183 protein-coding genes, 3 pseudogenes and 2 riboswitches (2 of these 188 only partly in view) are annotated in these 230,686 nt (G+C 68.3%); of the genes and pseudogenes, 72 read left to right on the top strand and 114 right to left on the bottom strand.

What is annotated here, in order from left to right; genetic code table 11:
• The 9 genes from ACN8HC_RS06005 to ACN8HC_RS05965 form a co-directional block, all read right to left on the bottom strand.
• A protein-coding gene (locus ACN8HC_RS06005) for an acetyl-CoA carboxylase biotin carboxylase subunit (protein WP_490073969.1) crosses the window boundary here: on the bottom strand, positions 1-518 show its 5' portion. Its footprint begins 832 nt before the window's first position; only the first 518 of its 1,350 coding nucleotides appear in the window; its start codon is at positions 516-518; its stop codon lies off the left edge, out of view.
• 14 nt (positions 519-532) lie between these two features.
• Positions 533-2,062 carry an acyl-CoA carboxylase subunit beta gene (locus ACN8HC_RS06000; RefSeq protein ID WP_490073968.1) on the bottom strand — a complete coding sequence of 510 codons (1,530 nt, stop codon included), beginning with the start codon at positions 2,060-2,062 and terminating at the stop codon, positions 533-535.
• Positions 2,062-4,263, bottom strand: a complete 2,202-nt coding sequence (locus ACN8HC_RS05995) for an acetate--CoA ligase family protein (RefSeq protein WP_490073967.1) — start codon at positions 4,261-4,263, stop codon at positions 2,062-2,064. The genes ACN8HC_RS06000 and ACN8HC_RS05995 overlap by 1 nt, the downstream gene beginning before the upstream one ends.
• A 147-nt stretch (positions 4,264-4,410) precedes the next feature.
• The gene (locus ACN8HC_RS05990; RefSeq protein WP_490073966.1) at positions 4,411-5,307 is read right to left on the bottom strand and encodes a LysR family transcriptional regulator; all 897 of its coding nucleotides are present in this window, start codon (positions 5,305-5,307) and stop codon (positions 4,411-4,413) included.
• A 38-nt stretch (positions 5,308-5,345) separates the two neighbouring features.
• Complete coding sequence (locus tag ACN8HC_RS05985) at positions 5,346-6,164, bottom strand: SDR family NAD(P)-dependent oxidoreductase (RefSeq protein ID WP_490073965.1); 819 nt, start codon at positions 6,162-6,164, stop codon at positions 5,346-5,348.
• Complete coding sequence (locus ACN8HC_RS05980; RefSeq protein WP_490073964.1) at positions 6,151-6,990, bottom strand: alpha/beta fold hydrolase; 840 nt, start codon at positions 6,988-6,990, stop codon at positions 6,151-6,153. The genes ACN8HC_RS05985 and ACN8HC_RS05980 overlap by 14 nt, the downstream gene beginning before the upstream one ends.
• 56 nt (positions 6,991-7,046) lie before the next feature.
• Positions 7,047-8,954, bottom strand: coding sequence for a flavin-containing monooxygenase (locus tag ACN8HC_RS05975; RefSeq protein WP_490073963.1), 1,908 nt, complete (start codon positions 8,952-8,954; stop codon positions 7,047-7,049).
• Positions 8,955-8,984: 30 nt separating this feature from the next.
• Positions 8,985-9,818, bottom strand: coding sequence for an alpha/beta fold hydrolase (locus ACN8HC_RS05970; RefSeq protein WP_490073962.1), 834 nt, complete (start codon positions 9,816-9,818; stop codon positions 8,985-8,987).
• Complete coding sequence (locus ACN8HC_RS05965) at positions 9,811-10,923, bottom strand: ABC transporter ATP-binding protein (protein ID WP_490073961.1); 1,113 nt, start codon at positions 10,921-10,923, stop codon at positions 9,811-9,813. The genes ACN8HC_RS05970 and ACN8HC_RS05965 overlap by 8 nt, the downstream gene beginning before the upstream one ends.
• Before the next feature lie 27 nt (positions 10,924-10,950).
• Between ACN8HC_RS05965 and ACN8HC_RS05960 the strand changes: the two genes are divergently transcribed.
• The 5 genes from ACN8HC_RS05960 to ACN8HC_RS05940 all read left to right on the top strand — a co-directional run bounded on the left by ACN8HC_RS05960 (position 10,951) and on the right by ACN8HC_RS05940 (position 15,832).
• A complete protein-coding gene (locus ACN8HC_RS05960) occupies positions 10,951-11,802 on the top strand; it encodes an SDR family NAD(P)-dependent oxidoreductase (protein ID WP_490073960.1) in 852 nt (283 codons plus the stop codon).
• A gap of 79 nt (positions 11,803-11,881) precedes the next feature.
• The gene (locus ACN8HC_RS05955) at positions 11,882-12,742 is read left to right on the top strand and encodes an ABC transporter permease (RefSeq protein WP_490073959.1); all 861 of its coding nucleotides are present in this window, start codon (positions 11,882-11,884) and stop codon (positions 12,740-12,742) included.
• Between the two features lie 9 nt (positions 12,743-12,751).
• On the top strand, positions 12,752-13,768 hold the full coding sequence (locus tag ACN8HC_RS05950) for a PDR/VanB family oxidoreductase (protein ID WP_490073958.1): 1,017 nt from the start codon (positions 12,752-12,754) through the stop codon (positions 13,766-13,768).
• A 48-nt stretch (positions 13,769-13,816) separates the two neighbouring features.
• A complete protein-coding gene (locus tag ACN8HC_RS05945; RefSeq protein WP_490073957.1) occupies positions 13,817-15,034 on the top strand; it encodes a cytochrome P450 in 1,218 nt (405 codons plus the stop codon).
• A 78-nt stretch (positions 15,035-15,112) separates the two neighbouring features.
• A complete protein-coding gene (locus tag ACN8HC_RS05940) occupies positions 15,113-15,832 on the top strand; it encodes an SDR family NAD(P)-dependent oxidoreductase (RefSeq protein WP_490073956.1) in 720 nt (239 codons plus the stop codon).
• Positions 15,833-15,924: 92 nt separating this feature from the next.
• Here ACN8HC_RS05940 and ACN8HC_RS05935 read toward each other — a convergent pair whose 3' ends face one another.
• From ACN8HC_RS05935 to ACN8HC_RS05925, 3 genes are all read right to left on the bottom strand, one after another.
• On the bottom strand, positions 15,925-17,043 hold the full coding sequence (locus tag ACN8HC_RS05935) for an ABC transporter substrate-binding protein (protein ID WP_490073955.1): 1,119 nt from the start codon (positions 17,041-17,043) through the stop codon (positions 15,925-15,927).
• Between the two features lie 207 nt (positions 17,044-17,250).
• Positions 17,251-17,910 (bottom strand): histidine phosphatase family protein, encoded by a 660-nt coding sequence (locus ACN8HC_RS05930; RefSeq protein ID WP_490073954.1) that lies wholly within the window; start codon positions 17,908-17,910, stop codon positions 17,251-17,253.
• The gene (locus ACN8HC_RS05925; protein ID WP_490073953.1) at positions 17,907-18,320 is read right to left on the bottom strand and encodes a VOC family protein; all 414 of its coding nucleotides are present in this window, start codon (positions 18,318-18,320) and stop codon (positions 17,907-17,909) included. The genes ACN8HC_RS05930 and ACN8HC_RS05925 overlap by 4 nt, the downstream gene beginning before the upstream one ends.
• Before the next feature lie 165 nt (positions 18,321-18,485).
• Between ACN8HC_RS05925 and ACN8HC_RS05920 the strand changes: the two genes are divergently transcribed.
• The 4 genes from ACN8HC_RS05920 to ACN8HC_RS05905 are packed head-to-tail and all read left to right on the top strand — an operon-like array spanning position 18,486 to position 21,521.
• Positions 18,486-19,073, top strand: coding sequence for a biotin transporter BioY (locus ACN8HC_RS05920; protein ID WP_490073952.1), 588 nt, complete (start codon positions 18,486-18,488; stop codon positions 19,071-19,073).
• Positions 19,074-19,112: 39 nt separating this feature from the next.
• Positions 19,113-20,261 (top strand): acyl-CoA dehydrogenase family protein, encoded by a 1,149-nt coding sequence (locus ACN8HC_RS05915; protein WP_490073951.1) that lies wholly within the window; start codon positions 19,113-19,115, stop codon positions 20,259-20,261.
• A 14-nt stretch (positions 20,262-20,275) separates the two neighbouring features.
• Positions 20,276-21,013 carry a 3-oxoacyl-ACP reductase FabG gene (gene fabG, locus ACN8HC_RS05910; protein ID WP_490073950.1) on the top strand — a complete coding sequence of 246 codons (738 nt, stop codon included), beginning with the start codon at positions 20,276-20,278 and terminating at the stop codon, positions 21,011-21,013.
• A gap of 52 nt (positions 21,014-21,065) precedes the next feature.
• Positions 21,066-21,521 (top strand): MaoC family dehydratase, encoded by a 456-nt coding sequence (locus ACN8HC_RS05905; RefSeq protein WP_490073949.1) that lies wholly within the window; start codon positions 21,066-21,068, stop codon positions 21,519-21,521.
• Positions 21,522-21,567: 46 nt separating this feature from the next.
• Here ACN8HC_RS05905 and ACN8HC_RS05900 read toward each other — a convergent pair whose 3' ends face one another.
• The 3 genes from ACN8HC_RS05900 to ACN8HC_RS05890 are packed head-to-tail and all read right to left on the bottom strand — an operon-like array spanning position 21,568 to position 25,360.
• Positions 21,568-22,269, bottom strand: coding sequence for a dienelactone hydrolase family protein (locus ACN8HC_RS05900; RefSeq protein ID WP_490073948.1), 702 nt, complete (start codon positions 22,267-22,269; stop codon positions 21,568-21,570).
• Positions 22,270-22,274: 5 nt separating this feature from the next.
• Positions 22,275-24,638, bottom strand: a complete 2,364-nt coding sequence (locus tag ACN8HC_RS05895) for a xanthine dehydrogenase family protein molybdopterin-binding subunit (protein ID WP_490073947.1) — start codon at positions 24,636-24,638, stop codon at positions 22,275-22,277.
• 20 nt (positions 24,639-24,658) lie between these two features.
• The gene (locus tag ACN8HC_RS05890) at positions 24,659-25,360 is read right to left on the bottom strand and encodes an HNH endonuclease family protein (protein ID WP_490073946.1); all 702 of its coding nucleotides are present in this window, start codon (positions 25,358-25,360) and stop codon (positions 24,659-24,661) included.
• A gap of 120 nt (positions 25,361-25,480) precedes the next feature.
• On the opposite strand from ACN8HC_RS05890, the gene ACN8HC_RS05885 reads away from it, so the two are divergent.
• From ACN8HC_RS05885 to ACN8HC_RS05840, 10 genes are all read left to right on the top strand, one after another.
• Positions 25,481-25,942: a DUF6328 family protein gene (locus ACN8HC_RS05885; protein ID WP_490073945.1), complete on the top strand. Its 462-nt coding sequence runs from the start codon at positions 25,481-25,483 to the stop codon at positions 25,940-25,942.
• 410 nt (positions 25,943-26,352) lie between these two features.
• On the top strand, positions 26,353-27,684 hold the full coding sequence (locus ACN8HC_RS05880) for a purine-cytosine permease family protein (protein WP_490073944.1): 1,332 nt from the start codon (positions 26,353-26,355) through the stop codon (positions 27,682-27,684).
• A 48-nt stretch (positions 27,685-27,732) separates the two neighbouring features.
• The gene (locus ACN8HC_RS05875; protein WP_490073943.1) at positions 27,733-29,280 is read left to right on the top strand and encodes a hydantoinase/oxoprolinase N-terminal domain-containing protein; all 1,548 of its coding nucleotides are present in this window, start codon (positions 27,733-27,735) and stop codon (positions 29,278-29,280) included.
• 3 nt (positions 29,281-29,283) lie between these two features.
• A complete protein-coding gene (locus tag ACN8HC_RS05870) occupies positions 29,284-30,363 on the top strand; it encodes an S-methyl thiohydantoin desulfurase family protein (RefSeq protein ID WP_490073942.1) in 1,080 nt (359 codons plus the stop codon).
• Positions 30,360-31,487 (top strand): S-methyl thiohydantoin desulfurase family protein, encoded by a 1,128-nt coding sequence (locus ACN8HC_RS05865; protein ID WP_490073941.1) that lies wholly within the window; start codon positions 30,360-30,362, stop codon positions 31,485-31,487. The genes ACN8HC_RS05870 and ACN8HC_RS05865 overlap by 4 nt, the downstream gene beginning before the upstream one ends.
• Positions 31,488-31,580: 93 nt before the next feature.
• Positions 31,581-32,618, top strand: a complete 1,038-nt coding sequence (locus ACN8HC_RS05860; protein WP_490073940.1) for a DUF917 domain-containing protein — start codon at positions 31,581-31,583, stop codon at positions 32,616-32,618.
• On the top strand, positions 32,615-34,114 hold the full coding sequence (locus tag ACN8HC_RS05855) for a helix-turn-helix domain-containing protein (RefSeq protein ID WP_490073939.1): 1,500 nt from the start codon (positions 32,615-32,617) through the stop codon (positions 34,112-34,114). The genes ACN8HC_RS05860 and ACN8HC_RS05855 overlap by 4 nt, the downstream gene beginning before the upstream one ends.
• Before the next feature lie 403 nt (positions 34,115-34,517).
• On the top strand, positions 34,518-35,333 hold the full coding sequence (locus ACN8HC_RS05850; protein ID WP_490073938.1) for a hypothetical protein: 816 nt from the start codon (positions 34,518-34,520) through the stop codon (positions 35,331-35,333).
• Between the two features lie 103 nt (positions 35,334-35,436).
• Positions 35,437-35,670: a YlcI/YnfO family protein gene (locus tag ACN8HC_RS05845; protein ID WP_490073937.1), complete on the top strand. Its 234-nt coding sequence runs from the start codon at positions 35,437-35,439 to the stop codon at positions 35,668-35,670.
• 342 nt (positions 35,671-36,012) lie between these two features.
• Positions 36,013-37,665, top strand: a complete 1,653-nt coding sequence (locus ACN8HC_RS05840) for a carboxylesterase/lipase family protein (RefSeq protein WP_490073936.1) — start codon at positions 36,013-36,015, stop codon at positions 37,663-37,665.
• Between the two features lie 68 nt (positions 37,666-37,733).
• On the opposite strand, the gene ACN8HC_RS05835 is transcribed toward ACN8HC_RS05840, so the two are convergent.
• Both ACN8HC_RS05835 and ACN8HC_RS05830 read right to left on the bottom strand, forming a co-directional pair.
• A complete protein-coding gene (locus tag ACN8HC_RS05835) occupies positions 37,734-38,996 on the bottom strand; it encodes an amidohydrolase (protein ID WP_490073935.1) in 1,263 nt (420 codons plus the stop codon).
• Between the two features lie 57 nt (positions 38,997-39,053).
• On the bottom strand, positions 39,054-40,586 hold the full coding sequence (locus ACN8HC_RS05830; protein ID WP_490073934.1) for an AbgT family transporter: 1,533 nt from the start codon (positions 40,584-40,586) through the stop codon (positions 39,054-39,056).
• A 239-nt stretch (positions 40,587-40,825) separates the two neighbouring features.
• Between ACN8HC_RS05830 and cuyA the strand changes: the two genes are divergently transcribed.
• Together cuyA and cuyB are read left to right on the top strand one after the other, a co-directional pair.
• Positions 40,826-41,812, top strand: a complete 987-nt coding sequence (gene cuyA / locus ACN8HC_RS05825) for a D-cysteate sulfo-lyase (protein ID WP_490073933.1) — start codon at positions 40,826-40,828, stop codon at positions 41,810-41,812.
• The gene (gene cuyB, locus ACN8HC_RS05820) at positions 41,809-42,474 is read left to right on the top strand and encodes a cysteate racemase (RefSeq protein WP_490073932.1); all 666 of its coding nucleotides are present in this window, start codon (positions 41,809-41,811) and stop codon (positions 42,472-42,474) included. Before cuyA ends, cuyB begins: the two co-directional genes overlap by 4 nt.
• On the opposite strand, the gene ACN8HC_RS05815 is transcribed toward cuyB, so the two are convergent.
• Positions 42,458-43,327, bottom strand: coding sequence for a LysR family transcriptional regulator (locus ACN8HC_RS05815; protein WP_490073931.1), 870 nt, complete (start codon positions 43,325-43,327; stop codon positions 42,458-42,460). The two genes, cuyB and ACN8HC_RS05815, sit on opposite strands and share 17 nt — an antisense overlap.
• A gap of 282 nt (positions 43,328-43,609) precedes the next feature.
• On the opposite strand from ACN8HC_RS05815, the gene ACN8HC_RS05810 reads away from it, so the two are divergent.
• The 4 genes from ACN8HC_RS05810 (at position 43,610) to ACN8HC_RS05795 (ending at position 46,246) form a co-directional block, all read left to right on the top strand.
• Positions 43,610-44,518: an HNH endonuclease gene (locus ACN8HC_RS05810; protein WP_490073930.1), complete on the top strand. Its 909-nt coding sequence runs from the start codon at positions 43,610-43,612 to the stop codon at positions 44,516-44,518.
• A 63-nt stretch (positions 44,519-44,581) separates the two neighbouring features.
• On the top strand, positions 44,582-44,869 hold the full coding sequence (locus ACN8HC_RS05805) for a type II toxin-antitoxin system Phd/YefM family antitoxin (RefSeq protein ID WP_490073929.1): 288 nt from the start codon (positions 44,582-44,584) through the stop codon (positions 44,867-44,869).
• A complete protein-coding gene (locus tag ACN8HC_RS05800) occupies positions 44,866-45,276 on the top strand; it encodes a type II toxin-antitoxin system VapC family toxin (protein ID WP_490073928.1) in 411 nt (136 codons plus the stop codon). Before ACN8HC_RS05805 ends, ACN8HC_RS05800 begins: the two co-directional genes overlap by 4 nt.
• A gap of 229 nt (positions 45,277-45,505) precedes the next feature.
• On the top strand, positions 45,506-46,246 hold the full coding sequence (locus tag ACN8HC_RS05795) for a DUF6308 family protein (RefSeq protein WP_490073927.1): 741 nt from the start codon (positions 45,506-45,508) through the stop codon (positions 46,244-46,246).
• Between the two features lie 61 nt (positions 46,247-46,307).
• On the opposite strand, the gene ACN8HC_RS05790 is transcribed toward ACN8HC_RS05795, so the two are convergent.
• Complete coding sequence (locus tag ACN8HC_RS05790) at positions 46,308-47,588, bottom strand: hypothetical protein (protein ID WP_490073926.1); 1,281 nt, start codon at positions 47,586-47,588, stop codon at positions 46,308-46,310.
• Positions 47,589-47,638: 50 nt separating this feature from the next.
• Here ACN8HC_RS05790 and ACN8HC_RS05785 point away from each other — a divergent pair, with 50 nt between their 5' ends.
• Positions 47,639-47,878: a hypothetical protein gene (locus ACN8HC_RS05785; RefSeq protein ID WP_490073925.1), complete on the top strand. Its 240-nt coding sequence runs from the start codon at positions 47,639-47,641 to the stop codon at positions 47,876-47,878.
• Between the two features lie 369 nt (positions 47,879-48,247).
• On the opposite strand, the pseudogene ACN8HC_RS05780 reads toward ACN8HC_RS05785, so the two are convergent.
• From ACN8HC_RS05780 to ACN8HC_RS05740, 9 genes and pseudogenes are all read right to left on the bottom strand, one after another.
• Positions 48,248-48,685: pseudogene (locus ACN8HC_RS05780) on the bottom strand (helix-turn-helix domain-containing protein); the annotation flags it as partial.
• A gap of 181 nt (positions 48,686-48,866) precedes the next feature.
• The gene (locus tag ACN8HC_RS05775) at positions 48,867-50,171 is read right to left on the bottom strand and encodes an McrC family protein (protein ID WP_490073924.1); all 1,305 of its coding nucleotides are present in this window, start codon (positions 50,169-50,171) and stop codon (positions 48,867-48,869) included.
• Positions 50,149-52,539: an AAA family ATPase gene (locus tag ACN8HC_RS05770; protein ID WP_490073923.1), complete on the bottom strand. Its 2,391-nt coding sequence runs from the start codon at positions 52,537-52,539 to the stop codon at positions 50,149-50,151. Before ACN8HC_RS05770 ends, ACN8HC_RS05775 begins: the two co-directional genes overlap by 23 nt.
• A gap of 43 nt (positions 52,540-52,582) precedes the next feature.
• The gene (locus ACN8HC_RS05765) at positions 52,583-53,080 is read right to left on the bottom strand and encodes a hypothetical protein (RefSeq protein ID WP_490073922.1); all 498 of its coding nucleotides are present in this window, start codon (positions 53,078-53,080) and stop codon (positions 52,583-52,585) included.
• Positions 53,081-53,171: 91 nt separating this feature from the next.
• The gene (locus tag ACN8HC_RS05760) at positions 53,172-53,432 is read right to left on the bottom strand and encodes a hypothetical protein (RefSeq protein ID WP_490073921.1); all 261 of its coding nucleotides are present in this window, start codon (positions 53,430-53,432) and stop codon (positions 53,172-53,174) included.
• Positions 53,429-54,184: a hypothetical protein gene (locus ACN8HC_RS05755; protein ID WP_490073920.1), complete on the bottom strand. Its 756-nt coding sequence runs from the start codon at positions 54,182-54,184 to the stop codon at positions 53,429-53,431. The genes ACN8HC_RS05760 and ACN8HC_RS05755 overlap by 4 nt, the downstream gene beginning before the upstream one ends.
• Entirely contained in the window at positions 54,184-57,330 is a 3,147-nt protein-coding gene (locus tag ACN8HC_RS05750; protein WP_490073919.1) for an Eco57I restriction-modification methylase domain-containing protein, read from the bottom strand. The genes ACN8HC_RS05755 and ACN8HC_RS05750 overlap by 1 nt, the downstream gene beginning before the upstream one ends.
• 1 nt (position 57,331) lies before the next feature.
• A complete protein-coding gene (locus ACN8HC_RS05745) occupies positions 57,332-60,142 on the bottom strand; it encodes a DUF8741 domain-containing protein (RefSeq protein ID WP_490073918.1) in 2,811 nt (936 codons plus the stop codon).
• A complete protein-coding gene (locus tag ACN8HC_RS05740; RefSeq protein ID WP_490073917.1) occupies positions 60,139-65,322 on the bottom strand; it encodes a DEAD/DEAH box helicase in 5,184 nt (1,727 codons plus the stop codon). The genes ACN8HC_RS05745 and ACN8HC_RS05740 overlap by 4 nt, the downstream gene beginning before the upstream one ends.
• Before the next feature lie 373 nt (positions 65,323-65,695).
• On the opposite strand from ACN8HC_RS05740, the gene ACN8HC_RS05735 reads away from it, so the two are divergent.
• On the top strand, positions 65,696-66,232 hold the full coding sequence (locus ACN8HC_RS05735; RefSeq protein WP_490073916.1) for a nuclease-related domain-containing protein: 537 nt from the start codon (positions 65,696-65,698) through the stop codon (positions 66,230-66,232).
• Here the strand turns inward: ACN8HC_RS05735 and ACN8HC_RS05730 are convergent.
• On the bottom strand, positions 66,229-66,915 hold the full coding sequence (locus ACN8HC_RS05730; protein WP_490073915.1) for an NUDIX hydrolase: 687 nt from the start codon (positions 66,913-66,915) through the stop codon (positions 66,229-66,231). The genes ACN8HC_RS05735 and ACN8HC_RS05730 overlap by 4 nt on opposite strands.
• 38 nt (positions 66,916-66,953) lie before the next feature.
• Here ACN8HC_RS05730 and ACN8HC_RS05725 point away from each other — a divergent pair.
• The 8 genes and pseudogenes from ACN8HC_RS05725 (at position 66,954) to ACN8HC_RS05690 (ending at position 73,178) form a co-directional block, all read left to right on the top strand.
• Positions 66,954-67,366, top strand: a pseudogene (locus ACN8HC_RS05725) (ADP-ribosylglycohydrolase family protein).
• Positions 67,333-68,070 (top strand): ADP-ribosylglycohydrolase family protein, encoded by a 738-nt coding sequence (locus tag ACN8HC_RS05720; protein ID WP_490073914.1) that lies wholly within the window; start codon positions 67,333-67,335, stop codon positions 68,068-68,070. The pseudogene ACN8HC_RS05725 and the gene ACN8HC_RS05720 overlap by 34 nt, the downstream one beginning before the upstream one ends.
• Positions 68,071-68,175: 105 nt before the next feature.
• Positions 68,176-68,436 (top strand): protein-tyrosine phosphatase family protein, encoded by a 261-nt coding sequence (locus ACN8HC_RS05715; protein WP_490073913.1) that lies wholly within the window; start codon positions 68,176-68,178, stop codon positions 68,434-68,436.
• Between the two features lie 71 nt (positions 68,437-68,507).
• The gene (locus ACN8HC_RS05710; RefSeq protein ID WP_490073912.1) at positions 68,508-69,335 is read left to right on the top strand and encodes a T3SS (YopN, CesT) and YbjN peptide-binding chaperone 1; all 828 of its coding nucleotides are present in this window, start codon (positions 68,508-68,510) and stop codon (positions 69,333-69,335) included.
• 254 nt (positions 69,336-69,589) lie between these two features.
• Entirely contained in the window at positions 69,590-70,312 is a 723-nt protein-coding gene (locus ACN8HC_RS05705) for a DUF433 domain-containing protein (RefSeq protein ID WP_490073911.1), read from the top strand.
• Between the two features lie 10 nt (positions 70,313-70,322).
• Positions 70,323-70,730: a PIN-like domain-containing protein gene (locus ACN8HC_RS05700; RefSeq protein ID WP_490073910.1), complete on the top strand. Its 408-nt coding sequence runs from the start codon at positions 70,323-70,325 to the stop codon at positions 70,728-70,730.
• 209 nt (positions 70,731-70,939) lie between these two features.
• Positions 70,940-71,770 (top strand): T3SS (YopN, CesT) and YbjN peptide-binding chaperone 1, encoded by an 831-nt coding sequence (locus ACN8HC_RS05695; RefSeq protein ID WP_490073909.1) that lies wholly within the window; start codon positions 70,940-70,942, stop codon positions 71,768-71,770.
• Between the two features lie 178 nt (positions 71,771-71,948).
• The gene (locus tag ACN8HC_RS05690; RefSeq protein WP_490073908.1) at positions 71,949-73,178 is read left to right on the top strand and encodes a DUF6880 family protein; all 1,230 of its coding nucleotides are present in this window, start codon (positions 71,949-71,951) and stop codon (positions 73,176-73,178) included.
• A 20-nt stretch (positions 73,179-73,198) separates the two neighbouring features.
• On the opposite strand, the gene ACN8HC_RS05685 is transcribed toward ACN8HC_RS05690, so the two are convergent.
• From ACN8HC_RS05685 to ACN8HC_RS05660, 6 genes are all read right to left on the bottom strand, one after another.
• Positions 73,199-73,645: a VOC family protein gene (locus ACN8HC_RS05685; protein ID WP_490073907.1), complete on the bottom strand. Its 447-nt coding sequence runs from the start codon at positions 73,643-73,645 to the stop codon at positions 73,199-73,201.
• Positions 73,646-73,755: 110 nt separating this feature from the next.
• Positions 73,756-75,009, bottom strand: coding sequence for a hypothetical protein (locus ACN8HC_RS05680; protein WP_490073906.1), 1,254 nt, complete (start codon positions 75,007-75,009; stop codon positions 73,756-73,758).
• 455 nt (positions 75,010-75,464) lie between these two features.
• Entirely contained in the window at positions 75,465-76,412 is a 948-nt protein-coding gene (locus tag ACN8HC_RS05675; RefSeq protein WP_490073905.1) for an ornithine cyclodeaminase family protein, read from the bottom strand.
• A gap of 79 nt (positions 76,413-76,491) precedes the next feature.
• Positions 76,492-77,685 (bottom strand): metal-dependent hydrolase family protein, encoded by a 1,194-nt coding sequence (locus tag ACN8HC_RS05670; protein ID WP_490073904.1) that lies wholly within the window; start codon positions 77,683-77,685, stop codon positions 76,492-76,494.
• On the bottom strand, positions 77,682-79,397 hold the full coding sequence (locus tag ACN8HC_RS05665; RefSeq protein ID WP_490073903.1) for a hydantoinase B/oxoprolinase family protein: 1,716 nt from the start codon (positions 79,395-79,397) through the stop codon (positions 77,682-77,684). The genes ACN8HC_RS05670 and ACN8HC_RS05665 overlap by 4 nt, the downstream gene beginning before the upstream one ends.
• 18 nt (positions 79,398-79,415) lie before the next feature.
• Positions 79,416-81,452 carry a hydantoinase/oxoprolinase family protein gene (locus tag ACN8HC_RS05660; protein ID WP_490073902.1) on the bottom strand — a complete coding sequence of 679 codons (2,037 nt, stop codon included), beginning with the start codon at positions 81,450-81,452 and terminating at the stop codon, positions 79,416-79,418.
• A gap of 281 nt (positions 81,453-81,733) precedes the next feature.
• Between ACN8HC_RS05660 and ACN8HC_RS05655 the strand changes: the two genes are divergently transcribed.
• The 7 genes from ACN8HC_RS05655 to ACN8HC_RS05625 are packed head-to-tail and all read left to right on the top strand — an operon-like array spanning position 81,734 to position 89,719.
• Positions 81,734-82,048, top strand: coding sequence for a putative quinol monooxygenase (locus ACN8HC_RS05655; protein ID WP_490073901.1), 315 nt, complete (start codon positions 81,734-81,736; stop codon positions 82,046-82,048).
• A gap of 50 nt (positions 82,049-82,098) precedes the next feature.
• Entirely contained in the window at positions 82,099-83,157 is a 1,059-nt protein-coding gene (locus ACN8HC_RS05650) for a sugar ABC transporter substrate-binding protein (RefSeq protein WP_490073900.1), read from the top strand.
• 37 nt (positions 83,158-83,194) lie between these two features.
• Positions 83,195-84,712, top strand: a complete 1,518-nt coding sequence (locus tag ACN8HC_RS05645) for a sugar ABC transporter ATP-binding protein (RefSeq protein ID WP_490073899.1) — start codon at positions 83,195-83,197, stop codon at positions 84,710-84,712.
• Positions 84,709-85,695: an ABC transporter permease gene (locus ACN8HC_RS05640; protein WP_490073898.1), complete on the top strand. Its 987-nt coding sequence runs from the start codon at positions 84,709-84,711 to the stop codon at positions 85,693-85,695. Before ACN8HC_RS05645 ends, ACN8HC_RS05640 begins: the two co-directional genes overlap by 4 nt.
• A 44-nt stretch (positions 85,696-85,739) precedes the next feature.
• The gene (locus ACN8HC_RS05635) at positions 85,740-87,026 is read left to right on the top strand and encodes a hydantoinase/oxoprolinase N-terminal domain-containing protein (protein ID WP_490073897.1); all 1,287 of its coding nucleotides are present in this window, start codon (positions 85,740-85,742) and stop codon (positions 87,024-87,026) included.
• A complete protein-coding gene (locus tag ACN8HC_RS05630; RefSeq protein WP_490073896.1) occupies positions 87,023-88,135 on the top strand; it encodes an S-methyl thiohydantoin desulfurase domain-containing protein in 1,113 nt (370 codons plus the stop codon). The genes ACN8HC_RS05635 and ACN8HC_RS05630 overlap by 4 nt, the downstream gene beginning before the upstream one ends.
• A gap of 15 nt (positions 88,136-88,150) precedes the next feature.
• Positions 88,151-89,719: a PucR family transcriptional regulator gene (locus ACN8HC_RS05625; protein WP_490073895.1), complete on the top strand. Its 1,569-nt coding sequence runs from the start codon at positions 88,151-88,153 to the stop codon at positions 89,717-89,719.
• Between the two features lie 40 nt (positions 89,720-89,759).
• Here ACN8HC_RS05625 and ACN8HC_RS05620 read toward each other — a convergent pair whose 3' ends face one another.
• Together ACN8HC_RS05620 and ACN8HC_RS05615 are read right to left on the bottom strand one after the other, a co-directional pair.
• Positions 89,760-91,445, bottom strand: coding sequence for a hydantoinase B/oxoprolinase family protein (locus tag ACN8HC_RS05620; protein ID WP_490073894.1), 1,686 nt, complete (start codon positions 91,443-91,445; stop codon positions 89,760-89,762).
• On the bottom strand, positions 91,442-93,487 hold the full coding sequence (locus tag ACN8HC_RS05615; RefSeq protein WP_490073893.1) for a hydantoinase/oxoprolinase family protein: 2,046 nt from the start codon (positions 93,485-93,487) through the stop codon (positions 91,442-91,444). Before ACN8HC_RS05615 ends, ACN8HC_RS05620 begins: the two co-directional genes overlap by 4 nt.
• Positions 93,488-93,667: 180 nt before the next feature.
• On the opposite strand from ACN8HC_RS05615, the gene ACN8HC_RS05610 reads away from it, so the two are divergent.
• Genes ACN8HC_RS05610 through ACN8HC_RS05600 form a run of 3 tightly spaced genes read left to right on the top strand, consistent with a single transcriptional unit; the run spans position 93,668 to position 97,220 of the window.
• Positions 93,668-95,098, top strand: coding sequence for a M17 family metallopeptidase (locus ACN8HC_RS05610; protein WP_490073892.1), 1,431 nt, complete (start codon positions 93,668-93,670; stop codon positions 95,096-95,098).
• The gene (locus ACN8HC_RS05605) at positions 95,095-96,816 is read left to right on the top strand and encodes a hydantoinase B/oxoprolinase family protein (RefSeq protein WP_490073891.1); all 1,722 of its coding nucleotides are present in this window, start codon (positions 95,095-95,097) and stop codon (positions 96,814-96,816) included. Before ACN8HC_RS05610 ends, ACN8HC_RS05605 begins: the two co-directional genes overlap by 4 nt.
• Positions 96,813-97,220 carry a nuclear transport factor 2 family protein gene (locus tag ACN8HC_RS05600; protein WP_490073890.1) on the top strand — a complete coding sequence of 136 codons (408 nt, stop codon included), beginning with the start codon at positions 96,813-96,815 and terminating at the stop codon, positions 97,218-97,220. The genes ACN8HC_RS05605 and ACN8HC_RS05600 overlap by 4 nt, the downstream gene beginning before the upstream one ends.
• A gap of 26 nt (positions 97,221-97,246) precedes the next feature.
• Here ACN8HC_RS05600 and ppc read toward each other — a convergent pair whose 3' ends face one another.
• Positions 97,247-100,030 carry a phosphoenolpyruvate carboxylase gene (gene ppc, locus ACN8HC_RS05595; RefSeq protein WP_490073889.1) on the bottom strand — a complete coding sequence of 928 codons (2,784 nt, stop codon included), beginning with the start codon at positions 100,028-100,030 and terminating at the stop codon, positions 97,247-97,249.
• Positions 100,031-100,172: 142 nt separating this feature from the next.
• On the opposite strand from ppc, the gene ACN8HC_RS05590 reads away from it, so the two are divergent.
• The 3 genes from ACN8HC_RS05590 to ACN8HC_RS05580 all read left to right on the top strand — a co-directional run bounded on the left by ACN8HC_RS05590 (position 100,173) and on the right by ACN8HC_RS05580 (position 101,910).
• Positions 100,173-100,439, top strand: a complete 267-nt coding sequence (locus ACN8HC_RS05590; protein ID WP_490073888.1) for a DUF4031 domain-containing protein — start codon at positions 100,173-100,175, stop codon at positions 100,437-100,439.
• Between the two features lie 30 nt (positions 100,440-100,469).
• The gene (locus ACN8HC_RS05585; RefSeq protein ID WP_490073887.1) at positions 100,470-100,886 is read left to right on the top strand and encodes an HIT family protein; all 417 of its coding nucleotides are present in this window, start codon (positions 100,470-100,472) and stop codon (positions 100,884-100,886) included.
• Between the two features lie 163 nt (positions 100,887-101,049).
• Positions 101,050-101,910, top strand: coding sequence for a universal stress protein (locus tag ACN8HC_RS05580; protein ID WP_490073886.1), 861 nt, complete (start codon positions 101,050-101,052; stop codon positions 101,908-101,910).
• Here ACN8HC_RS05580 and ACN8HC_RS05575 read toward each other — a convergent pair.
• From ACN8HC_RS05575 to mraZ, 24 genes are all read right to left on the bottom strand, one after another.
• On the bottom strand, positions 101,900-104,011 hold the full coding sequence (locus ACN8HC_RS05575; RefSeq protein ID WP_490073885.1) for a S9 family peptidase: 2,112 nt from the start codon (positions 104,009-104,011) through the stop codon (positions 101,900-101,902). The two genes, ACN8HC_RS05580 and ACN8HC_RS05575, sit on opposite strands and share 11 nt — an antisense overlap.
• Before the next feature lie 173 nt (positions 104,012-104,184).
• Positions 104,185-105,006, bottom strand: a complete 822-nt coding sequence (locus ACN8HC_RS05570) for a carbohydrate ABC transporter permease (protein ID WP_490073884.1) — start codon at positions 105,004-105,006, stop codon at positions 104,185-104,187.
• Entirely contained in the window at positions 105,003-105,962 is a 960-nt protein-coding gene (locus tag ACN8HC_RS05565) for a carbohydrate ABC transporter permease (protein ID WP_490073883.1), read from the bottom strand. Before ACN8HC_RS05565 ends, ACN8HC_RS05570 begins: the two co-directional genes overlap by 4 nt.
• The gene (locus tag ACN8HC_RS05560; RefSeq protein WP_490073882.1) at positions 105,955-107,253 is read right to left on the bottom strand and encodes an ABC transporter substrate-binding protein; all 1,299 of its coding nucleotides are present in this window, start codon (positions 107,251-107,253) and stop codon (positions 105,955-105,957) included. The genes ACN8HC_RS05565 and ACN8HC_RS05560 overlap by 8 nt, the downstream gene beginning before the upstream one ends.
• A gap of 85 nt (positions 107,254-107,338) precedes the next feature.
• Positions 107,339-110,905, bottom strand: coding sequence for a DNA polymerase III subunit alpha (dnaE, locus tag ACN8HC_RS05555; RefSeq protein ID WP_490073881.1), 3,567 nt, complete (start codon positions 110,903-110,905; stop codon positions 107,339-107,341).
• An 84-nt stretch (positions 110,906-110,989) separates the two neighbouring features.
• Positions 110,990-111,922, bottom strand: coding sequence for an RluA family pseudouridine synthase (locus ACN8HC_RS05550; protein ID WP_490073880.1), 933 nt, complete (start codon positions 111,920-111,922; stop codon positions 110,990-110,992).
• Positions 111,919-112,533, bottom strand: a complete 615-nt coding sequence (lspA, locus tag ACN8HC_RS05545) for a signal peptidase II (protein ID WP_490073879.1) — start codon at positions 112,531-112,533, stop codon at positions 111,919-111,921. The genes ACN8HC_RS05550 and lspA overlap by 4 nt, the downstream gene beginning before the upstream one ends.
• Complete coding sequence (locus ACN8HC_RS05540; protein WP_490073878.1) at positions 112,497-113,570, bottom strand: TraR/DksA family transcriptional regulator; 1,074 nt, start codon at positions 113,568-113,570, stop codon at positions 112,497-112,499. Before ACN8HC_RS05540 ends, lspA begins: the two co-directional genes overlap by 37 nt.
• 131 nt (positions 113,571-113,701) lie before the next feature.
• Positions 113,702-114,796 carry a DivIVA domain-containing protein gene (locus tag ACN8HC_RS05535; protein WP_490073877.1) on the bottom strand — a complete coding sequence of 365 codons (1,095 nt, stop codon included), beginning with the start codon at positions 114,794-114,796 and terminating at the stop codon, positions 113,702-113,704.
• An 88-nt stretch (positions 114,797-114,884) separates the two neighbouring features.
• Positions 114,885-115,163 carry a YggT family protein gene (locus ACN8HC_RS05530; protein WP_490073876.1) on the bottom strand — a complete coding sequence of 93 codons (279 nt, stop codon included), beginning with the start codon at positions 115,161-115,163 and terminating at the stop codon, positions 114,885-114,887.
• Between the two features lie 79 nt (positions 115,164-115,242).
• Positions 115,243-115,749, bottom strand: coding sequence for a cell division protein SepF (locus ACN8HC_RS05525; protein ID WP_490073875.1), 507 nt, complete (start codon positions 115,747-115,749; stop codon positions 115,243-115,245).
• A 66-nt stretch (positions 115,750-115,815) separates the two neighbouring features.
• Positions 115,816-116,526 carry a YggS family pyridoxal phosphate-dependent enzyme gene (locus ACN8HC_RS05520; protein ID WP_490073874.1) on the bottom strand — a complete coding sequence of 237 codons (711 nt, stop codon included), beginning with the start codon at positions 116,524-116,526 and terminating at the stop codon, positions 115,816-115,818.
• Entirely contained in the window at positions 116,519-117,259 is a 741-nt protein-coding gene (gene pgeF / locus ACN8HC_RS05515; RefSeq protein ID WP_490073873.1) for a peptidoglycan editing factor PgeF, read from the bottom strand. Before pgeF ends, ACN8HC_RS05520 begins: the two co-directional genes overlap by 8 nt.
• 111 nt (positions 117,260-117,370) lie before the next feature.
• Positions 117,371-118,618, bottom strand: a complete 1,248-nt coding sequence (gene ftsZ / locus ACN8HC_RS05510; protein ID WP_490073872.1) for a cell division protein FtsZ — start codon at positions 118,616-118,618, stop codon at positions 117,371-117,373.
• Between the two features lie 285 nt (positions 118,619-118,903).
• A complete protein-coding gene (gene murC, locus ACN8HC_RS05505; RefSeq protein ID WP_490073871.1) occupies positions 118,904-120,349 on the bottom strand; it encodes a UDP-N-acetylmuramate--L-alanine ligase in 1,446 nt (481 codons plus the stop codon).
• Positions 120,346-121,491 (bottom strand): undecaprenyldiphospho-muramoylpentapeptide beta-N-acetylglucosaminyltransferase, encoded by a 1,146-nt coding sequence (murG, locus tag ACN8HC_RS05500; RefSeq protein WP_490073870.1) that lies wholly within the window; start codon positions 121,489-121,491, stop codon positions 120,346-120,348. The genes murC and murG overlap by 4 nt, the downstream gene beginning before the upstream one ends.
• Positions 121,492-121,513: 22 nt before the next feature.
• Entirely contained in the window at positions 121,514-122,755 is a 1,242-nt protein-coding gene (gene ftsW / locus ACN8HC_RS05495) for a putative lipid II flippase FtsW (protein WP_490073869.1), read from the bottom strand.
• Positions 122,752-124,164, bottom strand: coding sequence for a UDP-N-acetylmuramoyl-L-alanine--D-glutamate ligase (murD, locus tag ACN8HC_RS05490; RefSeq protein WP_490073868.1), 1,413 nt, complete (start codon positions 124,162-124,164; stop codon positions 122,752-122,754). The genes ftsW and murD overlap by 4 nt, the downstream gene beginning before the upstream one ends.
• Before the next feature lie 115 nt (positions 124,165-124,279).
• Positions 124,280-125,383 (bottom strand): phospho-N-acetylmuramoyl-pentapeptide-transferase, encoded by a 1,104-nt coding sequence (gene mraY, locus ACN8HC_RS05485; RefSeq protein ID WP_490073867.1) that lies wholly within the window; start codon positions 125,381-125,383, stop codon positions 124,280-124,282.
• A gap of 63 nt (positions 125,384-125,446) precedes the next feature.
• Complete coding sequence (locus ACN8HC_RS05480) at positions 125,447-126,856, bottom strand: UDP-N-acetylmuramoyl-tripeptide--D-alanyl-D-alanine ligase (RefSeq protein WP_490073866.1); 1,410 nt, start codon at positions 126,854-126,856, stop codon at positions 125,447-125,449.
• Between the two features lie 7 nt (positions 126,857-126,863).
• Positions 126,864-128,840 (bottom strand): peptidoglycan D,D-transpeptidase FtsI family protein, encoded by a 1,977-nt coding sequence (locus ACN8HC_RS05475; RefSeq protein ID WP_490073865.1) that lies wholly within the window; start codon positions 128,838-128,840, stop codon positions 126,864-126,866.
• Between the two features lie 21 nt (positions 128,841-128,861).
• Positions 128,862-129,554 (bottom strand): cell division protein FtsL, encoded by a 693-nt coding sequence (gene ftsL, locus ACN8HC_RS05470; protein WP_490073864.1) that lies wholly within the window; start codon positions 129,552-129,554, stop codon positions 128,862-128,864.
• Positions 129,551-130,561 carry a 16S rRNA (cytosine(1402)-N(4))-methyltransferase RsmH gene (gene rsmH, locus ACN8HC_RS05465; protein WP_490073863.1) on the bottom strand — a complete coding sequence of 337 codons (1,011 nt, stop codon included), beginning with the start codon at positions 130,559-130,561 and terminating at the stop codon, positions 129,551-129,553. The genes ftsL and rsmH overlap by 4 nt, the downstream gene beginning before the upstream one ends.
• Positions 130,562-130,695: 134 nt before the next feature.
• Positions 130,696-131,130 carry a division/cell wall cluster transcriptional repressor MraZ gene (gene mraZ, locus ACN8HC_RS05460; RefSeq protein WP_490073862.1) on the bottom strand — a complete coding sequence of 145 codons (435 nt, stop codon included), beginning with the start codon at positions 131,128-131,130 and terminating at the stop codon, positions 130,696-130,698.
• 422 nt (positions 131,131-131,552) lie between these two features.
• On the opposite strand from mraZ, the gene ACN8HC_RS05455 reads away from it, so the two are divergent.
• From ACN8HC_RS05455 to ACN8HC_RS05445, 3 genes are read left to right on the top strand one after another with little or no spacing between them, the layout of a single operon-like run.
• Positions 131,553-132,563: an AAA family ATPase gene (locus ACN8HC_RS05455; protein ID WP_490073861.1), complete on the top strand. Its 1,011-nt coding sequence runs from the start codon at positions 131,553-131,555 to the stop codon at positions 132,561-132,563.
• The gene (locus tag ACN8HC_RS05450) at positions 132,563-133,843 is read left to right on the top strand and encodes a DUF58 domain-containing protein (RefSeq protein ID WP_490073860.1); all 1,281 of its coding nucleotides are present in this window, start codon (positions 132,563-132,565) and stop codon (positions 133,841-133,843) included. The genes ACN8HC_RS05455 and ACN8HC_RS05450 overlap by 1 nt, the downstream gene beginning before the upstream one ends.
• Positions 133,840-136,149, top strand: a complete 2,310-nt coding sequence (locus tag ACN8HC_RS05445; RefSeq protein ID WP_490073859.1) for a transglutaminase TgpA family protein — start codon at positions 133,840-133,842, stop codon at positions 136,147-136,149. Before ACN8HC_RS05450 ends, ACN8HC_RS05445 begins: the two co-directional genes overlap by 4 nt.
• Before the next feature lie 487 nt (positions 136,150-136,636).
• Here ACN8HC_RS05445 and ACN8HC_RS05440 read toward each other — a convergent pair whose 3' ends face one another.
• The 6 genes from ACN8HC_RS05440 to ACN8HC_RS05415 form a co-directional block, all read right to left on the bottom strand.
• The gene (locus ACN8HC_RS05440) at positions 136,637-138,082 is read right to left on the bottom strand and encodes an RNA polymerase sigma factor (RefSeq protein WP_490073994.1); all 1,446 of its coding nucleotides are present in this window, start codon (positions 138,080-138,082) and stop codon (positions 136,637-136,639) included.
• A 331-nt stretch (positions 138,083-138,413) separates the two neighbouring features.
• Positions 138,414-138,794, bottom strand: a complete 381-nt coding sequence (locus tag ACN8HC_RS05435) for a universal stress protein (protein WP_490073858.1) — start codon at positions 138,792-138,794, stop codon at positions 138,414-138,416.
• Between the two features lie 103 nt (positions 138,795-138,897).
• The gene (metX, locus tag ACN8HC_RS05430; protein WP_490073857.1) at positions 138,898-140,055 is read right to left on the bottom strand and encodes a homoserine O-acetyltransferase MetX; all 1,158 of its coding nucleotides are present in this window, start codon (positions 140,053-140,055) and stop codon (positions 138,898-138,900) included.
• Between the two features lie 32 nt (positions 140,056-140,087).
• Positions 140,088-140,205, bottom strand: a riboswitch (SAM riboswitch).
• Positions 140,206-140,341: 136 nt separating this feature from the next.
• Positions 140,342-141,367, bottom strand: coding sequence for a DUF4192 domain-containing protein (locus ACN8HC_RS05425; RefSeq protein ID WP_490073856.1), 1,026 nt, complete (start codon positions 141,365-141,367; stop codon positions 140,342-140,344).
• A gap of 99 nt (positions 141,368-141,466) precedes the next feature.
• Complete coding sequence (locus ACN8HC_RS05420) at positions 141,467-141,835, bottom strand: YkvA family protein (protein WP_490073855.1); 369 nt, start codon at positions 141,833-141,835, stop codon at positions 141,467-141,469.
• A gap of 2 nt (positions 141,836-141,837) precedes the next feature.
• Positions 141,838-142,599, bottom strand: coding sequence for an EcsC family protein (locus ACN8HC_RS05415; protein WP_490073854.1), 762 nt, complete (start codon positions 142,597-142,599; stop codon positions 141,838-141,840).
• A 44-nt stretch (positions 142,600-142,643) separates the two neighbouring features.
• On the opposite strand from ACN8HC_RS05415, the gene ACN8HC_RS05410 reads away from it, so the two are divergent.
• From ACN8HC_RS05410 to ACN8HC_RS05390, 5 genes are all read left to right on the top strand, one after another.
• The gene (locus tag ACN8HC_RS05410; RefSeq protein WP_490073853.1) at positions 142,644-143,552 is read left to right on the top strand and encodes a sulfurtransferase; all 909 of its coding nucleotides are present in this window, start codon (positions 142,644-142,646) and stop codon (positions 143,550-143,552) included.
• A 50-nt stretch (positions 143,553-143,602) separates the two neighbouring features.
• Positions 143,603-144,043: a SufE family protein gene (locus ACN8HC_RS05405; RefSeq protein ID WP_490073852.1), complete on the top strand. Its 441-nt coding sequence runs from the start codon at positions 143,603-143,605 to the stop codon at positions 144,041-144,043.
• A gap of 53 nt (positions 144,044-144,096) precedes the next feature.
• Positions 144,097-145,542: a hypothetical protein gene (locus ACN8HC_RS05400; RefSeq protein ID WP_490073851.1), complete on the top strand. Its 1,446-nt coding sequence runs from the start codon at positions 144,097-144,099 to the stop codon at positions 145,540-145,542.
• Positions 145,543-145,896: 354 nt separating this feature from the next.
• Positions 145,897-149,286: a TIM-barrel domain-containing protein gene (locus tag ACN8HC_RS05395; RefSeq protein WP_490073850.1), complete on the top strand. Its 3,390-nt coding sequence runs from the start codon at positions 145,897-145,899 to the stop codon at positions 149,284-149,286.
• A 91-nt stretch (positions 149,287-149,377) separates the two neighbouring features.
• A complete protein-coding gene (locus tag ACN8HC_RS05390; RefSeq protein WP_490073849.1) occupies positions 149,378-151,030 on the top strand; it encodes a DNA polymerase in 1,653 nt (550 codons plus the stop codon).
• On the opposite strand, the gene ACN8HC_RS05385 is transcribed toward ACN8HC_RS05390, so the two are convergent.
• The 4 genes from ACN8HC_RS05385 to ACN8HC_RS05370 form a co-directional block, all read right to left on the bottom strand.
• Positions 151,027-151,974, bottom strand: coding sequence for a PAC2 family protein (locus ACN8HC_RS05385; RefSeq protein ID WP_490073848.1), 948 nt, complete (start codon positions 151,972-151,974; stop codon positions 151,027-151,029). The genes ACN8HC_RS05390 and ACN8HC_RS05385 overlap by 4 nt on opposite strands.
• Before the next feature lie 63 nt (positions 151,975-152,037).
• Positions 152,038-156,042 (bottom strand): ATP-dependent RNA helicase HrpA, encoded by a 4,005-nt coding sequence (gene hrpA, locus ACN8HC_RS05380; RefSeq protein ID WP_490073847.1) that lies wholly within the window; start codon positions 156,040-156,042, stop codon positions 152,038-152,040.
• A gap of 44 nt (positions 156,043-156,086) precedes the next feature.
• Positions 156,087-156,959 carry a serine protein kinase RIO gene (locus ACN8HC_RS05375; RefSeq protein ID WP_490073846.1) on the bottom strand — a complete coding sequence of 291 codons (873 nt, stop codon included), beginning with the start codon at positions 156,957-156,959 and terminating at the stop codon, positions 156,087-156,089.
• 261 nt (positions 156,960-157,220) lie between these two features.
• Positions 157,221-158,543, bottom strand: coding sequence for a bifunctional o-acetylhomoserine/o-acetylserine sulfhydrylase (locus tag ACN8HC_RS05370; RefSeq protein WP_490073845.1), 1,323 nt, complete (start codon positions 158,541-158,543; stop codon positions 157,221-157,223).
• Positions 158,544-158,617: 74 nt separating this feature from the next.
• A riboswitch (SAM riboswitch) is annotated at positions 158,618-158,734 on the bottom strand.
• Positions 158,735-158,881: 147 nt separating this feature from the next.
• Here ACN8HC_RS05370 and ACN8HC_RS05365 point away from each other — a divergent pair.
• Complete coding sequence (locus ACN8HC_RS05365) at positions 158,882-159,046, top strand: ribbon-helix-helix domain-containing protein (protein ID WP_490073844.1); 165 nt, start codon at positions 158,882-158,884, stop codon at positions 159,044-159,046.
• Positions 159,043-159,807, top strand: coding sequence for a hypothetical protein (locus ACN8HC_RS05360; RefSeq protein ID WP_490073843.1), 765 nt, complete (start codon positions 159,043-159,045; stop codon positions 159,805-159,807). Before ACN8HC_RS05365 ends, ACN8HC_RS05360 begins: the two co-directional genes overlap by 4 nt.
• Before the next feature lie 34 nt (positions 159,808-159,841).
• On the opposite strand, the gene ACN8HC_RS05355 is transcribed toward ACN8HC_RS05360, so the two are convergent.
• From ACN8HC_RS05355 to ACN8HC_RS05325, 7 genes are all read right to left on the bottom strand, one after another.
• The gene (locus ACN8HC_RS05355) at positions 159,842-161,674 is read right to left on the bottom strand and encodes a class I SAM-dependent methyltransferase (protein WP_490073842.1); all 1,833 of its coding nucleotides are present in this window, start codon (positions 161,672-161,674) and stop codon (positions 159,842-159,844) included.
• A 202-nt stretch (positions 161,675-161,876) separates the two neighbouring features.
• Positions 161,877-163,142, bottom strand: a complete 1,266-nt coding sequence (locus ACN8HC_RS05350; protein WP_490073841.1) for a DUF445 domain-containing protein — start codon at positions 163,140-163,142, stop codon at positions 161,877-161,879.
• Positions 163,130-163,876 (bottom strand): DUF4352 domain-containing protein, encoded by a 747-nt coding sequence (locus tag ACN8HC_RS05345; protein ID WP_490073840.1) that lies wholly within the window; start codon positions 163,874-163,876, stop codon positions 163,130-163,132. The genes ACN8HC_RS05350 and ACN8HC_RS05345 overlap by 13 nt, the downstream gene beginning before the upstream one ends.
• Positions 163,877-163,939: 63 nt before the next feature.
• On the bottom strand, positions 163,940-164,476 hold the full coding sequence (locus ACN8HC_RS05340) for a hypothetical protein (RefSeq protein ID WP_490073839.1): 537 nt from the start codon (positions 164,474-164,476) through the stop codon (positions 163,940-163,942).
• Between the two features lie 36 nt (positions 164,477-164,512).
• The gene (locus ACN8HC_RS05335) at positions 164,513-165,742 is read right to left on the bottom strand and encodes an McrC family protein (protein WP_490073838.1); all 1,230 of its coding nucleotides are present in this window, start codon (positions 165,740-165,742) and stop codon (positions 164,513-164,515) included.
• A gap of 13 nt (positions 165,743-165,755) precedes the next feature.
• Positions 165,756-166,502: an McrB family protein gene (locus ACN8HC_RS05330; RefSeq protein ID WP_490073993.1), complete on the bottom strand. Its 747-nt coding sequence runs from the start codon at positions 166,500-166,502 to the stop codon at positions 165,756-165,758.
• A 25-nt stretch (positions 166,503-166,527) separates the two neighbouring features.
• Complete coding sequence (locus tag ACN8HC_RS05325; protein WP_490073837.1) at positions 166,528-168,846, bottom strand: ScoMcrA-related endonuclease; 2,319 nt, start codon at positions 168,844-168,846, stop codon at positions 166,528-166,530.
• 185 nt (positions 168,847-169,031) lie between these two features.
• Between ACN8HC_RS05325 and ACN8HC_RS05320 the strand changes: the two genes are divergently transcribed.
• A complete protein-coding gene (locus ACN8HC_RS05320; RefSeq protein ID WP_490073836.1) occupies positions 169,032-170,177 on the top strand; it encodes a MalY/PatB family protein in 1,146 nt (381 codons plus the stop codon).
• Between the two features lie 8 nt (positions 170,178-170,185).
• Here ACN8HC_RS05320 and serA read toward each other — a convergent pair whose 3' ends face one another.
• The 5 genes from serA to ACN8HC_RS05295 form a co-directional block, all read right to left on the bottom strand.
• Entirely contained in the window at positions 170,186-171,376 is a 1,191-nt protein-coding gene (gene serA / locus ACN8HC_RS05315; RefSeq protein ID WP_490073835.1) for a phosphoglycerate dehydrogenase, read from the bottom strand.
• 82 nt (positions 171,377-171,458) lie between these two features.
• Complete coding sequence (locus ACN8HC_RS05310) at positions 171,459-172,937, bottom strand: FGGY-family carbohydrate kinase (RefSeq protein ID WP_490073834.1); 1,479 nt, start codon at positions 172,935-172,937, stop codon at positions 171,459-171,461.
• A gap of 444 nt (positions 172,938-173,381) precedes the next feature.
• Entirely contained in the window at positions 173,382-176,291 is a 2,910-nt protein-coding gene (locus ACN8HC_RS05305; RefSeq protein ID WP_490073833.1) for a vitamin B12-dependent ribonucleotide reductase, read from the bottom strand.
• A 96-nt stretch (positions 176,292-176,387) separates the two neighbouring features.
• The gene (nrdR, locus tag ACN8HC_RS05300) at positions 176,388-176,876 is read right to left on the bottom strand and encodes a transcriptional regulator NrdR (RefSeq protein WP_490073832.1); all 489 of its coding nucleotides are present in this window, start codon (positions 176,874-176,876) and stop codon (positions 176,388-176,390) included.
• A 257-nt stretch (positions 176,877-177,133) separates the two neighbouring features.
• Positions 177,134-177,547, bottom strand: coding sequence for a LysM peptidoglycan-binding domain-containing protein (locus ACN8HC_RS05295; RefSeq protein ID WP_490073831.1), 414 nt, complete (start codon positions 177,545-177,547; stop codon positions 177,134-177,136).
• Between the two features lie 282 nt (positions 177,548-177,829).
• On the opposite strand from ACN8HC_RS05295, the gene lexA reads away from it, so the two are divergent.
• A complete protein-coding gene (lexA, locus tag ACN8HC_RS05290) occupies positions 177,830-178,546 on the top strand; it encodes a transcriptional repressor LexA (RefSeq protein WP_490073830.1) in 717 nt (238 codons plus the stop codon).
• 6 nt (positions 178,547-178,552) lie between these two features.
• Here lexA and ACN8HC_RS05285 read toward each other — a convergent pair whose 3' ends face one another.
• Positions 178,553-179,383, bottom strand: a complete 831-nt coding sequence (locus ACN8HC_RS05285; RefSeq protein ID WP_490073829.1) for a Sir2 family NAD-dependent protein deacetylase — start codon at positions 179,381-179,383, stop codon at positions 178,553-178,555.
• A 182-nt stretch (positions 179,384-179,565) separates the two neighbouring features.
• On the opposite strand from ACN8HC_RS05285, the gene ACN8HC_RS05280 reads away from it, so the two are divergent.
• Positions 179,566-180,489 (top strand): LysR family transcriptional regulator, encoded by a 924-nt coding sequence (locus ACN8HC_RS05280; protein ID WP_490073828.1) that lies wholly within the window; start codon positions 179,566-179,568, stop codon positions 180,487-180,489.
• 18 nt (positions 180,490-180,507) lie between these two features.
• On the opposite strand, the gene ACN8HC_RS05275 is transcribed toward ACN8HC_RS05280, so the two are convergent.
• The 6 genes from ACN8HC_RS05275 to holA all read right to left on the bottom strand — a co-directional run bounded on the left by ACN8HC_RS05275 (position 180,508) and on the right by holA (position 189,499).
• Complete coding sequence (locus ACN8HC_RS05275) at positions 180,508-182,880, bottom strand: ComEC/Rec2 family competence protein (RefSeq protein ID WP_490073827.1); 2,373 nt, start codon at positions 182,878-182,880, stop codon at positions 180,508-180,510.
• Between the two features lie 6 nt (positions 182,881-182,886).
• A complete protein-coding gene (locus ACN8HC_RS05270) occupies positions 182,887-183,846 on the bottom strand; it encodes a ComEA family DNA-binding protein (protein ID WP_490073826.1) in 960 nt (319 codons plus the stop codon).
• A 94-nt stretch (positions 183,847-183,940) separates the two neighbouring features.
• Positions 183,941-184,837 carry a DegV family protein gene (locus ACN8HC_RS05265; protein ID WP_490073825.1) on the bottom strand — a complete coding sequence of 299 codons (897 nt, stop codon included), beginning with the start codon at positions 184,835-184,837 and terminating at the stop codon, positions 183,941-183,943.
• Between the two features lie 69 nt (positions 184,838-184,906).
• Complete coding sequence (gene leuS, locus ACN8HC_RS05260) at positions 184,907-187,765, bottom strand: leucine--tRNA ligase (RefSeq protein WP_490073824.1); 2,859 nt, start codon at positions 187,763-187,765, stop codon at positions 184,907-184,909.
• Positions 187,766-188,013: 248 nt separating this feature from the next.
• Positions 188,014-188,280, bottom strand: coding sequence for a 30S ribosomal protein S20 (gene rpsT, locus ACN8HC_RS05255; protein ID WP_490073823.1), 267 nt, complete (start codon positions 188,278-188,280; stop codon positions 188,014-188,016).
• Between the two features lie 262 nt (positions 188,281-188,542).
• Entirely contained in the window at positions 188,543-189,499 is a 957-nt protein-coding gene (gene holA / locus ACN8HC_RS05250) for a DNA polymerase III subunit delta (RefSeq protein WP_490073822.1), read from the bottom strand.
• Between the two features lie 23 nt (positions 189,500-189,522).
• On the opposite strand from holA, the gene purU reads away from it, so the two are divergent.
• Positions 189,523-190,377, top strand: coding sequence for a formyltetrahydrofolate deformylase (gene purU / locus ACN8HC_RS05245; RefSeq protein WP_490073821.1), 855 nt, complete (start codon positions 189,523-189,525; stop codon positions 190,375-190,377).
• Positions 190,378-190,415: 38 nt separating this feature from the next.
• Here purU and ACN8HC_RS05240 read toward each other — a convergent pair whose 3' ends face one another.
• The 3 genes from ACN8HC_RS05240 to hflX all read right to left on the bottom strand — a co-directional run bounded on the left by ACN8HC_RS05240 (position 190,416) and on the right by hflX (position 196,940).
• Positions 190,416-192,659: an ATP-dependent DNA helicase gene (locus ACN8HC_RS05240; RefSeq protein ID WP_490073820.1), complete on the bottom strand. Its 2,244-nt coding sequence runs from the start codon at positions 192,657-192,659 to the stop codon at positions 190,416-190,418.
• Between the two features lie 125 nt (positions 192,660-192,784).
• Positions 192,785-195,442 (bottom strand): MGH1-like glycoside hydrolase domain-containing protein, encoded by a 2,658-nt coding sequence (locus tag ACN8HC_RS05235; RefSeq protein WP_490073819.1) that lies wholly within the window; start codon positions 195,440-195,442, stop codon positions 192,785-192,787.
• A gap of 28 nt (positions 195,443-195,470) precedes the next feature.
• Positions 195,471-196,940: a GTPase HflX gene (hflX, locus tag ACN8HC_RS05230; RefSeq protein ID WP_490073818.1), complete on the bottom strand. Its 1,470-nt coding sequence runs from the start codon at positions 196,938-196,940 to the stop codon at positions 195,471-195,473.
• A gap of 121 nt (positions 196,941-197,061) precedes the next feature.
• Between hflX and ACN8HC_RS05225 the strand changes: the two genes are divergently transcribed.
• Complete coding sequence (locus ACN8HC_RS05225) at positions 197,062-197,670, top strand: class I SAM-dependent methyltransferase (protein WP_490073817.1); 609 nt, start codon at positions 197,062-197,064, stop codon at positions 197,668-197,670.
• Positions 197,671-197,682: 12 nt separating this feature from the next.
• On the opposite strand, the gene dapF is transcribed toward ACN8HC_RS05225, so the two are convergent.
• Together dapF and miaA are read right to left on the bottom strand one after the other, a co-directional pair.
• Complete coding sequence (dapF, locus tag ACN8HC_RS05220; RefSeq protein WP_490073816.1) at positions 197,683-198,570, bottom strand: diaminopimelate epimerase; 888 nt, start codon at positions 198,568-198,570, stop codon at positions 197,683-197,685.
• A 25-nt stretch (positions 198,571-198,595) separates the two neighbouring features.
• Positions 198,596-199,525 (bottom strand): tRNA (adenosine(37)-N6)-dimethylallyltransferase MiaA, encoded by a 930-nt coding sequence (miaA, locus tag ACN8HC_RS05215; RefSeq protein ID WP_490073815.1) that lies wholly within the window; start codon positions 199,523-199,525, stop codon positions 198,596-198,598.
• Positions 199,526-199,591: 66 nt separating this feature from the next.
• On the opposite strand from miaA, the gene ACN8HC_RS05210 reads away from it, so the two are divergent.
• From ACN8HC_RS05210 to ACN8HC_RS05200, 3 genes and pseudogenes are all read left to right on the top strand, one after another.
• Positions 199,592-200,554 (top strand): acyltransferase domain-containing protein, encoded by a 963-nt coding sequence (locus ACN8HC_RS05210; RefSeq protein WP_490073814.1) that lies wholly within the window; start codon positions 199,592-199,594, stop codon positions 200,552-200,554.
• A 450-nt stretch (positions 200,555-201,004) separates the two neighbouring features.
• Positions 201,005-201,814, top strand: a complete 810-nt coding sequence (locus ACN8HC_RS05205; protein WP_490073813.1) for a class I SAM-dependent methyltransferase — start codon at positions 201,005-201,007, stop codon at positions 201,812-201,814.
• A gap of 141 nt (positions 201,815-201,955) precedes the next feature.
• Positions 201,956-202,587: pseudogene (locus ACN8HC_RS05200) on the top strand (RtcB family protein).
• A 47-nt stretch (positions 202,588-202,634) separates the two neighbouring features.
• Here ACN8HC_RS05200 and trpS read toward each other — a convergent pair.
• On the bottom strand, positions 202,635-203,732 hold the full coding sequence (gene trpS, locus ACN8HC_RS05195) for a tryptophan--tRNA ligase (RefSeq protein WP_490073812.1): 1,098 nt from the start codon (positions 203,730-203,732) through the stop codon (positions 202,635-202,637).
• A gap of 150 nt (positions 203,733-203,882) precedes the next feature.
• Positions 203,883-205,103, bottom strand: a complete 1,221-nt coding sequence (locus tag ACN8HC_RS05190; RefSeq protein ID WP_490073992.1) for an MFS transporter — start codon at positions 205,101-205,103, stop codon at positions 203,883-203,885.
• A gap of 87 nt (positions 205,104-205,190) precedes the next feature.
• Between ACN8HC_RS05190 and ACN8HC_RS05185 the strand changes: the two genes are divergently transcribed.
• On the top strand, positions 205,191-206,060 hold the full coding sequence (locus tag ACN8HC_RS05185; RefSeq protein ID WP_490073811.1) for a LysR family transcriptional regulator: 870 nt from the start codon (positions 205,191-205,193) through the stop codon (positions 206,058-206,060).
• A 3-nt stretch (positions 206,061-206,063) separates the two neighbouring features.
• On the opposite strand, the gene miaB is transcribed toward ACN8HC_RS05185, so the two are convergent.
• The 7 genes from miaB to ACN8HC_RS05150 all read right to left on the bottom strand — a co-directional run bounded on the left by miaB (position 206,064) and on the right by ACN8HC_RS05150 (position 214,326).
• Positions 206,064-207,593 (bottom strand): tRNA (N6-isopentenyl adenosine(37)-C2)-methylthiotransferase MiaB, encoded by a 1,530-nt coding sequence (gene miaB, locus ACN8HC_RS05180; RefSeq protein ID WP_490073810.1) that lies wholly within the window; start codon positions 207,591-207,593, stop codon positions 206,064-206,066.
• Between the two features lie 33 nt (positions 207,594-207,626).
• Positions 207,627-208,187 carry a hypothetical protein gene (locus tag ACN8HC_RS05175; protein ID WP_490073809.1) on the bottom strand — a complete coding sequence of 187 codons (561 nt, stop codon included), beginning with the start codon at positions 208,185-208,187 and terminating at the stop codon, positions 207,627-207,629.
• Between the two features lie 55 nt (positions 208,188-208,242).
• On the bottom strand, positions 208,243-209,610 hold the full coding sequence (locus ACN8HC_RS05170; RefSeq protein WP_490073808.1) for an FAD-binding oxidoreductase: 1,368 nt from the start codon (positions 209,608-209,610) through the stop codon (positions 208,243-208,245).
• Positions 209,611-209,800: 190 nt separating this feature from the next.
• Entirely contained in the window at positions 209,801-210,478 is a 678-nt protein-coding gene (locus tag ACN8HC_RS05165; protein WP_490073807.1) for a regulatory protein RecX, read from the bottom strand.
• A 159-nt stretch (positions 210,479-210,637) separates the two neighbouring features.
• Positions 210,638-211,708 (bottom strand): recombinase RecA, encoded by a 1,071-nt coding sequence (recA, locus tag ACN8HC_RS05160; RefSeq protein WP_490073806.1) that lies wholly within the window; start codon positions 211,706-211,708, stop codon positions 210,638-210,640.
• Between the two features lie 272 nt (positions 211,709-211,980).
• On the bottom strand, positions 211,981-213,318 hold the full coding sequence (locus tag ACN8HC_RS05155) for an HNH endonuclease (RefSeq protein WP_490073805.1): 1,338 nt from the start codon (positions 213,316-213,318) through the stop codon (positions 211,981-211,983).
• A 774-nt stretch (positions 213,319-214,092) separates the two neighbouring features.
• Positions 214,093-214,326: a DUF3046 domain-containing protein gene (locus ACN8HC_RS05150; RefSeq protein ID WP_490073804.1), complete on the bottom strand. Its 234-nt coding sequence runs from the start codon at positions 214,324-214,326 to the stop codon at positions 214,093-214,095.
• A 75-nt stretch (positions 214,327-214,401) separates the two neighbouring features.
• Between ACN8HC_RS05150 and ACN8HC_RS05145 the strand changes: the two genes are divergently transcribed.
• Complete coding sequence (locus ACN8HC_RS05145) at positions 214,402-219,084, top strand: ATP-dependent helicase (protein ID WP_490073803.1); 4,683 nt, start codon at positions 214,402-214,404, stop codon at positions 219,082-219,084.
• 466 nt (positions 219,085-219,550) lie between these two features.
• Positions 219,551-219,844, top strand: a complete 294-nt coding sequence (locus ACN8HC_RS05140; protein ID WP_490073802.1) for a hypothetical protein — start codon at positions 219,551-219,553, stop codon at positions 219,842-219,844.
• Positions 219,845-220,040: 196 nt separating this feature from the next.
• On the opposite strand, the gene ACN8HC_RS05135 is transcribed toward ACN8HC_RS05140, so the two are convergent.
• The 3 genes from ACN8HC_RS05135 to ACN8HC_RS05125 all read right to left on the bottom strand — a co-directional run bounded on the left by ACN8HC_RS05135 (position 220,041) and on the right by ACN8HC_RS05125 (position 223,024).
• Positions 220,041-220,979, bottom strand: coding sequence for an ABC transporter ATP-binding protein (locus tag ACN8HC_RS05135; protein ID WP_490073801.1), 939 nt, complete (start codon positions 220,977-220,979; stop codon positions 220,041-220,043).
• Between the two features lie 228 nt (positions 220,980-221,207).
• On the bottom strand, positions 221,208-221,891 hold the full coding sequence (locus ACN8HC_RS05130; protein ID WP_490073800.1) for a response regulator: 684 nt from the start codon (positions 221,889-221,891) through the stop codon (positions 221,208-221,210).
• On the bottom strand, positions 221,888-223,024 hold the full coding sequence (locus tag ACN8HC_RS05125; protein ID WP_490073799.1) for a sensor histidine kinase: 1,137 nt from the start codon (positions 223,022-223,024) through the stop codon (positions 221,888-221,890). Before ACN8HC_RS05125 ends, ACN8HC_RS05130 begins: the two co-directional genes overlap by 4 nt.
• A 78-nt stretch (positions 223,025-223,102) precedes the next feature.
• Between ACN8HC_RS05125 and ACN8HC_RS05120 the strand changes: the two genes are divergently transcribed.
• A complete protein-coding gene (locus ACN8HC_RS05120) occupies positions 223,103-223,876 on the top strand; it encodes a DNA-formamidopyrimidine glycosylase family protein (RefSeq protein ID WP_490073798.1) in 774 nt (257 codons plus the stop codon).
• Position 223,877: 1 nt separating this feature from the next.
• Here the strand turns inward: ACN8HC_RS05120 and ACN8HC_RS05115 are convergent, their stop codons facing one another.
• The 4 genes from ACN8HC_RS05115 to rimO all read right to left on the bottom strand — a co-directional run bounded on the left by ACN8HC_RS05115 (position 223,878) and on the right by rimO (position 227,054).
• Positions 223,878-224,177 carry a helix-turn-helix domain-containing protein gene (locus ACN8HC_RS05115; RefSeq protein WP_490073797.1) on the bottom strand — a complete coding sequence of 100 codons (300 nt, stop codon included), beginning with the start codon at positions 224,175-224,177 and terminating at the stop codon, positions 223,878-223,880.
• Between the two features lie 101 nt (positions 224,178-224,278).
• Complete coding sequence (locus ACN8HC_RS05110; protein ID WP_490073796.1) at positions 224,279-224,782, bottom strand: CinA family protein; 504 nt, start codon at positions 224,780-224,782, stop codon at positions 224,279-224,281.
• Between the two features lie 11 nt (positions 224,783-224,793).
• Positions 224,794-225,606, bottom strand: a complete 813-nt coding sequence (pgsA, locus tag ACN8HC_RS05105) for a CDP-diacylglycerol--glycerol-3-phosphate 3-phosphatidyltransferase (RefSeq protein ID WP_490073795.1) — start codon at positions 225,604-225,606, stop codon at positions 224,794-224,796.
• On the bottom strand, positions 225,603-227,054 hold the full coding sequence (rimO, locus tag ACN8HC_RS05100) for a 30S ribosomal protein S12 methylthiotransferase RimO (protein WP_490073794.1): 1,452 nt from the start codon (positions 227,052-227,054) through the stop codon (positions 225,603-225,605). The genes pgsA and rimO overlap by 4 nt, the downstream gene beginning before the upstream one ends.
• 58 nt (positions 227,055-227,112) lie before the next feature.
• On the opposite strand from rimO, the gene ACN8HC_RS05095 reads away from it, so the two are divergent.
• Together ACN8HC_RS05095 and ACN8HC_RS05090 are read left to right on the top strand one after the other, a co-directional pair.
• Positions 227,113-228,312: a dipeptidase gene (locus ACN8HC_RS05095; protein ID WP_490073991.1), complete on the top strand. Its 1,200-nt coding sequence runs from the start codon at positions 227,113-227,115 to the stop codon at positions 228,310-228,312.
• Positions 228,313-228,453: 141 nt separating this feature from the next.
• On the top strand, positions 228,454-229,407 hold the full coding sequence (locus tag ACN8HC_RS05090) for a PDDEXK family nuclease (protein WP_490073793.1): 954 nt from the start codon (positions 228,454-228,456) through the stop codon (positions 229,405-229,407).
• A gap of 78 nt (positions 229,408-229,485) precedes the next feature.
• Here the strand turns inward: ACN8HC_RS05090 and ACN8HC_RS05085 are convergent, their stop codons facing one another.
• Positions 229,486-230,232: a hypothetical protein gene (locus ACN8HC_RS05085; protein ID WP_490073792.1), complete on the bottom strand. Its 747-nt coding sequence runs from the start codon at positions 230,230-230,232 to the stop codon at positions 229,486-229,488.
• A gap of 19 nt (positions 230,233-230,251) precedes the next feature.
• Positions 230,252-230,686: the 3' portion of an FtsK/SpoIIIE family DNA translocase gene (locus ACN8HC_RS05080; protein WP_490073791.1), read on the bottom strand. 2,124 nt of this gene lie beyond the right edge of the window; 435 of the gene's 2,559 nt are visible here — the last part of the coding sequence; its start codon lies beyond the right edge, outside the window; its stop codon occupies positions 230,252-230,254.

Here is a 230,686-nt window from a genome sequence, read left to right as displayed (position 1 = left end):
ACCGCCATACCGATGCCGCCACCGCCGCCGGATGCCTTGACCATCACCGGGAAGCCGATCCGCTCCGCCTCACGGACCGCCTCGTCGGCGCTTGCCAGTGCCTCGCCGGCGCCACCACTGACCGGCACCCCCGCGGCGGCGACGACCGCGCGGGAGGTCACCTTGTCGCCCATCTGCTCGATCGCTGTCGGCGACGGCCCGACCCACAGCAGTCCGGCATCGGTCACCGCCTTGGCGAATTCGCTGTTCTCCGAGAGGAACCCGTAGCCGGGGTGGATGGCGCGCGCACCTGTCGACAACGCGGCAGCAATGATCTGGTCGGCGTCCAGGTAGGCCTTCACGGGGACGTCGCCGGTGAGCTCCACCGCTCGGTCGGCCTCGGCAACGAACGGCAGGGCGCCGTCGATGGCATGGTGGACGGCGATGGTCTCCACACCGAGCCGCCGGGCCGTCCGGATCACGCGTCGCGCGATCTCGCCGCGGTTGGCGACCAGAACGCTTGCCGGAAACTGCTCCATGCTGTTCTCCGCTCTCAGAAGCTTGTCGGCCAGTTGCTGAGCAGGTGCTCGCCGACCCCGTGCGTGCGGGTCAGCGCGTTGTCGCGCAGCGCCGTGATGATGAACTGCCGGCTGTCGGCCGGGTCGATGACGTCCTGCACGCCGTACACCCGGGCGACGTCGTATGCCGTGGACTCCTTCGACATCTCCGCGAGGCGTCGTTCGTACTCCTCGGGGTCGGAGTCCGGCTCGATCCCGTGCACGACACTGACCGCGGACCGCGGGTCCATGAAGCTGACCTCGGCGGACCACCAGGCGGCCGTCGCGTCGGCGGTGAACGCCCCGCCCATGTTGACGTAGGCCTGGCCGTAGTTCTTACGCATCATCAAGGTGACCTTGGGGACCGTCGCGAGGGACAGCGCGTTCATCCAGTTGATGACCTTGCCGACGATCTTGTTGCGTTCCGCTTCCAGCCCGATGAGGAAGCCGGGCTGATCCACGAGGAAGACGATCGGAATGTTGTAGGAATCGCACAGCACGATGAAGCTGGTCGCCTTCTCGGTCGCCGCGACGTCCAGCGCGCCACCCTTGAACATCGGGTTGTTGGCGATGAAACCGACGCTCTGCCCGTTGATTCGCGCCAGCGAAGTCACCAGCGACTTACCGAACCGGGCCTTGATCGGGAAGACGGAGCCGGTGTCGGCGATGATCTCGATGACCTTGCGTGCGTCATACACCTGCGTCCGCGAGGCAGGCACGATGGTGTGCAGTTCCGCCGCGCGCTCCCCCGAGCCCGGGGGGACGGCCGCCACGGGCGGCGCCTCACCGTTGTGCGAAGGCAGATAACTCAGGAACTGCCGGACGAGGCCGATGGCCTCCTCGTCCGAGCTCGCCACGGCGTCGGCGAATCCGGTGACCTCGGAGTGCAGCTTCCAGCCGCCGAGTTCCTCCCGGTCGACGCTCTGTCCGGTGGCCCGGGCGACCAGGCCCGGGCTGGAGACCGCCATCATCGCGCCCTTGCGGAAGACCGCGAAGTCCGAGCTGACCGTGTGCCAGGCGGCGGAGCCGAATGAGTAACCGAAAACCGCTGAGGCCCAAGGGCTTTCGCGACGTCGAAGGAATCGCGCCTTGTCGTTGGCCGAGCCGAGCCCGGTGCCGCCCATGACATCGGGCATGCGGACTCCGGTGGACTCCGCGAGGTAGACCAGCGGCATACCCCGGGCCGCCAGGTCCTTCATGTGACTCATCTTCTTGTTGCTCGTGGCGCTGCTCGAGGCGCCCTTCACGGTGAAGTCATAGGCGATCACGGCAGCGCGCCGCGAGTCGATGTCGCCGGTCCCGGTCACCTTGCCGTCTGCGGGTGTCGTGTCCTTGTCGGCGTCGCGGGCGGACGTGGCGAAGAGGCCGGCCTCGGTGAAGGTTCCCGCGTCGAAGAGCAGGTCGACCCGCTCGCGCGCGTTCAGCTCACCGCGAGCTGCGCGTTCCTTCAGCTTGCGTTCGCCGCCCATCGCAAGGGCGGCGTCGCGGCGCTCCTCGTGGATCTCGGCGTAGCTGGCATCGGACATCAGTGATCCGCCTTTCGTGCGACTCGCTCGTGGGACTGCAGGACCGCCCACGCGGCCACCGCCGCGTCCTCGAAGTCGAGGAAGGCGGGAATGCCTCCCTCGTTCGCGCGGCGGGTGTAGGCGCGGATCTGCTCGTCGATGTCCGGCTTGCCATCGCCCTTGAGGACCAGCAGATGCCGGCTGCCCCCGTCGGACTTGTCCCTCGCCCTGGCGATGCTGTCGATGATGGTGCCGGTGACGTCGCCGTAGATATGGGCGAGGTTGCGCTGGATGATGCCCACGTTGAGGTGGGTGATGACGAATGCCGGGTCGGACGAGGCCAGCACGGCGGACAGGATGTCCTCGGTCACCGCACCGCCGCGGACCGCGAGGGTGCCTGCCGGGGTGTCGATCGGGTTGAGCAGACCGCATCCGGGCGGCAGCCCGAGCGCGTCCAGCGCCGTCACCGTTTCGTCCGGCAGCCGCGGAGTGGCCAAGCCGTGTCGGGCGAGTGCGTCGGCCGCCAGAACGCTTGCCCCGCCGCCGTTGCCGAACAGGACGACGTCGTGGTTCCAGGGGCCGTGGTCGAGTGGGAACGTCTCGATGGCCAGCAGCATGTTGAGGAAGTCCTCGATTGAATCGGCCAGCAGCATCCCCGCCTGCCGCGCGATCGCCGGCCACAGTCGATGGTTGCCGGACAGTGCCCCGGTGTGCGTCGTGGCGGCACGAGAGCCGTCCTGGGTGCGGCCGCCGGCCAGCAGCACGACCGGCTTCGGCTGCGGCCCGGCCTGGAGTTGGTCCAGTACCGCCCGTGCGTTGGCCAGCGACTCGAGGTAGAGGCCGATGACCTGCACCTGCGGGTCCTCCAGAAAGCTCCGGGTCAGCTCGGCCGCCGTGACGTCGGCGCCGTTGCCGATCGACGTCACACTGTGGAACGCGACTCCGCGTGCGGAGCCGAGCCGCAGGATGTCCACGGACAGCCCGCCGCTCTGCGAGATCACCGCGACACCGCCCGGCTGGAACGGCGCGTCGGGGATGAAACCGAGCCGCGCGCGGGAGGAATGGGTGCCCAGACAGTTGGGCCCGAGCAGTCGCGTGCCCTGCGCCCGCATCGTGGTCACCAGGTCCGCCTCCAGCTGCACACCGTCCTCGGTCTCGGCGAATCCGCTGGCGATGACCTGCGCGAAACGCACCCTCGCGCCCTCCGTCGAGAGTGCCGGCGTGACTCGTGCGGCGGGGAGGGCGACATACGCGTAGTCGACGACCTCGTCGACCGCGGCCAGCGACGCGACCGCCGGGATGCCCTCGATCGACTCGGCGGTCGGATGGATCGGCACGATCCGGCCGCCATAACCGCCTTCGACCAGGTTCTTGACGAAGAGATTGGCGACGTTGGGCTTCTTGGTGCTGGCGCCGAGGACCGCAATCGTGCGGGGTGCGAAGAGCGGAGCGAAGTCGGTGCCCGCAACGGGTGCCGGACGGTGGACCTGCGCCGCCTCGTCCGCCCGGCCCACGACGAAGCGTGCGTCGACCGCCACCGCACCGGTGCCCGACACGATCACCGGATTGAGGTCGATCTCCCGCACCTCGGCAGGCAGGGCCGCCAGCAGTCCGTCCTGACCCGCCAGGCGCACCACGAGATCGACCAGGGCGGTGACGTCGCGAGGTTCGGTGCCACGCGCTCCGTGCAGCAGCGGCAGTCCCCGCAGTTCGTCGAGCATTGCGCGAACCTGCTGGGCGTTCACCGGAGCGACTCCGAAGGCCACGTCGGCCAGCACTTCGATGAAGATGCCGCCGAGCCCGAGCATGATTGTCCAGCCGACGCCGTCGGCGCGGACGGCGCCCAAGGCGACTTCCTGGCCCGCTGGTGCCATCTCCTCGACCAGAAAACCCTCGACCTGGTGGCCGTGCTCGGTCAACTGACTCGTCATCTGCGCGGCAGCCAACGGCAGTTCGCCCGCGGACAGCCCGACCCGGACGCCACCAGCGTCGGACTTGTGGACGAGCGTCGGGGATATCGCCTTCAGGACCAGCGGCTCGCTGAGGCCGGCGGCCGACGCCACCACGTCTTTGCCGGAGTGGCCGACCGGCACGGCAATGCCGGCGCTCGCAAGGACCGCCTTGGCAACCGGCTCGGGCAGGACCTGGTTCCGAGAGGCGAGACAGTCCCGGACGGCTGCCGCGAGGATCGAGGCAGTGCGAGATGCAGCATCGTGGGACAAGAGCGGACCTCAATCTGATGACGGCCGGGTTCGCCATACGGCGAACTGAACTGCTCCGAGCCTGCCTGGGTCACACCGCCATCGGAAAGGGCAAAAGGGGTGGCGCCCCGATTCGAATCCGCTATCGGAGCGCCTCGCGCGTATCGGTCAGCGACCGGGGTTCTCGCGGATGAGGCGCAGCAGCGTCTGGACCACGACACTGCGCGCTTCGCCGCGGCGTACGGCGACCGACAGCGTCGCGCGTGCCCAGGGTTCGTTGAGCGGGATCAGGACGACGCCGTTGCCGCTGACGGTCGACGGCGCCAGTGAGTTTGCGATCGAGATGCCGACACCGGCCTGCACCATTCGCTGCGCGGTTTCGGCGCCGTCCGCCTCGAAGACGACATTTGCCTCGATGCCGGCGATCAGCTTCTCGAACGCGGTCCGCAGGATGCTGCCCTTGGTGAAGAAGATCAGCGGCTCACCGCTCAGCTCGGCGACGTCCAGGGTCTCGACCTGCGCCAGCCGGTGGCCCTCGGGCACGCACAGCACCAGTCGGCCGCTCATCAGGTCGGAGTAGGTGAGCCGCTCGTCGTCCTCCTCGCTCTCCACCAGGCCGAGTCGGATCAGCAGGCCGAGGTCGAAGTTGCCCCCGACAACGCCGCGACGCACCATCGTCGAACCACCTGCCGCGACCTCGAACCGGATGTTCGGGTGCTCGTCGCGCAGCCGCTTGACGACGCCGGGCAGGATCAGCATGTTGCCGGTGGCGACCGTGCCGATGCGGACACTGCCCACCTTCAGCCCCTCGATCGCGCTGGCCTCCTGCCGTAGCAGGTCCTCGGCGCGGATGGCTGCCTTGGCATGGGGCAGGATCTGGGCAGCGGCATCCGTAGGCAGCACACCCTGTGCGCCACGCACCACGAGGACGACGCCGAGGTCCTCCTCGAGCCGCTGCACCTGCGTCGTGATCGTCGGCTGGGACACTCCGAGTTCCTTGGCTGCCTGCCGGAACGACCCGGTGCGCAACGCTGCCTCGAGATACCGGAGCTGCTCGAACCTCACCGTTTCCTCTCAACGCCCTCGTCGATGCGAAGGCGCGCTCAGGTCAGCTGGTCCAGCCCGGTCGAATCGGCACTGGTCGCGCCGCCTTCCACCGGAATCGTAGCGCCGGTGATGTAGCCGGCCGCCGGGGTGAGCAGGAACACCACGGCCGCGGCGATCTCGTAGGGCTGACCGAGCCGGCCGAGCATGGCACGGCGGCCGAGCTCGGCTGCTGCCATCGGGCCATTTTCCGCGACCCGCGGCGACAGGAACAGGCCCGGTGCAACGGCATTGACCCGAACGCCGCGGGGACCGTGCTGGGCGGCCAGCTGTTTGGTCCAGACGTTCAGAGCGGCCTTGGCCGGCCCATAACCGGCAGCGGTCCGCCCCGAGTGCAGCGCCATGACGCTCGACACGTGCACGATGGACCCGCCGTCACGGACCAGCGGAGCAAGCCGCTGGCCGGCGAGGAAGGCATGGGTCAGGTTGACGTCGAAGTCGCGCAGCCAATCCTGAAGCCTGAAGGCAGGCAACGGTTTTCGCTGCATCTGCCCGATGACGTCAACGTATCCGCTCAGCTGCTCACCGTGCGCGCACCATTGCCCGATCTGGGCGACGGTCTGCTCGAAGCCGGCTTCGGTGGTGGCGTCGGCGACGACATACGGGCAGCCCAACTCGTCGGCCAGGTCGCGCACCGCGTCCTCGGCGACGTCGACGCACAGGACGTCCGCGCCGAGCGAGCGGATTCCCCGGGCGACGTGTTCGCCGATGCCCGCACCGCCGCCGAGCACGACGTACCGCTCGCCGGTCAGACCGAACAGGGCCGGGAAGTCGACATCGTGCGGGGACTCCGGACGGTGCGGATCAGCCGGCTGCATCGGTGCTCTGCAAGAACTCCGCGATGATCTCCCACGTCTGCGCCGGGTGGGTGATGTTCGGCGCATGCCGGTATGGAACGGTGACCACCGTTGCGTTCTGGAGGACGTCCTGCAGATGTTTGGTCCAGCCGGCCTCGACCAACGGGTCACCCGTGCATTCGAAGAGCAGCACCGGGGTCTGTGTCGTCGCCAGGTTGGCCGGATAGGGGTCGGCGGGACGTTCGATGCGCAACGGCTCCGGCACCGCAGCGTGCGGCGCGACGGTCGCCGCATAGGTGCCCGGCATACCGGCCCAGCGGTGTCGAGCGGTGACCTGATCGGCCAGCCCCGGGTAGGGGTCGCACAGCAGTTCCACGATGCGGCGCAGATCGCCCTCGGTCCCGTCGAAGGAGCCCAGCTGGGCACTTGCGGCGGAGCGCCAGGGACCTCCGGTTCCGCTGATCGTGGTGACCGATGCGATGCGGTCCTGCACGGCCGGGTCGGTCAACGCGCGCAGGGCGATCGACCCGCCGAACGAGTTGCCCACCAGGTGCACGGGGCGCTCGATGCCCAGGTGGTCCAGCAGCGCGAACACGTGCGTGGTGCGGAAGGCGAACGGCGACCGATCGAGCCGGATCGCCTTCGCCGAACCACCGAAGCCGAGCAGGTCGGGCGCGATGACGCGATGGTCCCGAGCGGCGAGCGCGGCCACCTCCCCCCAGGTGACGTCACTGCTCGCGCCCCATGCCCCGTCGTGCAGGAAGACCACCACCGGCGCGTCGTCCGGGCCTCCGGACAGGAAGCGGGTCTCGAGGTCGTTGATGACCACGGTGTTCTCTTCGATCATGCGAATTCCCTTCGGGAGTATGCGATGTCGCGTGGCAGCTCGCGCCTGCCGGCCGGTCAGCCGAAGTCGTAGTGGTTCGGGTCGACAGTCTGCGTGCCCTCCAGGTAACGCTGCGCGGACAGCGGCCACATGATGGTCGAGCGTCCCTCGGCGTTCTGATACCAGCTGTGCGTCTTGGACCACCCCCAGGCACGCAGCGCGCTGGCCTCGGTGACCTCGTCGCGATATTCGGCGAACACCTCCCGCCGCAGCGACATGGACCGGTGCTGACCCTCCAGCAGGGTCCTGATCGCGCTCAGCAGGTAGACCGACTGGCACTCCATGAAGAACACCAGGTTGCCGTGCACCACCAGGTTGGTGTTCGGTCCGTAGAGGCAGAACAGGTTCGGGAAGTGCGGCAGCGTCATACCCATGTAGGCGCAGGCGTCGATGCCCCAGGTCTCGTGCAGGTCCACTCCCCCGGCACCGGTCACCTTCATCGGCGTGAGGAAGTCGGACGCTTTGAAACCGGTGCCGAAACAGATCACGTCGGCGTCGATGTGTTCGCCGCCGCGGGTGATCACCCCGGTTTCATCGACCGCCGCGACCGCGTCGCTGACGAGTCGCACGTTGTCGCGCTTCAGCGTGGCGATCCACGTGCCGTCGTCGCGGATGATCCGCTTCGCGCCCGGTGGGTAGTCGGGAATCACCTGTTCGGCCAGGTCCGGCCGATCGGTGACCTGGTCCTCCAGGTATGCAGTGAGCAGCTGGCGCAACTGCTCGTTCGCCGCGGAGACGGCGCGCTCGGTCGGCGGATACGACGGGTCCACCGTGACCGCGTCGAGTTGGCCGATCGCGCGCGGCAGGAAGATCGAGAAGCGGTAGTAGGCGTGGTATGCCGGGACGTTGGCGAAGAGCCACCGCTCGTCCGCCGGGATGTCCCGCCGCAGCTCGGGGGTCGGCTTCAGCCACGGGGCGCTGCGCTGGAAGATGGTGACCTGTTCTGCGTCGCGGGCGACCGCCGGTCCGAACTGCAGGGCACTCGCACCGGTGCCGATCACCGCGACCCGCTTGCCGGCGAAATCGACCGAGTGGTCCCAGCGCGCGGAGTGGAAGGCCGGGCCGCGGAAGCGGTCGAGACCCTCGATGTTCGGTATGGCGGGGCGGTTGAGCTGCCCGACCGCCGACACCAGCACGTTGTAGTCGCGTGCCTGCTCCGACCCGTCCCGTGCGACCGTGCTGACGGTCCAGGTCGCCCGATCGTCGTTCCAGGCAGCACCGGTCACCTCGGTGCCGAACCGGATGTGCTCGAGCAATCCGTTGTCGGCGGCGAACCGCTGCAAGGAATCGAGGATCGCCTCCTGCCGGCTGAAATACGACGGCCACTCGTAGTCCAGGAACGAGTAGGAGTAGACGTGGCTGTGCACATCGGTGCGGCAGTCCGGGTAGGTGTTCTCGGTCCAGGTCCCGCCGACGCCGTCGTCCTTCTCGAGAATGACGAAGTCCAGTCCGGCCTGCTTCATCCGCAGACCGGCCAGCAGGCCGGAGATGCCGGCCCCGACGATGGCGACCCTGAACTCACGCCCGGGAGCGATCTCGTCGGCCGACCACGTGGGTGCGCGCGGGTCGGTGCCAGCGGGCACGAACGCCTCGTGGAGTAGCTCACGAACCTCGCCGGCGCCGTCGCCGAGCACCCAGCGTCCGATGGCCGACATGACGGGTTCGCTCGCACGCTCCGGCCATTCGTGGATCCGGGGCAGGAACGGCTCGAGCCGGTCGAGACAGAACTCGCGGATGGCGGCGGCCTGCTCGGCGTCACCGGTGCCTTCGGGCAAGAGCGCCGGGTCCGGTCGCCATTCGTCGCGCAGCACACTCGCGTCGTCCGTCACATGAGCGGTGAGCATGAGCAGCGCGGGGGTCTCCGCCGCGCCGATGCGGCGGCGCAACTCCTCGATGGTCGGCGGATCGGCCTGGTGCGATGTCATCGTCTTACTCTCTTCGCTGCAGAGGTGTGGTCAGCCGGACGCCTGCGCAACGCGGGCCAGGAAGGCTCGGAGCTGGTGGGCGACCGGATCGGGGTCGGTGAACGCCATCAGGTGGCCACCGGGCAGGAATTCGAGGCCGACCCCGGGGATGGCCGCCGCCAAGCGTTCGATGACCGCCCGGCCGGTGGACAGGTCGTCCTGGCCGCCGAGCACCAGCGTCGGCATCCCGTCCGGGACCGCGAAGTCACCGACGGCGGTCATCGCCTCGAGGTAGTCGGCGTGCACCTCGGCACTCCCGGATCGCAGCTGCGCTGCAGCTCTCCGGGCCATCGGCGCCAACCGCTCGGGTACGTCCTCTGCCGGGCCGAACCATCGCGCGACCGTGGGCACGATCAGCTCCTGGTAGCCACTGCGTGCCTGCGCTGCGCGAGCCCGGGTGCCGGCGATCGCGGCGTCGTCATACGAGTAGGTCGTGGCCGCAAGGCAGAGCGCCTCGACGCGCTCCGGGTGTATGGCGGCAACTGCCTGCGCCACCATGCCACCCAGTGAGATGCCGAAGGCGGCGGTGGTGGCGATGCCGCACGCGTCCAACACGGCGGTGACATCGGTTGCGTTGCGCCGCAAGGAAACTGGCCCGACGCCACTGCGGCCGTGACCACGCAGGTCCGGCACGATGAAACGATAACCGGGGCCCATGGCGGCGACGAGCGGCTCGAACCACGAGCCGTCCAGCCCCAGGGAGTGCAGCAACGTCACGTCGCGCGGCCCGTCGCCGTAGACGCTGTAGGCCAGCTCCACGTCATCATCACTGGTCACGGTGGCCGAGCGGACGGACAGGTCGGCCCCGACGCTCACGTCACTCATCGTCGGACGGCCGGCGACGCTGATCGGCCAGGTCCACTTCGTGCCGCAGCCGGGCGGACAAGTCTTCCAGGTGAGCAGCGAACACGGGGTCGGTGCGCATCTCCTGGGTCCGCGGGCGCGGCAGCTTCACGGTGATGTCGGCGACGATCCGCCCCGGACGGCTGGCCATCAGAATGACCCGGTCGCTGAGCAGAATGGCTTCTTCCAGATCGTGGGTGACGAAGATGACGGTCGGTCGCTCTTCCTCCCACAGCCAGATGAACTCCTCCTGCTGCTGCGCACGGGTCTGGGCGTCCAAGGCAGCGAAGGGCTCGTCCATGAGGATGAGGCGCGGGTTCTGCACCAGCGTCCGGGCGATCGCAACCCGCTGCCGCATGCCCTGGGACAGGCGCAGAATGTCCGAGTTGACGAATTCCTCCAGGCGGACCCGGCGCAGCCAGTCCTCGGCGCGGCGGTGGCGTTCCTCGCGGGGCACGCCACGAACCTCCAGGCCGATCTCGACATTGCGCCGAGCGCTACGCCAGGGCAGCAGAGCGTCACGCGCGAAGAGGAAGGCCGTGTCCTTGCTCGTTCCCCTGACCTCTTCGCCGTCCAGCCGGACCGAACCGCTGCGCGGCGCCAACAAGCCGCCGGCCATCGACAAAGCGGTGGTCTTACCGCACCCGGAGGGTCCGACAATGCTGACGAACTCCGACGCGCCGATGCTCAGGTTGAAGTCATCGAGCACGCGCACCGGTTTGCCGGCGTGTATGAAGCTCTGATTGACAGCGGTGAATTCGATGGATTTGCCACGATCGCCACCGGGGCGAGGGTCATCGGCCGATGGAACGTCGGTAGAAGTTTCTGTCGACTTCATCTTCAGACTCGTCCTCATAGTGCCTGCCCACTCTTCCCGGATAGAGCAATGGTTCGCAGCGGAATTGTTGCCGGAATGCCGAGGACCCGAATCCGAGATCACCACCGTGAAATCGCCGGTCCACCGACCCGCATCGAACGTAGGGCGGCTCAGGCACCGCGTCAACGGAATCCGGCGCCTGCCGCACCTATCGCCCTGATAGGTGCGGCCCGGTTGCCCGGGCGGCTCGCGCAAGGTGATTCTGATCACTCCGCAGCATTTGGCGAGAGGAACGTCATGCCTACCGAACTGGACCGCTCACTACGGCCCGATCAGGTAACGGAGCCGTCCGGCGACGGCTCGCTCACCTTCGACTTCACCGACCGCGTCGTGATCGTCACCGGCGCGACGGGGGGCATCGGGTCCGCGGTGGCGGACCTCTTCGCCGCGTCCGGAGCGAAGCTCGTGCTGCACGGCCGCAAGACCGAAGTGCTGGCCGAGCGGGTCGAGTCCGTGATCGCCGGTGGGCATGAGGCGGTCGGGGTGACCGGCAACATCAAACTGCCCGAGACAGCCGAGCAGATCGTCGGCACCGCGCTGGACCAGTTCGGCCGGATCGACATCCTGATCAACAACGCGGGCGGCAACTTCGGTGCGCGGCTGGAGGACCTGTCGGTCAATGCGTGGAACGCCACCATCGGATCCAACCTGTCCGGGCCCTTCCACCTGGCGACTGCTTGCCTGCCTGCTCTTCGGGCTGCCGGTGGCGGCGCCATCGTCAACGTCGGTTCGTCATCGGCGGGCTATGCACACCCGCTGCGCGGTGCTTATGCGGCAGCCAAGGCGGGTCTCGCCTCGCTCACGCGCACCATGGCCTGGGAATGGGCTGCCGACAACATCCGAGTCAATTGCGTCGAACCCGGTGCCACTCTGACGCCGGCGTCACGCTTCGCCCTCCAGGAGGAGACCGCGACCTCGGTGTCCCGGTTCATCGCCATGGGGCGCATCGGACGGCCCGAGGACATCGCCCGCGTGTGTGTCTTCTTGTGCTCGGCCGGCGCCGGCTATCTCACCGGCGAGACGATCCGGGTCGCGGGTGGTCCACACACTTCGACCCCTGCCGACGTGGACCTGATCCGCGGCCACTGAATTCGGCGCCGGGCGTGACGCACGCACCCTCCGCCGGCGGTTCCGTCATCTATCCGGGAAGCAACAGACAATGGACACCATGACACCGAACGCACCAGGTCCCGACGCCGTCGCGGCCCCGGACAGCGACGCCATCGGGCGGCGCATGGGCGAGGAGATCCTGGCCGAGCGCCAGGCCGAGCGACGCCGCAACACCCTGCTCGTCTGGCTGATGCGTCTCGTCGTCGCAATCGTGGTGATCGGCGCCTGGTGGCTCGCCTCGAGCAAGGGCTGGGTGTCCTCGCTCATGGTGTCGGGCCCGGGCGAGGTCGCGAAGGCGTTCGTCAAACAGCTCGGAGAAGGGTCGTTCTGGACCGACGCCGAGTCGACCTTCGGCGGAGCGATCACCGGCCTCATCGCCGGAGCCGTGCTCGGCATTCTGACCGGTGTGGCCTTCTCCCGTTCCGCCCTGCTGGAACGCGCCATGGCCCCGTTCCTGACCTTCGCCAACAGTCTGCCCCGGCCGGCACTGGCACCGATCTTCATCCTCTGGTTCGGTCTGGGCTTCGCCCCGAAGGCGATGGTCGCGGCCAGCGTGGTCTACTTCGTGCTGCTGACCTCGACACTGTCGGGACTACGTGGCATCGACCACGATGTCGAGCTGCTCGCCCAGTCCCTGACCATGTCGGCGCGTCAGCGGTTCCTGAAGATCGAGTTGCCCAGTGCCCTTCCGAGCGTGGTGGGTGGCCTCCGGCTGGGCGTCGTCTATTCGATCCTCGGCGCCGTATTGTCGGAGATGGTCGGTGCCTACTCCGGCCTCGGCCAGCGGTTGACCGCGATGACCGCCAACTTCGACGTGGCGGGCTCGTTCGCTGTGCTGTTCGCGATGGGTCTGATGACCATGATCCTGGACTTCGCGGTCTCCGGCATCGACAAGTTCGTTCAGAAGCGCTCGCGGTGAGGTCCGGGTATGACGACCAGCTCGGCACATCACTCCACCGTGACCGCACCGACTCGTGAACCGACCGCAGGAGTCTCGGGCAACCATTCGGTTCGCGTGACCCGCAAGGACATCGTCGCCGACGGTGTGGTCCGTCTCCGCCTGGAAGAGCCGTCGGGCGGCCGCCTGCCCTTCTGGACCCCGGGTGCGCACATCGACCTGGTCCTGCCCGACACCGGCTCGGGACCGGTCACTCGCCAATACTCGATGTGCGGCGACCGGTGGGACCCCAGTGCCTACGAGGTCGCGATCCTACGGGAGCCGCAGTCTCGAGGCGGCTCGAAGTATGTGCATGACGAGCTGGCCGTCGGCGACCAGCTCAGCGTCGGGACACCGCGCAACAACTTCCACCTCTGGCCTGCGCGCCGTTACGAGTTCATCGCCGGAGGCATCGGGATCACCCCCATCCTGGCAATGATCGTCAGCGCCGAGCGTCTCGGCATCGATTGGCATCTGTTGTATGGCGGACGGTCTCGCCGTTCGATGGCGTTTCTCGACGAACTCGAGCGCTATGGCGATCGCGTGACGGTCTGCCCTCAGGACGAGTCGGGTTTGCTCGACCTCTCCTATCTGCGCGAAGCACGGGAGGGGGTCAAGGTCTACACCTGCGGCCCGGAGCCGTTGCTCGCCGCTGTAGAAGCTGCGACGGCGAGCTGGCCGAAGGGCGCCGTCCGGTTCGAACGTTTCGTCGCAGCGGTCCAGCCGCCGCCGGTCCGATCGGAGCCTTTCGAGGTCGAGTTGGCGCGTTCACATCTTTCGGTGACGGTGCACCCGCACGAGACCGTTCTCGAAGCCCTCGAGAAGGTGGGCAAGCCGGTGCTGTCCTCGTGCCGGGAAGGCTTGTGCGGGACCTGTGAAGTAGGCGTGCTGTGTGGCACTCCGGATCACCGCGACTCACTGTTGACCGACGACGAGCGAGCACGCAACGATCGCATGTTCGTCTGTGTGTCCCGGTCCGCGACGGAGCAGATCGTCCTCGATCTATGACCTTTCTCAAAAGCACCAGGCCGCTGACCCGCACAGAAGGAATCGTCGATGTCGACCAATGACACGATCTCGAGAACCGGATCGACTGCACCCATCCTGGATGAGGACCCATTCGCATCGGAGACCCTGGAAAATCCGTTCCCGTTCCACACCCGGCTGCGTGAAATAGGGCCGATCGCTTTTCTGCCGAAATACGGCGTGCATGCAGTGGGAAGATACGAAGAGGTCCGCCAGGTTCTCGCCAATTGGCAGGAGTTGATTTCGGGTGCGGGTGTCGGCATCCGGGAGCCGTGGCGTGCCAGGGGGTTGCTGCAGACGGATCCGCCCGAGCACGACGCGCCGCGTGAGGTGCTGGCCGAAATCCTGTCCGCCCGTGTGCTGCGGGCGATGAAGGACGAGTGCAGCCGGCAGGCGGAGGCGCTGATCTCCTCGTTGCTCGAGGGCAGCAGTCGTGGCGACGTGGTGGAGCTGGACGCACACGAGAAGATCGCGGCGGAGTTCCCGGTGAACTTCTTTCCCAACGCCTCGGGGATCAGCGACGAGGGCCGCGACAAGATGCTGCCCTACGCCGACCACATCTTCAATCACGTCGGCCCGCGGAACGAGTTGCTCATCCAGGGTGAGAGCCGCACGGAGGAGTTCACCGAGTGGGTGACCGCGCGCTGTCAGCGGGACTCGCTGAAGCCACACGGTTTCGGCGCCGACATCTGGGCGGCGGTCGATCGTGGGGACCTCTTGCCGGAGCAAGCACCGATCCTGGTCCAGTCCTTGCTCAACGCCGGAGTCGACACGACGGTCTACGGCATCGCAGCGCTGCTTTACGCTTTCGCCACCCATCCGGACCAGTGGGCGGCGTTGCGCGACAACCCCGACCTGGCGCGCGCCGCATTCGACGAGGCGTTGCGTTGGGAGTCACCGGTGCAGATGCTCTTCCGCAAGAGCGTCACCGACGTCACGATCTCGGGGACCACTGTTCCGGAGGGCACCCGTGTACTCATCTGTTACGGAGCCGCAAACCGCGACCCGCGCCGATGGACCGATCCGGACCGATTCGATCTCACCCGTGATCCGTCGGGGCATCTCGCCTTCGGCATGGGAATCCATCAGTGCGTGGGGCAGCACGCTGCCCGATTGCAGTCCGAGTGTCTGCTGCGGGTGCTCGTGGAGCGGGTGCAGAGCATCGAGGCAGCGGCGCCCGTGACCCGTCACCACAACAATGCGCTACGCGGCTGGGGAGCCATGCCGCTGCGTCTGAAAGTCGCCTGACACCAACCATTTATGTCCTCGGCCCCGCCGACGCGAGTCGGCGGGGCTGCGGCCAACTCTCCTCGGAGGCACCAACTGATGCCAGCAACACGCTCGTCCGCCACACGCACCCTCGTCGTCACCGGCGGATCGTCCGGCATCGGCGCCGAGCTGGTCCGCGCGCTCGCGGGCGAGTGGAATGTCATCTCCGTCGACCTGGCGCCCCCGAGTCAGCCGGCAGCGGGCGTCACCTACGTGAGCGGGGACATCACGACCGCGGACGCCACGGACCGGCTGGCCGGCGTTCTCGACACCGGTCCCGACCAGCGGGTCGACGCTGTCGTCCACTGTGCCGGCATCGGCGCGTTCGGACCCTTCCTGGCAATGCCCCGATCGGAGTGGGAGCGCCTGCTCACGGTCAACCTGCACGGCACCCTGAATTTCGTTCAGGGCGTTGCCGACCGGGTGGCCGACGGGGGACGCATCGTCCTGTTCTCGTCCGGCACCGTCTTCAAGGCGCCGGCCGGCGCAGCGGCATACGCAGCCTCCAAGGCCGGCATCATCGGCTTCGCCCGCAGTCTGGCCGCTGAACTCGGTGCGCGCGACATCACCGTCAACGTCATCGCGCCCGGCCTGGTCCTGACCCCGCTGTCCGAGTCGATCGCGGCGGGCGAAGAGGCGAACATCAACAGCCGTGCGATCAAAAGAGCAGCCACCACAGCGGATTTCGTCGAGCCGGTCCGATTCTTCCTCTCTCCCGGCGCGTCGTTCGTCACGGGCCAGACCCTCGTGGTGGACGGCGGCTCCATTCGCCGCTGAAGCGACTCACCGACCTCACCAGAAGGACCCCGCAGCTCCGGGAGGGCTGCGGGGTCCTTGTCCTGTGCGCCGCCGTCAGCGGCTTCGTCGGCTCAGGCGCGGGCGTATGCCGGCACGATCTGTTCAAACGTGACCTGGCCCGACTTGATCAGGCCCATCTGCTGAGCAACGTTGATCATCAGCTCCACGTCCGCCTTCGCGATTTTCCATTCGGGATGCAGCTTGGGCACCAGATCGTTGTTGAAGTGCGCGATGTAGCCCTTCGCGATGTCCGGGAACTTCCCGCCGAGGCACGTCTTGTTGAGCAACGCGGCGGCCTTGTCCGGGTTGGCGCCCATCCACTCCTTGCCGGCGGTCTGTGCAGCGAGCCAGGCCTTGACGACGTCCTCGTGGTTCTTCGCGAAATCCTCACGCACGATGCTGACGTCCACCCGCTGCTTGCTCAGCAGGGCGGGCACGGTCGGGTCCGAGAACTCGACGAGGATGTGGCCGCCGGTCTCGGCGGCGAGCACCCTGCTCGTGGCCCAGGTGATCCCGACATACGCATGGATGTGGCCCGCCTTCAGCTGAGCGGCGCCACCGGCAGCCACCTGCCCGACGGACAGGGCGGTGATGTCACTGCGGCTCATCCCGGCCTGCTTCAGCGCAAGCGTCAGCTGTTGGTCGGCGCCGGCGCCGATCGCCGTGACTCCGATCGTCTTTCCCTTCAGGGCATGCATCTTCTCGGCGAAGGATGCCTTCGCGTCCGGCCAGGTGCCTTTCCCGACGACGATCGAGTAGGTCGTCTCCGGCACCCGCAAGCCCACGAAGACCGGGCGCTTGCCAGGGTCCGAGTGTGCGTAGGTCGCCAGTGTCAGCAGCACGTCTTGCACCTGGCCGTCGATGCTGCCGGCGCTCATCAGCTGCTCGCCCTGCACACCGCTCTTGGGCAGGATGAACTTCGGGACGTTCAGGTTGTATTTCGCGTAGTCCTTCTGGTCCTGGTTGACCCAGTCCAGGAAGTAGTTGTCGATCGGGGCCGAGGCGACGTGGAAGGTTGTCGGCTTCGTCAACGCGCCTGCCGCCTTCTTCACGTTGCCGGTGGACCCGGAGCCGCCACCGCACGCAGTCAATGCGCTGCCGAGGCCTGCGGTGACGAGTCCCGTTCCTGCCCAACGCAAGACGTCGCGACGCGTTGCCCGAGGGCTGGTCAACTTTCCGAGATCCGACATGAGCTACTCCTTGGCGATGGGCGAATTTCACACCGGAACGTCGCGACCGACGGAGTCCGGGACGATGGTCGCCGCACCGGTGAAAAAGGGATCGTTGGCGTCCATCGAGTGGTTCTCGCAAACCCTTCCGCAGCATGGAGCGGGCGGTCAATAGACAATGCCGCCCGGACGCCTATCGCCCCGATAGGCCCTGCGAACAAAGGGCGTTCAGCGATAGGTGATCGCATCACCGGTCAGGTGGCAGTGGTCGTTGAACCCGACGAGCGACATCCCCGAACGACCCCGCACGACCTTGGTGACTCCGGTGTTGACAGCGACCCGATTGAGCGCGAGCCACTGCGGAAAGCCGCCGTCGATCAGCCGGGCCGCCACCCATGCGATCGCACCGGCACTGGAGAAGACGAAGATGGTTGCACCGGATTCCACGCCGTCGAGGGCGCGTCCGAGTGCGGCGTCGATCCTGTGAGTGAAACCGGCGAAGGTCTCGAGGTAGTCGCCATCGTGCTCACTCGATGCCCAGCGAGCCGATGCACGTTCGAGGTGCTTTTGGAACGTGCGTGGATCCGGTCCGGCATCGGAGACCGGGAGTCGCTGCGGATCGGCCCGCATCAGGTTTTCCGCGTCGAATTCGTCCCACCCAGGGTCAGCGACGACGGCGGTGTCCCAGCCCGCTGCGGCGATCGCCTCCCGCGCGGTGTCCCGCTGACGCGTCAGTGTCCCGGTGATGATCCGCTCGGGTTTCAGCCCGCTCCGGCTCAGCGTCGCACCCAGCACCCGGCTCTGTGCCCTACCACGCTCCGACAGTCGGTCATAGTCATGGGTGCCGAAGGATGCTTGGCCGTGTCGCACCAGGAAGACAACGCTCATCGGCCGGAGGGTAGCCGGTCTGCTCGAGTGAGACAGAACGCATGTGTGGTGAGGCAGAACGGGTGGCCGGCCGGATCGCTGAGCACCCGCCATACCTCTGGCTCCGGTTGTGTCCGTGCGAGTTCGGCGCCGAGTGCGAGTGCCGCGTCCACCGCACGATCGAGGTCGGGGACCCAGACGTCGAGATGAATCTGCTGCCGCTGGGGGCCATCCGGCCACCGCGGCGGCGAATGGTCGGCGACTTGGATCAGCGTCAGTGCCAGCGAGCCGTCGGCCAGCACGATGAGCGAACGGTCCGTCCGCGCAGCCGCCTCCGGCAGACCGAGCAGCGCGGCGTAGAAGGCGGCGAGCGTTTCGGCGTCCGAGCAGTCGAGGGACACCGAGGCGAGCCGGCCGACGGGTGCTTCCATGACGGCGATCATGTGCTTCCTCAAGGACATTGGCAAACCTGGCCGACTATCGGCGCGATAGCCCGACATCCGCTGCGTCGCTATTTCGTTGCTGCTGTAATGAACGGGCGCTGTCCGATGGCCGGCGCGCAACGGTCCATGGCCCGAAATCCCCGGAGGTGCCACATGTCTCACAGCTCGGTGCTCAGCTCACGACCCCCGCTCGTGCTCGCGGACCTGATAGCCGGCACCCGGGTACGCAATGCGCTGCTCATCATCGGCGGCGCCGCACTGACCGGTGTCGCCGCGCAGCTTGCGTTCCCCGTCCCGGGCTCGCCGGTGCCGGTCACCGGACAGACCTTCGCGGCCCTGGTCGTCGGCGCCGGGCTCGGCATGCGGCGCGGCATCGCCTCCATGCTGCTCTACCTGATCGCCGGCATGATCGGCATGCCGTGGTTCGCCGAGGGGTCGTCCGGGTTCTCCATGCCGACGCTGGGCTACGTCATCGGGTTCGTGGCCGCCGCCGCGCTGGTGGGACACCTCGCGAGCCGCGGCGCCGACCGGTCACCCCTGAAGACGGCGGGCGCCATGCTGCTGGGCAACCTGGTCATCTACGCGATCGCGCTCCCCTACCTCGCACACTCGCTGCATGTCGGCCTGCCGACAGCGTTCGACCTCGGCATGCGCAACTATGTCCTCGGTGACCTGGTGAAGATCGCCCTCGCCTCCGCCTGCCTGCCTGCGGTATGGCGCCTGGTGCAGCGCAAGCACTGATCGAACAGCGCGTATCACCAACCCGATTGGAGACGTCCGATGGATCTGGGATTGACCCAGGAGCAAGTGGAATTCCGCAAGCTGGCACGCGAATTCCTCGATGCCGAGGTCGTCCCGCACCGGCAGGCATGGGACCGCGCCGAGTCGATCGACCCGGACATCCTCCCGAAGATCGGCGAGATCGGCTTCCTCGGGCTCACCATCCCCGAGGAGTACGGCGGTCTCGGCGGCGACTACATCACCTACTGCATCGGGATGGAGGAACTCGGCCGGGCCGACTCCTCGGTGCGTGGTGTGGTCTCGGTGTCCGCGGGCCTGGTCGGTAAGACGATCCTCGCGTTCGGCAGTGAACAGCAGAAGCAGCAATGGCTGCCCGCGATCGCAGCCGGCACGGCCATCGGCTGCTTCGGCCTGACCGAGCCCGACAACGGCTCCGACCCGGCCCACCTCCGGACCCGTGCCAGGCGCGACCGCGACGACTGGGTGATCAACGGATCGAAGATCTTCATCACCAACGCCACCATCGCCGACGTCGCCCTCGTCTTCGCGCGAACCGGTGAGGACGGTGCCCGCGGCATCTCGGCCTTCCTGGTGCCGACCGACACCACCGGATTCGAGCGCACGCTCATTCACGGCAAGCTGGGGCTGCGCGGGCAGGCCACCGCTGAACTCTCCTTCGACAACGTCCGGATCCCGGCGGAGGCGCTGCTCGGCGAGGAGGGCAAGGGATTCAAATACGCCATGGCCGCGCTCGACAAGGGCCGGATCTCGATCGCTGCAGCGTGTGTCGGCATCATCCAGGCCTCGTTGGAAGCATCGGTCGAATACGCCCGGGCGCGCAGGCAGTTCGGCAAACCGATCGCGGCATACCAATTGGTGCAGGAGATGATCGCCGAGATGTCGGTGCAGGCGGACGCGGCCAGGTTGCTCACCTGGCGGGCCGCCGATCTGGTCCAGCGCGGCGAACCCTTCGCGGTTGCCGCGTCCAAGGCGAAGCTCTTCGCCTCCGAGGCAGCCGTGGAAGCGTCGAATCTGGCGATCCAGGTGCACGGCGGATACGGCTTCATCGACGAGTATCCGGTGCAGAAATTCATGCGGGACGCCCGCGTGATGACGCTCTACGAAGGCACCAGCCAGATCCAGAAACTGATCATCGGCCGCAGCGAAACCGGCATCTCTGCCTTCTGAAAGCGAGCACAGTCATGAACGGACTTCTGGAGGGCAAGGTCGCCGTCGTCACCGGCGGCGCACAGGGCATCGGACTGGCGATCGCGAAACTGTTCAGCGAGCACGGAGCCACCGTCGTCATCGCCGACCTGCACCTCGACGCAGCCGAGAAGGCGGCCGCGAGCCTGCCGGGGCCGGGAACCGGGGTCAGTTGCGATGTGGCCCAACTGGACCAGGTCGAGGCGACCTTGTCAGCTGTGCAGGCAGAGCACGGCGCTCTCGACGTCCTGGTGAACAACGCCGGACTGACGCGCGACGCGACGATGCGGAAGATGACGGCTGAGGATTTCGACCTGGTCCTGCAGGTCAACCTCCGCGGCACGTGGAACGGTGTGCGCACTGCCGCCGCCATCATGCGCGAGCAAGGTCACGGCACGATCGTGAACCTGTCCTCGATCTCCGGCAAGGTCGGCTTCGTGGGCCAGACCAACTACTCCGCGGCCAAGGCCGGGATCGTCGGGCTGACCAAGGCAGCGGCCAAGGAGATCGCATTCAAGAACGTCCGGGTGAACGCCGTGCAACCAGGTCTGATCCGGACGGCAATGACCGAGGCGATGCCGCAACGGATCTGGGACGACAAGCTGGCGGACATCCCGATGGGACGCGCCGGCGAGCCCTCCGAGGTGGCGTCCGCGGTGCTCTTCCTGGCCAGCGACCTGTCGTCATACCTGACCGGCACCGTCCTGGAGGTCACCGGTGGGAGGCACATCTGATGGGCCGCGTCGAAATCGGCTGGCTCAGCCGGACTCTGCCGAGGAGCGCTCCGTGAGGGTCTTCGCCACGATGACCGAACTGGAGGACGCGGTGGGCAGCCACCTCGGTCACTCGGACTGGCATCCAGTGACTCAGCAAATGATCGACGGCTTCGCCGACATCACCGGGGACCATCAATGGATCCACGTCGACGTGGAGCGCGCCGCGAACGGCCCGTTCAGGACGCCCATCGCGCACGGCTACCTGACCCTCTCGCTCACCTCGATGCTGGCGGCGGAGATCTATCGCCTCGACGGGATGCAGATGGTCGTGAACTACGGCGCCGACCGCGTGCGCTTTCCGGCGCCGGTGCCCGTGAACTCCGCACTGCGCGCCGGTGTCGAACTGCGGTCTGTCCGGCCGACAGCCGGCGGGCATCTGGTCGACACTCGCGTCACAGTCGAACTCAAGGGCACCGACCGGCCGGCATGTGTCATTGACCGGCTCACGCTGGTCGTTTCTGCGTAGCCGATGACCGGCGGACGGACGTCGCCGGAGAGGACCCGGCCGGACGTCATACCTCGGGCGTCGGCAAGGCGCTCTCGAGGAACTCGACCGTGGTGCGCCACGCCGCAGCCGAAGCGGCCGGGTGATGGAACATCGGGTCCGGGTTGTCGAAGGCGTGCCCGGCGCCGTCGTACGTCTCGAAGCGGACGCCGTCCCGTGTGACGGCCGCTCGGATCCGGTGCACCACGTCGAGCGGGATGTAGTCATCGGCCGTCCCGAAGTGGTGCAGGCTCGGCGCGGTCACCCTCGGCGCCAGGTGGAGCAGGTCAGGCAGTGCCGAGCCGTAGTAGCTCACCACGACGTCGACGTCGGTCGACGCCGCCACGTTGAAGGCGAGACCGCCGCCGAAGCAGAAGCCGAAGACGCCCACTCCCCCGTCGACGTGTTCGTCGGCGCGCGCCGCGGCGACCGCGGCGACACCATCGCCAACCGCCGTCTCCCAGTCGAGCCGCCCCACCAATCCCATGGCCTGCTGCAGCACGTCGGCGCGCTCATAGTCGATCTCGGAATCGTCGAGACGCCAATAGATCTCGGGCACGACCACGACATATCCGAGCGCGGCGAGGTCCGCGGCCCGGGCCTTGATGTAGTCGGTGACGCCGAAGATCTCCTGGAAGAGCACGATGCCCGGTCCCGACCCGGACTCCGGCAGGAAACGGAACGCCGGCATGGCGCCATCGTCGGTCTGTATGTCGATGCGCTCGCTCATCCGGCTCACACCCCTGCCGCGTTGTCCACGCCACCGCTGACCGGCAGGTCTGCGAAGACGTCCGGTGGGTCTTGCCACAAGTCCGGCAGCGTGCCGGCGCGCGCGTCCTGGATCGCCCGCCATACTCGCTGCGGGGTGCACGGCAACTGGATGTGCCGCACCCCGAGGTGACTGACGGCGTCGACCACGGCGTTCTGCACGGCCGGTGTCGAACCGATCGTCGCCGACTCACCGATTCCCTTCGCCCCCAAGGCATTCAACGGTGTGGGAGTCTCGGTCGACTCCGTCTCGAAGTCGACCAGATCCATCGCGCTCGGCATGGCGTAGTCCGCCAGCGTGCCGGTCAACGGCTGGCCGTCGGCGTCGAAGACCACTTGTTCGTAGAGCGCCTGGGCGATGCCCTGGGCGAGGCCGCCGTGCTGCTGTCCTTCCACGAGCAGCGGGTTGAGCACCCGGCCGCAGTCGTCGACCGCGACGTGTCGCAGCGGCCGGACGTGACCGGTCTCGGTGTCGACCTCGACCACCGACACGTGCGCGCCGAAGGGGAAGGTGGAGCCGGACTGGTTGACGTCCAGCCCGGCCGACAGCTGCTCTCCGGCGTCATGGGCTGCGGCTGCGATCTCGGTCCAGGTCACGGTGGCACCGCCGGGCACCCCGGTGACGCCGAAGGTGCCGTCCTCGGTGAGCACGATGTCGTCGACGGCGGCTTCGAGCAGCGTCGCCGCGTGCCGACGGGCCTGGTCGCGGACCGTCTCCGCCGCGGACACCACCGCGCTGCCGCCCAGCTGCAGGGACCGGGAGCCGCCGGTGCCGCCGCCGCGCGGTACGGCAGCCGTGTCGGACTGCACGTAGCTGATCTTGTCCATCGGGATGCCGAGTGCGTCGGACACCAGCATGGAGAACGCCGTTGCGTGCCCCTGGCCATGAGCCGAGGTGCCGGAGGACACCGTCGCGGTGCCGTCGTCGTGCACGGTCACTGAGCCGTATTCCGAGCCGCCACCGGGTGCGGTCACCTCGACGTAGACGCTGACGCCGATGCCCAACTGGATCGGGTCGCCGCTCTCCCGGCGGCGTGCCTGCTCCTCGCGCAGCTTCTGGTAGTCGGCGATCCGCAACGCCTCGCGCAACGGCAGGTCGTAGTCACCGGAGTCGTAGGTGGCGCCGACCTGTGTCGTGACCGGAAAAGCGCTCGGATCGATGAAGTTTCGCCGGCGCAGCTCGACGGGGTCGATGTCGAGCTGGTCGGCGGCGATGTCCATCAGGCGCTCGATGTGCGCGGCAGCCTCGGGTCGTCCGGCACCGCGGAACGCGCCCATCGGCGCGGTGTTGGTGACCACGGAGGCGGCGTCATACGCGACGACGGGGACGTCATACACGCCCGGCACCATGAGCGCGGTCATGTGGATCGGCAGTGCTCCACCGAAGCCGGCCCAGGCACCGGCGTCGCCGATCACCCGCGCGCGCAGACCGGTGATCGTGCCGTCGCGGGTGAGGCCGAGCTCGTAGTAGCCGACCTGCCCGCGGCCGTGCATGCCCTGCAGGTTCTCCGCCCGGGTCTCCACCCAGACGATTGGGCGGCCAAGCTGCCGCGCGGCGCCGATCACGGCGGTGTGCTCCGCGATCAGGCCGGCCTTGCCGCCGAAGCCGCCACCGACGTGCGGGGCGATGACGCGGACCTGTTCCTTGGGTAGGTCGAACTCCTCGCACACCATCTCGTGGAACCCGTGCGGCATCTGCGTCGAGACATGTATGACGAGATCGTGCTGGCCGTCGCCCGTGGGATCGGCGGCGATGGCGTTGCCCTCCATCGGCACGACCGCGACCCGCTGATTGACCATCCGGGCTCGCACCACCACGTCGGCGCCGTCGAGCGGATCGCCTTGCACCGCAGAGCGATTGCCGATCACCAGGTTGGTGCCGAGCTCGGGGAACTGCAGTTCGGCGTCCGGCGCGAGCGCCTCCTCCAGGTCCGTCACGGCGGGCAGCGGGTCGTAGTCGACGTCGACCAACTCGACCGCGTCGGCGGCCAGCGCGGGCGACTCCGCCACCACGAGCGCCACCGGCTCCCCGACGAACCGCACCCGGTCGACCGCGAGCGGCGGCCGGGGCACCTTGGGGTTGACCACCATCAACCCGAAGTGCGGCCGCAACGGCAGATCGGCGGCGGTGAAGACGGCCACCACACCCGGTGCGGCAGCCGCTTCGGTCGTGTCGATCTGACCGATCTGCCCGTGCGCCACCGGAGATCGGACGAAAGCGGCATAGAGCAGACCGTCCAGCTGGACGTTGCCCACGAAGGATGAGTCACCGGTCACCAGTGCGGCGTCCTCGACTCGACGGACTCTGGTCCCGAGAATTGAACCTGGCATGCAGCCGACGCTACGCCACGTCACGCGCATTTCGAGAGCACTCTGGCGATGGCTTCCTTCTCCGCCTTGGTGACCCACAGGTGATAGGCGGTCTTCACCGTGACCTGGGTGGCGACATAGGTGCACCGGTACGCCGTGTTCTTCGGCAGCCAGGTCGCCGCGTCACCGTCCCGCTTCGCGGCGTTGGCGCTGCCACTGACCGCGAGCAGGTTGCGCGGGTCGTTGGCGAAGTCCTGCCGTTGCTCGGCAGTCAGCTGTTGGGCGCCTTTCTGCCAGGCGTCCGAGAGTGCGACGACATGATCGATCTGGACGGCGTTGCTCGTTCCGCTCCCCCGGTGGAAGCTGATCCGCTTCCCGGTGTACGGATCGACGAGCACGCCTGTCAGCACGACGCATTCGTGCGTGCGTGGTTTGAGCGTGACGTCCGTCAGGTCACGTCGCAGGATGTCGTTGCGGGTGTCGCAGCCGTTGTGGCCCAGCTGCACCGTCACGTCGTCGCTCCACCGCGCGCCGAATTCGCTGCGCTCGTATCCGGTTTTCGGCGCCCGCCCCTTCACCGGCAGCGCGTTCAGTTGGGCAAGCGTGAGCGCGACAGCCGTCTTCCTCGGGTATGCCGGGCCGCTGCTCGGAGGGGACGTCAGCGTGCCGGGTGCCGAGGTGGCGGGTGCCGGCATACATCCGGCCAGCGCCATACCGAGCAGGACCACGCTTGCTGCCCCCACTGCTCCCCCGCGCCTACCCACCGGACAGTCCTACCGCAGCCCGCCGCCGACACCAGTCCCGGGTCACGCCTCGGCCGCCGACGTGCGCCGCAATCTGCCCGCTGGGCGATACCGTGACGCATGCGCACCTCTGACCGCGACGAGACTCCGGCCGAACGCGCCGACCGCAACTGGAGCGAGCTCCTCCAGGAGTTGCGTGTCACTCAGACCGGCATCCAGGTCCTTGCCGGTTTCCTGCTCACTTTGCCCTTCCAGCAACGCTTCTCGCGGCTGAGCTCCTGGCAAGTCGGCCAATATCTCACCACGGTCTCCTGTGCGGTGACCGCCGTCATCCTGCTCGTCGCGCCCGTGAGCGCCCACCGTTGGCTGTTCCGCAAGCACGAGAAGGACGTGGTGGTGACCTTCGGTGATCGCCTCGCGAAGGCCGGGCTCGCGATGCTGGCGGTGACCATCGTGCTCACCATCAGCTTCGTTTTCGGTGTCGTTGCGGGGCAGGCCGCGGGGATCACCGTCGCGGCGGTCACCGCTGCCGCCTTCATCGCCCTGTGGGTGCTGCTGCCCTGCCGGCAAGTGCGGGAGTGAAGAACCGACCGTTCGCTACCCAGTACCTTGAGGCGGCTCTACTCCGTGGCCAGCACCAGGGCGCGCTGCTCCGTCACCCGCATCCGCTGCAGCTTGCGCCGCACGGCCGGCCAGAAGACGACCAGCAACCAGACTCGTCCACACCTGGGTCCGTCCCGTCGAGGTCATGAGCGAGGCGAACATCCGGGACGCCGAGTAGAGACCGGAGTTGAGCCGAGAAGCACCGACGTCGGTCGAGTAGCGGATGGAGGAGCGAAGCGGGGGAATCCGCGTATCGAGACCAGCGCCGCGCCGCCCGCATGTGCGGTCTGCACACGAGGAGGTGCAAACAGTGCAAAGCGCCCATGGCGCGGGGCTCGGCCTGCTCGTAGTTTTTCGACCGGCAGAACCATTTCACGGAAGGACCAGTCATGGCACACGGCGACGACAGCGCACTGTCCCGCGTCACGATGGACGACCGCAGGCACTGGTTCGGCATCGCCGTCCAGCGCTTCGGCCAGGTCAGTGCCTTGTCGCAATTCCTGCTCGGCGCGACCCTCGGTTATGGCATGACCTTCGGACATGCCGTGCTGGCATTCCTTTTCGGTTCGGTGATTCTCGAGGTGCTGATGTGCATCGTCGGCGTCATCGGCCAGCGCGAGGGACTCAACACGGCCCTGCTCGCGCGGTGGACCGGCTTCGGAGAGGTCGGCGCTTCCCTGGTCGGGCTGGCGATCGGCATCAGCCTGATCGGCTGGTTCGGCATTCAGTCACAAATCTCCGCCGAATCGCTCAAGGCCCTGCTCGGCGGCGGCATGCCGACCTGGGGCTGGTCGCTCATCTGCGGCGTGGTCGTGACCGCCATCGTCGCCGTCGGCTTCGGCGGCATGCAGTGGCTTGCCAACATCACCGTGCCGCTCTTCCTGGTGCTGGTCGGCTGGTCGGTGATCTCCGAGCTCACCAAGCACTCGTTCCACTCACTGCTCACCTCACCCGCCCCGGGACCGCACATGACCGTCGCGACCGGAACCGGCATCGTCGCCGGCGGGCTCATCGTCGGCGCGATCATCACCGCGGACATGACCCGCTACAACCGATCGACGCTCGACGTCGTGAAGCAGACGGTCGTCGGAGTCACCTTGGGCGAGTTCGGGATCGGGCTGGCCGGCGTGCTGCTGGCCCACGCCGCCGGCAGCGGCAACATCGTTGCCATCATTACGTCTTCCGTCGGTGTCGTGGGCCTGATCATCGTGCTCACTGGGACGCTGAAGATCAACGACTGGAACCTCTACTCCTCGACCCTCGGCCTGGTGAACTTCGTCTCGACGACGTTCCGCACCAACTTGCCCCGTGCCGCGACGACGGTCGTCGTCGGCATCATCGGCACCGTGCTCGCGGCCGCCGGCATACTCGGCCACTTCACCGAGTTCCTCATCACCCTGGGCGTCGTCTTCCCGCCGATCGCGGGGATCATGATCGCCGAGTACTTCGTCGTCAAGGTATGGCGCGGTGACCTCGACGCGAGCCGCGCCAAGGCCGCCCTGCCGGCGACCGCGCCGCGGGTGGTCCCCGCGACGATCGTGATCTGGGCGGTCGCCTCGCTGATCGGCAAATACGTGACCTGGGGCATCCCGAGCATCACCTCTCTCGTGGTGGCGGTCGTCTTGTATGTCGTCGCCGGCCAGGCCGGGCTGATCAAGGGCGTCGGCTTGTCCCGGACACCGGTGGCGGCGGACGTACCGGTGCCCGAACGCGTCGCCTGATCCGAATCCGCACCACCACCAACGAACTTTCAATCGTCAAGGAGAACCATGCACATCGGGATCGATGTCGGCGGGACCAACACCGACGCCGTGTTGATGGAGGGGACGAAGGTCCTGGCCGGCGTCAAGAACTCCACCACGGACGACGTCACTACCGGCATCGTGCAGGCCGTCGACCAGTTGCAGGCCGAGCACGCCTTCGACGCCGGGGCAGTGCAGGCCGTGATGATCGGCACCACCCACTTCATCAATGGCCTGGTGGAGGCCAAGCGGCTCGCACCGACCGCGGCCCTGCGGCTGGGCCTGCCCGCCACCCAGGCGCTGCCGCCGCTGGTCGACTGGCCCGAGCGGCTGAAGAACGCGATCGGCGGCCGCGCCTACCTCGCACACGGCGGTTACGAATTCGACGGCCGGCCGATCTCGCCCATCGACCACGACGAGCTCAAGCGGCATGCCGCGGACATGGCGGCCAACGGCGTTCGCTCCGTGGCGATCTCGTCGGTCTTCTCCCCGGTCAACCACGATCTGGAGGTCGAGGCGGCCGAGGTGCTGACCGGTGTGCTCGGCCCGGACGTGGCGATCTCGCTGTCGCACGAGATCGGCCGGATCGGCCTGCTCGAGCGCGAGAACGCCACGATCATCAATGCCGCGCTCCGCGAGATGGCCGTCTCCATCGTCGACGGCCTGACCGCCGCCGTCCGCAAGCACGGCATCCAGGCGCCGATCTTCCTGAGCCAGAACGACGGCACCCTGATGGATGAGGACTACGTCCGACGCTACCCGGTCGCCACATTCGCCTCCGGGCCGACCAACTCGATGCGCGGCGCGGCCGCGACCAGCGGGCTCGCGACGTGTGCGGTGGTCGACATCGGCGGCACCACCTCCGACGTCGGGCTGCTGATCAACGGCTTCCCACGGGAGACCACCACCGAGGTGAAGGTCGCCGGCATTCGCACCAACTTCCGGATGCCCGACGTCCTGTCGATCGGCATCGGGGGCGGGAGTCACGTCGATCCGCAGACGGCGTATGTCGGGCCGGAGTCCGTCGGTTACCAGCTCACCACCGAAGCGCTGGTCTTCGGCGGAAGCACTCTGACCGCAACAGATCTGGCGGTTGCCGCCGGACGCGCGGACATCGGCGACAAGAGCCGAATCGCGCATCTGGATGCCGCGTTCGTCCGGGCGGCTCTGGACGGCATCGCCGACCGGATCGCCGAGACGGTGGATCGGATGCGCACCTCGCCGGAGCCGGTCCCGGTCGTGGCCGTGGGTGGTGGCTCGGTGCTGCTGGACGAGGAACTGCCCATTTTCGGCGCCATACACCGTCCGGAGAACTACGCGGTCGCCAACGCGATCGGCGCCTCGATCGCCCAGGTGGGCGGCGAGATCGACAAGGTCTTCACCGTCGAGCCGGGCCGGCGGGATGCCGTCCTGGACGAGGTGCGCCAGGAAGCGGTCGACAAGGCCATCGCCGCCGGCGCTCGTCCGTCGACGGTCTCGATCGTGGACTTCGACGAGGTGCCCATCCCGTACCTGCCGGGCAACGCGACCCGGATCCGGGCGAAGGCCGTCGGCGACCTCGACATGGAGGCGTGAGCTGTGAGCTGGAAGCTGGACCTCAACCAGATCGACGAATTGGCGCGCGGCGCAGCGGTTCTCGGCACCGGCGGAGGTGGTGACCCCTACATCGGCGCGCTGCTGGCCAAGCAGGCGCTGCGCGAGCGCGGCCCGGTCACCGTCTTGACCGTCGACGAGGTGCCTGCCGACGCGCAGGTCGCGATGGTCGCGATGATGGGTGCCCCGACGGTGATGGTGGAGAAAGTGCCCAGTCTCGCCGAGGTCATCGCGCCCCTCCGGGCGATGGAGGAGGTGCTCGGCCGGCCGGTCACCCACGTGGTGTGCGCCGAAGCGGGCGGGGTGAACTCGACGATCCCGGTCGCGGCCGCGGCCGCGCTGGACCTGCCGCTCGTCGACGCCGACGGGATGGGGCGCGCGTTCCCGGAGCTGCAAATGGTGCTGCCGACCTTGTCCGGGGTCGGGGCGACGCCGCTGGCGATCGGCGACGACAAGGGCAACACGGCCGTCCTGTCCACGGTCACGAACAGCTGGGCCGAGCGCATCGCGCGCACAGCGTGCATCGAGATGGGCTGCTCGGTGATGATCTCGCTCTTCCCGATGAAGGGTGACCAGGTCCCTGCCTGCATGGTCCCGAACACGCTCGCGCTCTGTCTGCGGATCGGTGCCGCGATCGCGAACGCCCGTGCGTGCAATACCGATCCGGTGACCGCAGCGGTAGACGTGCTCGGCGGCCGGGAAATCTTCGCCGGCAAGGTGACCGACGTCGAACGCAAGACCTCGACGGGATTCGCCCGCGGGCGCGCGCAGGTCACCGCTGACGGCGATGAACTGGAGCTGAACTTCCAGAACGAGCACCTCATCGCCCGCCGCAACGGCGAGGTGCTGGTCACCACGCCCGATCTGATCCTGCTGCTGGAGCACGACTCGGGTGAGCCGATCACGACCGAGGGACTGCGCTATGGCCAGCGGGTGCGGGTGGTCGCGGCACCGAGTGACCCGCGCTGGCATGCTCCAGAGGCGCTGGCGATGGTCGGTCCGCGGTACTTCGGGTATGACGTCGACGCCACCCGTTTCGACGGCTCCGTCGAGGGTCCGCGATGAGTTGGCAACTGACCGCCGCGGATCTGCCGGACCTGGCGCGCGGTGCGACGTTGCTCGGCACCGGCGGTGGCGGCGACCCCTACGTCGGGCAACTCATGGTGGCGAACGCCCTCGGCAGCCGGTCGATCACGGTGCTCGACCCGGACGATCTGGCGGACGACCTGGTCGTCATACCGACCGCCCAGATGGGCGCGCCGACCGTCGTCGTCGAGAAGATGCCGGCCGGCACAGAGCCGAGCCTGGCGCTGCAGACCCTGGAGCAGCACCTCGGCATCAAGGCCGACGCGACGATGCCGATCGAGTGCGGCGGCATCAACTCGATGATTCCACTGCTCGTCGCCGCCGAGCGCGGCTTGCCCGTGGTCGACGCCGACGGGATGGGCCGGGCGTTCCCCGAACTGTCGATGGAGACGTTCGCGGTGTATGGCGTGCACGGCTCGCCGCTCGCCCTCGCCGGCGAGCGCGGCGAGCGGGTGGTTATCGACACCGGCGACGACGACCGGCAGATGGAATGGCTGGCACGTGGGGTGACGATCCGGCTCGGCGGCGTTGCACACATCGCCGAATACGTCATGAGTGGCGCCGAGGTGCGACGCACCGCGGTCCCTCGCACCCTGTCGATGGCGCTTTCGCTCGGCCGGTCGATCCGGCTGGCCCGAGAAGAGAAACGCTCGCCGTTCAAGGCGATCGAATCTGCCCTGGCAGCAACGCTTTACAACAAGGTGGTGACGCTCTTCGAGGGCAAGGTCACCGACGTGGAGCGCCGCACGACCGAAGGCTTTGCCCGCGGTGTCGCCAAGATCACGGCGGACGACGCGTCCGGCGGTGAGCTGGAGATCCGCTTCCAGAACGAGAACCTGGTCGCCCTGCGGGACGGTGCCCTGGTCGCGATCGTGCCGGACCTGATCTGCGTGGTGGAACGCGACTCGGCAGAGCCGATCACCACCGAGGGCCTGCGCTACGGCCAACGGGTCCGGGTTCTGGGCATCTCGACGCCGGAGATGATGCGGACCGCGGAGGCGATCGCGGCGTTCGGGCCCGGGGCGTTCGGTCTGAGCGAGGAGTTCGAACCGGTGGAGACGCTGGCACGCATACCGGTCGAGTGCACTACATCGGCCGAGTAGGGCGAGGCGCTGGCCGAGCCCCCTCCGCCGGTCGAGTAGGGCGAGGCGCTAGCCGAGCCCGTATCGAGACCAACTGTCCGTAACCTTGGCGGTGTGCCGCTCTCCCTGGACCGCGCGGACGTCGACGCGCTGAGCCGTGGCTACGCGCTGCTCGGTTCGGGTGGCGCCGGGGAACCGACGATCACCGCGCTGATCGCGCAGCACACCGCGGACTGGCCGGTGACCGTGCACGGCGTCGACGAGGTCGACCCCGACACGGCCTGCATCGCACTGGCGATCATGGGCTCCACGATCATGGTCGCCGAGAAACTGCCCGCGCTGCGGCAATACACCGGGGTGATCACCGCGATCGAGCGTTGGCTCGGCACGCCGACGAAGGCGGTGTGCAACGCGGAAGGCGCTGGCATCAATGGCTTCTCCGCGTTGTTGCCGGCCGACGGACGGATCGTGGTCGATGCGGACCTGGTGGGTCGCGCGTTCCCGGACCTCGACCAGTTGACCCTCATGGTGGACCGGCTCCCCGGTGTGGTCGTCGCGTGCGGCACCGGACCGGCGGGTGTCACGTTGATCGCCGACGCGCGTCCGCTCGACGTCGAGCGGGTGCTCCGGACGGCGACGACCTGTAGCGGCGGCTGGTCGACGTTCGCGGTGGGTGGCTTCACCGTCGGTGACCTACGCACGCACGCCGTGACCGGCGGCACGGCGCGGGCTTTGCGCCTCGGTCGCGCCCACCTGGAGTGCGCGCAGACCTCCGACGCGCAGCTGATCGCCGATCAGCTCCGCGCCCGGCTGCTCGGCTTCGGGCGGGTCGTCGACATTCGTCAGGAGGCCGGCCCACGTGACCTGACGACCTTCCAGCTGGCCGGCGCGGACGGTGCGGTGCTGCGACTGGTGGCCGGGTCGGAGTTCCTGGCCGTGCTCCGGGACGGCGAGTTGCTTGCGTCATCGCCGGTGATCATCGCGGTGCTGGATCGGGTGAGTCACCGAATCCTGCAGGTGCCCGACGTCACGCACGCGATGGACCTGACCCTGCTCGCCATACCCGCACCGTCGTGGTGGACGGCAGAGCCGCACCGACTGCGCGAATCGCTGCCCTCACGTTGGGGATTCGAAGGGTTGGACACACCGTGACCGTCGAGCTCAGCCTCCGCTCGCTGCTCGCGCACCCGGACAACGGCGACGTGACCGTGCTCAGCAATGTCGATGCCGTCTGGGAGCAGGTGGTGATCGAGGTGCACGAGGGCGACCTGCCCGACCACGTCGAGCGGGCGTTGGCGATCCTCATCTCCCCCGCGCCGCGCGAGTCATGGCGACTCGACCCGTTGTTGCGACGGGTGCGCGACCGTGGTTTCACCGGGGTCGCTCTGACGGGCGATGGAGTCGACGACCGCGTGGCGGTGCTCGGGCAGCGCATCGGCCTATGTGTGCTCCGTAGTAACCATCCGACCCAATTAGCCACTGCTTGTTGGCAGTTGATCGAGGCAAGGGATGCCCTGACGCTGTGGGCGGTGCAGCGCGTGGTCCGCTCGATCGAATACCGGGCGGCCGATCTGGGTGACCTGCTGCGACATGTCAGCGGCAGCCTGGGGCAGGCGGTCGCAGTGATTGGTCCCGAAGGCGTGCTGCAGAGTGCCGGTCAGCCGCCCTCGCCGGTGGTGCTCGCAGCGGTGTCGCGCGAGGCTCGCTGGCTCGACGTCGTGCGGGTCGGTGACGAGTTCGGCGTTTCGGTGCCGGTGGCCAGCCCGAACCGGCGCGGCCTGCGGGTGTTGCTGCACGGGCGGGACATCAGCGGCGCGCAGGAGCGGGCGTTCGGCACTGCGGTCGAGATGCTGATGCCGATGGTGGCCGCCCGGCTGCTGATCGACCACGTCGACGAGGTGGCGGACACCTCCCGCTCCGCGGGCTTGCTGGCCGACTTCCTGGAGTCGAAAGGTGCTGACCCGGCACTGGATCGGCGGCTGCGAGCGCGCAGCTGGACGACCAGCGGCTACCACCTGGGCTTCCAGACGATCGGGCGCGGCCGGCTCGACCAGCTGGAGTTGTTGCGCCTCGTCAGCGGTGAGCTCGCGAAGCTCGACCTGGACACCCACGCGAGCGCCCGCGGCGCCGGCGTCAGTGGCTGGCTGACGTTCACCGATGCGCCCGACCATGCAACGGTCACCCGGCAGATCCGGGTGTTGCACGATCTGCACCGGCGCGTCTCACGCGACTTCGACATCGCGACCGGCGTCGGCGCACTCGGTGTCGGGCCGCAGGGTTTGCGAGACACACTGACGCAAGCCGCTGACGCGGCGCGGCTCGCCGCCGACCGCGAGCGGGCCGGCTGGTTCCTGCCGGTCGACAGTCTCGGCCTGGAGCAGCTGATGCTCGCCTGGACCGTCGGCGACAGCTTCACCCAGGCGGCCGCGTCGCTGCTCGAACCGCTCGGCACCGCGGACCGCGAGCTGCTCGAGGCATACCTCGACCAGGAGTCGTCGGTGACCCGCACGGCGGAGTCCCTTGGGCTGCATCGCAATACGGTCACCGGTCGGATCCAGCGCATCGAGCAGCAGCTCGGCGCGGACCTGGGCAACCCCGAGACCCGGCTGGCCCTCCAACTCGCCTGCCGCACCGCGGTGTCCGAGTAGCTTCGCGCGTTGGCCGAGCAGCGGGTGGAGGAGCGAGTCGAGCGAATCGGCCTATCGAGGTCCCGCGCTGCGCCGCGGTGGTGAGTGCCGAACTTGCCGGTGAAGGGAATGCTGCTGCGACCGGATGACGCCGAACGCGCTCTGGCTGTCCACGCCGATCTAGTAGTCACAGGCGAGCAGCGGATGGGGGAACGAGTCGGGAACTTCGTGGGTGCCGAGCGGGGAAATCCGCGTATCGAGACCACGCCTCGAGCCGCCGCAAACGGGCTTCCGCCATACTCCCGACTTTGGCAATTTGACACCGCGCAATATATCGAAGTTCGCCAGCTAGCCGCTCCTGGACAGGTGTATACCGGATCGGTCGGCCACAACCCCCTGACCGACCTGAGAAAGGAAACCACCCATGAGAACAAGCACGCGGCTGGGGACAATGGTGTCTTTGGCCGCCGCGGGGACGTTACTGTTCCCTGTTGGTATGGCCTCCGCCGCCCCGTCATCCGGATCGGCCCTTACCTGCACCGGTGGCCAGATCGCCTCGGGCACTTACTCATCCGTCACTGTTGCCGGTGAGTGCACCGTGCCTGCGGGCGCGACCGTCACGATCACCGGAAACCTGAATGTGTTGAGCGGTGCCATGCTCGACGCGGACAGCGCACCCTCGACCATCACCGTCGGCCACAACGTGGTCGGCTATCCCGGCTCGTCGACCGGCCTCGGCTGCACGTCCGCGCACGGCGGCTGCACCGGCGGAGGCCCGGACGGCAACGGCCCGTATGCCGGGCAACAATCCAACATCCTCATCAAGGGAAATGTCTCGTTCGACCACGTCTTCAACGCCGCCCTCGACGGGATCACCGTCAACGGCAACGTCTCGTCGGTCGGCGGTGGCGCGGGCACCGACTTCCCCGGGTTCATTCCGTTCTCGGTGAAGGACGACACCATCGGCGGCAACCTGACTGTGAGCGGGTTGTCGACGACGTGGTTCGGCGTCATCCGCACGTCGGTCGGCGGCAATGTGGCGCTGTCCGACATCACCCTTGGCGATCCGGACGGCAACGAGATCGTGCACGACATGATCGGCAAGAATCTCATCTGCACCAACATGTCTCCGGCGCCGCAGATCGGCGACGCGGACGAAGGCATACCGGACCCGAGCTACCCCTACAGCACTGTCGGCCACCGAGTGATCGGTCAGTGCGGCTTCGTCCTCGGTCCCTGACCCAGCACCAGCACGCCACCCGGCCCTGGTCGCGCACCGCGCGCCCAGGGCCGAGCCGTCCGCGTGCATCCCATTTCGGCATGCATCGGGCGAGAATCAATCCATGAGCAGGCAAATTGCCGTCCGCCTCCCCGACGAGGTCGTGGCGTTCCTCGACCGCAGCGTCGCATCCGGGCACTCACCCAGTCGTGCCGCACTGGTCACCGAGGCTCTTGAGCGCGAGATGCGGCGTCGGGCGGCACTGACGGATATCGACATCCTGACGCGGCGAGGCGCCGACGACGACCTGGATGACTTGGTGACCTGGTCCACCGGCAACCCGCACATCGAGGACTGAGCAGTGCGGGAAATCTGCCTAACTCGACACATCGATCAGTTCCGGAAGACCGCGTCGAAGGTGGCAACGAAGTGCAAGTTCGACGCACTTGCACGGCCGCACGCGACGACCTCCGACAAAATTCCAGATTCAGGAGCCTCTACCACCCGGTAGCCAGCCGCGTAGGTGTTCTATGGAAGAACACCCCGGGCCGGCGACGCAGTCAGCGTTCACTGACCCATCTGAACAACCCATGCGCGGGTCTGCGACGGGCGGCCGAATCGACTGCTGCCGCAGTTGGATTCGCGACCGGTGAGTGATCGATCGCGCCTGCCGCGGGCCCCCGCGGAATGTGAGAGTTCGATGCACTCTGGATCTTCCTTCACCCTCCGGCCGACGACCGCCACCGTGGCCGCCGGCAGTCTGGCACTGGCACTGACCCTGGCGGGCAGTGCGTATGCCGCAACGTCATACGACGATGCCGCTCCACCAGCGTGTACCGCCGGCACGACCGTCATGACCACCAAGGGCAAGGTGTGCGGCCTGACGGCGGACGGCGTCACAACCTACGGCAGCATCCCGTATGCCGCGCCGCCGGTCGGCAACCTCCGCTGGAAGTCGCCACGGCCGGCGAAAGCATGGCAGGGCACACTGCAGGCGACCACCGAACCGGTGGAGTGCAGCAACGTGTTCACGACAACGAACACCAGCGAGGACTGCCTGAACGTCAAGGTGCAGATGCCGGCCGACGCCAAGCCCGGCGAGAAGCTGCCGGTGATGTTCGAGTTCCACGGTGGCGGCTTCCTCGGCGAGGCGCGCACGGACAACGGCTCCAACCTGGTGCGCACCGGCCGGGTCGTCTACGTCTATGTAAATTACCGGTTGGGCGTCCTCGGCTTCCTGGCCGACAAGTCGCTCGGCGCGCACTCCGGTGACTACGGGCTGCAGGACCAGCAGGCCGGGCTGCGGTGGGTGCAGCACAACATCGCCCGCTTCGGCGGAGATCCCAGGAACGTCACCGTGTTTGGCGAGTCCGCGGGTGGCGCAAGCACCTGTGCCCAGGTGGCGTCGCCGACGGCGAAGGGCCTCTTCAAGAACGCCATCAGCGTCAGCGGCTTCTACAACTACCAGAACAACATCGTGTGGTCGAACGCCGACTGCAAGTCGACCTACTTCACCGAGCAGCAGGCGCAGCAGGCGGGTGCGGCGTTCGCCAAGAAGGTCGGCTGCGGCGCCGTCGCCGACGTCGCGGCCTGCCTGCGGCAGATCCCGGCGGCGACGCTGATCAAGGAGGAAGGCCAGGTCGGCGACCCGACCGGCGGCGGCACCATCGGCCCGATCGTCAACGGCACCACGCTGACGATGTCACCGGTCACCGCGCTCACGACCGGCCACGCCAACAAGGTCAACCTGATCACCGACGTCGGCCGCGACGAGTTCAACGGCGGCGTCTACAACAACAACTTCACCAAGGACATCGTCGTCGCCGAGACGCCGGCGCAGTACCGCATGCTGGTGAAGGAACAGTTCGGGACACTCGCGTCGACCGTCGAAAGGCTTTATCCGCTCAGCCGATTCGCCTCGCCCTACACGGCCTACCGGACGATCATGGCGGACTCGGCGTCGGTCTGCCCGATGCTGCAGCTGGACAAGAAGGCGTCGAAGTACATGCCGGTGTATGCCGACCTGAACGCCGACGCGGACAACCCCGCAGGCGAAGACACCACCGACGTCCTCGGTGCCCAGCACAGCGGCTCCAACACCCTGGAGCACTTCGACACTTCGAAGCTAGACGCAAACCAGGCGGCCCTGCAAAAGCAGATCCTGCTGGAGTGGACCCACCTCGCCCGCACCGGCAACCCGGTCGCCCCGCACACGCCCACCTGGCCGCGCTACACGGCCCGTCGGCACCCGGTGATGTTCCTGCAGCCCGGTGACACCAGCATGACCTCGCCCAGCAATTTCGTTGCTTCACAACACAACTGCTCATTCTGGAACAAGGTGACGACGTACTGAGTCGACGTCGCTGAGGATACGGGCGCCCTTTCGGTTGTTGCCGAAAGGGCGGCCGGCCGGCGAACCTGCTACATCTCGTCGGGCGACTGACGCAGGAGCGTTTCGAGCAATGTCACGCCGAAGTCGAGCGAGCTCTCCTCGATGTCGAACCGTGGGCTGTGGTGTGGGTGCCGGTTGCCAGCGCCGATCTGGATGTAATCTGCGACGCCCCCGCGCTCGGTGACCCGCCTCATGAAGAGGCTCGCGTCATCCGTGCCGGACATCTTTCCGAGCACATCAGTCGTTGCCCCGAGCGACGCGGCAACCTCCGAAACTCGCTGGGCGAGAGCCAGGTCAGATGACATCGTCGGGCAACCGCCGGTTTCGATAACATCTGCACCGCAGTCGAATGCTGCGGCGGAGTTCTCGATGGAGCGAACGATGCGCTGGCAAAGGTCCTCCATGACCGCGTCGTCGACGGCCCTACCCTCCGCGGTCAGCTCCGCCCATGACGGAATGATGTTGACACTCTCGCCACCGTGCAACGTCCCGACATTCACGCGAGTGTCGGCGGTCGAGAAGCGTGGCTGAGCCAATACGGCGAGGGTGGCGGCCGCGGCCGCCGCCAGCGCATTGCGACCTTCTTGCGGCGAGGCCGCTGCATGTGCCGCAGCGCCCGCAAACCGGGCACGCAGTTTGGTGGTGGCGAATGAGCCCGATGACCCTCCGACGACGTGACCGGCGGGCAGATCCAGCCCGAGATGTATGGCGAGCATCCGGTCGATGTCATCCACCACGCCCGTGCCGACCATGCTTCGCGCTCCTCGCCCGCCCTCCTCCGCCGGCTGGAAGATGATGCGCAAGCTCCCCGGAAACGATGCATCTTGCACCAGGCGCTCCGCCAATTTGAGTCCAATTGCGGCGTGCCCGTCATGCCCACAGGCGTGCATCACGTCACTGACGGCCGACACGAACCCGTGCCCTGCCGGGAAATGGTCCGGTGCGGTCGACTCCTGGATCGGCAGAGCATCGATGTCCACCCGCAGGCCCCACCGCGGCCCTGGCCGGTTTCCGGCCACATCAGCGATCACCGCAGTACCCGCTTGCCGTACACGGGCCGCCCACTCGCCATCCGCTCCGGTCTGCACAGCGAACTCGGCCGCCGCGTCGAGAACGCGCTCGCTCGGGTAGTCGATGACACGCGATGTGTCGATGACCGACTCCCCGACCTGCGGCTCGATTCCGATTGCCTCGAGAGTTTGCGCGATGCGCGACGCGGTGCGGATCTCACAGAACGCCGGCTCAGGGTGCTGGTGAAATTCCCGACGGAGCGCAACGGTGTCCACATTCATGGTGTGCGTTTCTTCCTCTTCCTCAGTGATCGATCCATTGAATTCTTTCATGCCGTGCTATCCGCCCAGGAAGATGGAAGTACCGGGGCCCGTCGGTATCCGTGCGAAATAGAATACCGCGAGAGTCGCCGTCCAAATGACCGCCACCGGGAGTACGAAGAGCATCATCCGACTGAATATCATGCCCAACGTGAACCGCGGATCCCATCGTTTTGCCTGCTCATGCAACACGTAGACATATGGGTTTACCGGAGAGATTCCGTGACTGAGACAGTCCCCGACGCGATAGGTGGCTTGCGCGACCGCCGGTTCGAGACCGAGCCCGGTATATATCGGCACCAAGATCGGTGACAGCACCGCCCACAGCGATGCGCCCGAGGTTATCAACAGCGCCAATAGGGCGCAGAAGACGATGGTGATGATGATGACGCCGAAACCACCGATGTGCATCGACTTCAGTGAGTTGACCGCGTGGAGTGAGACCCAGGTGCCCACATTGCTCCACCCGAACATCGCGAGGAACTGTCCGGCCGCTACAGCAATGAGGATGTATGTCGCCATACTCCGCAGCGCGTCGGCCATCATTGTCAGGAGGTCCTCAGCGCGCGTCACCGTCCCGACGACGATGCCGTAGACGGCCCCGACCGCGAAGAATGCCAGTGCGAGGATCGGAACGATGCCCTTGAAGAACGGTGAGACGATCAGGTTTCCGTTCTTGCCCTGCAACGGGCCGCCCGGTATCAGCCATGCCGCAAAGATCACCGCAAGCACGGCTGCGAGCGCGACCAGTGCCGCAGTGAGCGCCTTCCGCTCACGCCGCGAAAGTCCGGCCGACAATTCCGCGGAGTCCCCCGCGGCCTCCGGATCGAACTTCGGCAGGCTGGGCTCAAGCCACCGAACCAGGACGAAGGTGGTGGCGAGCGGTATGACAAGACCCGACGCGGCTTGGAACCAGTAGTTCATCAGCACGGACGTATTGGCATGAACGCCATGCGGTACGGCGCTGGCGGTCAACGTGGACAGGTTGGCGTCCAGCGCTCCGATCAACACGCCGGACGCATATCCGGTCATTGTGCCGCCGAAACTGCCGAGCAGACCGGCGAGCGGATGCCGACCCGCGGCGCGGAACACGAGTGCGGCCAGCGGCGGGAGCACGATGACCGACGCATCTCCCATGACATGGCCTTGCCCCGCAACGAACATGACCGCGAAGGGCACCAGTTTCGCCGGCACGTGCGCGAGAAACGCGACGACCGCGGCCTTCAGAAAGCCGGTGCGTTCGGCGACGCCCACGCCGAGCAGCACGGTGAGCACCACCCCGAGAGGCGGAAAGCCGATGAAGTTCGCAACGAAAGTGCTCAGCAGATGTTGCAAGCCCCCGACAGAAAGAATGTTGTTGATGGCGACGGTTTTGTTGGTCCCCGGTGTGGCGACCGTGGTATGCGTGGCCGCAAGGATCGCGCTCACGATGCCCGTTGCAATCAGGAGGTAGCAGAACAGCCAAAACGCACTGGGCACCCTGTTGCCAACGCGTTCCACTGCCCGGAACGCTCGCCCGGTCTCAGCGGTGGGCGTTTCTGTGGTAGTCACTGATTTTCTCCACTCTAAATCGCATGCATGTCACCAGGGAAAATGGTGGAAAGGGAAAGCGAGGTGGGGCAGTCTTCTGCCCCGAGCTATTCGACCCGTCGAACTCTAAGATGACAAAAATCCGGCCGTCAACCGTTTCCTGATGGACAATCGCCGATATGCGCGACACGCATGAGCGGTGCTCAGGACGCATTGGACAGCAGGTATACCCGTCGACTATTGATAGCTTCGTGGTACAGATGACGCGATTCGCTCGCACCCAACTCGGACATTTCCCTACTCCGTTGGAGCCGCTGCCGCGGTTGACCAGCTTCCTGCGCGAGAAGCACGCTCAGGTTCCTGACCTCTGGATCAAGCGCGACGACTGCACAGGTCTGGCGACCGGTGGCAACAAGACCCGCAAACTGGAGTTCCTGGTCGGCGACGCCTTGGAACAGGGCGCCGATACGTTGATCACCCAGGGTGCGACGCAGTCGAACCATGCGCGGCAGACCGCGGCCGCGGCCGCAGCCGCCGGCCTGGGCTGCAAGATCCTGCTGGAGCAACGACAGGTCCGTGACGAGGAGTACGAGCACTCCGGCAACGTGCTGTTGGACGAGTTGCTGGGCGCCGAGATTGTGCACCGGCTACCGGCCGGCACCGACATGCAGGCTGCGATGGAGGAGCTGGCCGAGAAGCTTCGCGCCGACGGCAAGCACCCCTACGTCATACCGGGTGGCGGCTCGAACCCGATCGGCGCACTTGGCTATGTGGACTGCGCGCTCGAGCTGGACGCGGCGCCGGTCGCCGTCGACTGGGTCGTGCACGGCACCGGCAGCGCCGGCACGCAGGCGGGCCTCGTCGCCGGTCTGGCGACCGTGCGCAGCAGGGCGCGGGTCCTCGGTGTCAGTGTCCGGCAGCCGGAGCAGAAGCAGGCGGACGCGGTGTTCGGCCTGGCCGAACGCACCGCGGAGCTGGTCGGCGGCATCGTGCGCCGGGACGATGTGCTGGTGGACGATCGCTGGGTCGGCGGGGGGTATGGCGTGCCGACCGACGAGATGGTCTCCGCCATACGGCTCCTGGCGTCGACGGAGGGGATCCTGCTGGACCCGGTCTACTCCGGAAAGGGTTTCGCCGGACTGCTCGGCAACATCGCCGACGGCAAATTCGCGGCCACCGACACCGTCGTCTTCCTGCACACCGGCGGCAGTGCAGGGCTGTTCGGCTACCGGTCGACCTTCCAGTGACCGAGCCACTCGTCGGGATCCTCGGCGGCATGGGTCCGGCGGCCACCGCGGCGTTCTACGCCAAGCTGGTTGCCCGGACGCCGGCAACTCGCGACCAGGAGCACCTGCGGGTGGCGATCTGGGCGGACCCGACGGTGCCCGATCGGGTGGCCGCGCTGCTCGACGGCAGCACCGATCCCTATCCGTTGATGCTCGCCGGAGCGCGCCGGCTGCAGTCGCTGGGGGTGACGATCGCGGGGATGCCGTGCCACACGGCGCATGCATTCCTGCCTCGGTTGATCGCCGACACGGGCCTGCCGTTCGTCGACATGGTCGCGGAGACGGCTCATGCGCTGCGGCAGCGCGACGCACGCCGGGTGGCGTTGCTCGGGACCCGCGGCACCTTGGCGAGCGGGATCTATCAGGAGCGGGTGCAGGAGTTCGACATCGTGATCCCCGACGAGCAGGCGCAGCAATCGGTCGATCAGGCCATTGCGGCCGTGAAGCGCGGCGCGCCGCTGGCGGCCGCGCAGCACCTGTCCGCGGCGCTTCCGGATGTGCCGCTGACCGTGCTGGCGTGCACGGAGCTGCCGCTCGCGGCCGAACAGCTGACCGGGTCTCCGGGCGAACTGCTGGATCCGACCGACCTGCTGGCAGACGCGCTGATCAGGGGTTGCCGCTGAGTTCGCCCGCGGTCCGCCATACGGCATCGACCGCGGGCGATGCGCCGCCTCGCAACCGGTAGAGCCGGATCTCCAACTCTGCTGTGAGCGACGCATCGCCGATCTGCGAAACACCTTCTAGCGCCAGCGATTCCGGCAACCAACCGACACCCATCCCGGCGGTCACCATGGCCGCTAGGGTGGCGGTCATGTCGCTCTGCATGACAGGTTGGAGATGCAGCGAGGGCGCAGCCACCACGATGCGCTCGGTGACTCGGCCGAGGAACGAGCCGACGCCGTGCGTGACGGTGGGCACCGGTGCGGCGGCGGTCCCGGGTAGCTCGAACGCCGCATCAATCGCCCGGTATGGCGCCAGCTGGTCGCGACCGACCACGAGCCACTCGATGTCCGGACCGAGCATGCTGACCGGTGTGCCCCGGTCGGCGTAGGCCAGCAACAGGTCACATCCGCCGTGCAGCAGCGCGTCGTAGCCGTTCAAGGTGTTCGTCGGCAGCAGCACCACCGGTCCCCCACCGCACTGCAACCACCACGGCGCGAAGAAGGTCGTCGCCAAGGTGTGCGTGGCGACCATACGCACGGCGTTGCGCGGCGACCGTTGACGTCCCCGCAACTCCTCCCGCAGGGCGCTCAGCTCGCTCACCGTTTTCATCGCGCTGGTCCGCACCGACACACCCGCCGGCGTCAACGCCACCGGGAACGTCGACCGATCGACAAGCTCCTCGCCGAACCACAGCTCGAGAGCGCGGATCCTCCGGCTAAACGCCGGCTGACTGATGTGCTGCGCGTCCGCCGCCCGGGTGAAGCTCTGGTGTTCCACCAGCGCCAGGAAGGTCTCGAGCCAGGCAACATCCACAACCGGAAGTCTAGAAGCGGATCTCCCGCAATGGCCGAGTAATTCGTGAGAATGCGACGTCTCAGATCGCGCGCTCGCTGGACGGTGCGCGCTCGTTGGTCGGAGCACGCTCGTTGGTCGGCGCACGCTCGCTGGTCGGCGCACGCTCGTTGGTCGAGTAGCTCGTGAGGAACGAGCGAGCATATCGAGACCAGAGTCCCGTCGGCGGCTGGCGCTCGACCAACGTCACAGTCGCACATAGGGATCCCATTTCCCTCGGCATCGCCATCGCAAGCTTCACCCATGTTGTCCCGCGCTGACGATCTCGCGCTGCGCACGGCGGCCCTCGATTGGCTGCGGGTGCGCACGAACGACGGTCTTGATGCGCTGACGTCGGACGAGATCGGTCAGTTCTCGTTCCGGGGTGAACGGTTCAGGCTCATGGACGCCCAGCGGGGCATTCGCAAGCCGGCAGTGATGTCCTCGGCGTTATCGATCCGGACCACCTACCGGCCGGAGGGCGTTGAGCGCCCGTACGCCGATGACCTCGGACCCGATGGTCTCGTCCGCTACAAGTGGCGTGGCTCCGATCCGGAGCATCCTGAGAACAGAGCGCTGCGCGAAGCGATGCGGCAAGGCGTGCCGCTGATCTGGTTCTGGGGCGTCGGGACCGCGCTCTACAAGCCGATCTTCCCGATCTACCTGATCAATGAAGAGCCCGGGCTGCACCAGTTCGTCGTGGCTACCGACGGACTGCAGCACCTGGAGACCACTGGCTCACAGGTAGAGGAGGTCCTCCGCCGCTACCTGCGCGCCGAGACAACCCGCCGGCTGCACCAGCCCGTTTTCCGCAGCATGATCATGCGGGCGTACAACACCCGGTGCGCGGTCTGCGAGCTCAAGCACAGCGTGCTGCTCGACGCCGCTCATATCGTGGAAGACAAACATGACCTCGGCATCGCCGCCGTCCGGAATGGCTTGGCACTCTGCAAGATCCACCACGCTGCGTATGACGCAGGGATCCTAGGCGTTTCGCCTCGCCTGCTGGTCGAGATCCGCGACGACATACTGCACGAAGTCGACGGGCCGCTTCTCGAGCACGGGCTCAAGGGCTTGCACGGCCAGCCGCTTCGGGTCGTACCGTCACGGCGTTCAGAGCAGCCGGATCCCGATTTGCTCGAGATTCACTACAAAAGATTCAGGGCTTCATAAGGACCGCGGGACGTGACCAGCCACTCGATTGTGCGGTTACGTACAGGATCGTACAATTCGATCATGGCAACAGTGAGCGCAAGCGTCGCGCGCCAGACCCTCCCGGCGCAGCTGGACAAGGTCGAAGCGGGCGAGGAAGTCTCGATAACTCGGCATGGTCGGGTTGTGGCCGTGCTCGTGCACCCCGACTCCCTCAGCCGCCGGCGCGCTTCGGATGCGTGGGCGGAGGCTGACCGCATCGGCACTTTGCTCGAGCGGGCGCGGTCCGAGCCACTCCGTCCCCCGGCAATCAGTGCCAAGCGCGCGCAGGAACTGGTTGAGTCGGTGCGTCGCGGCCGCGCGGCGCGATGACGATCGCATTTGACGCAGACGTCCTGATCTACGCAGCGCAAAAGGGCCACTCACTGGGTAAGCCCGTCACTGCGCTCTTCACGGCTGAACCCGAGTCCCGCATTGTCGGCACTGGTTCCGTCCTTCTGCTCACCGAAGTCCTCGCAAAGCCCATGCGAGACGACCCGGAGTCCGCCGAAACGCTCGCGTTGGCAAGCCTGCTGAGCCGCCTTGAGCTGTGGCCGCTCGATGAGCCGACTGCGCGTTTGGCATTGACGCTCGCCGTTGAGTACGGGTTGCGGGCGGCCGACGCCACGCACCTCGCAACTGCAGTCGCCGCAGGGGCGGACCGATTCCTCACGAACAACCGCAAGGACTTCCCCAAGACGATCACCGAGATCGACGTGATCTACCCGGACGACCTCTAGCTACCGTTCGCTTGAGTTGCAGTCCGCGAAGCGATCCGACGACTGACATGCGCTGCCCGTCGCCGATCCGCGGAAGCTCCGCGAGGGTGACGTTCTCCCCACGCCCGGACAGTGGCGGGTGGACCGACACTGCAACGCAGCGGAACGCGCGCCTTCTTTGCCGAACTCGTGCCACGGGGCGGAGGCGCCTGTCATAGTGTGCCGACGACATCATCAGGAGGAGATTCGTATGTCGACAGGGTGGCTGGAATATGAGCAAATCTGGCTATGTCCGAGTTTGCAGAAGGGCGGCACCGAGCGTGCAGTCGCGGCCCTCAAGCACTACTTCGAGAAGACGGAGGCGGGCAAGCACCGCTTCACCGGAGGAGCATGGGACTCGTTCGATCCGAGCGGAACGCGTGCTGCCAGTGCCAACGTCTTCACCGCGGACGACGTCCTGTCTTGCACGCTGTTGTCGACGCCCATCGGTGCGGCCGCCACCGTGCAGCTGCTCGATCCGATTGCGTCCCGAGACTTTGCAGACCTCCTCAAAGCGGTGCCCACCGACATCGATTTCGTCGACAATACGTGGCCGGACAGCGACGGCTTCCATGCGGCAGATGAGCTGTTCGAGAAGCTGAAGACCCTTCCTGGAGTCGGCCTGACACGCACAACCAAGTTGTTCGCACGCAAGCGTCCACGGCTCGTACCCATCGTCGATTCGGTAATCCGCCGATGGGTCTTTCACGATGGACAGCAACACTGGGCGCCATTGCGCGCCGCGTTGCTGCGCAACGAGAGCGAGCTCTGGAATCGCCTGGCTCACCTCCATCAGGCGGCGACGCTCCCGCACGACGTCTCAACGCTCCGTGTCTTCGACGTGCTCTCCTGGATGGACGGCGCGGGCTACACAGATAAGTTGCTGGCAGGCGAGCAGCTGCCAGCACCCGACGACGGCACCGAGGACGATCCAGACGCCACCGGCCTATAGCCGCGTGGTCAACCTCGAGACGACGTCGACTAGATGCGCCACCCAGCGGTCAGGTCGACTCTTACTCGCACCGAGCCTCGAGCTCGGCCAGCACCCTTCGTTCAGCCGAGTTGGTCTTTCCGTCGACTTCGGCAGCTGCGACACCGAGACGATGGATACTCTGACGGTCGCCCTCGACCTCGCCGACGAGTGACCAGACGAAGTCATGGTCAACGTTTACAACTTCGCGCAATTCGGTGTCGACGATGTTGTGCGTTGTTTCCATGAGCGAGAGCAGGTGCCGCATCAGCGTCGTCTCGGTTTCGTTGATCTTGTCGTCGGCAGTCATCACGAGCCACGCGACCCATAACACCGCGCGATGCGCTGGGGCATCCCTTACGAGCCGAGTGGCTTGCTCACGAATCGCGGCCTCGGAGCGGTAGGTGCTCCGCGCATATTTGCCAGCGACCTTGGTGCTCCAGTAGTTCATCGAGGTGGCCAACGGGATGCCGATCGCCGGAAGCGCGAACTTGATGACATTGCGTTGCAGCAGATACCTGCCGATCACTGGCAGCGACTTCCCGGCGCCCAGGGTCGCGCCGGAATAGATCTTCTTGACCAGCGGTCGAACAACCATGGGCACGCCCTTCGTCGCTGCACCCGCCGCGTCTCCGGCACCCTTGACCGCGAACGCGACGCGAATGAAACGCCAGAGATCCTCGGCGTCATTGAAGTCGATGGGGATGCGGTAGAGGACAGCGATGTCGTAGGCCAGTCGCAACTGGATCGTCGTGGTTGAAAAGAGATCCGCGGAGAACGACATCAGTGCCGCCGAGCCGGTGATTGGTGAGGCGCCACCGGCCGTGCCGATCGTCGCGGCGACCGCGCCGGTGTATGCCGATGCACTCAAGCCACCTTCGAGAGCGGCATAACGAGCCGCCATCTTGATGCGCGCGTTGACGATGCCGTCGCGCGGCATACCCGGGTATTTCTGCTCGAAGTACTCCCAGTCGACCTTCTCCCGGTACTGCTTCAGAGCGTGGGAAAGGAGCTTGGCGAACCAGGAACCACTCTTGAGGTCGTCGATGGTCAGGTCGGCGGCGAGATTCTTCATCTCCTCGTAATGCCGACGGATCGGGCCATCTTCGTCGGACACCGCTTCCAGCTCTACTCCCGCAGACTCCGCTGGTGTCGCGCCATCCGCCTGATCAGGAACCGACTCATCGTCGACGTGCTCGGTCTCATTGGGCAAAGTGGTCCCCTGGTTCGTCATTGCAGTCCCTTCCGTTGAACTGCCAGCATTGAAGCACGCGTTGCAGGTTCTGTATGGGGCCTTTGTCCGTCCTGGGGTCGGCACGTGCACCAATCGAGCCCGAGCCATCCAAGTCCGCGTCCGTGGTGCACACTCCCGTCATGAATAACGCCGCCGGCACTCCCGCCAGCCGAACCGAGGAGATCGCTTTCCAGGTGCTTGAACGGGTTCTCGACGTGACAATCGAGATCAACGACGCCGGCGCAGGTGATGGCGCCGCGGACGGACGGTGGTCTGATGGAGAGACGATTGGAGTCGTGGAAGTCACGGCGCCACCGGCGACCGAAGTGATGCGTGATCTCGCCCAAGCGATCAGGAACGGCGAAACCCATCACGAGTAAGGCATCCAACCGTCGTACGTTGGGCACCTTGAGGACTACGTCAACCACCTCCTTTCAGTCGATCTGGCCGCCGATGTGCGAAAGCTCCTCCGCGCGGACGCGGACGAACGGCACCTCTATCTCGACGGCCACGCTGTCGAGCAGGGAGAACTCTTCGCGCGGCTCTCCGACAGATCAGCTGACGGCGCGCGGGAACACGTTGGCGCCGTAGCATTGCCCGACGGAATCAGCGATATTTGGCTCGCCGGGAGAGCTGCTGACCGCGGCGATGGCAACCCTCCCGACTTCACGCTCCACGTCGCTCGGTTCACCCGATACACAGGGTGGACCCGGCACGAGGTACGGATCATCGAGCAATCTCTACCTGGAGACGTGGATCAAGTCGCCGGGTGCGTCGCGTTCATACCGGCGAATCTGTCGCCTGCGTGCGCGCACTGGTGCCCCGGTGGCCGGATCGGTCCACGACAACCGAACACACCTGTATCTGTTCAGTATGCGTTGCACCGTGGAGACATTCATCCAAGGTGATACGCGATCCTGGCCGGCCCCCAACGTCGCGACACGCGTAATCCGACCACCCGGTGTTCCCGGCGACGGCTGGTGCGGTGCGGACACCGGCACGGGCGGCTGGACCGATCCTCCATCACGTCCGGCCCCAGCTGGCGGTACCGGTCGGCCCATCGTTTGGCCGTGGTCACTGAGACCGCGAACCGGTCCCCCGCGTCGTAGCGGCCGACCATCATCGACGACGCACCGTGCCAGACGCAGCCGACCAAGCGGGGGCAGTGGTGAATTACGGTGGGACACGAAGACCTCCGGGTTGAGGAGCGGTTCGTAGACAGCTCCACACCTCACTCGGAGGTCTTCCTCATGTCACGCCGGCACGCCGTACCTAACGTCCCGGGTCAGTACAACTACATCAACCACCGCCGCTTATACGATACTGCGGCGACGTCCCACCTGCAGAGCTCGAAGCCGCGCACTACGCTCAATGCACAGCCCCACAACCAGTGGAGCTGACCGTATGAGACACACTCCGGAGGGATTCAGTTGAGCTGACGCGGCCGGGCGGGTCTGAGGTTGGAATCATCCGGTTGGCTGCGACGACGGCCGTTATCGTCTGCGCGATTCGCTCAATTCCGGTGATCACCGCTTCTGACGGCACACTCAGGTCCAGCGTGTGGCAGTGGATGGTGACCGGAGACCCGAGGACGCGATGCGTCGTCTGCGCCACCTCGCCCTTCGCATAGACGAGATGGCCTTCGCGAAGCCCGAGGACCGTGCAATATGCCAGCATTTGGTAGAGGTCCGCTTGCGGGAATCCCGACTTCAGGTCCGACTTGGTGACTTTCTCAGCCTTGTACTTCGCGTCCACCACGACGAGGGGGACGTCACGGTCCACCCAGACGAAATCGGGACGCATGTCGACTCGCTCGTCGTCGTCCAGCGTCGTCTTGTACTGCAGGCGCGCTCGTCCTGGCTCGGCTGCGAGCGCTTCTCGCAGCGCAACGCAGACGAAGTCTTCGAAGACTCGCCACATGCTCAGCACGAATCCGCGCACGGTCACTCCACCGAACTTCTGCTCGAACGAGTTGCCGTCGAGGATGAGCTCGGCGAGGTAGAGCGCCGGCTGATAGCGAGCATTGAGGCGGTTCGGTGTCCACGTCGGTCGGCGCGCGCCCCGCACGAGCGGTGTCACGTCGGTGAGTTGAAGCCGTTGGCGGAGCAGCCCGGCGCGGGTCTTGCGCGCCAACCCGGGCACCCGAAGCACGACCTCGGTGGCTGCGAGCAAGAGCTGATTTTCCGCGACGTCCACCGTGAAGTCATCGAACCGGACCTCCAAAGGGAGGGTACGCCCGAAGTGCCGCTTGAGTTGATCGGCATAGCGGATACGACCGCGCAACACCGTGGACGCCTCGTCGGTGGTGACGTAACCCTTCAGCGGCCCTTGATCAAGTGCTCGTTTGGATAGCCGGAGAAACAGGCCGGCGAGAGCGTCGGCCAGCCTCTCCGCAGGGTCGAGGTCTACGGGATCGTCCCGCCAGAACGACGGCCTGCGTGCGTAACCCATGAGAAACAGCAGTCGCTGGATGGGAATCTTCGGTTCGATGATGACTTGGAGGTCGCCGACCCGCACCACACCGACTTTGGTGCTCGCAGATATCAACCATCGGCCAGCTGCAGACGTCGGTGAGACGTTCGCGATCTTGCTGGCCGCCAGCGCGCCGGCAATCGGGTCGGGGAGTTGAACCTCGCGAGGTGGCGCGCCCTCAGTCAGGATCAGCGGCGTCATCACCAGTCTCTGTTGGTTCGCTCGCGGGCGGCTGCTCCGTCGCGATGGGCGGACTGAGCCGGGCCTCCAATGCTGCCAGCCCATAACGCTTTTCGACGTCGGCGCGGTCGAGGTCACCATAATGGTGCTCTTCCAGGAGCGGAAGGATCGCGGTGCGCCACGCCCGGTCAAACCCGCCGGCCTCATGAACGGCATCCCGCATGAGATAGGACGGACCGATCTTGAAGTCGGGGTCGTCGATCCGTTCGTTCAATGCCTCAAGCAACTCCGCAGCACGGACGTCATGCTTCTTCGCTGCCAGCCACTTCCGAAGGATTCCGTTGGTCGGTGTCTCGGAGGGATGCAGTGGCAGGAAGGCGAAGCGGCGCCGCATCGCTGCGTCGACCAGTGCGATCGACCGGTCAGCGGTGTTCATGGTACCGATGACGAACACGTTCTTCGGCAGGGTGAACCCCACGTCGTCGTCACTGGCGTAGAGCAGGTCGACCTGCTTGTCGCGGTACTCGAGCAGGAAGTACAACTCGCCGAATACCTTCGCGAGGTTGCCGCGGTTGATCTCGTCGATGATCAGGAAGTATGGCGAAGATGGATTCTCCTTCGCCTGGTCCACGATCTTGCGCATCGGCCCGGGACGCAGGCTGAACCCACCGCTCGCATCAGGCCGGTAGCCCTCGAAGAAATCCTCGTACGAGTACGCCGGGTGAAACTGCACGAGCCGGACGTTGTCTCCGGCAAGGAACCCGGCGATCTCTTGTGCCAGATAGGTCTTGCCGGTGCCAGGTGGGCCATAGAAGATCAGTTGCGGCCGGTCGCGGAGCAGGTCGATGCACTCCTGGAGCCAGACCTGGTCGACGAGGAGACGATCAGCGAGTTCCGGTGTCGCATCGTGTAGCACGACCTTGCCGACGGTTCCGGTCTCTGCCTCGACGGACTGCGTGCCGACCAGCGCATCGAGAAGACCTAGCTGGCGGGTCAGTTCCACGACGTCGTATTGCACTTGTAGCCGTGACGCGACCTCTGCTGGCAGATCGCCGTAATCGATGCCCCGCATGTCCAACCACTCGACATCGCGTCGCAGGTTCGACCGGCCGTCGCTGGAGTGGACGAAGGTCGCCGGCCCGGTGATGCGTCCGACGAACAGCCGACCCTGGCTGGCGGTGGCGACCAAGTCGCCTTCGTTCATCCGGCTCAGGAAGGCGTGGAACTCATCGACTTTGGCACCCTTCGCAGCGTAGGACGCCTGGGAGTAGCCCTGGTCCACCAAGGATTTCAGTTCGTCCCGTCCGACGCCGGGCTCGGTGCGAGCAAGCTTGGTCGCCGCTAGCGAAACGCTGCCCAATTCAAGCCATTTTGGGACCAGGTCGCGTCCGTTCACTGAGGAGCCTCGCACGAGCCAACCACGCCGCGGCAGCCGATCTAGCACGCCGCTCTCTTCGAGCACGGCGGCCAGATCGCCCGCGCGCACGTGTGCTTTCTCATCGGCCACTCCGTGCGCATCGAAGGTCAATCCCTCAGCTTGCAGCACCTCTCGTTGACTCTCCCGCCGAGGCGTAGCCCAGCGGAAGTCTTCCCCAGGTCGACCATCGACGAGCAGCGTGCGATGTCCGCCTTCGATCGGCACCTGGTTGATGAACTTGCCGATCGCCGACGTCTGTAGGCCGCTGACCTCGGCAAGGTCCGTGTATGTCGTCCACTCCCCTGGTTCAAGCGTGCTCAGGGCAGCTTCCACAATCCGGTGGGCCGGCGTTGCGTACTTCGCGGTCGTCTTTCGCGCAGTTGTCCATTCGCGGTAGATCCGGTTCAGCTCCTCGCTGAACGAGTCGGGGTCGGCAAAGTCATTCAATGCTTCCCGCCCGGTCGCGGTGAGCGCCCAGCCGGCGGGAGTCTTCTCGAGCCAGCCGGCGGCCACCATCTCGGAGCTGCCCCATCCGACCGCCTGCGTCCATCGCGGATGTTGATTCCGCCCGCCTGTCTGACGCTCGTAGTCCGTAGGCTGCACCTCTGCCTCGACGGCCGCGAGTACATTGGCCTTGCTCATTGGGGAAGAGTCCCGCAGCAGGTCCGCGGTTGCCCAAACGTAGAGAGGCTTGCGGACGACCTGCGGTGCGAGCGCGTCAAGTGAAAAGTCCTCCGACCGCGTAAACGTCACGGATTCGCCGGACAGATCAACGGTGTGTACTCGCCAGCCAGCCCGCATCCAGGCGGCTGCCTGCCCGTTGGCGTCGACCACGTTGCCCCACCAGGTGCGGTGTTCGCGTGCCGACGCTGGGAGTCCGCCGACGAGTTCGTCGATCTCGGAAAACGTCATCGTCTTGCTGGGACCGTCCTCCCGATCCATCACCTCTGACAACTGGTCGTACTTCGCCACCCCACTACTCCTTCGCCGTCATCGTGCGCTCAGCTTCGCAATCTCAACTGGCATCGGAGGCCGCGCCGTCGAACTCCGACTCGTATGGCGCTCCGCCGGCCATCGCCTCGGCCATCCGGTCATAGATGTCGAGGATCATTAGCTTCGTGCGGTACTCGCCGTGTGCCGCAATGTCCTTGCGCTTAACAATCGGGAACGTCTCCATGATGTAGTCCACGTCATCACGCTCGATGCCGTACAGGTGGAAGAATGCTGCATCCAGCTCCGCCCGCTCGCGCTTCCGTGATGCGGCGTCCCACAACACTGGCACGGGCCGCTGCCCGAGATCCTCTGCCATCTGCCTCAACGAGAAACTCGTGTATGAGAGATCCGTGACCCTCACCACGACCCAAGCAGCTAAGGCCTGTTCCGCCTTCCAAGGCGTCGCGGCCAGGAAGCGCGCCGGCTCAAGCAACGGAATCTGCCGAAGGTACGTGTACGTCAGGTGTAGGCCGGCCACCTTTTGTCGTGCGAGAAAGTCCACAACGAATGAATTGAACATCGCGAGGACGAGTTCCCTCTGATCGCCAAACCAGAGTGGGTATGTGTGGCCGACCCCGCCTCGTGGGAACGCTGCCGCACGGATCGTGCGTTCATTCGTCGGGCTTGTGACATCCGAGAACCCCCGTGAGCCATAGCGGAATGTCAGTCCCTACGAGTTCCTCTCGAATCCAGTGATAGGGAATGGCTTCGCGATAAGGGTCACGATGCTCTGCCTCTGTTAGGTACCTCGGCTGGTTCTGTCGCTTCTCTGCCGTCGCGCTCTTCACGACATCTGCATCGCGATGGTCGTAGGCATCCAGCATCTTTGCCTCATACAGCGGAAGCATTCGTTCAACTGCCTGATCCGTCATGCCCGAACCTCCTCGTCGAACGGTGACCGGTATGTCGTTCCAGTGCCGATTGCTTCGGCCATGGCGTCGTAGGCGGCGAGGATCAGCCGCTTGGTGCGGTAATCACCGTAGGCCGCAATGTCTTTGCGTTTCACGATGGAGAATGTCTCCATGATGTAGTCCGTATCGTCGCGGTCGATTCCATAGAGGTGGAACATGTACGCGTCCAGCTCTGCCCGCACCGCCGCACGCTCTGCGTCGTCCGCAATGTATCTGTTCAATCGGTCCACACGCAGCCCGAGCCACGAGTCGACCGGTCGACCCAGAGCCAGACCAGAAACTACAGAATCAGAGCGCGGCATCGGCAGTTGCGCAACCGTGAAGTAGGCCATTGAGGTTCCCCCGATCTTCTGACGGCTGACAAAGTCGAACACAAATGACGATTCGCAGGCCTGCAACAACGAGCGATTTCCCGCCTTCTGGGGCAGAGCCAAGAGAATCTTGTGACCCACTGCCACCCGAGGAAGCGCCGACCAGATGAAGGTTCGCTCGTCGGTGGCGCGGCAGATGTCGCGCCAGCCAAGGAACCAAGACTTGTCCCAACGGCCCTCCAGCTTCGCGTCGACATCTGATTCGGCGACCCAATAGCGCGGCATTGGTGCCAGGTGGGCTGCCTTCTCGGCAGCCGTCATGAGGCGGGTGGACCCGTCGGTCTCGTACGTCGCCCACCGCGTGTCGTAGTGGTGGATCATCTTGGCCTCATAGAGCGGCATCATTGACTCCCCCCCCCCCCGTCGATTTCGCGCTCGAAGACGTTGCCGTTCAGGACCCAGCCGTCAGCTTCCAGCTCCTCACGCGTGTGGAACAGGTGCGAGTCGCTGGTCATGTTGAAGAGACCCTGCATGAACTTGATGCCCCAGGGATTGCCATTCTCCGGGTCCTTCTCGTCGATCAGCACGGGTACCCGGCGGTAGATGCCGAGAGTGATCTCCGCATCGCGACGCGATCGGAACACCGGACAGGTTCCAGTGTTCGGATTCAGCAGCGTAATTTCCTCCGGTGTCAGCTCGAACCGCACTCCGTCGTTCGCCAGGTCCGCCGGATCGTGCAGAAAAAACGCAAACTTGGCCTGCTTCTCTGTCACCGCGGTACCGCCGAGCGTCAGAAGACAGAATTTAAAGCTACGGTGGACACCGATAAATAGCGGCCGGGCGTTCTCGAAGTCGTACAGACTTGCTAGCGACCTCGACTGGACGAGCTCCTTGAAGAAGAACTGGGTCGTTGCGTCCGTAGCGATGCCGGTGGGAAGAATCATTCCGATCCGGCCGGTCGCGCTGACTAGTGTTCGAGCGCATTCTGCGAAAACGGGATCGGTCTTAATACGCCCCCGACCGCACAATGGATAGCGTCCCGAAGTTGCCACGAAGTGGCGCGTGCCGTCGAGTTTCCGCTTTGCAGCATTATAGTCGGCGGCGAGGCGCGGGTTGACGTCGGACAGTGCAGCAATCAGCTTCTTACGTTTCGCTCCTGCCGCGCCCGCAATCTCAGGAGCGATTGCAGCAAAGTACTCCTGCTCCTTGAGTTCGACGTGCTCCCATGGCGGATTAGCGAGGATGACATCAAAGCCGCCGGACCAACCGGTTGACTCGTTCACGTCTCCGCCCGTTGGGAAGACATGCGGGAACTCCAGATGCCAGTGGAAGAAGCGGTATTCGGCTGCGAGCCGGTCGATCTCGTCCCTGGCCGGCATACCGATCAGCTCGCCGCGATCGAGCCGACGCAGCACATCCTCGGTGATCGCCTCTGGAGCATCGGCACGCTTCGGCCACACGAAGGCTGCACACCAGGCGTCCGCAATCAGCCGCTGATGCTGCAACTCGTCGGACTGTTCCAGGGCACGTAGCCGCTTGCGTTGCACGTCGACATCCGCCAGCGACATCGCCGGACCCGCGACAAGCTCCTTTGCTTGCGAGCCCAGTTGGACATTGGATGAGGCGAATTCGTCGTCACCAAATAGGCTCGACTGGCCTGCGTGCTCCTTCTTATTGTGCTTCGCGAGCATCGAGGTGAACTTCTTGTCGTCACCCTGGATCGGCTTGAACGCCTCATCCGGCACACCCTCGGCAAGTAGTGCGGGAGTGGCGCCGATCAGGGCGTTGCCAACCTTGATCTGAGCGTCGAGGAATGCGAGTGGACGCCCCGGATCGAGGGTCTCCAGCCAGAGCGAGATTTTCGCCAGCTCGGCCGAGAGGGGGTTGACGTCGACTCCGTAGATGCAGCGGGCGACGACGTCCGAGAGCGCATCGCGCACCTGGTCCGGTGGTGGCTCCGGATCACCGCTGCGCACTGACGCCACCCGTTTGGCGATGCGGCGAGCCGCAGCCACCAAGAAGTGCCCGGACCCACACGCTGGGTCGCACACTGTCAACGCCAGATACGCCCCTTCCGGGTCTTCGGCTTTGGCTGCACGATCGAGCACCGGCTCCAGCGCTGTGTCGAGCAGGCAGTCGATCAGCGACGTCGGGGTGTAGTAAGTGCCGGTGGTCTTGCGGGCGTTGCCACTCGCAGTGCCCAGCGCGTACGTCTTCGCGGCAGGGTCCCACGAGGGCACGAACTCGAGCAGCGACTCATAGATCGAGCCCAGCTCTTCAGCGTCGAGGTTGCGGTAGTCGACAATGCGGGTGAAGCCAGTCTTCGGCTCCTGGACCGTGCTTATTGCCCGAATCGCACTGAGTAGAGCGGCATTCGTCAGCTCACACTCGTTCAGCAGTCTGTCGAGCGACCCGGGCTCAAAGAGCCCACCGATGCCCTGAATGCCGATCTCCGGGCGACCTTGCGCCGCGCCCAGACCCTGCCAGACGAGCACGAGACTGCGCCATTTGTCGGTGTGCCGGGTGCCGTGACGACGCCGCGCGGTGCGGCGTAGCCGGTCGGTGGAGAAGAAGTCGTCATACCGCCGCCGAGCAGTGGAGTCAGCGGTCGGGCTCAGGAGCGCGCCCCGATCCTCGGCAACGAAGGTGAACAGCATGCGGTAGACCACGCGCAGCAGTGCGTGGTTGTAGTCGGCGAGCGACAGCGCCCCGGTGTTCACGTCGTCACGCAGGCGCGCGTTGGCCGGGTGCGCGAGGAATCCGGTGCCCAAGGTCTGCAGGGCCTCGACCACGCCGTCCCGCAGCAAGTTCAGTGCGCGTGATCCCTGCTCCAGTGAGGTGTCGCGCCACTGCTCCATCCAGCAGGAGGCTGGTCCCTTCTGCTCGTCGCGCACCTCGAAGCGAGACTGCTGGCACAGGGTGTAGAGCAGCAGGAACTCCGAGAACAGATCGCCATCGAAGATCGCTTCCAGGTCAAACTCCACGTAGGCGGAGCCAACGAGGGAGGTGGAATCCCGCAGAACCCGGAGCAGCCGGCCATTGGAAAGCAGAGCCCAAAGGTGCGGTTCGGAACGATTGAGCAGCTCTTGGACCATCGACTGCGGCGATGCCGTGGCTGCACCGGCGACACCCTTTGTCCGGTGGTCCAGATCGATGCGGCTGCCGAGCAAGTGAATTGGGACCGTGCCCCACAGATGGGAGACCGGGAACGCCTTGCCATCCGCCTCGATCCCGCCCGCACCGGTCTGTGGCACCCGGCCATAACCGAGCTGGTCGAGCAGCACCAACACCCAGCGCTCTCGGGTCAAGCTCGTGCCCGTGTCGCCCTCCCGTAGGTCATCTGAGGCGGCGCGGTAGGAGGACCAGACCCCGGTCAGGTAGGACCACACTCGGTTGGCGGCCTCGCGCACGGACTCGCCCGCGGCCAGGTGGTAGTCCTTCGAGTCGAGGCCCGGCAGACCGTTGCCTCCGGTCGCGAGCCGCGATATGAGTTCGCCGGGTAGCAGGCCGCCTTCAATACGCACGGCTGCGAATGTCGCGCCCGCCATCTCACGCACCAACCTTAGGGACGAAGACGTACAGGCCGAGAAGGTCGCCTGGATGCTCGACTCGCACCTGCAGACCGCGGCGGATCTCGCCTGCGGCCTCCCGCACCCGGCGATGGGACTGGGTCAGCCTGTCTTTCAAGGCATCTCCCTGCTCGTCGAGGTGCGCGGCGATGTCCGGCAAACCGTCGATGGCTCGCTGTAGGAACATCGCAGCCTGCTCCGGTGGCACGTTGCCGGCGGCGCGCGATTCCAGCAACCGATCGACTGATTCCGGGTCCAGCCAGACGGCTTTGGATGCGGCTCCGGCATACGCCAAGGTCGCGAGCTCCTCCGCGATGAGACGCCGCTCCCCCAATCGGGAGGGCAGTGTGAGGTGGAATCGGTATCGAACCAGCAGCAAGGTGGTGCGCTGCTGGACCGTATCGGTGCGCACGACGGCGCAGCGCCGCGCAGGTCGTTCGTCCGCCGGCACGGCCGGGTCGAGAGCCGACTCCAGCACATAGGTGGCGACTGCTTCTACGGACTTGTCTGTGCGGTGCAGCACGGCGTCCCCGCGCTCCACTGGGAAGTCCGGCACGAAGGTCAACGGATCATTTCGACCGGGTGGAAGCGCGTCCTTCAGGCCGAGTGGGAGCGGAGGCAGAGTTGCGGTAAACCCACGCTCGGACGGGTTCACGACGCTCCGAAGGTCCATCAGACTCTCGCGAACGAATTCGCGCACCTGAGCATGGGTTCCGAGGCTGGCCCGCACCTCATCGAGCTCTTGCTGTACTTCCTGCGGGTGGATGCCAAGCTGGGCGTACTTGGTGACGGCGGCTCGTTCGGCTGCAGCGGCACTCTCCCATTCCTGATCGAGTCGCTGGCGCTTCTGCGCGAAGTCGAGATCGAGCATCTCCTGCACGTGGTCGACGCCGCGTAGCAGCAGGCCTTCCATCAGGGCCTCCACGACTGCCTCGCTGTTGTCGGGCACCGGCACGGAGACGCCGGTCGCCTTCCGGATGGCCTCATGCTTGCGCAGCAGCACCTCCAGCACGATCCCGTCGATCTTGTTGTCCTGACCGTAAATGGTGACCGCCCGGACAACATCTCGGGTCTGACCGAACCTGTCAACGCGGCCCTCGCGCTGCTCGTGCCGTGTCGGGTTCCAGGCAAGGTCGTAGTGAATGACAGCCTGGAACTGGTCCTGCAGGTTGACGCCCTCGGAGAGGCAGTCGGTGGCGACCAGCACCTTCGGGCCGTGTTGCAACGCCATACGATCGACACGTTCGGCCCGCTCCGTCGGCGGGAGGGTGCCGGTGACACAACCGACCGCGGTGTTCTTCAGGGCCGCTTCAAGGTGCTCGGCGATGTACTCGGCAGTGTCAATGAACCGGCAGAACACGATGGGTTGATAACCGTCGGCAAGCATCTGCTTGACCACGGTCGTCAGCTGGATCAGCTTGTTATCCGGCTTGCCTTCCAGTGCGATTGCTGCTTTGCGGAAGTTGTCGAGCCTGCGCCGGTGAGCGGCGTCCTCGGCTGAGCCAGCGTCCGCGCCGGGTGTGGCGTCTGCGGCTTCCAATGCTTCGTCGTCGGCCTTGTCCAGCACGATTGCCTCGCCCACGGCGTTCGCCTCTTCCACCGTCTGCACACCTGCGGTGGCACTGCGGGTCGCTAGCGTCCGCGCTGCTGCGCGCGGTGAAGAGGCGAGCGCCCGCAGCAGCGCCAGAGCGGACCACCAGTTGACCCTCTCCGCCAGAGTGCCGTCGTCGCGGCGAACCATCTCCCGCGCATACTCCAAGATCTTGGCAAACAGCTCGGCATAGTCGCGACTCAGTGTGTAAGCGACTTCCTTGGTCTCCCGGTCACGTGGGAACGGGGTGTTCTCGTCCAGGTAGTCGCGGATGTCCCGGCGGCGGCGCTGCACGAAGTACTGCGCGAGGAGTGTGCGGTCGGAGAGGTTATCCAGGTCCAGGTCGTGCAGGCGGGGATGCAACAAGCCAATGAGGTTGCGGAAGGTCTCGTCGTCTCCACTGTGCGGAGTCGCCGTGGCCAGAATCAGATGTCGTTCTTGATCCTCGGCGAGTGCCTTCACAAGGTCGTAACGCTGGGTGCGCGCAGCGCCGCTCAGTCCGCCACCGGTGACGCAGGTGTGGGCCTCGTCCACGATGACCAGATCTGGACACGTTCGCAGGAATTCGTACCTGCGTCGGGCGCTCTTGATGAAGTCGGTGGAGACGACGGTCACTGGAAAGTGCTCGAAGATCGACTCATTGCCGATCAGCTCACGCTCCAGCCGGCGGGTCGTTGCGGCGAGGACCAGCTCGGCCTCCAGACCGAACTTCTCCCGCAACTCACGCTGCCACTGCTCGGCCAAAGCTGGGCTGCAGAGCACTGTCAAGCCGCGCGCCTCCCCGAGGGCGAGCAGTTCGCTCGCCACTAGCCCGGCCTCGACGGTCTTGCCGATGCCGACATCGTCGGCAATCAAGACGCGCACGACCTGCTGCCGCATCGCCATGAGCAACGGCACGAGTTGGTAGGCGCGAGGCTCGACCGCGATGGATGCGAGGGAGCGGAACGGCCCTCCGCTGTCACGGAAACCGATCTGCAGGGCGCTGCGCAACATGCGAGCGCTGACTTCGTCGCCAAGATCCTGCGTGGTCGGTGGCGAGAAAGAAGCCGGGCGCACCTCCTCGACCAGTGGCAGAACGCCTGCGACGTCATCGTCCGTGCCGCCCAGCGGCCGCAGGACCAGGAAGTCGTCAGTGCTGTTCGGCAGAACCACCCATTCACGGCCACGTGCCGCGACGAGGGATCCGGCGGCGTAGGTCATGCGCGTCCTTTCCCGAAGACAGAAGTATTTTCACGGATCCGTGCCAGCCAGTCGTCGAATGTCCCGAAACGAATGACAGTCCAGCCGGCGTCGAATAAGCGATCCTCGACCTCGGTGTCACGTTCCTTGACATCGGCGCGGTCGTGAACGGACCCGTCAATGAAGACGGCTGCGGAGCAGTCCCGACTGCGATAGACGAAGTCCGGCTGACACGAAGCCTCCGAGACACTCGTTTGCGCAGCGTCTGGGAGCATGAAGTCGTGCTCGGCGAGTAGCCGAAGGAACTGCCGTTCGGTCTCTGTGTCGCACTGGGACATCAAGCGATCGAGTTGGGTCTGGCGACTCTCGCCACCGGAGCCGGCGACTGTCCGTGACCGCGCGAAATCGAGTAGCAAATCACGGATCTCGTGCCGGTCGATCAGTTCGTGGTCGCTCTGGTTCATGTATGAGAGGAGGCAGTCGTAGCACGCACGCTCGCAACGCTCGCCATGGGCGTCGGTCGTCGCCAAGTCATCGCCAGTGTCAGGATCGAAGTGCGCGATCTCGAGGGCGTGACGCGCAGCGATCGCTAGCGCATCAGGCTCGGCCTGCAGACGACGTAGCACTCCAGCTCCGCCTTCCCCGGACTCGGTGAACAGAGTGCGCCCTTGCTGTTGGTCGTCAGGAAGTGACTCGCTGGCCAGCTCCGAATCCTCCAGTTGGAATGCGGCCTCGATGCCTCGCTCCAACGCGTATTGCAGCGTGATTGCCTGAATCTCGCTGAGTTGCCTGGCCATTCGCAGGATCAGGATGTTGCGAGAGTCTTCGACATACGGGATTACACGCTGCCTTGTCCGCACATCCTTTGCGGGCTCGAGGTCGCTGTCAGCAGAGATGGCGTCCTTGGCCTCACGGTTGCTGAGCCACTTGCCCGTGACGATATCCAGTTCGTAGCCGACAACCTCCTTGTCCTGCCGCCGCCGACGGCCCTTGTTGGTCACGCGCACCATGGCTGTGTCGCCATACGAGGTCGTGGCAAGCGGTGCGTCCCCGACAAGAACCTCGGCGGTCAGCCGACCCGACCGCGAGCCGTGCTGGCTGAACCGGTAGGACGTCTCCAACTCAAATCCAGCGCGACGGCGTTCTTCTTCATCGCTGGAAATGCGCTCTCGACGCCTGGTGAAGACGGTTTGCAATCGCATCAACCCGTAGGTCGACGGTGGCAGCGTCTCACCACACTCTTCGCACACATCCAGCCCGGGCTGCCGGTCGTGGTGATATCCGCAGGACGCACACCGGCGGGCCTCGCTGGTGTCGATACTGCCGACGCCATCCGCCGCCATCGGCACCTGCACGCGAGTGACCTGATAGCGAGCTCCCTCGTGATAGATCAGCGCACCCGGTCCGAATTCGCTGATCGCGAGGAACCGTGGCCGCTGGATGTAGTCGCCGCTGTTTCGCCGGCCGGATCCACGCTCGCCCGGGATATAGGCGGCAAGCGGCAACCGCGGGAAGCTATAACCCGGCAGAAAACCTTCAGAGGCGAAGTACCGGTAGGTGTAGAAGTCGGAGTAGCCCTGCTCGGTGTCTTCGTTACGCAACAGACGCAACTGGTTCTCAGCGTCCAGCCTGCGCGCTTGAGCGTCGCGGCGGCGCTTTGCATGCTGCGTGGCGGCTAACACGATCTTGTTCTGCTCGGCCTGGTCGGCCAGCGCGGCTTTGTAGAGCAGGCGCCAACGGTCACACGCCGTGTCGAACTGCTCAGGTGCCCGACGGATCGTGTCCGCGACCCACTCGTCGTGCCACCATGCCGTGGCACGCAACTCAGGGAGCATCGGCTGCACAACTTCCTCGGCTTTACGGATGGCCCGGCGGATTGCATCCGGATCGCCGAGGGCACGCTCCTTGTCGGTCCGTAGACGAAGGCTCGGTTCTTCACCCTCTGCGTCGAGCAGCTGGGTCATCCGGGTATCCAGACTCTCGCCGGTTTCTGCCAACCACACCGAATGCATGTGGCTGGCCAGCAGCGCTTCATTCGTCAGGTCGAGCCTCGGAGCCGCAACCGAGCCGGCGACCATCTGTTGCGAACGGGCGAAGTAGTACTGGTCGTGAGCGTTTCCAGTCGCACAGTAGGTGGTCACGATGGCTGGTTGGCCGGATCGGCCCGCGCGGCCGCTTCGTTGCGCATAGTTTGCCGGCGTCGGCGGCACGTTTCGCAGCCCGACGGCATTCAGGCTGGCGATGTCAACGCCGAGTTCCATGGTGGGAGAGCAGAACAGCAATGGAAGCCGTCCCTCGCGGAACTCGCGCTCACGCTCTTGACGTTCGTAGGCGGGAACTTGAGCAGTGTGTTCCTTAGCACGTAGTCCACGCAGGTCAGGCGCAACGTCGCGGTACAGGTCCCGGAAGAACGGGTTGACGTGCCCGCCCTGGTCAGCCTTGACGGTCTTACGCAGCGGATCTGCCGTGGGGGTGGCGCCATCTCCGACACGCCACAGCAGGCTGGATGCCTTCAATCGATAGCCAGGTCCGCCTTTGTCGGCGGGAACTGATTCCGTGAGCACTCCGGCGAAACATAGGATCCGGAGGATGTCGCTGACCACGCGCTGCGAGTCATCTGTGGTGAGAGTGCCCGCGTAGAACGGAAACTGACCGCTTCTTCGCAGGTACCGACCGAGTGAGGATCGACCGGACAAGTGCAGGTCTCCACGTGACGCTCCCGCGCGACCTGGCCGTGCGAACGCCGTGCCGACAACCGCCGGAGGCTCGTTCCGGCCCACCGCCCACAGTCCGGTGATTTCCTGGAGCGAGGTTCGACGTATGCGGTCAAACCCGTCTTCAGTCAAGCACTCGACGTCAATCGCCAGCACCCTGCGCAGCTCGTCCAGCACGATGTGACACAGCTCGGCGCGATGGTCACCGGAGGTGTCTCGCAATGGTTCGAGCGACGACTCCCATAGCCCCGGGTCCGCAGCTATCTCGGCCAACGAGTCGTACTCGAGGCGCAAGAGGCCAGTCTGCTCGAGGTTCGGCATGGTGATCCGCCAGCCGCGCTGAAGGTCGCTGTACACCCGGTACTCGACGATGTCGCGCAAGCCGCGCTCGGCTTTTTTGCGGGCGCCATACACCGCACCCGGGTTCGCTGCGTAGAGCTCGAATGGCAGACCGAGCGAGGCGACGACCTGCTCTGCGATCTGCTCGTGGGAGAGTCCCTGCGGGCTGCGAGACACGGCACGGAACACGGCCCCTCGCAGTTGACTGACCTGGACGAAATCGTTGAAATGCCCCGCCTGCAGGCTGGCATCTTGCCGGTTATCGACGAAGGTCAGCAGTTTGTGTGCGTCTTTCGCCAGCGGGTCGTCGGAGTCCTTGTTCAGCGCTCGCACAATGCTGGCGCTGATGACGGACACGGCCGAGCTCCGGCCTTCCGAGTCGAGGGTTGCGAGCTTCGAGAAGTCGCGCCCGCGGGTCTGCTCGTAGGAAACAAGGCAGTTGAGGCAAAACGGGAATGGTGACGGGACGAAAGCCGCGACCAATCCACCGAGTCCGTCATCCAAGACACGCCCCGCAGGACCGACCACGTAGCGCTGCGGCAGGTACTTTCGCTTCGCTGCGATCACGTCATCGTCGACAACCCAAGCGTCCGGCAGGCGACCCTCGGTTATCGGGTCGACCGGCCAGGTGGACTCCGTCGACACATACAGATAGCCGTCATCCTGGTCGCCCCCGCTAGCGTCCCGGTCACGCCGTGCGGCGAATTCGTACACTCCGTCGCGCCGCTGGCGTCGGGACACCACGAGATACTCCTGGCCGCATTCCCGGCAGAACGCCAGTGGGTAAAGAAGGTGATCGGCCCTTCCCGGCACCGACAACTGGTACTTGGAGGTGACATACCGCCGATCTTCATCCTCGAGCGAGACATAGACGGTGTCGCCCTTGCTCAGGAACTGGTGCAGTCTGAAGGCGAATAGCGTCCGGTCAGTCCGAGGATGCCTCACCCTAGAGCCGGCGAGAAGTGCATCCTGGATCGCGCTCTCGCATTGCTCGCTCGTGCAGCCTGTCAACTCGGCAAGAGCGGGCGCAGCGTGCTCCCAAAGTCTTCGCGGCTGCTGCCGGATGAGCCGGTCGGTGCCGGCCTCGACGGCGAGGCCGAATGTCGTTTCGATCCACGATGCCAGGGGCGACGCGGCCAACGCGTCATAGTCGAGTGGCAGGTCACTCGCGGTAATCATCCGTGCCAGCGTCGGTATGTCGCTCGCAGCATCCGCCGGAGTCGCCCGCGTCAGCGTCTCTCCGATGACTCGCTGCGCGGACACCGTGGTGCCGAACAGCCGACTTGCCACCTCTGCAACCTTGGCTCTCTGGTCCTCCGTGCTGCCATCGCTGGCCATCGTGGCTGAGGTCCCGACGCATTGCAGGTTCGGTGCCTGACAGGCCTGCCGAACCCGCCGCACGAGCATCGCAACGTCCGCGCCCTGCCGGCCGCGGTAAGTGTGCAACTCGTCCAGCACCAGAAACTGCAGACCTTTAGCGGCGCTCACGAGTTTGCGGCGTTCCTCGGGTCGAGTCAGGACGAGTTCGAGCATCACGTAGTTGGTGAGCAGGATGTCTGGAGGATCCCGGAGGATTTCCTCGCGCTCGTCCGGACTCTCCTGGCCGGTGTACCGAGCAAACGTGACCGGCTCGTTGCCCTCGCCATACCCATAACGGAGGAACTTCTCCAACTCGCCAAGCTGGCTGTTTGCAAGGGCGTTCATCGGGTACACCACGATGGCCTTGACCCCACGAGCACGGGCTTGTCGCAGCACCCGATCGACGATCGGGATGATGTAGCCAAGGGACTTGCCAGATCCGGTGCCAGTTGTCAGGACATAGCTCTCACCGGAGGCCGCCGCCTCGATCGCGTCCCGCTGATGCTGATGCAGGGTCAGCGGTGCCCCGCCAGCGTCGCTCACATCTCGCTTGTCGCGAAAGATTCGCGAGCACTCGGCATGGAGAAGTCCGGCGTCGACGAGCTCATCGACGCGACCACCGCTTGCGAACGAGGGGTTCAACGAGATCCACGGCTCGGGCCACTGCTTGCCCTTGGCCAGTTCATCGTCTACGTGCTGCCGGATCCGCGGGTCCTTAAGCTCCACGAAGGCCGTCGTGAACTCCTTGTAGTCATCAATCAGCGAGTCACGAAGATCGAATACGTCCACGGCGTCCTCCCAGCCGACACATGCGTCATTCCAGCACCATACTTATCGACAATGGCCGTCGAGCGACGACGCACGAAATCCGCCGGTAGGTCGTCCCCAGTTGAGTCGATAGCTGCAGCACCGTCAGTACGTCAGCACAGGGCAATGGCCGTTGCGTCCATCGCGACGATTGAGTCGCCATGACTGCAGCGACCACATCCAGAAGTAACGCTGCACGGGGAGACTGGCGGCACAGTAGCGTCTCGTCATGCAGCATCGGGACCCTTCAGACAACGTCGACGCCGACATTGCTGGGCAATCTGCGCGTCGAGAGTTCGAGCGACGTCGACAGGCACGGCGCGAGCGGTTTGCGGCCCGTGGCCGGGTCGCTCGGGTGGCAGCTGCACTCACACCCGAACCGCAGAGCACGAAAGCGTGGGACCACGGCGCGAAGGGCGAGGAGCTGGTCGGCGCGCGACTCGACCGGCTCCGTGAGAAGGGTGTCGGCATCCTGCATGATCGCCGGATGCCGAGACGCGGCAACATCGATCACCTGGCGGTGACCTCCGCCGGGGTATGGGTCATCGACACGAAGCGCTACGCCGGACGGCCGCAGCTGGAGGTCGAAGGCGGCCTGTTCCGGCCTCGACACGAACGCCTGCTCGTCGGCGGAAGGAATCGAGACAAGCTGATTCTCGGCGTCCAGTCGCAGGTGACACAGGTGGGAGCGGTGCTCGGCGATGTCCCAATCACAGGTGCACTCTGCTTCGTCAACGCCAACTGGCCGCTCATCGGTGGACCATTCGTCACGCGTGGCATCCATGTGCTGCCGCCCCGTGCATTGGTCAAGATGCTCGCCCGGACGTCGGCCGGTCCGGTGGACGTCGCGGAGACGGTGCGCGTGCTCGATCACCACTTCCGGCCTGCCTAACGCGTGATCGGGGGGTTGAGCGTCGTGGCAGTGCCCGCTCGAAAAAGCGCGGCCGGGCGACCACGGCCGCGGCGCGTGTCTCCGGTCTGCTCCACGAAAGCCTCTGTCCCGGTCACCTTGCGGTGGAAGTTGGCGGGGTCCAACCTGGTCCCCCACACCGCTTCGTAAACGGCCCGCAGTTCGCTCATCGTGAAATCCTCGTCGAGGAAGCTCGTTGCGACCGTGGAGTATTCGAGCTTGGCTCTGGCACGCTCGAGACCATCACTGAGGATCTGCGCGTGGTCGAACGCGAGGCGCCGACGTAACGCCTGCTCCACCGGCACCCACGATGCGTCGTCGGCATCGGTGCCGGAGATGGGTTCCGGGAGGTTCGCCGCCAACGCGAGGTGTGCCACCGAGATCACGCGCTTGGTGTGCTCGGTGTCGCGGGCCGGAGCGCTATACGTGCCCAATTGCTCGAGCCGCACCGCGCCCCCGAACAGCCCCACCTCTTCGGCGAGCTCTCGATAGGCGGCCTGCTCCGCGGACTCGTCCTGTAGCAGAAAGCCGCCGGGCAGCGCCCAGGATCCGCGCGCTGCCTTCGCCTTGCGTCTCACCAGCGCCACCTTGAGCACGCCGTCTCGCAAGGTCAGCGCCACCACGTCGGCGGCGACCCAGGCGAGCAGTCGATCGGAGTTCGTCATACCTGCAGTTTAAGTCATGTTGACAAATATCGTCACGAATGATATATTTGTCACATAGACAAATATCGCGGAGGCCGACGATGAACCTTTCTCCCGTCCAGAGGGACCGCGCCGCCGGAGTGCTGCTCGGACAAGCCGTCGGCGACGCACTCGGCGTGCCGTACGAGTTCAAACCCCCGATCAAGAGGGGCGACGCCTACATGGCGGGCGGCGGCTCGGCCCTTACGAGCCTGGCGAGTGGTCGGACGATACCCAGATGGCGATCTGTATTGCACAGGTGGCCGCCCACGGGGTCGATCTGCGGAGCTATCAAGGCCTGAACCCGATTACGAGCTCGATGACTGGTCCCCCGCTTTGGAGCGGGCCGCGACCGAGTACGCCGCGAAGCACCCGAAGTCGGCCGGCAACGGCGCGCTCATGCGCAACGGCGTCCTCGGACTCACCAGGCTGAGCGATCGGGAGGCGACGGCTGCCGGGGCGCGCGCCGTCGCCGCGCTGACCCACGCCGACCCTCTCGTCGCGGCATCGTGTGTCCTCCATGCTGAGGCGGTTCGAGTCGCCGTGGTCGAGGGGCGGCTCGACATACGAGCGGGGTTGGATCTGCTGGCCGAGGACGAACGCGATCAGTGGTCCCGCTTGATCGACGAAGCTGAGCGCGAAGACCCGAAGTCGTTCAGCAGCAACGGTTTCACCGTCACGGCGCTCCAGGCGGCCTGGTCGGCGATCGTCCACACGATGCCTGACCGGCCGACACCCGACCACGTGAACGACGCTCTTCAGCTCGCCATCTCGATCGGACACGACACCGATACGGTCGCCGCCATCGCCGGCGCGCTGCTCGGCGCGCGGTATGGCGTCAGCGGACTCCGTCACGACTGGCGGCAGCGGGTCCACGGGTGGCCCGGAATGGGTGGGCGTGACCTCGTGCAACTCGCGCTGATGACAGCCGCCGCCGGTGTCGGCCAGCCCATCCGGGGCGATCAGTGGCCGCTCGCAGCGACGACGAGACGGGAGACGAAGACGCTCGGCGTGCCGCTTCCGGCGGATCCGGGCGTCATCCTGGGCACCGAAGCGGACCTGCCCCGGGCAGCTGAGTTGGGCTGCGGTGCGGTGGTGTCCCTCGCCCGCGTTGGTCGCGGGGACCGTCACCCGTAGGGTGTTGCGACGCACCTGGAGCAGTGGCTGATCGACAGCGAACGCCCGGACGCCAACGGGCACGTCGCATGGGCGCTGCACGACGCTGCTGACGCGGTGAACGCGATGCGGGACCACTACATGTTCAGCGGCGACCAGCACAAGGTGCTGTTGCACTGCGCGCGTGCTGAGCACCGTACGCCCGCGGTGGCGTTGCTCTACGCCGTCAAACACCGCCACAAGTCCGTGGAGGATGCCGCGAGCGGCATACGAAAAGCGCTCGGCCACAACGCTATCGACGGCGTCCTCTGGCGAATCGCCATGGCCGAAGCGCGGGCCATCATGGAGCAGCCCGGGCACTGGACCGTCGAGGACGAGCAGGGCTGAACATCGCTGCACAATGACCGCAGGATGTCAGTGGTCGCTGCCAGACTGCAGACGAACGAAAGGGGTGGCAGATGAGACGACACGTGAAGGAGCCGACCGGCACGCCGTCGGTCATGGGGCCGTGGGAGTTGTTCGAGCGACGCTTGGCGGCATACGTGTCCACGATGTTCGACCCCGCCGACCGCCTGCAGATCTACATACCGCTGTCGCGCGACGCCGACCCGTGGGTGATCGATATCCAGACGGTGCCCGAGCGCGACGTGATCCAGATCGACTACAAGTGGGACGAGGTCTATCTCCGAGCGGAGGACCCGGCCGACGCTCTTCACCAGATGCGCACGGTCGTCGAGGGCGGACGGTTCCGCATCCCCCACCCCCAGCTGCTCACCGTCTCAGCCGACGGCCCTGCATCGGCCGGTGTCGGCATCCTCGGTCTCGGAATTCGCGACGCGGTGCGCGACGTCGACGGCGCGGCTCGCTCCGCGCTGTTCACGAGCACGAGAGAGCAGGCGCTCGGCGCCCTGCTGGCGCATGTCCGTGCCGAATATGACGACGACGCCGAGCTCGACGAGGATGACGACCTCCCGATGATGATCAATGGAGTGCGCCTCTGGGCCGGCGTCACGAACGAGAAGCCGGCGATCATGCTCTTCACGCGCGTCGTCGACGACGTGTCCTCCCGACGGCAGACCTGCGTCGACGTGAACGGGCTCAACCGCAGCAACGTGTGGTCGCGATGGGTGTGCCGGGATCACGCCGTGTGGCAACACCTCACCATCCCTTCGACGATCTTCCAGCCGGAGTTGTTCGACGAGATGCTGCGGCTTTTCGTCGCGGATTACCGTGCCAATCGGCTCGACCTGGCGGACCGGCTGGGTGGGCAGCCGGCATCTGGATAGCGGCCTGCTGAGCGATAGTTGCAGCGCGATACCAGTGGAGCGATGCCACGCTCCTGAACCGCAATTGACTCACCCGCTGTTGGTCTTCGCCGGATCTGCCGCGCGATCGGTCACATCGCGGCTGGATGCGAAAGCGTGACAGACCTTGGTGGCGAATTCGCCCTGTAGGTGTGAGACGCGATCCTGCGTGGTTCACCTGTCGCTGCCTTCCGCCATGATTGCATTGAAAGCACAACAACGAGAAGGGGCCTGTGATGACTGGTGTGCATACCGCGTCGACCGCGGTCGACAAGTTCACCGCGCCGCTCTACACCCAGTCGGAAGCGGCCCGATTCCTAGACCTCTCGACGTCCACTTTCCGCAACTGGGCGCGTGGCCATCACGCTGGTTCGAACGGCGCACGGTCGGGTGGGGCTCCAATCCTCACGACTGTCAGCAAGGCCTCACGTCGCGCTCCCAACATTCCGTTCATCGGGCTCGCCGAGGGCTATGCCTTGTCGGCGATCCGTCGCACGGGTGTGCCGTTGCAACGTATCCGGCCAGCACTCGAGCGGCTCGGCGAGGAGATGGACCTTCAGCATGCTCTCGCGTCCAAGCAACTCTTTACGGACGGCGCCGAAGTGCTGTTCGATCGCGCGGAGCACGCAGATGAGGAAGAGGCAGACGCGGTCCGTGAGCTTGTTGTCGTCCGTGACGGCCAACGAGTCTTCACCGAGGTGGTGCGGGACTATCTGACACAGATCACGTTCGGTCAGGACGGCTACGCCACTGCTATCCCGCTTCCTGGATTCCGGAAGGCCGAGCTGGTTGCCGACGTCGGCCGCTCGTTCGGGCAACCGATCTTCCGGCACGGAGGGGTCAGACTCGAAGACGCTATCTCCCTCTTCAGAGCCGAGCGTGACATCGATGTCGTGTCCGAGGAGTACGGCATTCCGCGGGCCGAACTCGAGGATGTCCTCGCGGTCCTCGTGAGCTGACGAATTTCAGATGCCCGAGCCCGAGCTGCGATTCTTCCTCGATCGCAGTTTGGGACGCCGCCAGGTATCAAACGCGCTCCGCGCTGACGGCTGGGACGTCATCACCTTGGCAGAGCACTACGGCATGCCAACGGACGAAACGGTGGAGGACGTCGAGTGGCTCGAGCTGGCAGGCACAGAGGGCTGGCCGGTTCTGATGAAGGATGAGAAGATCCGCTACCGGCCAGCGGAGCGAGCCGCGGTGATCGCACACGGCGTCAGCGCCTTCTACCTCACCTCGGGCAATCTCTCCGGTGCTCAGATGAGCCAGCTCTATATCGCACACCGAGCCGCCATCTGGCGTTTGGCTGCGATGACCGGACCATCTCTCTTCGCGGTCTCCCACACCGGAGTCCGCCGCATCGACCTGAATGATTAGCTTGGTTCGGGTTCACCACCGAGCTTGCCGGCTGGCTGCTGCGTGATCTGACGACTGCCGTCGACACACTCGGGCAGGAGGCCGCAACCCAGCGCATTGCGTCGGGCGAGACGGCGCTCCATCACGACTGACGGGCGACCGTCCCCGGGGATGGGCTACCGGCCGCTCGACACGAGATGATTGATGGCCCGACAGGCGAGGAGGCACACATGAGTGCAGAATCCACCGGACCGGTGCAGATCGACGGCACGACCCTGCGACCGTGGGACGTCTTCGAGCGGCACGTCGCGGCATACCTCTCGACGATGTTCGCGCCGGAGGAGTCGGACAGCCTGACGCTCCACGGGCCGGACGTGGCCGGCGGTGAGCCGTGGGTGATCCGGATCCGCACCGTCGACGCAGGACAGGGCATTCGCGTCTCGTACCCGTGGGACGACACCGGAGGTCACGTCGACGGCTCACAGGATCTCGCCTGGCGGCTGCGGATGACGCTCGAGGATCGCCTCAGTGTGGCCCATCCGCAGCTGATCACCGTCGAGGCAGCCGGGCCGGCCAGCCGCGGCGTCGGCATGCTCGGGCTGCCGCTGCACGGCGAGGACCCGGCCGACGTCGTGGCACCGGAGGAGAAGGACAAGAGCCGGCACGAACACCTACTGGACGCACTGGTGCGCCACGCGCAGACCACCCTGGATCCGGAGACTGAACTGGACGAGGACGGCGACATACCGCTGCTCGTCGACGGGGTCCGGTTGTGGGTGAAGGTGCACGAAGGAGAGCCGGCCACCGAGCTCTTTGCCCCGGTCGTCGACGAGGTGTCGTCGCCGAAGCGGGCTGCACTGGAGCTCGCAGTCGTGAACCGGCGCTATGCGTGGTCGCGCTGGACGTACTCGCGAGGGACGGTCTGGCAGCGGCTGTTCATCTCGCCGACGTCGTTGTCGTTGGCGTTGTTCGACGAGATGCTCGAAGCGTTCGTGTTGAACCACCATGACGTCACCGATGATCTGGTGGACCGGCTTGAAGGGACGGCGGCGCTGTCCTAGTGGCAGCTCGTGCCCGGAACTCGCGAGATTGGCACGAGGTCCGCGCTGAGCTCAGCGGGCAACCGATCGAGCGACTCACCGGAGACTTCTGGGCACCCGCACTGCCCCGGGTGCGGACAATGGACCCACTGTGCCTGCGCCCGATCGCTGGCCGTGCGCCACACGAAGAGGTGACGAAATGAGCGAACTGGCCGACGCCGTACTCCCCCTCATCCGCAGCCGAGCCGACCTGCACAGCTACCACGCGTCCAATGACCACGGAGCGCAAATGCACGAGGGCGTCGACATCCTCGAGTCGGCAATCCCGGCAACCGATCCCAAGACGGCGTACGACGTGACCAACCGCGCGCTGGCCAGTGCGCTCAAGGTGATCATGCGATGCGACGACTCCGCCGGGATCATCGGTGACGCCTGCCGGCGGTTGGTCGCGCTGCACCCCAAGGTCGCCGCGAAAGCACAGGTGCCGCCGAAGAAGCTGGTGAACTGGATGATGAAGTTCCAGTTCGACCAGGAGTGCGACTTCTTCACGCTCGACGTCGTCGCCTACGCCCCGGCCCTCGGCGACGCCGGCATCGCGGCATACCGCGCACGGCTGGACGACATCAGGGCCGGCCTTGGGCCTCGCCCGAACCCGCGGGAGTGGTGGAACAGCCCGCACTCGCATGACTGGTTCACCATCGAGTGGAACGAGAAGCGGCTCGCCGTGCTCGACCACGACACCGAGGCGATCATCGCGACCCACGCCGGTGATCGATCGGTCGCGGCATGGTTCACCGACACCGCTCGTGCGTTCGAGGAGATCGACGAGATCGACCTCGCGATCGAATGGGCCGAGAAGGCAACGGACTTCGACCGCGGGTGGCAGGCCAAGAAGGGAGCGGAACACTGGTGTCAGCTGCTGGCCGCGCATCGTCCCGAGGAACTGCTCGCCGCCCGCAAGACCGTCTTCGAACGCTGGCCCGACTCCAGCACTGCCGCGCAGTTGTATGACGCCGCCGGCTCGTCCTGGCCCGACTACGCCGACGAGGTGTCGGCGACGCTCGAGACCAGCCCCCGCGATGCGGTGCTCTTCACACTGCTCACCCTGCGCGATCCACACCGCGCCTGGGAACTTGCACACTCGCTCGAACTCCCAGACGACGACGTGTGGGAGCGGCTGGTCACGGCATACAGCAAGGTCGACCCGCTCGCGGTGCTGCCGGTGCACGCCCGGCTCGTCGAGGAACTGCTGGTCGACGCCAGGGCGCAGAACTACCGACTCGCGGCCCGGCGCCTGGCCACGATGCGCAAGCTCGCGAAAGGCAGCGACAAGGCCGCCGACGTCGACGACCTGATCGCGCAACTCCGCGAAGAGCACCGGCGGCGACCGCGCCTGCAGCAGGAGTTCGACAAGGCACACCTCCCGTGACAAGCGCTTCTCATCCGCTGCTAACCCAACCCCGCCGCGCGACGCGCGGCCTTGACGACCGGGTTGTCCGGCATGTCAGCCCACACGATCTCGAAGTAGTTGTCCTCGGGATCGCAGAGGTATGCCGAACGCCCGGTGAAGAACTCGGCATTTACCGGCTCCTTCGTGACACGCGCACCGGCGGCGCGCATCCGCTCGGTGAGCCTGTCCACAACCTCCGCGCTTTCCACCTGCACACCGATCGTGAAGCGGATGCCGCCGGCACTCGGCGCCGGGGCGATGTTGCCGTCGCTGGCCAGCTTGGCAATCGGAAACACCACCAACAGGATTCCGCGCAACTCGAAGACCGCGAACTCGCCGTCGTCCATCACCTGCGGCCAGCCGACTCGTCGATAGAAGTCGCGCAACGTAGGGAAGTCGCGCGCACCCACGGTAATCAGATTGGCGAGAGGCAGGCCGTCCGTCATACCCACCACTATCCGCCTGCTCCGCGCGTCGTCGTGCGATCAATTACGGCATTGTCAGTGCTTCGAATGGCGCAAGCGGCACGACTCCGTGCGCCTTCGCCGCCGGCCGGCTATGTCGTCCCCGTCAGTCGAGCGACAGCGGCCTCCAGGGCGGCGACACGTTTCTCCAACTCCTTGCAGTGCGCACAATCACCACAGGGACCGCGACGCGGCGCCGAACTCGGCCGGATCGTCCGGCTCGCCTCGCGGAGGCCGTCCTGCAACGTGCGGCCGCGTACCGCCTGCAACAGCGCGTCGACGGCCGGACGCACCGTCGCCATCGACGGCGGCAGGTCAGCAGCGGCCTCCCGCAACAGTTTCCGCCCGTCGTCGACCGCTGCGGCATCGATGGTCTTTCCCGCCTCGGCCGCCGCGGCGGTGCGCTCCAGCAGGCGTTGGACGCGCTCCTGGAATTTGCGGTCGGTGCCGTCCAGCGTGACGGCGAGGTCGGCGGCATACCGGTCCAGGGTCTCGATGAGCCACTGCCCGGCCGCATGCGGCGCGACCTGCTCGTCACGCACCCGCCGCAGCGGCTCCAGCTTCTCGGCGTTGTTCGCGAACAGGTCGTTCAGCGAGCAATCCACCGGCTGCTGCAGGATCTGGGTCACGGTGCTGCCGGGTGCGCCCGAGATGTCGGAATACGTCATGTTCGACGTCTCCGCCGTCCAGCCGCCGACCTCGCCGCACGCCGCTCCGGCACCGCCGTTCTGGACCGACAGCTGCCCGGAGGAGATCGTGTAGTAGATGATGCCGCGCGAGTTGAGCAGCCCCTGGGTGAACGTGCTGCCGCCACCGCCGCCGGGTCCGACGAGGTTGAGCGTGCAGGCATCGATCGGATGCACCGCCGGCAGGTCGTTGTGGGTCGAGTGGTCGTTGCCGTCCGGGTCGGTATAGGTGAAGGTGGCCCGGGTGACGCCGCCATACCGGTTCGTGGTCAATGCGATCTGCAGTTGCGACTGGCGCGGCAGGGTGTCCCCGTCGATGCTGGCGAACGAGCCGGACAGGTAGTAGTCGTTCGGCCAGCACGGCAACCACGGCGTCGTGCCCTGCACCGGCTGGTAGCCCGTCGGCCACGTCGAGGCGCCGATGGCCCAATACTGGACCTCATAGCGCAGCTCGCCGTCCATCACGTAGACGATGTACTGCATCCAGTTGACGTTGCTGACCTGGCAGTACTCTCCCGGCGGCGGATAGCAGTTGAGCTGGAAACTCCAGCCGCCGCCGTCGGTGGTGGCGACGTCCTCGGTCACTTCCAGCAGGACGCTGAGGTCCTCCAAGTAGTCGCAGTTGTTGATGAGAAACGCGTTGTTGTTCGATGCATACACGAGACGCTCCCTGCACTCGCGCTGTGGCATCGCGGACGGGAATGTCCTCGACATATCAGCGTCCTCCCGCGCGAAACACCGCGTCAAGATCGCCTGGGGCGTATGACGGCCGGGCGTCCACGCGACTCACCGGCGCTGTGCTGACACACTCGGTGGTATGCCGAAGGAGAAGCCGATCGACCCGACGATGCAGGCACTCGTCGATATCAGTCAGACCTTCCGGGACGCGGCAGTACCCTTCCGCCATGGGGTTCTATTTCCGGCTCGCTCCCGGCGTCAAGATTCGGGCTACCAAACGAGGGCAGCACGCGTAGGCCGGCCGAGTAGGGCGAGGCGCTAGCCGAGCCCGTATCGAGACCACGTGCGCACGACGGCGGCGGCGCTTGATCTCGATACACCTCCTCCGCTGCGCTCCCCCGGCACTCGATCAGCGCAATGGATCGCCTCACACTCGATCAGCGTGCGTCAGCGATGGCCTGCGCGACGGCAACGTCCTGCCACGCCATACCGGAGCCCTTGAAGAAGACCGGCCGGCGCGGATCGAGCACGACCCGCCCGGTGATCACGTCCGCCATCGGCACCAGTGCTGCCGGGTCGAGCGCCCCCTCGGCGATCGCCAGGACGATGTCACCGCACTCCCGCAGTGCGGATTGCCGGGACTCGACGACGACCTGCGCGCGAGCACACAATTGCGCGTCGACCTCGCGCCGGTCCGCGTCGTGCGAGCCGACCGCAACGACCACGACGTCGTCCCGGACGAGCGTCGAATCGAACACCGGCACAGCGCATCCCGTGGCACAGACGATCAGCTGCGCAGCCGCGACGGCAGCCGTCGCGGCCGATGAGCCGGCGGCGACCAGCCGCGCCTCCGCCCCCAGCGATCCCGGGTCGACACGTTCGGGATGCCGCACGACGAAGGTGACCGACGCGATGTCACGGGTTCCCCGCACGACGTCGCGCAACGTCGCGGCATGGCCGGCACCCTGTGGACCGGCGCCGAACACGACGACGTCGAGTGGCGCATGACTGCTCAGCAGCACCGGCTTGATCGCCGCCACCGACACGGCCGGGGTGCGCAAGGTGGTCAGCGCGGTGCCGTCCATGAGCAGTCTCGGCGTCAGTGTCTGCGCGTCGAAATGGATGTAGAGCGCCTGGATCTTGTCCAGCCCGCGGCCCGGGTTGTCCGGCGCCACCGACGCCACCTTGACACCGACCGCCGTCGCCGACTGTGACGGCATGAGCAGCAGCTGGCCCTGAGCAACGTCCACGACGGTGCGCGCCGGATCGGCTGCCGGGTCGAATCCGCCGGTGATGCATTCCTCGATGGCGGCAACGGCTTCCCGCGGCGACAACATCGCCAATATCCGCTCGGCAGAGATGAATTCGATCGAGTCCGCCTGCATCGCCTGCTCCTTCACTCGGGATCGCACACACGGCGGCCCGGACCAGGGCGCTACCTGATCCGGGCCACGCACGACCGACTCAGCCTGACACGACCGCGCCGGCCTGGACGACCGTCCGCTGCTCCGGTGATCCCCAGAGCACGGCCGGCTCGTCGAAGGGGTTGCCGTCGACGATCAACAGGTCGCCGACACAACCCGCCGCCACCCGACCCAGATCTGGCCGCTGGAGCAGTGCCGCGTTGACCGACGTCGCCGACCGCAGCGCGAGCAGCGGACCGTCGACCTCGACCTGGACCCGCAGGCAGTTGAGCTGCTCCTCCTCGAGCACACCCATCAGGTCACTACCGAAACCGACCGACACCCCCGCGGCGCGCGCGATTTCGACCGCCTTCCGCCCCGCTTCGAGCACCTCGCTGTTCTTCTCCCGTGAGACCTTGGCCATCCCGAGCTCGGCACCGCGGCGGTCCATCGCCTCGTAGGTTCCGAGCGTCGGCACCAGGAAGGCCCCGGCCGCGGCCATCGCGTCAGCCGTCTCGACATCGAGCAGGTTGCCGTGCTCGATGCTGCGGACGCCGTTGTCGATCGAATGCCGGATCGCCTCCGGGGAGTAGGCATGTGCCGCGACGTAGCTGCCGCGCCGGCTCGCCTCCTCGGTGACCACCCGGATCTCCTCCGCCGAATACTGCGGGATCCGAATCGGATCCGTCAGCGAGACGACTCCACCGGAGGTCATCATCTTGATGGCGTGCGCGCCCCAGCGGAAGCGCTCCCGCGTGGCCAGCCGGAGTGCATCGACCCCGTCCACCACCTCGGTGTTGTGCGAGCCACAGCCGCACAGCTCGCTGTCGGCTGCTCTCGGATCGCCGTGTCCTCCCGTCTGGGAGAGTCCAGGACCGGTGAACAGGTAGCGCGGAGAAGGGAACAACCCCTCCCTCACCGCCCGGTCGAGGCCGGCGTCGCCGCCGGCCACGTCCCGGATCGTGGTGAAGCCGCGCGCTAGCGAGGCGCTCAGCCGCACCGCCGCCTTCAACGCGATGTAGCTCTTCGGACGCGCCTCGATCTCCAGCAGGTTCAACCCGATGCCATAGGGGTGGCAGTGCGCGTCGATCAGCCCGGGCAGCACGGTGCGGCCCCGCGCATCGATCACCCGGTCGGCCGGTTCCGGATCACCCACGGAGGCGATGACGCCATCCACGATGTGCACCGCAGCATCCACCGGGTCGTCCGAAACACCATCGAAGACAAGGCCGTTCACGACCGACAGCGAACTCATACCGACACGCTCCGCAACTGCGAGGTGGCGGTCTCGTCGACCGCAAAGGTCTCCGGGTCGACCGTCACGCCATACTCCCGCTCGGCAGCACCGACGGACACGAAGCCGTTGCGGACGTCATGGGCGACGGCGGCCGGATCCCGCTCGAACGGGTTGCCGTAGCCGCCTCCCCCGCCGGTGTTGTTGAGCAACACCTCGCCGGTCTCCATCAGGTTGTAACTGCCGCCCTGGACGACTTCCCGGTCGGTGCCCGGGTTGAGGATCACGTGGTTGTTGTCGCCTTCCCGACCGCCCTCGATCGGCCACGGCTTGGTCTTCGTCTTGTAGACCAGGCAGATCCCGGTCGACGGCGCCAGGAAGCGGTAGGCGCGCCCGATGCCGACGCCGCCCCGGTGCTTGCCGGCGCCGCCGCTGTCCTGCCGATAGCCGTAGGACTCGATGAACATCGGCGACTTGGTCTCCAGCACCTCCACCGGGTTGTTCCGGCAGCCCGGCTCGGACAGGTGCATGATCCCGTCGGAGCCGTCGCCGCCCGCGTGCCCGCCGAAGCCGACCGCCTCGTTGGTCGCCTCCAGCCAGTGGTCGCCGGTCCGGGGATTGATGCCCAGGCCCATCATCGAGCAGACGTCGCCGCCGGAGCAGGCGGGAATGCGGTCCGGCATACCCTGCGCCAGCGCCTTGAGCACCACCTCACCGCCGATCAGCCCGGTCCACAAGGTGAACGTCGGCATCGGCGGCACCGCATGCATCACCGACCCCGGCTCGGTGATCAGCCGCATCGGCCGGAAATTCCCAGCAACGACAGGCGTGTCCGGCGTCGTCAGCGCCTTGAAGATCAGGCTGCAGAAGGCCTCGGTCTTGCCGATCGGCAGGTTGATCGGACCGCGCACGTCCTTGTCGCTACCGGTCCAGTCGATGATCATCTCCTCATCGGTGACGGTCACCGTGACGTTCATCTTGATCATCCGGTCCAGGTCGACACCGTCGCTGTCGGCGAAGTCGTATGCCGTCCAGGTCCCCTTCGGCAGTTTCGCGAGCGCGAGCCGGGCCAGCCGCTCACCGTGGTCGTTGATCGCGACCATCGCATCGGTCAGCGTCTCCACGCCATACTTCGCCGCGATGTCCTGCACCCGGTGCACACCGGTCACACACGCCGACACCTCCGCCTGCAGGTCGCCGATGGTGCGTTCCGGCATCCGGCTGTTGAAGCGGATCAGGTTGAAGACATCGGCATTCGGCTCACCCCGGCGATACAGCTTGGTCGACGGGAAGAAGATGCCCTCCTGCGACATGTCGGTGGAGTCGAGGACATAGCCGGCGTCCTTCTGCTTCAGGTCCAGCACGTGCACGCGGCAGGAGGCGAAACCGATCAGCTGCTCCTCGACGTGGATCGGCGCGAACATCAGCACGTCGAGCGTGTGCGCCGAGGACCAGTACGGGTAGTTGAGCATGATCACGTCGCCCGGGTGCAGGTTGTCCTTGCCGAGGAACTTGATCGACTCCTTGATGCCGCGGTCGTTCGCCCGCGTGAAGACGGCGATGCCCGGTGCATCGGCGACCACGTCGCCGTTGGCGTCGTGCAGGCCGATGCCGTAGTCGTGGATCTCGTAGACGACGGTGTTGTATGCCGTTCGGCACAGGTTGCGCGCCATCTCCTCGGCGGCCGCCAGCAGCGCGTGCCGGATGATCTCGGTGGTGATCGAATCAGGCATGGTGATCTCCTTCCGCCCTCAGCCGGCCGCGACGGCGATGACCAACTCGCCGAACTCGCCGACCCGGAGGGTGTCGTTCGCGTGGATGACAGTGGTTGCGGTGTGCTCCGCGATGACGGCCGGGCCGGCGATCTCGTCGCCGGCGAGCAGTTCCTCACGGGTGTAGAGCACGTAGGGCACAGCCGGCTCCGCCTCGGACAGATACACCGACCGAGTGCCGTGCTGCGGCACCGGGCCGGAGTCGCGGCCGGGGAGCGTCGGCAGGGACGGCTTGTCCACGAGGCCGGTCGCCCGCAGGCGGCGCGCGGTCACCTCGATGGGATCGGTCATCGTGTGGCCGTACTGCCGCTCGTGCAGCTCGGTGAACTCTGCCTCGACGGTCGCCACGAGGTCGGCGCCGGACGAGGGGACGGAGACCGTCACCGTGTGTTCCTGCCCGGCATACCGCACGTCGACGCTGCGGGTCAGCGCCTGATCGGCCGCGGCGAATCCCTCTGCGGCGAGCACCTGCCGTGCCTCGGCCTCCATGTCTGCGTAGCCGGCATCCAGAACCGCGTCGTCGAGTTCGGCCAACGGCAACACCTCGGTGCGCGAGAAGTCGTGCTGCACATCCGCCAGCAGCATGCCGAAGGCCGAGAAGGCTCCCTGACCGGGTGGCACGACGACAGTGGGGATCGACAACTCGCGCGCCGTGTCGACGGCGACCAGACCGCCGCCACCACCGAAGGACAGCAACGCGAAGTCCTTCGGGTCGCGGCCCACCTCGACGGTGATCGCGCGGACCGCACCGGTGATCTTGGTGGTGGAGATCCGCACGATCCCACGGGCCAGGGCGACCGGGGTCATGTCCAGCTCGTCCGCCAACGGCTTCAAGGCCGCCTCGGCCTTGGCCGCGTCGAGCGTCAACCGGCCACCCAGCGGGGTCTCGCTGCCGAGATAGCCGATCGCCAGCGCGGCGTCGGTGAATGTCGGAACGGTGCCACCACGGCCGTATGACGCCGGCCCGGGATCCGCGCCGGCGCTCTGCGGACCGACCTGGAGTGCCCCCGCTCCGTCCAGCCAGGCGATGGAACCGCCTCCTGCGCCGATCGTGTGGATGTAGAGCGACGGAGTGTTGATGGGCAGTCCCTCGAACTCGGCGCCCTGGTGCAGGACCGGCGCACTGTCGACGACCAGCGAGGCGTCCAGACTCGTGCCGCCCATGTCGATGGTGATGAAGTTCGGCTGATCGGTGAGCTTGCTGAACGCGGCGGCGCCGATGACCCCGCCGGCCGGGCCGGACAGTATCAGGCTGACCGGCTGCTCGCGCGCCGAGCTCGCGGTCATCACCCCACCACCGGATCGGGTCATCAGGAAGCGGCCCTCGAAGCCGCCGTCGGCAAGCTCACCCTCCAGCGTCGCCAGGTAGCGACGCACGATCGGCTTGACGTACGCGTCGAGGACGGCGGTGCTGGTCCGCTCGTACTCGCGGTATTCGCGGGACAACTCGTGGGACAGCGTCACGGCGACATCGGGAGCGACCTCCGCCAGGATCTCGCGCATCTGCAGCTCGTGATCCGGGTTGGCATACGAGTGCAGGAACGCAACGGCCACGGCTTCGTAGCCGCGCTCCGCGATGGCCTCTGCCACGTCACGAGCCGCGTCGCGGTCGAGCGGCCGGTGCACGGAGCCGTCGAACAGGCTGCGCTCGGGCACCTCGAAGGTGTCGTAGCGCTCGACCAGTGCCTCCGGTGGCCGGTAGGTGATGTCGTACATGGTGCGCCGATCGGTCCGGCCGAGGAGGTAGACGTCGCGGAAGCCGGCGGTGCCCACGACCGCGACGCGAGCACCCGTGCGGGTCAGGAGCGCGTTGAGCCCCAGGGTCGTGCCGTGCGTGAACATCGCCACTTCGGAAAGCGGGGACCCCGTCACGCCGAAGGCGTTCAGGACTCCCTCCGTGGGTCGTGCAGGGGTGGTCGGGACCTTGTCGAACGTCAGCGCGCCTGACGCCGACAGGTCGACGACGTCGGTGAACGTGCCGCCAACGTCGATCGCGACACGACTAGTGCTGTTCATGGTCGGATCTGCCTTTCGGATACCTGATGACTTCGTGGCCGAGTCGGCCATCGCCGTACCGGGGTGTCCTGTACCCGGCCGGTCTGCTCGGCTCGAGGGGGTCTTCGCTCGTTGGCGTTCACGAAGGATTCGAAACTGACACAGGCCCGGTGCGCACCGGCATCCGGTCAGCACACCGGCGGCGGGAGTCGGTGTGCGCAGCGCACAGGTCACTGTCGAGCACCCCCGTCAGCATTTCCGTACTCGACACCGAGTCCTCACGGAAAGCACTGGGCGATTTCATGATTCGTAGCGTTTTGAGTCTCCGGGCGAAGAGCGGCCGGGCCGCCGCACTGGAGAGCTTCTATGCGCAGCACGGCATCCTGGAGCGCTCGCGCAACTTCCCCGGATGTCTCGGAGTCGAACTGCTGCGCGCGGTCGACTCCGCGACAGCAACCCATCTCGTCATCGCCGGCTGGGCCACGGCCGACGACTACCGGAGCTGGGTGACCGACCCGTGGCGAGCTGCAGTGTCCGAGCAGCTGGCCGCACTCTTGGACGCCGATCCGGGCGAACCACTCGTTGGCGGAGTGTTCGAAGTCATCCCGGAGGCGTGAAACCTCCCACCTATCAACAACATCCAGCCTCATTGCTTCGAGGAGCAGACATGCAACGAGCACTTCGCCTCACCGGGATCGGCATCTCCGCCGTCGCGCTTGCCATTGGTGTCGCCGGCTGCAGCAAACCCGCCAGCGCCGGCTCGAGCACCACGAACGGTGCCGGCAGCACCAGCAGCAAGGCCGCCGCGAAGACCAGCGACAAGCACCTCACCATCGGCTTCTTCGGCTTCGCCAAGGCCAATTCGTTCGCCCAGGCCGGCTGGGCGGGCGTGCAGTCGTACGCGAAGGCGCACAATGCCACCGCGACGTTCGTCGACTCCAACTTCCAGGGCCCGGCCCAGGCCAACGCCGTCCAGGACGCCGTGACCTCCAAGAAGTACGACGTCATCATCCTGCAGGCCAACGACGGCCAGGCCCTGATCAACCCGGTCAAGCAGGCCGTCGCCGCCGGCATCACCGTCGTCGTCGAATTCACCCCGATCGGCGGCGACTACGCCTCGATCCAGCCGCAGGTGCCGGGCACCATCAACCTCATCGACCCGCCGGTCACCAACGGCAAGGGGCTGGCCAAGATGGCCGTCGGCGCCTGCAAGTCGGTGGGCCTCGCGCCGGGCAAGTGCAACGTCGCCTACTTCCAGGGCTTCGCCAACTACCCGCTGGACTCGGCACGCACCAAGGCGGCGGTCGACGGGCTGAAGGCCGAGGGCATGGCCAACGTGTGGTCCAACCAGGTCGGCGGCTACACCGCGGACACCGGCCGGACCGCCATGCAGAACATGCTCCAGGCCCACCCGAACGTCAACGTGGTGATCGGCTCCTCCCAGGCACTGGAAGGCGCGACGCCGCTGGCCACCGGTAAGAAGATCACCTTCATCGGCAACGGTGGGTCGACCCAGGCGTTCTCCTTCATCAAGAAGGGCACCTGGTATGGCGCCTACGTCGTCCCGGAGAAGAGCGAGGGCGCCAAGGCGGCCGAGCTCGGGCTGACCAAGGCGCGCGGTGGGTCCGTCCCGGTGGCGACCAACACCTGCACGGCGCTGACGGACTACGCGTGCCTGGGCACCGCGGCCACGCTCAAGGGCAAGACCGCGGACTACTCCGACTGACCCGACGCGACCGGACTGGAGCCAGAGGAGACCGTCGATGGAAACGACCACGGTTCGCGCACCGGACATCTCCGTGCGCGGCATCGGCAAGAGCTACAGCGGTGTCAGCGTGCTGCGCGACATCGACCTGGACATCGCTCCCGGCGAGGTGCACAGCCTGGTCGGTGAGAACGGCGCCGGGAAGAGCACCCTGCTGAAGATCCTCGCCGGGGCGATCACCGCCGACGCCGGGACGATGGAGTTCGACGGGCAGCGGGTGTCGATCTCGACGCCTCGGGACGCGTTGGCCCACGGCATCAGCCTGATCTCCCAGGAAGGTGCCCTGGTGCCCGCCCTGTCGGTGCTGGAGAACGTCTTCCTCGCCCGGTGGTCGCACCGCGCCGGCCTGCGCGTCACCGCGCAGGACCGGCGGCGGTTCGACCAGCTTCTCGAGCAGACCGGCTTCTCCCTCGACCCGGACGCCCGGGTGGACGGATTGCCGATCGGGCGGCAGCAGCAGGTGGAGATCGTGCGAGCTCTCGCGCGCGACTCGCGGGTGATCGCGCTCGACGAGCCGACGGCGGTCCTCACCGAGCACGAGAAGGCGGGGCTGCTGGACCTCATCCGCCGGCTCGCCGCGGGCGGCACGACGGTGCTCCTCGTCTCGCACTTCCTCGACGAGGTGCTGGCCGTCGCCGACCGGGTGACGGTGCTGCGTGACGGCGGGCTGGTCGCGACCGACGAAGTGGCCAACCACACGCCACGCAGCTTGGTGCGCCAGATGGTCGGCCGCGAGGTCGACGTGCTCTATCCCGATCCGCCGGAGCTCACCGCGGATGCCCCGGTGCGGTTGCGAGCGACCGGCCTGGGCCGCGGCTTCGTCCAGGACATCGACCTGGAGGTCCGCGCCGGCGAGATCCTCGGCCTCGCCGGGCTGGTCGGGAGCGGCCGCACCGAGATCCTGCGCCTGCTCTTCGGCGCGGACCGCGCCAGCAGCGGCCGGGTGGAGGTGGACGGCGTCGTGCTGCGGCAACTGTCACCTCGGCGCGCCATGGCCGCGGGTATGGCGCTGGTGCCCGAGTCCCGCAAGGAGCAGGGACTCGTCCTCACCAGCTCGGTGCGCGACAACGTCGCGCTCGCCTCGCTCAGCCAGCGGATCACCGCCGGCTTCTTCGTGCGGCGCGCAGCCGAGCGGACCGCCGTCAACGAGGTGTCCAAGACCGTCGACGTGCGGGCCGCGAACCGGGATGCCGCCATCCAGACGCTGTCCGGCGGCAACCAGCAGAAGGCGCTCTTCGCCAAGTGGCTGCTGCGCAATCCGCGGGTGCTGCTCATCGACGAGCCGACTCGTGGCGTCGACGTCGCCGCCAAGAGCCAGATCCACCGACTGATCGTCAAACTCGCCGCCGATGGCATGGCCGTCATCTGCGTGTCCTCGGAGATCGAGGAACTGCTCGCCCTCTCGCACCGGGTCGTGGTCATGCGCCACGGACGTGCGGTGGGCAGCTTCCCACGAGGGACCGACCGTGAGGTCGTCATCGCCACGGCATTCGGAGACGAAGGAGAACAGAAATGACCGTCGAAGCGGCACCCGAAGCCGTCCCGGCCACGCGACCGATCGGCACGCGCGCATCGCGCTTTCGTGACTACGGGATCGTCCTGGCGCTCATCGCGATCGTGCTCGCCCTCTGGCTCAGCACGAACACCTTCATGACGTCGAGCAACCTGATCAACGTGCTGGACCAGTGCTCGGTCCTCGGTCTGCTCGCCATCGGCGCGACCGTCTGCATTCTCAGCGGTGTCTTCGACCTCACGGCGAGCGCGAGCCTCGCCCTGTCCACCATGCTGGGCATGCAGGTGATGCGCGAGACCAACATCGCCGTCGGTTTCACCGCCACGCTCGTCTTCGGCGCGCTGCTGGGTTTCATCACCGGCACGATCGTGGTGCGTAGCGGCGTCAACTCGTTCATTGCGACGCTCGCCGTCAGCATCGTCTACCGTGGCCTGGCCGTCGTGGTCACCAGCGGCGCCATCATCTATCCGCTGGTCAGCCAGCAGACCGACTTCGGGATGCTCACCTGGCCGTCGTTGTTCAACCTCACCTCCGCGACCGTGGTCTTCATCGTCGTCGCCGTCGTGGTGAGCGTCGTTGTCGCGGCCTCGACCTTCGGCCGCCGACTGTATGCCGTCGGCGGCAACACGGAGGCGGCCCGCCTGTCCGGCATACGCACCGGGTCGATCCACGTCACCGCATACGTGATCAGCGGCCTGTGTTCCGCGCTGGCCGGCCTCATCCTCGCCTCCCGCGCGGGCTCGGCGAACTCCAGCATGGCCACCGGTGTCGAGCTGACCGCAATCGCGGCCGCCGTCATCGGCGGCACCAGCATCATGGGCGGCGAGGGCGCAGTATGGCGCGGCGTGGTCGGCGCGCTGATCCTCACCCTGATCGGCAACGGGTTCAACCTGCTGGGCTGGAACACCACCTATCAGCAAGTCGTGCAGGGCTGCCTGATCCTCGTCGCCGTCGCGGTGGACCGCTGGCTGCGCAAGCGACAGTGACGGGAAGCGGGCGCCCGTGCGCCCCGGCTCTATACGCTCCGGGGATGACCGACCACGAGACGCCGCGGAGCCGGGTGGGTGTCGTGCTCGGCCCCGGCTGGTCACACACGGTCGTGGTCCGCCGGCGGACGATCGACAGCGTGGAGTCGGCTACGGGCAGCGCCGCAGAGGCGCCCAACGCGATCACCCGCATCGGGCAGCTCACCAGCGACCCGGTGTCGGTGACCGTCGACCTCGCGCCGCTCCTGCTGGATGCGGTCCGCACGCAGCAGCACGTCGCACCGGTCGCCGTGATCCGGGTGGCGCCCAGGCCGGCCGGTGACCCGGCGTTCGCGCGCTCACCGGCGTCGCTCGTCGAAAAGCTCGTCGCCGCACGCTTCTTCGTGCCGGGCGGGCACGACCTGCTCGGCAACGAGCTGCGCCGGCTGGACCGCGATGCGCTGGGCGTCGTGTGCGCCCGGCTGGCGGAGTCGGGGATCCGGGACGTGGCGGTCGTGTCACCGGGGTCGCAGGCCTGCCCCGCCCATGAGCGCGACGTCGCCGACTCGATCCAGGCGGCGGTCCCGGGTGCGCGCATCGCCGCAGCCAGCGATTACGGCGGACAGGGCCTGGCCAGTCGTGAGGCCACCGTGATCCTGGACTGTGCCGTCAGCGGTTACGTCGACATGCTTCTCGAGCAGTGCGAGCGAGCCCTCCTGCGGTTGCCGGGCGGGCCGGCGCTCCACGTGGCCCGCAGCGACGGCGGGTGCAGCACCCCCTCCCACATCCGGGCGATGCCGCTCCTGGCTCTGGGCGCCACCGAAGCGCTGCAGCTGTCGGGAGCCGCACACCTCGCCGACGAGCCGAACTGCCGGGTGCTGCTGCATGGGCCGGCGCAGACCCTGTCCGGTGAGGTCCGGGACGGCACTCCTTTGGTGCGGCCAGCCGAATACGGCGGTCTCGAAACCGAATTGGTGATCCCGATCGCGGCCCTCGTGCCCGATTCGACCCCGGCGTCCGGTGCAGGTCGGGTCAGCGATCGGCCGGTGGTCACGGCCACGGAGGAACTTCTCACCCTCGCGGCGGTCGGTGCAGCGGTGAGCCGGCCCAGCGCCTGGCTCGACGAGGTCGCCGCCATCTCCTCCTCCGCCGGCCTGGACAAGGTCCGCCAGGAGATGATCGAACGCGCCACCGGCATCGTGATGGCCACCGGCGCGGCACCCGGCTCGGCATACATCGTGGACGTCTCGGCCGTCGCCCTCCCCTACAGCTCGTCGGGAACGATCCGGATCCGGGTCAGGGTCACCGGTGAGGCAGACCCGGCCCTGGCCGGCGGCACGAGCCCGCGATGAGCGACGACGCGGGGTATGTCGGCACCGACTCATCGATCGGCTCGGCCGACGTCGCAGCGCTCTTCGAGGGAGCCAAGTTCTTCTCGCCGGCCGTCGGCAACCAGAACCGCTCCCCACTGGTGACATGGGTGACCGGCCTGCTCGAGCGCAACGGTCCCGTGTCGCTGCGCCCGGTGGAATCCCTTGCGGCATCAACGAGTTGCGTCGCGACGTGTGTGATCGGCTCCGGACCCGCACTGACCGACCTGCCACCCTCGGGCGACGAGTTCGAGCTGGCGATCCGGCACTTGGAGCGGCTGCAGGGCAGCCCGTTCGGCGCGGTCTATCCACTCGCCGCGGCGACCGTCAGCGCTCTGGCACCTGTCGCGGTCGCCTCCCAGCTGCAGGTACCGCTGCTCGACGTCGACGGGATGGGAAGCACCTACGCGCTGATCCACCACACCGCCATGTATCTGGGCGGCGTCTCCCCCACTCCGCTCGTCGCCCTGGGCCCGACCGGTGAGAGCGTCACGATCGAGGTGGACGAGGCTCCGCGGGTCGACCGGATGTTGCGCGCCGTGGTCGACACCCTCGGCGGTTGGGCCGCCCTTGCCGCCTACCCGACGACGACCGGGACGCTGCGCCACGCCGCACTGCGCGGCACGGTGTCGCGACTGCTCAACGTGGGCCGGGTGCTGCTGCAGCACGCGGAGCCCGAGGTCCTGATCGGCCGGCTCAGCGCCATCACCGGATCGCGCCGGATCGGCCGTGCGCGCATCGCCGAACTGGAGCACTTGAGCCGTCCGACCGACGGTGCGGTGCCCGCACATCCCACGAGCATCGTCGCCAACGAGATCGGCGGTCAGGGGCGGCAGTTCCGGATGGAACTGCGCAGTGAGATCGTGGCCGTCTTCGCCGACGGAGTGCTCGCTGCGGGTGCACCTGACCTGACCTGTCTGGTCGATGTGTCGCGCAGTGAGCTCGCCGCCCTGGACAGCATCCAGATCGGTGACGTGGTGGACATCCTGGCAACCCGGGCGGACGCCATGTGGTACGCGCCGGATGCCAACAGAATGGTCGGGCTGCGCTCGCACAACATCCCGCTCGCTCATCCACATCAGCTGAACTGAGAGAGAAGGCACGCGATGCCCGCCGGACGACCGACGCGCCAGGAACCCTCGGCCACCACCATCACGCTGGGCGAACTCGTCCGCGTCGAACCGTTGGCGTCCGCGGCAACGCACGCGCTGCTCGACCCCGGTCAGCGTGTCGAACACGTAGTTCTCGCAGCAGATTTCGATCGGCTGCGGCATACTGCGCCGCACTCGCTGGCGGTGCTGCACGGCGAGGCCGCGACCGGAGGGTGGTCCCTGGCGGCAGCCCTGCACATCGCCTGGGAACGCAACGTGCCGGCCGTCGTGGTGTCGCGTGCGGTGGTGACGCCGGCCGGTTACGCCCTCGCCGAGCGGCTGGCCACCTCGATCCTGGCGATCGACGCAGACCCGGTCGATGCGGCCCTGGAGCTGGCCCGTCAGGTCGGTGCACCCGCCGCCACGCGCGCGCTGCGCCAGGCCCGGCTCGCCGAACGGCTGGCGTCCGAGACGGGCCTGCGTGACATCCTCGCCCTGCTCAACGACGAGTTGCCGGCAACACCGGTCGCACTCGTGTCCGGCGACTCCGTGCTCGCCGGCCGGGCCGCCGCCGTCCACGGTCGCCCGGACACGCAACGGGTGCGGGTCGAGATCCCGGGGCCCGGTGACCGGCCGTGGGCTCATCTGGTGGCGGCGGTCCCGCGTTCGGCCGCCGCGGACGCTGCACAGATCGAGGCGATGCTGCACCTCGCCCGGCCGTCCCTCCAGGCGGCGTGGGCGCAGGTCCGGCTCGACTCCGCGATGCACGTCTCGCAGGACCAGGCCGCGTTCACGCTGCTGCGCCGGATGGTCACCGATGCTCGCCCCGAGCCGACCGAGGCAACCGAGGTCGAACCGCCGGCGTGGACCGGCGAACTGGGTTGGCGCATCAAGGGTTTGAATCGCGCCATCTGGCTGGCGCCGCACGATCCGGCCATCAAGTGCTCCGACGAGTTGACCCACCTGGTCCGTGGTGCCTGGCGGCACGGGAAGTCCGATTGGCCGCTCATCCCCGACCACGAGGGCTGGATCTCCTGGCAGAGCGATGCGGACCCGGAGGACCTGGCTCCGCTGCGCAGAGCGCTGCACCGGTTTCACGACTCGGCGACCGCGCACGAGTTGGTGATCGGCGTCGGCCGCGCACACAGCGGGGTCCAGGGGCTGATGCAGTCGGCCGCTGAGGCGCGGCTGGCCGCCCACGTGGCGCGCGGTGGGGCCCCGGGGACAGTCAGCTGGTTCCAGGAGGTCGGCTCGTCCGCCGCGCTCGCGTGGCTGCCGACTTCCGAGATCGCGCAGGTCGCCGAGCTGTGTCTGCCGCAGCTGATGGGCGCCCGCGACCGGGAGGCACTCGTGGAAACCGTCCTCATGGTGCTGGACTGCGGCGGCTCGTTGAGCCAGGCCTCGGAGCGGCTCAGCGTGCACCGCAACACCGTGCTGGCCCGGGTCAACCGTGCCCGCAAACTCGGCCTGACCTTCGACGAGCCGACGCAGCGGCTCGCCCTGCACCTGATCTGCTACTGCCTGGCCGCCCGCTGGCGGTTGTCCGGGCGGGCGACCGAGCAGTCCGCCGACGGGACGCCGTGACCGGCCCCGCCGGGCCGGTCACGGCGTTGTCGACGGCCGCTCAGCCGTCGTAGCCGTACAGCTGGCGGGCGGCCTCCACCGAGACGTAACCGTCCAGGATGTCGGCGCGGATCTCGTCGGCGGTGCGATCCACCGGGTCACCGAACCCGCCTCCACCGCCGACCGCGCACCGCACCACGTCGCCCTTGCGAACCTTCAGCCCGTTGGCCTTCAGGATGCGCCGTTCGTCCGGCCGCCCGGGGTTGATGATCACCTCGGGCCCGATCGCGTCCTGTCCGCCGAACAGGCCCCACGCCGGCTGGCGGGAACGCTCGAACCACAGCGACACCGACATGTCGGTCTGCGCCTCGTACTCGCGGACCACGCCGTTGCCACCGCGCCACCTACCCGAGCCGCCCGAATCCGGGCGGATGCTGTATTCGGTGATGCGCCACGGGTATCGGGTCTCGTGCACCTCGATCGGCAGATCTTTGAGGGAGCCGTTGACGTTGTTGATGAGCGCGCTCTCACCGTCGGACCCCTCCCACGCACCCCAGCCGCCGAGCGTCGCCTCCAGGCTGACGAACTCCCGACCCACGCGGGGGTCGGTCCCGGAGGTGAGGATGATCATCGAGTCACCGTGACTCGCTCCCGCCACCCGGCCCGGCATGGCAGGTGCCAGGGCACGCGCCACCATGTCGATCAGCAGCCCCAGATGCGAGAAATACCACTGGCAGGCCGCGGGTGCCTGGGCACCCAGCACCGAGCCCTCCCGGACCTGCGTCGTCATCGTCCGGAAGGAGCCGCCGTTGCCGGGCAGATCCGGGCTCACCAGGAGCTTGTAGCCCACCCGCAACGCCGAAACCGCTTGGGCCACGCCACAATTGACGGGGCCGACGGTCTGGTCCGCGGACCCGGTCACGTCGAAGTCGAGATGCTCACCGTCGACGGTGATCTTCAGCCGGATCGGCACCGGCGTCTCCAGGTCGATGCCGTCGTTGTCGAGGACGCCTTCGGCGGCATACACGCCGTCCGGGATCTCCCGGATGACGGCCCGCTCGAGCAGCTCCGTCTGCCGGAAGATCTCGTCCCTGGCCAGCTCAAGGGTCCGCAGCCCGAAGCGTTCGACGATCTCCTGCAGCCGCTTCTCGCCCATCGTGATGCACGCGATCATCGCATGCATGTCACCGGTCGTCGGGTAGGTGAAGCGGACGTTGGTGCCGATCGTGTCCATCACCGCCTGGACGTCCTCACCACCCGCGACCAACCGCTGGGCACCCAGCCGGAGGCCCTCCTGGAAGATGGATATCGAGTCCATCGAGCCACCCGGATCCTTGGAGCCCACGTCGATCCAGTGCGCTCGTGACGCCGTGAAGCCGACCAGCAGGTCGCCCACGAAGACCGGCCCGAAGATCGTCACGTCATTGAGGTGCGTGCCGCCGAGGTAGCTGTCGTTGAGGATCCAGACATCGCCCGGTTGCCACACCTCACGACCGAACTTCTCCTCGGTGGCGCGCGTGCACGTCTCCAGGTTGCCCAGGAAGATCGGCAGGCCGGCGGACTGCCCGAGCACCTGGTGGTCGGCGTCCATCAACGCCACGACGCAGTCGCCCGCCTCATAGATGATGGGCGTGTATGCCGAGCGGATCAGCGTCGCATTCATGTCGTCCGCCGCCGAATTCAGCGCATTGCGAATGATTTCGACGGTGACGGGATCGATGTCGACGGGTGCGATGGTCGTGCTCATTTGCTGTCCCTTCCACGGATGATGAGCGAGCCGATGCTGTCCAGGCTGACGTCGTGATCGGGCGGCACGACCGTTGTGGCGGTGCTCTCGATCACGATGGCCGGGCCGGCGAACGTGTGACCGACCCGCAGGTCGTCGCGGTTGATGACCAGGGTCTTTCGTGTCTCCCCGTCGAAGACGACGTCGCGCACCTCGTGCGGGAAGTCATCGGAGCGGGCGGCTTCCCACTGCTGCGGCGCCGGGTGACCGAGGTCGCCGAACGCCGTCGTCCGCAAGGTGACGAACTCGATCGGCGCTCCGAGGTTTGCGTGCCCGTAGCGGCTGAGGTGGAGATCGGCGAATCGCCGGGCGATCGCCGCGAGGAAGTCCGGGCCGGCCGGTTCGTCCGCACCCGCGAGTGGAACGGTGAGGGTGTACTCCTGGGCGACATACCGGACGTCGACGGCGTGCGTCGCCGATCGCTTCTCGGCGTCCACGCCCTCCCGCCCGAGCGCATCGAGCCCCTGCTTCTCCATGTCGGCGAGGGTCGCCGCCATCTGTGCGCCGTCCAGGTCCGCGTCCACGCAGAAGTACGGCTCGGTGTAGTCCTGCCGGATCCGTGTCTGCAGCATGCCCCACGCCGAGAATGCTCCCGGGAAGCGCGGCACCACCGTCTCCATGATGCCGAGCTCGCGGGCGAGGAAGGCCGCGTGCATCGGGCCGGCTCCGCCGAAGGCGACGAGTGCCGAGTCTCGGGGCTCGATGCCACGGGACACGGTGATCGTCCGGATTGCCTGCGCCATTTTGGAATTGGCGACATCGCAGATCCCCTCGGCCATCGCTGTCGGGTCGAGATCGAAGAACCCGGCGATGTCCGAGACGGCCTTCAGCGCGGCACCGGTGTCCAGGGTCATCTGCCCGCCCGCGAAGCCCTCGGCATCGATCCGGCCGAGCACCAGGTTGGCGTCGGTGACCGTCGGCTCCGTGCCGCCCCGGCCGTAGCACGCGGGCCCTGGGGTGGCACCTGCCGAGCGCGGGCCGACTCGCAGACCACCGGCTTCCGACCAGGCGACCGAGCCACCGCCGGCACCGACGGTGTGAATGTTCACGACGCTCATCAGCATCGGCAGGCCCTCGAGCTTCGCCTCGGCCGAGACGTCCGGCTCGCCGTCGACGATCAGCGAGACGTCGAAGGACGTGCCGCCCATGTCGACACCGATGAGGTTGGCGCGACCGGTCTGCTGGGACAGCTCCGCACAGGCGATGGCACCACCCACCGGTCCGGACAGCAGCGTCTGCAGCGGGCGTTGCCGGGCCGATTCCGCACTGAGGATGCCGCCGGAGGACTGCATGACGTGCAGCGGCACCGACAGCCCCTTGCCGCTGAGCTGAGCCTCCAGGTCCGAGAGATAGCGCCGCACGATCGGCCCGGTGTAGCTCTCGACGACCGCTGAGGAGGTGCGCTCGTACTCGCGCCACTCCTTGGCGGACTCGTGCGACAGCGAGACGGTGAAATCGGCGCCGAGCTCGTCGAGCAGGATCTCGCGAGCCCGTAGTTCGTGCGCCGGGTTCTTGTAGCTGAACAGGAAGGCCACCGCGACGGCACCCAGACCACGGTCGCGGACGGTCTGCGCCGCGGCCCGCACGGCCGCCTCGTCCAGCGGTTGCAGCTCGGTGCCGTCGGCGACGATCCGACCACCGATGCCGACCACGTCACGTCGCGGCACGAGCGGCTCCGGCTTGCGGTAGTGCAGGTCGTACAACCGGGTCCGAGGCCCCCGCGCGATGTGATAGACGTCCTCGGCTCCGGCCGTCCCCAGCAGCAGGACCGGCACACCCCGGCGTTCGAGGAACGCGTTGAGGCCCTGGGTGGTCCCGTGGACGAGGAAGTCGATGTCACCGGTCTCGTCCACCACCGCATCCAGTCCGGCCAGCACCCCCTCGCTCAGCTTCGCCGGCGTGGTCGATGCCTTGGTCGCAGTGAAGACGTTCGCCTCATGGTCATAGGTGACGACGTCGGTGAACGTTCCGCCGATGTCCATGGCAACGCGGTACCGACCCATGGCGTGCTCCCTTCCAGATTCGGTTACTGCTCGAAATGTCCTGTCGAAGTTAGAAGTCCGTGACGGCCGTCCGCTGTGCGCCCGGCACGCCGAGCAGGTGCATGCCCGTGCGGCATGCACGAGCGGGCGCCGGACCGTCTCGCCAGACTGCCGGTCAGATCCCGAACCGGACGGAGAGCCATGGACGCGACGGAGACGTCAATCACGCAGCGCGACCGCGATGCGGAGATCGAGGCGGCGATCGGATGGGTGACCAGCGGCGCAGGACAGATTCGAGTGGGAGCGGGCACCGCGCAGGCCCGGATGGTGTTCGCCGGCCCGTGCGGCGCCGACGACACGCGGTGGCTGCCGTTCACCGGCGCACTCGGCGAGTTGCGTGCCGAGGGTGACACCCTCCGTGTCGGTGTGGGTGCCCTGCCGGATCCGCACCGGGCGATGGAGCAGGTGCGGGCCGCCGCGGAGGCCGCCGGCCGGGAGCTGGCGCCATACATGACGGTGCGGTTGTCGCTGGAGGAGCTGCCCCGGGAGTTGGTGCGCGCGGCCGCGGACGGTCTCGCCAGCGGGTATGGCGGCACCGGTCCCCTCGAGCTGGTCGTCGACCCGGAGCTGCGCGAAGCGGTCGAGGCGGGGCTGTTGCACGCAGGTGTCGGACGCCTGGCCTCCCTCCTGACCAGTGCGCCGGCCAACCTCCTCACCCCCGCGCGGGCAGCCGACTGGGCCGAACTCGTCGCAGCGCGCGTCGGATTGACCTGCCACGTGCTCGGTCCGGACGAACTGGCGGCGCAGGGATTCGGTGCGCTCCTCGCGATCGGTTCCGGATCCGCCAACGGACCGCGGCTGGTCCAGCTGTCTCGTCCGGCAGCTCCCGGCGCGCCGACGGTCGCGCTGGTCGGCAAGGGCATCACCTTCGACAGCGGCGGCCTGTCCCTGAAGTCACCCGCGGCCATGCAGTCGATGCGGCTGGACATGGCCGGCGCCGCGACGGTACTCGCGGCGCTCGCCGCACTGCCGCACCTCGACCCGGACCTCGGGATCGAGGCCGTGTTGCCGTGCGCCGAGAACCTTGTCGGGCCCGGGGCGGTGCGACCGGGTGACGTGGTGCGCGCGTGGAACGGCACCGAAATCCAGATCCTGGACACCGATTTCGAGGGACGGGTGGTGCTCGCCGACGCATTGGCGCTCGCTGCGAGCACCCACCCCGACCTGCTGGTCGACCTGGCCACCCTCACCTACCAGGCAGAGATCGCCCTCGGACCGGACATCGCAGCGGTGCTGGGCCGGGACGACGCGGCGGTGCAGCGATTGCTGGTCGCCGCGGAGTCGGCCGGCGAAGCCATGTGGCGCCTGCCGTGGGCGGAGCGCTATCTGGGCCAGGTCCACACCCCGTCGGGCGTGCGCAACCACCCGCTGCACGACACCGGACGGGCACTGACCGCCGCCCTCTTCCTCGGCGAGTTCGTGCCGCCGGCCGTCCCGTGGGTGCACTGCGATATGGGCGGCCCGGCGTGGCGCGGGGACGCCTCTGCGGACGGGGCCACCGGTTTCGGTGCCCGCACGGTGCTCACACTGCTCCACCACCTCAGGCAAGCCTCGGAAGGAAACCGATCATGAGCGAACCCATCGACGCCATCACGACCGAGATCATCCGGCACGGGCTGCTGGCGGCCGCCGAGGAGATGGCGCGCAACCTGTGCCGAACGGCGTACAACACCGTCGTCTACGAGATCCACGACTACGGCATCGGTCTGCACGACGCCAACGGCGACGTGGTCGCCGACGCCCCCGGCGTGGCCGTCTTCACCCGAGGCAACGACCACGGCATCAAGGAGGCCCTCCGCTTCCTGGGGGAGGACCAGTTGCACCCGGGCGACGTGTTGTTGCTCAACTATCCCTACTGGTCCTCGGCGCACACCCTCGACACCCTGATGTTCGCGCCGATCCACGTCGGCGGCGAGCTGATCGGCTTCTCCTCGTGCCGGATTCACGTGCTGGACCTGAAGCAGAAGGACCCGGGATACGTCCTCGACTCGACGGACATGTACCAGGAGGGCATCTTCTTCCCGGCGACCAAGCTCTACGAGGGTGGCGAGCCGAACGCCGACATCTTCAACCTGATCCGCTTCAACAGCCGGATGCCCGAACGCACCATCGGCGACCTCCAGGCACAGGTGTCGGCCTGTTACACCGGTGTTCGGCGCACCCAGGAACTCGCGCAGAAGTATGGCGTCGACACGCTGACCGAGGCGATGGTCGCGATCAACGAGCACGGCGAGCGGCTGGCCAGGCTCGCCCTGGCGAAGCTCCCCAAGGGGACCTGGACCGCCTTCGACTACGTCGACAACGACGGGGTCGACAAGGATCGGATGATCAAGCTCAATGTGACGGTGACGATCACCGACGAGGAGATGGTGATCGACTGGACCGGCTCCGAGAAGAACGTGCGCGGACCGATCAATCTACCGATCGGGCAGACCATGGCCTCGTGCAGCCTGATCTTCAAGTCACTCACGACTCCCGAAACATCGGTCGTAGCAGGGCATTTCGCTCCGCTGCGGGTGATCACCGAGCCGGGTTCGGTGATGCACGCCGAGCCACCGATGCCGACCTTCACGCTGTGGACCAGTCTGCTGCTCGGCGAGGTGATCCTGAAGGCGCTGGCGCAGGGTATGCCGGACGTGGTGCCGGCCTGCTCCGGTGGCGACGTCTGCTCGATGATGGGGCTCGGGGTCAATCCGCGCACCGGCGAGCAGTGGCTGGAGGCCACCAACGAGGCCGTCGGCTTCGGCGGTCACGCGGGCGGCGACGGCGCTGACGGCATCATGCACCTGTCCGAGCCGGGCTGCCGCAACAACCCGGTCGAGGTGCTGGAGACCAAGTCGCCGATGTTCATCGAGACCTACGGCTACCGGCCGGACACAGGCGGAGCAGGCAGGCACCGCGGTGGTGTCGGAGTGTCACGGATCTACCGGTTCACCGCGCCGTCCATCGGCATCTGCACCGTTTACAAGACCCGGACCAAGCCCTGGGGCGTCGGCGGCGGGCTCGAGGGCGACAACAACCACATCGTGCTCAACCCGGGCACCGAGCGCGAGGTCGTCCAGGGCGGCAGCTACAACCACCTCGACACCGGCGACGTGCTGGCCAACAACAGCGGCGGTGGTGGCGGGTATGGCGATCCGTTCGCGCGGGATCCGCAGCTGGTGGCTCGGGACGTCCGCAACGGCTTCGTCAGCGCGGCCGCCGCAGCGCAGCAGTACGGAGTCGCAGTCGACGCCGGTGGTTTCGCCGTCGACGAGGCTATGACGGCCACCTTGCGGGCCGCGCGATGAGCGCGGCCGGCGCGCGCGAGCTCTGGCTCGCCTACAACGAGGCGGAGAACCGATCCGACTTCGAGGCGATGGCGCGACTGGTCGCCGCAGATTTGGCGGTGACCGTCAACGGCAGGCCGTCGCTGGGGTCCGCCGAGGACGACGAACGCGTGATGCGCCTGACGCTCGAGCGCTATCCGGACTACCACCGCGAGGTCGACGAGGTGATCGGCGCCGGAGCACGAGCCGTCGCGCGGTGGTGCATGCTCGGCACACCGGTGTCACCGGCGTTCCCGCCGCTGGAGGTCCACGGCTGCTCGGTGATCAGCGCCCAGGGCGACGTCATGACCGAGGCACACCTCTACTACGACGCCGGCGTGCTGGATGCTCTCCTCGCGGACGCGGCGGCACAGGCGGGGACCTGAGTAGACGGCTCGGAGGACCGGCGCGCTCAGCCGGAGTTGCGCAGGGCGGTGGCGAGGCCGTTCATGGTGAGCAGGATGCCGCGCTGCACCTGGGGGTCCTCGTCGCCGTTGCGGTAGCGCCGGAGCAGCTCGACCTGCAGGTGGTTGAGCGGCTCCAGATAGGGAAACCGGTTGAAAACAGAGCGTTTCAGGTTGGCGTTGTCCCACAGCAGGTCCTCGTGGCCGGTGACCCGGGCGAACATCTGCAGTGTCCGCTGGTGCTCGTCGACGATCTTGGAGAAGACGCGCTCCCGCAGTGCCTCGTCCCCGACCAGCCGCGAATAGCGTTCCGCGATGCCGAGATCCGACTTCGCCATCACCTGCGCCAGGTTGGACATCACCGTCTGGAAGAACGGCCACCGCTCGTAGTAGCCGCGCAGCCGCTTCAGCCGGGACTCGTCGTCACCGACCCACCGCTCCAGCGCGCTGCCGGTGCCGTACCACCCGGGCAGCATCACCCGCGACAGCGACCACGACATCACCCATGGGATAGCTCGCAGGTCGCTGATCTTGGTCGTCTGCCGCCGCGACGACGGCCGCGAGCCGATGTTCATCGCACCGATCTCCGCCACCGGCGTCGAGGTCGTGAAGTACTCGACAAAACCGTCCGTCCGGTGCACCAGGTCCGAATAGGATTCCCTTGCCAGCGCTGCGATCTCGTCCATCGCGGCATACGCCTCGTCGGTGTCGTCACCCAGCCCCTCGACGTCGAGCAACGACGCTTCCAGGGTCGCTGCGAGCAGCGCTTCCAGGTTGCGGGTGGCGAGCGGCGGCTCGGCATACTTCGCCGCGATGATCTCGCCCTGCTCGGTCAGCCGCAGCGAACCGCGCACCGCGCCGGGCGGCTGCGCGAGGATCGCCTCATAGCTGGGGCCGCCGCCACGGCCGACGGTGCCGCCGCGGCCGTGGAAGAGCCGCAACCGGATCCCGGTCTCGCGCGCTACTTCGACCAGGTCCAGCTCCGCCCGGTAGAGCGCCCAGTTGGCCGCCATGTAGCCGCCGTCCTTGTTGGAGTCGCTGTAGCCGAGCATCACCTCCTGCAGCCCGTCCTTGCTGTCGACCAGCTGCCGGTAGGCCGGCACCGACAGCGCCGCACGCATCGTGGTCGCCGAAACCTGCAGATCCTCAATGGTTTCGAACAGCGGCACGATGTTGACCGAGCAGGTCGCAGCCGCACCGTCGATCCCTGGCTCCAGCAGCCCGGCCTCCTTCAGCAGCACCGCCGTCTCCAGCATGTCCGACACCGAGGTGCACATGCTGATCACGTGGTTGGGGATCGCCTCCGGGCCGAACGTGCGCACCGCCCGCGCCGCCGCCGCGGTGATCGCCAGCTCCTTCGCCGTCTGCTCGCTCAGCTCCGCGCCCTCGCCCACCAGCGGGCGCCGCGTGGCCAGCTCAGCGGTCAGCAGCTCGACGCGCGCGTCCTCGTCGAGCGACAGGTAGTCCGGGTGCACGCCCGCCCAGGCGAACACCTCGGCGATCGTCTCCTCGTTGATGCCCGAATCCTGCCGCAGGTCGAGCCCGTAGAGATGGAAGCCGAAAGTCCGCACCGCTTCACGCAATCGGAGCAACCGGTCGTCCGCGATCAACTCGCCGTGGCCGGTGCGCAACGCGGCGTCCATGACGTCCAGGTCGGCCAGCAACTCCCCCGGCTCGGTGTATGCCGGGGCGCCCGGCACCTCCACGGCGGCCTGGAACCAGTCGCCGAAGAACGCACTGTGCGTCGCCGACAGCCGTCCGCGGGTCCACCGGATGACCTGCCGGTACGGCTCGTCGGACCGCTCGTCGGTGGTGTTCCGCGCGGCGAGCTCGAGCAGCTCCGGCGAGGTGGGCGTCATACGGACCGAGAAGGAGAACTCGTCCTCCAGCGCTTCGAGCTCGCGCAGATAGTGCTCCAGCGCTGTCTGCGCCGCGCGACCGCTGGCGGTCGAGACGACCTCCGGCGTGACGTTCGGGTTGCCGTCCCGGTCTCCGCCGATCCACGAACCGGCCCGCAGCACCGGCTCCGCGGCGACGTGCGCGGACGGATAGCGGGCCGCCAACTCCTCGCGCACCCGCGCGTTGAGCTGCGGCATGACCTCGAAGAGCGACGCGTCGAACCAGCGCAGCCCCACCTCGATCTCGTCGGTGATGTCGACCCGCCGCAACCGCACCAGCGCCGTCTGCCACAGCGTCTGGATCTGCAGCCGGATGACCCGCTCGACGGCAGCCGCCTCGGCCGCCGTGAGGTTGCCGTGCTCGCGCCGGCGCATCGCCTCCTTGATCCGCGACTGCGTCTGGAAGACCGTCCGCCGCCGCGTCTCGGTCGGGTGCGCGGTGATCACCGGCACCACCGTCGCGCCGCCCAGCGCGTCCTGCACGGTGGCATCGTCGAGCTGCGCCGCGTCCAGCTTGCGGAACGTTGCGGCGAGCGAGCCGTCGTTCGGCGGCTCCCCCGCGTCCACGTGCAGCGCGCGGCGCCGCTCGCGGTGCAGGTCCTCGGCCAGATTGGCCAGCAGCGCGAAGAGGCTGAACGCCCGCACCACCTTCATCGCCTTGTTCGTCGGCAGTCCGTCGAAGATCGCCGCGAAGTCCTCGCGATCCTCCTCCCGGCGGCGCACGGCGAACGCGCGCCTGCGCGCCTCCTCCACCAGCGCCAGGACCTCGTCGCCCTCCTGGTCGCGGATCACCTCACCGAGGACCCCGCCGAGCAGCCGTATGTCGTCGCGCAGCGGCTCGCTTGCCGCACGCCCCTGCGGGGTCACGTCGAAGGCCAGCATGTGATCGAGCATGTGTCCCAGCATGGCGCGTGCTCGCCCATCATGCGGGCTTCCGTCTCGCAAAGTGAGCAATCTCCCACGGCGTGGCCGGCGCTGAGTCGCGCGGCCCGGCATACCGACCGTCGGCACTTCGGGGCGCACTAGCCTCGCAAATATGACGATCCTGATCGACCCGCCGATGTGGCCGGCACACGGGACGCTGTGGTCGCACGTGGTGAGTGATGCGTCGTACACCGAACTGCACGACTTCGCAACGCGACTCGGCATCCCGCCACGGCTCTTCGACCACGATCACTACGACCTCCCGCAGGAGAGGTATGCCGAAGCCGTCGCGGCCGGAGCCCACGAGGTGCCCGGCAGCACCCTCATCCGGCGGCTCATAGCCAGCGGGTTGCGGGTGCCGGAACGCGACCGGCGGTGAATCCCTTTCGCAGCTGGTAGGTTTCGTCGCATGAGCGACTGTGTCTTCTGCTCCATCGCGACCGGCGCCATCGACAGCTTCCAGGTCGCGCGCACGCAGCACACGGTCGCATTCCTGGACAACCGCCCGGTCTTCAAGGGCCACGTCCTCGTCATTCCGACGGAACACGTCGTCACGCTGCCGGAGCTGCCGGACGAGCTGCTCGCGCCGTTCTTCGGCGAGGTGCGACGCGTCGCGGCCGTCATACCCGAAACCCTCGGCGCACAAGGCACGTTCGTCGCGATGAACAACAAGGTCAGCCAGAGCGTCGCCCACCTGCACTGTCACGTGGTGCCGCGGACGAAGGGCGACGGGCTGCGCGGGTTCTTCTGGCCGCGCACCCGGTATGCCGCCGGCGAGCAGGCCGAGTATGCCGCCCGGCTGCGCGCGGCGCTCGCCGACGACTGACGCACGGCGCCAACCCGAGAACCCGGCCGCTACCCGCCCGCCCGTCAGATGGTTATCAGCCCCGCCACAGTTTCAGTGCTTAACTTGAAAGCGGCGGGGGTGCTCCCCGCGACGGCGGCTGCCGGCCCCCGGCAACTGCCGCCAGGTCGACGCGGAGGTCACCATGGAAGGCTCAGTCCAACCCGGAAGTGTCGTCGTCGGAATCGACACCTCAACCTCGTCCATGACTGCCCTGGACTGGGCAGTCGACTACGCCCGCGCCACCGGCGCGCCGATGCACCTCGTCCACGGCTTCAGCCACGACCGGCCCGACCTGGTATTCAACATGGGCGCCGAGCCCGACAAGCTCTACGCCGCCGGGGAGCGCGTGCTCGTGCGCGGCCGCAACCGAGTGCACCTGCGCGACGTCACGATCGACGTCACCACCTCGCACGCGGACGGCTACCCAGCAGCGGCTCTGGTCCGCGCCAGCGCGCACGCGTCCATGGTCGTCGTCGGCTCACACGGCGACAGCATGCTGCACATCTCCTCCCTCGGCGAGACCGCACACCAGGTTGCCGCGCACGCCAAGTCCCCGGTCGCGGTCGTACGCCGCGCGTCGGACACGGCATTCGGACGCATCACCGCCGGTGTCGACCGGTCGAACCACAGCCGCAAGGCGCTCGCCTGGGCGTTCAACCAGGCCGAGCGCACCAACGCCGAGCTGCACGTGCTGCACGCCTGGCAGCCCCGGGACGCCAAGGACCCCAGCCTCGGCATCGCCGACTGGGAGTCCTACACCGCCAAGTGCCGCGCCGAGATCGAGGCGGCCGTCTCCGATCAGCAGCGGTTGCACCCGGCGGTCAAGGTGCTGACCGAGATCGCCGACGGCAACCCGACCCGGACGCTGGTCGACGAGTCACGGGAGAGCGACCTGGTCGTCATCGGTGCTCGTGGCGCCGGCGGCTTCGAGGGGCTGATGCTCGGCCGGGTCGCGGTCGACGTGCTCGCGCACGCCACCTCGACGGTGATCATCACCCACTGAGTTCGGTCGCGCCGATCCGGTCGAGGAGGAACGCCAACTCGAACGCCGTCTGCCGCCAGCCGTCATACCGGCCGCTGCGGCCGCCGTGCCCGGCCACCATCTCGGTCTTGAGCAGGATCGGCCGGTCGAGGTCGGCCGCGACGGTGTTGCGCAACTGTTGGACCCACTTGGCCGGCTCGACGTAGAAGACGCGGGTGTCGTTGAGGCTGGTGGTCGCGAGGATCGCCGGGTAACGCGCCGCACGAACGTTCTCGTACGGCGTGTACGACTTCATGTAGGCGTAGACCTCGGCGTCCGCGATCGGGTTGCCCCACTCCTGCCACTCCCCCGCGGTCAGTGGCAGCGACGGGTCGAGGATGGTGGTCAATGCGTCCACGAACGGGACGTCGGCGTGGACCGCGGCATACAGCTCCGGCGCAATGTTGGCGACCGCGCCCATCAGCAGGCCGCCCGCCGAACCACCTTGTGCGGCAAGACGATCCGGGTGCACCCAGCCCAGCTCGAGCAACGCCCGGGACACCGCGACGAAGTCGCTGAAGGTGTTGCGCTTGGCGAGCAGCCTGCCGTTCTCGTACCAGCGGCGGCCCATCTCCCCGCCGCCACGCACGTGCGCGACGGCGTAGACCACGCCGCGATCGAGCAGGGACAGTCGTGACGCCGCGAACGACGGATCCATCGAGATCTCGTAGGAGCCGTAGCCGTAGAGGAACCCGGGGTTGCTGCCGTCCGCGGTGACGTCGCGCCGGTGCACCAGCGACACCGGCACCTGCACACCGTCGTCGGCGGTCACCCAGAGTCGTTCCTCGACATACCGGGACGGGTCGTAGCCGGGCACCTCGCGCTGCTTGAGCAGGACGAGCTCGCCGGTGGCCGGCCTGTAGTCGTAGATGCTGCTCGGCGTGAGCCACGAAGCGAGGACGAGTTGGACTGCCTCCACGCCGTATTCGGGGTTCGCGCCCAGCCCGAGAGTATGCAGCTCCGGCTCGACGGGTATGGCGCGGGGCTCGCCCAGCGCACCGTCCGCTCCCTTGGGCAGCAGCCGCAGGGTCCGCAGCCCGGCGTGCCGCATGCTGACGAGCACGAACCCGGCGAACGCGTCCACGCCGAGGATCCGGTCGCCGTCCTCCCCGGTCATGACCGGCTGCCAGTGCTCACGGCCCGGCGTCGTGAGCGGCGCCTGCGCGAGGTCGAAGTCGACTCGAGAGCCGTTGTGTACCACCAGGATCCGGTCACCGTCGATCTCGATGTCGTAGTCGAGGCCCGCGACGCGCGGTTGCACCACCCGGAGCTGCCCGAGCGGGTCGGTGAGGTCGAGCAGGTGCGCCTCGGTCGTCGTGGTCGACCCGATCATCACGACCAGCCACCGCTCGTCGCGGGACTCGCCGATGCCGAGGGCGAACTCCTCGTCGTCCTCCCGGATGACCAGCTCGTCCTGGTCGGCGGGTGTGCCGACTTCGTGGCGCCATACCTCGTGCGGCCGCCAGGCGTCGTCGCGACGGGTGTAGAACACATGCCGCCCGTCGGCGGACCACACCACGCCGGTGCCGATCCGGCGCACGGCGTCGTCGAGCACCGCGCCCGTCGCGGCCTCCCGGATGGACAGGTCGTAGACCTCGTCGCCCGCGACATCCAGCGAGATCGCGACCCGGCTGCCGTCCTGGCTCACCGAGAGGTCGCCGAGTTCGAAGAACTCCTGCCCGCGCGCCTCGGCGTTGCCGTCCAGCAGCACCTGTTCACCGAGCAGCGGCTCGCCGGGCTGCGGGTCGGGTCGTGTGCCGTCGGGGGTGGAGGGCGCCCGCGCGTGCACTTCGTACTGCTGCCCCTCGATGGTGCGGGTGAAATACCACCACTCACCCATGCGCACCGGCACCGACAGATCGGTCTCCTTGGTGTGCGCCTTGATCTCACCGAAGATGGTGTCCGCCAACGGTTTCAGGTGCTGCGTCATCGCGTCGGTGTAGGAGTTCTCGGCCTCGAGGTGGGCGATCACCTCCGGCGACTCCTTGTCGCGCAGCCACTCGTAGTCGTCGACGAAGGTGTCGCCGTGGAAGCTGCGCTCGGTGGGCTGGCGGCGGGCCTGGGGCGGCTGCGGTGAAGTCACCGACTCAGCCTACGAGGGATGTCCCTCCCGCCATGACGTCCGACCCCCGCCGAGAGGCTCACCAAATTTCCAGAGGCTCAGAACACCGCCGCCACACCGGCCGCATTGCTGAGCCTGTCGGTCATTGCTGAGCCTCTCGGCAGAAGGAGTGGCGGCGTGTGGAGGCGGTCTGGTCACTCGTTGATGCCGGTCTGCTCGACGCCGGCGACGATCCAGCGCTGCAGGAAGAGGAACATCAGCAACAGCGGCACCATCGAGACCAGCGCGGCGGTGAACATGCCGGACAGGTCGACCGACTGCGCCGTGATGTAGGTCGACAGGGACACCTGCACCGTCCACGCCGACTGATCCTGGCCGATCACCAGCGGCCAGAGGAAGGCGTTCCAGCTGCCGATGAAGGTGATCGTGGCGATCGCCGCGGTGAAACCCCAGGAGTTGGGCACCACGATCGCGAGGAAGGTCCGCATCGGGCCGGCGCCGTCGATCCGCGCCGCCTCCTCCAGCTCCTTGGGGAAGCCGAGGAAATACTGCCGGAAGAGGAAGGTCGCCAGCGACTGGAAGAGACCCGGGATGATCAGGCCGCGCAGGGTCGACACCCAGCCGAGCGACGACACCATCACGAAGGACGGCACGAACGTCACCGCCGCCGGGATCAGCAGGGTGGCCACGATCAGGTAGAACACGGCGTTGGCGTAGCGCACCGTGGAGCGGGCGAGGCCGTAGCCCGCCATACCGGAGATGACGAGCACGAGCACCGTCTGGGTCACCGCGATCACCAGCGAGTTGACCATGCTGCGGCCGAGCGGCACCGTCGAATTGTGGAAGGTCGCAGTGAAATTCGACCACTGCGGGTGGGTCGGGAACCACGTCCAGTGGTCGATGCCGACCAGCTGCTGGTCGGTGGACAGCGCCGCTCGCAGCAGCAGGTAGAACGGCACCAGGAAGATCACCGCGGCGAGGGTGAGCACGAGGAACCGAGCGGCCTTCACTGTCATGATTCTCGCCGCCCGATGCCGGTGAGCCGGCCCTGCAGCAGCGCGAAGATCGCGATGATCAGGGTGAGTATGACGGCGCCGGCGCTGCCGTCCCCGAAATCCTGCCCGTTGCCCAGGGCGACGTTGAAGAGGTAAACCAGGGGCGGCCGTGCGTATGGCGGGTAGCCGCCGGTCGTCGACAGCACGTTGTAGAACTCGTCGAACGCCTGAAAAGCGTTGACCAGCAAGAGCATCAGCACAGCGGTCGACGTCGCCCGCAGCTGCGGGAAGGTGATGTAGCGGAACGCGTTCCACCCGACAGCGCCGTCCAGCGCCGCCACCTCGTAGAGCTGCTGCGGCACCCGCTGCAGCGCCGCGAGGAAGAGCACCATGAAGAAGCCGACCTGCAGCCAGAGCCGCACGGTGACAAGCACCAGCCAGTACCACGGCGGGTGCACCACGGACAGCCAGGCGATCGGCGCAGCACCCAGCCAGCCCAGGACGGTGTTGACCATGCCGGCCGCGGTCCCGCCGAAGAGCGAGTGCCGCCAGATCATCGCCGCGACCACATAGCTGCACGCGGTGGGCAGGAAGAACACCGATCGGAAGAACGCCTTGCCACGCCGCACGCCGTTGACCAACACCGCCAGCCCGAGCGACAACGCGAAGGTCGTCGGGACGATGAACGCCGCGAACAACACGAATGTCACCAGGCTGGAGCGGAACGCCGGGTCGCCCAGCATCCGGCGGTAATTGCCGAAGCCGACGAAATGCGTCGGTGTCACGGTGTTTCGAGCGTCGTAGAAGCTCAGCCACACGCTCCACAGGATCGGTATGACGACGAAGACCAGCAGTCCCGCGACGAACGGTCCGACGAAGATCCAGAACCACACGTGCGGGCTGTCGGTCCACTTGCGCCGCGGGCTCGCCGGTCGGGCCGGTGCCGACACGGGTCGACTCGCGGCCTGCTCAGCCACCGATCCGCTTCAGCTCCGCCGTCACGACGTTCTGGACTCCGGCGAGACTGGAGGTCGGGTTGGCGCCCGAGCGGACGATCTTGTCGACGGCGTCGGTCATCGCGGTCGCGGACTTCGGCGACCACAGCAGCGGAGTCTGCGGGTGCCCGTAGGTCTTGAGGTAGCGGGCTGCCGTCTTGGCCTCTCCCGTCTGGAGTTTCGTCGCCTTGCCGACCAAGCTCGTGCGGGACGGGACGTGAAAGCCGTAGCTCTGCGCGAAGTCGAGCTGGTCGGCGGTCTGGTCGACCCACAGCCACTTGACGAACGCCTTCGCCGCCTCGACGTCCTTGGCGCGCGCGCTGACACAGGACGCGTAGGCGCCGACCGGCACCGATGGCTTGCCCGAGCCGCCGATCGCCGGGAACGGCAGCACGCCGAAGTCGTCGCCCAGCTTGTCCTGCAGCATCGGGAAGTTCCACAGCCCGGTCCACTGGATCGCGGTGAGGCCGCTGCTGATCGCGCCGGGGTCCGACCAGTCGGTCGGTGCGCCGAGCAGCAGGTGGCCCGAGGTGAACAGGTCGTGGAACTTGCCCAACGCCGACGCGACGTCCGGGTTGGCGAAGTCCGGCTTGTTGTCGGAGGTCAGATAGTCGTGGCCGCTGCTCCACAGCACCGGCCCGGCGAGGATGCCGGCGCCGCCGTCGTTGCCGAGGAACAGACCCTTCACCTTGCCGGTGGTCAGCTTCGCGGCCGCGCTGACGAGCTCGTCGAGCGTCTCCGGCGGCTTGACCCCCGCCTTCTGCAGCATCGACTTGCGGTAGACGAACAGCTGCATGTCGACGACCTGCGGGACGCCGTAGATCTTGCCCTTCCACGTCATCCGCTCCAGCAGGGACGGCGTGAAGTCGCTCTTGGCGTCACCATAGACGTCGGTCAGGTCGACGACCTGCTTGCCGGTGATCATGTCGATCGTCGGGCCGTTGCCGTATTCGAACACGTCCGGGCCGGAGTTGGTGAGCAGCGCCGCCGCCGACTTCTGGTCGTAGTTGCCGGGGATCCACTGCACCTTGACGGTGGCCTTCTTGTATGCCGCGGCGTAGCGCTTGACGGCCTGCTCGGTGCCCGCCTCGCCGTACTGGTGGTACCACTGCGAGATCGTGCCGCCACCACCCGATCCGCCACTGGTGCCGCCGCCCGAGGAGCGGCCGGTGTTGCCACCGCACGCGGCGAGTGCGCTCGCAGCGAGGATCCCGCCAGCGCCGGCCAGCAGTTGACGCCGCGAGGGCGTGGCATGAGTCGAATAACGCTTCATGATCGAAAACATAGCCCTCGGCGGTGACGAAGTGGCTCGTGAGACACGCGCGAGTCGATCGAGGTCCAGCGGCGACCCTCGCGCGTCAGCCGACCAGGCAGGCCGGCCCGAGCAGCGCCTTGAGGTCGCCGAACAGCGCGGGCGACGCGGTGACGCGCAGGCCGTCGTCGAGCTTCACGGTGACCGAGCGGCCGGGCTGGGTGAGCTTGAGGTGCACCTCGGTGGCTCCGGGGTGCTCGCCGAGGACGCCCTTGAGCCGGTGCGCCAGGCCGTTGTTGGCCCGCACCAGCGGCAGCGTGAGCACCACCGGACCGCGCACGTCGCCCTTGAGCTCGGGCAGCGTCATCTCCTGCGCGGACAGCGAGATGGTGTCGTCGCGCTCGAGCACCCGGCCCTTGATCACGCAGACCGTGTCGGGGCTGAGCATGGTGGACACCGTGAGGTAGGTCTTGGCGAAGAACAGCACCTCGACGCTGCCCTCGAGGTCCTCGACCGTCGCGATCGCCCACAGCTCGCCGCGCTTGTTGCGCTTCAACTGCAAACCGGTGATGAGTCCGGCGATGGTGACCATCGCGCCCTCCTTGGGCGCGTCGTCGCCGTGCAGCTTGGCAATCGAGACGTCGGCGTGCTGCGACAGCACGTGCTCGATGCCGAAGAGCGGGTGGTCGGACACGTAGAGCCCGAGCATGTCCCGCTCGAAGGCGAGCTTGGTCTGCTTGTCCCACTCGATCTCCGGGATCGGCGGCAGTGCTGCCAGGCTCACGCCCTCGTCGTCGCCGAAGCCGGCGAACAGGCTCTCCTGGCCCTGCTCGCTCTTCTTGGCCTCGTCGGCGAGGGAGTCGACATAGGTCTCGTGTATGGCGACAAGACCCTGCCGCGTGTGCCGTAGATCGTCGAAAGCGCCTGCCTTGACAAGGGACTCGACGGTGCGCTTGTTGCACACGGCAGTGCCGCCCTTGCGCAGGAAGTCCTCGAACGAGCTGAACTTGCCCTTGCTCTCGCGGGCCCGCACGATCGCGTCGACGACGTTGCCGCCGACGTTGCGCACCGCGCCCAGGCCGAACCGGATGTCCTCGCCGACGGCGGTGAAGTCGTGCACCGACTCGTTGACCGAGGGCGGCAGCACCTGGATGCCCAGCTTGCGGGTGTCGGCCAGGTAGATGGCCATCTTGTCCTTGGAGTCCCCGACGGAGGTCAGCAAGGCGGCGGCGTATTCGGCCGGGTAGTTGGCCTTGAGGTAGGCGGTCCAGTAACTCACCAACCCGTAACCGGCGGTGTGCGACTTGTTGAACGCGTAGCCGGAGAACGGCAGCATGACGTCCCACAGCGCCTGGGTCGCCTCGGGCGAGAAGCCGTTCTTGATCATGCCGGCGGAGAAGTTGTCCCACTCCTTGGCCAGCACCTCCGGCTTCTTCTTGCCCATGGCGCGGCGCAGCAGGTCGGCGCCGCCCAGCGTGTAGCCTGCGAGCTCGCGGGCGATCGCCATGATCTGCTCCTGGTAGACCAGCAGGTGGTAGGTGGTGCCGAGGATCGGGTCGAGCGCGTCCTTCAGCTCCGGGTGGATCGGAGTGATCTCCTGCCGGCCGTTCTTGCGCTCGGCATAGTTGATGTGGGCGTTGGCGGCCATCGGGCCTGGCCGGTAGAGCGCCAGCACGGCCGCGATGTCCTCGAATCGGGTCGGCACCATGAGACGCAGCAGGCTGCGCATCGCGCCGCCGTCCAGCTGGAAGACGCCGAGTGTGTCGCCGCGCGCCAGCAGCTCGTAGGTCGTGGCGTCGTCCAGCGGGATGGTCTCGGTGGCGACCTTCTCGCCACGGTTGGTCTCGATGTTCTGCAGCGCCTGGTCGATGATGCCGAGGTTGCGCAACCCCAGGAAGTCCATCTTGATCAGGCCCATGTCCTCGCACTGGGGGTACGAGAAACCGGTGATGATCGTGCCGTCCTTGTCGCGGCGATGCATCGGGATCAGGTCCAGCAGCGGCGCCGACGAGAGGATGACCGCCGCAGCGTGCACGCCGGTGCCGCGGATCTTGCCCTCCAGGCCGCAGGCCGTGTCGAAGACCTTCTTGACGTCGGGCTGCGCGGCGATCATCGCCCGGAAGTCGACGCCCTCGGCATACCGCGGGTGGCTCTCGTCATAGGTCGCCGACAGGGGCACGCCCTTGCCCTGCACGTCCGGCGGCATCGCCTTGGAGATCTGGTCCCCCAGGCTGAACGGGAACCCGAGGATGCGGTTGGCGTCCTTGATCGCGGCCTTCGCCTTGATGGTGGAGAAGGTGTTGACCTGCGCGGTGTATTCGGCGCCGTACTTCTCGGTGACGTAGTGCACCATCTTGTCGCGCTGGCGGTCGTCGAAGTCCAGGTCGACGTCCGGCGGGTTGATGCGCTCCGGGTTGAGGAAGCGCTCGAACAGCAGCTGGTGCTCCAGCGGGTCGAGCTCGGTGATGCGGGTCAGGTAGGCGACCATCGACCCGGTCGCCGAACCACGGCCCGGTCCGACGGGCACGCCGTTGTCGCGCGCATAGCGGCAGATGTCGGCCACCACGAGGAAGTAGGAGGAGAAGCCCATCGGCTCGATGACCTTCATCTCGGTCTCGATCCGGTCGAGCACCTCCTGGCCCGGGTTGTCGCCGTAGCGCTCCTTGAGCCCGAGCTGGATCTGCTCGCGCAGGTAGGACGCCTGCGTCTGACCCTCCGGGACGTCCGGGAACTGCGGCATGCGGTCGACATACGCGAAGACCTCGCTGTAGTCACCGATCATCTCGGCGACGCGCAGCGTGTTGTCGCACGCCTCGGGCAGCTCGCGGAACAGCTGGCGCATCTCGTCGGCGGACTTGAGGTAGTAGCCGGTGCCGTTGAACTTGAACCGGCCGGGGTCGTCCTTGTTCTTGCCGACGCCGATGCACAACAGGTCGTCGTGGCTGTCGGCCTCGCCCTCGGTGACGTAGTGGCTGTCGTTGGTGGCCAGCAGCGGCAGGTCGAGCTTGCGGGCGATGTCCAAAAGGCCGGACCGCACGGATCGCTCGATGTCGAGGCCGTGGTCCATCAGCTCCAGGAAGAAGTTTTCCTTGCCGAAGATGTCCTGGTATGCCGCGGCCGCCTTGAGCGCCTCGTCGAACTGCCCCAGCCGCAGCCGGGTCTGCACCTCGCCGGACGGGCAGCCGGTGGTGGCGATGATGCCTTTGGCGTGCTCGGCCAGCAGCTCGCGGTCCATCCGCGGCTTCATGTAGTAGCCCTCGAAGCTGGCCAGCGAGCTCAGCTTGAACAGATTGCGCAGCCCGGGCGCGTCCTTGGCCCACATCGTCATGTGGGTGTAGCGGCCGCCGCCGGAGACGTCCTTGCCGCCCTCGCCGTCGACGTTGGCCTCCCGCTTGCCGCCCGGCGCCCAGAACTCCTGCTTGCGGGAGAACCGGCTGCTCGGCGCCAGGTAGGCCTCGATGCCGATGATCGGCTTGACCGCGGAATCCTTTGCGGCGCCGAAGAACTCGTAGGCACCGAACATGTTGCCGTGGTCGCTCATCGCGATCGCCGGCATGCCCAGCCGCTCGGCCTCCGCGAACATGGGCTTGACCTTCGCCGCCCCGTCGAGCATGGAGTATTCGGTGTGCACATGCAGGTGCACGAAGGTGGCGGAGGCGGCAGGATCGGACATCGCGACGAGTCTAGATCGAGCCTCGGACAGGCCGGCAGGGACGCGCGCGGGTGGGACGAATGAGGCGGGTGGTACGGCGGGGAGTCAGCCGTCGCGGGCGACGTCCAGCGCGTGCGACAGGTCCTGCGGGTAGGGACTCTCGAAGGTGACCCACTCCCCCGATCCGGGATGCACGAAGCCGAGTTCGACGGCGTGCAGCCACTGACGGTCCAGACCCAGGCGCTTGGCGACGGTCGGGTCGGAGCCGTAGAGCGGGTCCCCGACCAGCGGGTGGTGCAGCGCGGCGAAGTGGACCCGGATCTGATGGGTGCGGCCGGTCTCCAGATGGATCGTGAGCAGGCTCATGGATCGGAACGCCTCGAGCAGCTCGTAGTGGGTGAGGCTGTGCCGGCCGGACTGCATGACCGCGAATTTGTAGTCGTGCGCGGGGTGCCGGCCGATCGGAGCGTCGATGGTGCCGACCACCGGATCGGGCAGCCCCTGCACCAGCGCGTGGTAGGTCTTGTCGACGGTCCGGTCGCGGAACGCCTGCTTCAACACCGTGTAGGCGCGCTCGCTCTTCGCCACCACCATCAGCCCGCTGGTGCCGACGTCGAGGCGTTGCACGATGCCCTGCCGCTCGGCGGCCCCGGAAGTCGAGATCCGGTATCCCGCAGCGGCCAGGCCGCTCACGACATCCGGCCCGTTCCACCCGACGCTCGGATGTGCCGCCACGCCGGCGGGCTTGTCGACGACGACGATCTCGGTGTCGTCATACACGATGGTCAGGCCCTCGACGAGCTGCGGCTTCACCTCGGCGACCCGCGGCCCGACCCGGTCCGGCATCTGCACCTCGAGCCACTGGCCGGCGCTCACCCGGTCGGACTTGCCGACCACCTTGCCGTCCACCGTCACCTCGCCGTCCGCGGCGAGCTGCGCGGACTGCGTGCGAGAGAAGCCGAGCAGCCGCGCGAGCGCGGTGTCGACCCGCTCACCCTCCAAACCGTCGGGTATGCCGAGCGCCTTCACCTCAGTCACGGTTGATCGGCATCCTTCGCCTCGTTCGCAGTTTCGCGTCCGGCACGGCGGCCGTCGATCCCGATGCCGAGGAACGCCAGCAGCGCGATCAGGCAGGCCGCGGTGACGACACAGCAGTCGGCGACGTTGAAGATCGGCCAGTGCGGCAGCTCGAGGAAGTCGACGACATGGCCGCGGCCACCGCCGGGCGCCCGCACGAAGCGGTCGGTGAGGTTGCCCAGCGCCCCGCCGATCAGCAGCCCGAGCGCGCACGCCCACGGCTTGCTCCGCAACCGACGGGCGATGAAAATCGTCGCGATGATCACTGCGGCGGCGATGATCGTCAGCAACCAGGTCGCGTTGGTGGCGATCGAGAATGCCGCACCGGGGTTGTTCGTCAGGTGCAGCTGCAACAGCGTGCCGACCACGTGCTTGGGGCGCAACGGGTCCAACGCGGAGGAAGCCCAGGCCTTGGTCGCCTGATCGAGGGCGTAACAGACGGCCGCGACACCGACCAGCAGCGCGATCAGCTGGGCGGACGGCCGCTTCGGTTCGGGCGGTGCAGAGGTCGGCTCGTCGGCGGGAGCCTCGGGGGTCAGCGCCGCTCCTGCTGGGCCTTGCAACTCAGGCACAAGGTCGCCCGGGGGAAAGCCTGCAGTCGGAGCTTGCCGATCGCGTTGCCACAGTTTTCACAAACTCCGTAGGTGCCGTCGTCGATGCGTTCGAGCGCATGCACCGATTGTTCCAGCAGGTCCCGGGAGTTCTGCGCGAGGGAGGCCTCGTGCTCGCGCTCGAACGTCTTGGCACCGGTGTCGGCCTGGTCGTCGCCCGCGCCGTCGCCGCTGTCCTTGATGAGTCCGGCGATGTCGTCCTCGAAACCGCTGAGTTCCTGGGTGAGACGCTCGACATCACCGTCGAGCTCCGCCCTCACGGCCTCGAGTTCCTTTGCGGTCCATGGGGATTCGTCGTCGCGGACGCGGAGCGTGCCGGCACCGGTCTTCGACACGGGCCCGGTGGTCGGTGCGGGGGTGTTCTTCGCCACAGCCTTCTTCGCAGTCGTCTTCTGGGTGGTTGTTGCTTTGGTGGTTGTTGCTTTGGGCGTTGTTGTCTTCCGGGGCGCGGCCTTCGTGGCTGCCGGCGCGGTCTTCTTCGCCGAAACCTTTGCGGGCTCGGCGGCTGACTTCTTCGCGGGCGTCTTCGTCGCCTTCTTCGCTGCCGCCTTGGTCGCGGCGGGCGCCTTCTTCGTGACAGCCTTCTTGGTCACGGCCTTCTTGGCAGTGGTCTTCTTCGCGGCCGCCTTGGCGGACGCAGTCCTGGCAGCGGGGGCCTTGGCTGCCTTGGCCGGTGCCTTCGTCGTGACCGACTTCTGCACGGCCGCCTTCTTCGCCCCGGCCCTGGCCGCGGTGGTCGTGCGGGCCGCACTCTTCTTTGCCGGTGCCGTGCTCGCCGTTGCCTTCTTCGCCGCCGCTTTCTTCGGCGCGGCCTTCGTGCCGGCCGCCTGCTTGGCAGTCGTCTTCTGGCCCGCGGTCTGCTTGCTCGTGTTGCCGGCCGACGACGCGGACCCGCGCCCCGCGGCCTTGGCGACGACGCCGGTGGCCTTCCGCAGCGCCGTGGTCACGCGGGAGCGACCCGTGCTGGACGTGCCCGTGGCCGTCTTCTTGGCTGGCATCGGATCCCTTCCTGTGGCGACACGGTGCCCGACGGCCGAAACCGCCGGGCAGGAGCGCCTCACCATAACGGATCGACGGCCCCTCCCGGCGGTTAATACCCCGTTGCCGGGGTCAGCGTCTCAGACCGACGTCATTCCTTCGACTTGGGCTTGTCGTCCGTCGCGGTCTGGTCCAGCCGCGAGAGGTGGTCCTCGATGTAGCCGCGCAGCTTGGTGCGGTAGTCCCCCTCGAAGGAACGCAGCTGCTCGATGTGACCGCTGACCTTCTCCCGCTCGGCGTTGAGTTCGCCCAGGATGGTGTTCTTGCGGTCCTCGGCCTCACGCACCATCCGCTCGGACTTCTCGGTGCCGGTGCGAACCAACTCGTCGTGCTTGCTCTGACCGGTTGAGAGCAGCTCGTCGTGACGGCTCTGCGCGGTCGAAATCAGCTCGTCGTGCCGGCTCTGCGCCGCGCTGATCAACTCGTCGTGCTTGATGTGCGCAGCGCCGACCAGCTCGTCGCGCTTGGCGTTGGCCTCGCGGATGACCTTCTCGTGGTGCGCCTGCGCCTCGCTGATCAGCTTGTCGCGCTTGGTCTCGCCCTCGCGGACATGCTCGTCGTGGACCCGCTGCGCCAGCGCGATGACACCGGCCGCACCCTCGGTCGCCGCCACAGCGGCCACATCGCCGGCCTGACCGGCAGCCTTGGTGTTCTGCTCGGCCGGCTTCGGCGCGTTGCCCGCAGCAGCGGCCTGGTCCTTGAGTGCCGCCTGCTCCTTCTTCGCCTCGGCGAGCGCGGTCTGCGCCTGCTGCAGCTCCGCCTTGGCACGGGTCAACTGCTCCTGAGTGGTCCGCAACTCCCCTTGCGCGGCGCGCAGCTCGCCCTGGGTCTTCTCCAGGTCGGCCTTGGCCGCCTTCGCCGCCTCCACGTCCTTCAGCGTCGGGACGGCCTGCGTCTTGTCGCCGTCACCGCCGTTCACCGGCGTGAGCGCCGGCACCGCGGCCGCCGGAGACGGCGTGTTCGCCGCCGGGCCGGACTCGGCCTCGGTTCGACCGGGAACACCCTTGGACCGACGGCAGTCCTCGAGCTTGCCGGTCAGGTCTTCGTTCTCGGCGTTCAGCCGGCGCAGCTCGACCACGATCTCGTCGAGGAAGTCATCCACCTGGATCTCGTCGTAACCACTACGACCGAAACCCTTCGGTTTGGTGAACTCCTTCTTCACCACGTCTTCTGGCGTCAACGCCATCTGTTCACCTCGGTAAGAAGTCGGCAGCGGATCACGCCGTTGTCACGCGCGCAAGAGCCACTGCTATCAATCGGATAAATAAACGTGCTCACTGTAGGATACCGAGCAGCAAAGAGACAGCCACGATCAGGATCAGGAAGGCCAGATCGAGGCGCACTTGCCCCAGCCGCAGCGGCGGCACCACACGACGCAACGCTTTGAGCGGTGGATCCGTTGTGGTGTAAATGGTTTCGGCAACGACGAGCACCGGCCCGCGCGGACGCCAGGAGCGCGCAAAGACCTGCACCCAGTCCAGCACCAGTCGGCCGAGCAGCAGGATGAAGAAGACGTAGAGCAGCAGTGACACCACTGCGAGAACGACCGACATGCTTCCATTCTGCGGCATGAGCGGGCCGGAACCGACCACCAGCCCGCCGGGGCCGCGCGCCCTCAGGAGTTGCGGGCGCTCAGCTCTGGTTGAAGAGGCGACCGGTGGGGCGTCCGGCCTCCGGCCCGCTGGTGGCGACCTCGATGCCGTGCGGCGACAGCAGGAACACCTTGCTCGTGACCCGCTCGATCGTGCCGTGCAGGCCGAAGACCAGACCGGCGGCGAAGTCGACCAGCCGCTTGGCGTCGGTGTCGTCCATGTCGGAGAGGTTCATGATGACCGGGACACCGCTGCGGAAGCTCTCGCCGATCTCCTTCGCCTCGTTGTAGGTGCGCGGGTGGATCGTGTTGATGCGGCTCATCTCGCCGGCCTCCTGCCGGTGCGGTGCCGGGACAGCCGGCGAAGTGTGCAGGTGGGTGACGGGTGCCGGCTCACGGTGCGGCTGCTCCTCGACGGGGTAGCCGCTGTCCTGCGCCTCGTCGTACTGGTCCTCGGTCCACTCCCCGGCGTATTCGTCGTCGCGGTAGTGCGGGTCGGCCTCGGCCAAACCGAGGTATTCCATTGTGGCGCGCAGCTTCCCAGCCATGTATTGCACTCCTTCTCACCGCGGGAGCAGGCCAGTCCCGGGTCGGTCGGTCGGTCGCGAACGACGCTACCGGGGGGCCGGGCGATATCCGAGGATTGCGCTGCCGACACGCAGGTGTGTCGCGCCGGCAGCGACCGCCTGCTCCAGATCACCGCTCATCCCGGCCGACAGCCAGTTGGCCTCCGGGTGATCGGATCGTATGGCGCCCGCCACCGCCGACAGGCGCTCGAACGCCTCGGCGGGATCGGCGTCGAGCGGCGCCACCGCCATCACGCCGCGCAACCGCAGCGCTGCGCAGCCGGTGACGTGGTCGGCCAGCGCCTGCGCGTCCTGCGGCGCCACCCCGCCTCGTCCGGTCGCGCCGGACAGGTCGATCTGCACCAGGACGTCGAGCGTCCGCTCCTGCGCGGTGGCCGCCCGGTCGAGTGCGGTCGCGATCTTGGACCGGTCCACCGACTGCACGACGTCGGCGTAGCGCACCACGTGCGCAGCCTTGTTGGACTGCAGCTGGCCGATGAAGTGGACGGTGAGCTCGCTACGGACGGCCTCCGGCAGCTCGGCGAATTTCGCACCGGCTTCCTGGTCGCGGTTCTCCCCCACGTCGGTGACACCGAGCGCGGCCAGGTGCTCCACGTCGGAGGCCGGGAAGAACTTGGTCACTGCGATCAGCGTCACGTCCCGGCGGTCACGCCCGGCGTCGGTGCAGGCCCGGTCGATGCGGGCGCGGACCTCGGCAAGGTTGGCGGCGAGCGTCTCGCGCCGGCTCTCGTTATCCATCAGCGGCCCTTTGGACGATGACGCCGGCGAACCGGCCCGCCTGCTTGTCGCGCCGGTAGGAGAACAGGCGGTCGCTCTCCCGGGTGCAGCCGGGCACCCAGGTCGTCGGCACGCCGCGGGCGTGCAGTTGGGCGACCACGCCGCCGGCGACGTCGATCGCCGGCGTGCCGGTCCAGCTGACGGTGCGACTCTCGGGGGTCGCCGCCGCGGCCTCCTCGCGCAGCTCCAACGGCACTTCGTAACACCGGCCGCACACCGAAGGGCCGACGATCGCAACCGGATCGGTTGCGCCGTGATCCGCCATACGGTCCAGCGCGCGGTCGACGATGCGCGCCATCATGCCGGGTCGGCCGGCGTGCACGGCGGCCACGACTCCGGCGTCGGGGTCGGCGAGCAGCACCGGGGTGCAATCGGCGACGAGCACGGCGAGCGCCAGCCCGGGCGACGCGGTGACGATGCCGTCACCGTCCGCCTCGTCGCCCGCATCGGCCTCGACGGTCAGCACGCGGTCGCTGTGGCTCTGGTGCATGAAGACCAGCTCATCCGGTGCGACACCGACCGACGCGGCAACCGCCGCACGGTTGTGGGCGACGTTGGCGGGGTCGTCACCGACGCGGCCGCCGAGGTTCAGGGTGGCCAGCGGACCGGCGCTCACTCCCCCGGAGGTGTCGGTGAAACCGACGTCGATCGTCCGGCCGGCCGGACCGGCCAGCGTGTCACGCCACCACCACATCGCCGTGCCTTGCTCAGGCCGCGTCGGTCGAGTAGGCCGGAGCGCCAGCGCAGGCCGTATCGAAACCAGCGGGTCGGCGCACCGAGCTACCGACGATCGGGCTCGACGAGGTCACTTCAAGAAGTCGGGGACGTCGAGGTCCTGGCTGTCGTCGAAGGTCACCTCGCGCGGCGGGCGGCTGGTGGCCGCCTGCTGCACGGCTCCGGGGTTGGCGGGTGCCGGCTGGTCGGCCTGCTCCTGCTGTCCGTTGGACGCGGCCGGCGTCTGCTGGGGAGCGTTGGCCGGTGCGGCCTGCTGACCGGACTGTGCCGCCTGCTGCTGTTGCGGCGCCTGCTTGGGCAGTTGCTGACGGGCGGGCACCGGAGCGCCCTGGATCTGGCCGAGCGCGCGCTCGTCGCTGCGCTTGTTGGGCGCGCCGCCCTCGAAGCCGGCGGCGATGACGGTCACGCGCACCTCGTCGCCGAGCGCGTCGTCGATGACGGCACCGAAGATGATGTTGGCCTCCGGGTGCGCGGCCTCCTGCACCAGCCGGGCCGCTTCGTTGATCTCGAAGAGACCCAGGTCGCTGCCGCCCTGCACCGAGAGCAGCACGCCCTGCGCGCCGTCGATGCTGGCCTCCAGCAGCGGAGAGGAGATCGCGAACTCGGCGGCCTGCACGGCCCGGTCCTCGCCGCGTGCGGAGCCGATGCCCATGAGCGCCGAACCGGCGCCCTGCATGACCGACTTGACGTCGGCGAAGTCGAGGTTGATCAGGCCCGGGGTGGTGATCAGGTCGGTGATGCCCTGGACACCGGACAGCAGCACCTGGTCCGCGCTGTGGAACGCGTCCAGCATCGAGACGTTGCGGTCGCTGATCGACAGCAGCCGGTCGTTGGGGATGACGATGAGGGTGTCGACCTCTTCGCGCAGCGAGTTGATGCCCAGGTCGGCCTGGTTGGCGCGGCGCCGGCCCTCGAAGGTGAACGGCCGGGTCACCACACCGATGGTGAGCGCGCCGAGGCTCTTGGCGATCTTGGCGACCACCGGGGCGCCACCGGTGCCGGTGCCGCCGCCCTCGCCGGCGGTCACGAACACCATGTCGGCGCCCTTGAGCACCTCTTCGATGTCCTCTGCGTGGTCCTCCGCCGCCTTCTTGCCGACCTCCGGGTCCGCGCCGGCGCCGAGGCCGCGGGTCAGCTCCCGGCCGACCTCAAGCTTCACGTCAGCGTCACACATCAGCAAGGCCTGGGCATCGGTGTTGATGGCGATGAACTCCACGCCTTTCAGACCGACCTCGATCATCCGGTTGATGGCGTTCACGCCGCCGCCGCCGATGCCGACGACCTTGATGACGGCCAGGTAGTTCTGCGGAGTTGCCACGAGGGAAGGGCCTTTCCAGCGTTAGACGATGTGAGCAAGCAGTATGCCGACTGCGATCTCCACGCCGAAACGCGGATACCACGGGAGTCACCATGATGATGACCTTGTGAGCGACGCTCCCCTAGCCGACACACCGTGCCGCGGCGAGTGGAGCCTCACACAAGCAGCATCCCAGGCATGCTACGCGGCGGATTCCGGCGCGGCGAGTATGGACCTGAGGTTGACGGTGAGGTGTATGACGGCACGAGCGCGCACCGACCGGCGGCCGTGCCGGGATGGGCGTTCTCACCGCGCCAGCGACTGCAACAGCCGGGGACCGATCGTGGTGATGTCGCCCGCGCCGACGGTGAGGACCAGGTCACCCGGGCGCACCCGGTCGAGGACGGCCTGCAGCGCGTCGTCGAGCGACGGAGCGTAGACGACCCCGCCGGTCGTCACCCGATCGGCCACGAGCGCTCCGGTCACTCCCGGCACCGGTGTCTCACGGGCCGGATAGACATCGAGCACGATCGCGACATCGGCGAGGGAGAGCGCCGCCGCCAGACCGCCAGCGGAATGCTGGGTCCGGGAGAAGAGGTGCGGCTGGAACACCGCGATCAGCCGGCCCCCGTCACGCAGCCCGAGACCGGCACGGATCGCCGCATCGAGCTTGTCCGGGTTGTGCGCGTAGTCGTCGATGACCCGCACCCCGCCGGCTTCGCCGCGCGGTTCGAGCCGACGCGCCGAACCGGTGAACTGCCCGAGCCCGGCCACCACCTGCTCCAGCGGAAGCCCGAAACCGTCGCTCAGGGCGAGGGCGACACCGGTCGCGTTCTGCAGGTTGTGTGCGCCAGGCACCTTGAGGCGCAAGGGCATCCGGCCACCGTCTGCCGGGAGCAGGGTCGCGGACCAGTCGAACCCGCAACCGGACTCGTCCACCAGGCGCAGGTCGGCGTCGGCCGTCCGACCGTAGGTGAGCACCCGGCGGCCGAGCTCGCGGTGCCGTGATCCGAGTGCGGCGGCACCCGGGTCGTCGGCGCAGACCACCAGCAGCCCGCCGTCGCGGACGGTGTCGGCGAAGTCGGCATACGCCTGCTGGACCCGCTCGGAGGTGCCGTAGAAATCCAGGTGGTCGTCGCGGACGCTGGTGACGATCGCCACCTGCGGGTGGTAGACGAGGAACGACCCGTCACTCTCGTCGGCCTCGACGACGAACGAGTCGCCTTGTCCGACACCGGAGTTGGCGCCGATGCCGGCGATCGGCGCGCCGATCGCGAACGACGGATCGGCGCCGCACGCACGGAGTGCGACGGTCGCCATCGCGCTCGTCGTCGTCTTGCCGCTGGTCCCGGCGACCGCGAGCGCTGCCCGGCCAGCCATCAGCACACCGAGCGCTTGGGCGCGGTGCAGCACCCGCAGGCCGCGGGCGCGGACGCCGGCCAGCTCCGGGTTGTCCTCGGCGATCGCCGACGACACCACGACCACGGCATCGTCGCGAACTCGCGCGGCGCCCTCCGCCGTCTGGCCGATCCACACCTCGGCACCGGCGGCCCGCAGCTCGTCGAGCACCGGGGTCTCGCTGCGCTCCGAACCGGAGACGGCCACGCCCGCGTCGAGCAGCAGGCGCGCGACGCCCGACATACCGGAGCCACCGATGGCAATCAGGTGCGCGGCGCGGAGGTCGGCCAGCCCCGGCAGCGGGGCGGTGAAATCGAAGCGGCGGTTGATGCCGTCTGCGGGCTGAACGGTCATGCCCGGTGCTCGTTCAGGACTGCCTGCTCGATGAGGTCGACCAGCCGCTCGTCCGCGTCGCCGTGGCCCTGAGCACGGGCGGCCTCGGACATCGCGGCCAGCCGGGCACGGTCCATGGCCAGCGGGATCACCTCTCGCTCGATGTAGTCGGGGGTGAAGTCGTCGTTGTCGATCAGCACCGCTCCGCCGGCATCGACGACGTCGGCAGCATTGAGTCGCTGCTCGCCGTTGCCGACGGGGAGCGGCACGAACACTGCGGGCAGCCCGATGGTCGAGGTCTCGCAGACCATGTTGCCGCCGGCGCGGGTCACCACGAGATCGGCGGCCGCGTAGGCGAGATCCATGCGCTCGGCATACGGCAACACGATGTATGCGGGATCGTTCGGGCCGGCGGGCGGCACCTGCACCTCCTTGCCCATGCCGGTGACGTGCAGCACCTGTACTCCCGCGTCGCGGAAGGCAACGGCAGCGGCGGCCACCGGCTCGTTGATCCGCACCGCCCCGCTGGATCCGCCGGTGACCAGCACCGTCGGCAGGTGTCCGCGCAGCCCGAAGGTGTCGAGCGCCTCGGCACGCAGCGCGTCCCGGTCCAACCGGGTGATCTCACGGCGCAGTGGCATACCGACCACTTGTGCGTGCGGGAGTTTGGTGACCGAGAAGGCGGTGGCGACATACGGGCTGAACCGCGAGCCCAGCTTGGTGGCCAGGCCGGGCAGCGCGTTGCCCTCGTGGACGACGATCGGTACTCCGAGTTTGCGGGCGGCCAGGAACGCCGGCGGGCTGACGTAGCCGCCGAAGCCGACCACGACCTGCGCGTCGACCTCCTGCACCAGGGCGGCCGCATCGCGACGTGCCCGAAGGAACGTGCGCGGGAAGCGGACCGCGTCGGCGTTCGGGCGGCGCGGGAAGGCGGCCTTGTCGATGAGCTGCAGGTCATAGCCGCGTTCCGGCACGAGGGTCTCCTCGAGCCCGCCGTGCGACCCCAGCACAGTGATCCGCACGTCCGGGTGCCGGCGGCGCAGCGTGTCGGCGGTGGCCAGCAGCGGTGAGACGTGTCCGGCGGTGCCCCCGCCGGCGAGCAGGACAGACGTCAGCGGCGCGGAGGATGCGGAGGCCTTTGGTCGCTCGCTGCGCTCGCTCATGGACGTATTGTGCCGGGCGCGGTCAGCGGCGGCCCAACGGCAGCACCGCCAGGGTGCGCTTCACGGCATTGGGCCGCGCCGCGAGGGCGGCCTTGCAGGTCGGCTCGTTGCGCGCGAACGAGATGAGGATCCCGAGCGCGAAAAGCGTTGTCACCAGGGCCGATCCGCCGGACGACACCAACGGCAGCGGAACACCGATGATCGGCAAGAGGCCGGTCACCGAGCCGATGTTGACGACTGCCTGCACGAGGATCCACGTCATGACCCCGGCAGTCACCAGCCGGACGAAGAAGTCGTTGCTCGTCACGATCATGCGATAGCAGGCGTAGCCGAGGGCGACATACAGCGCGATGACCGCCAGCGTGCCGGGCAGGCCGAGCTCCTCGCCGATGATGGCGAAGATGAAGTCGTTGTGCGCCTCCGGCAACCACGACCACTTCTCGCGACTGGCACCGAGACCGACGCCCCACCAGCCGCCGTCGGCCATCGCGTAGAGGCCGTGGATCTTCTGGTAGCAGCCCTCCGTCTGGGCGTTGATGCAGGTGCCGAGCCAGGCGTCCAGGCGCCCGGTGCGGTTGCTGTTGGTCGCGACGAACCCGAGCGCGACCATCGCGAAGAAGCCGCCGAAGAACGCGAAGACCCGCAGCCGCACCCCGGCCACGAAGAGGATCGCGCCGACGATCGAGGCGAGCACCATGGTGGTGCCCAGGTCATGCCCCGCCAGCACCAGCCCGAGCAGCACGAACGCCAGCGGGAAGACGAACGGGATGATCACGTGCCGCCACTCGCCGAGCACCCTGCGCTTGCGCGTCAGAATCATCGCTCCCACCAGGATGATCGCGATCTTCCCGGCCTCGGACGGCTGAACGGTGAAGCCACCGAACCCGATCCAGTTGCGGTTGCCCTGCACCGTGCGCCCGATCGGTGAGAAGACGGCCAGCTGCAGGAGCGCTGAGCCGGCGAAGGCGGGCAGCGCCAGCCACTTCCAGACCTTGGTCGAGACACGAGTGGCGACGAGCGCGAGGACGACACCGATCGCGGCATACATCGCCTGGTTCTTGAAGACCGTGTATGACGAGCCGCTCGCCTGGTATGACGTGACGCTCGACGCGGACAGCACCATCACCAGGCCGAACAGCAGCAGCATCGCCGTCGAGCCGAGCAGCAGGTAATAGGGCGCCACCGGCGACTCCAGCCGTCGCATCAGCGCCTTCGGCTGGAAACGGGACAGGTCGACCGAGCTGGTCTCGCTGGGCGCCGTCATGATTGTTGCTCCAGCTCACGGACGGCCGCGGCGAACGCGTCACCGCGCGCGCCGTAGTTGTCGAACATGTCCATCGAGGCGGCCGCCGGCGCCAGCAGCACCACGTCACCGGGCCGGGCGAGGGTCTGGGCGGCGCGGACCACTTCGGACATGGCCCCAGTGTCGGTGCTCGCCACGTCGACCACCGGGACATCGGGGGCGTGTCGGGACAATGCGTCGGCCAGCTGGGCCCGGTCCCGGCCGAGCAGCACGACCCCGCGCAGATGCGGGGCCGCGGCCCGCACCAAGGCCTCCACGTCGGCGCCCTTGAGGAGCCCGCCGGCGAGCCACACCACGTGGTCGAACGCCGTCACCGAGCCCCGTGCGGCATCGACGTTGGTGGCCTTGGAGTCGTCGACGTAGCGGACCCCGTCGACCGTGGCGACGTCCTGCACCCGGTGCGGTTGCGGCGTGTAGGAGCGCAGGCCCGCCTGCACCGCCGCCGGCGCAACTCCGAACGACCGGGCGAGCGCCGCAGCCGCGAGTGCATCGGCGAGGTAATGGGGTGCCGGCCGCACTCCCCCGACCGACAGGTCGTCGACGGTCCCGAGCTCCGCCGCGGTGGTCCGGCGGTCCTCGATGAACGCCCGGTCGGCGAGCACGTCGTCGACGATGCCGACCATCGAGATCGCCGGTATGCCGGTGGTGAAACCGATGGCGCGACAACCTTCCACGACCTCGGCCTCGACGAGCAGCTGCTCGGTCACCGGGTCCTGGACGTTGTAGACGGCAGCCACCTGGGTCCGCTCGTAGACGCGGCCCTTGATGCGCCGGTATTCGTCATACGAACCGTGCCAGTCGAGGTGGTCGGGGGCGACGTTGAGCAGGCAGGAGGAGTATGGCGAAATGCTCCGCGACCAGTGGATCTGAAAGCTCGACAGCTCCACGGCGAGCACGTCATACGGCTCGGGATGCAGCACCGCTTCGAGGATCGGGGTGCCGACGTTGCCGGCCGCGGTGGCGCGCAGCCCGCCGGCCCGCAGGATCGACTCCAGCATGGTGACCGCGGTCGTCTTGCCGTTGGTGCCGGTGATCGTCAGCCACGGCGCGGCACCGTCGGCCGGACGCATCCGCCAGGCCAGCTCGACCTCGCCCCACACCGGGATGCCGGCCGCATCCGCAGCGCGCAGAAAGGGATTGGCCGGTGGCACACCGGGCGACGTGACCACCAGCTGGGTGCCCGGCGGCGGCGCGGACGGCACCTCCGCACCGAAAAGCACCGTGGCACCGAGGATGTCGAGAATCCGGGCGCGTTCGTCCATCGCCGGCGAGTGGTCCCGGCTGACGACGGTGACGACGGCGTCGCGCTCCAGCAGCGCATCGGCCGCGGCGAAGCCGGACAACCCCAGCCCGACGACGACAACCTGCAAACCCGACCAGTCGGCGTCCCGATGGGTCAGGTCACCCCACGAAGTTCTCCCCCGCTTCGCTCCTCCGATACTTCGCGGGGACCCCGATTCCTTACTTGGGCGTTTCTCGCCGAACTCAGACGACGCCACCGACGACCCATTCGGCGTAGAAGATCCCGAGGCCGGCCGCGACGCAGAGCCCGCAGATGATCCAGAACCGGATCGTGACGGTGACCTGTTCCCAGCCGAGCATCTCGAAGTGGTGGTGGATGGGCGTGATGCGGAACAGCCGTTTGCCGACCCCGCCGTTGCTGCGTTTGGTCAGCTTGAAGTAGCTCACCTGCAGGATCACCGACATGGTCTCCAGCACGAACAGGCCGCCGAGGATGACCACGAGCAGCTCGGTGCGGGTGGTGATCGCCAGGCCGGCGAGCGCTCCGCCGAGCCCGAGGGAGCCGGTGTCGCCCATGAAGATCTTGGCCGGTGAGGCGTTCCACCACAGGAAGCCGAAGCAGGCGCCCATCACGCAGGCCGCGACGACCGCGAGGTCCTGCGGGTCGCGCACGTCGTAGCACTTCGCGACGTGGTGGAACTGGCAGTTCTGGTTGAACTGCCAGACGCTGATCAGCACGTAGGCGCCGAACACCATCACGCACGCGCCGGCCGCCTGGCCGTCCAGGCCGTCGGTGAGGTTCACCCCGTTGCTGGTGCCGGCGATCATCAGGTTGGCCCACAGGATGAAGAGGATCACCCCGATCACCGAGCCGGCGAACGCCAGGTTGAACCACGTGTCGCGCACGAACGAGATGTGATAGCTGGCCGGGCTGATGCCGTTACGGGAGAACTTGAGCGCAAGTATGGCGAACACCACCGCGACCACCGTCTGCCCGAGCAGCTTCTCCCCGGACCGCAGGCCGAGGGAGCGCTCGTGGGAGATCTTGATCCAGTCGTCCAGCCAGCCCACCACCCCGAGGCCGACCATCAGGAAGAGGACCAGGACGCCGGACGCGGTCGGTGGATACCAGGTGACAAGGTGGGCCAGCGCGTAGCCGACGACCGTGCCGGCGATGATCACGACGCCGCCCATCGTCGGGGTGCCGCGTTTGGTGTGGTGGCTGGTCGGACCGTCATCGCGGACGAACTGCCCATAACCCTGCCGTTTGGCCAGTGAGATGAAGGAGCGGGTGCCGACGAGTCCGATCACCAGCGCGATGAGCGCTCCGATGAGTACGAGCTTCACCGGCGAGTCCTCGGGAGGGTCGTCGTGCCGCGTCGTGACCGTGCCGTCAACGGCGCTTCGGGCCTACGCATGCGTCGGTCCATGTTCTTGGAGGTACCCACCTTGCTCGAGAGTGATTCGGTCGCCGAGGAAGCGCAGCCCGGAGTCGCGGCTTGACTTGAAGAGTATGACGTCTGACGGCGCCAGAAGTTGCACGACAACCCGGTGTGCTTCGTCGACGTCCGCGGCACGCTGCACCGGCACGCCGGCTGCCGCCGCGGCGGCCGCGATCGGCTCCGCTCCCGTCCCGACGGCCACAACCCCGCCGATGCCGAGCTCCGCGGCAGCAGCCCCCACCTCGTGGTGTGCCTGCTCGCTGAAATCGCCCAACTCGCGCATCTCCCCGAGCACGGCGATGGTGCGCCGGCCCCGGCCCATCCGCTCCAGCGCGCGCAGCGCGGCCAGCATGGAGTCGAGGTTGGCGTTGTAGGCGTCGTTGATCAGGGTGACGCCGCTGGGCAGCTGATGGACCTCCATCCGCCAGCGGCTCACCGGACGGGCCCCGGCCAGGCCGGTCGCGATCTGCTCGCCGGTCGCGCCCAGGGCGCGCGCCGCGACCGCAACCGCCAGCGCGTTGCCGACCTGGTGCTCCCCGTGCAGCCCCAGCCGGACCGGCAACGGGCCGAGCCCGTCCAGTCCGGCCACCGTGAACGACGCGCGGTCCTGCTCGTCCAGCACCACGTCGGTCGCCCGCACCCCGGCGTCGTCGCTGCGGCCGACGGTGACCACGCGCGCCCTGGTCCGGGTCTGCATCGCCGCCACCCGCGGGTCGTCGGCGTTCAGCACGGCGACCCCGGACTCCGGCAGCGCCTCGACCAGCTCGCCCTTGGTCTGCGCGATCGCCTCGACCGAGCCGAACTCTCCCACGTGCGCCGTTCCGACGTTGAGCACGATGCCGATCGAGGGCGGTGCGATCTGGGTCAGGTAGGCGATGTTGCCCAGATTGGTGGCGCCCATCTCGGCCACCAGGAAACGGGTGCTCGCGGTGACCCGGCACACGGTGAGCGGCACTCCGACCTCGGAGTTGTAAGAGCCGACCGGGGCGACGGTCTCCCCCAGCGGTGCAAGGACCTGGGCGAGCAGGTCCTTGGTGGACGTCTTGCCGGAGCTGCCGGTGATGCCGACGATCCGCAGGTGCGGCGCCCGGTCGGCGACCGCACGGGCCAGCTCACCGAACGCCTGCTGCACGTCGGTCACCACGACCGTGGGTATGCCGGGCAGCGGCCGCGACCCCAGCACACCGACGGCGCCGGCCTCGACGGCGGACGCGGCGAAATCGTGGCCGTCGGCGTATTCGCCGACGCGGGCGACATACAGGCTGCCGGGTGCGGCCTCCCGCGAGTCGGTGACGACCGGACCGTCGACGAGCCGGTCGTCGCCGTGCAGCGTGCCGCCGGTGACCGCCGCGATCTCGTGCAGGGTGAACGGGATCATGACCTGCTCACGGCTTGCGGCTGGCGGCGGGCTCGAAGGTCAGCGGGTAGGGCGAGGCCTGCTTGCCGGTCGGCGCGACGCCGCCCTCCTGCAGCGCGTAGCCCATGATCTGCGAGAACACCGGCCCCGCGAGGTCCCCGCCGAACTTGCCGCGGGTCGGCCGCTGCAGCGTGACCGCGACGATGTAACGGGGGTTGTCGGCCGGCGCGAAGCCGATGAACGAGGCCGTCACGCCGTTGTAGCGGCCGAGCGCGGCGTCGTAGCGGTCGGCGGTGCCGGTCTTGCCGGCGACCGAATAGCCCGCGACTGCCGCCATCGGCGCCGTTCCGGTCTTGGAGACGATGCCCTCCATCATTTTCTTGAGCTTGTCGGCGGTCGCCCTGGAGATGACCCGCTTGGCCTTCCGGTCGTCGGTGGGAGCGGTGTAGTTGTCGCCCTGGCCGACACCGGCGATGAGCTTGACCGGCTCCTTCACGCCGCCGTTGGCGACCGTGGCGAACACCGACGCCTCCTGTATCGCGGTGCCCGCCAGACCCTGCCCGAACATCACCGTGAAGCGCTGGGTCGCGCTCCAGTTCTTGTATGACGTCAGCAGGCCGCCCGACTCGCCGGGGTAACCGACGCCGGACGTCTGGCCGAGGCCGAAGTCACGCAGGTACTTGTAGAGCGTGCCCTTGGGCAGCTTCGCGCCCTCGAGCATCGTCCCGATGTTGCTCGATTGTGCGAGCACCCCTGCGAGAGTGAGGTTTTCGGTGCCGTGCACCTCCGCGTCGTGGAACGTGGTGCCGGCGCGGGTCAGCGTCGGCGGAACGACCACGGGGGTGGTGGGAGAGGCGAGGCCCTCGTTGAGCAGCGCCGCCATGGTGATCACCTTGCTGGTCGAGCCGGGCTCGTAGGCGTCGGTGAACGGCCCCGACTGCAGCTCACTGCGCGTCGCCGTCGCGACGTTGTTGTTGTCGAAGCTCGGGTAGCTCGCCACGGCCTTGAGGTTCTGCTGCGTGTCCATGATCACGACCTCGCCGGACAGCGCACCGGTCTTCTTGACCGCGGCCGCGATGGCGTTCTGGGAATACCACTGCAGGTCGTTGTCGAGGGTCAGCTTGACGTTGTCGCCGTTGACGGCGGGCGTGTCCTGGTTGTCACCGGTGGCGATGACGGTGCCGTCCGGGGCCTGCTCGTAGACGTGCTTGCCCGGTGTGCCGTTGAGCACCTTCTGCTCCATCTGCTCCAGGCCGCCGCCGCCCTTGCCGTCACCGCCGACCCAGCCGAGCAACGGCGCGACGGAGGTGCCCTGGGGGTAGTTGCGTTCGCTGGTGGTCTCGCTGTAGATGCCGGGGATGCCGAGGTCGGCGATCTGCTGCCACTGGCGGGGCGTGACCTGCTTGGCCAGGTAGGTGAACCGCGACTTCCTCTTGTATGCCGCCTCCATGGCGCTCAGGATCGGCTGCGGCTGCGCGCCGAGCGCGTCGGCGATGTCGCTCGCTGCTCCCGCCAGACCGACGGTCACCACCTGGCCGTCGATCCGCTTCCGGTAGGTGACCGTCGCGGTCGGGTCGTCGGTGACGTTGAACCGGTCGACACTGGAGGCGAGCACGACGCCGTGGGAGTCGACGATCGAGCCGCGCAGCGCCGGCATGACGGTCGAGTGCAGCCGTGAGTCGAGCGCCTGTTGCGAGACACCCTTGGCGTCCAGGCCCTGGATGCGCAGCAGTTGCGCCCCGAACAGGCTGAACACGATGAGCGTGACCACCATGAGCATCCGGGCCCGGCGCCGCGGGTGCCCGACGCCGAGCGCGACCGGCCGGCGCGGCCGGGACGGCGGGGCCGACTGGGTGCCGGCACGCTTCGGCGGCTTGGTCCCGCCGCCGGCCGACGGGCCCTTGCGTCCGTGTCCGCCGGGCCGCGCCACACCCCGTGGGGCGGCGCCCCGGGACGAGCCGGTCGACCGTGCGGGGCGCACCCCGGACTGTCGGGACGTGGTCACTGTTACCTCGCGGGGTTGACGCTACTTGGTGGACTTGGAGCTGGTGCCGGACTTGCGGGTGGATTTGCCGCGTGCTGAAGACTTTCCGGACGATGTGGTGGGTTTGCCGGTCGACTTCTTCGCAGCGTTCTTGGTGGCTTTCTTCGGCTTCGTGCTGGTCGCGGCGCCGTCCGACTTCGCCTTCACCACCGGCGCCAGTGGCTTGGTCACCAGCAGGCCGGACGAGGCGGCGCTGACGGCCACGCCGGCGGCCTGCGAAGCAGGTGTCGACGGCAGCGTGTCCACCGTAAGCGCCGAGTCCGCGGAGGACCGTTTCGCCACGCCGAGCGCCCTGCCGTCGGACGCGCGGACGTAGCGGATCTTGGTCGCCGGGCGCAGCCCCATGCGCTGCGCCTGCAGCGCGAGCTGCTGCGGCGCCGACATGGCGTCGATCTGGCTGGACAACTGCTGCTGCTGGTCGGTGAGACTCGCCGACTTCGCCTGCAGCTTCTCGATGGCGAAGGACTCCTGCGCCCGGTTGGTGTTGAGCAACAGCAGGCTGATCAGGCCGCCGACGAGCAACAGCACGCACAGCACCACGAAGCCAGCGCCGGTGTGCTCGGCGGCGTCCTTGGTCTCGACCAGACGCAGGCGAGGGGCCTGCGGCGCCCGTGCCGGGCGCGCCGGTCGAGCGGCCCGGGCGGCGGGCCGTGGCAGCGCAGTCATCTGGCTCATCGGTGTGATCCCTTCATAATGCGTTCTGCAGCGCGCAACCTGGCGGAGGCGGCGCGCGGGTTGTCGGCGATTTCTTGTTCGGTCGGCTGCTCGGCCCCCCGGGTGAGCAGCTTGAGGTAGGGCGCGTGCTCGGGCAGTTCGACCGGCAGTCCGGGCGGGGCGGTGCTCCTGGCCCCGGCGGTCAGGGCGCGCTTGGTGATGCGGTCCTCCAGCGAGTGGTAGGACAGCACGGCGATGCGGCCGCCGACGGCGAGCGCGTCGATCGCCGCGGGCAGGGCGGCCTCCCAGGCGGCCAGTTCGCCGTTCACCTCGATCCGCAGGGCTTGGAAGGTGCGCTTGCCCGGGTGACCACCGGTCCGTTGCGACGCGGCCGGGATGGTTCGCCGCAGCAACTCGACCAGCCGGGCGGACGTGGTGAACGGCTGCTGCTCGCGCTCGCGCACGACCGCCGCGGCGATCTTGCGGGCGAACCGCTCCTCGCCATACCCGCGCAGGATGCGCTCCAAATCGGCGGCCGAGTAGGTGTTGAGCACGTCGGCGGCCGTCGGACCGGTCGTCTGGTCCATCCGCATGTCGAGGGGGGCGTCCACGCTGTAGGCGAACCCCCGACCCGCCTCGTCCAGTTGCAGGGAGGAGACGCCGAGGTCGAAGAGTGCGCCGTCGATGGTGCTGACGCCGCGCTCGGCGAGCGCGGGGATCGCCTCGTCATACACCGCGTGCACGGGCCGGAAGCGATCGCCGTATGCCGCGAGCCGCTCCCCTGCCAGGTGGAGCGCCTCCGTGTCCCGGTCGACGCCGTAGACGGTCGCCTGCGGGCAGGCCGCGAGAATCGACTCGGTGTGGCCGCCCATGCCGAGGGTGCCGTCCAGGAAGACCGCGCCCTCCTTGGCCAGTGCGGGCCTGAGCAGGTCGGTGATGCGGGCCGCGAGCACCGGCGTGTGCCGGTCAGCGGCGCCTCCAGCAGCCACACCCATCTCCTTGGTCATCACGCGCGTGCCGGTCGTCATCGGTCGTGCCTGGTGATCCCTGGTGGTGTTTCTGAACCCTGGTCCCCAGCCGCTCTCTGGCTGTGCCCGCGACTCCGGCACCGGGGAAGGTGTGCCGGAACCGCTGGGAGTGCCGAGCGGATGGAGGCCGGGGGTCAGAACAACCCGCCAGGAATCACCTCCTCGCCCTGATCGGCGAAGTCGTCCTCGGTTGCCGCGAGGAAGTCGTTCCAGGCCGCGGTGTCCCAGACCTCGACCCGGTTGCCGGTGCCGATGACCGTGCAGTCCTTGGTCAGCCCGGCGTATTCACGCAGCACTGCCGGAATCGTGACCCGGCCCTGCTTGTCGGGGATCTCGTCGGACGCGGCGGACAGCAGCACCCGCTGGAAGTTGCGCACGGCGCGGTTGGTGACCGGCGTGTTGTTCATCTCGGCGGCCAGCCGCTCGAAGTCGGCCATCGCGAAGACGTAGAGGCAGCGCTCCTGGCCTCGCGTGATGACCAGGCCGCCGGCGAGCTTGTCGCGGAACTTGGCGGGCAGGAAGAGGCGCCCCTTCTCGTCCAGCCGAGGGGTGTGCGTGCCGAGAAACATGCACCGCACCTCCTCCTCGATCCCTGACGCGCGCGCCGCTACTCACCAACAGGCCCCACGGTACTCCACTTTCCCCCACCTGTCGCCCCGAATGCCGGCTTTCGCGCGTGATCCCGGACATCTGCGCAGGTCACGGCTGTGGAGCGAGGTGGAGGGGTTTCGGCGGTCCCGTGCCCTGCTGCCGGTTCCCCTTGGCCCGACAGGAGCACTCATCGACCGCGGGGAGTGGCACAACGACCGGTTTTGCCACTCCCCTCGGTCCGGTTGTGCTCCCGTCGGTCGGTATGCCGGGGCGGGTGGGGAGAAGTGGAGCGACCTGCCGGATCGTCCAGGCAGCTTCGGGGCCGGACCGTGCAACGATTGGATTGCGGTCGTTGGGTGAATGAGGTGACCAGCGCCCGACCATCAGGCAGGATCGATGCATGTCCTTCACGACCGACACGGGACCCGTCACCCCGGCTCCCCTCCCCGCTGACGATCCGGCCACCATCGAAGACGTCCAGCGGGTCGCCACCGCCATCCACCGCGCCGTGTCCTCGGTGATCGAGGGCAAGTCCGAGGTGATCCGGACCGCTGTCGTGGTGCTGCTCGCCGGCGGTCATCTGCTGCTGGAGGACGTGCCGGGCGTCGGCAAGACGATGCTGGCCAAGGCGCTCGCGCGCTCGATCGACTGCCCGATGCGGCGCATCCAGTTCACCCCCGACCTCCTGCCGAGCGATGTCACGGGCGTCAGCGTCTTCAACCAGGACAGCCGCACCTTCGAATTCCGCCGGGGCGCGATCTTCGCCAACATCGTGGTCGGCGACGAGATCAACCGCGCCTCCCCCAAGACGCAGTCGGCGCTCTTGGAGTGCATGGAGGAAGGTCAGGTCACCGTCGACGGCCACACCTACCAGCTCAAGGCACCGTTCCTCGTGATGGCCACTCAGAACCCCATCGAGATGGAGGGCACCTATCCGCTGCCGGAGGCGCAGCGCGACCGCTTCATGACCCGGATCTCGATGGGCTATCCGACGCCGACCGCCGAGCTGGAGATGCTCGACGTGCACGGTGGGGCGTCACCCCTGGAACGACTGCAGCCGGTCACCGACGGCGACACCGTCGCCCGGATGGCCCGCCGGGTGGCCTCCGTGCACGCGAGCCCGGCGCTGCGGCAGTACATCGTCGACATCGTCGGCGCGACCCGCGGCAGCAAGGCTCTGCGGCTGGGGGCCTCCCCGCGTGCGTCGCTGCACCTGCTGCGCGCCGCCCGGGCCGGTGCCGCACTGGACGGCCGCGACCACGTCATACCCGAGGACGTCCAGCACCTCATCGAGCCGGTGCTCGCCCACCGGGTCATCCTGTCCAGCGACAACCAGCACCTGCATCGCGGAGTCGGCGGTGTCCTCACCGAGATCGTCCGACACGTGGCGGTGCCCTCCGGCGCGCGCTGATGGGCACGACTCGGCGGCACACCTTCACCGGCCTGGGCCGCGGTTTCCTCAGCGCGGGCATCGTCCTCGCCCTCGCCGGGCTGGTGCTCGGCTTCGAGGACATCGTGCGCATCGGCGTGCTGCTCCTGCTGCTCGCGGTCGGTGCGCTGGTCTTCGCCCGCCGGCCGGCGCCCCGCCTGGAGGTGCGCCGGACCGTGACGCCGCCGACCGCCGTACCGGACGAGCGGGCCGAGGTCGAGGTGACCTTCACCAACACCGACCACCGCTCCAGCCGCCTCTACCTCGCCGAGGAGCGCATCGACTACGTGCTCGGTGACCGACCGCGGTTCGTGGTCGCGAAACTGGAGCCGGGCGCCGCCCGGCAGGTGCGGTATGTCGTGCGCAGTCACCTGCGCGGCCGCTACCAGCTCGGTCCGATCACCCTCACCCAGCGCGACCCGTTCGGGCTGACCCATGTCACCCGGTCGCTCACCGCGACCGACGAGCTGCTCGTGCTGCCGCGGGTCGTCCCGTTGGGCGCGAGCCACCCGCCCGGGTCCGGTGTCGGCAACGACGGCGAGACCCCGCAGATGATCGCCCTCCACGGCGAGGAGGACGTGTCGATCCGCAACTACCACGACGGCGACGACCTGCGGAAGGTCCACTGGCCGGCGACCGCGCACCGCGGCGAGCTGATGGTGCGCCAGGAGGACCGGCCGGCCCGCCGGTCGGCGCTCGTCGTGCTCGACTCCCGGGAGTCGGCGCACGCCGGCACCGGTGCCACCAGCTCGTTCGAGTGGGCGGTCAGCGCAGCGGCGTCGGTCCTGGTGCGGCTCGATGAGCTCGGTTACCGAACGCAGCTGATCACCCGGGAAGCGCTGCACGCGACCAACACCGGACTCATCGAGCGCTCCACCGAGGAGATGATCACCGACCTGGCCCTCGTCTCGCTCGGCAACGACGAGGACTTCGAGCAGGTGCTGTCCGCGGCGCTCGACCACGTCTCGGCCGGCGGCCTCGCGGTCGCGGTGGTGGCCGCCGGGGACGACGACGCCGCGCTCGAACTGGCCGGCCTGCGCCAGCCGGGCGCGGCCGCCCTCGGTTTCGTGCTGGACGCGGAGAGCTTCGCGCACGGACGGCGCGGCGGAGCCGGCACCGGCCCCAGCGAGGCCGCGCGACGGATACGCGACCACCTGGCGACCGCCGGCTGGCGGGTGGTCATCGTCGACGCGAAGCTGCCGATCATCGATGCCTGGACCACGGTCACCAACAAGGCACTGGTGCAGGTGGGTTCGCTGTGATCGGGCGAGCGCGGTTGAGCGAGGCCGGCCTGGCGTTGCTGGGCTCGGTCGTCGCGATGTGGCCGCTGACCACGCTGCTGCAGGGCGGCACCTGGCTCTGGGCGCTGATCTTGCTGTGCGTCTTCGTCGGCGCGGTGGGGTCGGCGATGCGGCTGACGCGCGCGTCGGCCGCTGCTGTGCTCACCGTCCAGGTGGTGGCGCTGCTCGTCGTCGTCATACTCCTCAATGTCCACGACCACCTGGACTCGTCCTTCTTCGGTGTCGTACACGACCTGGTGCGGGAGGCGGACGACACCGTGCAGCACTCGGCGGTGCCCGCGCCCGTGACGCCCGGGCTGCTGATGATGCTCGAGGTGATCGTGCCCGGGCTGGCGGTCGGCGTCGACTTCCTCGGTGTCACGTGCCGGCAGCCGGCGCTCGCCGGCGTGCCGATGGCGGTCATCTACATGCTGTCGACGTCCAACTCGGGCAAGGCGCTCAACCCGATCTTCTTCATTCTGCTGGCCGCTGCCTGGCTGACCATGCTCGCGCACGGCACCGGAGTGCTCGTCCGTGCGTGGTCCTCGGTCCGCGCCCGCGCGCTGACGCCGACGCTGCACGAGGATCAACTCGGGCTGGGCGGCCTGGCATCCGCCGCACGGACGCTCGGCATCGTCACCATCGTGCTCGCCGTGATCGTTCCGGTGCTGCTCCCCCGCGCCGACCCGCACTATTTCGCACAGGGTCTGGGTCGCGGCGGCAAGGGCGGCAGCGGTGTCGTCGCGTTCAGCACGACGGTCAGCCTGGCCCGTGACCTGCGCAGCACCGACGGCACGCCGGTGCTGAGCTTCACGACGTCGGACCTGGCCCCGCCACCGCTGCGGGTGACCGCCGGGGGTCGCTACTCCGACGGCGAATGGTCCGGCTTCCCCAGCGCCGACAACCTGACCCGGGCGCAGAACGGCGCGCCGATACCCCTGCCGGTCGGTGCGGTGAAGACGGCCGGCGACGCCGTCGAGGACATGCAGGTCTCCGCCAACACCATGGAGGCGCCGGACGTGCCGGTGCCGTTCCCGATCTCCCAAGGCGACTTCGGCCAGGCGGACTGGGGCTACTCGCGCGCCACCGACCAGCCATACGTCTCCCGGTCGGTGAAGGCCTACTCGGTCAGCTACTACATCCCCCAGCGAGACGCCTATCAGCCGGGACGGCTCGCCGACCCCAAGGACTTCGGGGACGAGCTGCAGGTCGACTCCGCGTCGGCCTCCCGGGTGCGGGCTCTCGCCGCGAAACTGGGCGGCAGCGATCCCTTCGACCAGGCCGTGCGCATCCAGGACTATCTGCGCTCGGACGCCTTCACCTATTCGCTGACCCTGGCGCCGCGCCGCGTCGTCGACGGCAAGAAGCTGGACCCGTTGTCCAACTTCCTCGTCACGAGGCTGGGCTACTGCACGCAGTTCGCCACGGCGATGATCATGCTGGCCCGGGCCGACGGCATACCTGCGCGGATGGCGCTGGGGTTCCTGCCCGGTGTGCCGGCCGCCAACGGCACCTACACCGTGACGCAGTCCAACGCGCATGCGTGGCCGGAACTCTACCTGCGGGGCATGGGATGGACGCGTTTCGAGCCGACACCGGCGGACCGGTCGGGCGCTGCGCCGTCATACACCGACAGCACCACGGCACCGGGCGGTGGTCGCGTCCCGGGACAGAGCTCGAGCAGCAGTTCGTCGTCGGCGGCGCCGTCCCGGTCATCGAGTGCCGCGCCCAGTAGGTCGGCCGCGCCGCCGGCGACCACCGGCACCGGCCACCCGCACCTGCTGCGCGACCTGCTGATCGTGCTCGGTGTGCTCGTGCTCGGCTTGCTCGGGGCGCTGGTGCTGCCGCTCATCGCGCATCGGCAGCGGGAGTCGATCAGCGCGCGGCTACGGGAGCACCGCCCGGTCGAAGCGCAGTGGCAGGTCCTGCAGACCCGGCTGCACGACCTCGGTATCCCGCCGCCGGAGGCGGAGGGCTCGCCACGGGCGACCGAGCGCTACTACCGGTCGCGCGCCGCCCTCCCCAAGGAGGGGGTCGCGGCACTGCACACGGCGATGCGGTCCCTGGAGACCGAGCGGTATGCCGCGCCCGGCACCGGCCCCAGCACCATCGACCCGGAGGCGCACGAGATCCTGCGCGGCATCCGACGGCAGCAGTCGTGGGTGCAGCGTTTCGGGTCGACCGTGCTGCCCGGCACCGGCCGCGCGGCGTTCGGCCGAGGGTTCCGGCGGGTCGTCGAATGGCCGTCCCGGGTCATCCTCCGGCAGCCTTGCGACCCGGAGGAATGACGCCGGACTCGTGAGGTCCAGTAGTTGGTGCGGCGGAGCGCACTTTCTACTGGACGTCAGGCGTGGATGACTGAAATCGCGCGTGCGTCCAGTAGTTGGTGCGGTAAAGGACGACGGCCCCGTGCGCAAGTCACGACGGTCGCGAGTTATGCGCAGATTTCACGTCCTGCCCGTGCGCAAGTCGCGACGGTCGCGAGTTATGCGCAGATTTCACGTCCTGCCCGTGCGCAAGTCGCGACGGTCGCGAGTTATGCGCAGGTTTCACGTCCTGCCCGTGCACAAGTCGCGACGGTCGCGAGTTATGCGCAGGTTTCACGTCCTGCCCGTGCGCAAGTCGCGACGGTCGCGAGTTATGCGCAGATTTCACGTCCTGCCCGTGCGCAAGTCGCGACGGTCGCGAGTTATGCGCAGGTTTCACGTCCTGCCCGTGCACAAGTCGCGACGGTCGCGAGTTATGCGCAAGCTGACCGCTCAACGCGATGAAGGCTCAGTCCAGGTAGTCGCGCAGGACCTGGGAGCGCGACGGGTGCCGCAGCTTGCTCATCGTCTTGGACTCGATCTGCCGAATCCGCTCGCGGGTGACGCCGTAGACCTTGCCGATCTCGTCCAGCGTCTTGGGCTGGCCGTCGGTGAGACCGAAGCGCATCGACACGACACCGGCCTCGCGCTCGGACAGGGTGTCGAGCACCGAGTGCAGTTGCTCCTGCAGCAACGTGAAGCTGACGGCGTCGGCCGGCACCACGGCCTCGGAGTCCTCGATGAGGTCACCGAACTCGCTGTCGCCGTCCTCGCCGAGCGGGGTGTGCAGCGAGATCGGCTCGCGGCCGTACTTCTGCACCTCGACGACCTTCTCCGGCGTCATGTCGAGCTCCTTGGCGAGCTCTTCCGGAGTGGGTTCGCGGCCGAGGTCCTGCAGCATCTGCCGCTGGACCCGCGCCAGCTTGTTGATGACCTCGACCATGTGCACCGGGATGCGGATGGTGCGTGCCTGATCGGCCATCGCCCGGGTGATCGCCTGCCGGATCCACCAGGTGGCGTAGGTCGAGAACTTGTAGCCCTTGGTGTAGTCGAACTTCTCGACCGCACGGATCAGACCGAGGTTGCCCTCCTGGATCAGGTCGAGGAAGAGCATGCCGCGGCCGGTGTAGCGCTTGGCGAGCGAGACCACCAGTCGCAGGTTGGCCTCGAGCAGGTGGTTCTTGGCTTTCTTGCCGTCCTGCGCGATCCACCACAGCTCGCGCTTGAGCTTCATGTCGATCTTCTCGCCGGAGTTGAGCTTCTCCTCGGCGAACAGGCCGGCCTCGATGCGCTTGGCGAGCTCGACCTCCTGCTCGGCGTTGAGCAGAGCGACCTTGCCGATCTGCTTCAGGTAGTCCTTGACCGGGTCGGCTGTCGCACCGGCGGTCACGACCTGCTGGGCCGGCGCGTCGTCCTCGTCGTCCTGCCGGATGACGAAGGCGTCGGACTCGGGCGTCTCCTCGTCGGTGAGCTCGATCTCGTCCTCGTCGGCCTTCTTCCGGCCGGCCGCGGCCTTCTTGGCAGGAGCCTTCTTCGCCGCAGCCTTCTTGGCCGCCGGCTTCGAGGCTGCCGACTCGGCCACCTCGTCGTCGCTGAGCTCGGTGTCGGCGGTCTTGGCCGGCGCGGCCTTCTTCGCCGCGGGCTTCTTGGCCGCGGGCTTCTCGTCGTCGTCCTTGCCGTCACCGGCGGTCGCCTTCTTCGCGGTGGACTTCGCGGCCTTCTGGCTGGTGCCCCGCCGGGTGGTGGTCGTCGCAACCGCACGGGCCGCGTGCTCGGTGTCGAGGGTGACTGCGATGCCCTGCTCGTCCAGTGCACGCAGCACGGTCTTCATCCGCTGGGGCGCGATCTCACTGGCCTCCAGCGCGCCCTTGAGCTGCGTGCTGTCGATCGAGCCGTTCGCCAGGCCGGCGGCCATCAGCTGCTGCAGCGCGGGATGCGCGAACTCCGCCGGCAAGGCCGGGGCTGCGGGGGTTTTCGACACGGGGTCCACCAACTACCTTCCAAAACTGTCGGCCCGCAGGTCTACGGACACCACTACGTTGCCGTCCGGGGACGACGGCTGACCGAGGTTGGGGTTGCGAGGCGACCGCTGAACCGGGCTGGTCCGACCCGGTTGCGAGCACTTCATCACCATTATAAAACGAGTCGCGGCGCAGAACATTCCATCGGCCCGTCACCGCGGGCGGCAGCCAAGCGGTGCGGTTCCGCAAAACGCTTGGCTGACAAGCGGATCCGTCGCGTTGCAGTTATTGGGAAGGCTTGACGGCGAGCACCGGACACGCTGCGTCCAGCAGGATGCGCTGCGCGTTGGCGCCGAGGATGAGCTTGCCGACCGGCGACCGGCGGCGCAGCCCGATCACCAGCAGATCCGCCGACTCGTCCTCCGCAATGCGGAGCAGCTCATCGGTCGCGTCCTGGCCAGCCGAAACCGTGCGCACCTCGTAGCTGACGTCCTGATCGGCCAGTTGTTCCAGCTGGGCGCGGGCATCAGCCGCCTGCTCCTCGTCCTCGGACCGCGCGGAGTCCAGCACCACCAGCGGGGTGCCGCGCACCGCAGCTTCGGCCGCCGCGCGCCGCAGCGCCGCGGCGCCCTCCTTGGTCGGCACATATCCGACGACGACAGCCACTGTGCGATCACCTCTTCCAGCACACCCCGTCCGGGGAGGCATACGGCCGACGGTACCGGACCGGTGCCGGCCGCGGGCGCCAGGTGAGGTGACGCACGTCACGTCAGCCGGCGACGGGCACCGTTTCCTGGTGCCGGCGGGCGTCGGTAACCGTCTCGGTCACGATGGCGGCCACCTGCCCGGTCTCGATCAGGAAGCCGTCGTGCCCGTGGCCGGAGCGCATCAGCCGCACCCTTCCGCGACCATGGGCCTCGACCATCTCCTCGGACAGCGCGACCGGGAACAACCGGTCGGAGTCGACCGCGGCGACCCGCAGCAGACCACGGTAGGAGCCCAGTACCTCCGCCAGACTGCCGCGGCCGCGCGCGACGTCGTGCGTGGCCATCGCCGCGGTGAGTTGCACGTAGGCGCCGGCGTCGAAGCGGCCGACCAGCTTGCCGGCCTGGTGGTCGAGGTAGCTCTCCACCGCGAACCGGCCGTCGCGGAACGGGTCCTCTCCCGGTTGGGCCCGAGTGCCGAACCGGCCGTTGAGCTCGTCGGCGGACCGGTAGGTCGTGTGCGCGATCCGGCGGGCGATGCCGAGCCCGGCGTCCGGGCTGCGGCCGGTCCCGTAGTAGTCGCCGGCCAGATAGTCCGGGTCCGACGTGATCGCGAGGTTCTGTGCCTGCCCCCAGGCGATCTGATCGGCGGTCGCGTGCGCCGCGCTGGCCAGGACCAGCGCAGCACCGGTGCGCTGCGGATGCCCGCCGACCCACTCGATCGCCCGCATGCCGCCCATCGAGCCGCCGAGCACCAGGAACCACGCGTCGATCCCGAGCACGTCGGCCACGGCCGCTTCGACCGCGACCTGGTCTCGGATCGTGGTCCGGGGAAAGCGGGAACCCCATGGCCTCCCGTCCGGGGCGATCGAGCCGGGCCCGGTCGTGCCGCGGCAGCCGCCGAGCACGTTGATCGCCACGACATACAGCTCGTCGGTGTCCAGGGGCCGGCCCGGTCCGATGAGACCGGGCCACCAACCGGGGGTCGGTTGTCCGGGTCCGGCGTCGCCCACCACGTGCGAGTCGCCGGTGAGCGCATGCTCGACGAGCACCGCGTTGCCGGCGTCGGGTGCCAGCCGCCCCCAGGTCTGGAAGGTGACGACGACCTCCGGCAGCACCTCGCCGCTCTCCAGGACGACGTCGGTCAGCCGGATCGCTCGCGCGTCGGGGTTCGCGTCGCGCGGCGGGGCGCACCACTGCGTCGCCGGATGTATGACGGTCACCTGCCACTCCTCGAGCCCCAAGGGGCCGCGTGGCCCCGCGCTTGCCGAGCCGCACGATGCGGTCGGCCTTGTCCTCACCCGGGGCACCCCACCGCGGTGGAGGGTTGCCGCCCAGCCAGCCGGGGCTGTGTCCGCTGTGGACGAATGCCGTGCTCGCGCTTCGGCAGGTCAGGTCAGCGGACGCTGGGACTCATGACGGGTATGACGGTAGCAAAATCGGGTGACGGCGTCGAAGCAGCAACCCCGGCGTCTCACGGGGCGGGCCGCGCGCGCAGCAGCTCGCAGCTCACGCCGGACGCTGCTCGGGACGGGTCGGCCGCAGTCCCGCGTCCAGCGCTCGCTCGAGCAGCCGCGCCAGCCGGCAGGTCGGATCGATCTCCAGGGCGCGCTCGACCGCCAGCCAGGCCACGACGCCGTTGCCGGTGGTCCACTGCAGCCCAGCGGCCAGCAGCAGCACCGGCACGCTGAGCGCGTGCGGGATGCAGGCCACCCACTCCTCCAGACGATGCGCGACGGTCGCCACCGGGTCGTCGAACGAGTCGACGTCCCGCAGCCATATCGGCGGCAGGCCCAGGTGGTGCGGGTCGATCGGGTCGCCGGCCTGCACCATGTCGCCCGGCAGGAAGTCCGGCATCAGCCAGGACAGCACCTCGTCCCGGATCCGGACGTCCTGCACCGCCACCGACGCAGCCGCGAGCACGTCGACCGGCAGCCGGTGGACCGGTGTGCCTCCGTCCACCAGCACCGGTGGCAACACCTCGGCGGTGCGGATCTCCAGCGGCTCAGGACTGGCGAGCCGGGCGTCGACCGCGCGCGCCACCAGCGGGTGCCGGATCTCCAGCCGGTGCGCCAGCTCGGCTCTGCTCCGTGCGGGAACGACACCTTGCACGACGCGTTCGGCCACGGGCTCGACACCGGCGGCCGGCGGCACCGGCTGCCATTCCCGTGGACAGTCGCCGCAGCCGCATTGTTCGGCGCGCCACTCGGCGACGCCCCGGACGTGCGCGACGTGGGACAGCTGGGCAGCCAGCTCACCGAGCAGCGACCGCAACTCCATGACGAAGAGCCGGTCGGCCGCGCCGAAGCCGTCGTAGCAGAGCACCAGGACGTCGTCCGGCTGCACCTGGGTGAAGGCGGCCGCGATGTGCCGGGCCGTCCCGACCGCGGCGCCGCTGTCGGGGCGGTCGACACGGGCGGTGACCACGATCTTGTGGTCGCGCATCCCCATCACCGCCAGCGAATGGGTGGGCACGAAACCGAGCTGGTAGGGGAGGTAGGCGATGATCTCGCCGATGCTGCACAGGGATGCCATGCCTCGCAGCCTGCGGGCGCGTCGGCCCACCGCCCCAGCCTCTCGAGGCGGGGTTGTGCACGGCGTCTTCCGCCGGAACCGGGATGTGGACGAGGTGCGTCAGGACAGCCGCTCGCCCTGGATCGTGTCGCCCCGTCGCCGTTCCCACTCCAGGAAGCGGTCGGTGTCATGGGCCAGCGTCCGGGCCAGCCAGGCCAGCACGACGGCGTCGTCGGCAAGACCCACGACCCCGACCAGGGCTTCCGGCAGCAGGTCGACCGGAGAGACGACATACGCGGCGGCCGCCGCCAGCAGCGCGAGATGCCCGGGGCTGATCGCGGTGTATTCCCCGCGAGCGACCGCCCTCGTCATCCGCGGCAGGCACGCCACCCGCACTGCGACCGCCGGGCCGCCCGGCTCCGTGGCGTCCTGCAGCGCGTCCGAGATGCGGCGCATGGCAGCCCAGCGCAGGCTGGGCAGACGCGCCATGGTCAGTGCTTCCCCGCGCGCAGCAGCCGGTCGCGGGGCGGGAACTCCGCCTTGGCACCCTTCGCGATGCGGGAGAGCAGGAACGCGTCCAGCCCCGCACCCAACACCCCGCCGGCCAGCGGGATGCCCTTGCCGAGCTTGGTGAACAGCTTGTCGCCGACCTGGGTGATCAGCCGGAAACCGACGGCCTTGTTGACCACCATGACGGCCGGCGGTGGGAGCTGGCTGCTCGCGAGGTTCGCCAGACGGCCGGTGCTCACGATCCCTGCCTTCTTGAGCACGTCGTCGGCGTCGCCACCCACGAGCGTCAAAAGTATGGCGGTGCGCGTCCCCTGGTCGGCGAGGTCGTAGCCGCGCAGCTGCGCAATGGCCGCGACCATCCGGGTGTTGATCACGTAGAAACCGGCCAGGTTGACCGGCAGTGCGACGGCCATGGTGACGAACCCGCCCAGGCTGGTCACGAAGCCGGCGCTCGCCGCGAGACGGCGGTGCTGCGACACGACGTGGTCGATCGCGCGTTCCCGGTCGGCCGGGAACTTCGCGAGCGCCTCCTCCGCCACCTGCTGCGCATCGTCGAACCCGGCCTTGCCGTCGATCCCGACCGAGATCAGCCGCTGCGCGAGGCTCAGGGCGGTGCCGCCGAGCGGACCCTTGTCGAGCGGGACGGGCTGGTTGCCGTTCTTCTTGCTCTTCTTGGCGCCGAACATTCCTCCATCCTGCCAGCCGCCACCGCCGCACTCGACGCCGTGCACGACCCGCGGCATACCGCCGGGTGAACCCGCACGACGGGGGCGCGTAACGTGGCGTTATGGCTTACCCCACCGATCCGAGCCCCGAGCTCGCTGACTACGCACATCCGGAGCGCCTGGTCACCACCGGCTGGCTGGCCGAGCAACTCGCCGGCGACCACCCTGGCCTTGTCGTCCTGGAGTCCGACGAGGACGTCCTGCTCTACGACACCGGCCACATCCCCGGCAGCTTCAAACTGGACTGGCACACCGACCTCAACGACCCGGTCACCCGCGACTTCGTCGACGGTGCGGGCTTCGCCAAGGCGATGTCCGAGCGCGGGATCAGCCGCGACACCACCGTCGTCATCTACGGCGACAAGTCCAACTGGTGGGCGGCATACGCTCTGTGGGTGATGACCCTCTTCGGGCACGAGGACGTTCGCCTGCTCGACGGCGGCCGCTCCGCCTGGATGGCCGAGGACCGCCCGCTGACCCGGGAGGTGCCGACCGCCGAACCGGCCGACTACCCGGTCATCGAGCGCAACGACGCGCCGATCCGTGCTTTCAAGGACGACGTCCTCGCCCATCTGGGCAATGCGCTGGTGGACGTCCGCTCCCCTGGTGAGTTCACCGGTGAGCTGCTCGCCATGCCCGACTACCCGCAGGAGGGCGCGATGCGCGGCGGTCACATCCCCGGCGCCCGGTCGGTCCCGTGGGGCAAGGCGGCCCGCGAGGACGGCCGGTTCAAGAGCCGCGCCGACCTCGAGGACCTCTATCAGAAGGAACAGCAGCTGCAGCCCGGTGAGGACGTCGTCGTCTACTGCCGGATCGGCGAGCGCTCGTCGCACACCTGGTTCGTGCTGACGCAGCTGCTGGGCTTCGGCAACGTCCGCAACTACGACGGCTCGTGGACGGAGTGGGGGAACTCGGTGCGGGTGCCGGTTGAACAGGGAGCGCCGACCGAGGTGAGGACACGAACGCAGTGAGGCCCGGAGGCGAGGGAAGAGGCGCGACAGATGAAAGGTGAGCAGAAGGTATGACGGACGCGAGTGACGTTCCCGGCGCGCTCGCCGAGCTGATCGACGACTTCGCGGCGGTCGGGCCCAAGGACCGGCTGCAGCTGCTGCTGGAGCTGAGCGAGGACTTGCCCGAGCTGCCCGCGCGGTATGCCGAGCATCCCGACCAGCTGGAGCAGGTGCACGAGTGCCAGACGCCGCTGTTCCTGGCGGTCGAGGTCACCGACGGCACCGTCCACCTCTTCTTCAACGCACCGAGGGAGGCGCCGACGACCCGCGGGTTCGCCGGCATTCTGCACACCGGGCTGGACGGGCAGCCGGCCGCGACCGTGCTCGACGTGCCGGACGACGTGCCGTTCCGGTTCGGGCTCGCCGAGGCCGTTTCCCCGTTGCGGATGCGCGGCATGGTTGCGATGCTCTCGAGGATCAAGCGGCAGACCCGGGCGCAACTGGCCGGCTGACGCGGCGCGCGGGAGCCCACGACACCGACACCGAATGCGTTAGGTTTCGCCATATGAACTCCTTGGGCAATAAGAAGTTACTTGCCGTGCCCGCGGTCGTCGCGGTGATCGGACTGGTGCTGCTGATCATCGGTTTGCTCAGCGGCTCCAGCGTGAAGCTGACCCAGTTCCCCAACGGCAGCACGCTGTCGATGAACGGCGGCTTCTCGGTCTACAGCAAGACGGCTGCCGACCGGACCGCGACGTTCTGCAAGGTCGACGGCACGACGCTGGGTCGGCCCACCAAGGACTTCTCGGTGAGCGCCGACGGCACGAAGTACTACGAGGTCGCGCGCAGCACGGTGTCCAAGGGCACGGTCACCTGCACCGGCAACTCCGGCACCCTGTTTGCCGGCAAGCGTGCCGACCAGATCGGCGGCGGTTTCCACACCGCCGGCATCGTGATCGGAGTGATCCTGCTCGTCCTCGGCCTGGTGGGTGCGGCGCTGCTCTTCCTGCTCGGCAAGAAGGGCGGTCAGCCGGCCGGCGCAGGTGGCGCCGAAGGCCCGGCCGGTTACGGCCACGGCGGCTACGCCCAGCCGGGTTACGGCCAGCAGCAGGGGCAGGTGGGCTACGGCCAGCAACAGGGCCAGTTCCCCGGTTACGGCCAGCAGCAGCCCTACGGTCAGGGCGGCTACGGGCAACAGGGTTACGGCCAGCAAGGGCAACAGGGCTACGGTCAGGGCGGCTACGGTCAGCAGGCGCCCTATGCCCCGCAGAGTCAGTCCGGCTACGGACAACCGGGTCAGCAGGGAGGCTACGGCCAGCAGGGCTACGGTCAACAGCAGGGCGGCACGCCATACGCCCAGCCCGGCTATGGTCAGGGCCAGCCGCAGGGTTACGGCCAGCCGCAGGGTTACGGCCAGCAGCAGTACGGACAGCAGGGACCGTCCGGTTACCGACAGCAGGGCTCGGCGCCCTACGGCCAGCAGCCGTCCTACGGTCAACCGGCCCCGCAACCCCAGCAGCCGCGCGATGTCTCGGACGCACCGACCCAGGCGGTGTCCTCCGACGACGTCACCGGCCAGGGTGGGCAATCGGCTGGTCCGGAGCAGCAGTCCGGCTGGGGCTCGGGCAGCGACAGTTCCGAAGCCCCCACCCAGACCGTCTCCAGCGACGACGTCAATCGGCTGTCCTACGGCCAGGCGTCGACGCCGGCCTACGAGCAGCCCGGCTACCAGAGCGGCTCGCCCGCTCCGTCGACGGGCGGGCAACAGGGTCAGCCGTCCTACGGTGGTGACCGTTCCGAGGAGCCGACGCAGGCGATCTCGGGATTGCCGTTCTCGACCGGCGGGCAGCCGGCCGGCGATGCCGAAGACATCCATGAGCAGGCCACCACCGCCGTGCCGGCGGTCGGCGACGATCAGCAGCCGCGGCAGGACAACCCGTGGACGCCGCGGCATGAGCAGCCGGAGGGTCAGTCCGGTCAGGGCGACGACCAACAGGGCGACCAGCACTGAGCTGACCGCCTGGCGAGACAAGGGAACCCCGCACCGCTTCGGCGGTGCGGGGTTTGCACATCTCGACGGCCGCGAACCTCCCATCCGACGTGCAGGATCCTCTAAGGTCACGGAAGTCGCGCGTTTGTGATCGAATCGGAGGAAACCAATCATGTTCAAGCAACATTTGCGGCGATGGATTGCGGTGGTAGGCACCGCTGTCCTCGCCCTGGCCGGCTTCGCGGCCCTCACGCCGAGCGCGTCCGCCGCGACCGGTCAACTGGGCACCATCACCTCGGCACACCGGGACGGCAACAGCTACGTCTTCGGCGCCGGCGATGCTCGGCTGCGGGTGACGGTCGAGGACGCCGACCTGTGGCGGGTCGAGGTCGCGCCCGAGGGACCTTCACCGACCCGGCCAACACCAAGCCGAGCGATCCCAGCGCGCCCGACGCCAACATCGTGGTCAAGACCGACTACCGCGGTGCCACCTCGAATCTCACGGAGACGGGGTCGGCATACGTCATCTCCACCTCGGCCGCGAAGCTCACCGTCACCAAGTCGCCGGCCACGCTCACCATGACGCGCGCCGACGGCACGCTGTTGTGGCAGGAGACCGCTCCCCTGTCGTGGAACTCCGCCGGCACCACGCAGCACCTCGCCCAGGGCCCGACCGAGCAGTACTTCGGCGGCGGCATGCAGAACGGCAGCTTCAGCCACCGCGGCCAGCAGATCTCCATCTCGAAGGACGGCTGGGACGAGGGCGGGCAGCCCAACTCCGTGCCGTTCTACATCTCCAGCAACGGGTATGGCGTGCTGCGCGACACCTTCGCTCCAGGCACCTACGACTTCGGATCGGCCGTCACCACCACGCATTCCGAGCAGCGCTTCGACGCCTACTACTTCGTCGGCGACGCCAAACAGGTCATCAACGACTACACCGAGTTGACCGGACGCCCGCTGGCGCTGCCGATGTATGCGCTGGAGCTGGGCGACGCGGATTGCTATCTGCACAACGCGAATCGCGGTGAGCGCCATACCCTTCCGGACTCGACAGCGGTCGCGGACGGTTACAAGAAGCACGATCTGCCACTCGGCTGGATGCTCGTGAACGACGGATACGGTTGCGAATACGAGGATCTCGCGCAAACCGGTGACATGCTGCACCAGCACGGTGCGGAGCTCGGCCTGTGGACCCAGCGCGACCTGACCGAGCAGAAGTCCGAGGTCGCGGCCGGTGTGCGGGTCCGCAAGACCGATGTCGCCTGGGTCGGCCCCGGCTACCGCTTCGGTCTGGACGCCTGCGAGAAGGCCCGCGACGGCGTCCAGGACAACTCGACCGACCGCGCCACCGTCCTCACCATCGAGGGCTGGGCGGGCACCCAGCGCTGCGGCGCCATGTGGTCCGGCGACCAGTCCGGGTCGTGGGACTACATCAAGTGGCAGATCCCGACGTACGCCGGCTCCACGATGTCCGGTCAGCCGGTCACCACGGGCGACGTCGATGGCATCTTCGGCGGCAGCGCCAAGACCTATGTGCGCGATCTGCAGTGGAAGATGATGCTGCCGATGACCTACGCCATGAGCGGCTGGGCCAACAACGACAAGCAGCCGTGGACGTATGGCGAGCCCTACACCTCCATCAACCGGAAGTACTTGATGCTGCACGAGCAGCTGCTGCCGTACTTCTACACCTACACGATGGGCGCGACGAAGAACGGCATCGGCCCGACCCGGCCGCTCTACCTGGACTACCCGGACGACCCGAACACCTGGGGTGACACGGCGAAGTACGAATTCCTCGCCGGCGACGACTTCCTGGTCGCACCGGTCTACTCCGACACCAACGTGCGGGACGGGATCTACCTGCCCAGGGGCGAGTGGATCGACTACTGGACCGGCCGGATCTATCAGGGCGGCCAGACGATCAACGGTTACCAGGCGCCACTGGACACCCTGCCGCTCTTCGTCAAAGCCGGCGCGATCGTGCCGCAATTCCCGAAGGGCACCACCGACTGGGCCGCCGGCAAGAAGGCCGGCCAGCTCGACCTGGACGTCTATCCCAGTGGCAACACGTCGTTCACCAACTACGAGGACGACGGTCGCAGTCAGGCAGCCCTGCAGGGCCAGTCCGCGACCCAGAAGTTCGACGTCACCGCTCCGGTCACCGGCCGGGGCCCGGTCGAGGTGGGCATCGGCGCCCTGTCCGGGTCGTATGACGGCAAGCCCACCACACGGCACTACCGGCTGACCGTCCACACGGACGAGACGCCCGACACCATCACCGTCGGGAAAGCCGCTCTTGTCGAACAGGATTCAGTGAAGGCGCTCGACGCGGCCGACTCCGGCTGGTTCTACGACAGCACGACGGGCATCACGCATGTCAAGACCGCGTCGTTGTCGACCGATGCTCCGGCGACGGTCCGGATCACCGGCGCGGGAGCGGTCGGCGGGTCCCACCCCGAGGACCACGACGTCAGCCTGGATCTCACTCCGGCCGCGATTTCCGTTGCCGGTGAAGGACGTCCGGTCTCGGCACAGTTCACCAACGAGACCGGCAAGCCGGTGGACGTCACGGCCACGAAGGTCACCGCACCGGCCGGCTGGACGTTGAGCGCGAACGGCCCGACGACCGTGGGCAGTCTGCAGAACGGCGCGACCTTCACCGCAAAGTACACGCTGACGCCACCGGCAGATGCGAAGCCCGGCTCGGTCGACCTGACCGCGGCCGTGACCTACAACGCGCACAGCACCCCGCTGACCGTGACTGACCGAGCCACCACGACGGTCGCCTACGCGAGCGCCGCAGCGGCATACAACAACATCGGCATCACGGCGTCGAGCGATCCCTCACCGGGCAACATCGACGGCGGCGGATCGAGTTTCCTCGCCGAGAAGCTCGCGGCTCAAGGGGCAACGCCCGGTGCCAAGGTCTCGGCGAACGGCTTCGACTTCACCTGGCCCGACGTCACGCCGGGCACCAAGGACAACGTGACCGGCGGCGGTCAGACGATCTCGGTGAGCGGCATCGGCAACGCACTGGCCTTCCTGGGGACCGGCACCAGCGGCTCCGCCGGTGGCGCCGCGACCGTCTACTACGCCGACGGCACGACGTCCTCCGGCACGGTGGGTATGCCGAACTGGTGCTGTCTGGCACAGAACAGCTATGGCGCCGAGGTGGCGATCCGCACCCTCGGCAAGAACACGCCGACCGGCCCGGCATACCCGACCACCGAATACCGCGTCTACACCTCGACACTCGCGATCGACCCGGCCAAGAAGGTCGTCGCGGTGACCCTGCCGTCCAACTCGGCCTTCCACGTCTTCGACCTCGCGGTCGGGACGCAACAGGTCGTCGCACCGCCGCTGCCGGACGGGCAGTACGCGTTCACGACCGGTGGCAAGGCGTTGACCGCGACCACCGGTGACCTCGGCTTGCTCACCATGAGCGACCCGAGCAGCGACGCGACGCAGAAGTGGGTGGTCACGCGGAATGCCGAGGACGGCAGTTATCAACTGAAGAACGCCGGGACCGGTGAGTGCGTCGACGTGCCCTACAGCTCGAAGACCGACGGTCAGACGGTCGGGCAGTACACCTGCACGGGCACGGACAATCAGCGGTGGCTGGTCACCAAGGACGGCGGTCAGCTGGTGCTGAAGGCCGTGCACAGTGGCCTCGCGCTGACCGCGGGCACCGACAGCGGCGTCACCCAGTCGGCGGACAAGGGGGTGGCCGGCCAGCGGTGGACCGCGACGGCTGAGTGATTCACGCACCGAGCACAATCATTGCGGCGGGCCCTGTCGGGGCTCGCCGCAATGATTGTGTCCGGGCTGGGTCTGCGAAGGAGGCGACGGGATGCGCGGTGCGCTGTATGCCGTTGTCGTGCACGGCGATCGAGCCGTGTGCGCCTCCGCCGACGGCATCCCCGTCGAGGGAGCCGTGGCGGACGTGGTCCGGTTCGTCGCGGAGACCGAGACGTCCGCCGGCGATCCGCCGCGCTGGGTGTGGTGGTCGGCGCGTGAGGCGGCTGCCCCGTTGGTGCGCGCAGGAGTGCACGTGCGCCGGTCCTGGGATCTCACCGAGGCACACCGGCTGTTGGTCGGCGGATTCGAGGCGGGCGCCGACGAGATCTGGGCGGTTGCGGCCGGTCTGGACCCCGCAGGGCGGCCCACGCCTGCGTCAGGTGACCTGTTCGACCTCGCTCCGGACGACGAGCCGGTGCTGACCGTCGACGGCTATCTGAATCCTTCCTACGTGCAGGACGATTGGCGCGCGGAGCACGTGGCCGACCTGGCGCGGTTGGCGCTGACGACGGCCGGTCGGCAGCAGGAGCTCCTGACGACCCGGCCGCACGGTGTGAGCACGGGGGCGAGCGAGTCCGGTGCCGCCCTGTTGTGCGTGGAGCTGACCGAGCACGGGCTGCCGATCGACCGGCCGGTGCTGGAGCAACTCATCACCGCGGTCGCCGGCCCCCGGCCGCGGGACGAGGAGCATGCCGCACGCATCCGGGCGGCCCGCGACCAACTGGTGCTGCAACACGTGCCGGGCCGCGGCAGGACCGATCTGCGCAATCCGGCGCACGTGCGAGAGCTGTTGCGGTCGCTGGGGGTTCGCGTCGACGACACCCGGGCGTGGCATCTGCGGCCCTACCGCGACGTGCACCCGGTGATCGGTGCGCTGCTCGAGTGGCGCAAGGCCGAACGCATCGCCACCACCTACGGCTGGTCGTGGCTGGACCGCTTCGTCGGTGCGGACGACCGGCTGCGCGGGTCGTGGACCGCGTGCGACGGCGGCGCGGGCCGGATGACGGCGGGCGCCGGCCTGCACAGCCTGCCGACGCCGCTGCGACCCGCGGTCGCCGCCGGCGCCGGTCACGTGCTGGTGCGTGCGGACCTGGGGCAGGTCGAACCCCGGGTGCTGGCAGCAGTTTCGGGCGATCCGGATTTCGCGGCGGCCACCGCCCAGGACGATCTCTACGCCACGGTCGCCCAGCAACTGCAGCTCGACCGGCCGGCCGCGAAGATCGCGGTGCTGGCCGCGATGTACGGGCAGACCTCGGGTCCGGCCGCTGACGCGCTGCACCGGATGGAGCGCACCTATCCGCGGGCGCTGCGCTACCTGCACGAGGCGGCGGACCGCGGCGAACGCGGCGAGCCGGTCATGACGTATGGCGGGCGATTGGTCCGCAGCCGGCTCGCGTCCGACGTGACGGGCCGGCGTGCGGTCGGCCGGTTCACCCGCAACGCCGTCGTGCAGGGTGCGGCGGCCGAGTTCTTCAAGGCCTGGGCGCTCACCGTGCGCGATGCCGTGCGGCCGCTCGGCGGCCGCATCGTCCTCTGCCTGCACGACGAACTCCTGGTGCACGCGCCCGCGGCATACGCGACCGAAACCGCTCAGGCGGTGGACGACGCGCTGCAGGCGGCGGCCCGGCGCTGGACCGGTGGCGCGCCGGTCCGGTTCGTCGCCGACATCAAGGTCGTGCAGCGCTGGTCGGAGGCCAAGGACTAACGCAGGAAGTCCGGCCCCTCCGAGCCTTTGCCCCGGTCGTCGGGCTCCTCCTCACGCAGGAACCGCTCCAGCTCGGCACCGATCTCGTCGGCGCTGGGCAGCTGCGCCATCTCGGTGGCCAGCAGATTCTGCCGTTTGAGCCCCTCGGTGAAGGCGTCGTACTGCTCCTCCAGCCCGTGCACGACCTCGCCGACCTCGTCGCTCTCGGCGACCTGTGCGGCGATCTCGGCGCGGTTGAGACCGGCGATCGCCGCCAGCTCCTGCGCGGGTATGGCGAGCCCGGTGAGACCGGTGATGGCGTGCAACGCTGTAACGGCCGCATCGCCGAAGTCCATCTGCGCCAGGTAGTGGGGCACGTGAACGGCGAAACCGACTGTGTCGACGCCCGACTCGCCGAGGCGCAGGTGCATGAGGCTGTCGAGCGAGCCGGGAATCTGGACGGCGCCGAAGAGCGCTTCGTTGTCCGGGATCAGCGACGGGTTGCTGGCGAACTTCGTCATCCCGATCGGCCGGGTGTGCGGCACCCCCATCGGGATGCCCTGCGCGGTCACCACGAGCTGGACACCGAGCCGGCGGATCAGCTGGCGGATCGCCTCGATCATCCGCTCCCACTGGTAGTCCGGCTCGGGCCCGGCGAGCAGGTAGAACGGCGTGCCGTCCGCGTCGATCATCCGGTAGAGCAGCAGCGCGGGATCGGCGTATTCGGTGAAACGGTCGCGGTCGAACGTCATCACCGGGCGCCGGCCCCGGTAGTCGAGCAGCTGGTCGACGTCGAACGACGCGACGACCGTGTGCTCGAGCGTGCCGAGCAGGTGCGCGGTTAGCAGTTGCTGGGTGTTGCCGGCGTCGATCAGGCCGCCGAGCGACACCACCATGGTGTGCGCGCCGAGCGCGCTCGCGTGGGTGTCGGTCTCGAGCTGGTAGAGCTCTCGCGGGTCTTGCACGACATACTCCTGGAATCGGGGTCTTCACCAGTGCGAACGCCGCGGCACTCCGCGGGATTCCCGTCACCGGCGGGTGGCGTCCTCCACGGCGTCCATGGTCTTGAAGATGCGTTTGGGTGAGACCGGCCGGGCCGTCCCGAGCCGCTGCGCGAACAGGCTGACCCGCAGCTCCTCGATCTGCCACCGCAGGTCCACGACGTCCGGGTCGGTATGGCGGGCCGCCGGCAGCGAGGCCAGCAGCTTGGCGTGTTCCTCCTGCACGATCGCCACCTCCTCGGCGCGCTGCCGGTCACGGCTCAGGTCGCCCGGTGCCTTGTCGATGCGCTCGAGCATCGCCCGCAGGTAGCGGTCCAGGTCGCGCAGCCGGGCGGCCCCCACCTCGGCCACGAAGCCGCGGTGCACCAGTCCGGCCAGTTGCTGCTCCAGCTCGGCACGCAGCTGCGCGACAGACGGCTGGGTCATCGCGTCCAGCGCGAGCCGGACCTCGCGGGCATGGTCGAGCACCGGTGCCAGCGCCTCGACGACGGCGACCACCCGTGGCGCGACCTGCTGGCGCACCGCGCGAAGCGCTTCCTCGAACTGCGCTGCGTCGCGCACCGTGCCGTCCGGCAGATCCCGCGCCACGATGTCGTCGACGGCTGCCGCGAGGACGTCGTCCATGAGGGCCCGCATGGTGCCGTGCGGATTGTTGCCCAGCGCCAGCCGCTGACGGGTGGTGAACAGGCCCTCGATCCGCTTCCACGGCACGTCCACACCGAGCAGGATCAGCCGCCGGATTCCCGCCTTCGTGGCGTGTGCCTGCTCGGACGCGGTCGGCAGCACCTCGAGGGAGACGGTGTCGCCGTGGTCGACCAGTGCGGGGAAGCCCTGGATGGTTCGCCCGCCGTGCCGTTGCTCGTACGTCGCGGGAAGCTTGTCCAGGTCGCCCCAGGTGGTGAGCCCGCTGCGCTCGATGTCCGCGGCCGCCCGGGACACCGCCCCGCGGACCTTGCCGGCCAGCTGCTGCTGGAGCGCTTCCAGGTCCTTGCCCTCGTCGAGCTTTCGACCGCGAGAGTCCTCGACCCGGAAGGTGATTCGCAGATGGTCAGGCACTCGGGACCAGTCCCACTCCCGCGGCGGAACGGCGACACCGGTCGCTGCGCGGAGCGCCTCGCCGAGTTCGTCGGTGATGGATCCGCGGTCGGGGTCGAGGTGCGGAAGTACCCGGCGGGCGTGGTCCGGAGCGGGCACGAAATTGCGGCGGGTCGCCTTGGGCAGTGACCGGATCAATGCGGTCACCAGCTCCTCGCGCATGCCGGGCACCAGCCAGTCGAAACCGTCTTCGGTGACCTGGTTGAGCTGGTCGAGCGGCAGGTGCACGGTCACGCCGTCGGCGTCGGCTCCCGGCTCGAACTGGTAGGTGAGCCGCAGCTTCAGGTCGCCCTGTCGCCACGTCTTGGGGTAGTCGCTCGCCTGGACGGAGTCGGCGTCCTCGCGCAGCAGGATGTCCTCGGTGAGAGTGAGCAGCTGTGGGTTCGTCCGCCGCTCCACCTTCCACCAGGTGTCGAAATGGGCTGCCGAGACCACGGATTCGGGGATGCGGGCATCGTAGAAGTCGAAGAGTTCGTCATCTCCGACGAGCAGGTCGCGCCGCCGCGCGCGGGCCTCCAGGTCGGCGATCCGCGCAACCAGTTGGCGGTTGTCACGGAAGAACGCGTGCCGGGTCTCCCAGTCGCCCTCGACCAGCGCGTTGCGGATGAACAGCTCCCGGCTGAGCTCCGGATCGACCTTGCCGTAGGAGACCTGCCGGCCGGCGACGAGCGGCACGCCATACAGCGTCACCCGCTCGGCGGCCATCACCGCGCCCCGCTTGCGAGACCAATGCGGTTCGGAATACTGGCGTTTCACCAAGTGCGCGCCGAGCCGTTCGGCCCAGGCCGGGTCGATGCGGGCGTTGGTGCGGGCCCACAGGCGGCTGGTTTCGACGAGTTCGGCCGACATCACGTAGTCGGGCTGTCGCCGGAAGAGCGTGGAGCCGGGCTGGATCGAGAACCGGGCGCCGCGCGAACCCTGGTAGTCGCGTTTGTCCGGGTCGCGCAACCCGATCTGCGACAGCAACCCGGCCAGCAGTGCCTGATGTATGGCGTCCTCTCCGGCCGGGTTGTCGCTGGGCGTCAGCCCTTGGCGCTTGGCGATCTGCTTCAACTGGGCGTGCAGGTCCTGCCACTCGCGGATGCGCAGGTAGTGCAGGTATTCGCGCTTGCACATCCGGCGGAAGGCGCTGGACGACAACGACTTCCGCTGCTCCTTGAGATAGCGCCACAGGTTGAGCAGGCTGAGGAAGTCGCTGGTCTCGTGCTTGAACCGGGCGTGGGACTGATCGGCTTGCGCCTGGGCCTCGGCCGGACGCTCGCGCACGTCCTGGATGGACAGCGCGGCCACGATGACGAGCACTTCGCGCAGTGAGCCGTTCTCCGCTGCGGCGACCAGCATGCGGGCCATCCGCGGGTCGACCGGCAGGGCGGCGAGGGTGCGGCCGATGCTCGTGAGGCTCCGGCGCTGCTGCGTCGCTCTCTCCTCGACGGCGCCGAGCTCCTGCAGCAGCCGGACGCCGTCGGTGACCTGCCGCGGGTCGGGCGGTTCGACGAACGGGAAGCGGGACACGTCGCCCAGGCCGAGGGACGTCATCTGCAGGATGACCGACGCGAGGTTGGTGCGCAGGATCTCCGGCTCGGTGAAGTCCGGGCGCGCGTCGAAGTCCGCCTCCGAGTAGAGCCGGATGCACACACCGTCGGCGACGCGCCCGCACCGGCCGGACCGCTGCCGCGCCGACGCCTTCGAGATCGGCTCGATCGGTAGGCGTTGCACCTTGGTGCGCTGGCTGTAGCGGGAGATGCGGGCGGTGCCCGTGTCCACGACATACCGGATGCCCGGCACGGTGAGCGAGGTCTCGGCGACGTTGGTGGCCAAGATGATCCGCCGCTTCGTCGACCGGTTGAAGACCCGGTGCTGCTCGGCGGTCGACAGGCGTGCGTAGAGCGGCAGGATCTCGGTCGACGGCAGCTCGAGCGCGGTCAAGGCGTCCCCGGCGTCGCGAATCTCGCGCTCGCCGGAGCAGAAGACCAGCACGTCCTGCGGCCCTCCATCACCGCGCGCCTCGGTCCAGAGTTCGGTGACGGCGTCGGCGATGCCGGTGACCTGGTCGATGTCGATTTCCTGCTCACGGAGTTCTTCGTCGCTCTTCCTCGAACTCCGCTTCGGCCGGGTGCTCGCAAGCTCGCCCCCAACCTCCGCTGCGCCCTTCGTCAGAGTCTCGACCACCCGCACCAGCGGGCGGTAGCGCACCTCCACCGGGTAGGTGCGCCCGGACACCTCGATCACCGGGACCGGCGGCTGCCCCTCGATGCTGAAGTGGTCGGCGAACCGCTGCGGGTCGATGGTGGCCGAGGTGATGACGACCTTCAGATCCGGGCGGCGCGGCAGCAGCTGCCGCAGGTAGCCCAGGATGAAGTCGATGTTGAGCGACCGCTCGTGCGCCTCGTCGATGATCAGTGTGTCGTAGCGGCGCAGGTCCCGGTCGTGCTGCAGCTCCGAGAGCAGCACGCCGTCGGTCATCACCTTGACCAGCGAGTCCTTGGTCGTGTGATCGGCGAATCTGACCTGATAGCCGACGGTTTCGCCGAGCGTGACGTCCAGCTCCTCGGCGATCCGCTCGGCCACCGAGCGCGCGGCGATGCGGCGGGGCTGGGTGTGGCCGATCATCCCGTCCAGCCCCCGGCCGAGTTCGAGGCAGATCTTCGGCAACTGGGTGGTCTTGCCGGAGCCGGTCTCGCCCGCGATCACCACCACCTGGTGGTCGCGGATGGCCTCGGCGATCTCGTCCCTCGCGGCGCTGACCGGCAGCTGCTGCGGATAACTGATTGCCGGCACGAGCGCGCGACGGTGTTCGCGCCGCGCGGCGCGCTGCTCCGAAGTCTCGCGAGGCGGCCGGCCCTTGCCCTGAGGGCCACGGCCGCGCCCTCGGGGGCCGCGAGACCGACGGCGAGCGGGCGCGGCGGGGTCAGGTGAGGTCATGGTGATCGACCCCATTGTCGCAAACGCCGGCGGCATCCGTCGCATCGATTTGCCGTCGGTCAGACGGCGCGGGCAACCACCTCACCGAACAGTTCCTCGCCGTCGACGTCGAGTCCGCGGGCCCGGAACCAGGCGGCCACGTTGACACAGTCGCGCTGCAGCAGCTCCATGCCGTGGGGGTTGCCGAACAGGTCGACGGTCTGCGGCAGGTCGATCAGCACCAGCCGCTCCCCCGCGACGAGCAGGTTGTATGCCGACAGGTCTCCGTGCACACAGCCGATCGAGGCAAGCCCACTGATGGCGTCATACAGCTGGGTCCAGAGGATTTCCAACAGGTTCCGTTCAGGACGAGTCGCCGCCAGGCGCGGTGCCGGTGAGCCTTCGTGGTCGACGACGAGCTCCATGAGCAGCTCGGTGCCGTCGATCTGTACCGGGTACGGCACCGGCAGTCCGGCTCGGGTGAAGCGGACCAGCGACTCCCACTCGGCCCGCGCCCACCTGCTCGCCGCGACCGACTTGCCGAAGGACGTGCTCTTGGCCATCGCGCGGGCCTCCCGGCCGCCCTTCTTGGGCAGCCTGCGGCCCTCGGTGTAGGTGGTGTTGCGGTGGAACGTGCGATGTGCGGCGTCCCGATAGCGCTTGGCGGCCAGGACGACCCTGCGGTCGTCCAATGGCGCAGACCGCTCCAGCAGGAAGACGTCGGCTTCCTTGCCGGTCTTGAGAATGCCCAGCTCGGTGTCCACGGCGGCGTCGTCGGTGATGATCCAGTCGGGCCACGGTTGCGGGCCGCGGCTGAGCGGTTCGCAGCTGCCCCAGGTCGACCAGCGCTGGTTGTCGCCCAGCTCGCCGATCTCCTGGTAGTCGAAGGTGAATCGCGGGTCGGCCGCGTCGGCCGTGTCAGTGGAGGACGCAGCCTCCGGGTGTTGCGTCATACGAAGTGCTCCGATCGAGGAAGTGCATGGAAACGGGCATGCTGACCCGGACTTCTGCCATGACGGCCTCCTCTCGATCGGTGCGACGGGTGTCGTCGCCGCGGGTGTGCTCACTCTCGCCGTCCTGCGGCGGCGTCGGCAACTGGTTTTCTGATCGACCGGCATACCGACGCATTGAGCGGCATACGGAATCGGGCTGATTCCGTATGCCGCTCAATGCGTTGTCCTGCCGCTCAATCAGGACGGCGGGTTTGTCGTTGGTCAGCTCTTGGCTGCGGTCAGCCCCTGCTCGAGGTCGGCGATGATGTCGTCGATGTGCTCGATGCCCACCGAGAGCCGCACGAGGCCGGGCGTCACGCCGGCCGCGAGGCGGTCCTCGTCCGGACCCTGCGAGTGGGTGGTCGAGGCGGGGTGGATCGCGAGCGAGCGCACGTCACCGATGTTGGCCACGTGCGAGTGCAGCGTGAGCGCCTCGACGAACTTCTTGCCCGCCTCGACGCCACCCGCGATCTCGAACGCGAGCACCGCTCCCGAGCCGAGCGGCGTGTATTTCTGGGCCAGTTCGTAGTATTCGTTGCCCGGCAGCGACGCCCAGCGGACCGACTCGACCTGGTCCTGCTCCTGCAGCCACTCGGCGACCTTGCGGGCGTTGGCGACGTGCCGCTCGACCCGGAGGCTGAGCGTCTCGATGCCCTGCTCGATGAGGAACGCGTTGAACGGCGAGATCGCCGCGCCGAGGTCGCGCAGCAGCTGCACGCGGGCCTTCAGGATGAACGCGAGGTTCGCGCCGAGCGGGCTGCCGACGCCGAGGTCCCGCGCGTAGACCAGACCGTGGTAGGCCTCCTCCGGCGTGTTGAATCCGGGGAACTTCTCCGGGTCCTCGCCGAAGTCGAAGTTGCCGCTGTCGACGATGACGCCGCCGATGGACGTGCCGTGGCCGCCGAGGTACTTGGTGGCGGAATGGATCACGATGTCGGCGCCGTGCTCGATCGGACGCAGCAGGTATGGCGTGGCGATCGTGTTGTCGACGACGAGCGGCACACCGTGGTCGTGGGCGACACCGGCGACCAGCTCGATGTCCAGGATCTCCGACTTCGGGTTGGACACCGTCTCGGCGAACACCAGCTTGGTGTTCGGCTGGAACGCTGCCGCCCAGCTCTCCGCGTCGGTGCGGTTCTCCACGAACGTGGTCCGGATGCCGAGCTTGGGCAGCGTGTGCTTCAGCAGGTTGAACGTCCCGCCATACAGGCTGGGGCTGGCGACGATGTGGTCCCCGGCCTCGACGATGTTGAGGATGGCGAGGGTCTCCGCGGCCTGACCGGAGGCGACCAGCAGCGCGCCGACGCCGCCTTCCAGGCTGGCGATGCGCTGCTCGACGACGTCGGTCGTCGGGTTCATCAGCCGGGTGTAGATGTTGCCGAATTCCTTGAGCCCGAAGAGGTTTGCCGCGTGCTCGGTGTCGTTGAACTGGTAGGACGTGGTCTGGTAGATCGGCAGTGCCAGCGACCCGGTGGCCGGGTCGGCGGTCTGGCCGGCGTGGATCTGCCGCGTCTCGAAGGACCAGTTGGGGGTTGCGTCGCTCATCGTGACCTTCCATGCCTCGAGGAAACGCCGGAGGCGACAGGCGCCGCCCTCGGCGGCGGGACTCACGTTCGTGATGCCCGCGCTTGCCAGCCGGCGATCTGCACCGGCGGCCTGGTCCTCACCCGGGGCACCCCACCGCGGAGGAGGGTTGCCGGTCAGCGAGCCGGGGCTTGGCGCTGACACTCATGACCTGGTCGGGATCGTAGCCCGCACCCTTTCCGCAGTCATAATCGTCTCTAACTGTGGACGCGTCAGAGTGTTATGTATGGCGCGGCCGATCCAGCCTTCCGGAGGGCGCGCCACTTGACGCCGGAGCGCTATCTTCTTAAATTGCTAGCATGCCAGCAAATTCCAAGGAGGGCGGCAAAGCCCAGTTCAACGTCTATCTCCCCCCGGAGGTGATCCGTGCGGTGAAGCACCGCGCCATCGACGACGGCCTCAGCCTCTCGGCGCTCGTCGAGCAGGCACTGCGTGACTACCTCGACCAAGGAGCTGCGAAATGACCCTCTTCGTGCAACCCATCCGCTTCACCGACAACATCGACGCAATGTCGGATCTGCTTGTCGGGCTGGGGCTTTCGGTCAGCATCACGAGCGACAAAGGCGGCTGGGTCGTGCTCTGCGGGCGCAGCGGCACCGTCGCGCTGCACAGTGCTGCCGACTCCGCCTCGGGCGCACAGCCGGGCACAACCTCCCTCTCCTTCGAGGAGACCGGCCTCGACGCCCTCGCGAGGCAACTCGCCGCGAGCGGCTTCGGCACCGAAGGTCGTCCAGGTGAGTCGATGGTGTACGACGAGGCCTACGGCCGCGCGATCACGGTCACGCTCGGTGACGACGAGTTGATCATCAACGGTCGATCCGATGACCTCTACGGCTACACCAGCACAGGGGTCGAGCCGGGCATCGGCGATCTGCAGGTGACGCCGATCCGGTTCGTCGACGACCAGACTCCGGACCGACGGCTGCTCGAAGCCCTCGGCTTCGCGGTCGTGGGCGAGGCGAGCGACTACTTCACGCAGCTGGCGCTGCCCGGCGCCGGAGGCGCCGTCGGCCTGCACCACACCGGTGGCGGCGAACCGCCCGTCATACCAGGCCCGTTCGCGGTGCAGTTGTCGTTCGAGACGATCACTCCCCTTGCCGACATTGCCGAACGCGCGCAGTTCGCCGGTGCGCGTGCCGAGTTGCACGAGTCGGAGTTCGGCGATCACCTGGCCATCACCGACCCCGACGGTCAGCAGATCCTGGTGCACGCCGCCTCGGAGTGAACACAGCGGCCGTGGCGTCATAGAACCCGACAGCTCAGCCGCGGTAGCGAGCGACCACGCGATAGAGCACCGGATCCTCGTCGCCGTACGGCGAGAGGCCGTCCGACTCCTGGTCGCTCACGACGTCGAAGCCGAAGCGGCCCTCGAGCGCGGTGCGGAACTCCGCGGCGTTCTGGAAGCGCCGGTAGTGGTTGCCGAACGTCTTCGTGCGCTTCTCGTCCTCGTCGGTGCGGAACTCCGCGGCGAAGAGATCACCTTCGCGAGCCACGGAGGCAATGTGCGACAGAAGGTCCTCCTGCACGTCCGCCTTGATCGAGTGGAGGAAGAACCGCAGGTAGAAGACCACACCGTCCTCGTGCCGGTCCCGGAAACTGCGCAGCGCCGTCCCCAACGCGTCGGAGTCGGACACGTCGCACACCGCGAATTCGGCGTGCTCACCGACGCCCAGCTGCTCGGCGCGCAGCTGCGCCCGCTCCACGGCCACGCCGGACTGGTCGATGCCGAGGACGCTGCGGCCGGTCAGCGCGAAGGCGCACGAGTCGCGGCCGTCGCCGCAGCCGATGTCCAAGACCGCATCCGGCAGGCCGTCCAGCTTGCTGACCTCGTCGAAGAACGTCGAGCCCTCGGTATTGCTGTGTCGAGCATAGAAATTGGACCAGTAGACGCGATCCCGCTGCGGGATCGTCAGCACACCGTCGTCGGCGACGTCGGTGCGCGCATGCGACCAGTGGAATCCCGGTTTGGGCAGCCGCCAGTCGTCGCCGTAGATGTGAGCGACCAGCGGTTCGGGGTTGCGGGGGCGCAACACCTTTCCACCCGGGAAGTCGACCAGCTCGGTGCCCTGGTAGTCGGCCCTGGTGTAGCCGCGGGTGCCGGCCACGCCCCAGGGGAACCGCAGGCGGCCCTCCGGGTCGAAGTAGAGATGGAACAAGTCGATCCGATAGTTGCGGTCCTCCGGGTCGTGCACGTGCAAGACCCGCTGCCGCATATCGACCTCGAGGCCGGCTTCCAGCAGTGCGAGGGCGATCGCGATGAGCTCCTCCGCCGCTTCCGGACCGGTCCGGTGCTCGGAGATGTATGCCGCGTCGAAGTCGGCGTCGTGCCCGATGTAACCGCCCTCGCGCACCGATCCCAACAGCGTGCCGTAGATGATGAACACGTCGTGCCCGAAGCGATCGCCGACCACGTCCCGCACCTGCGCATAGAGCCCGGCGACCCTTCGCTGCCATTCCTCGTCGAGCCGCTTGGACAGCAGGATCCGGCCGGTCTGCGTCAGGATGTAACCCTCGTCCAGCCGCTGCTGGAGCGTGGCGAGGTCGAATGTGCCGGACTTGGCCGCCCGCAGGAACATGCCGTGGCCGGTGATGGGCAGCGGCTGCCCGGCATACCGCACCGCGAGCCGGTCGCCCTTGCGCAGGTAGGCCCAGATCTCCGTGACCTGGAAGGAGAACGCTCGCGCCTCGAACCCCTCGCGGACATTGCGGCGGCCGTCGGCTCGACCGGCGGCGACCCCGCCGCCGACGTACCGCTGATGAGTGGACGCTGCCTGGGCCGACGGCGCCGCCTCGTCCTCCTTGGTCACGCGCATGCCGGCGAGGGAGCCGGCCGGGGTCGGGTAGGTCCTGGACAGCTGGATCGGTCCGACGTGGAGTGTCACGGGAGTCGGCGCGGCGCTGATCGGCACCATCACCCAGCCGGAGATCTGCGTCTCGGCGACCCGCTCGACGACCCCCGTCACGGGGACCGACGGTTTGGTCCCGCCGGCCCCTTTGCCTTGCAGCTCCCGCATCGCCCGGCGGGCACGCCGTAGCCCTCCGCGCGATCGCTCCGGGAGCCGGTCGATGATGCGTCGTCGCAACGCTGCCATGCGTCAGCCACCTCCGGGCCACGTTCGTCGTCGGCGCTGCCGGTCCGCGCTACGGCAGACCGCTCCCGCAGGGCAGCATCGACATCGAGTCCAGGGATCTTCTCAGCGGGGATTCAGCAAACATACCTGGAAAGTTCGGCGCATCAAGCAAGGTGTGGTGCGTGTGTGCCGTCCTCCGCCGCAAACGCGTTCGTCTGCCGCGTCAGAGGAGGTGTGCGAGGGAGTAGATGACGAGGCCGACAAGGCCGCCGACCACGGTGCCGTTGATCCGGATGAACTGCAGGTCGCGGCCGACGTGCAGCTCGATCCGCTGCGACGCCTCCTGACCGTCCCACCGTTCGATGGTCTGCGAGATGACGGTGGAGATCTCGTGGCCGTAGGTGGTGACGACGTGCCCGGAGATCTCACCGAGCCGCCGGTCGAGGGCTCCCCGCAGGTTGTCGTCGGTGACTATCCGGTTGCCGAGGTCGGACAGCGCGCGGACGAGCCGCTCGCGCAGGTCACTCTCCGGATCTTCGAGTGCCTCCACCACGACGCGCTTGACGGACTGCCACATCCCGACCAGCGAGTCGCCGACGGACGGGTGCGACAGGATGCGCAGCTTGAGCGTCTCGGTGCGTTCCATGGTCGCCGGGTCGTTCTGCAGGTTGTCGGCGAGTTTGGCGAGCAGGTCGTCGATTGCGCGACGCACCTGATGGTCCGGGGTGTCGCGTATGTCGGCCAGCCAGCGGACCAGCTCGACGTGCAGCCGCGCCGCGACGGTGTCGTCCAGCCACCGCGGTGACCACCACGGCGCGCGGCTACCGATCAGCGAGGTCACAGTGGTCCCGTTGTCCCGGACCCAGTCGTGCAGCTCGCGCACGGCGAGGTCGACGACCTGCCGGTGCGAGTCGTCGCGCACGACACCTTCGAGCAGACTGCCGAGCAGCGGGGAGACCGGTTCGCGGCCCAGCCGCGGCAGGAGCACCCTGCCGAGGAAGTCGCCGACCTCGGCGTCACTGATCGAGTCGATACCTTTCGCGAGGGCCGGTGCCGACTCGGTCACCACTCGCCGGGCGTTGCCGGGGTCGGCCAGCCACCGGCCGACCCGCATCGGGACCTGGGCGGTGGCAAGCCGCTGCTGCACGTTCTCGGCGGTGAGGAAGTTGTCGGTGACGAAGTCCTCCAGGCTGTGCCCGATGCTGTCCTTGCGTTCGGGGATGATCGCCGTGTGCGGCACTTTGAGCCCGAGCGGGTGCCGGAAGAGAGCGGTCACCGCGAACCAGTCGGCGACGGCGCCGACCATCGCAGCCTCGGCAGCGGCGTTGACGTAACCCCACACACCACCGTGGCCGTGGGTGAGGACGAAGACGATGGCCGCAGCAACGAGCAGCGAACTGGCGATCAGCCGCATCCGGCGCAACCGGGTGCGCCGGATGCGATCCGCAGGACTCAGCGTCCCGGTGCTCGCGGTGATCAGTGCGTCCATGCGACGGGCGCGTCGCTCTTCTGGGACAGGCCCGGCAGGTAGAGGAACGCGTATTTCGTGTAGTCCTGCCCGGCCGGTACCTCGAAGACCAGCGTCCCCGTGTAGCTCGTGGTCTTCCCCTTGCCGATCGTGACGACGTCGAACTGCTCGCGCTGGGGCACGATGTCGGAGATGGAGTCGGAGTCACAGACATTGTTGTGCGCGTCGCGCAGCGTGAAGTCGGTGCCGCCGAAGACGCTGGCGTTGCCGGACTTGTACCTCACGGTGACCTTGACCAGAAGGTAGACCTGGCCGTGCTGCGGGCCGAAGATGTCGTCGGCGGCAGGCTTCTTGGCGACCGGCTTCGCGGCGGTCATCGTGACGGTTCCCTCGTATCGCTGGGTCACGTCCAGCGGCTTGCCCCACGACGTCTTCTTGGTGCTCGGCGTGAGCACCGCCGGAGTGTCGTAGTTGTCCTGGGTCGTGCACACCTTCGACGGGTCGCCACCGCTGGACGTCGTCGGTTGGGCCGAGACGGTGGGGACGCCGGTGCCGCTGCTACTGCCACCGGCGTCGGTCGGAGCGACGGTCGGCACGCCGCTGCCGGTGCTGCTGGCCGTGGACGCGGTGGAGGTCGTGGTTGCCGGCGGCGCCTGCACGGCGGGGGCTCCGTTGTTGCAGCCCGCGACCGCACTCACTACGAGCACGACCGGCACCGCACCGAAAGCAAGCCTGTGCAAACCCCTGGTCCTCATGATCGTGACAAACCTTTCTCGATGAAGCGTCCGACTCCTCGCCGGTGCCGCGGAGGTGCGCGCTCAGGCTACGCGAACGGTCCACACCTCCGGCTTGCCGGATGTGTGCTCGTCCTTGGCGAATTCGCGCGCTCCTTCGCCAACCGGGACTCCTTGATGGGTCGCCGCCTGGCTGATCGCGGTGGCGATCCGGTCCCACACCGCTGCTCCCTGCGGGAAACCCATCTCCCAGGTCATCGCCTCCACTCCGATCACGGTGCGATCAGGCATCAGCTGCGCCCGCACGCGCGGGTAGGAGCCGTCGATCTGGATGACGATCGCGCCCTGCTCGGGGTGTATGTCGGTGACCCGGTCATCGGACGACGCGACGTGGGTGATCAGTTCCCCCGCGCGGGTCGGGTCCGCGCCGAGGGTGAGCGTGCGGCCCATCATCGTGAGGTGCTTGGTCGCCGGACCTGCGGTGATCGCCCGGCCGAAGTTGCCCTCGATCGCTCGGTCACGCACCTGTCGGTGCGCCGTGGGGACCTTCGATTTCATGAAGTACCAGACGAACGACCCGACGATGATGACCAGCAGCACCACGACCAGTTTGGCTAACACGGCCCCCAGTATGCCGATCCCGCGGGCCGGGACGTGTCAGTGGAGCGGCGCCGGCCGACGCTCGCCCGGCCGCTGGTATGCCGGACGAGGGTACGACACCAGCCGGACGAGCTCCGCGAGCGTGTCGAGCGAGCCGGCGAGCCGGGCCGACGGCACGTTGAGGCGCAGCGGCACGCACAGCAGCCGGGTGCCGATGCTGCGCACGACCACCTCGGGAGCCGGCGGCTCGTCGGCGTGCGCGTAGATCAGCAATCCTGCCTCGAGCCCCAGCGCGGAGGCGTACGCGAGCAGCGGGTAGAAGTCGGAACCGTCGTGCCGCGCGGCGAGCAGGTGGTAGGCCACGTTGCCGACGAGGACCGGCCGCTGGTCGCGCCGCAGCAGCAGGTCGGGAGTGAAGTGCCACTGCTCCTGGACGTCGAGCGCGTACTGCGGCCGCTCCTCGAGGCTGATGTCCGGCCAGAGCCGATTGCTCAACTCGACAGTGATCCACCGCCGGAAGAGGTCGTCCATGTCGACCATGAACGCGTGGGCCGTCTGCTCGCCCTCCAGATGGCGGATGGTGATGCCGTCCAACGCTTTTCGAGCCAGCTCGAGCGCGGGCGAATAGTGCTCGTTGAGCCGGGTGATCGGCAGCTCGCCGTGGTGTTCGTCCGGCGTGGTCGCCCGCACGCCTTCGAAGCGCTGCACCAGACGCAGCCCGTCGCGTCGTACCAGCGGCGGCAGGTCCGGCCAGCTGAGCACCTGGCGCACCGCGCACAGCAGCATGCGGTTCTCGGCGATGTCGGGCGTGAACTCGGCATACCGGCACGGCGGGGTGGCGGCGTTCCACGGGCGGGTCGCCAGCTGATCGACGAGGAGGCGACCACGGATGACGCTGGTGTCCTCCTCGATCGTGACGTAACCGTGCAGCAGCCCGCGCCGGGTGGCAGTGTCGATCGCGCGCAGCAGGAACGCGGCGACGCCGTCGACCAGTTCGCTGTCACCGGACCAGCCGATTTTGTCACTCCCCCACGCGTCGGACGGCAGGCCGGCGGAGAACATCGTGAAGAGGTTCTCCATCGGCGCACGCGGTTCGACGCGGATGGTGCAGCCGGGCACGACGAGCGCACCGACCCACGAGCCGGTGCGCAGGACCACCCGCTGTGGATCGGCGGTCGCGACGATCGTGATCTTGTCGGCGGCCGCCTCGAGCAACGCTGCCCGGGCGGCGGGGCGCAGCCGGACCGGCGCGCTCTCGCTGTGCTCGCGCAGCAGCACCTTCGTCATGTCAGGACGCTCCTCACGGCGTCGCCGCAGGCGGCTCCTCACCGGCCGCTGCCCGCGCCCTCGGGCCATGACGCTCGAGCACGCTCTGCCAGGTGAAGGTGCGCAGCACGTCCTCACGTCCGTAGAACTGGTCCTCGATGAACGGGTAGACGCTGTAGGTCCAGATCCGGCCGAGCGCGGCGTCGGTCAGGCCCTCGACCATGAAGTGGCTGTGCCCGATCTGCAGGTGCGGGCCGCGCAGCGCGCGCCGCAACTCGTCGTTGACCAGATCCACGATCCCGGCGACCCACACCGGACCGTCGTGTGCCTCGAGCCAGCGCCGCAGCAGCCCCTCCATCGGACCCTCGTGCGGCATGAACGGCACGAAGTGGAAGCGCCGGCGCAGCGCCGCGTCGACCAGCGCGATCGACCGGTCGGCGGTGTTCATCGTGCCGATGAAGTAGAGGTTCGGCGGCAGTTCGAAGCCCTCGTCCGGCCGGTATGACGTCATGACCGACTGCGACCGGTATTCGAGCAGGTAGAGCAGTTCACCGAACACCCGGGGCAGGTTGGCCCGGTTGATCTCGTCGATCAGCATGATGTGCGGGGTCGTCGGGTCCGCCTCGGCGGCCTCCGCGAGCATTGCGAGTGGGCCCTTGCGCAGCTCGTAGACCATCTGGCCCTCGGCGTCCAGGCGGGGCCGGAAGCCCTCGAAGAAGTCCTCGTAGGACGTCGACGGGTGGAACTGCACCACCTGCCGCTTGGTGGAGTCCGGCTGCAGCGCGGCCGCGAGGCGCTGTGCCAGGTTAGGTCTTGCCGGTCCCGGGCGGCCCGTAGAAGATGACCTGCTTCTTGTCCTCGAGCAGGCCGTGGACCTCCCGCAGGAAGTCCTCGTCGACCAGCAGCTCGGCGGCGGCCTCGGCGATCAGGTCGCGCTCGGGGTCGGCGGCCGACTCCCCCTTGTGCAGCAGCCAGAGCGCGAACTGCACCTGACCCCAAGGGTCGCCGGGCAGCAGCGGCTCCAGGCGGGCGCGCAGCCGGTCGTTGATCACCACGTGCAGCCGAGCCCGGTTGGGGCTGTCGATCTTCGGCAGCTGGACGCCCACGGCACGGGCGACGGCGATCTTGCCGGCCGCGCCGCCGAGGGAGTGGATCGGCAAGTAGCGCCCGGGGTGGACGATCGCCATGAGCTTCATGACGACGGCCTCCCCCAGGCCCGGGGCCGGCATACCCTCGCCCAGGATGTGCTCGATGCGGGCGACGTCGTCGCCATCGCCCCACAGCAGTCCCTTGATGGCCCGCGCGAACGCGTCCAGCCCGGCCGCGTCCATGGTGGCCAGGCTCGACTGAAGCACCGAGTGCGCGCCGGGGTGGCCGTAGGCCCGACCGTTCAGCAGCCGCCGGAACGCCGCCAGGTCGAACGCGTCGAGCCCGGCGGGCTCGAGCGCCTGGGCGAGCGCGCGCCGCTGCTCCTGGTGCCACGCGTCGCGGCCGCCCGGATAGGGACGTTCGGCGATGAAGCGCTCCAGCTGGGCGAGCAGGTCGAGGTCGACCGGCCCGGTCGGGGTGGGCTCCTTGCCGGACATGACCTCGACGAGTGGGCTCAGCCGGCGCACGGTGTCGACGATCTCGTCTGCGAAGTCGGCCCGGCCGAGCGCGTCGGGATGCGGCCACCAGCGCCCGACATACACCTCACCGCCGGGGTATTCGCGGTCGACCGGCTCCACCCGGTCGGGGCTGCTGGTGGTGCGCAGGTGGAAGAAGCGCAGGCCCTCGGGCAGGTGCTGCTGGACGACGGCGCCGATCTCCTCGTGCCGGGCGCCCGACCCGGGACCGTCCCAGCCGGAGTGCAGGCCGACGGCGATCCCGGACCGGGTGATCCACAGCCGGAAACCGGGGGCGCCGGTGCCGCCGGGCAACGCCCAGGTGGCGTGCGCGTCCACGCGGTATGGCGCATCCTTGGACTGGCCGGTCCGGGTCTGCAGGTTGGTCTCGTGCAGGCGTAGCCCGGTCGCGTGCTGTAGCGGTCCGACCAGGGAGCGCACGGTGAGAGTGGCGGTGCCCCGCAGCTGCAGCGCGAGCCCGGCCGCCCGGGCCTCGGAGTCGGCGTCCGGGTAGCCCAGCCCCGGCTTGTAGCCGGCGATGAGCTCGGCGGCCTCCTCGCAGATGTCCGGCAGTGTCGTGCCGAACCCGACGAACGACTGCTTGGCGCCGAGATAGCCGACCAGCCGCTCGGCGAGGCGCGGATCGTCCGGTTCGAAACTGCGGCACAGCTCGGCGAACGCGAGGTAACGCTCGGAGTGGCTCAGGTGCCGGCCCATCCAGCCGAGGGTCTGGAAGGGGTCCGAGCCGCCCGGCCACAGCGTCGGCCAGTCGCGCGAGTCGTCGGTCGACCAGAAGACCGACAGAGCGGTCGGCACCCGGGTGGCGTCGAGCTTGCCCTCGGTGTATTCCTCGAGCGCGCGAATGCGCAGTGCCGCCTCGTCGTCGTGGCGGGGCGTCTGGGTTGTCTCGACCAGCAGGTCGGCCAGGTCCCGCTCGAAGCCCTCGGCGGTGCTGCGCAGCTGCCCGAGCCAGGTCGGCAGGCTGGACGCGTGCTGCGCGAACGGGCCGGGACGCCGCGACCACACGGCGAATCCCTCGACGAAGGCGTGCAGGTCGCGGTTGACCGCGAGCGTGCGGAGCAGCTCGCGAGCCTCCGCAACGCGCACGTCTCGCAGCGAATCTACGTGGTGCCAGAGGCTTTGCGCCGCCGGGTCATTGTTGGCCGCGACCTTGATGAGTTCATAGGTCGCCCTCCACCGACGCAGGTCACGCTGCCGGACCGGGCTCGGGACGTTGGTCCGTTGCGCACGCTTCACCTCGAAGCCGAGACCCGCCAGGTGAGCTCCCACCTCGTCGGCGGGCGGCATGGACACCGGGGTCAGCGGGCCGAAGTCGGCGCGGGCGAAGCCGTGCGCAGCGGCCGCGATCGCCGGGGCGTCATAGACGACACCGTCCTCGTGCAGGACGTGCTCGAGATCTGCTTCGAAGCCGTATGCCGCCAGGAACGACTCTCGTCCCTGGGACTGCCACTCCTGGAGGGCGGCGAGCACATCGTCGCGGGTGATGTCGGCAAGGGCCACGGCGTCTGACAGCTCCGGGAGTCGCAGGTGGAACGGGGAAGCGGATCGACCAGCCAGATTACGGGATGGTCCGGAGCGGTCGCTGGACGCGGTACCCGGCGTCACGGCCTCGGCTGTATGCCGGTGGGGGTGCTACGCCGTGCCGTACGAGGATCTGCCCCACGACGGGGTTTAGCCTCGGACAGGTGGACATCGCGAGCATCATGGACCAGGTCACCGTCGAGGAACTCCGGGCGCGCGGCTCGGTCAAGTGGTCGGTGACCAGCGGCGACCAGCTCGGCGCGTTCATCGCGGAGTCGGACCTGCCGCTCGCTCCGGTCGTGGCCGAGGCCGTCACCTCGGCGGTCACCGGCGGGCTGACCGGCTATCTCCCGACACCGGTCGCCACGGCCACCAGCACGTCGTGCGCGGCGTTCCAGCAGCGGCGGTTCGGCTGGAACGTCGAGCCGGCACAGGTCCATCTGCTGCCCGACGTGCTCGGTGCTCTCGCGTTCACGCTCGGGCACCTCGTCGCACCGGACGCACCGGTCGTGCTGCCGACGCCGGCCTACATGCCGTTCCTCGAGTTGCCCGGTGCGGTCGGTCATGAGCTCCGCTTGCTGCCGATGGACCAGGTGGACGGACGCTTCGTCATCGACCCGGACCGACTGGGCACCGCGCTGGCCGACGGCGGTGTCCTGGTGCTGGTCAACCCGCACAACCCGACCGGTCAGGTGGCGACTCGCGAGGAGCTGCTGGCGATCGCGGACGTCGTCGAACGCACGGGCGCCACGGTCTTCGCCGACGAGATCCACTCTCCCCTGGTCTATTCCGGCGCCTCGCACATTCCCTACGCCTCGCTGGACGAGCGTACCGCCGGGCACACCGTCACCGCGGTGTCGGCCTCCAAGGGCTGGAACCTGCCCGGACTCAGCTGCGCCCAGCTGATCCTGACTTCGCCGGAGCACGAAAAGCGTTGGGCCAGTTCGCCGTTCGTCGCCCGGCATGGCACGTCACCGCTGGGCGCTGTCGCCGCCACGGCGGCATACGGTCCAGACGGCGTGGCCCACCTGGACGCGAGCCTCGACTACCTGCAGCGTGGCCGGGATCTCTTCGCGGAGCGTATGGCGCAGGCGCCGACCATCGGCTACACGCCGCCGGCGGCGACGTACATCCACTGGCTCGATCTGCGCGGCACCGGCGTCGAACCGCGTGCGGTCGGCCGCCGGACCGGCGTCCTCGGCACCGAAGGAACCAGCTGCGGCACAGCGGGATTCCTGCGGCTGACGCTCGCCACATCGCACGCCGTGGTGGCGGACATCGCCGACCGGCTGGTCAAACTGGCGGGTTGAACAGCCTGCTAGCTGATGACGCGCAGCTGGATCGTCTCGGGCATCTCGCGGAGCGCGGAGACCGCTTCGTCCGGCAGCTTGGCAACGTCGGTCACGACGTAACCGTTCTCACCGCGGGTGTTGAGCAGCTGTCCCTCGATGTTGACGCCGTGCTCGGCCAGGATGCTGTTGACCTTGGCGAGCACGCCGGGGGTGTTGCGGTGCAGATGCGTGATGCGGTGTCCGCCCGGACGTTGTTCCAGCGTCAGCGACGGTAGGTTGACGCTCAGGGTGGTGGTGCCGCGGTCGATGTAGTCGCGCAGCTTGCTGGCGACGAACCGGCCGATGTCCTCCTGCGCTTCCTCGGTGGAGCCACCGATGTGCGGCGTGAGGATGACGTTCGGAATGCCTTGCAGCGGCGACTCGAACGCCTCGCCGCGCTTCTTCGGCTCCTTCGGGAAGACGTCCACCGCCGCGCCGGCGATGTGACCGGACAGGAGATTGTCCCGCAGCGCGTCGTAGTCGACGACGAAGCCGCGGGACAGGTTCAGGAACAGCGAGCGGGGGCGCATCCGGGTGAACTGCTCAGCGCCGAAGAAGCCGGCGTTGCCGGACCGGCCGTCGACGTGCAGCGTGACGACCTCGGCGGTCTGCAACAGCTCGTCGAGCGTGTCGCAGCGGTGCGCGTTGCCCATCGCGAGCTTGTCGTCGGTGTCGTAGAAGTAGACCTGCAGACCGAGCATCTCGGCGACGACGGACAGCTGGGAGCCGATGTTGCCGTAACCGACGATGCCGAGCCTGCGGCCGCGGATCTCGTGGGCACCCTTGGAGTTCTTGTCCCAGACGCCGCGGTGCAGCGACCCGTCCTTCTCGGTGAGCCGGCGCGCCATGGCGATGATTTCGGCGATCGCGAGCTCGACCACGCTGCGGGTGTTGGAGAACGGCGCGTTGAAGGCGGCGATGCCGCGCGAGGCCGCCTCGTCGAGCGCGATCTGGTTGGTGCCGATGCAGAACGCGCCGATCGCGGTGAGCTGCGTCTTCTCCAGCACGGCCGGAGTGATCTCGGTCTTGGACCGCAGACCGACCAGGTCGACGCCCTGCAGCGCCTCGATCAGCTCGGACTCGTCCAAGGCTCCGGTGCGGGTCTCGACCTCGAACCCGGCATCCCGCAGGATGGACTCGGCCAATGGATGGATGCTTTCCAGGAGCAGCGCCTTCACAGGCGGAAGTCTCCCACTGCGGCCGGTCCGCCTTCGCGCCGCGTCCGTTATTCGGGCGATTTATCCGTATGGCGGACCGCGGTCAGCGCGCTGTCTCCAGCGCTGCCAATGCGTGGACGACGTCGCGGGTGCTGTCGTAGAGGCGGCGGTAGAGCGGATAGCGCTCGTCATACAGCCGCTGTGCGTCGGTGCGGGGCCGGCAGACGGTCCGGGGCGGGTTCCAGCGACGGATGTCGACGTCGGCCACCTGCGTCGCTGCCAGGTATGCCGCCCCGTATGACGCTCCGATCGTCTGCTCCGGGATGAGCTGCTCGAGGCCGGTGACGTCGGTGACGATCTGCGGCCACAGCTCGGTCGTCGCGCCGCCGCCGACGGCGATCACCCGGTGCACCTGGGCGCCGGCCGTCAGCATCGTCTCGACGTTGTGCCGGACGCCGAAAGCCGTTGCCTCCAGCGCGGATCGATAGATGTGCGCCCTGGTGTGCGAGAGGGTGAGGCCGGCGAGGACACCGCGCGCCGACGGGTCCATGATGGGCGTCCGCTCGCCCGCGAAATACGGCAGCATCAGCAGCCCGTCGGCGCCGGGCCGCACCCGCGCCGCGTCGGCGGCCAGCTGCGCGAAATCGTCCGCACCGTACAGCTCGCGCAGCCAGGCGGTGATGGCACCGGAGGTCGCCATACCGGCGGCCAAGCTGTAACTGTCCCGGAACGCCCCGACCAGCCCCCACAACGACGGCATGGTGACCGGCTCCGTGACGGTGTTGATGAGGAACATCGTGGTGCCGTACATCAGCATGAGGTCGCCGCTGTTGTGCGCGTCGGCGCTGACTGCTTCGGACCAGGCGTCGATCGTGCCGGTGATCACCGGAATCCCTTCCGGCAGGCCGGTTTCCGCGGCCGCCGCCGCCGTGACCTGTCCGGCGGTCTCGTCCGCCCAGTGCAGCGGCGGTAGTTCGATGCCGGGGGCGACGAGCTGCGCCCAGTCGTCGATCCATGCCTGCCGGTGGATGTCGTAGAGCGGCGTGGTCTGACTGGCCGAATGGTGATCGAGGACGTAGGCGCCGGTGAGCTTGCGAACCAGCCAGGACGATGCCATGAAGAGCCGGCGCGCGGAGCGGTATGCCGCCGGTTCGACGTCACGCACCCAGGCGATCTTCGACCCGGCGGCCTGGCTGGACATCGCGCTGCCACACCGCTGCAGGATCTCCGCAGCGCCGAACAACCGGTTGCAATCGTCCTGTTGCTGCCGCGCCCGGGTGTCGACGCCATACAGGATCGCCGGCCGGACGGGCCGGTCGCGCTCGTCGGCGAGCAGCACGCAGGGGCCCATACCGCTCACCCCGACCGCGGCGACCTCGTGTGGCCCGGATGCGGTGAGCTGGCTGGTGATCGCCCGGAAGTCGTCCCACCAGACCTCGCCGTCCATCTCGACATGGCCGGGTGCCGGCCGCTGCACCCGGTGCTCGCGGGTGGCCTGCGCCACGACTCGCCCGGCCGGGTCGACGAGGACGCCCTTGCTGCTCGAGGTGCCGATGTCCACACCCAGGAAGACCCGCTCCATGCACGGGAGGCTACCCGGGGGTCGGTGTCCGATCCGTCAACAACCGGGAATCCCTTGCAACACTCAGCCTTCCGCGCGCGGCTCTGGCAATGCCGCACGGATCGCGGCCACGGTCTCCGAGCGATCGCCGCCGCCGGTGTGCATCAGCACGGTCGCCCCGTCGCGCGCCGCGAACCGCGGGTCGTCGCCGCTGCGGCGCTGACCAGCCCCGCCATGCCGAGCGTGGCAGCCGGCGCGACCGCTGCCGTGATCCTGCGAAACATTTCCCCGCCCCCGGACCCTCGTGTGCCGCGTCTTCCGGCACGATGACCGAGATGACGACGACGGCTGTCACACGGTTGGGCGGTGTGAGCCGATCGTTGCCACAATCGTTGGGGCAAGACACGACCGGCCCGGTGGACCGCTGAGGTCCACCGGGCCGATGCTCATTGTGCAGTGCCTGCGTCAGCTGCAGCCGCTGGTCGAGCCGCAACCCTCGCAGACGTAGCACGAGCCGGCGGGGCGCATCTTGGTGCCGCAGGTCATGCACATCGGTGCGTCGGCCGCCTTGCCCTGGAAGCGCTCCATCAGGTCCTGGGAGGAGTGGATCTCGCCGGAGACGACACGGGCGTCGGCCGCGCCGGACCCGGACCGGTAGTCCAGGTCGACCGGGTCAGTGCTGCTCCCGTCGGTCGCCGCCGGTGCCCGCTCCTCCCGCTTGGTGGTGGTGCCGACCGACTGGGAGTAGGACTCGAGCTCTTCGGCAACCTCCTCGGCGTCGGCGTCGGGCTCCTCGGCGTAGGAGCCGGTCTCCAAGTGCCGGGCGCGCTCCGCGGCGGTGTGGATGCCCATGAACGACCGGGTCTCGAAGTCCAGGTGGTCCAGCGCCAGGCGGCGGAACACGTAGTCCATGATCGACTGCGCCATCCGCACATCGGGGTCGTCGGTCATGCCGGCCGGGTCGAACCGCAGGTTGGTGAACTTCTCGACATACGTCTCCAGCGGCACGCCGTACTGCAGCCCGACCGACACCGCGATCGAGAAGGCGTCCATCATGCCGGCCAGGGTCGAGCCCTGCTTGCCGAGCTTGAGGAACAGCTCACCGAGCTTGCCGTCCTCGTAGGTGCCGGCGGTCAGGTAGCCCTCGGCCCCGGCAACGGCGAACGACGTGGTCTCGCTCTTGCGTCGCTTGGGCAGGCGACGACGGACCGGACGGTATTCGACGACCTTCTCCGGCTCCGGCTCCGGCTTCGCGGCCTTCTTGCCGTCCGACAGCGGCTGACCGACCTTGCAGTTGTCGCGGTAGACGGCCAGCGCCTTGAGGCCGAGCTTCCAGCCCTCCAGGTGCACCTCGGCGATGTCCTCGACCGTCGCGCTCTCGGGCAGGTTGACCGTCTTGGAGATCGCGCCGGAGAGGAACGGCTGAGTCGCCGCCATCATCCGCACGTGACCCATCGGAGCGATGGCCCGCTCCCCCATCGCGCAGTCGAACACCTCGTAGTGCTCGGGCTTCAGACCGGGAGCGTCGATGACGTGCCCGTGCTCGGCGATGTGCTCGACGATCGCCTCGATCTGCTCGGTCTGGTAGCCGAGCTTCTTCAGCGCGCGCGGGATCGTCTGGTTGACGATCTGCATCGAACCGCCGCCGACGAGCTTCTTGAACTTCACCAGTGAGAAGTCCGGCTCGATGCCGGTGGTGTCGCAGTCCATCATGAAGCCGATGGTGCCGGTCGGTGCGAGCACCGACGCCTGCGCGTTGCGGAAGCCGTTCTTGGCGCCGTTCTCCACGACCGCGGCCCACGCCTTGGTGGCGTAGCGGTGGATCTCGGAGTCCATCGCGTCCAGGGTGCGGACCGCGTCATTGGCCGCCTGGTGCTTGCGCATCACCCGCTGGTGCGCCTCGGCGTTGCGGGCGTAGCCGTTGTAGGGGCCCACGATGCCGGCCAGCTCCGTCGACCGCTTGTAAGCGGCACCGGTGAGCAGGGAGGTGATCGCCGCGGCCAGCGACCGACCACCCTCGGAGTCGTAGCCGTGCCCGGTCGCCATCAGCAGGGCGCCCAGGTTGGCGTAGCCGATGCCCAGCTGGCGGTAGTCCCGGGTGGTCTGACCGATCGACTCGGTCGGGAAGTCGGCGAAGCAGATGGAGATGTCCATCGCGGTGATGACCAGCTCGGTCACCTTCTGGAAGGTCGCGGCGTCGAACGTGTCGTCCTCGCGCAGGAACTTCAGCAGGTTGAGGCTGGCCAGGTTGCAGGAGCTGTTGTCCAGCGACATGTACTCCGAGCACGGGTTGGACGCGGTGATCCGGCCCGTCTCGGGGTTGGTGTGCCACGCGTTGATCGTGTCGTCGTACTGCAGACCCGGGTCGGCGCACTCCCACGCCGCCTTGTTGATCTTGTCGAAGAGCGTGCGGGCGTCGATCTCCTCGATGACCTCGCCGGTATGACGGGCGCGCAGACCGAACGACGCGCCCTCCTCCACCGCACGCATGAACTCGTCGGTGACCCGGACCGAGTTGTTGGCGTTCTGGTACTGGACGGAGGTGATGTCCTTCCCGCCGAGGTCCATGTCGAAGCCGGCGTCGCGCAGCGCGCGGATCTTGTCCTCCTCGCGCGCCTTGGTCTCCACGAACTCCTCGATGTCCGGGTGATCGACGTCGAGGACGACCATCTTCGCGGCCCGCCGGGTCGCCCCACCGGACTTGATGGTGCCGGCGGACGCGTCGGCGCCGCGCATGAAGGACACAGGGCCGGACGCGGTGCCTCCGGAGGACAGCAGCTCCTTGGAGGACCGGATCCGGGAAAGGTTCAGGCCGGCGCCGGAGCCGCCCTTGAAGATGAAGCCCTCTTCCTTGTACCAGTTGAGGATCGAGTCCATCGAGTCGTCGACCGACAGGATGAAGCAGGCCGAAACCTGCTGGGGCGACTTGGTGCCGACGTTGAACCACACCGGTGAGTTGAAGCTGAACACCTGGTGCAGCAGGGACCAGGTCAGCTCGTGCTCGAAGATCTCCGCGTCCTCGTCGGTGGCGAAGTAGCCGTGCTCCTTGCCGGCGCGCACGTAGGTGAGGACCACCCGGTCGATGAGCTGCTTCAGGCTGCTCTCCCGCTCCGGCGTGCCGACCGCGCCCCGGAAGTACTTGGTGGTGACGATGGTCGAGGCGTTGAGCGACCAGCTGTCGGGAAACTCGACACCGCGCTGCTCGAAGATCGTCTCGCCGGTCTTCCAGTTCTGTTGGACGACGTCGCGTCGTTCCCAGGTGACCTCGTCGTAGGGGTGCACACCCGGTGTGGTGAAGATGCGCTCGACGGTCAGCCCCTTGCGAGCGGAGTTGCTGCGCTGTGCCTGGGGGCCGGCGTCTGCCGTGTCGGTCATGTCCAACTTCCTTTCCACCTCACGGTGGTCGACTGTCGCTGCTGTCTGGTCTGTCGATCTGGTGCTGCTGATGCCCGGGACGATCCGGAGCCGATCTCAGTCGCCCGTGCGCTGCCGCTCCGGCTCGATGCCGGTCGGTGGTCGCTCGGCACGGAGCAGGGCGATCGCCGACTCGAAGTCTTCGAGACCCTCGAACGCCTGATAGACGCTCGCGAACCGCAAATAGGCCACTTCATCGAGGCTGCGCAACGGGCCGAGGATGGCCAGGCCGACGTCGTGGGCGTCGATCTCCGCAGCGCCCTGCGCCCGGATCGACTCCTCGACCTCTTGGGCCAACAGCGCCAACTGGTCCTCGGTGACCGGCCGGCCCTGACAGGCCTTCCGGACGCCGATCAGCACCTTCTGGCGGCTGAACGGCTCGCTCGCACCGGACCGCTTCACGACGGTCAGGCTGGCCGTCTCCACGGTCGAGAAGCGCTTGCCGCAGGTGGGACATTGACGTCGCCGCTTGATGCAGGTGCCGTCCTCGCTCGTGCGGCTGTCGACGACACGACTGTCGTCGTGCCGGCAGAACGGACAGTGCATGTGCGACCCCTCTCATGCGTCTGCCGAGCAAGGCCATCCGGCCGCCCGAATCGCCGCAACCTGTGGACGAGGTTGTGGGAAAACGGTGGACGAACTGGGGATGACCGGACTCTGCGTGTGGACTAGATGTGGATAAATTGCATCCGTGTAACTACTAGATATAGGGATGTTAAGCCGATCTCACCACAAGCGCAAGAGCCCGCGTGTCGCACCCGAAAAGCGCTGGTCAGCCGCTCGGAACGGCGCGCCGGAAACCCTCAGCGCGGCAGTTGTAACCGCTCACCGGCGACCACCTGCAGACCGTTCAGACCATTGGCCAGCGCCACCTTGGTGACCGCGTCGGACACGGCGAGCGACGGATAGGCGCCGTGTGCGACCTCGGACAGCGTCTGCCCGGACTGCACGGTGACGGTCCGTGGGGAAGGAGCCGGCGTCGCGGCCCACGCCCGGGCAGCGGCGCCGCCACCGGCGAGCAGCGCAAGAGCGACCAGCACACCGACGAGGCGGCGGCCTCGACCGGTCAGCCGAAGTCCGGCCGGCTGGACCCGCACGCCGACCGAACGCCCGCCCCCGCGTGCCGCCGGGCCGGTCGGCACGGTCCGCAGGTGCCGGCGGGCTCTCCGCGCCGCGCCCGGCTGGACCGGCGCATCCCATTGGATCAGTGCACTCATCTCTTCCTCCTGAAACTCCGGTGCGGTCACGGTCGCACCACTCGGTCGGCAGACCTGCTCCGAACATTCGTGCGATCGGACGCCTGTCCGATGTATAGCACGAACGTTCGATGTGGTCGAGACACGCGTCGTACAGATGTTTGGAACTTGTGTCCGAAACCCATACGCTGTTTTCACAAAGCCAAGGCAAGCACCGACCACCGACAACCCGTTCGGACAGCCGTCCGCACACACCGCTCGCCGGACGCTTTCGAGCAACTTCGCCGAGGAGGAATGACAGCGATGGCACAGGTGCACGAACTCCCTGACCGCAGGGGCGAGGGCCTCACGACCCGGCAGCGGAAGGTGCTGCAGGTGATCCGCAACTCGGTCGACAGGCGGGGCTATCCGCCGAGCCTGCGCGAGATCGGCGATGCGGTCGGCCTCACCAGCCCCAGTTCGGTCGCGCACCAGCTGACGATGCTCGAGCGCAAGGGCTACCTGCGCCGCGACCCCAACCGCCCCCGTGCCATGGAGGTGATCGATCCGGACGCGACCGACATGCGCGGCTATCGCGGAGGGTCGAGCGTGCGCGGAGCCGACGACTCCGGCATCGACGAGACGGGGCTCGGCGACCAGCGCCCCGCGGCGTCATACATCCCGGTGGTCGGCCGGATCGCCGCCGGCGGCCCGATCCTCGCCGAGGAGGTGGTCGAAGACGTCTTTCCGCTGCCCAAGCAGATCGTCGGCGAGGGGGACCTCTTCCTGCTGAAGGTGGTCGGTGACTCCATGGTCGACGCGGCGATCTGCGACGGCGACTGGGTGGTCGTGCGCCAGCAGCCGACCGCCACCAATGGCGACATCGTGGCCGCCATGCTCGACAACGAGGCCACCGTCAAGACCTTCAAGCGGGCCCGCGGGAAGGTCTGGCTGCTGCCGCACAACGACGCCTATGACCCGATCGACGGCGACGACGCGACGATCCTCGGCAAGGTCACCGCGGTCCTGCGCCGGGTCTAGGTCAGCTCAGCCCGTCAGAGCATCGGCGAGTGCCGTCAACGTCTCACCGAGCGGCGCGTCGACGCGCACCGACACCTCCTCGTCGGTGGCGCGCGTCCAGCCATGGGTGATCACCGCGACCGGAATCCCCGCGCGGGCCGCTCGCCGCACGAAGCGGTAGCCGGACATCACCGCGAGCGACGAACCGAGCACCAGCACCGACCGCGCCGCGGCGACATACGAAAAGCATTGCTCGACCAGCGGTTTGGGCACCGACTCCCCGAACATCACGACGTCCGGCTTGAGCAGGTCCGACCCACAGACGACGCAGTGCACCAGCCGGAAACCGGCGATCAGCGACTCGGCGATCGCGACGTCGCCGTCGGGCCGCAGTGGCCCGTCCGCCGAGCGGTCGAAGTCCGGATTCGCCAGTTGGAGCCATTCGTCGACCGTGGTGCGCGCATAGCGTTCGCCGCACCGCATGCACACGACCTGCTCGAGGCTGCCGTGCAACTCCGCGACGTCGGCCGCACCTGCGGCCTGGTGCAACCGGTCGACGTTCTGGGTGATGATCGGCCCGACATACCTCGCCGACTGCAGTGCGGCCACCGCGTAGTGACCCTGGTTCGGGCGAGCAGCGGCGAAGCGCGGCCAGCCGACGTACGACCGCGCCCAATAACGCCGGCGCGCTTCCCGATCCGCGAGCAACTCCTGCGCCGTCATCGGCTGGAAGCGGCGCGTGCCGTCGGCTCCGCGATAGTCGGGTATGCCGGACTCGGTCGACAGCCCCGCCCCGGTGAGCGCGAGCACTCCCCCGCCTGCGACCAACTCGGTCAGCGCTCTCAGATCAGCTGCCACCAAGCCAAGCTCTCACACACCCGCCGAGCTGCCGATGATGGCCGCTCAAACCCGTCCCGACATACCGACCGTCGGTCCTTCGGAAAACCCGCCGAAACCTCGGAAGAATGACGTCACAAGCGTAACGATCAGCGATTCGTACGTTGGATCTCCGGTCAATAACCAAATGTTATTCTGGACGCATGATCGACGCCGCCGGCCTGCGAGTCATCAAGGCCATCAGCGACCACGGCAGCTTCACCGCCGCGGCTGCCTCCCTCGGCTACTCGCAGCCGGCCATCTCCCAGATGGTCCGGCGCCTCGAGGACCGCACGGGCACGGTGCTGGTGGAGCGTCTCGGGCGCAGCGTACGGCTCACCGAGGCCGGCCAGGTGCTGGCTCGGCACGCCAACCCGGTGCTCGCCGCGCTGGACGCGGCGGAGTCCGAGGTGGCCGCGATCGCCGGCCTGCGCGCCGGCCGCGTCCGGCTGATGGCGTTCCCGTCGTCCTCCTCCACGCTGGTGCCGCGTGCCCTCGCCCTGGTCAAGCAGCGCTTCCCGGACGTGCATGTGACCTTCACCGAAGCCGAGCCGCCCGAGTCGCTCGCGGCGCTGCGGTCCGGTGAGTGCGATGTCGCCGTCGCCTTCGCCTACGAGGGCACCGACCTGGCGCGCGGCGAGGAGGACATCGACTCGTTCGTGACCCGCAAGTTGCTGGACGACGAAGTGCGTCTCGCGCTGCCGCTGGATCACCCACGCGCCGCCTCCAAGAAGGTCAAGCTCGCCGACATGGCCGATGAGCCCTGGATCGCCGGCTGCCCTCGATGTCGCGGTCACCTGCTCGCGCTGGCCGAGCGCGCCGGCTTCAACCCGGATGTCGCCTTCGAGACCGAGGACTACGTCGCGGTGCTGGGCCTCGTCTCCGAGGGACTGGGCGTCTCCCTCGTCCCCGACCTGATCCGCCGCTCCGCCGGCAACCCCGGCGTCGTGTGCCTGCCGATGGATCCCGCCTCGCGGCGGACGGTGTATGCCGTCACTACTCCCGACCTGCAGCGCGTGCCGGCAGTGGCCGCCACGCTCGACGCGCTGTGCGAGGCGGCGCACGCCAAGGGCGTCTGCGGCGACTGACCGCCTCCGCCTCGCCGGTCACGGCCTAGCCACCAGCGGCTCCCCGTCGCGCGCGACGATCACGATGTCGCCACCCCGGTCGGTGCGCTCGACCGTCGAGTTGCTCTCGCGCAGCAGGTCGAGCGTGCGCGGCGCCGGATGCCCGTAGTCGTTGTCCGCACCGACGCTGATGACAGCGATCGGCGCGTGCAGGAAGCGCTCCAACTCCGGGGCCTGGTTGGCCGAACCGTGGTGCGGCACCTTGAGCACGTCGACCGGCGGCGCGTTCGGCAGCGCCCGCAGTTGGCTCAACAGCGTTGTGCCGCCTTCGCGTTCGATGTCGCCGGTGAGCACCAGCCGCAGTCCTTGGCTGCGCACGTCGAGCACGACGCTGTTGTTGTTCTGGATCGAGCCGGCGCGGATCAATCGGGTGGGGCCGACCACGAGCGCGTGCACCGCACCGATGTCGAGCACGTCACCGGTCATCAAGGGCCGGACCGGCAGGTGATGCTCGGCCGCCAGCTTGCGAACGAGTGGCTCCTCGCTGGCCTCGGCGTCGGTGTCCGTGGTCGTCGACGACGACACCGGCGTGACGTAGATCGGTCCCACCGCGCGGCCCTCGAACACACCGGCGAGACCGCCCACGTGGTCGGCGTGGAAGTGGGTCAGGACGACGGCGTCGATGACGCCGACCTGTAACCGGTCGAGGCACGCGTCCATCAGGTCCGGCTCCGGACCGGTGTCGACCACCACGACGTGGCCGGGAGAGGTCGCGAGCACGCCGCCGTCACCCTGTCCGACGTCGCAGGCGACAAAGACCCATCCGGTGGGCGGCCAGCCGCTGATCGGTGTCGGCGCCCAGGCGGCAGCCGCGAGCACCGCGCCGGCGCCGGCCAGGTAAGGCCGCACCCACAGGTGACGCAGCAACCAGACACCGGTGAACAGGGCGACGAGCGTGAGCCCGGCGAGCAGCAGGGCACCGGCGGCGCCGTCGGGCCAGGGCAGCGTGCCGAGCGGCACGCGGGCGCAACTGTGCGCGATCCACGCGATGCCCTCGGTCGGGAGCGCGGCCAGCCAGGCCGGTCCGCGCGCGAGGGACGTGCTCAGCGGCGCGACCAGCACCGTCGCCACACCGCACATCGTGGCCGGGGCAACCAGCGGGGCCGCCAGCACGTTGGCCGGTATGCCGATGAGGCTCACCGAACCCTGCAGCAGCACGATCACCGGTGCACACATCGCCTGCGCGGCCATCGGAATGGCAACCGCCTCCGCCAGCGGTGCGAGCCGCCGGGGTAACCACCGGGCGATCCGGTCGGCCCAGGGCCGGGCGAAGAAGAGCAACCCCGCCGTGGCGAGCGTCGACAGTGCGAAGCCGTATGACGCGGCGAGCCATGGGTCCACCACGAGCAGGACTAGCACCGCCGCCGCGAGCACCGGCGGCCCGGCCGCCCGCCGGGACACCGACATACCGACCAGGCCGATGAGGCCCATGACGGCGGCCCGGATCACCGATGGTTCCGGCCGGCACAACAGCACGAACAAACCCAGCACGACCGCCGCGGCGAGAAACCGCCAGCGGCCCCGAATGCGAAGCCAGCCGGCGAGCCACATCGCGGACAACAAGACGAGAGTCACGTTGGAACCCGACACGGCGTTGAGGTGGGTCATGCCGGTGGCGCGCATGTCGTCGTTCAGGTCCGGCGGCAGGCGTGCGGTGTCGCCCATGACCAGCGCAGGGACCAGGCCGCGGGCATCGGCCGGCAATCCATCGGTCGCAACCCGGGTGTCGCGCCGGAAGACCTCGACCGCGTCGAAGAGCGGCCCGGCGCCACCGACCACCTGCGGCGGCCCGCGCACGGTCAGCACCGCTTCGACGTCGTCACCGGGCTCGGCCGGCTGTAACCGGCCGGTGAACACGACGCGTTGGTGCCACCGCAGCGCGAGCCAGCGCTCGTCGCCGAGCACCAGCACCGGTGTCCGAGGAGTGCTGCGCACACCCCGGCCGACGATCTGCCGCACCGAGATCTTGGTGACGACCAGACTGTCGCGGCCGGCGAGGCCCGCACCGGCGACCCGGGGATCGGACGAGAGCACCGCTTCGACGCGCACGATCGCGCGCTCGGCGGCGAGCCGGTCGACGGTGCCGGCCCGACGGACCATGAGGTGACCGGCTGTCGCGGCGCCGACGAGCGCGATCGCCGCCGCCGCGAGCGCACAGGTCCCGAGCACCCGGTCGCGGCGCTCGCTCGACACCGCGTCCTGCCGGGCCGTCCACGACCGGTCGAGCACCAACAGCACCGCCAGCAGCAGCGCGGCACCGGCGAGCGACCAGCACCAGACCGGCCGGAGCCGCAGGGCGACCAGGGTGACCGGCCACGCCACCGCCGCCGCGGTCAGCAGCCGCAGGTCCACGGCGGTTCAGCCCACGCGAACCAACGGGCGTAACTGGGCGAGCATCTTGTCGCCGATGCCGCTCACCTCACCCAGCTCGTCGATGCTGCTGAACCGGCCGTTGTCGGCGCGCCACTGCAGAATGCGCTGCGCGAGGACCGGACCGACACCGGGCAGCGTGTCGAGTGCCTGGGCGTCGGCGGTGTTGAGGTCGACGATCGCCGCGGCGGTCGAGCCTGCGCCGGCGGCTCCCGGCTCAGCCTCGGGCCCGGGCGCAGCGCCAGCCGCGGTGCTCGGGTGTTCGCCCGGCTTGGGTACGACGATCTGCTCCCCGTCGGCCACCATGCGGGCCAGGTTGATCGCGGCGAGGTCGGCTCCCGGCAGCGCACCACCGGCAGCCGACACCACGTCCTGCACCCGAGAGCCGGCTTTGACGTGCACCACTCCGGGACTGTGCACCTGTCCGACCACCTGCACCACGAAGGTGCTCGGCGCGTTCGACGACGCCGCCGCGAAGCCCTGCCGGGCGGGCGCCGTGCTGCCGGCAGTCGTGCTCTGCGGAGTGGTGGGCCCCGTCGACGACGACACCGGATGCGGTTGTGCGGCCGCGCGCGCCCACAGCACCCGCCCCCCGAAGATGAGTGCTGCGACGAGCACCAGCACCACCGCACCGATCACCGCCAGCCGGCTCGGCGCGACCTGGGCGCCGATCAACGGCTCGGGTGGCCGCAGCAGCGGCTCCCGTGGCCGGAGCTCATCGGTGCGGCCGGTCGCCGCGTGCCGCGCTGCTCGGCGGCCCTGCTCCCCACGCTCGGCGCGCCGGGTCGCCGCGACGCGGCGCGGCAGCTCAGCCACCCTCGAACGCGGCTGGTCGACGACCGAGTCCTCGGTCGGCACCCAGCCCGGTGCCCGGCGCACCGCCTCGAGCTCTTCGAGCACGGCGGCCAGGCGGTCGGGAGTGCGCTCCTCCCCACGTGATCGCGACATGGCTGAAACGTTAGGTGCGCCAAGTGTGTTGGTGCAGGCACCGAGCGCCGGCCTGTGGAAAGCCGCGCACGCTGAGGGGGATGTGGACGCCGGGTCAGTCGAACGAGCCGATGATGCGGGTGCGGCCGGCGAAGCGCGGCGTCACCACCACTGCCAGGGTGCCCGGTCCGACGTGCGCGCCGACCGCAGCGCCCAGCTCGACCAGCAGCATCCGGCGCGCATCCGGAATCTGCTCAGCCAGCTGTTCGATCGACGTCTCGGCCCGCTCCCGGGCGCCCAAGTGGTGCACTGCCACATCGACGCCGTCCAGGCCACCCGCCGCTTCCAGCGCCTCGACCGCGCTGACGGCGAGCTGCGTCAGCCGCGCCAGCGCCTTCCCGGTCGTGCGAACGCGTTCCAACGGCTCGATGTGCCCGTCACGGACTGTGAGCAACGGCTTGATGGCGAGCGCCGAGCCCATCAGCGCGGACGCCCGCCCGATCCGCCCGCCACGACGCAGGTGCTCGAGCGTGTCGACGTAGAAGACGGTCGTCGACGATCCGGTATGACGGCGGGCCGTCTCGGCGACCGCCGCCGCGTCACCGCCGGCCGCAGCCGTCTCCGCCGCCGCGATGACGCCGAATCCCATTGCCATGCCGATGGTTTCACTGTCGATGACCTCGACCGGGATGGGAATGTCACGCGCCGCCAGCTGCGCCGACGACAGCGTCGCGGACATCTGCGAGGACACGTGGATCGAGACGATCGCGTCGTGGCCGGCGTCCGCCAGCCCGGCATACAGCTCGGCGAAGACCGCGGGTGACGGACGTGACGTGGACACCGGCACGAAGTCACGCAGCGCCTGCGCGACCTCGTCGGCCGTGACGCCGCGTCCCTCGTCGTACGACACGCCGCCGATCGCGAGACGCATCGGCACCACCGAGATGCCGTCGGCGGCGGCGACCTCGGGCGGCAGGTATGCCGTCGAGTCGGTCACCACCGCCACGCTCATTTCCGGGGTCCCCGCAAAGTATCGGAGCGAGGCACGAGCGGAGAACTTTGTGGGGTGGTTGACATCGAGTCAGCCGACCACGAGATTGACCAGCTTGGGCGCGCGCACGATCACCTTGCGAATCTGCTTGTCGCCCACGGCGTTGCGGATCTTCTCACTGTCTCGGGCCAGCGTCTCCAGGTCGGCGTCGCTGATGCCCGGCGGCACCTGCAACCGATCGCGCACCTTGCCCTGCACCTGCACGACACAGGTCACGGTCTCGTCGACCAGCATGGTCTCGTCGGCGGCGGGGAACTCCTCGAACGCCAGCGACGACTCGTGCCCCAGCCTCGACCAGAGCTCCTCGGCGATGTGCGGAGCGACCGGAGCGGTCATCAACACCAGCGGCTCGACGATCGCGCGCGGCGAGACGCCGTCCGCGGACTCCTTGGTCAGCGCGTTGTTCAGCTCGATCAGCTTGGCGATCGCGGTGTTGAACTGCAGCGACTCGTAGTCCTTGGCGACACCCTCGGCAGCCTTGGCCAGCGCGCGGCGCAGCTCCTGGGATGGCTCGGCGTCGTCGACCCGCAGCTCGCCGGTCTCCTCGTCGATCACGTTGCGCCACAAGCGTTGCAGGAAGCGCTGCGCACCGACGACCGCCCGCGTCTCCCACACCCGGGACTGGTCCAGCGGCCCCATCGACATCTCGTAGACCCGGAAGGTGTCCGCTCCGAACGTTGCGCACATCTCGTCAGGTGTCACGACGTTCTTCAGCGACTTGCCCATCTTCCCGAACTCGCGAGCGACCGGCTGGCCCTGCCAGGTGAACGTCATCGAGTCGCCCTCACCCCGCTCCTCGACCTCCGCAGCGGGCACCGGCTGACCGCGGTGGTCCCGGTAGGCGAACGCCTGGACGTAGCCCTGGTTGAACAGTCGGCGGAACGGCTCCTCGCAGCTGACGAAGCCCAGATCGAACAGAACCTTGTGCCAGAACCGTGAGTAGAGCAGGTGCAGCACCGCGTGCTCGACGCCTCCGACATACAGGTCGACGCCGCCGGTGTCGCCCGGTGTGCCGTTGGGCCCCATCCAGTAGCGCTCGCACTCGGCATCGACGAAACGCTGGGCGTTGGCCGGGTCGGTGTAGCGGATCTCGTACCAGCACGAACCCGCCCAGTTGGGCATGGTGTTGGTCTCCCGGCGGTACTTCCTCAGGCCCTCGCCGAGGTCCAGCTCGACCTCGACCCAGTCGGTCGCCCGGTCCAGCGGCGACTCCGGCATCGACTCCGCATCGTCCGGGGCATAGGTCTTCGGTGAGTAGTCGGCGACCTCCGGCAGCTCCACGGGCAGCATCGACTCCGGCAGCGCGTGCGCGACGCCGTCCTCGTCATAGACGATCGGGAACGGCTCGCCCCAATAGCGCTGCCGGCTGAACAGCCAGTCGCGTAGCTTGTAGGTGATCGAGCCGCGACCGGCGCCCTGCTGCTCCAGGAAGTCGACGACGAGCTGCTTTGCCTCGTCGATCTCCTTGCCGTTCAAGGAGATCCGCTCGTTGGAGGAGTTGATCTTCACGCCCGGGCCGGTGTATGCCGTGTCCTCGTCGTGACCGTCCGCAGGCTGGACGGTGCGCAGGTAGGGCAGGTCGTACTTCTTGGCGAAGTCCCAGTCGCGCGCGTCCTCGGCCGGGACGGCCATCACCGCACCGGTGCCGTAGCCCATCAGAACGTAGTCGGCGATGAAAACCGGAATGCGTTCTCCGGACACGGGGTTCGTCGCGAAGGACCCGGTGAAGACACCGGTCTTGGCCTTCGCGTCCTCGGTCTGCCGCTCCAGCTCGGACTTGCGGGAGGCCGTCAGCCGGTATGCCGCGACGGCCTCGGCCGGGCTCGCCGCGCCACCGGTCCACGCCTCCTTGGTGCCCTCCGGCCAGGTGCCGGCGGCCAGCGCATCGACCAGCGGGTGCTCGGGTGCCAGCACCATGAAGGTCGTGCCGAAGATCGTGTCGGGCCGGGTGGTGAAGACCTCGATCCGGTCGTCGATCCCGTCGACCGCGAATTGAACTGCGGCTCCTTGGGATCGACCGATCCAGTTGCGCTGCATCGACTTCACCGACTCGGGCCAGTCCAGCCGGTCCAGGTCATCGATCAGCCGGTCGGCGTAGGCGGTGATGCGCATCATCCACTGCGGCAGGTTGCGCTGGAAGACCGGCATGTCACCACGCTCGGTCAGCCCCTCGTTGGTGACCTCCTCGTTGGCCACCACGGTGCCCAGTCCGGGCGCCCAGTTGACCGGCACTTCCTTCTTGTACGCGAGCCGGCGGTGATCGACCGCGTCCCGGCGCTCCGCGTCGGTCAGCTCCGCCCAGGGACGGCCGTCCGGGGTCGGCACCTCACCGGACTCGTAACCGGCGACCAGTTCCTCGATCGGCCGCGCCTTGGCCACGCGCTCGTCATACCAGGCGTTGTAGATGAGCAGGAAGATCCACTGCGTCCACTTGTAGAACTCCGGGTCGATCGTCGCGAACGCCCGGCGCTTGTCGTGTGACAGACCCAGCTGGCGCAGCTGCCGGGTGTAGGTCTGGATGTTGTCCTCGGTGGTCTTGCGCGGGTGCTGGCCGGTCTGCACGGCATACTGCTCGGCCGGCAGGCCGAACGCGTCGAAGCCCATCGTGTAGAGGACGTTGTTGCCGGACATCCGCTGGTAGCGCGCGTAGACGTCGGTGGCGATGAAGCCCAGCGGGTGCCCGACGTGCAGCCCGGCACCACTCGGGTAGGGGAACATGTCCTGCAGGAAGTACTTCGGCCGTCCGCCGATCGCCTCCGGATCGGCCCAGGGGCCCGCGGGATTCGGTGCGTGGAAGGTGCCCTGCTCCTCCCAGCGGTCCTGCCACCTGCGCTCGATGTCGTTCGCCAGTGCTGCGGAATAGCGGTGTGCGGGTTGCTCGTCGTTCATCGTCCGTCCTTCGAGAAATCAAATCTGTGGCGTCCGCGTCGGACCCGCGCTGAGTTGTCTTGAACCCAAGAGAAAACCCCTCGCCGCAGGGAGGGGTCAGCCGCGTCGAAGTCCGCTTAACGTCGACGCGGCCGGCTAAGAAGAAGCAACTGCCGCACGAAACACAGATTACCGCACCAGATCCAGGCAACGACAAAGGTCCGGCGCCACCCCGTGGGCGGCACCGGACCTCGGATGATGTCGAGCGGTCAGGCCTCGATGTCGTTGACCGCCTTGGCCAGAGCCGACTTCTTGTTGGCGGCCTGGTTGCGGTGGATCACTCCCTTGCTCACGGCCTTGTCCAGCTTCTTGGACGCGGTCGCCAGCATCTCGGTGGCCTTGGCCTTGTCGCCGGCTGCGACCGCCTCGCGGGTGTGCCGGATCCAGGTCCGCAGCTCCGACTTGTAGGCCTTGTTGCGCTCAGTGCGGATCGCGTTGGTCTTGATCCGCTTCATCTGCGACTTGATGTTTGCCACGTGTTACTTCCTTGGTCGATCGTCTGTCTGATGTCAATGAGGGTTGACGACACGCATCGGCGGATGGGGCGTGGGGACACCCGGGCGATGCCGTTGCGTGGGTTGAACTCGCATGCGCGCACGACCAGAGCGCGCACGCAATGACGAAATCTACCAGCGGCGCGTCATTCCGCCCAAATCGGCCACGTCGGTCGAGTAGCGCGGGCTGAGCCTGCGAACCCCGCGCGTATCGAGACCAGGCGGCACTCGATAGGCGTGATCGTCAGCCGTTGCGCTCGCTGGTGATCGTCATGACGGCACGCTCGAGCGCGTAGACCGGGTCGCGGCCGCCACCCTTGACCTCGAAGTCGGCGGCAGCCACGGCCTGGATGGCGCGGCCCAGCCGTTCGCCGTCCCAGCCCTTGGCGTCACGGCGTGCGCGGTCGATCTGCCACGGTGCCATCCCGAGCTGTTTCGCGAGCTGAGCCGATCCCCCGCCGCCGGCCGTCGCGACGCGGGCGATCTGCCGAAGCTGGCTGGCCAGCACCGCGACGATCGGCACCGGGTCGAGCCCCGACGCGAGGGCGTGACGGGTGAGCCGCAGCGCCTCGGGCAGGTTGCCACTGATCGCGGCGTCGGCGACCCGGAACCCGGTGGCCTCGACCTTGCCCCCGTGGTAACGCTGGACCACCTCGGCCGTGACCAGGCCCTCGGTGTCGTCGACCAGCTGTTTGCACGCCGCCGCCAGCTCCCGCAGGTCCTTGCCGACCGCCTCCAGGAGCGCGCGCACCGCGTCGGGCGCCACCTTGCGCCCGGCGGACCGGAACTCGTTGGTGACGAACGCCGACTTGTCCCGGTCGCTCTTGATCGCGGGCGCCTCGATGACTCGTGCGCCGTGCTTCTTCAGTGCATCGAGCGCCTTCTTGCCGCGCACCCCACCCTTGTGCTGCACGATCAGCGTCGCGTCGGCGAGTCCGGCGGTGACCACGTCGACGACGTCGGCGATCAGCTCCTCGCGCGCCTCGTCCAGGTCGCGCACCAGCACGATCTTGCTGCCACCGAACAGGCTCGGGCTGGTGTGCAGCTGCAACTCGCCGGCTTCGTAGCTCGCCGCCTCGAGCCGCACCAGCTCGGCATCGGGGTCACCTTCGCGCAGCAGGGCGATCGTGCTGGCCGCGGCTCGTTCGGCCAGGATCTGCTCCGGTCCGCTGATGAGCACCAGGGGCGGGACATCCGTCATACCCCTCACCGTAAAGTGCGCGCATGACAGACGACGCGCAGTCCTACGTGTTCACCGCATCCTGCGAGGACCGGCCCGGGATCGTCGCGGCGATCAGCACCGCGTTCGTCGGGCACGACGCCAACATCGACGAGTGCCAGCAGTTCGGTGACCCGGAGACGGGGAGGTTCTTCATCCGGGCGCGGGTGCACGGTCCGGTGGACGAGGAGGCGCTGCGGGAGTCGCTCGGTCCGGTCGCCGACCGGTTCGGTATGACGTGGGGGCTCTTCCCGGCCGCACAGCGCACCCGTGCCCTGGTCATGGTCTCCAAGCTCGGGCACTGCCTCAACGACCTGCTCTACCGCCAGCAGGTCGGATCCCTGCCGATCGACATCGTGGCCGTCGGGTCCAATCACCTGAAGTTCCAGAAGCTGGTGTCCTCACAGGACATTCCGTTCCACCACATCCCGCTCAGCAACAGCACCAAGGAGGCCGCCGAGGGCCGCCTGCTCGAGCTGATCGACCAGACCGGCGCCGACCTGGTGATCCTCGCGCGCTACATGCAGGTGCTGTCCGCCGAGCTGTGCGAGCGCCTCGCCGGCCGGGCGATCAACATCCACCACTCGTTCCTGCCCAGCTTCCGCGGCGCGCGGCCCTACCACCAGGCGCACGACCGTGGCGTCAAGCTGATCGGCGCGACCGCGCACTACGTGACGCCGGATCTGGACGAGGGACCGATCATCGAGCAGGACGTCGAGCGCATCGACCACGGCTACTCCCCCGCGGACATGGTGGTCGCCGGTCGCGACGTCGAGGCGCAGGTGCTGGCCCGCGCGGTGACCTGGCACGCCGAGCACCGGGTCTTCCTCAACGGCTCCAGCACCGTCGTGCTGCGCTGAGTCCTCGCCGCACCGCGGGTCGGCCGAGCGAACGGTGCTCAGCCGAGACCGAGCTGTACCAACCGGTTTCGCACGTCGTCCAGCGGCTTGTCGAGGTGCTCGGCGAGCTCCTGCGGGTCGAGGCCGAGATCGGCACCGTCGCGCAGCTCCTCGTCGTCCTCGGAGGTCCAGCCGGGCGCGGCCGGTGCAGGTGTGGCGGCCTGCTCGATGACCTCGACCGGCTCGGCCACCACAGAGTCGGCCGGCTCGGGCGTCAGCTCGCCCGGCTCCTCGTGTGGTTCGTCGACGGCCACCTCCTCGGCGACGACGGCCGCCTGCTCGATGTCGGCCTCGGGTGGTGCCGAACGGTCGACCGCGGTCTCGTCCAGCCGCTTCAGCGCCTTGAGCACGAGCGCCCGGTCGGTGGTCGGCCAGAAGGGCGGCAGCGACTTCTGCAGGAACCCGGCGTAGCGCGCGGTGATCATCCGGGTGTCCAGGAACGCGACGACGCCGCGGTCGTCGCTGCTGCGCACCAGCCGGCCGGCGCCCTGCGCCAGCCGCAGCGCGGCGTGAGTGGCCGACACGGACATGAAGCCGTTGCCACCGCGCCGGGCGATCTCCTGGGAGCGCGCCGACGCCAGCGGATCGTCCGGCCGCGGGAACGGGATGCGGTCGATGATCACCAACTGGCACGACGGCCCGGGCACGTCGACCCCCTGCCAGAGGGTCAACGTCCCGAACAGGCAGGTGCGCGGGTCGGCGGCGAACTGCGCCACCAACGTGCGGATCTGGTCGTCACCCTGGCAGAGCACCGGTATGTCGTCCCCGAACCGGACCCGCATCTCCTCGGCCGCAGCCCGGGCGGCGCGGGTCGAGGAGAACAGGCCCAGTGTGCGACCTCCCGCAGCCCGGACCAGTGTCTCGATCTCGTCCATGGCAGCGGTCGACATGCCGTCCCGACCGGGTGGCGGGAGCTGGGAGGCGACATACGCAATCGCCTGCCGCGGATAGTCGAACGGTGATCCGACGTCCAGCCCGGTCCACTGCGGACCGCCGTCCCCGCGCAGGCCGAGCGTGCCGGCGACCGAGTCGAACGAGCCGCCGAGCTCGAGCGTCGCCGACGTCATGATCACGGTCCGATCGCCGAACACCTTGTCCCGCAACAACATTGCCACACTCATCGGTGCGACCCGCAGGATCGCACCACGCCGCGGGTCCTGGGAGACCCACACGACGTCGAGCTCGCGTCCCTCCAGGATGCGGTCACAGTTGTCGAAGATCTCGTCGACCGCCGCACGCGCGACCTGCCGGGATGCGTCGTTGTCGTTCGGCGACGCCGGCTTCAGCTCGGACTGCACCGACCGAGCCGCGTCACGCACCTGCGTCAGGGCCATGGCCATGTTGTCGGGTAGGCCGAGCAGCCGCCCCTCCTGCAATTTGTCCAGCAGCTCCTGCAGCAGCTCGCCGGCTTCCCGCATGGTCGAGGCGTCCGCCATACGACCGCAGCGCCGAGCGGCGGTCGAGATCATGCCGCCGGTGAGCTCGTCCGTGATCGTCGACGTGACCCGGTCGACCAGCTCGTGCGCCTCATCGACGATCAGCAGATCGTGCTCGGGCAGCATCTGGCGGCCCTCGAAGGAGTCGATCGCCATGAAGCTGTGGTTGGTGACGACGACGTCGACCTCTTTCGCCGCCGCCCGCGACCGCTCGACGAAGCATTCCTGCACCATGGGGCACTTGGAACCCAGGCATTCCTCGGCGGACACCGAGACCTGCCGCCACGCGCGCTCACTGACGCCCGGCACCAGCTCGTCCCGCTCCCCGGTGTCGGTCTCCTGGGCCCACTCCCGCAGCCGGACGATCTCCTCGCCGATCCGGCCGGCAGCTCGGTCGACCTCGCCCACGTCGAGCAACGCGTCCTCGTCGTCCGGGTAGCCGCCCTCGATCTTGTGCAGACACAGGTAGTTCCGTCGGCCTTTGACCAGTCCGAAGGTCGGCCGGCGGCCGATGATCGGCTCGACCGCTTCGGCGATCCGCGGCAGGTCACGGTCGACGATCTGCGCCTGGAGCGCCAGCGTGGCCGTCGCGACGATCGCCGGCTGCCCGGTCTCGATGGCATGCCGGATCGCGGGGACCAGATAGGCCAGGGACTTCCCGGTGCCGGTGCCCGCCTGCACCAGCAGATGAGTGCCGCTGCGTGCGGCCTGGTCGACCGCGCGGGCCATCTTCTGCTGGCCGGCCCGCTCGACGCCGCCGACCCCTCCGACGGCAGCTTTCATCAGTGCGTCGAGGTCGGCTGGCATCCCCACAGCGTATGACGTCGCCCGGCGCCCGGTGCGCAGCCATCCACAGCCGGCTCACGTCGGTCGAGCGCCGTCCTGAGTAGCCGCGAGGCGCTGCGCTCCTCCGGTACTCGATCAGCGTGCTATCAGTCGTTCGCGACGCCGCGGCAAATCAGGTAGGCGACGAGGGCTGTCCAGCCGGTCTGGTGGCTGGCGCCGAGTCCGGAGCCGTCGTCACCGTCGAAGTATTCGCTGAACGTCGGGTGGGCGTCCCAGAGCGGGCCGCTCGGGTACCACTTCGGCGTGCCCGGCCGACGGCCGTCCGTCCCGGGCCGGAAGAGCTGCACCAGCCGCTGCATGAGGTCGGTGGTGATGTCGCCCAGGCTCCGCTGGTTTCCGGACCCGGTCGGGTATTCGACGCGCGCGTTCGGATAGGCCTCGGCATACGTCTCGAGCGCGTCGACGAGCAGGAAGTTGATCGGGAACCACACGGGGCCGCGCCAGTTGGAGTTGCCGCCGAACAGCCCGCTGTCGGACTCGGCCGGGGCGTAGCGGATCGAGAAGTCTCCACCGTCCACGTCGACGGTCAGCGGCTGCCGGTATGCCGCGGAGAGTGACCGGATCCCGTGGGGGGACAGGAATTCCGCCTCGTCGAGCATGCGCGTCAGCAGCCGCGCCCGCCGCTCGTCGGGCACCAGGGCCATCGTGATCCGCGAGTCGTCGTGCCGCTCGTGATGACGCAGCACGTCGGCCAGCCCCGTGTCCCGGCGCTCCAGCCACTGCACCTCGTGCAACAGGTTGGGCAGCTCGGCGACGACCGCCGGATGCACGGATTCGACTGCCACCAGAGGCAACAGGCCGACCAGGGAACGCACCGCCAACCGTTCGCTCGTGCCGTCGGCGCGCACCACCGCGTCGTAGTAGAAGCCGTCCTGCTCGTCCCACAGCGAGATGCCGGTGCTGCCGAAGTCGGTCAGCGCGCGTGCGAGCCGCAGGAAGTATTCGAAGAAGGTGCGCACCGTCGGTCCCCAGCTGGCGTCCTGCCGGCTGAGTTCGACGGCGATGCGCAACATGGACAGCGAGTAGAACGCCATCCAGCTGGTCGCGTCCGACTGCTCCAGCCGCATACCGTCCGGCAGCGGCTGCGACCGGTCGAACGGCCCGATGTTGTCCATCCCGAGAAAGCCGCCCTCGAAGAGGTAGGAGCCGTCGGCGTCCTTGCGGTTGACCCACCAGGAGAAGTTCATCAGCAGCTTGCTGAAGACGCTCGCGAGAAACTCTCGATCCCGGTCTGCCGCAAGCGAATAGACCAACCACGCCGCCCAGGCGTGGACGGGCGGGTTGACGTCGTTGAAGTTCCACTCGTATGCCGGCAGCTGACCGTCCGGATGCTGCGCCCACTCGCGCACCATGAGGGTGATCTGGTCCTTGGCGAACGCCGGGTCGATCAGCGCGAGCGGGACGGTGTGGAATGCGAGGTCCCACGCGGCGAACCACGGGTACTCCCACTCGTCGGGCATCGAGATGACGTCGGCCAGGTCCAGGTGCGTCCAGCCGACGTTGCGCGCGCCGGGTGCCCGTCGCTGCGGCGGCGGTGGTGGCCCGGCCGGGTCACCCTCCAGCCATTCGCCCACGGCATACCGGTAGAGCTGCTTGCCCCACAGCAGGCCGGCGAAGGCGCGGCGCGCGATGTGCGCGTCCTCCTCGGTGGCACTCGCCGGTATGACGGCCCGGTAGAACTCGTCCGCCTCGGCGGCGCGGGCCCGCATGACGGCATCGAAATCGGCGAAGCCGCCGGCAGACGCTCCGCCGAAGTAGGCCGCCTCGCTACCGGTCGCCGCGGCGGTCGCGGCCAGCCGCAGCTGCACGGTGCGCGTCTGCCCCGGCGGCATGGCGTCGAGCTGCCACCAGAACGCCACCTTCGTGCCGTGCTCCGGCCGCGTCGCCGACGGGTCGCCGTGCACGATCGCACGGTCGATGCCGTTCGTCGGGCAGTCGGTTCGGGCCGGTGCTCCCCACAGCCCGACGTTGTCGGTTTCGTTGTCGCAGAAGAGCACCCGCGGGTCGCCAGCGGCCTGGAGCCGGTAACTGCCGAGCCAGGCGTGCTCGACCTGCACTGCGCCGTCGACCAGCCGCATCGACGGGGTGCGGTCGTCCCGGCCGAACGCCCAGGTGTTGCGGAACCAGGCCTGCGGCACGAGGTGCAGGGTGGCGGCGTCCGGCCCGTGATTCGTGACGTCGATGCGCATCAGCAGGTCGGTGGGGCTCGCCTTCGCGTAGCTCACCGCCACGTCGAAGAACCGGTCGTCGGCGAGCACGCCGGTGTCGGTGAGTTCGAACTCCGGGTCGTTCCGGTTGCGCTGGGCGTTGACGGCGCGTAGTTCGTCATACGGGAAAGCGGCCTGGGGGTAGCGGTACAGCCAACTCGCCCACGAGTGCGTCGGGGTGGCGTCGGTCGGCCACCAGACCTCCTTGACGTCCTCGCCGTGGTTGCCCTGCGCGTTGGTCAACCCGAAGAGCCGCTCCTTGAGTCGGTCGTCGTGGCCGTTCCAGAGCGCGACGCCGAAGTTGAGGAAGCCGAAGCGGTCGCAGACCGCCGCCATACCGTCCTCGCCCCAGCGGTAGGCACGTCGGTGCGCTTGATCGAACGGCAAATAGTCCCAGGCGTTTCCGTCCGCGGAGTAGTCCTCGCGGACGGTCCCCCACTGCCGGCCGGAGACGTACGGACCCCACAAGCGCCACGGGTCGTCGGCGTTCGGGGACGAGGCCAGCCGGGCGTGTTCGGCGCTCTGTTCAGAACTCACCCGCCCGATGCTGCCAGGTGGAGCTGACTCAGACGGCGAATGCCGCCAGCTCGGCGTGCAGGGTCGGGGTCACCTTGGCGTGCACGTGGGTGCCTTCGGCGGTGTGCTCGCTCGACAGCACCTCGCCGTCGTCGTGGATGCGCGAGAGCAGGTCGCCGCGCTGGTAGGGCAGCAGCAACTCCATCCGGATCTCCGGGCGGGGCAGCTCCTGGGCAACCAGCTCGGCGAGCGCGGCGAAACCCTTGCCGGTGCGAGCGGACACCGCGATCGAGTGCTTCTCGGCGCGCAGGATGCGGTCGACGACCTCCGGGTCGGCGACGTCCGCCTTGTTGACGACCACGACCTCCTTGACGTCGTGCGCGCCGACATCGGCGAGCACCGAGCGCACGGCGGTGATCTGCGACTCCGGGTCGGGGTGCGAGCCGTCGACGACGTGCAGGACGAGGTCGGCATCGCCCACCTCTTCGAGCGTGGAGCGGAACGCCTCCACCAGCTGATGCGGCAGCTCGCGCACGAAACCGACGGTGTCCACCAACGTGTAGCCGCGGCCGTCGATCGTCTCGGCCCGCCGCACGGTCGGATCGAGCGTGGCGAACAACTGGTTCTGGACCAGCACGCCGGCGCCGGTGAGTCGGTTGAGAATGGAGGACTTCCCCGCGTTGGTGTAACCGGCGATGGCGACCGACGGCACCTGGCCCGCGCGACGGGAGCCGCGCTTGGTGTCGCGCATCGTCTTCATGCCCTTCAGCTCCCGGCGCAGCTTGCTGATCCGGGAGTTGATGCGGCGGCGGTCCAACTCGATCTTGGTCTCACCGGGGCCACGTGAACCCATGCCCTGACCACCGGCAGCCTGACCACCGGCCTGCCGGGACATCGACTCACCCCACCCTCGCAGCCGCGGCAGGAGGTACTGCAGCTGGGCCAGCTCGACCTGTGCCTTGCCCTCCTTGGACTTCGCGTGCTGAGCGAAGATGTCGAGGATCAGCGCGGTCCGGTCGATCACCTTGACCTTGACGACGTCCTCCAGGCCGCGGCGCTGGCTCGGGGTGAGTTCGGTGTCGGCGATGACGGTGTCGGCACCTTCCTCGATCACGATGTCGCGCAGCTCGGCGGCCTTGCCCGAACCCATCCAGGTCCCCGGGTCCGGCTTCATCCGGCGTTGCAGGACACCGGCGAGCACGGTCGAACCGGCGGTTTCGGCGAGCGCGGAGAGTTCGCGCAGGGAGTTCTCGGCGTCCTCGGCGGTGCCCTCACCCCACACACCGGCCAGCACGACGCGTTCGAGGCGCAGGCGGCGGTATTCGACCTCGGTGACGTCCTGGAGTTCGGTGGAGAGCCCGGGGACCCGGCGCAATGCCGCGCGGTCCTCGCGGTCGTACTGGTCGCCGTCGTACGACTCCTCGATGAGGAAGCCGTCGGCGTCGTAGCGGGGATCGCGGTCTTCCTGCCCGGCAAGGGCTTCGGCGCGACCGTCGAGCACCTGTGAGCGGGCGGTCATCGCGCCTCCGTCAATGTTGCGAGCTGTCATGTTCTCCTTATCGTCTCAGGGTTCAACATCCTGAGCGAATGCTTTATGCCGCTTCGGTATGCCGCCGCCACCGCCTACTACCCTCGGGGCGGTGACCGACACGCCCGACCACTACTTCACCGCCAGTCCGGCGAGCGCGGACGAGCGACGCACGATCAACGTGCCTCTCGCCGGCCGGACCCGTGCGGTGCAGGTGGCGTCCGGCGTTTTCTCCGCAGAGCGGATCGATCAGGGCACCAGTGTGCTGCTGCAGCATGCGCCGCAGCCACCGGCAGAGGGCACCTTCCTGGACCTCGGCTGTGGGTGGGGACCGATCGCGCTGACGCTGGGCCTGTCCTCACCGGCGGCCGAGGTCTGGGCGGTCGACGTCAACGAGCGCGCGCTGGATCTCACGCGGGCCAACGCCGCCTCGCTCGGCCTCACCAACCTGCATGCCGCGACTGCCGGCGATGTGCCGGCCGAGCTGCGGTTCGATCTGATCTGGTCCAACCCACCGATCCGGGTGGGCAAGCAGGTGCTGCACGACCTGTTGCTGGCCTGGCTGCGGCGGCTGACCGGGGACGGCGTGGCCTACCTGGTGGTGCAACGCAATCTCGGCTCCGACTCCTTGCAGCGCTGGCTGATCGGGCAGGGCTTTCCGACCGAGCGATTCACGAGCGTGAAGGGCTTCCGGATCCTGCAGGTCGGCGCGGCCGGCTGACGCAGAGGGCAGTCAGCGCGGGTCGGGGATCTCCACGGTGCCGCTGGCGACGATCTCGGCCGGTCCCGACAACAGGACGTGGTCGCCGTCCATGCGCACACCGAGCCGGCCACCCGGCACGTCGACCCGCCAGTCGAGCTGGTCCGCGGGCCGGCCGGCCCACCACCGGGTGGCGATCACGGCCGCGGCGGCACCCGTGCCGCAGCTCTGCGTCTCCCCCACGCCGCGTTCGTGCACCCGCATGGCGATGTGACCAGGTCCGACCGCGCGGACGAACTCGACGTTCGAACCGTTGGGCGGGACCGGGTCGACACGTGGCTGATAGGTGAGATCCAGTGTGCTGAGGTCGAATTCGGGCGGCAGCGCGACCACGGTGTGCGGATTGCCCATGTCGATGCTGAGCGCCGGCAGCGGGTCGGCGGCCCCGGCCACCTGCACCACGCTGTCCGACCCGTGCTCGTCCGCCTCCGGCTCGCGCGCCAGGCGCCATACCCCGAGATCGACTTCGAAGCCGCCCGCCACCACGGTCATCCGTTTCACGCCGTCCCGAGTGGCGATGTCGAATGCGTCACCGGTCTCGAGGCCGTGGTCGAGCAGGTACTTGGCGAAGACGCGGGTGCCGTTGCCGCACATCTCGCCCAGCGAGCCGTCCTGGTTGCGGTAGTCCATGAACCAGCGTGCGTCGCCGGCCGTCGCCCGGACGTCGGTCGGCGCCTGGGCTACCGGCACGACGAGGATCACGCCGTCGCCGCCGATGCCGGCTCGGCGATCGGCGAGGTGGACGACGTCCTCGGCGCTGAGCTGCGGGGTGCCGTCCAGCGCGGGAACGAGCACGAAGTCGTTCTTCGTGCCGTGTCCCTTGGCAAAGCTGATGGTCCTCACCCGGCCATCCAAGGTCATGGTGCGCCTCCCTGTCATCCCGGTGTCAGCGCCTGGACCCTGCAGCGCCCGCGCGCACCAGCTGCAGCGACTGCGCGACGAGGTCGGGCGCGTCATGGGGCAGCCAGTGGATGCGGTGGTCCGGTCGGAACCAGGACTCCTGACGTCGCGCGAACTTCCTTGTCAATGTCGCCGTTTCGTCCTTCGCGCGCTGTTCGTCAAGGACGCCGTCCAGCTGGCGCAACGCCTGCGCGTAGCCGATCGCCCGGCTGGCAGTGCGACCCTGGCGCAGGCCGTGCCGGTCGAGGTCGCGCACTTCGTCCAGCAGCCCGGCACACCACATGCGGTCGATCCGTGCGGTGATGCGGCTGCGGAGCGTCGGCCGGTCGATCGCCAGGCCGAGCATCACTGCTGGAACAAGGAATTCACGGGTCGGCATCGTTGCGCTGAACGGCGCCCCGGTCAGCTCGATCACCTCGAGCGCACGCACCACCCGTCGGCCATTGGTCGGGTGGATCTGCCGTGCGGCAGCCGGATCGACCGCAGCCAGCTCGGCGTGCAGCGCGTCCGGCCCGATCTCGTGCAGGCGGGCCTCCCAGCGGGCACGCGCCGCCGGATCGGTCGGCGGAATCCGCAGGTCGTCGAGGGCAGCCCGCACGTAGAGGCCGCTGCCGCCCACGAGGATCGGCACATGGCCCCGGTCCCGGATCTGCCCGATCGCCACGCGTGCATCTCGTTGGTATGCCGCAACAGTCGCCTCGTCACGCACGTCGAGGACGTCCAGCAGGTGATGCGGCACGCCCTGCCGCTCGGCGACCGGGACCTTCGCGGTGCCGATGTCCATGCCGCGGTAGAGCTGCGACGCGTCCGCGTTGACGATCTCACCGTCCAACGCGTGCGCGAGTGCGATGCCGAGGTCGGACTTGCCGGTCGCGGTCGAGCCCACGACGGCGACGATCGGCAGCTGGCTCGTCATACCGAGCAGTCTGGCAAATCGGCCTGTTCGGTCGCTCGCTGCGCCCGCTCATACGATGATCCGGTGATGTCTCACCCGTCTGCAGCTGTGCTGCGTGACCGCCTCTCGCAGCCCGCGCTGCACCGCGCGTTCGCCTACTTCGACGTGCAGGAGCCGGACCGGGCCGACTTCGCGACTGCCGCCGACACCATCCTCCGGAGCGCGTTCTGGCTGGACCGGGTCCGGGCCACGGTTGCCCGGTTGCGGGACGGCATGGGGAAATTTCTGACCATGCAGGAGGCCTTCCTGCCGGCGGTCTTCGACCCGCAGAACTCTGCCGAGCCGGTCGAGGCGCGCTTCTTCTACCCTGTCGCGTTCGCGGCAACGCTCCCGGACACGCTGGCGTTCCACCGGTCCCGCGCCATCCCGGACTCCGCCTCCCGGGCGATTCTCGCCGACCTGGGGCGCCACTTGCGGATCTTCGAGCGCACGTTCGGCCACACCGGCCTGCACGTGCAGAACTGGTTCACCCTGCACCTGCGCGGCATGATCTACGACTTCGGCCGATTGCAGGCGAACCTGGAGCGGCTCGACTTCCCTGCGTCGGCCGTGCGCGCTGCGGACGTGCCGGTCGTGACCCGCACGCCGGTGGCCGGCATACACATCCCGGACAGCGGACCGCTGACACCGACAGCCGTCGACGCGTCGCTGGCGCGGGTGCGTCCCTTCTTCGATCGACACTTCCCGGACCTGCCACCCATCTCCGTCACCGTGTGCACCAGCTGGCTGCTCGACGAGCAGCTTCTCGAGCTGGTGCCGGACAGCAACATCGCCCGCTTCTGCGCGCGCTGGCGGCCGCTCGGCGAGCCGACGGACGGCGACGAGTCGGTGCGCAACTTCGTCTTCCGGCGCCCATATGCCGACCCGGCCGACCTCGTCGGGACCACCCGACTGGAGCGCGCGCTCATCGCGCACTGGGGTTCCGGCGGTCACCTCCGGCAGCGTTCCGGCTGGCTGAAATTGCCGACGACGGACCGAGCCGGCGACTGACCGGAGGCAGTGCTCGTCGCCGATCCCCCGTCTTGACCTTCGACCAGCTCGAGACTCCAGACTCGGTCGTATGACGAGTCGGTTCCGCGCACCATCGGTCTGCTGATGAGCGTCCTGGTTCACCTGTGCCGGTCCTGCGGCCACCAAGCCCTGTGGCACTCGACGGGCAACGGCGGCTACACATCGTGTCGCTGCTGCCGTAGTGGATCGTGTGCCCCGGCCGCTGAACCGGTTGTGCTGCAGACGTTTTCGCTCCCCGGCCACGCGCCGGAGCCCTTGCTGCCACCCGGAGCGGTCCGCAATGCGGGATCCCTTCACGCCAGCGAGAGCTGTGCGTGCGCAGGTTGCGTCGCGGCATACGAGCGGCTGACGAGGACTGCCGAATCGGCCTGAATCCTCACCCGGCCGAATTCGGTTGCCCCTGCGGCCATTCTCCCGCACGCTTGGCCGGTGATCGACTACCTCGCCCTCAACCGGGCAAACTGGGACGACCGGGCCGCTGCGCACGCCGCGAGCCCGGACTATGACGTGTCCGCATTGGTCGCCGGTACAAGCGAGTTGAGCGGGGTGGTCGCCTTCGACGCCGAACGGCTCGATGACATCGCCGGACTGGACGTCCTCCATCTGCAGTGTCACATCGGCACCGACACGCTGTCCTTACACCGGTTGGGTGCGCACGTGACCGGCGTCGACCTCTCACCCGCCTCGCTGCGAGAGGCTCGCGAGATCGCCGCACGTGCCGGCGCGCGCATCGACTACGTGGAATCGGACGTCTATTCCGCGCCCGGGGCTCTGGGCGGTCGCACGTTCGACCTCGTCTACACCGGCATCGGGGCGCTCTGCTGGTTGCCGTCGATCGATCGCTGGGCCGAGGTGGTGGCCGACGTGCTGAAACCCGGTGGGCGGCTCTTCGTCCGGGAAGGCCACCCGATGCTGTGGACGTTCGACGAGGACGTGCGCCCGGAGTTCTCCTACTTCGAGCAACCCGAGGGCATCGTCTGGAGCGAGCCGGGCACGTATGTCGCGACGGATCACGAGTTCACTGCCAACACGACGGTCGAGTGGAATCACGGGCTGGGCGAGGTCGTGACGGCCCTGCTTCGTCACGGCATGCAGCTGACCGGTCTCGTGGAGCACGACAGCGTGCCGTGGTGTGCGCTGCCCGGTCTGATGTCGGTCGACGACCGCGGCGAGTGGCGATTGACCGACCGCCCCGAACGCCTCGCCGCCAGCTACACCTTGCAAGCCGTCAAGACCTGACCGAGCGCGCTTCCCATGCGGCGTTCGGCTCTGGCCGGCGCCGTAAGTCCGGCCGAAGGCCGGCAGAACAGCATCAAAAGGGCACGCGAGGATGAGGAACGAATCCTCGCGTGCCCTTTGTGGACTACGAAGGATTTGATCATGGAGAAGATCAACGACCGGCTGATCAACTGGGCATCGCTGCTCGAGACGAACACGCGTGAGCAGGCGGAGCAGACTGCGACGATGCCGTTCATCCACCCGCACGTGGCGCTGATGCCGGACGCGCACCTGGGGCTGGGTGCCACCGTCGGATCAGTGATCCCGACGCTGCGCGCGATCATCCCGGCTGCGGTCGGTGTGGACATCGGCTGCGGCGTGATAGCAGGAGCGGATCAACTGCCACCACAACTACACCGAGCGGGAGCGGCACTTCGGCACGGAGGTGTGGCTGTCCCGGAAAGGCGCGATCAACGCCGATGCGGGTCGACCGGGCCTGATCCCCGGGTCGATGGGGACGGTGTCGTACGTGGTGGTGGGCAAGGGCAACCCGCTGGCCCTGAACTCCTCACCCACGGTGCCGACCGGATGTACTCGCGGAGCAAGGCTCGGAAGACGTTCACGCACGAGCAGCTGCGCGAGGCGATGGCGGGCATCGAGTACCGGGACACCGACGCGTTCCTGGACGAGGTCCCGCAGGCGTACAAGGACATCGACGTGGTCATGCAGGACTCGGCTGGCCTGGTCGAGTCCGGCACACCCTGCGGCAGATCGTCAACGTCAAGGGCGACTGACGGCCACCCCGCGCCGTTTCGGCGGCGCGAGGCGCGCTTCCCGGCGGTCAACAACTCATCCCCAACCGTTCCTGCACCTCGGCGAGGGTGCGGCCGGCGATGGCAGCGGCACGGCTGTTGCCTTGTCGCAGCACGCCTTCCAGGTATGCCGGGTCGGCCGTGAGCTCCGCACGACGTTTCCGGTGCGTCGCCAGTCCGTCGTTGACGGCCGTCGTGAGTTCACGCTTGAGGACGGCTGCTCCCCCGTCACCGATCCGCGCGGCGATGACCTCCGGAGCTTCGCCCGTGAACAGCCCGGTGGTTCGAAGCATGCTGGACACCGCGGGTCGGCGCTCCGGCTCGTAGGTGATCAGCCGCTCGGAGTCGGTGCGCGCTTTACGAATTCGCGTCGCGGTCTCGTCCGCCGTCATACCGAGCGCAATCCCGTTGCCGCGGCTGGTCGACATCTTGCGGCCGTTCAGCCCGGGGAGCACGGGCACGTCGGTGAGCAGCGCATCGGGTGCGCGGAAGAACTCCTCGCCGCCGGCGTACCGCTGGTTGAACCGTCGAGCGATGGCACGCGTCAACTCGACGTGCGGCAACTGGTCGCGTCCTACCGGCACGACGGTGCCGTGCACGGACAGGATGTCGGCCGCCTGGTGCACCGGATAGGTCAGCAGCAGCCCGGACAACGGCCGACCGTCCGTGGCGGCGAGCTCGTCCTTCACGGTCGGGTTCCGCCGCAACTCGGCATCGGTCACCAGCGACAGGAACGACAGCATCAGCTGGCCGATCGCGGGCACGGCCGAGTGCGCGAAGATGGTCGACCGCTGGGGGTCGATCCCTGCCGCCAGGTAGTCAGCGATCTGTCCTAGTGTCGCTCCGCGGATGTCACCGGTCCCGTCGCGGTCCGTGATCACCTGGTAGTCCGCAACAAGGACCATCGTGTCGATTCCCTTGTCCTGTATGGCGACTCGCGACCGCAACGTGGCGAAAAGATGACCGATGTGCAGCGGTCCGGTGGGTCGGTCGCCGGTGAGAACTCGGAGCTGCTCGCGTCCGCGAGCGTGCGGATCGTCGATCAGTTCGTGGATGGTGTCGCTGCGCGCGACGCTCGCGGCATACGACGCATCGGCATGCAACTCGACGTCTTCGAGGATTGTCATGATGTGCTCCCTGGGGTGATGCCCGGCCGGGAGCGTCATGCGACAAGAGCCGCCCGACCGGGCGGCTCTGAAGAGGAAAAACGGGTTTCGTCAGCGGGCCGCCGGGGAAGGCGGCCACCATGCGGTGCTGACGATGTGCATGCCGTCAGCCTAGCGCACCGTCCGCCGCGCGAGTCGTGCGACGGCCGCTGCGACGAGCAGCGCGAGAACGAGAAACACTGCGATGTATGCGACTTCGGCATTCCATCCGCCGCCGCTGAAGGCGAGCCCGGCGCAGGCACCCAGCACGGAGCTTCCCGCGTAGTAGGCGAAGAGGTAGAGCGAGCTCGCCTCCGCGCGGTGCTCGAGGGCGAGCAGACCGACCCAACCACTGGCGATGGCGTGGGCGGCGAAGAATCCCGCAGTGAAGAGCAGCACGCCCATCAGCACGACCGACAGCCGGGAGGACACGGTCAGCAGCAACCCGGTCAGGGTCAGCGCCTCCGACGCGAGAAGCACGCGCGACCGGCCCAGGCGCTCGGCGATCCGCCCGGCGAGTGCCGCCGTGATCGTGCCCGAGAGGTACATCAGGAAGATCGCGCCGACGACGGCGTCCGGCAGGTTGAACGGTGCTGCGGACAACCGGAATCCGAGCATGTTGTAGAGCGACACGAAGCTGCCCATCAGCAGCAGCGCCGTCGCGAACAGCCCGAGCAGCGCTGGTGCGCGCAGGTGGTGGGCGATCGCTCGTGATGTGGTGCGCGGCCCGACCGGTTGTGGGCTGAAATAGCGCGACGGTGGCGCGAGCCGGACGAAGACGACGGTGAACGCGAGCGCCACGAGCGCCGCGACCTCCAGCGCCCAACGCCAGGTGCCGAGATCGAGGGTGAACGAAGCGACCAATCGGCCGGCGAGGCCGCCGATCGTGGTGCCGGCGATGTAGCGCCCCATCGCCGCGCCGAGGTGACGACGGTCGATCTCCTCGGCCAGGTAGGCCATCGCGGTGGCCGGCACTCCGGCGAGCGCGACGCCCTGCAGTGCGCGCAGTCCGACCAGCACACCCATTGACGGCGACAGCGGCAGCACCAGGCCGATGAGTGCGGAAACGACCGCCGAGACAGCCATCACCGTCGTGCGGCCGAACCGCTCGGACAGTGCGCTGGCCGGGATGATCGCGAGCGCCAGCAATCCCGTGGTAGCCGACACCGTGAGGGCAGACGCCGCCGGGGAAACGGCGAAGTCGATCGAGATGGCCGGCAGCACCGCTTGCGCACAGTACATCGCGACGAAGGTCGTCATACCGGCGGCGAAGAGGGCTGCCGTGATCCGGCGATAGCCCGAGTCGCCGCGGCGATAGCCGAGATTGGTCCGCGGCTGCTGCGCCGTGTGCATCGTCACTCATCCAGCATCGTCCGGAGCGCATTGATACGGAAATGAATTCCGACCTTAGCTTCGATATCAAAGATGCATAATGGCTTGATGAAGGACCTGGTCTGGTGGTTTGTCGTGCTGGCCGACGAGCAGAACGTCACGGCTGCCGCCGAGCGGCTGCACGTCCCTCAGCCGACCCTGTCCCGCCGCCTGGCCCGCCTGGAACGGAACCTCGGCACAACGCTTTTCGACCGGTCGGGCAAACGGCTCCAACTCAACACTGCAGGCAGGGTGTATGCCGAGCACCTGCGCCGGGCGCACACCGAGCTGGCCGCTGGGGAGCAGGCAGTGCACGAGCTCCGGGCGGCCGGGCCCCGGGTCGTCCGCCTCGGCTTCCTGCACTCTTTCGGCACCTGGCTGGTGCCTCAGCTGATCCAGCGCACTCGTGAGACGGATCCGGCGATCCGCTTCGAGCTGGTGCAGGACGCCGCCGAGGTGGTCACCGCCAAGGTCGTCTCGGGCGAGATCGATCTCGGGATCGTGTCGCCCCGGCCGCGCGATGCGCCGGTGAGCTGGCGACGCCTGTCACGCCAGGAGGTGCAGCTCGCGGTGCCTGCCGCCGATCCGCTGTCCCGCCGCCATACCGTGGAGTTCGAGGAGTTGCGGGACGCGGAATTCGTCGCCATGGGGCGCGGATTCGGGATGCGTCAACTGCTCGACGAAGCGTGCGCCGCCGCGGGGTTCGAGCCACACATCACCGTGGAGTGCCAGGAACTCGACACGGTCGCCGGCCTCGTCGCGGCGGGCATCGGCGTGGCGCTGCTGCCCGACTCGCCGGATCGGCGACTGCCGCCGGGTGTCGCACTGCTGCACGTCACCGGCGTCGACGCCGCCCGCGAAGTGGGCTTGATCTGGGCACGTGGAGCGGTGCTGGCCGAACCGGCCCGGCAGGTGCGTGCGCTGGCGACGAAGCTCTGACCCTCAGTTGCAGCCGCAGGCGCCGGCCGCCGACGCTGCAGCCGGTGCCCCGAGGGCCGGCATACCGAGTGCGACTGCCGGCTTGCGGATTGCGCCCTCCGCGGCCTGGTCCTGCAACGCCTCCCAGGCGTCACCACCACGAGTGCGGCGAACGCTCCACGCGCCACCCTCGACGGCAGAGTCCGCGACGAGGTGGTGCGGCGCGCCATAGGTGACACCCACCGTCACCAGGTCGCCCGGGCGGGGCCGCTCGGCACCTTCCGGCACCGCGAAGTGCACGAGCCGGTTGTCGCTGGCCCGGCCCGACATCCGGTGCGTCTCGGCGTCCTTGCGGCCCTCCCCCGGCGACACGAGTACCTCGAGCGTCGCGCCCTCGAGTTCACGGTTGGCCGCCCAGGAAACCTCTTCCTGCAGCTCGATGAGCCGGTCGAAGCGCTCCTGCACAACGGCTTTCGGCAGTTGATCGGGCAACTCGGCAGCTGGGGTGCCCGGCCGGATCGAGTACTGGAACGTGAACGCCGACGAGAACCGCGCTTCGCGGGTGACACGCAGCGTCTCGGCGAAGTCCTCCTCCGTCTCACCCGGGAAGCCGACGATGATGTCCGTCGTGATGGCCGCGTCCGGCATCTTCTCGCGCACCCGGTCGAGGATGCCGAGGAACTTCGCGGACCGATAGGAGCGGCGCATCGCCTTGAGCACCCGATCGGAGCCGGACTGCAGCGGCATGTGCAGGGAAGGCATCACGTTGGGCGTCTCCGCCATCGCGTCGATCACGTCGTCGGTGAACGCGGCGGGGTGCGGCGAGGTGAAGCGGACTCGTTCGAGGCCCTCGATCTCACCGCAGGCCCGCAGCAACTTGCCGAAGGCGAGCCGGTCGCCGAACTCCACGCCGTAGGTGTTGACGTTCTGACCCAGCAGGGTGACCTCGACGACTCCTTGGTCGACGAGTGCGCGGATCTCGGCCAGCACGTCGCCCGGCCGGCGGTCCTTCTCCTTGCCGCGCAACGACGGCACGATGCAGAACGTGCAGGTGTTGTTGCAGCCGACCGAGATCGAGACCCACCCGCTGTATGCCGAGTCGCGTCGCGTCGGCAGCGTCGACGGGAAGACCTCGAGCGACTCGCGGATCTCGACCTGCGCCTCGGCGTTGTGCCGCGCCCGCTCCAACAGCACCGGCAGCGCCCCGACGTTGTGCGTGCCGAACACGACGTCGACCCACGGCGCACGCTTGACGATGTCGCCCTGGTCCTTCTGCGCCAAGCAGCCACCGACGGCGATCTGCATGCCGGGGTGCGCGTCCTTGGCGGGGCGCAGCTGACCGAGCTGGCCGTAGAGCTTGCCGGCGGCGTTCTCCCGCACGGCGCAGGTGTTGAAGACCACCACGTCCGGGTGTTCGGGCCGGTCACCGAAGGCGACCGCCGCGCGGTCGACATACCCGGCGGTTTCGAGCAGTCCGGCGATCCGCTCGGAGTCGTGGACGTTCATCTGGCACCCGTGGGTGCGCACTTCGTAGGTCTTCACAGCGGCAGTCATGACCGTCCAAGGGTACGGCGTGCGTCGCCGTACTCAGGAACCCGGAGGACGCAGGTATGGCGAGCCGCCCGTGTATGGCGGCGGCACCGGACGCACCACTTGCCGGCTCCGCGGCAGGCGCTGGGGGCGATCACACGCCAGGGCCGCGACCACCAGGCCGCCGCCGATGTGTGCGAGGAGTGCATACACCACGACGAACGATGCAGCTGCCGGCAGTCCGAGCCACGGAATGGAGAGCACGCCGGCTCCGCCCGCGGGAATGGCGCCGAGAAGTAACATCGTCGGTCCGGCCCGGTGGCCGCTCAACGAGAGCCCCACGCCGATGCACGAATAGACGACGGCCAGACCACAGCCGCCGATGAGGCCGAGCGCGAGGAGCTCGGCGACTGGCATGAAGTCGGCGGCATCCCGATGGGCGTCGACATACGCGTCGGTATTGACCAGATGCAACCACTTGACGCATGCCACGATCCCGCCTGCGAAGACCACCGCACTGCACGCGTGCGCCACGGCGGTCGCCCTCCACCACAACCGACCCGCTGGCTTGGCGTCGGGAGGCGGCTGTGCGGCAGGGAGTGAGATCGGCTGGTTCATGACCGCCAAGCTAGTTCCGCAGGCGGTCGCCAATCAGGTTGTCCACAGGCCTATTTCAGAAGACCTTCCCGGGGTTGAAGATGCCGTGCGGGTCGAGTGCGGCCTTCACCGCGCGCTGCATCGCCAACACCTCGGGGCCGAGCTCCCGTGCGGCGCCCGGCATCTTGAGCAGGCCGACGCCGTGCTCGCCGGTGACGGTGCCGCCCAGTGCCAGGCACTCGTCGATGATCCGGTCGAACGCCTGCTGGGCACGGTGCCGCTCGTCGTCGTCATCGCGGCCAGTGACCATCAACGGGTGCAGGTTCCCGTCGCCGGCGTGCGCGACGCTCGCGATGGTGATGCCGACTTCGTGCGATATCTGCTCGATCCGGCGCAGCATCTCCGGCACGTGCTCCTTCGCCACCACGATGTCCTCGGTGAGGAGCGGCCCCTTGCGCTCCATCGCCGGATAGGCGAGCCGGCGCGCAGCCATCATCGCGTCGGCCTCCTCTGCGTCAGCGGTCTCGGCCACGAAGGTCGCTCCCCCGGTCTCGAACGCCGCCACCATCTCGCGCGCGGCTGCCGCGCCCGCTGCACCGGGCTCGTCGACCTTACCGATGAGGACGACGTTCGCGTCGGACGCCAGGCCCATGCCGGTCAGCTCGTCGACGGCTTCCAGGCAGATCCGATCGACGATCTCCAGTGCGGACGGCGTGAGCCCACGGGCCGCCACGTCGCGCACCGCCACCCCCGCGTCCACGATGCTGTCGAAGTAGCCGAGCACGGTCCGTCCGGCATCCGGGAGCGGCCGAAGCTTCACGGTGACCTCGGTGACGACGCCGAGCGTGCCCTCGGAGCCGACGAAGAGCGCGGCCAGGTCGAGCCCGGCGACGCCCTTCGCGGTCCGCCGGCCGAGCCGGACCACCTCCCCGGTGCCGGTGACGACTTCGAGACCGATGACGTAGTCGCGCGTCACGCCATACTTGACACAGCAGACACCGCCGGCGTTGGTGGCGACGTTGCCGCCGATGGTGGACCACGGTGAACTCGCCGGGTCCGGCGGGTACCAAAGCCCTTCGGCTGCAACAGTTTTCCGCAGGTCATCGTTGACGACTCCGGGTTGCACGACGGCGATCCGCTCGAGCGGGTTGACCTCGAGGACGGCGTTCATCTTCTCCAGGCTGACGATGACGCAGCCCTCGAGCGCGTTCGCACCACCGGACAACCCGGTGCCCGCGCCGCGCGGCACCAGGGGCACGTCGTGCCGCAGCGCCCACCGCACGGTGTGCTGCACGTCCTCGGTGCACGTGGCACGCACCAGACCGAGTGCCGTGCCGTATGGCGCCCATTCGGCCTCGTCGTGTGCGTAGGACCGGATCACGTCCGGGTCGGTGAGCACGCGGCTTCGACCGAGCTGGGCGACGAGGTCATCGATGGCGGCCATCCGCTCACGCTAAACCGCGCTCCCGCCGGGCCTGCAACGTGGTGTCGATGGCCCGGCGGCGTGGGCACCTGGCGGTCATGCCCCGTAGCGCAGTGGCCCACGACGTGCGTGGTCACCGGCCGCAATCCGGACCCGCGCCTGGTCGGCGTGATACCGGCGCTGCGCAGCGAACTGGGTCTGCGCCGGCCGGTCAGTCGGGCTGGTGCTCCGGCGCGTCGGCGATCGCCTCGCGGATGACCAACCACGCGATGGATGATCCATAGCCTTTGCGCGCAAGCATGCCCGCCAGCCGCCGGGCCTGGACGGTCGCGTCGAGCCCGTGCATGGTGCGCAGCTTCTTGTCGACCAGCGTGCGAGCGCGGTCACGCTCGCTCTCGTCGTCGATCGTGTCCAGCTGTTCGCGGATCACGTCGTCGTCGAAACCCTTGCCACGCAGCTCGTGAGCAATGGCGCGGCGGGCGAGTCCTCGCCTCGTCTGCTGGGACTGGGCGAGCGCGGCCGCCTGTGCCTTGTCGTTGATCAGGCCGACTTCCTCGAGGCGGTCGAGCACTGCTGCCGCCACGTCGTCGTCGCAACCGCGTTCGCGGAGGGTGTCGGCGAGCTGCTTGCGGCTGCGCGGCGCCGCAGTCAGTTGACGCAACACGATGGTGCGCGCGACGTCATGCGGATCGGCGTCGCTACCACCTTTGTCGGCCGGCGGCTCGCGATCGTTGCGCGCCTGCCGTGCGGTGCGGCGGCCACGGCCACCGGGTTTGTCCGGGCTGCGGCGGGCGTTCGGCTTGCCGGAACCGGCCCATGGCCCGACGATGACATCGGCCGGGTCGATGAAGTCGGGCAGCGAATCAGCTGTACCGTCAAACGGATTCATGATGCCGAAGAGTCACCTCATCCGTCGCTGTGGGGTGGCCGCGATGCGATGTCCTGAGCTTGTCGAAGGGTATTCGGACGCGCGAATGCGGGGAGAAATTGCGTGGAGTTGAGCATCTCGGGGGACCAGACGCCCGCCGCCGGTCCCCCGAGATGACGATCAGAAGTCGACCGCGGTGACCACGGCGTCTTCGGCCGGCTCCGCTGCCTTGGGACCGACGCCGAGCTTGTCCTTGATCTTCTTCTCCAGCTCATCGGCCAGGTCGGGGTTGTCCCGCAGGAAGTTGCGGGCGTTTTCCTTGCCCTGCCCGAGTTGGTCGCCCTCGTAGGTGTACCAAGCGCCGGCCTTCCGCACGAACCCCTGCTCGACACCCATGTCGATCAGGCCGCCCTCGCGAGAGATGCCCTGACCGTAGAGGATGTCGAACTCCGCCTGCTTGAACGGCGGGGACACCTTGTTCTTGACGACCTTGACACGGGTGCGGTTGCCGACCGCGTCGGTGCCGTCCTTGAGCGTCTCGATGCGGCGCACGTCCAGCCGGACGGAGGCGTAGAACTTCAGCGCCTTGCCACCGGTGGTCGTTTCGGGCGAGCCGAACATCACTCCGATCTTCTCGCGCAACTGGTTGATGAAGATCGCGGTCGTGCCGGTGGTGTTGAGCGCCCCGGTGATCTTGCGCAGTGCCTGGGACATCAGCCGGGCCTGCAGACCGACGTGGCTGTCACCCATCTCGCCCTCGATCTCGGCGCGCGGCACCAGTGCGGCGACCGAGTCGACCACGATGATGTCGAGCGATCCGGAGCGGATCAGCATGTCGGCGATCTCCAGCGCCTGCTCACCGGTGTCCGGCTGGCTCACGAGGAGTGCATCGGTGTCGACGCCGAGCTTCTTGGCGTATTCGGGGTCGAGCGCGTGCTCGGCGTCGATGAACGCCGCGATGCCGCCGTTGCGCTGGGCGTTGGCGACCGCATGCAGCGCGACCGTGGTCTTACCGGAGGACTCCGGACCGTAGATCTCCACCACGCGACCACGCGGGAGGCCGCCGATGCCGAGCGCGACATCGAGAGCGATGGCACCCGTGGGGATCACGTCGATCGGCGGCCGGACGTCGTCGCCCAGTCGCATGACCGCGCCTTTGCCGTGCGCCTTTTCGATCTGAGCCAGGACGGTGTCCAGCGACTTGAGCTTGTTGTCAGCGGCGCCCGTGACGCCCGCCGTCTTTGCTGCCATGTGCGGCACTCCTTCGAGAATTCGTGGGTGGGTCGCGTCCACCGGCGACCGTCCGTGGCCCGCTGTGCGGGTCGGGCTTTGGAACATGTCAGACGCTAGGACCCTGCACCGACAACCCGTCCTGTCGCCTCCACGCACCTGTGGACGACGGGCCGCCGTTCGGGGACTTGTGGACGAGCCTAGACCAGTCCCCCGAACACTCGTACGAAGCCCGTCGGCGTGGCGTGTCGGCGCTGCCGTCGAGTCACAGGATGACTCGACGATGCTCGAACTCAGGGGGAATGCCAGCTGATGTTGTGGTGCCAGGTGATGTCGATGAGGGTGCGTTCGGCCGGTGATCTGGTCGGTGGGTGCATGCCTGGCGGTGCCGGCGGGTGGCTGGTGGCGGTCAGGCCACCGGTCGCCATGGTGGTCTGCCCGGCGTGGCCGGTGATGGTGATGTCGGGGTGTTCTTTGACGTAGTTGCAGCGTTCGCACGCTCCTTGCGCGTTGCGTTCGCTGGTGGGTCCGCCGTCGGCGTGGGAGCGGATGTGGTCGAGGTGCGCGATGGGCGCATCACAGTAGGGGGTGCGGCAGGTCTGGTCACGCAACCGGATCAGGTGCGCCAGCAGCCCTGGGTAGGTGCGGGCCCGGGAGTCCATGCCGACGATGTCGCCGGTGCCGGGGTAGGTGAAGATCCGCCGGATCTGGGTGCGCACCTGGGCCGCTGCCGCGCCGTCACCGGTGACCCATTCGCGGGCCAGGTCCGGCGGGATCGGGCCGTACCCGGGCACGTACGCCGGGGCGTCACCGGTCAGCGTGTCGATCGGCGTCAGCAGGTTGACCTGCACCCGCACCTGCCCCGCAGTGTCGGTGTCCGGCGTGGTGCGTCCGGTGAGCCGTTCGACCAGCACGTCGGCCATCGCCTGACCCAGCGGCTGGTCACCCCGCTGCGCGGCCGCCGCCCTCAGCGCGGCGTAGCAGGCGACACCGTCCTTGACCGGCAACAACCCAGTCAGGTAGCTCATGCAGTCCGGCGCCGGCCGCAGGCTGACCCGCCGCTGGTTCTCCGCGCGGGCCCGGCGGGCCACGAAGGCGGCCGGGTCGGCGGCATAGGCGTGTTCCTGGGCGGCAGCCACCAGCCGGCGATGACTGACCTGGCCCAGGTCGCCCGCCAGTGCCGCGTCCACGACTTCCCGGTCCTGGCGGGTCAGGCACGCGGTCTGCTGGCACACGGCCGTCGCATCCCACTCGCTGATCACCCCGGCCGTCAACGCCGCCTGCGTGTGTGGCATCTCCTCCACCAGGGCATGCGCCAAACCCAGCAACCGCGACCCCAGATGCGGGGAACGCCGGCGCGCCAACGCCACCTGGGAACCCACGAACCGGGCAGTCTTGGCCCGGTCGATCCCCCGGGCGGCGTCCCGGATCCGCTGACGCCGGTGCAGTTCCACGGTCGCACGCGCTTGCCGGGCACTGATCGCGTTCTTCAACTCTTCCAACACCCGCACCTGACGCAGCAGGTCCCGGTCCGGCAGGTCACCGCCCAACCGGTCGAGAAGGACACGCAGAGCCGACACGTCCAGGACAGTGTCACCACCCTGAACCGTATCGTTCTGCGTGTCGCTCATGTGTTCGAGTATACCCGAATATGACTATTTTGCAATGTATTTCGTCGATTCACGTTATCCACATCCCCTCATGCGGAACGCCACTCCACGAAGGGATTGTGGACAGCCTCGACGGCGCCCTGGCAGCGACCGAGACCTCGGATCGCACCTCACCGTCCACCGCGCGGACACAGCCGACGACAGTCTCGACGCGGATGCCGTGCCCGCCGATCTGGTGCTGATGTGCGGCGTGTTCGGCAACTCGACGACCGGGAGATCTCCTTCGCTGCCCCCCCGACGACGACATCTGGACAGTCCGCGTCGACCGGTTCGCCGGCGCGTCCGGCCGCCTCCCATCAAGCGGTTACCGTGGCAACACCGCTGCGGTGACGTAAATCGCGGGCAGATGCTCAGCCTCTGAAAGGCCGTCATACAACTCAGCGACCGGATACTCGCGAAGCTGCACCAGCGTCAGTCCCGAGCGACAGCGAGGGTCGTCGTGCTGCGGCACTGCGCGCCTGTCGGAACAAGAAGCGGCAGCGCTCGGCATCAGCGTCGGAACCATCAAGAGCAGCCACCATCAAGCGCTTTGGACTCTGGGCGCAGCCATCCACAACGGACAGGACGCATCCTGATCAAGGACGCCGAAGACATCGAGCGGCTCATAGAAGGCGCGATGTGTCCCGGGCCGATCGTCATACGGACGGTCTGTGGTCGCGCTCCGGAACCGCTCCGCGCCGATGCGCACTGGTTCACGTTCATCCGCTGAATCGACCATTGCGCCGCGGGCACTGCTCAGATGTCCCGACGCTCCTTGATCGGTATGTCGCGGCCGAGCCGGCGCTCCTCGGGGACCTGCAGGTCCTCACAGACGGCGAGCCAGACCTCACGCGGCTTGACGCCGTCCGCGAGCGCCTCGTCGGGTGTGCGATTGCCGAGCTTCTGCAGGACGTGGCTGGCGCCGAGCACCCCGGCATACGCCGACCCGAACTCGTCGGTCATCAGCCGCCTGTACTCCGAATGCTTCACATCGTCCAGGGTAAGTGTCGCCACCTCCCGCCGGCCCGACGGCTTGTCGGTGCGTGATGCGAAGCTAACCCTGGAATGACCGACGTCCTGCACCGCTTCTCCCCCGCTACCCGTGCGTGGTTCGAGGGGTCCTTCAGCGCGCCCACGCCGGCCCAGGCCGGCGCGTGGGACGCGATCAGCAAGGCTGACCACACCCTCGTCGTCGCGCCGACCGGCTCCGGCAAGACCCTGTCGGCGTTCCTCTGGGCGATCGACGCCATGATCCGCGAGCCCGTGCCCGAGGACCCCAAGGCGCGGTGCCGGGTTCTCTACGTCTCGCCGATGAAGGCACTGGCGGTCGACGTCGAGCGCAACCTGCGGTCACCGCTGGTCGGCATCCAGCATGCGGCCGATCGGCTCCAGCTGCCGCGCCCGGACGTCACCGTGTCGGTGCGCTCCGGCGACACCCCGGCCTCCGAGCGCCGCACCTTCGCCCGGCGGCCGAGCGACATCCTGATCACCACCCCGGAGTCGCTCTTCCTGCTGCTCACCTCCGCCGCCCGCGAAGCGCTCGTCGGTGTCGAGACGGTGATCGTCGACGAGGTGCACGCAGTCGCCGGCACCAAGCGCGGTGCGCACCTCGCGTTGTCGCTCGAACGTCTCGACGCGCTCCTTCCGCGGCCCGCACAACGCATCGGCCTGTCGGCGACCGTGCGGCCGGTGGAGGAGGTGGGCCGCTTCCTCACCGGTGGCCGTCCGCTGACAACGGTGCAACCCGCGGCCGAAAAGGACTGGCAGCTCGACGTGGTCGTGCCCGTCCCCGATCTGACCGAGCTCGGACAAGCCACCGGTCCGGTCGACGGGCCCACGCCCGATCCCGTCGAGCGTGCCTCGATCTGGCCGCACGTCGAGGAGCGCATCGTCGACCTCGTCGCGGCGCACAAGTCGACCATCGTCTTCGCCAACTCCCGCCGGCTGGCCGAGCGCCTCACCGCCCGGCTCAACGAGATCTGGGCGGACCGGCTCGGCGAGCAGCCGGCGCGGCCGGCGCGGCCGGCGCGGCCGCCCGCCCAACTCATGGCACAGGCCGGCCAATCCCACGGCGCGCCAGCGGTGCTCGCCCGTGCGCACCACGGGTCGGTCGCCAAGGAACAGCGGGCGGAGATCGAGGACGCCCTCAAGTCCGGCCGCCTGCCCGCGGTGGTGGCGACGAGCTCGCTCGAGCTCGGGATCGACATGGGTGCGGTCGATCTGGTCGTGCAGGTCGAGTCACCGCCGAGCGTCGCGAGCGGCCTGCAGCGCGTCGGGCGAGCGGGGCACCAGGTCGGCGCCGTGTCCCACGGTGTTTTCTTCCCCAAATTCCGCGGCGACCTCGTGCAGTCGGCGGTCGTCGTCGCCGGGATGCGTGCCGGGATGATCGAGTCCCTCGCCATACCGAAGAACCCGCTCGACGTGCTCGCCCAGCAAATCGTCGCGATGTGTGCCATGGACGACTGGTCGGTCGACGACCTCCAGCAATTGGTATGCCGCACAGCGTCGTTCGCCGCTCTGCCGCGCACCGTCACCGAGTCCGTGCTGGACATGCTGGCGGGCCGCTATCCCTCCGACGAGTTCGCCGAGCTGCGCCCGCGCATCGTGTGGGACCGCATCACCGGCACCCTGAGTGGTCGCCCCGGCGCTCTCCGGCTCGCGGTCACCAGCGGCGGGACCATCCCCGACCGCGGCCTCTACGGCGTCTTCCTCGCCGGCAGCGACGGACCAGGACGGCGGGTCGGTGAGCTCGACGAGGAGATGGTCTACGAGTCACGCGTCGGCGACGTCTTCACGCTCGGCACCAGCAGCTGGCGGATCGAAGACATCACCCATGACCAGGTTCTGGTCACACCGGCACCGGGTCAGCCCGGGAAGCTGCCGTTCTGGAAGGGCGATGCACCGGGCCGCCCCGCCGAACTCGGCGCGGCGCTAGGCGAATTCGTCCGAGAGCTGGTCTCGCTGGACGACTCGACCGCTCGCGCGCGCGTCGCCGACACCGGTCTCGACGAGTGGGCGACCGACAACCTGCTGGCCTATCTGCGCGAGCAGCAGGAAGCCACCGGGCAAGTGCCGCACGACAAGGCGATCGTCGTCGAGCGGTTCCGTGACGAGCTGGGCGACTGGCGGGTCGTCATCCATTCGCCCTATGGCGCGCCGGTTCACGCACCTTGGGCGCTCGCCATCGGCGCCCGGATCCGCGAGCGGCTCGGCATCGACGTGCAGACCATGCACGGTGACGACGGCATCGTGCTACGGCTGCCCGACATCGACCCGGACAGTGACGCCGCCGATCCGGCACGACTGCTCGAGCTGGTGCTCCTCGACCCGGAGACCACCGCCAACATCGTCACCGAGGAGATCGGCGGATCCGCTTTGTTCGCGGCACGTTTCCGCGAGTGCGCGGCGCGTGCGCTGCTGCTGCCACGGCGCAACCCAGGACGACGGCAAGCCCTCTGGCAGCAGCGCCAGCGGTCCGCCCAGCTGCTGGAAGTGGCGTCGCGCTACCCGTCCTTCCCCATCGTGCTCGAAGCCGTCCGCGAGTGCCTGCAGGACGTCTTCGACGTGCCCGGCCTCGAGCGACTGATGCGCGACGTCGGCGCCCGCCGCGTCCGGGTGGTGCAGGTCGACACCGACGCCCCGTCGCCGTTCGCCGCGAGTCTGCTCTTCGGCTATGTCGCGCAGTTCCTCTACGAAGGCGACTCGCCACTCGCCGAACGACGTGCCGCCGCGCTGGCGCTCGACCCGTCACTGCTGGCGGACCTGCTGGGCACCGGCGAGGGTGCGTCACTACGGGACCTGCTCGACGCCAGCGTCGTGCGCGACACCGAGCTCGCGCTGCAACGCCTCACCCCCGAGCGAGCGTGTCGGCACGCAGAGGACGTCGCCGACCTCCTGCGTGTGCTCGGAGCCCTCGATGTGGAGCAGATCACCGCGCGGACCAAACCCGAGGTGCGCGACGAAGTCGCTTCGTGGCTCAAGGAACTCGTGTCGGCGCGACGCCTGATCGAGGTGCGGTGGGGAGACGTGGTTCGCTACGCCGCGGTCGAGGATGCCTCGCGCCTGCGCGACGCTCTCGGTGTTGCGCTGCCGCCCGGGTTGCCGGCCGCGTTTCTGGAGCCGGTCACCGATCCGCTCGGGGACCTGGTCGCACGGCACGCCCGCACCCACGGGCCGTTCCCCGACGTCGAGGTCGCGGCGGCGCTCGGCATCGGCCGCTCCGTCGCGCATGACGCACTGCGCCGGCTGGTCGGAGCCGGACGGCTCATCGAGGGCGACCTGCGCCCGACCGAGCTCGGCGGGGGCATGCACGGTGTGGACTACTGCGATCCCGAGGTATTGCGCACCATCAAGCGCCGCTCGCTCGCGGCGCTGCGTGCCGAGGTCGAGCCGGTTCCGGCCGAGGACCTCGCGCGTTTCCTGCCGGCCTGGCAGGGTGTCGGCGGCACGCTGCGCGGCGCCGACGGCCTCATGCGCGTCGTCGAACAGCTGGCCGGTGCCCGGATCCCCGCCAGCGCCCTCGAGACGCTCGTGCTGCCGGCACGCCTTGCGTCATACCACCCAGGCATGCTGGACGAGCTGATGGCGGGCGGCGACGTGATCTGGCAGGGCCACGCAGCGCTCCCCGGCGACGACGGGTGGATCTCGTTGCACCCGGCCGACACAGCCGCCCTGACCCTCGCCCCGCCCGACGAGACCGTCGACCTCACCGACCTGCACCGGCGGATGCTGGAGCCGCTGGAGAGCGGCGGCGCCTACTTCTTCCGGGCGCTCGCCGACGCCGTGACCGCGCCGGACGAGCACCTCGGCGACGACCAAATTCTCACCGCCTTGTGGGATCTCGTCTGGTCCGGCCGGATCAGCGGCGACACGTTCGCCCCCGTGCGCGCGCTGCTGGCCGGTGGCCGCACGGCGCACAAGTCGCGGCCGCAGGGTCCCCGCCGCTCGCGTTACGGCCGGCCCGGTGCCCTGGGCGGGATCCGACCCAGCGCCTCCTCCCGCACGACTACCCGCAGTGGTCCACCCACGGCGACCGGCCGCTGGTCGGTGCTGCCGGAGATCACCCAGGACGTGACTGCGCGCGCGTTCGCGCAGGCCGAGGTGCTGCTCGACCGGCACGGCATCGTCACTCGCGGGGCTGTCCAGGCGGAGGGCGTGCTCGGTGGGTTCGCCGCCGTCTACCGCGTCCTGGCCGCCGCCGAGGACTCCGGGCGAGTGCGCCGCGGCTATTTCGTCGAGGGTCTGGGAGCCGCTCAGTTCGGCGGCACCGGAGCAGTCGACCGGCTGCGAGCAAGCGGCAAAATAGTTGACGTTCAACGCAACCCGTGGGACGTCGTGCCCCCGGCACAGATGATCACGACGGTGCTCGCCGCTTCCGACCCGGCAAATCCATTCGGCGCCGCGCTCCCCTGGCCGCAGCGGGACGAGGCTCCGGTCGAGCACCGGCCGAGCCGTCGCGCCGGCGCGATGCTGGTGCTCACCGACGGCAGGCCGGCGCTCTTCGTGGAGCGAGGCGGGCGCACCGTGCTCACCTTCACCGACGCGGTCGACCAACTCCAGGCGGCCGCCACTGCTCTCGCCCGCCTCGTTGTGCTGCCACCCGACGCGCGCGGCACACCACGACTGCGCGGGCTCACCGTCGAAAGCATCGACGGCGCGCCCGCGCTGGGTTCCGATCATCCGCTGGCGCAGGCACTCCTCGACGCGGGGTTCCACACCACGCCGAAGGGCTTGCGCCTGCGCCGCTGACTTTCGGGCCCCCTGAAGTATTCGGAGGAGCGGAGCGCAGGAGAAACTTCGTGGGGTTTTACCTAGCTCGCCACGTCGCGGCGGCGCAGCAACACGCCGACGAGGAGCAGCGCGAGCACGGCATACAGCACCAGCCGCAGCACCAGCGCAGTGCCGGTGACGACGGCGGTTTCGGGAGCCACGACATACCGCAGCAGCAGGCCCGGGAACCATTCGCCCCCCGATCGCCAACCGGTCGCCGAGGATGTTCTCCAAAGGCCCCGCCCACAGGATGCCGATGCCGAGGCCGATCGGCACGGAGCGGGTCGCGATCCCGAGCAGGGTGCCGAGCAAGGCCCAGCCGACGATGAACGCCATCGAGCGCAGGTAGTCCTCGCCGGCCAGCTGCAGCGATGTTGTGTCGAGCCATGAGCCGGTGTCGATGCCCTTCCCCGGCGCCATCAGGTATGCCGTCACGACGCCTGTGATGAACAGCACCGCGACCACCACCGCGCTGAGCGCGATGCGCGCCGCGAACGTCCCCGCCGCCAGCGTCAGCCGGCGCGGCTGCTGCAGCAGCGACGCACGCCAGGTGCCGCGCGCGAACGATCCCGCACTCATCCCGACGAACAGCGCCAGGATCAGCACCGAGGTGAACGCGACGGCGGTGCGCACCGACAGCGTGCCACCGCCCGACTGGCCGAGTGCCTGCAGGCTCACGCCACCGTTGGCGCGCGGCGGCGCCGTGTCGATCATCACGACGGTGAGGATCGCCGAATAGATGATCGCAAGCGGTATGGCGATCAGCCAGGTCCGCTTGCTGGACAACCGAATCCACTCTGCGACGAACGTCCGCGAGATCGCGAGGCGCCCCGTCCGTCGACGACCGCGCTTCGCCCGGGTTCCGGGGCGCTCACTCGTGGCCGCATGCCTCCGCCCGCGGATCTCGGCGTCTACTTCGGCGGTCTGCGGTGCGCTCATGACCTGCTCCCTGTTCCGACCAGGTCGAGCACCCGGTCCTCGAGTGATTGCTTCTGATGGTGCAGTTCGACCAGTTGGACACCGTGGTCCATGGCGCGGCGGCTCAACTCACCGGCCAGCCGCGACGGGTCGTCGGCTCCGACGTCGACCGCGAAACCGTCCGCGCGCCGCTCCACGGTGAGCCCGCGAGCACTGAGCAGCCGGTGCAGTTCCTCGTCGTCGGAACTCGAGAGCCCGCGCAGCAGGATCACTTCCGCGCGTGAACTCGGCAGCTCGTGCAGCGGGCCGCTGTAGCGCAGCCCGCCCTGGTCGAGCACGATTACCCGATCGCACACGTGCTCCAGTTCGGCGAGCAGGTGCGAGGAGATCAGCACCGTGCGGCCGTCGCCCGCGATGCGTCGGACCATTGCGCGGATGTCACGCATGCCCGCCGGGTCCACACCGTTGGTCGGTTCGTCGAGGATGACCAGGTCCGGGTCGCCGAGCAGGGCGGCGCCGATGCCCAGCCGCTGCTTCATGCCGAGCGAGTATGACGAGTACGGATCGCCTTCTCGTCCTCGCAAACCCACCACATCGAGCACCTCCGGAACGATGCCGACGTCGTGCCCGCCGAGCCGCGCGAAGTAGTGCAGGTTGTCCCGGCCGGAGAGGTTGCCGAAGAACGCCGGTCCCTCGATGAGCGCCCCGACGTGGGCCAGGTAGTCGGCCGGTCGTGACAGGTCATGGCCGAGGACCGTGCCTCGACCGCTGCTCGGCCGGACCAGACCCAGCAGCATCGACATGATGGTCGTCTTACCGGCACCGTTCGGCCCGATCAGGCCGGTGATCGATCCGGTGGGCAGCTGCAGGTCGACGTCGTCGACCACGGTGCGACGCCCGTAGCGCTTGGTCAGGCCGGTCACCGCGACGACGTCGATCTCGTTGTCGTTTCTCATGTCTCCACCGTGCCTGCGCCGGCGCTCGCGCACATCGGCTCCGCGTGGAGATCGGCCTACGTCAGATGTTGAGTCGGCCCCTTCCCGAGAGGCTCAGCAAGATCTCGAGAGGCTCAGAAACACTCAGGAAATGACCGTGCGGATGTGAGCCTCTGGGGCATTTGTGGGCCTCTCGGCAAGAGTGACGGCCGGGCAGGGTCGGGTGTTGAGTCGGCGCCTCGCCGGCCGTCATACGGCAGGTGGTTCGGCGAGACCGTGCTGGTAGGCGATGACGACCAGCTGGGCGCGGTCGCGCGCGTGCAGCTTGGTCATCGCACGGCTCACGTGGGTGCGCACCGTCGCCTGACTGACGAACCAGCGCTCCGCGATCTCGTCGTTCGAGAGGCCGAGGGCGACCAGCCCGACCACGTCCCGCTCTCGCTCGGTCAGCAAGGTCACCAACCGCGACGGTTCCTTCCGGGTCGGGGACGGCGCGACGTCGGCGTGCTCGGTCGCGAACCGGGCGATCAACCGTCGCGTCACCGTCGGTGAGAGTAACGCGTCGCCGGCCGCCACCACCCGTAACGCCCGCACCAGCTCGTCTGGGTCGGTATGCTTCACGAGGAACCCGCTGGCGCCGAATCGCAAGGCCTGGAAGACGTATTCGTCGAGGTCGAAGGTCGTGAGCATGACAACGTGAACGCCCGCGAGCGACGGTTCCGCGGTGATCCGGCGAGTCGCCTCCAGTCCGTCCACCTCGGGCATCCGGATGTCCATCAGCAGCACATCCGGCCGATGCTCGATCGCAGCGGCGACCGCTTCCTGCCCGGTGGTCGCTTCGGCCACCACCTCGATGTCGGCCTCGAGCCCGATGAGCGTCGCGAAGCCGCGCCGCACCAGCGCCTGGTCATCCGCGACCACGACGCGAATCACGCCGTTTCCCAACGTGCTTCGACGATGTAGCCGCCGTCGGACCGGGGGCCGTGCCGCAGCACGCCCCCGGTTGCGCGCACGCGTTCCGCCATACCGACCAGGCCGTGACCACCACCGGACGGCTGCACGACGCTGCCCGGCGCCGGCCCGTCGTCGGTGAGCGACACGTGGATTGCCGACCGATCGCCACGCAGGACGACGCGGACACTGCTGCCCGGTGCGTAGCGCACGGCGTTGGTCAATCCTTCCTGCACGACGCGGTATGCCACGCCCTGCAGCTCGTCGCTGCACTCGCTGAGCCAGGCCCGATCGACGCTGACCCGCAGCCCGGCTTCCCGCGCACGCTCGACGAGCGCGTCGATCTCCTCGACGCCGTGCTGCGGGCGTGTCGGTGCAGTGCCGGGCTCGCGCAACGAGCCGACGATGACGCCCAGGTCCGCGAGCGCATCACGGCCGGCGATGCGTGCTGCGCGGGCCGCCTCGATCGCCTCGTCGGGGCGCTCACGGGCCAGTCGTTCCGCCAGCGCGGCCTGCACAGTGATGGCGGTCAGCGCGTGTGCGACGCTGTCGTGCAGATCCCGTGCCAGCTCGAGCTGTTGCTCCGCCTGCGCGCGTTTCTGCTGCTGCAGCAACGCTTTTCGGCGGTCTTCGGCCCGATCTGCCCTGGTGCGCAGCAGTTCGGCGAGCACCGCGGCTGCGAGACCCCAGCTCAGCACGATCGTCGTCCGGATGGCGGTGTCCTGGCCACCGCCGAGATAGGCACACGCGGCCACCAGCACGATCACCAGTGCTTCCAGCCGTCGGGTGAGCGGACGCACGCCGTGGAAGCCGTAGCTGAAGACGCCGAGCGGCAACAGGAAGTAGGTCGGACCGTTCGGGTAGCGCAGCAGCAAATAGCTCCCGACCGCGGCACACGGAACCAGCAGGCTGACCAACGGCGAGCGGCGTCGGACGAGGATCGCGGCGACCCCGAGAAGACCGAGCGAGATGGCGAGAGCGTCGATGCCGCGTTCGGCCGCGTGCCGGTCGAGCCGGCTCGCCGACCCGAGGATTGCGAAGGCGCCGATCAGCGCGAGCACGTCGAGCAGGTGACGCTGCCACCAGGGCTGGGGCACGTGGACGGGGTCGTTCATGCGGCCAGCGTAGGCAGCCGGGTCATCGCGATCGTCATACCAGTGTTGAGATGATGCACGACATGTGGAGCGTGGGACGTGCCTGAAGGCGACGCGGTATGGCGCACCGCGCGGCGTCTCGACGACGCGCTCCGCGGTGGGGAGCTGGTCGGTTGCGAACTACGGTGGCCCGCGCTCGCCGGCCGCCGGCTGCACGGCATGACCACCCTCGAGGTCGTGCCGCGCGGCAAGCACCTGTTGCACCGGCTGGACTCCGGGCTGACCCTGCACAGCCACTTGCGGATGGAGGGAAGCTGGCGCGTCCGCGCGACCAGTGCAGTGACCGCGCGGTCCGTGCGCAGCACGGCGATCCGGGCCTTGCTGGCGACGGCGGAGTGGACAGCGGTCGGGGACCGCCTCGGGATGCTGGATCTGCTGGAAACGCGCGACGAGCGCCGGCTGGTGGGCCATCTCGGTCCCGATCTGCTCGGCGCGGACTGGGACCCGGCGGTGGCGGCAACCCGCTTGCGCGGCCAGCCGAACCGCACGATCGGCGCGGCGCTGCTCGACCAGCGCAACCTGGCCGGTCTCGGGACGATCTGGACCACGGAGACGCTCTTCGCCTGTCGGGTCAACCCGTGGGCGACGGTCGGCGAGCTCCCGGACCCACAGCTCCGGACGCTGCTCAACACCGCACACCGGTTGCTGAATGCATCCATCAGCCGCGCCGGATATGCAGACACCGCAGCGGCATACGGCCATGTCGGCGAACCGTGCCGACGCTGCGGCAGGCTGTTGCGGAACGGGCCGATCGGCGAACAACCCACCCAGCGGACGCTGGTGTTCTGCCCCGGCTGTCAGACCGGCGGCTGAATCACGCCGCGGACGAGACCACCGACGAGGCGGTCGGGACCGGCAACTGCACCGGTGCGGCAACTTCTTCGGCAGCCGCGAGCCGCTGGGACACCGACAGCAGCGCGTCGGACATGCGCACCCCCAGAGCATCACAGACCGCGGCCAGCAACTCGGACGAGGCTTCCTTCTCACCGCGCTCGATCTCCGAGAGGTAGCCGAGCGACAACTGTGCAGCCTGGGCGACCTCGCGCAACGTGCGCCCCTGCTCGCGACGCACACTGCGCAGCACGTCACCGAGCTCACGGCGGAGCAGGATCATGGCGCCTCCCTCGGCATCGACAGCAGTGCGAACATCATCAGCTTAGCGGGCACCACCGACGCGCGTCCGGCGCGCCACCCGGCCGCAGCCGACGCGCCCGGTCAACCACGGCGCCCGTCACGCTCATTCCCGCCGAGACAGTCGCCGAGCAGGTCGAGAACCGCGCGCACCGCCTGGTCACGGATCGCCGCGCGGTCTCCCTTCAGCTCCAGCATCCGCACTTCGTCGACCGGCACCCCCGGCGCATCGTCCCACCCGACGGCGACGAAGACCCGACCGACCGGCACGTCGTCCTGCGGATCGGGCCCGGCCACACCGGTCGTGGCGAGACCGTGCGTCGCGCCCATCAGCCGTCGCACGCCGTGCGCCATCTGCCGCGCGACCTCGGCCTGAACCGGGCCGCCCGCGCGCAGCAGACGCTCGCCGACGCCGAGCACGCTCGCCTTGACGTCGGTGGCGTATGACGTGACGCTGCCGCGCACCACAGCGCTCGCACCGGGCACTGCCGTCAGTGCCGCGCAGACGAGTCCACCGGTCAGCGACTCGGCCGCGGCGACGGTGTCACCACGTCGCCGGAGTGCGGCGATCAGCTCATCGTCCTGCATCAGCTCCTCGCTCAGTGCCCGCGCGACGCACGCCGCGCCGCCCGCCGGGCACGCGAACGCTCGCTGTTCTGGCGGAGTTTCATCGCCCGGAAGATGTAGTCGACACCGGTCACGACGGTGATCGCGAGGGCGGCCAGCATGACGACCCACGCGACGACGTCGAACCAGCCACCGATCGGCAACAGGAACAAGCCGATCGCGACCGCTTGCAGAACGGTCTTCAGCTTGCCGCCTCGGCTCGCGGGCAGGACACCGTGCCGGATCACCGACAGGCGCAGCAGGGTGATGCCGACCTCGCGCACCAGGATCACCGCGGTCACCCACCACGGCAGTCGGCCGATGATCGAGAGCCCGATGAGCGCCATACCCATCAGTGCCTTGTCGGCGATGGGGTCCATCATCTTGCCGAAATCGGTGACCAGGCCTCGGGATCGGGCCAGGTCGCCGTCGATGCGGTCGGTGATCGAGGCCACCACGAAGATGATCACCGCAATGACCCGGAAGCTCGTCCGGTGACCACCGTGGGTGAGCAGCGCCCAGCCGAAGAAGGGCACCAGCACGATGCGGAACATCGTGAGCGCGTTGGCGATGTTCCAGGTGCTGACACCGGTGCTCGGCGTGGATGCCGGGTCCGGCAGCGGCGGCGCGATGAGCGGCTCGCCCGCGGCGCGGCGTCGCTCGAACTCCGCCTTGCGACGCTCGAGTTCTTCGCGGGCCACCGCCGTGCGCCGGGCGGCTTCGTTTCGCGCAGTTGCTTGCCGGCCTTTCTGCCGCGCGGCCTCCTCACGCGCGCTCGGTCGCCCTTCCCTGCGCTCGGCGCTCACGGAAGTTTCTCTGCCACGAGATCGATGCCGAGAGTGCCGGTGACGCGGGCAGTGACGATGTCACCGATGGCGACCGTGCCGGGCTCGACCGTGAGGATCGTCTCGCCGTCGACGTCGGGCCCCTGTTGTCCTGCGCGGCCTCGGGTCTCACCGTCGTCGTCGTCGCCGGTGCCGTCGGATTCGACCAGCACGTCCAGGGTTTCGCCGATCCGCTCGGTGGCTCGCTGCTCGTTCAGCTGCTCGGCGAGAGTCCGGAAGTGCTCCAACCGTGCCGCCACCTCGTGGTCGGGAAGCTTCGCGTCATACGTCTCGGCCTCGGTGCCGTCCTCGTCCGAGTAGCCGAAGACACCGACGACGTCGAGCCGCGCAGCGACGAGGAACTCCTCGAGTTGCGCCAGGTCGTCATCGGTCTCGCCCGGGAAACCCACGATGACATTGCTGCGGATGCCGGCGTATGGCGCCCGCGCCCGCACGTCCGCGAGCAGCTGCAAGAAGGACTCCTTGTCGCCGAAACGGCGCATCCGGCGCAGCAGCGGGCCGCTCGCGTGCTGGAACGAGATGTCGAAGTACGGGACGACCCCCGGGGTCGACGTCATGACGTCGAGCAGGTCGGGCCGGATCTCGGCCGGCTGCAGATAGGACACGCGGACGCGCGAGATTCCTTCGAGGTCAACGAGTTCCGGCAGCATCGTGTCGAGCAGTCGCAGGTCGCCGAGGTCCTTGCCGTACGACGTCGAGTTTTCCGACACCAGGAAGACCTCCCGGACGTCGTGCTGCCCCAGCCAGCGCGCCTCGGCGAGTACGTCGGCCGGCCGTCGAGACACGAACGCCCCTCGGAACGACGGGATCGCGCAGAACGCGCACCGCCGGTCGCAGCCCGAGGCGATTTTCAACGGTGCCCACGGACGGCCGTCCAGCCGGGCCCGGATGACTCGCGGCGACGAGGCCGGCGAGGCGATCTGGACGTCGTCGGGACGCCGGACGTCCCCGTGGCCGGGCGTCGGCAGGCCCGCTCCCTGCCGGTCCACGGGACTGATCGGCAGCAGCTTGCGCCGGTCGGACGGTGTGTGGGACGCCGGCGCGTGGCCGCCCAGGACGGACGTCAGGTGCGCGGACATGTCGACATACGAGTCGAATCCGAGCACTGCGTCCGCTTCGGGCAGTTGCGCGGCGAGTTGTTCGCCATACCGCTCGGCGAGACAGCCGACGGCCACGACCGCCCGGGTGCGGCCGTGCTCCTTGAGATCGTTCGCCTCGAGCAGGGCGTCGATCGAGTCCTTCTTGGCCTGCTCGACGAACCCGCACGTGTTGATGACGGCGACGTCGGCGTCGGCCGCGTCGTCGACCAGTGTCCACCCCTCGCCGGCCAGCCTGCCGGCCAACTCCTCGGAGTCGACCTCGTTGCGAGCGCAGCCCAGAGTGACCAGAGCAACGCTGCGGGATTCCATGGGTCAACTGTATGGGACACCCGGTGCGGTGCAGCGCACGCGTGATGTGATGGCCGGTATGGCGAACACCGACACCTTCCCCAGCCTCGACCACGTCCGTTCCCTGCTCGCGAAGCACCCGCTCATCGACGGTCACAACGACCTGCCGTGGGCGGCACGTGACCTGGTGCGCTACGACTTCGACAAGCTCGATGTGGAGGCCGGGACCGCCGATCGGACGCACACCGACATACCGCGGCTGCGCGCGGGAGGTGTCGGAGGACAGTTCTGGTCGGTCTACGTGCCGTCCAACCTGCCCGGCAGCGAGGCGGTCACCCAGACCCTGGAGCAGATCGACGCGGTGCACCAGCTGATCGGCCGCTGGCCGGACACCTTCGGCCTGGCACGCACCGCGGACGAGGTCGAGTCGGTCTTCGCCTCCGGCCGCATCGCGTCGCTGCTCGGCGCCGAGGGCGGCCAGTCGATGGACAGCTCGCTCGCCGCGCTGCGCATGCTCTACGTGCTGGGCGTGCGTTACATGACGCTGACCCACAACGACAACAACCCATGGGCCGACTCGGCGACCGACGAGCCGGTGCACGGCGGTCTCACCCGCTTCGGTGTCGAGGTGGTCCGCGAGATGAACCGGATCGGCATGCTCGTCGACCTCTCGCACGTGAGCGCCGACACGATGCGGGCGGCGCTCGCCGCGTCCGAGGCGCCGGTGATCTTCAGCCACTCCTCGGCGCGCGCGGTCTGCGACTCGCCGCGCAACGCGCCCGACGACGTGCTGGAGACGCTGCGCGACAACAACGGGGTCATCATGGCGACCTTCGTGCCTGCCTTCGTGTCGGCGGCCTGCGCACAGTGGCGGGCGGACGCCGGTGAGGCTGCTCGTGCGGCCGGCGTCGCGCCGACCGATGTCGCGGCCTTCCAGAAGTTCGCGGACCAGTGGGCGACCGAACATCCGCAGCCGGTCGCGACGCTGGACGACGTCGTCGCGCACTTCGTGCACATCCGTGAGGTGGCCGGCATCGACCATCTCGGCGTCGGCGGCGACTACGACGGTGTCACGGTGCTCCCCGAAGGGCTGGGTGACGTCTCGTCATACCCGAAGGTCTTCGCGGCGCTCGCCGAGCTGGGTTGGTCCGACGAGGACCTCGCCAAGGCGGCCGGCGGCAACGTGCTGCGGGTGTTGCGCGACGCGGAAGCGGTCGCCCGGGAGCTCCAGGAAACCCGTGGCCCGAGCGTCGCCACCATCGAGGAGCTCGACGGCTGACGCTGTCTGCGCCTCCCCACGGCGCGTCCTCCTATGCCCATCGGGCGGTGGAGCGCCCGCTGGGCATAGGGACGAACGCTGGACGACGGTTGTCCACAGTGCCGCAGCGGCGAATCCGCGATCTCGGCCAGGATCGGTCGCATGTCCGCGACCGCTGCCCAGCACATGGTGGTCGGGCGGCCCCAACGGTATGGCGACGACCGGCGCATCGTTGCCGCCCAGCTCGCCGGCGACCACGGTGGTGTCGTGCACCGGCTCGCTCTTTCACAGCACGGCATCGACCGCAACGCGATTCGCAACGAGATCGCTGCGGGCCGCTGGTTCCTGGCTGGGCGGCACACAGTGGCCATCGGCTCGCCGGAACTGACACAAGTTGCGCAATGGTGGCAAGCGGTCTGGGAGAGCGGGTCCGGAGCACGACTCGACGGCGCCAGCGCGCTCATCGCGGGCGGGATGAAGGGTTTCACCGCGGCAGTCATCGACGTCACGATGCCCGCTCGGAACCGGCCCCATGCGCTACCGGGGATTCGCCTGCACCGTCCGGATCGTCCGGCTCCGATCCGCGGTGCCGGCATCCCCCGAGTCGCGCTCGAAGTGGCCACGATCCACGCTGCCCAGTGGGCGCTGAGCGATCGGCAGGCGGCGCTGCTCGTCTGCCTGCCGATCCAGCAACGCCTGCTCGCCCCATCGCGCCTCGGTGTGGCGTGGCGAGGCGTGCAGCGTTCTGCCAGAAGGCGGTTCCTCGATGCTGTCATCGCCGATGTGACGGATGGCGCGCACTCCCTCGGCGAGCTGGACTTCGGCCGCCTGGCGCGACAGGTCCGGTTGCCCACGCCCTCCCGTCAGATGGTGCGCGAAGGTCCGGACGGCCGGGTCTACCTCGACGTCTCATGGGACGACGTCGGACTGGTCGTGGAGATCGACGGCGGACATCACATACTTGCCCTCAACCCGGTGGACGATGCGCTTCGGCAGAACGACCGCGTGGCAGCCGGTGAACGCGTGCTGCGGATCCCGGTCATCGGATTGCGCCTCGTACGAGCGAGGTTCATGCAGCAGGTTCGCCGTACGTATGACGCCTTGAACGGTGGCTGACTCGCTGCTGCCCTATGCCCATCGGGCGGTGGAGCGCCCGCTGGGCATAGGGGAAAACCGGCACGAACAGCAGGAGCCTCAGCGGGTGACCGGTTTGCGCCGCAGCGCATGAGCGATGAGCAGCGCCAGCGCCGCGATCCAGCCGTACAGCACGCCCCACATCACCCCACCGCTGATGGAGTTGGCGAGGTATTGACTCAGTTGACCGCCCGGTATCCAGATCGCGGCGGCAACTGTTCCGGCGGCCGCGCCGGCGATGACGACCGCCATCCAGGCGCCGAGGAAGAGGCCGAAGCCACCGTTGCCCGCTCGCGTCGACATGGCGGCGGCCATCATCAGCAGCAACGTGATCAGCAGTATGACGACCAGGCCGGCCAGGAACGCCGTGAGGCGGTCACCGCCCTGCGAGCCCGGCCAGGGCAACAAGCCGAGCCGGCCGACGAAGAAGCCGGACACCCGCCGCGGATCGGGGCTCACGTTGTGCAGGACGGCCTGATACCCGGCGTATGACGTGCCGACCGCCACCAGCGCCGCGATCACCGCACCGACCAGCGCTGCCGGGAAGCCACCGGAGCCGCGGTCGGTCGGCAGCACGGGCGCCCCGTAGTCCGGAGGGGGTCGATAACCGGTGACGGGTTGCTGCGGTCCGTAACCCGCCGCCGGCTGACCGTAGCCACTGGCCGGCCGCTGCGGCGGTGCGGACGGCGCACCGTACGGCGGTGTGTTGCCACTGTGCCGGGACGGCCCGTCGGTCGCTCCGGGTCCCGGTCGCCGACCATCGTGGTCGCGACGGATCTCCTGGGTGCGATCGTCGTCGTCGGTCATCGTTCGCTCTCCCCTGGCGTCACTCGCGGCGGTCGGTGAGCTGCCACGCGTCTTCGCCACCGTCGGACTCGCCGGTGTCGATGGCTGCGTCATACGGCTGCTCGGCGCCCGGCGGGTCCTCGCCGCGCAACAGGGCCAGCGTGGTCGGCAGGTCGTCGGGTTTGACCAGCACGTCGCGCGCCTTCGAACCCTCTGAGGGGCCGACGATGCCGCGGCTCTCCATCAGGTCCATCAGCCGGCCGGCCTTGGCGAACCCGACCCGCAGCTTGCGCTGCAGCATCGACGTCGAACCGAACTGGCTGTTGACGACCAGCTCGGCCGCCTGCAGCAGCAGGTCGAGGTCGTCGCCGATGTCCTCGTCGATCTCCTTCTTCGGCGCGGACACCTGCACGTCGTCGCGGTAGGTCGGCTTCAGTTGCTCGCGGACGTGCGAAACGACTTCTTGCACTTCGGA

It is taken from the genome of Flexivirga sp. YIM B11880, assembly GCF_058148645.1.
This window is presented reverse-complemented; position numbering and strand designations above follow the sequence as displayed.

Excerpts from the sequence above, each read along its gene's own strand:
- ACN8HC_RS05355 (WP_490073842.1), bottom strand. The coding sequence starts at position 161,674 with ATGGCAGCGTTGCGACGACGCATCATCGACCGGCTCCCGGAGCGATCG.
- ACN8HC_RS05605 (WP_490073891.1), top strand. The coding sequence starts at position 95,095 with ATGAGCGAACCCATCGACGCCATCACGACCGAGATCATCCGGCACGGG.
- ACN8HC_RS05115 (WP_490073797.1), bottom strand. The coding sequence starts at position 224,177 with ATGATCCTGCTCCGCCGTGAGCTCGGTGACGTGCTGCGCAGTGTGCGT.
- ACN8HC_RS05090 (WP_490073793.1), top strand. The coding sequence starts at position 228,454 with ATGTCCGCGACCGCTGCCCAGCACATGGTGGTCGGGCGGCCCCAACGG.
- ACN8HC_RS05600 (WP_490073890.1), top strand. The coding sequence starts at position 96,813 with ATGAGCGCGGCCGGCGCGCGCGAGCTCTGGCTCGCCTACAACGAGGCG.
- ACN8HC_RS05165 (WP_490073807.1), bottom strand. The coding sequence starts at position 210,478 with ATGAATCCGTTTGACGGTACAGCTGATTCGCTGCCCGACTTCATCGAC.
- pgeF (WP_490073873.1), bottom strand. The coding sequence starts at position 117,259 with ATGTGGTGGTGGCGTGACACGCTGGCCGGTCCGGCCGGCCGGACGATC.
- ACN8HC_RS05835 (WP_490073935.1), bottom strand. The coding sequence starts at position 38,996 with ATGAATGTGGACACCGTTGCGCTCCGTCGGGAATTTCACCAGCACCCT.
- ACN8HC_RS05715 (WP_490073913.1), top strand. The coding sequence starts at position 68,176 with ATGCGGGACCACTACATGTTCAGCGGCGACCAGCACAAGGTGCTGTTG.
- ACN8HC_RS05775 (WP_490073924.1), bottom strand. The coding sequence starts at position 50,171 with ATGACGCCGCTGATCCTGACTGAGGGCGCGCCACCTCGCGAGGTTCAA.
- ACN8HC_RS05845 (WP_490073937.1), top strand. The coding sequence starts at position 35,437 with ATGAGCAGGCAAATTGCCGTCCGCCTCCCCGACGAGGTCGTGGCGTTC.
- ACN8HC_RS05665 (WP_490073903.1), bottom strand. The coding sequence starts at position 79,397 with ATGCCTGATTCGATCACCACCGAGATCATCCGGCACGCGCTGCTGGCG.
- ACN8HC_RS05895 (WP_490073947.1), bottom strand. The coding sequence starts at position 24,638 with ATGCCAGGTTCAATTCTCGGGACCAGAGTCCGTCGAGTCGAGGACGCC.
- ACN8HC_RS05760 (WP_490073921.1), bottom strand. The coding sequence starts at position 53,432 with ATGACGGATCAGGCAGTTGAACGAATGCTTCCGCTGTATGAGGCAAAG.
- rsmH (WP_490073863.1), bottom strand. The coding sequence starts at position 130,561 with ATGACGACCGGCACGCGCGTGATGACCAAGGAGATGGGTGTGGCTGCT.
- ACN8HC_RS05660 (WP_490073902.1), bottom strand. The coding sequence starts at position 81,452 with ATGAACAGCACTAGTCGTGTCGCGATCGACGTTGGCGGCACGTTCACC.
- ACN8HC_RS05530 (WP_490073876.1), bottom strand. The coding sequence starts at position 115,163 with ATGTCGGTCGTTCTCGCAGTGGTGTCACTGCTGCTCTACGTCTTCTTC.
- ACN8HC_RS05750 (WP_490073919.1), bottom strand. The coding sequence starts at position 57,330 with ATGGCGGGCGCGACATTCGCAGCCGTGCGTATTGAAGGCGGCCTGCTA.
- murG (WP_490073870.1), bottom strand. The coding sequence starts at position 121,491 with ATGAGCGAGCGCAGCGAGCGACCAAAGGCCTCCGCATCCTCCGCGCCG.
- ACN8HC_RS05375 (WP_490073846.1), bottom strand. The coding sequence starts at position 156,959 with ATGACGCAACACCCGGAGGCTGCGTCCTCCACTGACACGGCCGACGCG.
- dnaE (WP_490073881.1), bottom strand. The coding sequence starts at position 110,905 with ATGTCCGATCCTGCCGCCTCCGCCACCTTCGTGCACCTGCATGTGCAC.
- ACN8HC_RS05840 (WP_490073936.1), top strand. The coding sequence starts at position 36,013 with ATGCACTCTGGATCTTCCTTCACCCTCCGGCCGACGACCGCCACCGTG.
- ACN8HC_RS05685 (WP_490073907.1), bottom strand. The coding sequence starts at position 73,645 with ATGACGGACGGCCTGCCTCTCGCCAATCTGATTACCGTGGGTGCGCGC.
- ACN8HC_RS05635 (WP_490073897.1), top strand. The coding sequence starts at position 85,740 with ATGACCGACCACGAGACGCCGCGGAGCCGGGTGGGTGTCGTGCTCGGC.
- ACN8HC_RS05700 (WP_490073910.1), top strand. The coding sequence starts at position 70,323 with ATGCCCGAGCCCGAGCTGCGATTCTTCCTCGATCGCAGTTTGGGACGC.
- ACN8HC_RS05930 (WP_490073954.1), bottom strand. The coding sequence starts at position 17,910 with ATGAGCGTTGTCTTCCTGGTGCGACACGGCCAAGCATCCTTCGGCACC.
- ACN8HC_RS05695 (WP_490073909.1), top strand. The coding sequence starts at position 70,940 with ATGAGTGCAGAATCCACCGGACCGGTGCAGATCGACGGCACGACCCTG.
- ACN8HC_RS05310 (WP_490073834.1), bottom strand. The coding sequence starts at position 172,937 with ATGGAGCGGGTCTTCCTGGGTGTGGACATCGGCACCTCGAGCAGCAAG.
- miaA (WP_490073815.1), bottom strand. The coding sequence starts at position 199,525 with ATGACGAGCCAGCTGCCGATCGTCGCCGTCGTGGGCTCGACCGCGACC.
- murC (WP_490073871.1), bottom strand. The coding sequence starts at position 120,349 with ATGACCGTTCAGCCCGCAGACGGCATCAACCGCCGCTTCGATTTCACC.
- ACN8HC_RS05710 (WP_490073912.1), top strand. The coding sequence starts at position 68,508 with ATGAGACGACACGTGAAGGAGCCGACCGGCACGCCGTCGGTCATGGGG.
- ACN8HC_RS05210 (WP_490073814.1), top strand. The coding sequence starts at position 199,592 with ATGTCTCACCCGTCTGCAGCTGTGCTGCGTGACCGCCTCTCGCAGCCC.
- ACN8HC_RS05535 (WP_490073877.1), bottom strand. The coding sequence starts at position 114,796 with ATGGCGTTGACGCCAGAAGACGTGGTGAAGAAGGAGTTCACCAAACCG.
- ACN8HC_RS05525 (WP_490073875.1), bottom strand. The coding sequence starts at position 115,749 with ATGGCTGGGAAGCTGCGCGCCACAATGGAATACCTCGGTTTGGCCGAG.
- ACN8HC_RS05480 (WP_490073866.1), bottom strand. The coding sequence starts at position 126,856 with ATGATCCCGTTCACCCTGCACGAGATCGCGGCGGTCACCGGCGGCACG.
- ACN8HC_RS05610 (WP_490073892.1), top strand. The coding sequence starts at position 93,668 with ATGGACGCGACGGAGACGTCAATCACGCAGCGCGACCGCGATGCGGAG.
- ACN8HC_RS05335 (WP_490073838.1), bottom strand. The coding sequence starts at position 165,742 with ATGACGAAGGTGCTGCTGCGCGAGCACAGCGAGAGCGCGCCGGTCCGG.
- ACN8HC_RS05405 (WP_490073852.1), top strand. The coding sequence starts at position 143,603 with ATGACGGACGCGAGTGACGTTCCCGGCGCGCTCGCCGAGCTGATCGAC.
- ACN8HC_RS05140 (WP_490073802.1), top strand. The coding sequence starts at position 219,551 with ATGAACAGCACCGCGACCACCACCGCGCTGAGCGCGATGCGCGCCGCG.
- ACN8HC_RS05935 (WP_490073955.1), bottom strand. The coding sequence starts at position 17,043 with ATGTCGGATCTCGGAAAGTTGACCAGCCCTCGGGCAACGCGTCGCGAC.
- ACN8HC_RS05810 (WP_490073930.1), top strand. The coding sequence starts at position 43,610 with ATGTTGTCCCGCGCTGACGATCTCGCGCTGCGCACGGCGGCCCTCGAT.
- ACN8HC_RS05175 (WP_490073809.1), bottom strand. The coding sequence starts at position 208,187 with ATGAACCAGCCGATCTCACTCCCTGCCGCACAGCCGCCTCCCGACGCC.
- ACN8HC_RS05415 (WP_490073854.1), bottom strand. The coding sequence starts at position 142,599 with ATGCCGCGGGTCGTGCACGGCGTCGAGTGCGGCGGTGGCGGCTGGCAG.
- ACN8HC_RS05425 (WP_490073856.1), bottom strand. The coding sequence starts at position 141,367 with ATGGCATCCCTGTGCAGCATCGGCGAGATCATCGCCTACCTCCCCTAC.
- hrpA (WP_490073847.1), bottom strand. The coding sequence starts at position 156,042 with ATGGGGTCGATCACCATGACCTCACCTGACCCCGCCGCGCCCGCTCGC.
- ppc (WP_490073889.1), bottom strand. The coding sequence starts at position 100,030 with ATGCTCGATCACATGCTGGCCTTCGACGTGACCCCGCAGGGGCGTGCG.
- ACN8HC_RS05915 (WP_490073951.1), top strand. The coding sequence starts at position 19,113 with ATGGATCTGGGATTGACCCAGGAGCAAGTGGAATTCCGCAAGCTGGCA.
- ACN8HC_RS05875 (WP_490073943.1), top strand. The coding sequence starts at position 27,733 with ATGCACATCGGGATCGATGTCGGCGGGACCAACACCGACGCCGTGTTG.
- ACN8HC_RS05925 (WP_490073953.1), bottom strand. The coding sequence starts at position 18,320 with ATGGAAGCACCCGTCGGCCGGCTCGCCTCGGTGTCCCTCGACTGCTCG.
- ACN8HC_RS05675 (WP_490073905.1), bottom strand. The coding sequence starts at position 76,412 with ATGCAGGCGGACTCGATCGAATTCATCTCTGCCGAGCGGATATTGGCG.
- ACN8HC_RS05580 (WP_490073886.1), top strand. The coding sequence starts at position 101,050 with ATGGAAGGCTCAGTCCAACCCGGAAGTGTCGTCGTCGGAATCGACACC.
- ACN8HC_RS05145 (WP_490073803.1), top strand. The coding sequence starts at position 214,402 with ATGACCGACGTCCTGCACCGCTTCTCCCCCGCTACCCGTGCGTGGTTC.
- ACN8HC_RS05980 (WP_490073964.1), bottom strand. The coding sequence starts at position 6,990 with ATGATCGAAGAGAACACCGTGGTCATCAACGACCTCGAGACCCGCTTC.
- cuyA (WP_490073933.1), top strand. The coding sequence starts at position 40,826 with ATGACGCGATTCGCTCGCACCCAACTCGGACATTTCCCTACTCCGTTG.
- miaB (WP_490073810.1), bottom strand. The coding sequence starts at position 207,593 with ATGACTGCCGCTGTGAAGACCTACGAAGTGCGCACCCACGGGTGCCAG.
- ACN8HC_RS05360 (WP_490073843.1), top strand. The coding sequence starts at position 159,043 with ATGACCCTCTTCGTGCAACCCATCCGCTTCACCGACAACATCGACGCA.
- ACN8HC_RS05690 (WP_490073908.1), top strand. The coding sequence starts at position 71,949 with ATGAGCGAACTGGCCGACGCCGTACTCCCCCTCATCCGCAGCCGAGCC.
- holA (WP_490073822.1), bottom strand. The coding sequence starts at position 189,499 with ATGACGGATGTCCCGCCCCTGGTGCTCATCAGCGGACCGGAGCAGATC.
- ACN8HC_RS05755 (WP_490073920.1), bottom strand. The coding sequence starts at position 54,184 with ATGCCGCTCTATGAGGCCAAGATGATCCACCACTACGACACGCGGTGG.
- ACN8HC_RS05390 (WP_490073849.1), top strand. The coding sequence starts at position 149,378 with ATGCGCGGTGCGCTGTATGCCGTTGTCGTGCACGGCGATCGAGCCGTG.
- hflX (WP_490073818.1), bottom strand. The coding sequence starts at position 196,940 with ATGACCGCCCGCTCACAGGTGCTCGACGGTCGCGCCGAAGCCCTTGCC.
- rimO (WP_490073794.1), bottom strand. The coding sequence starts at position 227,054 with ATGGAATCCCGCAGCGTTGCTCTGGTCACTCTGGGCTGCGCTCGCAAC.
- ACN8HC_RS05705 (WP_490073911.1), top strand. The coding sequence starts at position 69,590 with ATGACTGGTGTGCATACCGCGTCGACCGCGGTCGACAAGTTCACCGCG.
- ftsL (WP_490073864.1), bottom strand. The coding sequence starts at position 129,554 with ATGAGCCAGATGACTGCGCTGCCACGGCCCGCCGCCCGGGCCGCTCGA.
- ACN8HC_RS05920 (WP_490073952.1), top strand. The coding sequence starts at position 18,486 with ATGTCTCACAGCTCGGTGCTCAGCTCACGACCCCCGCTCGTGCTCGCG.
- ACN8HC_RS05585 (WP_490073887.1), top strand. The coding sequence starts at position 100,470 with ATGAGCGACTGTGTCTTCTGCTCCATCGCGACCGGCGCCATCGACAGC.
- ACN8HC_RS05410 (WP_490073853.1), top strand. The coding sequence starts at position 142,644 with ATGGCTTACCCCACCGATCCGAGCCCCGAGCTCGCTGACTACGCACAT.
- ACN8HC_RS05570 (WP_490073884.1), bottom strand. The coding sequence starts at position 105,006 with ATGACAGTGAAGGCCGCTCGGTTCCTCGTGCTCACCCTCGCCGCGGTG.
- ACN8HC_RS05185 (WP_490073811.1), top strand. The coding sequence starts at position 205,191 with ATGAAGGACCTGGTCTGGTGGTTTGTCGTGCTGGCCGACGAGCAGAAC.
- ACN8HC_RS05520 (WP_490073874.1), bottom strand. The coding sequence starts at position 116,526 with ATGGATAACGAGAGCCGGCGCGAGACGCTCGCCGCCAACCTTGCCGAG.
- ACN8HC_RS05645 (WP_490073899.1), top strand. The coding sequence starts at position 83,195 with ATGGAAACGACCACGGTTCGCGCACCGGACATCTCCGTGCGCGGCATC.
- ACN8HC_RS06000 (WP_490073968.1), bottom strand. The coding sequence starts at position 2,062 with ATGTCCGATGCCAGCTACGCCGAGATCCACGAGGAGCGCCGCGACGCC.
- ACN8HC_RS05650 (WP_490073900.1), top strand. The coding sequence starts at position 82,099 with ATGCAACGAGCACTTCGCCTCACCGGGATCGGCATCTCCGCCGTCGCG.
- ACN8HC_RS05975 (WP_490073963.1), bottom strand. The coding sequence starts at position 8,954 with ATGACATCGCACCAGGCCGATCCGCCGACCATCGAGGAGTTGCGCCGC.
- ACN8HC_RS05765 (WP_490073922.1), bottom strand. The coding sequence starts at position 53,080 with ATGTTCAATTCATTCGTTGTGGACTTTCTCGCACGACAAAAGGTGGCC.
- ACN8HC_RS05940 (WP_490073956.1), top strand. The coding sequence starts at position 15,113 with ATGCCAGCAACACGCTCGTCCGCCACACGCACCCTCGTCGTCACCGGC.
- ACN8HC_RS05095 (WP_490073991.1), top strand. The coding sequence starts at position 227,113 with ATGGCGAACACCGACACCTTCCCCAGCCTCGACCACGTCCGTTCCCTG.
- ACN8HC_RS05745 (WP_490073918.1), bottom strand. The coding sequence starts at position 60,142 with ATGACCTACGCCGCCGGATCCCTCGTCGCGGCACGTGGCCGTGAATGG.
- ACN8HC_RS05730 (WP_490073915.1), bottom strand. The coding sequence starts at position 66,915 with ATGACGAACTCCGATCGACTGCTCGCCTGGGTCGCCGCCGACGTGGTG.
- ACN8HC_RS05950 (WP_490073958.1), top strand. The coding sequence starts at position 12,752 with ATGACGACCAGCTCGGCACATCACTCCACCGTGACCGCACCGACTCGT.
- ACN8HC_RS05135 (WP_490073801.1), bottom strand. The coding sequence starts at position 220,979 with ATGAGAAACGACAACGAGATCGACGTCGTCGCGGTGACCGGCCTGACC.
- ACN8HC_RS05125 (WP_490073799.1), bottom strand. The coding sequence starts at position 223,024 with ATGAACGACCCCGTCCACGTGCCCCAGCCCTGGTGGCAGCGTCACCTG.
- ACN8HC_RS05190 (WP_490073992.1), bottom strand. The coding sequence starts at position 205,103 with ATGCACACGGCGCAGCAGCCGCGGACCAATCTCGGCTATCGCCGCGGC.
- ACN8HC_RS05420 (WP_490073855.1), bottom strand. The coding sequence starts at position 141,835 with ATGGCGCGTCTGCCCAGCCTGCGCTGGGCTGCCATGCGCCGCATCTCG.
- ACN8HC_RS05885 (WP_490073945.1), top strand. The coding sequence starts at position 25,481 with ATGCGCACCTCTGACCGCGACGAGACTCCGGCCGAACGCGCCGACCGC.
- recA (WP_490073806.1), bottom strand. The coding sequence starts at position 211,708 with ATGGCAGCAAAGACGGCGGGCGTCACGGGCGCCGCTGACAACAAGCTC.
- ACN8HC_RS05155 (WP_490073805.1), bottom strand. The coding sequence starts at position 213,318 with ATGAGCGACACGCAGAACGATACGGTTCAGGGTGGTGACACTGTCCTG.
- ACN8HC_RS05900 (WP_490073948.1), bottom strand. The coding sequence starts at position 22,269 with ATGAGCGAGCGCATCGACATACAGACCGACGATGGCGCCATGCCGGCG.
- ACN8HC_RS05345 (WP_490073840.1), bottom strand. The coding sequence starts at position 163,876 with ATGAGGACCAGGGGTTTGCACAGGCTTGCTTTCGGTGCGGTGCCGGTC.
- ACN8HC_RS05270 (WP_490073826.1), bottom strand. The coding sequence starts at position 183,846 with ATGTCGCGATCACGTGGGGAGGAGCGCACTCCCGACCGCCTGGCCGCC.
- ACN8HC_RS05280 (WP_490073828.1), top strand. The coding sequence starts at position 179,566 with ATGATCGACGCCGCCGGCCTGCGAGTCATCAAGGCCATCAGCGACCAC.
- ACN8HC_RS05865 (WP_490073941.1), top strand. The coding sequence starts at position 30,360 with ATGAGTTGGCAACTGACCGCCGCGGATCTGCCGGACCTGGCGCGCGGT.
- ACN8HC_RS05850 (WP_490073938.1), top strand. The coding sequence starts at position 34,518 with ATGAGAACAAGCACGCGGCTGGGGACAATGGTGTCTTTGGCCGCCGCG.
- ACN8HC_RS05945 (WP_490073957.1), top strand. The coding sequence starts at position 13,817 with ATGTCGACCAATGACACGATCTCGAGAACCGGATCGACTGCACCCATC.
- ACN8HC_RS05805 (WP_490073929.1), top strand. The coding sequence starts at position 44,582 with ATGGCAACAGTGAGCGCAAGCGTCGCGCGCCAGACCCTCCCGGCGCAG.
- ACN8HC_RS05350 (WP_490073841.1), bottom strand. The coding sequence starts at position 163,142 with ATGGACGCACTGATCACCGCGAGCACCGGGACGCTGAGTCCTGCGGAT.
- ACN8HC_RS05110 (WP_490073796.1), bottom strand. The coding sequence starts at position 224,782 with ATGCAGGACGATGAGCTGATCGCCGCACTCCGGCGACGTGGTGACACC.
- ACN8HC_RS05560 (WP_490073882.1), bottom strand. The coding sequence starts at position 107,253 with ATGAAGCGTTATTCGACTCATGCCACGCCCTCGCGGCGTCAACTGCTG.
- ACN8HC_RS05620 (WP_490073894.1), bottom strand. The coding sequence starts at position 91,445 with ATGAGCACGACCATCGCACCCGTCGACATCGATCCCGTCACCGTCGAA.
- dapF (WP_490073816.1), bottom strand. The coding sequence starts at position 198,570 with ATGACCTTGGATGGCCGGGTGAGGACCATCAGCTTTGCCAAGGGACAC.
- lexA (WP_490073830.1), top strand. The coding sequence starts at position 177,830 with ATGGCACAGGTGCACGAACTCCCTGACCGCAGGGGCGAGGGCCTCACG.
- mraZ (WP_490073862.1), bottom strand. The coding sequence starts at position 131,130 with ATGTTTCTCGGCACGCACACCCCTCGGCTGGACGAGAAGGGGCGCCTC.
- ACN8HC_RS05170 (WP_490073808.1), bottom strand. The coding sequence starts at position 209,610 with ATGGCCGCCATCGATGACCTCGTCGCCCAGCTCGGTCGAAGCCGCGTG.
- ACN8HC_RS05955 (WP_490073959.1), top strand. The coding sequence starts at position 11,882 with ATGACACCGAACGCACCAGGTCCCGACGCCGTCGCGGCCCCGGACAGC.
- nrdR (WP_490073832.1), bottom strand. The coding sequence starts at position 176,876 with ATGCACTGTCCGTTCTGCCGGCACGACGACAGTCGTGTCGTCGACAGC.
- leuS (WP_490073824.1), bottom strand. The coding sequence starts at position 187,765 with ATGAACGACGAGCAACCCGCACACCGCTATTCCGCAGCACTGGCGAAC.
- ACN8HC_RS05305 (WP_490073833.1), bottom strand. The coding sequence starts at position 176,291 with ATGACCGACACGGCAGACGCCGGCCCCCAGGCACAGCGCAGCAACTCC.
- ACN8HC_RS05615 (WP_490073893.1), bottom strand. The coding sequence starts at position 93,487 with ATGGGTCGGTACCGCGTTGCCATGGACATCGGCGGAACGTTCACCGAC.
- ACN8HC_RS05440 (WP_490073994.1), bottom strand. The coding sequence starts at position 138,082 with ATGGCCGCCGGCCTGGCGAACGGCTCGATCGACAGCACGCAGCTCAAG.
- ACN8HC_RS05365 (WP_490073844.1), top strand. The coding sequence starts at position 158,882 with ATGCCAGCAAATTCCAAGGAGGGCGGCAAAGCCCAGTTCAACGTCTAT.
- ACN8HC_RS05800 (WP_490073928.1), top strand. The coding sequence starts at position 44,866 with ATGACGATCGCATTTGACGCAGACGTCCTGATCTACGCAGCGCAAAAG.
- ACN8HC_RS05655 (WP_490073901.1), top strand. The coding sequence starts at position 81,734 with ATGATTCGTAGCGTTTTGAGTCTCCGGGCGAAGAGCGGCCGGGCCGCC.
- ACN8HC_RS05720 (WP_490073914.1), top strand. The coding sequence starts at position 67,333 with ATGCGCAACGGCGTCCTCGGACTCACCAGGCTGAGCGATCGGGAGGCG.
- ACN8HC_RS05450 (WP_490073860.1), top strand. The coding sequence starts at position 132,563 with ATGGGCACGACTCGGCGGCACACCTTCACCGGCCTGGGCCGCGGTTTC.
- ACN8HC_RS05265 (WP_490073825.1), bottom strand. The coding sequence starts at position 184,837 with ATGAGCGTGGCGGTGGTGACCGACTCGACGGCATACCTGCCGCCCGAG.
- ACN8HC_RS05960 (WP_490073960.1), top strand. The coding sequence starts at position 10,951 with ATGCCTACCGAACTGGACCGCTCACTACGGCCCGATCAGGTAACGGAG.
- ACN8HC_RS05795 (WP_490073927.1), top strand. The coding sequence starts at position 45,506 with ATGTCGACAGGGTGGCTGGAATATGAGCAAATCTGGCTATGTCCGAGT.
- trpS (WP_490073812.1), bottom strand. The coding sequence starts at position 203,732 with ATGACAATCCTCGAAGACGTCGAGTTGCATGCCGATGCGTCGTATGCC.
- ACN8HC_RS05970 (WP_490073962.1), bottom strand. The coding sequence starts at position 9,818 with ATGAGTGACGTGAGCGTCGGGGCCGACCTGTCCGTCCGCTCGGCCACC.
- ACN8HC_RS05455 (WP_490073861.1), top strand. The coding sequence starts at position 131,553 with ATGTCCTTCACGACCGACACGGGACCCGTCACCCCGGCTCCCCTCCCC.
- ACN8HC_RS05880 (WP_490073944.1), top strand. The coding sequence starts at position 26,353 with ATGGCACACGGCGACGACAGCGCACTGTCCCGCGTCACGATGGACGAC.
- ACN8HC_RS05370 (WP_490073845.1), bottom strand. The coding sequence starts at position 158,543 with ATGAGCGACGCAACCCCCAACTGGTCCTTCGAGACGCGGCAGATCCAC.
- ACN8HC_RS05540 (WP_490073878.1), bottom strand. The coding sequence starts at position 113,570 with ATGCCAGCCAAGAAGACGGCCACGGGCACGTCCAGCACGGGTCGCTCC.
- ACN8HC_RS05240 (WP_490073820.1), bottom strand. The coding sequence starts at position 192,659 with ATGCCAGCCGACCTCGACGCACTGATGAAAGCTGCCGTCGGAGGGGTC.
- ftsW (WP_490073869.1), bottom strand. The coding sequence starts at position 122,755 with ATGACGGCGCCCAGCGAGACCAGCTCGGTCGACCTGTCCCGTTTCCAG.
- ACN8HC_RS05630 (WP_490073896.1), top strand. The coding sequence starts at position 87,023 with ATGAGCGACGACGCGGGGTATGTCGGCACCGACTCATCGATCGGCTCG.
- ACN8HC_RS05085 (WP_490073792.1), bottom strand. The coding sequence starts at position 230,232 with ATGACCGACGACGACGATCGCACCCAGGAGATCCGTCGCGACCACGAT.
- ACN8HC_RS05985 (WP_490073965.1), bottom strand. The coding sequence starts at position 6,164 with ATGCAGCCGGCTGATCCGCACCGTCCGGAGTCCCCGCACGATGTCGAC.
- ACN8HC_RS05590 (WP_490073888.1), top strand. The coding sequence starts at position 100,173 with ATGACGATCCTGATCGACCCGCCGATGTGGCCGGCACACGGGACGCTG.
- ACN8HC_RS05400 (WP_490073851.1), top strand. The coding sequence starts at position 144,097 with ATGAACTCCTTGGGCAATAAGAAGTTACTTGCCGTGCCCGCGGTCGTC.
- ACN8HC_RS05295 (WP_490073831.1), bottom strand. The coding sequence starts at position 177,547 with ATGAGTGCACTGATCCAATGGGATGCGCCGGTCCAGCCGGGCGCGGCG.
- fabG (WP_490073950.1), top strand. The coding sequence starts at position 20,276 with ATGAACGGACTTCTGGAGGGCAAGGTCGCCGTCGTCACCGGCGGCGCA.
- ACN8HC_RS05640 (WP_490073898.1), top strand. The coding sequence starts at position 84,709 with ATGACCGTCGAAGCGGCACCCGAAGCCGTCCCGGCCACGCGACCGATC.
- purU (WP_490073821.1), top strand. The coding sequence starts at position 189,523 with ATGACAGACGACGCGCAGTCCTACGTGTTCACCGCATCCTGCGAGGAC.
- ACN8HC_RS05625 (WP_490073895.1), top strand. The coding sequence starts at position 88,151 with ATGCCCGCCGGACGACCGACGCGCCAGGAACCCTCGGCCACCACCATC.
- ACN8HC_RS05785 (WP_490073925.1), top strand. The coding sequence starts at position 47,639 with ATGAATAACGCCGCCGGCACTCCCGCCAGCCGAACCGAGGAGATCGCT.
- ACN8HC_RS05670 (WP_490073904.1), bottom strand. The coding sequence starts at position 77,685 with ATGAGTTCGCTGTCGGTCGTGAACGGCCTTGTCTTCGATGGTGTTTCG.